At 67.5% G+C, this 226,685-nt stretch carries 210 protein-coding genes, 3 tRNA genes, 3 rRNA genes, 4 pseudogenes and 1 riboswitch (2 of these 221 running past the window's edge); of the genes and pseudogenes, 50 read left to right on the top strand and 170 right to left on the bottom strand.

Translation table 11 applies throughout. From position 1 onward, the window contains the following. The 4 genes from proB to rplU all read right to left on the bottom strand — a co-directional run. A protein-coding gene (gene proB, locus ACZZZQ_RS15150) for a glutamate 5-kinase (RefSeq protein ID WP_053096581.1) crosses the window boundary here: on the bottom strand, positions 1-694 show its 5' portion. The gene continues 92 nt to the left of window position 1, outside the view; only the first 694 of its 786 coding nucleotides appear in the window; the start codon lies at positions 692-694; its stop codon lies off the left edge, out of view. Beyond that, complete coding sequence (gene obgE / locus ACZZZQ_RS15145; protein ID WP_053096582.1) at positions 691-2,193, bottom strand: GTPase ObgE; 1,503 nt, start codon at positions 2,191-2,193, stop codon at positions 691-693. The genes proB and obgE overlap by 4 nt, the downstream gene beginning before the upstream one ends. Before the next feature lie 107 nt (positions 2,194-2,300). Next, the gene (gene rpmA, locus ACZZZQ_RS15140; protein ID WP_028501603.1) at positions 2,301-2,558 is read right to left on the bottom strand and encodes a 50S ribosomal protein L27; all 258 of its coding nucleotides are present in this window, start codon (positions 2,556-2,558) and stop codon (positions 2,301-2,303) included. A 19-nt stretch (positions 2,559-2,577) separates the two neighbouring features. Continuing rightward, complete coding sequence (rplU, locus tag ACZZZQ_RS15135) at positions 2,578-2,886, bottom strand: 50S ribosomal protein L21 (protein WP_072591411.1); 309 nt, start codon at positions 2,884-2,886, stop codon at positions 2,578-2,580. A 211-nt stretch (positions 2,887-3,097) separates the two neighbouring features. Between rplU and ACZZZQ_RS15130 the strand changes: the two genes are divergently transcribed. After that, a complete protein-coding gene (locus ACZZZQ_RS15130) occupies positions 3,098-3,364 on the top strand; it encodes a DUF4031 domain-containing protein (protein ID WP_295104386.1) in 267 nt (88 codons plus the stop codon). Here the strand turns inward: ACZZZQ_RS15130 and ACZZZQ_RS15125 are convergent. Beyond that, positions 3,329-5,914, bottom strand: a complete 2,586-nt coding sequence (locus ACZZZQ_RS15125) for an Rne/Rng family ribonuclease (RefSeq protein ID WP_463507862.1) — start codon at positions 5,912-5,914, stop codon at positions 3,329-3,331. The genes ACZZZQ_RS15130 and ACZZZQ_RS15125 overlap by 36 nt on opposite strands. 281 nt (positions 5,915-6,195) lie before the next feature. Between ACZZZQ_RS15125 and ACZZZQ_RS15120 the strand changes: the two genes are divergently transcribed. Next, positions 6,196-6,813 carry a vitamin K epoxide reductase family protein gene (locus ACZZZQ_RS15120; protein WP_053096588.1) on the top strand — a complete coding sequence of 206 codons (618 nt, stop codon included), beginning with the start codon at positions 6,196-6,198 and terminating at the stop codon, positions 6,811-6,813. Positions 6,814-6,880: 67 nt separating this feature from the next. On the opposite strand, the gene ndk is transcribed toward ACZZZQ_RS15120, so the two are convergent. The 5 genes and pseudogenes from ndk to ACZZZQ_RS15095 form a co-directional block, all read right to left on the bottom strand. After that, positions 6,881-7,297 (bottom strand): nucleoside-diphosphate kinase, encoded by a 417-nt coding sequence (gene ndk, locus ACZZZQ_RS15115; RefSeq protein WP_029261664.1) that lies wholly within the window; start codon positions 7,295-7,297, stop codon positions 6,881-6,883. 1 nt (position 7,298) lies between these two features. Beyond that, positions 7,299-7,721 (bottom strand): DUF4233 domain-containing protein, encoded by a 423-nt coding sequence (locus ACZZZQ_RS15110; RefSeq protein ID WP_053096593.1) that lies wholly within the window; start codon positions 7,719-7,721, stop codon positions 7,299-7,301. After that, on the bottom strand, positions 7,709-9,061 hold the full coding sequence (locus tag ACZZZQ_RS15105) for a bifunctional folylpolyglutamate synthase/dihydrofolate synthase (protein WP_463507861.1): 1,353 nt from the start codon (positions 9,059-9,061) through the stop codon (positions 7,709-7,711). The genes ACZZZQ_RS15110 and ACZZZQ_RS15105 overlap by 13 nt, the downstream gene beginning before the upstream one ends. Next, positions 9,058-12,422: pseudogene (ileS, locus tag ACZZZQ_RS15100) on the bottom strand (isoleucine--tRNA ligase). The gene ACZZZQ_RS15105 and the pseudogene ileS overlap by 4 nt, the downstream one beginning before the upstream one ends. Positions 12,423-12,842: 420 nt before the next feature. After that, positions 12,843-13,652, bottom strand: coding sequence for an endonuclease domain-containing protein (locus tag ACZZZQ_RS15095; protein WP_463507860.1), 810 nt, complete (start codon positions 13,650-13,652; stop codon positions 12,843-12,845). Between the two features lie 314 nt (positions 13,653-13,966). On the opposite strand from ACZZZQ_RS15095, the gene ACZZZQ_RS15090 reads away from it, so the two are divergent. Continuing rightward, positions 13,967-14,617: a pentapeptide repeat-containing protein gene (locus tag ACZZZQ_RS15090; protein WP_463507859.1), complete on the top strand. Its 651-nt coding sequence runs from the start codon at positions 13,967-13,969 to the stop codon at positions 14,615-14,617. On the opposite strand, the gene ACZZZQ_RS15085 is transcribed toward ACZZZQ_RS15090, so the two are convergent. The 4 genes from ACZZZQ_RS15085 to ACZZZQ_RS15070 form a co-directional block, all read right to left on the bottom strand. Continuing rightward, the gene (locus ACZZZQ_RS15085) at positions 14,607-16,115 is read right to left on the bottom strand and encodes an ATP-binding cassette domain-containing protein (RefSeq protein WP_295104330.1); all 1,509 of its coding nucleotides are present in this window, start codon (positions 16,113-16,115) and stop codon (positions 14,607-14,609) included. The two genes, ACZZZQ_RS15090 and ACZZZQ_RS15085, sit on opposite strands and share 11 nt — an antisense overlap. Further along, positions 16,112-16,924, bottom strand: coding sequence for an ABC transporter permease (locus ACZZZQ_RS15080; RefSeq protein ID WP_463507858.1), 813 nt, complete (start codon positions 16,922-16,924; stop codon positions 16,112-16,114). The genes ACZZZQ_RS15085 and ACZZZQ_RS15080 overlap by 4 nt, the downstream gene beginning before the upstream one ends. Then, a complete protein-coding gene (locus tag ACZZZQ_RS15075; protein WP_056278920.1) occupies positions 16,921-17,862 on the bottom strand; it encodes an ABC transporter permease in 942 nt (313 codons plus the stop codon). Before ACZZZQ_RS15075 ends, ACZZZQ_RS15080 begins: the two co-directional genes overlap by 4 nt. A gap of 103 nt (positions 17,863-17,965) precedes the next feature. Then, positions 17,966-19,576 carry an ABC transporter substrate-binding protein gene (locus ACZZZQ_RS15070; RefSeq protein WP_463507857.1) on the bottom strand — a complete coding sequence of 537 codons (1,611 nt, stop codon included), beginning with the start codon at positions 19,574-19,576 and terminating at the stop codon, positions 17,966-17,968. Between the two features lie 201 nt (positions 19,577-19,777). Between ACZZZQ_RS15070 and valS the strand changes: the two genes are divergently transcribed. Together valS and ACZZZQ_RS15060 are read left to right on the top strand one after the other, a co-directional pair. After that, complete coding sequence (gene valS / locus ACZZZQ_RS15065) at positions 19,778-22,372, top strand: valine--tRNA ligase (protein WP_463507856.1); 2,595 nt, start codon at positions 19,778-19,780, stop codon at positions 22,370-22,372. Further along, positions 22,369-22,587 carry a hypothetical protein gene (locus ACZZZQ_RS15060; protein ID WP_394194020.1) on the top strand — a complete coding sequence of 73 codons (219 nt, stop codon included), beginning with the start codon at positions 22,369-22,371 and terminating at the stop codon, positions 22,585-22,587. Before valS ends, ACZZZQ_RS15060 begins: the two co-directional genes overlap by 4 nt. Before the next feature lie 66 nt (positions 22,588-22,653). Here ACZZZQ_RS15060 and ACZZZQ_RS15055 read toward each other — a convergent pair whose 3' ends face one another. Together ACZZZQ_RS15055 and ACZZZQ_RS15050 are read right to left on the bottom strand one after the other, a co-directional pair. Then, positions 22,654-22,872 (bottom strand): hypothetical protein, encoded by a 219-nt coding sequence (locus ACZZZQ_RS15055; RefSeq protein WP_187249790.1) that lies wholly within the window; start codon positions 22,870-22,872, stop codon positions 22,654-22,656. Then, complete coding sequence (locus ACZZZQ_RS15050) at positions 22,869-23,492, bottom strand: ArsR/SmtB family transcription factor (RefSeq protein WP_053096611.1); 624 nt, start codon at positions 23,490-23,492, stop codon at positions 22,869-22,871. Before ACZZZQ_RS15050 ends, ACZZZQ_RS15055 begins: the two co-directional genes overlap by 4 nt. 155 nt (positions 23,493-23,647) lie before the next feature. Between ACZZZQ_RS15050 and ACZZZQ_RS15045 the strand changes: the two genes are divergently transcribed. Continuing rightward, positions 23,648-25,699, top strand: coding sequence for a M3 family metallopeptidase (locus tag ACZZZQ_RS15045; protein WP_463507855.1), 2,052 nt, complete (start codon positions 23,648-23,650; stop codon positions 25,697-25,699). Positions 25,700-25,721: 22 nt separating this feature from the next. On the opposite strand, the gene ACZZZQ_RS15040 is transcribed toward ACZZZQ_RS15045, so the two are convergent. From ACZZZQ_RS15040 to ACZZZQ_RS14990, 11 genes are all read right to left on the bottom strand, one after another. Further along, positions 25,722-26,258 (bottom strand): NUDIX hydrolase, encoded by a 537-nt coding sequence (locus tag ACZZZQ_RS15040; protein ID WP_056278925.1) that lies wholly within the window; start codon positions 26,256-26,258, stop codon positions 25,722-25,724. Beyond that, positions 26,255-27,523 carry an ATP-dependent Clp protease ATP-binding subunit ClpX gene (clpX, locus tag ACZZZQ_RS15035; protein WP_463507854.1) on the bottom strand — a complete coding sequence of 423 codons (1,269 nt, stop codon included), beginning with the start codon at positions 27,521-27,523 and terminating at the stop codon, positions 26,255-26,257. The genes ACZZZQ_RS15040 and clpX overlap by 4 nt, the downstream gene beginning before the upstream one ends. Before the next feature lie 173 nt (positions 27,524-27,696). Next, on the bottom strand, positions 27,697-28,548 hold the full coding sequence (locus tag ACZZZQ_RS15030; protein WP_053096636.1) for an aldehyde dehydrogenase family protein: 852 nt from the start codon (positions 28,546-28,548) through the stop codon (positions 27,697-27,699). Next, a complete protein-coding gene (locus ACZZZQ_RS15025) occupies positions 28,545-29,987 on the bottom strand; it encodes an aldehyde dehydrogenase family protein (protein ID WP_053096638.1) in 1,443 nt (480 codons plus the stop codon). Before ACZZZQ_RS15025 ends, ACZZZQ_RS15030 begins: the two co-directional genes overlap by 4 nt. A gap of 10 nt (positions 29,988-29,997) precedes the next feature. Further along, positions 29,998-30,999: a deoxyribose-phosphate aldolase gene (gene deoC / locus ACZZZQ_RS15020; RefSeq protein WP_072591429.1), complete on the bottom strand. Its 1,002-nt coding sequence runs from the start codon at positions 30,997-30,999 to the stop codon at positions 29,998-30,000. Further along, the gene (locus ACZZZQ_RS15015; RefSeq protein ID WP_056278928.1) at positions 30,996-31,931 is read right to left on the bottom strand and encodes a sugar-binding transcriptional regulator; all 936 of its coding nucleotides are present in this window, start codon (positions 31,929-31,931) and stop codon (positions 30,996-30,998) included. Before ACZZZQ_RS15015 ends, deoC begins: the two co-directional genes overlap by 4 nt. Positions 31,932-32,088: 157 nt before the next feature. Beyond that, a complete protein-coding gene (locus tag ACZZZQ_RS15010; RefSeq protein WP_042540774.1) occupies positions 32,089-32,730 on the bottom strand; it encodes an ATP-dependent Clp protease proteolytic subunit in 642 nt (213 codons plus the stop codon). A 20-nt stretch (positions 32,731-32,750) separates the two neighbouring features. Continuing rightward, on the bottom strand, positions 32,751-33,347 hold the full coding sequence (locus ACZZZQ_RS15005) for an ATP-dependent Clp protease proteolytic subunit (RefSeq protein WP_053096644.1): 597 nt from the start codon (positions 33,345-33,347) through the stop codon (positions 32,751-32,753). 81 nt (positions 33,348-33,428) lie between these two features. After that, the gene (locus ACZZZQ_RS15000) at positions 33,429-33,938 is read right to left on the bottom strand and encodes a tetratricopeptide repeat protein (protein WP_463507853.1); all 510 of its coding nucleotides are present in this window, start codon (positions 33,936-33,938) and stop codon (positions 33,429-33,431) included. A 67-nt stretch (positions 33,939-34,005) separates the two neighbouring features. Next, a complete protein-coding gene (gene tig, locus ACZZZQ_RS14995; protein WP_463507852.1) occupies positions 34,006-35,526 on the bottom strand; it encodes a trigger factor in 1,521 nt (506 codons plus the stop codon). A gap of 62 nt (positions 35,527-35,588) precedes the next feature. Then, positions 35,589-35,662, bottom strand: a tRNA-Pro gene (locus tag ACZZZQ_RS14990). Between the two features lie 109 nt (positions 35,663-35,771). Here ACZZZQ_RS14990 and ACZZZQ_RS14985 point away from each other — a divergent pair. Together ACZZZQ_RS14985 and ACZZZQ_RS14980 are read left to right on the top strand one after the other, a co-directional pair. Then, positions 35,772-35,845, top strand: a tRNA-Gly gene (locus tag ACZZZQ_RS14985). An 82-nt stretch (positions 35,846-35,927) separates the two neighbouring features. Then, entirely contained in the window at positions 35,928-37,160 is a 1,233-nt protein-coding gene (locus ACZZZQ_RS14980; protein ID WP_463507851.1) for a hypothetical protein, read from the top strand. Positions 37,161-37,233: 73 nt separating this feature from the next. Here the strand turns inward: ACZZZQ_RS14980 and ACZZZQ_RS14975 are convergent, their stop codons facing one another. From ACZZZQ_RS14975 to ACZZZQ_RS14900, 16 genes are all read right to left on the bottom strand, one after another. Further along, positions 37,234-37,587: an RNA polymerase-binding protein RbpA gene (locus tag ACZZZQ_RS14975; protein WP_042540778.1), complete on the bottom strand. Its 354-nt coding sequence runs from the start codon at positions 37,585-37,587 to the stop codon at positions 37,234-37,236. Next, positions 37,587-37,835, bottom strand: coding sequence for a preprotein translocase subunit SecG (secG, locus tag ACZZZQ_RS14970; RefSeq protein ID WP_053096652.1), 249 nt, complete (start codon positions 37,833-37,835; stop codon positions 37,587-37,589). Before secG ends, ACZZZQ_RS14975 begins: the two co-directional genes overlap by 1 nt. Before the next feature lie 81 nt (positions 37,836-37,916). Further along, complete coding sequence (tpiA, locus tag ACZZZQ_RS14965) at positions 37,917-38,708, bottom strand: triose-phosphate isomerase (RefSeq protein WP_053096653.1); 792 nt, start codon at positions 38,706-38,708, stop codon at positions 37,917-37,919. After that, on the bottom strand, positions 38,699-39,913 hold the full coding sequence (locus ACZZZQ_RS14960; protein ID WP_463507850.1) for a phosphoglycerate kinase: 1,215 nt from the start codon (positions 39,911-39,913) through the stop codon (positions 38,699-38,701). The genes tpiA and ACZZZQ_RS14960 overlap by 10 nt, the downstream gene beginning before the upstream one ends. Positions 39,914-39,923: 10 nt before the next feature. Beyond that, the gene (gene gap / locus ACZZZQ_RS14955) at positions 39,924-40,934 is read right to left on the bottom strand and encodes a type I glyceraldehyde-3-phosphate dehydrogenase (RefSeq protein ID WP_053096657.1); all 1,011 of its coding nucleotides are present in this window, start codon (positions 40,932-40,934) and stop codon (positions 39,924-39,926) included. Positions 40,935-41,049: 115 nt separating this feature from the next. After that, positions 41,050-41,676 (bottom strand): superoxide dismutase, encoded by a 627-nt coding sequence (locus tag ACZZZQ_RS14950; protein ID WP_042540783.1) that lies wholly within the window; start codon positions 41,674-41,676, stop codon positions 41,050-41,052. 187 nt (positions 41,677-41,863) lie between these two features. Next, the gene (gene whiA / locus ACZZZQ_RS14945) at positions 41,864-42,841 is read right to left on the bottom strand and encodes a DNA-binding protein WhiA (RefSeq protein ID WP_042540784.1); all 978 of its coding nucleotides are present in this window, start codon (positions 42,839-42,841) and stop codon (positions 41,864-41,866) included. A 68-nt stretch (positions 42,842-42,909) separates the two neighbouring features. After that, positions 42,910-43,782: an RNase adapter RapZ gene (gene rapZ / locus ACZZZQ_RS14940; protein ID WP_053096659.1), complete on the bottom strand. Its 873-nt coding sequence runs from the start codon at positions 43,780-43,782 to the stop codon at positions 42,910-42,912. Between the two features lie 30 nt (positions 43,783-43,812). Further along, positions 43,813-45,726 carry an excinuclease ABC subunit UvrC gene (uvrC, locus tag ACZZZQ_RS14935; protein ID WP_053096661.1) on the bottom strand — a complete coding sequence of 638 codons (1,914 nt, stop codon included), beginning with the start codon at positions 45,724-45,726 and terminating at the stop codon, positions 43,813-43,815. Continuing rightward, positions 45,726-48,614, bottom strand: coding sequence for an excinuclease ABC subunit UvrA (gene uvrA / locus ACZZZQ_RS14930; RefSeq protein ID WP_463507849.1), 2,889 nt, complete (start codon positions 48,612-48,614; stop codon positions 45,726-45,728). The genes uvrC and uvrA overlap by 1 nt, the downstream gene beginning before the upstream one ends. A 58-nt stretch (positions 48,615-48,672) precedes the next feature. Then, positions 48,673-49,203 (bottom strand): hypothetical protein, encoded by a 531-nt coding sequence (locus tag ACZZZQ_RS14925; protein WP_187249803.1) that lies wholly within the window; start codon positions 49,201-49,203, stop codon positions 48,673-48,675. Further along, positions 49,200-50,459 carry a DUF58 domain-containing protein gene (locus ACZZZQ_RS14920; RefSeq protein WP_463507848.1) on the bottom strand — a complete coding sequence of 420 codons (1,260 nt, stop codon included), beginning with the start codon at positions 50,457-50,459 and terminating at the stop codon, positions 49,200-49,202. The genes ACZZZQ_RS14925 and ACZZZQ_RS14920 overlap by 4 nt, the downstream gene beginning before the upstream one ends. Next, on the bottom strand, positions 50,456-51,421 hold the full coding sequence (locus ACZZZQ_RS14915; protein WP_056278936.1) for an AAA family ATPase: 966 nt from the start codon (positions 51,419-51,421) through the stop codon (positions 50,456-50,458). Before ACZZZQ_RS14915 ends, ACZZZQ_RS14920 begins: the two co-directional genes overlap by 4 nt. Positions 51,422-51,431: 10 nt before the next feature. Next, positions 51,432-51,959 (bottom strand): hypothetical protein, encoded by a 528-nt coding sequence (locus tag ACZZZQ_RS14910; RefSeq protein WP_463507847.1) that lies wholly within the window; start codon positions 51,957-51,959, stop codon positions 51,432-51,434. After that, positions 51,956-52,687: a DUF4129 domain-containing protein gene (locus ACZZZQ_RS14905; RefSeq protein ID WP_463507846.1), complete on the bottom strand. Its 732-nt coding sequence runs from the start codon at positions 52,685-52,687 to the stop codon at positions 51,956-51,958. The genes ACZZZQ_RS14910 and ACZZZQ_RS14905 overlap by 4 nt, the downstream gene beginning before the upstream one ends. A 20-nt stretch (positions 52,688-52,707) precedes the next feature. Next, positions 52,708-53,151: a MarR family winged helix-turn-helix transcriptional regulator gene (locus tag ACZZZQ_RS14900; protein WP_053096674.1), complete on the bottom strand. Its 444-nt coding sequence runs from the start codon at positions 53,149-53,151 to the stop codon at positions 52,708-52,710. Between the two features lie 45 nt (positions 53,152-53,196). Between ACZZZQ_RS14900 and ACZZZQ_RS14895 the strand changes: the two genes are divergently transcribed. Further along, a complete protein-coding gene (locus ACZZZQ_RS14895) occupies positions 53,197-53,439 on the top strand; it encodes a hypothetical protein (protein ID WP_053096676.1) in 243 nt (80 codons plus the stop codon). 59 nt (positions 53,440-53,498) lie between these two features. Here the strand turns inward: ACZZZQ_RS14895 and ACZZZQ_RS14890 are convergent, their stop codons facing one another. From ACZZZQ_RS14890 to rpsA, 12 genes are all read right to left on the bottom strand, one after another. Beyond that, positions 53,499-53,831: a TfoX/Sxy family protein gene (locus tag ACZZZQ_RS14890; protein ID WP_230100727.1), complete on the bottom strand. Its 333-nt coding sequence runs from the start codon at positions 53,829-53,831 to the stop codon at positions 53,499-53,501. A gap of 19 nt (positions 53,832-53,850) precedes the next feature. Next, positions 53,851-55,923: an excinuclease ABC subunit UvrB gene (gene uvrB, locus ACZZZQ_RS14885; protein ID WP_053096678.1), complete on the bottom strand. Its 2,073-nt coding sequence runs from the start codon at positions 55,921-55,923 to the stop codon at positions 53,851-53,853. Between the two features lie 65 nt (positions 55,924-55,988). Further along, complete coding sequence (locus ACZZZQ_RS14880) at positions 55,989-56,774, bottom strand: GNAT family N-acetyltransferase (protein WP_053099158.1); 786 nt, start codon at positions 56,772-56,774, stop codon at positions 55,989-55,991. A 67-nt stretch (positions 56,775-56,841) separates the two neighbouring features. Then, a complete protein-coding gene (locus ACZZZQ_RS14875; RefSeq protein ID WP_463507845.1) occupies positions 56,842-58,053 on the bottom strand; it encodes an MFS transporter in 1,212 nt (403 codons plus the stop codon). Further along, positions 58,050-58,649: a dephospho-CoA kinase gene (gene coaE, locus ACZZZQ_RS14870; protein ID WP_285363340.1), complete on the bottom strand. Its 600-nt coding sequence runs from the start codon at positions 58,647-58,649 to the stop codon at positions 58,050-58,052. The genes ACZZZQ_RS14875 and coaE overlap by 4 nt, the downstream gene beginning before the upstream one ends. A 32-nt stretch (positions 58,650-58,681) precedes the next feature. Further along, positions 58,682-59,125, bottom strand: a complete 444-nt coding sequence (locus ACZZZQ_RS14865; protein ID WP_463508101.1) for a CoA-binding protein — start codon at positions 59,123-59,125, stop codon at positions 58,682-58,684. A 137-nt stretch (positions 59,126-59,262) separates the two neighbouring features. Continuing rightward, entirely contained in the window at positions 59,263-60,567 is a 1,305-nt protein-coding gene (locus ACZZZQ_RS14860; protein ID WP_463507844.1) for an O-acetylhomoserine aminocarboxypropyltransferase/cysteine synthase family protein, read from the bottom strand. Continuing rightward, the gene (gene acs, locus ACZZZQ_RS14855; RefSeq protein ID WP_463507843.1) at positions 60,564-62,564 is read right to left on the bottom strand and encodes an acetate--CoA ligase; all 2,001 of its coding nucleotides are present in this window, start codon (positions 62,562-62,564) and stop codon (positions 60,564-60,566) included. The genes ACZZZQ_RS14860 and acs overlap by 4 nt, the downstream gene beginning before the upstream one ends. 2 nt (positions 62,565-62,566) lie before the next feature. Then, the gene (locus tag ACZZZQ_RS14850) at positions 62,567-63,427 is read right to left on the bottom strand and encodes an ABC transporter permease (RefSeq protein ID WP_150115086.1); all 861 of its coding nucleotides are present in this window, start codon (positions 63,425-63,427) and stop codon (positions 62,567-62,569) included. After that, positions 63,424-64,470 (bottom strand): aliphatic sulfonate ABC transporter substrate-binding protein, encoded by a 1,047-nt coding sequence (locus tag ACZZZQ_RS14845; protein WP_056278943.1) that lies wholly within the window; start codon positions 64,468-64,470, stop codon positions 63,424-63,426. Before ACZZZQ_RS14845 ends, ACZZZQ_RS14850 begins: the two co-directional genes overlap by 4 nt. Then, complete coding sequence (locus tag ACZZZQ_RS14840) at positions 64,467-65,318, bottom strand: ABC transporter ATP-binding protein (RefSeq protein WP_463507842.1); 852 nt, start codon at positions 65,316-65,318, stop codon at positions 64,467-64,469. The genes ACZZZQ_RS14845 and ACZZZQ_RS14840 overlap by 4 nt, the downstream gene beginning before the upstream one ends. A gap of 133 nt (positions 65,319-65,451) precedes the next feature. Beyond that, positions 65,452-66,906, bottom strand: a complete 1,455-nt coding sequence (rpsA, locus tag ACZZZQ_RS14835; RefSeq protein ID WP_053096692.1) for a 30S ribosomal protein S1 — start codon at positions 66,904-66,906, stop codon at positions 65,452-65,454. A gap of 203 nt (positions 66,907-67,109) precedes the next feature. On the opposite strand from rpsA, the gene ACZZZQ_RS14830 reads away from it, so the two are divergent. Then, the gene (locus ACZZZQ_RS14830; RefSeq protein ID WP_463507841.1) at positions 67,110-68,045 is read left to right on the top strand and encodes a 5'-3' exonuclease; all 936 of its coding nucleotides are present in this window, start codon (positions 67,110-67,112) and stop codon (positions 68,043-68,045) included. A gap of 1 nt (position 68,046) precedes the next feature. On the opposite strand, the gene ACZZZQ_RS14825 is transcribed toward ACZZZQ_RS14830, so the two are convergent. Both ACZZZQ_RS14825 and trpD read right to left on the bottom strand, forming a co-directional pair. Continuing rightward, complete coding sequence (locus ACZZZQ_RS14825) at positions 68,047-69,033, bottom strand: PHP domain-containing protein (RefSeq protein WP_463507840.1); 987 nt, start codon at positions 69,031-69,033, stop codon at positions 68,047-68,049. Between the two features lie 8 nt (positions 69,034-69,041). Next, entirely contained in the window at positions 69,042-70,106 is a 1,065-nt protein-coding gene (gene trpD, locus ACZZZQ_RS14820; protein ID WP_053096699.1) for an anthranilate phosphoribosyltransferase, read from the bottom strand. A 189-nt stretch (positions 70,107-70,295) separates the two neighbouring features. Between trpD and ctaE the strand changes: the two genes are divergently transcribed. The 7 genes from ctaE (at position 70,296) to ACZZZQ_RS14785 (ending at position 76,213) form a co-directional block, all read left to right on the top strand. After that, complete coding sequence (gene ctaE / locus ACZZZQ_RS14815; RefSeq protein WP_053096700.1) at positions 70,296-70,952, top strand: aa3-type cytochrome oxidase subunit III; 657 nt, start codon at positions 70,296-70,298, stop codon at positions 70,950-70,952. 20 nt (positions 70,953-70,972) lie between these two features. Next, entirely contained in the window at positions 70,973-71,776 is an 804-nt protein-coding gene (qcrC, locus tag ACZZZQ_RS14810; protein ID WP_053096702.1) for a cytochrome bc1 complex diheme cytochrome c subunit, read from the top strand. A gap of 36 nt (positions 71,777-71,812) precedes the next feature. After that, positions 71,813-72,889, top strand: coding sequence for a cytochrome bc1 complex Rieske iron-sulfur subunit (gene qcrA / locus ACZZZQ_RS14805; protein WP_042538395.1), 1,077 nt, complete (start codon positions 71,813-71,815; stop codon positions 72,887-72,889). Beyond that, positions 72,886-74,700, top strand: coding sequence for a cytochrome bc1 complex cytochrome b subunit (gene qcrB / locus ACZZZQ_RS14800; protein ID WP_463507839.1), 1,815 nt, complete (start codon positions 72,886-72,888; stop codon positions 74,698-74,700). The genes qcrA and qcrB overlap by 4 nt, the downstream gene beginning before the upstream one ends. A 94-nt stretch (positions 74,701-74,794) precedes the next feature. Next, the gene (locus ACZZZQ_RS14795) at positions 74,795-75,208 is read left to right on the top strand and encodes a RidA family protein (RefSeq protein ID WP_187249815.1); all 414 of its coding nucleotides are present in this window, start codon (positions 74,795-74,797) and stop codon (positions 75,206-75,208) included. Further along, on the top strand, positions 75,205-75,708 hold the full coding sequence (locus ACZZZQ_RS14790; RefSeq protein ID WP_463507838.1) for a GNAT family N-acetyltransferase: 504 nt from the start codon (positions 75,205-75,207) through the stop codon (positions 75,706-75,708). The genes ACZZZQ_RS14795 and ACZZZQ_RS14790 overlap by 4 nt, the downstream gene beginning before the upstream one ends. 85 nt (positions 75,709-75,793) lie before the next feature. Further along, complete coding sequence (locus tag ACZZZQ_RS14785; RefSeq protein ID WP_463507837.1) at positions 75,794-76,213, top strand: rhodanese-like domain-containing protein; 420 nt, start codon at positions 75,794-75,796, stop codon at positions 76,211-76,213. Positions 76,214-76,273: 60 nt separating this feature from the next. Here ACZZZQ_RS14785 and ACZZZQ_RS14780 read toward each other — a convergent pair whose 3' ends face one another. The 5 genes from ACZZZQ_RS14780 to ACZZZQ_RS14760 form a co-directional block, all read right to left on the bottom strand. Then, entirely contained in the window at positions 76,274-76,708 is a 435-nt protein-coding gene (locus ACZZZQ_RS14780) for a cytochrome c oxidase subunit 4 (protein ID WP_053096714.1), read from the bottom strand. Between the two features lie 3 nt (positions 76,709-76,711). Further along, a complete protein-coding gene (ctaD, locus tag ACZZZQ_RS14775; protein ID WP_053096716.1) occupies positions 76,712-78,445 on the bottom strand; it encodes an aa3-type cytochrome oxidase subunit I in 1,734 nt (577 codons plus the stop codon). Between the two features lie 3 nt (positions 78,446-78,448). After that, positions 78,449-79,348, bottom strand: a complete 900-nt coding sequence (gene ctaC, locus ACZZZQ_RS14770; protein WP_053096718.1) for an aa3-type cytochrome oxidase subunit II — start codon at positions 79,346-79,348, stop codon at positions 78,449-78,451. A gap of 96 nt (positions 79,349-79,444) precedes the next feature. Further along, positions 79,445-79,810, bottom strand: coding sequence for an iron-sulfur cluster insertion protein ErpA (gene erpA, locus ACZZZQ_RS14765; RefSeq protein ID WP_053096720.1), 366 nt, complete (start codon positions 79,808-79,810; stop codon positions 79,445-79,447). A 71-nt stretch (positions 79,811-79,881) separates the two neighbouring features. Beyond that, positions 79,882-81,303 (bottom strand): dipeptidase, encoded by a 1,422-nt coding sequence (locus ACZZZQ_RS14760; protein WP_072591447.1) that lies wholly within the window; start codon positions 81,301-81,303, stop codon positions 79,882-79,884. Positions 81,304-81,349: 46 nt separating this feature from the next. On the opposite strand from ACZZZQ_RS14760, the gene ACZZZQ_RS14755 reads away from it, so the two are divergent. Then, positions 81,350-81,937, top strand: coding sequence for a DUF3043 domain-containing protein (locus ACZZZQ_RS14755; RefSeq protein WP_372983383.1), 588 nt, complete (start codon positions 81,350-81,352; stop codon positions 81,935-81,937). Between the two features lie 75 nt (positions 81,938-82,012). Here ACZZZQ_RS14755 and ACZZZQ_RS14750 read toward each other — a convergent pair whose 3' ends face one another. The 27 genes and pseudogenes from ACZZZQ_RS14750 to ACZZZQ_RS14620 all read right to left on the bottom strand — a co-directional run bounded on the left by ACZZZQ_RS14750 (position 82,013) and on the right by ACZZZQ_RS14620 (position 110,800). Continuing rightward, positions 82,013-83,035, bottom strand: a complete 1,023-nt coding sequence (locus ACZZZQ_RS14750) for a quinone-dependent dihydroorotate dehydrogenase (protein ID WP_463507836.1) — start codon at positions 83,033-83,035, stop codon at positions 82,013-82,015. 10 nt (positions 83,036-83,045) lie between these two features. Next, a complete protein-coding gene (gene nrdR, locus ACZZZQ_RS14745) occupies positions 83,046-83,516 on the bottom strand; it encodes a transcriptional regulator NrdR (RefSeq protein ID WP_053096729.1) in 471 nt (156 codons plus the stop codon). A gap of 10 nt (positions 83,517-83,526) precedes the next feature. Next, on the bottom strand, positions 83,527-84,834 hold the full coding sequence (gene hisD, locus ACZZZQ_RS14740; protein WP_463508100.1) for a histidinol dehydrogenase: 1,308 nt from the start codon (positions 84,832-84,834) through the stop codon (positions 83,527-83,529). After that, positions 84,834-86,264, bottom strand: coding sequence for a hypothetical protein (locus ACZZZQ_RS14735; protein WP_230100720.1), 1,431 nt, complete (start codon positions 86,262-86,264; stop codon positions 84,834-84,836). Before ACZZZQ_RS14735 ends, hisD begins: the two co-directional genes overlap by 1 nt. A 113-nt stretch (positions 86,265-86,377) precedes the next feature. Beyond that, positions 86,378-89,896 carry a DNA polymerase III subunit alpha gene (dnaE, locus tag ACZZZQ_RS14730; RefSeq protein ID WP_053096735.1) on the bottom strand — a complete coding sequence of 1,173 codons (3,519 nt, stop codon included), beginning with the start codon at positions 89,894-89,896 and terminating at the stop codon, positions 86,378-86,380. A gap of 71 nt (positions 89,897-89,967) precedes the next feature. Further along, positions 89,968-91,089, bottom strand: coding sequence for a hypothetical protein (locus tag ACZZZQ_RS14725; protein WP_463507835.1), 1,122 nt, complete (start codon positions 91,087-91,089; stop codon positions 89,968-89,970). Continuing rightward, positions 91,076-91,660, bottom strand: coding sequence for an RNA polymerase sigma factor (locus ACZZZQ_RS14720; RefSeq protein ID WP_463507834.1), 585 nt, complete (start codon positions 91,658-91,660; stop codon positions 91,076-91,078). Before ACZZZQ_RS14720 ends, ACZZZQ_RS14725 begins: the two co-directional genes overlap by 14 nt. Positions 91,661-91,691: 31 nt before the next feature. Beyond that, entirely contained in the window at positions 91,692-92,291 is a 600-nt protein-coding gene (locus ACZZZQ_RS14715; RefSeq protein ID WP_463507833.1) for a GNAT family N-acetyltransferase, read from the bottom strand. A 42-nt stretch (positions 92,292-92,333) separates the two neighbouring features. Further along, complete coding sequence (locus ACZZZQ_RS14710; RefSeq protein WP_053096743.1) at positions 92,334-93,254, bottom strand: RluA family pseudouridine synthase; 921 nt, start codon at positions 93,252-93,254, stop codon at positions 92,334-92,336. Between the two features lie 2 nt (positions 93,255-93,256). After that, complete coding sequence (lspA, locus tag ACZZZQ_RS14705; RefSeq protein ID WP_072592313.1) at positions 93,257-93,847, bottom strand: signal peptidase II; 591 nt, start codon at positions 93,845-93,847, stop codon at positions 93,257-93,259. Between the two features lie 51 nt (positions 93,848-93,898). Next, positions 93,899-94,507, bottom strand: coding sequence for a DivIVA domain-containing protein (locus ACZZZQ_RS14700; protein WP_053096747.1), 609 nt, complete (start codon positions 94,505-94,507; stop codon positions 93,899-93,901). Between the two features lie 152 nt (positions 94,508-94,659). Beyond that, the gene (locus ACZZZQ_RS14695) at positions 94,660-94,959 is read right to left on the bottom strand and encodes a YggT family protein (RefSeq protein WP_053096749.1); all 300 of its coding nucleotides are present in this window, start codon (positions 94,957-94,959) and stop codon (positions 94,660-94,662) included. A 3-nt stretch (positions 94,960-94,962) separates the two neighbouring features. Further along, entirely contained in the window at positions 94,963-95,427 is a 465-nt protein-coding gene (locus ACZZZQ_RS14690) for a cell division protein SepF (protein WP_053096751.1), read from the bottom strand. A gap of 43 nt (positions 95,428-95,470) precedes the next feature. Beyond that, positions 95,471-96,175, bottom strand: a complete 705-nt coding sequence (locus tag ACZZZQ_RS14685; protein WP_295104714.1) for a YggS family pyridoxal phosphate-dependent enzyme — start codon at positions 96,173-96,175, stop codon at positions 95,471-95,473. Further along, positions 96,172-97,323, bottom strand: coding sequence for a cell division protein FtsZ (ftsZ, locus tag ACZZZQ_RS14680; protein WP_463507832.1), 1,152 nt, complete (start codon positions 97,321-97,323; stop codon positions 96,172-96,174). The genes ACZZZQ_RS14685 and ftsZ overlap by 4 nt, the downstream gene beginning before the upstream one ends. 175 nt (positions 97,324-97,498) lie before the next feature. After that, positions 97,499-98,446 (bottom strand): cell division protein FtsQ/DivIB, encoded by a 948-nt coding sequence (locus ACZZZQ_RS14675; RefSeq protein WP_463507831.1) that lies wholly within the window; start codon positions 98,444-98,446, stop codon positions 97,499-97,501. Between the two features lie 3 nt (positions 98,447-98,449). Further along, positions 98,450-99,847, bottom strand: coding sequence for a UDP-N-acetylmuramate--L-alanine ligase (gene murC, locus ACZZZQ_RS14670; protein WP_463507830.1), 1,398 nt, complete (start codon positions 99,845-99,847; stop codon positions 98,450-98,452). Positions 99,848-99,911: 64 nt separating this feature from the next. Further along, positions 99,912-100,987, bottom strand: a pseudogene (locus tag ACZZZQ_RS14665) (UDP-N-acetylglucosamine--N-acetylmuramyl-(pentapeptide) pyrophosphoryl-undecaprenol N-acetylglucosamine transferase). Beyond that, a complete protein-coding gene (gene ftsW, locus ACZZZQ_RS14660) occupies positions 100,984-102,222 on the bottom strand; it encodes a putative lipid II flippase FtsW (RefSeq protein ID WP_053096763.1) in 1,239 nt (412 codons plus the stop codon). Before ftsW ends, ACZZZQ_RS14665 begins: the two are co-directional and overlap by 4 nt. Next, complete coding sequence (gene murD, locus ACZZZQ_RS14655; protein ID WP_372983375.1) at positions 102,191-103,729, bottom strand: UDP-N-acetylmuramoyl-L-alanine--D-glutamate ligase; 1,539 nt, start codon at positions 103,727-103,729, stop codon at positions 102,191-102,193. Before murD ends, ftsW begins: the two co-directional genes overlap by 32 nt. Continuing rightward, positions 103,719-104,831: a phospho-N-acetylmuramoyl-pentapeptide-transferase gene (gene mraY / locus ACZZZQ_RS14650; protein WP_053096767.1), complete on the bottom strand. Its 1,113-nt coding sequence runs from the start codon at positions 104,829-104,831 to the stop codon at positions 103,719-103,721. Before mraY ends, murD begins: the two co-directional genes overlap by 11 nt. Beyond that, entirely contained in the window at positions 104,828-106,240 is a 1,413-nt protein-coding gene (locus ACZZZQ_RS14645) for a UDP-N-acetylmuramoyl-tripeptide--D-alanyl-D-alanine ligase (RefSeq protein WP_463507829.1), read from the bottom strand. Before ACZZZQ_RS14645 ends, mraY begins: the two co-directional genes overlap by 4 nt. 28 nt (positions 106,241-106,268) lie before the next feature. Further along, the gene (locus ACZZZQ_RS14640) at positions 106,269-108,050 is read right to left on the bottom strand and encodes a peptidoglycan D,D-transpeptidase FtsI family protein (RefSeq protein WP_230100714.1); all 1,782 of its coding nucleotides are present in this window, start codon (positions 108,048-108,050) and stop codon (positions 106,269-106,271) included. A gap of 39 nt (positions 108,051-108,089) precedes the next feature. Then, positions 108,090-108,665: a cell division protein FtsL gene (ftsL, locus tag ACZZZQ_RS14635; protein WP_053096773.1), complete on the bottom strand. Its 576-nt coding sequence runs from the start codon at positions 108,663-108,665 to the stop codon at positions 108,090-108,092. Beyond that, entirely contained in the window at positions 108,662-109,600 is a 939-nt protein-coding gene (gene rsmH / locus ACZZZQ_RS14630) for a 16S rRNA (cytosine(1402)-N(4))-methyltransferase RsmH (protein ID WP_053096775.1), read from the bottom strand. The genes ftsL and rsmH overlap by 4 nt, the downstream gene beginning before the upstream one ends. 117 nt (positions 109,601-109,717) lie before the next feature. Further along, positions 109,718-110,149 (bottom strand): division/cell wall cluster transcriptional repressor MraZ, encoded by a 432-nt coding sequence (gene mraZ, locus ACZZZQ_RS14625; protein ID WP_053096776.1) that lies wholly within the window; start codon positions 110,147-110,149, stop codon positions 109,718-109,720. 279 nt (positions 110,150-110,428) lie between these two features. Then, entirely contained in the window at positions 110,429-110,800 is a 372-nt protein-coding gene (locus ACZZZQ_RS14620) for a DUF3040 domain-containing protein (protein ID WP_053096778.1), read from the bottom strand. Positions 110,801-110,886: 86 nt separating this feature from the next. Here ACZZZQ_RS14620 and ACZZZQ_RS14615 point away from each other — a divergent pair, with 86 nt between their 5' ends. Beyond that, the gene (locus ACZZZQ_RS14615; protein WP_463507828.1) at positions 110,887-111,987 is read left to right on the top strand and encodes a polyprenyl synthetase family protein; all 1,101 of its coding nucleotides are present in this window, start codon (positions 110,887-110,889) and stop codon (positions 111,985-111,987) included. 26 nt (positions 111,988-112,013) lie between these two features. Here the strand turns inward: ACZZZQ_RS14615 and ACZZZQ_RS14610 are convergent, their stop codons facing one another. Next, entirely contained in the window at positions 112,014-112,358 is a 345-nt protein-coding gene (locus ACZZZQ_RS14610; RefSeq protein WP_332257703.1) for an Rv2175c family DNA-binding protein, read from the bottom strand. Positions 112,359-112,573: 215 nt separating this feature from the next. Here ACZZZQ_RS14610 and ACZZZQ_RS14605 point away from each other — a divergent pair. Together ACZZZQ_RS14605 and pknB are read left to right on the top strand one after the other, a co-directional pair. Next, positions 112,574-113,769 (top strand): annotated as a pseudogene (locus ACZZZQ_RS14605) (LysM peptidoglycan-binding domain-containing protein). Between the two features lie 79 nt (positions 113,770-113,848). Next, positions 113,849-115,795: a Stk1 family PASTA domain-containing Ser/Thr kinase gene (gene pknB, locus ACZZZQ_RS14600; protein ID WP_463496663.1), complete on the top strand. Its 1,947-nt coding sequence runs from the start codon at positions 113,849-113,851 to the stop codon at positions 115,793-115,795. 122 nt (positions 115,796-115,917) lie between these two features. Here the strand turns inward: pknB and ACZZZQ_RS14595 are convergent, their stop codons facing one another. Together ACZZZQ_RS14595 and ACZZZQ_RS14590 are read right to left on the bottom strand one after the other, a co-directional pair. After that, positions 115,918-117,258: a class II 3-deoxy-7-phosphoheptulonate synthase gene (locus ACZZZQ_RS14595; RefSeq protein ID WP_053096786.1), complete on the bottom strand. Its 1,341-nt coding sequence runs from the start codon at positions 117,256-117,258 to the stop codon at positions 115,918-115,920. Positions 117,259-117,295: 37 nt separating this feature from the next. Further along, the gene (locus tag ACZZZQ_RS14590) at positions 117,296-117,994 is read right to left on the bottom strand and encodes a lysophospholipid acyltransferase family protein (protein ID WP_053099163.1); all 699 of its coding nucleotides are present in this window, start codon (positions 117,992-117,994) and stop codon (positions 117,296-117,298) included. Between the two features lie 151 nt (positions 117,995-118,145). Between ACZZZQ_RS14590 and ACZZZQ_RS14585 the strand changes: the two genes are divergently transcribed. Beyond that, positions 118,146-119,978 carry an AMP-dependent synthetase/ligase gene (locus ACZZZQ_RS14585; protein WP_056278967.1) on the top strand — a complete coding sequence of 611 codons (1,833 nt, stop codon included), beginning with the start codon at positions 118,146-118,148 and terminating at the stop codon, positions 119,976-119,978. A 58-nt stretch (positions 119,979-120,036) separates the two neighbouring features. Here ACZZZQ_RS14585 and ACZZZQ_RS14580 read toward each other — a convergent pair whose 3' ends face one another. The 3 genes from ACZZZQ_RS14580 to ACZZZQ_RS14570 all read right to left on the bottom strand — a co-directional run bounded on the left by ACZZZQ_RS14580 (position 120,037) and on the right by ACZZZQ_RS14570 (position 125,933). Continuing rightward, complete coding sequence (locus ACZZZQ_RS14580; RefSeq protein WP_463507827.1) at positions 120,037-120,528, bottom strand: peptide deformylase; 492 nt, start codon at positions 120,526-120,528, stop codon at positions 120,037-120,039. Further along, the gene (locus ACZZZQ_RS14575) at positions 120,528-122,459 is read right to left on the bottom strand and encodes a MinD/ParA family ATP-binding protein (RefSeq protein WP_463507826.1); all 1,932 of its coding nucleotides are present in this window, start codon (positions 122,457-122,459) and stop codon (positions 120,528-120,530) included. Before ACZZZQ_RS14575 ends, ACZZZQ_RS14580 begins: the two co-directional genes overlap by 1 nt. 66 nt (positions 122,460-122,525) lie before the next feature. Next, on the bottom strand, positions 122,526-125,933 hold the full coding sequence (locus ACZZZQ_RS14570) for a pyruvate carboxylase (RefSeq protein ID WP_463507825.1): 3,408 nt from the start codon (positions 125,931-125,933) through the stop codon (positions 122,526-122,528). 94 nt (positions 125,934-126,027) lie between these two features. Here ACZZZQ_RS14570 and ACZZZQ_RS14565 point away from each other — a divergent pair. Continuing rightward, positions 126,028-126,839: pseudogene (locus tag ACZZZQ_RS14565) on the top strand (ParA family protein). A 93-nt stretch (positions 126,840-126,932) separates the two neighbouring features. Here the strand turns inward: ACZZZQ_RS14565 and ACZZZQ_RS14560 are convergent. From ACZZZQ_RS14560 to ACZZZQ_RS14550, 3 genes are all read right to left on the bottom strand, one after another. Then, the gene (locus ACZZZQ_RS14560) at positions 126,933-127,478 is read right to left on the bottom strand and encodes a MerR family transcriptional regulator (RefSeq protein WP_053096796.1); all 546 of its coding nucleotides are present in this window, start codon (positions 127,476-127,478) and stop codon (positions 126,933-126,935) included. Between the two features lie 99 nt (positions 127,479-127,577). Continuing rightward, positions 127,578-128,264: a transcriptional regulator FtsR gene (gene ftsR / locus ACZZZQ_RS14555; protein ID WP_056278971.1), complete on the bottom strand. Its 687-nt coding sequence runs from the start codon at positions 128,262-128,264 to the stop codon at positions 127,578-127,580. Further along, complete coding sequence (locus ACZZZQ_RS14550; RefSeq protein WP_150115087.1) at positions 128,264-128,749, bottom strand: FHA domain-containing protein; 486 nt, start codon at positions 128,747-128,749, stop codon at positions 128,264-128,266. The genes ftsR and ACZZZQ_RS14550 overlap by 1 nt, the downstream gene beginning before the upstream one ends. A gap of 99 nt (positions 128,750-128,848) precedes the next feature. Here ACZZZQ_RS14550 and ACZZZQ_RS14545 point away from each other — a divergent pair, with 99 nt between their 5' ends. Both ACZZZQ_RS14545 and lpdA read left to right on the top strand, forming a co-directional pair. Continuing rightward, positions 128,849-129,508 carry a copper resistance CopC family protein gene (locus ACZZZQ_RS14545; protein WP_463507824.1) on the top strand — a complete coding sequence of 220 codons (660 nt, stop codon included), beginning with the start codon at positions 128,849-128,851 and terminating at the stop codon, positions 129,506-129,508. 9 nt (positions 129,509-129,517) lie between these two features. After that, a complete protein-coding gene (lpdA, locus tag ACZZZQ_RS14540; protein WP_053096802.1) occupies positions 129,518-130,915 on the top strand; it encodes a dihydrolipoyl dehydrogenase in 1,398 nt (465 codons plus the stop codon). Positions 130,916-130,971: 56 nt separating this feature from the next. Here lpdA and ACZZZQ_RS14535 read toward each other — a convergent pair whose 3' ends face one another. Genes ACZZZQ_RS14535 through ACZZZQ_RS14515 form a run of 5 tightly spaced genes read right to left on the bottom strand, consistent with a single transcriptional unit; the run spans position 130,972 to position 134,255 of the window. After that, the gene (locus tag ACZZZQ_RS14535; protein ID WP_463507823.1) at positions 130,972-131,691 is read right to left on the bottom strand and encodes a methyltransferase domain-containing protein; all 720 of its coding nucleotides are present in this window, start codon (positions 131,689-131,691) and stop codon (positions 130,972-130,974) included. Continuing rightward, positions 131,688-132,842, bottom strand: coding sequence for a type III polyketide synthase (locus tag ACZZZQ_RS14530; RefSeq protein WP_222839260.1), 1,155 nt, complete (start codon positions 132,840-132,842; stop codon positions 131,688-131,690). The genes ACZZZQ_RS14535 and ACZZZQ_RS14530 overlap by 4 nt, the downstream gene beginning before the upstream one ends. A gap of 54 nt (positions 132,843-132,896) precedes the next feature. Then, entirely contained in the window at positions 132,897-133,541 is a 645-nt protein-coding gene (locus ACZZZQ_RS14525) for a CYTH domain-containing protein (RefSeq protein ID WP_463507822.1), read from the bottom strand. Continuing rightward, complete coding sequence (locus ACZZZQ_RS14520) at positions 133,534-133,746, bottom strand: hypothetical protein (protein WP_042538484.1); 213 nt, start codon at positions 133,744-133,746, stop codon at positions 133,534-133,536. Before ACZZZQ_RS14520 ends, ACZZZQ_RS14525 begins: the two co-directional genes overlap by 8 nt. Before the next feature lie 38 nt (positions 133,747-133,784). After that, entirely contained in the window at positions 133,785-134,255 is a 471-nt protein-coding gene (locus ACZZZQ_RS14515) for a prepilin peptidase (RefSeq protein ID WP_187249834.1), read from the bottom strand. Between the two features lie 132 nt (positions 134,256-134,387). Here ACZZZQ_RS14515 and ACZZZQ_RS14510 point away from each other — a divergent pair, with 132 nt between their 5' ends. The 3 genes from ACZZZQ_RS14510 to ACZZZQ_RS14500 are packed head-to-tail and all read left to right on the top strand — an operon-like array spanning position 134,388 to position 140,184. Then, a complete protein-coding gene (locus ACZZZQ_RS14510; RefSeq protein WP_056278977.1) occupies positions 134,388-135,185 on the top strand; it encodes a hypothetical protein in 798 nt (265 codons plus the stop codon). Continuing rightward, positions 135,182-136,723, top strand: coding sequence for a DNA polymerase Y family protein (locus tag ACZZZQ_RS14505; protein WP_187249835.1), 1,542 nt, complete (start codon positions 135,182-135,184; stop codon positions 136,721-136,723). The genes ACZZZQ_RS14510 and ACZZZQ_RS14505 overlap by 4 nt, the downstream gene beginning before the upstream one ends. After that, on the top strand, positions 136,723-140,184 hold the full coding sequence (locus ACZZZQ_RS14500) for an error-prone DNA polymerase (RefSeq protein ID WP_053096815.1): 3,462 nt from the start codon (positions 136,723-136,725) through the stop codon (positions 140,182-140,184). The genes ACZZZQ_RS14505 and ACZZZQ_RS14500 overlap by 1 nt, the downstream gene beginning before the upstream one ends. Before the next feature lie 5 nt (positions 140,185-140,189). On the opposite strand, the gene ACZZZQ_RS14495 is transcribed toward ACZZZQ_RS14500, so the two are convergent. After that, positions 140,190-140,579, bottom strand: coding sequence for a hypothetical protein (locus ACZZZQ_RS14495; protein WP_053096818.1), 390 nt, complete (start codon positions 140,577-140,579; stop codon positions 140,190-140,192). Positions 140,580-141,002: 423 nt separating this feature from the next. Here ACZZZQ_RS14495 and ACZZZQ_RS14490 point away from each other — a divergent pair, with 423 nt between their 5' ends. Continuing rightward, positions 141,003-141,866, top strand: a complete 864-nt coding sequence (locus ACZZZQ_RS14490) for a DUF72 domain-containing protein (protein ID WP_053096820.1) — start codon at positions 141,003-141,005, stop codon at positions 141,864-141,866. A gap of 30 nt (positions 141,867-141,896) precedes the next feature. Here the strand turns inward: ACZZZQ_RS14490 and ACZZZQ_RS14485 are convergent, their stop codons facing one another. Next, entirely contained in the window at positions 141,897-142,499 is a 603-nt protein-coding gene (locus ACZZZQ_RS14485) for a TetR/AcrR family transcriptional regulator (RefSeq protein WP_463507821.1), read from the bottom strand. 178 nt (positions 142,500-142,677) lie between these two features. On the opposite strand from ACZZZQ_RS14485, the gene ACZZZQ_RS14480 reads away from it, so the two are divergent. The 4 genes from ACZZZQ_RS14480 (at position 142,678) to ACZZZQ_RS14465 (ending at position 146,309) form a co-directional block, all read left to right on the top strand. Further along, positions 142,678-143,916: an MFS transporter gene (locus tag ACZZZQ_RS14480; protein WP_187249836.1), complete on the top strand. Its 1,239-nt coding sequence runs from the start codon at positions 142,678-142,680 to the stop codon at positions 143,914-143,916. Next, a complete protein-coding gene (locus ACZZZQ_RS14475; protein WP_463507820.1) occupies positions 143,913-145,502 on the top strand; it encodes an amidohydrolase in 1,590 nt (529 codons plus the stop codon). Before ACZZZQ_RS14480 ends, ACZZZQ_RS14475 begins: the two co-directional genes overlap by 4 nt. 191 nt (positions 145,503-145,693) lie before the next feature. Next, on the top strand, positions 145,694-145,978 hold the full coding sequence (locus ACZZZQ_RS14470; RefSeq protein ID WP_232224452.1) for a hypothetical protein: 285 nt from the start codon (positions 145,694-145,696) through the stop codon (positions 145,976-145,978). Between the two features lie 55 nt (positions 145,979-146,033). Continuing rightward, positions 146,034-146,309: a hypothetical protein gene (locus ACZZZQ_RS14465; RefSeq protein WP_053096828.1), complete on the top strand. Its 276-nt coding sequence runs from the start codon at positions 146,034-146,036 to the stop codon at positions 146,307-146,309. An 81-nt stretch (positions 146,310-146,390) separates the two neighbouring features. On the opposite strand, the gene ACZZZQ_RS14460 is transcribed toward ACZZZQ_RS14465, so the two are convergent. The 3 genes from ACZZZQ_RS14460 to ACZZZQ_RS14450 form a co-directional block, all read right to left on the bottom strand. After that, positions 146,391-146,558, bottom strand: coding sequence for a hypothetical protein (locus tag ACZZZQ_RS14460; RefSeq protein ID WP_171821924.1), 168 nt, complete (start codon positions 146,556-146,558; stop codon positions 146,391-146,393). 800 nt (positions 146,559-147,358) lie between these two features. Beyond that, entirely contained in the window at positions 147,359-147,844 is a 486-nt protein-coding gene (locus ACZZZQ_RS14455; protein WP_463507819.1) for a hypothetical protein, read from the bottom strand. A 278-nt stretch (positions 147,845-148,122) separates the two neighbouring features. Beyond that, positions 148,123-148,196 (bottom strand) — tRNA-Pro (locus ACZZZQ_RS14450). Between the two features lie 118 nt (positions 148,197-148,314). On the opposite strand from ACZZZQ_RS14450, the gene ACZZZQ_RS14445 reads away from it, so the two are divergent. Genes ACZZZQ_RS14445 through ACZZZQ_RS14420 form a run of 6 tightly spaced genes read left to right on the top strand, consistent with a single transcriptional unit; the run spans position 148,315 to position 152,157 of the window. Then, on the top strand, positions 148,315-148,899 hold the full coding sequence (locus ACZZZQ_RS14445; RefSeq protein WP_463507818.1) for a GNAT family N-acetyltransferase: 585 nt from the start codon (positions 148,315-148,317) through the stop codon (positions 148,897-148,899). Beyond that, a complete protein-coding gene (locus tag ACZZZQ_RS14440; protein ID WP_372984965.1) occupies positions 148,896-149,093 on the top strand; it encodes a helix-hairpin-helix domain-containing protein in 198 nt (65 codons plus the stop codon). The genes ACZZZQ_RS14445 and ACZZZQ_RS14440 overlap by 4 nt, the downstream gene beginning before the upstream one ends. 20 nt (positions 149,094-149,113) lie before the next feature. Further along, positions 149,114-149,569 carry a hypothetical protein gene (locus tag ACZZZQ_RS14435; protein WP_053096834.1) on the top strand — a complete coding sequence of 152 codons (456 nt, stop codon included), beginning with the start codon at positions 149,114-149,116 and terminating at the stop codon, positions 149,567-149,569. A gap of 40 nt (positions 149,570-149,609) precedes the next feature. Next, on the top strand, positions 149,610-150,278 hold the full coding sequence (locus ACZZZQ_RS14430; protein WP_463507817.1) for a lysoplasmalogenase family protein: 669 nt from the start codon (positions 149,610-149,612) through the stop codon (positions 150,276-150,278). After that, a complete protein-coding gene (locus ACZZZQ_RS14425) occupies positions 150,278-150,664 on the top strand; it encodes an RNA-binding S4 domain-containing protein (protein WP_463507816.1) in 387 nt (128 codons plus the stop codon). The genes ACZZZQ_RS14430 and ACZZZQ_RS14425 overlap by 1 nt, the downstream gene beginning before the upstream one ends. 38 nt (positions 150,665-150,702) lie before the next feature. Continuing rightward, the gene (locus ACZZZQ_RS14420) at positions 150,703-152,157 is read left to right on the top strand and encodes an HNH endonuclease signature motif containing protein (RefSeq protein ID WP_463507815.1); all 1,455 of its coding nucleotides are present in this window, start codon (positions 150,703-150,705) and stop codon (positions 152,155-152,157) included. A gap of 199 nt (positions 152,158-152,356) precedes the next feature. On the opposite strand, the gene ACZZZQ_RS14415 is transcribed toward ACZZZQ_RS14420, so the two are convergent. The 17 genes from ACZZZQ_RS14415 to ACZZZQ_RS14335 form a co-directional block, all read right to left on the bottom strand. Next, complete coding sequence (locus tag ACZZZQ_RS14415) at positions 152,357-153,295, bottom strand: NUDIX hydrolase (protein WP_285363371.1); 939 nt, start codon at positions 153,293-153,295, stop codon at positions 152,357-152,359. Positions 153,296-153,403: 108 nt separating this feature from the next. Further along, positions 153,404-154,924, bottom strand: a complete 1,521-nt coding sequence (gene der, locus ACZZZQ_RS14410; RefSeq protein ID WP_053096842.1) for a ribosome biogenesis GTPase Der — start codon at positions 154,922-154,924, stop codon at positions 153,404-153,406. Continuing rightward, complete coding sequence (gene cmk / locus ACZZZQ_RS14405) at positions 154,917-155,591, bottom strand: (d)CMP kinase (protein ID WP_400341217.1); 675 nt, start codon at positions 155,589-155,591, stop codon at positions 154,917-154,919. The genes der and cmk overlap by 8 nt, the downstream gene beginning before the upstream one ends. Then, a complete protein-coding gene (locus tag ACZZZQ_RS14400; RefSeq protein ID WP_083569352.1) occupies positions 155,584-156,729 on the bottom strand; it encodes a prephenate dehydrogenase in 1,146 nt (381 codons plus the stop codon). Before ACZZZQ_RS14400 ends, cmk begins: the two co-directional genes overlap by 8 nt. Then, positions 156,726-157,514: a pseudouridine synthase gene (locus ACZZZQ_RS14395; protein ID WP_056278993.1), complete on the bottom strand. Its 789-nt coding sequence runs from the start codon at positions 157,512-157,514 to the stop codon at positions 156,726-156,728. Before ACZZZQ_RS14395 ends, ACZZZQ_RS14400 begins: the two co-directional genes overlap by 4 nt. 76 nt (positions 157,515-157,590) lie before the next feature. Next, entirely contained in the window at positions 157,591-158,193 is a 603-nt protein-coding gene (gene scpB, locus ACZZZQ_RS14390) for an SMC-Scp complex subunit ScpB (RefSeq protein WP_463507814.1), read from the bottom strand. Next, entirely contained in the window at positions 158,183-159,001 is an 819-nt protein-coding gene (locus tag ACZZZQ_RS14385; RefSeq protein WP_295105834.1) for a segregation and condensation protein A, read from the bottom strand. Before ACZZZQ_RS14385 ends, scpB begins: the two co-directional genes overlap by 11 nt. A 91-nt stretch (positions 159,002-159,092) precedes the next feature. After that, the gene (locus tag ACZZZQ_RS14380) at positions 159,093-159,926 is read right to left on the bottom strand and encodes a ParA family protein (protein WP_053099169.1); all 834 of its coding nucleotides are present in this window, start codon (positions 159,924-159,926) and stop codon (positions 159,093-159,095) included. A gap of 156 nt (positions 159,927-160,082) precedes the next feature. Next, positions 160,083-160,985, bottom strand: a complete 903-nt coding sequence (xerD, locus tag ACZZZQ_RS14375; RefSeq protein ID WP_463507813.1) for a site-specific tyrosine recombinase XerD — start codon at positions 160,983-160,985, stop codon at positions 160,083-160,085. 2 nt (positions 160,986-160,987) lie between these two features. Then, positions 160,988-161,566, bottom strand: a complete 579-nt coding sequence (locus tag ACZZZQ_RS14370; RefSeq protein ID WP_463507812.1) for an NUDIX domain-containing protein — start codon at positions 161,564-161,566, stop codon at positions 160,988-160,990. A gap of 14 nt (positions 161,567-161,580) precedes the next feature. Continuing rightward, positions 161,581-163,299 carry a CTP synthase gene (locus tag ACZZZQ_RS14365; RefSeq protein ID WP_053096852.1) on the bottom strand — a complete coding sequence of 573 codons (1,719 nt, stop codon included), beginning with the start codon at positions 163,297-163,299 and terminating at the stop codon, positions 161,581-161,583. Between the two features lie 17 nt (positions 163,300-163,316). Beyond that, the gene (gene recN, locus ACZZZQ_RS14360) at positions 163,317-165,008 is read right to left on the bottom strand and encodes a DNA repair protein RecN (RefSeq protein ID WP_463507811.1); all 1,692 of its coding nucleotides are present in this window, start codon (positions 165,006-165,008) and stop codon (positions 163,317-163,319) included. Beyond that, positions 165,005-165,919, bottom strand: coding sequence for an NAD kinase (locus ACZZZQ_RS14355; protein ID WP_053096854.1), 915 nt, complete (start codon positions 165,917-165,919; stop codon positions 165,005-165,007). Before ACZZZQ_RS14355 ends, recN begins: the two co-directional genes overlap by 4 nt. Continuing rightward, a complete protein-coding gene (locus ACZZZQ_RS14350) occupies positions 165,916-166,713 on the bottom strand; it encodes a TlyA family RNA methyltransferase (RefSeq protein ID WP_463507810.1) in 798 nt (265 codons plus the stop codon). The genes ACZZZQ_RS14355 and ACZZZQ_RS14350 overlap by 4 nt, the downstream gene beginning before the upstream one ends. Then, on the bottom strand, positions 166,710-166,886 hold the full coding sequence (locus ACZZZQ_RS14345) for a hypothetical protein (protein WP_320488823.1): 177 nt from the start codon (positions 166,884-166,886) through the stop codon (positions 166,710-166,712). Before ACZZZQ_RS14345 ends, ACZZZQ_RS14350 begins: the two co-directional genes overlap by 4 nt. Before the next feature lie 63 nt (positions 166,887-166,949). Beyond that, complete coding sequence (locus tag ACZZZQ_RS14340) at positions 166,950-167,987, bottom strand: HAD-IIA family hydrolase (protein ID WP_187249865.1); 1,038 nt, start codon at positions 167,985-167,987, stop codon at positions 166,950-166,952. Then, positions 167,987-169,033 carry a hypothetical protein gene (locus tag ACZZZQ_RS14335; protein WP_463507809.1) on the bottom strand — a complete coding sequence of 349 codons (1,047 nt, stop codon included), beginning with the start codon at positions 169,031-169,033 and terminating at the stop codon, positions 167,987-167,989. Before ACZZZQ_RS14335 ends, ACZZZQ_RS14340 begins: the two co-directional genes overlap by 1 nt. Between ACZZZQ_RS14335 and ACZZZQ_RS14330 the strand changes: the two genes are divergently transcribed. Then, positions 168,974-170,275 (top strand): hypothetical protein, encoded by a 1,302-nt coding sequence (locus ACZZZQ_RS14330; protein WP_463507808.1) that lies wholly within the window; start codon positions 168,974-168,976, stop codon positions 170,273-170,275. The two genes, ACZZZQ_RS14335 and ACZZZQ_RS14330, sit on opposite strands and share 60 nt — an antisense overlap. A gap of 45 nt (positions 170,276-170,320) precedes the next feature. On the opposite strand, the gene rrf is transcribed toward ACZZZQ_RS14330, so the two are convergent. The 3 genes from rrf to ACZZZQ_RS14315 form a co-directional block, all read right to left on the bottom strand. Further along, positions 170,321-170,438: ribosomal RNA gene (gene rrf, locus ACZZZQ_RS14325) — 5S ribosomal RNA — on the bottom strand. A 109-nt stretch (positions 170,439-170,547) separates the two neighbouring features. Further along, positions 170,548-173,652: ribosomal RNA gene (locus tag ACZZZQ_RS14320) — 23S ribosomal RNA — on the bottom strand. A gap of 406 nt (positions 173,653-174,058) precedes the next feature. Then, positions 174,059-175,583: ribosomal RNA gene (locus tag ACZZZQ_RS14315) — 16S ribosomal RNA — on the bottom strand. Together the 16S, 23S and 5S rRNA genes form the textbook arrangement of a ribosomal RNA operon. A gap of 591 nt (positions 175,584-176,174) precedes the next feature. On the opposite strand from ACZZZQ_RS14315, the gene ACZZZQ_RS14310 reads away from it, so the two are divergent. Next, positions 176,175-177,521, top strand: coding sequence for a CoA transferase (locus ACZZZQ_RS14310; RefSeq protein ID WP_463507807.1), 1,347 nt, complete (start codon positions 176,175-176,177; stop codon positions 177,519-177,521). Here the strand turns inward: ACZZZQ_RS14310 and ACZZZQ_RS14305 are convergent. The 4 genes from ACZZZQ_RS14305 to ACZZZQ_RS14290 form a co-directional block, all read right to left on the bottom strand. Beyond that, positions 177,506-178,303 carry a DUF4184 family protein gene (locus ACZZZQ_RS14305; protein WP_400342143.1) on the bottom strand — a complete coding sequence of 266 codons (798 nt, stop codon included), beginning with the start codon at positions 178,301-178,303 and terminating at the stop codon, positions 177,506-177,508. The genes ACZZZQ_RS14310 and ACZZZQ_RS14305 overlap by 16 nt on opposite strands. Positions 178,304-178,397: 94 nt before the next feature. Next, positions 178,398-179,699 carry a tyrosine--tRNA ligase gene (gene tyrS / locus ACZZZQ_RS14300; protein WP_082586687.1) on the bottom strand — a complete coding sequence of 434 codons (1,302 nt, stop codon included), beginning with the start codon at positions 179,697-179,699 and terminating at the stop codon, positions 178,398-178,400. A gap of 52 nt (positions 179,700-179,751) precedes the next feature. Then, positions 179,752-180,600 (bottom strand): hypothetical protein, encoded by an 849-nt coding sequence (locus ACZZZQ_RS14295; protein ID WP_463507806.1) that lies wholly within the window; start codon positions 180,598-180,600, stop codon positions 179,752-179,754. Then, a complete protein-coding gene (locus ACZZZQ_RS14290) occupies positions 180,597-181,241 on the bottom strand; it encodes a SatD family protein (RefSeq protein ID WP_463507805.1) in 645 nt (214 codons plus the stop codon). Before ACZZZQ_RS14290 ends, ACZZZQ_RS14295 begins: the two co-directional genes overlap by 4 nt. Before the next feature lie 59 nt (positions 181,242-181,300). Here ACZZZQ_RS14290 and ACZZZQ_RS14285 point away from each other — a divergent pair, with 59 nt between their 5' ends. Beyond that, positions 181,301-181,900 carry a DUF1349 domain-containing protein gene (locus tag ACZZZQ_RS14285; RefSeq protein WP_463507804.1) on the top strand — a complete coding sequence of 200 codons (600 nt, stop codon included), beginning with the start codon at positions 181,301-181,303 and terminating at the stop codon, positions 181,898-181,900. Positions 181,901-181,950: 50 nt separating this feature from the next. Here ACZZZQ_RS14285 and argH read toward each other — a convergent pair whose 3' ends face one another. The 23 genes from argH to infC all read right to left on the bottom strand — a co-directional run bounded on the left by argH (position 181,951) and on the right by infC (position 206,514). Further along, a complete protein-coding gene (argH, locus tag ACZZZQ_RS14280; protein ID WP_463507803.1) occupies positions 181,951-183,381 on the bottom strand; it encodes an argininosuccinate lyase in 1,431 nt (476 codons plus the stop codon). Next, positions 183,381-184,310 carry an ornithine carbamoyltransferase gene (argF, locus tag ACZZZQ_RS14275; protein ID WP_463507802.1) on the bottom strand — a complete coding sequence of 310 codons (930 nt, stop codon included), beginning with the start codon at positions 184,308-184,310 and terminating at the stop codon, positions 183,381-183,383. Before argF ends, argH begins: the two co-directional genes overlap by 1 nt. Then, complete coding sequence (locus tag ACZZZQ_RS14270) at positions 184,307-185,518, bottom strand: acetylornithine transaminase (protein WP_431738877.1); 1,212 nt, start codon at positions 185,516-185,518, stop codon at positions 184,307-184,309. Before ACZZZQ_RS14270 ends, argF begins: the two co-directional genes overlap by 4 nt. Next, positions 185,515-186,432: an acetylglutamate kinase gene (gene argB / locus ACZZZQ_RS14265; RefSeq protein WP_053096875.1), complete on the bottom strand. Its 918-nt coding sequence runs from the start codon at positions 186,430-186,432 to the stop codon at positions 185,515-185,517. The genes ACZZZQ_RS14270 and argB overlap by 4 nt, the downstream gene beginning before the upstream one ends. Next, positions 186,429-187,586 carry a bifunctional glutamate N-acetyltransferase/amino-acid acetyltransferase ArgJ gene (argJ, locus tag ACZZZQ_RS14260; protein ID WP_463499882.1) on the bottom strand — a complete coding sequence of 386 codons (1,158 nt, stop codon included), beginning with the start codon at positions 187,584-187,586 and terminating at the stop codon, positions 186,429-186,431. Before argJ ends, argB begins: the two co-directional genes overlap by 4 nt. Continuing rightward, the gene (argC, locus tag ACZZZQ_RS14255) at positions 187,583-188,635 is read right to left on the bottom strand and encodes an N-acetyl-gamma-glutamyl-phosphate reductase (protein ID WP_320489834.1); all 1,053 of its coding nucleotides are present in this window, start codon (positions 188,633-188,635) and stop codon (positions 187,583-187,585) included. The genes argJ and argC overlap by 4 nt, the downstream gene beginning before the upstream one ends. 244 nt (positions 188,636-188,879) lie before the next feature. Beyond that, positions 188,880-191,030, bottom strand: a complete 2,151-nt coding sequence (locus tag ACZZZQ_RS14250; RefSeq protein WP_463507801.1) for a bifunctional hydroxymethylpyrimidine kinase/phosphomethylpyrimidine kinase — start codon at positions 191,028-191,030, stop codon at positions 188,880-188,882. Then, positions 191,027-191,875, bottom strand: coding sequence for a hydroxyethylthiazole kinase (gene thiM / locus ACZZZQ_RS14245; protein WP_463499878.1), 849 nt, complete (start codon positions 191,873-191,875; stop codon positions 191,027-191,029). Before thiM ends, ACZZZQ_RS14250 begins: the two co-directional genes overlap by 4 nt. Then, positions 191,866-191,959, bottom strand: a riboswitch (TPP riboswitch). (Overlaps the previous gene by 10 nt.) 21 nt (positions 191,960-191,980) lie before the next feature. Then, positions 191,981-192,943, bottom strand: coding sequence for an NAD-dependent epimerase/dehydratase family protein (locus ACZZZQ_RS14240; RefSeq protein WP_463499876.1), 963 nt, complete (start codon positions 192,941-192,943; stop codon positions 191,981-191,983). 62 nt (positions 192,944-193,005) lie between these two features. After that, on the bottom strand, positions 193,006-193,722 hold the full coding sequence (locus ACZZZQ_RS14235; protein WP_463507800.1) for a DUF402 domain-containing protein: 717 nt from the start codon (positions 193,720-193,722) through the stop codon (positions 193,006-193,008). Positions 193,723-193,854: 132 nt separating this feature from the next. Further along, entirely contained in the window at positions 193,855-196,359 is a 2,505-nt protein-coding gene (pheT, locus tag ACZZZQ_RS14230) for a phenylalanine--tRNA ligase subunit beta (protein ID WP_463507799.1), read from the bottom strand. Beyond that, positions 196,359-197,399 carry a phenylalanine--tRNA ligase subunit alpha gene (gene pheS / locus ACZZZQ_RS14225; protein ID WP_053096893.1) on the bottom strand — a complete coding sequence of 347 codons (1,041 nt, stop codon included), beginning with the start codon at positions 197,397-197,399 and terminating at the stop codon, positions 196,359-196,361. The genes pheT and pheS overlap by 1 nt, the downstream gene beginning before the upstream one ends. 48 nt (positions 197,400-197,447) lie before the next feature. Next, complete coding sequence (locus ACZZZQ_RS14220; RefSeq protein WP_053096895.1) at positions 197,448-198,389, bottom strand: amino acid ABC transporter permease; 942 nt, start codon at positions 198,387-198,389, stop codon at positions 197,448-197,450. After that, positions 198,386-199,042, bottom strand: coding sequence for an amino acid ABC transporter permease (locus tag ACZZZQ_RS14215; RefSeq protein WP_053096897.1), 657 nt, complete (start codon positions 199,040-199,042; stop codon positions 198,386-198,388). The genes ACZZZQ_RS14220 and ACZZZQ_RS14215 overlap by 4 nt, the downstream gene beginning before the upstream one ends. 58 nt (positions 199,043-199,100) lie before the next feature. Then, positions 199,101-200,009 (bottom strand): glutamate ABC transporter substrate-binding protein, encoded by a 909-nt coding sequence (locus ACZZZQ_RS14210; RefSeq protein WP_053096898.1) that lies wholly within the window; start codon positions 200,007-200,009, stop codon positions 199,101-199,103. Positions 200,010-200,055: 46 nt separating this feature from the next. Then, positions 200,056-200,805 (bottom strand): amino acid ABC transporter ATP-binding protein, encoded by a 750-nt coding sequence (locus ACZZZQ_RS14205; RefSeq protein ID WP_372984152.1) that lies wholly within the window; start codon positions 200,803-200,805, stop codon positions 200,056-200,058. Between the two features lie 352 nt (positions 200,806-201,157). Then, positions 201,158-202,138, bottom strand: coding sequence for a TAXI family TRAP transporter solute-binding subunit (locus ACZZZQ_RS14200; RefSeq protein WP_463507798.1), 981 nt, complete (start codon positions 202,136-202,138; stop codon positions 201,158-201,160). After that, positions 202,135-203,511, bottom strand: coding sequence for a sensor histidine kinase (locus tag ACZZZQ_RS14195; RefSeq protein WP_056280153.1), 1,377 nt, complete (start codon positions 203,509-203,511; stop codon positions 202,135-202,137). Before ACZZZQ_RS14195 ends, ACZZZQ_RS14200 begins: the two co-directional genes overlap by 4 nt. Positions 203,512-203,517: 6 nt before the next feature. Beyond that, positions 203,518-204,186, bottom strand: a complete 669-nt coding sequence (locus tag ACZZZQ_RS14190; RefSeq protein ID WP_053096904.1) for a response regulator transcription factor — start codon at positions 204,184-204,186, stop codon at positions 203,518-203,520. 76 nt (positions 204,187-204,262) lie between these two features. After that, positions 204,263-205,075, bottom strand: coding sequence for a TrmH family RNA methyltransferase (locus ACZZZQ_RS14185; protein WP_056280340.1), 813 nt, complete (start codon positions 205,073-205,075; stop codon positions 204,263-204,265). Between the two features lie 102 nt (positions 205,076-205,177). After that, the gene (rplT, locus tag ACZZZQ_RS14180; RefSeq protein ID WP_045252681.1) at positions 205,178-205,564 is read right to left on the bottom strand and encodes a 50S ribosomal protein L20; all 387 of its coding nucleotides are present in this window, start codon (positions 205,562-205,564) and stop codon (positions 205,178-205,180) included. A gap of 32 nt (positions 205,565-205,596) precedes the next feature. Beyond that, the gene (gene rpmI, locus ACZZZQ_RS14175; protein ID WP_017828564.1) at positions 205,597-205,791 is read right to left on the bottom strand and encodes a 50S ribosomal protein L35; all 195 of its coding nucleotides are present in this window, start codon (positions 205,789-205,791) and stop codon (positions 205,597-205,599) included. Positions 205,792-205,863: 72 nt separating this feature from the next. Next, positions 205,864-206,514: a translation initiation factor IF-3 gene (gene infC, locus ACZZZQ_RS14170; protein WP_072591506.1), complete on the bottom strand. Its 651-nt coding sequence runs from the start codon at positions 206,512-206,514 to the stop codon at positions 205,864-205,866. Between the two features lie 231 nt (positions 206,515-206,745). Here infC and ACZZZQ_RS14165 point away from each other — a divergent pair, with 231 nt between their 5' ends. Continuing rightward, the gene (locus tag ACZZZQ_RS14165) at positions 206,746-207,144 is read left to right on the top strand and encodes a DUF1844 domain-containing protein (protein ID WP_053096908.1); all 399 of its coding nucleotides are present in this window, start codon (positions 206,746-206,748) and stop codon (positions 207,142-207,144) included. A 48-nt stretch (positions 207,145-207,192) separates the two neighbouring features. Here the strand turns inward: ACZZZQ_RS14165 and ACZZZQ_RS14160 are convergent, their stop codons facing one another. Both ACZZZQ_RS14160 and priA read right to left on the bottom strand, forming a co-directional pair. Next, positions 207,193-208,020, bottom strand: a complete 828-nt coding sequence (locus ACZZZQ_RS14160; protein WP_053096910.1) for an SseB family protein — start codon at positions 208,018-208,020, stop codon at positions 207,193-207,195. After that, entirely contained in the window at positions 208,004-208,750 is a 747-nt protein-coding gene (priA, locus tag ACZZZQ_RS14155) for a bifunctional 1-(5-phosphoribosyl)-5-((5-phosphoribosylamino)methylideneamino)imidazole-4-carboxamide isomerase/phosphoribosylanthranilate isomerase PriA (protein WP_053096912.1), read from the bottom strand. Before priA ends, ACZZZQ_RS14160 begins: the two co-directional genes overlap by 17 nt. 666 nt (positions 208,751-209,416) lie before the next feature. Here priA and ACZZZQ_RS14150 point away from each other — a divergent pair. Continuing rightward, positions 209,417-210,424 (top strand): MinD/ParA family ATP-binding protein, encoded by a 1,008-nt coding sequence (locus tag ACZZZQ_RS14150; protein WP_053096914.1) that lies wholly within the window; start codon positions 209,417-209,419, stop codon positions 210,422-210,424. Positions 210,425-210,499: 75 nt separating this feature from the next. Here ACZZZQ_RS14150 and hisH read toward each other — a convergent pair whose 3' ends face one another. The 4 genes from hisH to ACZZZQ_RS14130 all read right to left on the bottom strand — a co-directional run bounded on the left by hisH (position 210,500) and on the right by ACZZZQ_RS14130 (position 213,300). Beyond that, positions 210,500-211,141: an imidazole glycerol phosphate synthase subunit HisH gene (hisH, locus tag ACZZZQ_RS14145; protein ID WP_056280145.1), complete on the bottom strand. Its 642-nt coding sequence runs from the start codon at positions 211,139-211,141 to the stop codon at positions 210,500-210,502. Then, positions 211,138-211,755 (bottom strand): imidazoleglycerol-phosphate dehydratase HisB, encoded by a 618-nt coding sequence (gene hisB / locus ACZZZQ_RS14140; RefSeq protein WP_320489871.1) that lies wholly within the window; start codon positions 211,753-211,755, stop codon positions 211,138-211,140. The genes hisH and hisB overlap by 4 nt, the downstream gene beginning before the upstream one ends. Further along, the gene (locus ACZZZQ_RS14135; RefSeq protein ID WP_171821927.1) at positions 211,752-212,846 is read right to left on the bottom strand and encodes a histidinol-phosphate transaminase; all 1,095 of its coding nucleotides are present in this window, start codon (positions 212,844-212,846) and stop codon (positions 211,752-211,754) included. The genes hisB and ACZZZQ_RS14135 overlap by 4 nt, the downstream gene beginning before the upstream one ends. A 91-nt stretch (positions 212,847-212,937) precedes the next feature. After that, positions 212,938-213,300, bottom strand: coding sequence for a LysM peptidoglycan-binding domain-containing protein (locus ACZZZQ_RS14130; RefSeq protein WP_053096921.1), 363 nt, complete (start codon positions 213,298-213,300; stop codon positions 212,938-212,940). Between the two features lie 282 nt (positions 213,301-213,582). Between ACZZZQ_RS14130 and lexA the strand changes: the two genes are divergently transcribed. Beyond that, positions 213,583-214,269, top strand: coding sequence for a transcriptional repressor LexA (gene lexA, locus ACZZZQ_RS14125; RefSeq protein WP_056280140.1), 687 nt, complete (start codon positions 213,583-213,585; stop codon positions 214,267-214,269). 55 nt (positions 214,270-214,324) lie between these two features. Beyond that, positions 214,325-216,190: a dipeptidyl-peptidase 5 gene (locus ACZZZQ_RS14120; protein WP_463507797.1), complete on the top strand. Its 1,866-nt coding sequence runs from the start codon at positions 214,325-214,327 to the stop codon at positions 216,188-216,190. Here ACZZZQ_RS14120 and smpB read toward each other — a convergent pair whose 3' ends face one another. From smpB to ftsE, 3 genes are all read right to left on the bottom strand, one after another. Then, positions 216,191-216,667 (bottom strand): SsrA-binding protein SmpB, encoded by a 477-nt coding sequence (smpB, locus tag ACZZZQ_RS14115; protein ID WP_053096927.1) that lies wholly within the window; start codon positions 216,665-216,667, stop codon positions 216,191-216,193. It abuts the gene before it with no gap. An 85-nt stretch (positions 216,668-216,752) separates the two neighbouring features. Then, the gene (gene ftsX, locus ACZZZQ_RS14110; RefSeq protein ID WP_463507796.1) at positions 216,753-217,667 is read right to left on the bottom strand and encodes a permease-like cell division protein FtsX; all 915 of its coding nucleotides are present in this window, start codon (positions 217,665-217,667) and stop codon (positions 216,753-216,755) included. Further along, positions 217,664-218,716, bottom strand: a complete 1,053-nt coding sequence (gene ftsE / locus ACZZZQ_RS14105; protein ID WP_053096931.1) for a cell division ATP-binding protein FtsE — start codon at positions 218,714-218,716, stop codon at positions 217,664-217,666. Before ftsE ends, ftsX begins: the two co-directional genes overlap by 4 nt. Positions 218,717-218,854: 138 nt before the next feature. Here ftsE and ACZZZQ_RS14100 point away from each other — a divergent pair, with 138 nt between their 5' ends. Beyond that, positions 218,855-220,282, top strand: a complete 1,428-nt coding sequence (locus ACZZZQ_RS14100; RefSeq protein ID WP_463507795.1) for a DUF2510 domain-containing protein — start codon at positions 218,855-218,857, stop codon at positions 220,280-220,282. A 21-nt stretch (positions 220,283-220,303) separates the two neighbouring features. Next, on the top strand, positions 220,304-221,350 hold the full coding sequence (locus tag ACZZZQ_RS14095) for a DUF2510 domain-containing protein (RefSeq protein ID WP_463507794.1): 1,047 nt from the start codon (positions 220,304-220,306) through the stop codon (positions 221,348-221,350). 12 nt (positions 221,351-221,362) lie between these two features. Here ACZZZQ_RS14095 and prfB read toward each other — a convergent pair whose 3' ends face one another. After that, positions 221,363-222,472 (bottom strand): peptide chain release factor 2, encoded by a 1,110-nt coding sequence (gene prfB, locus ACZZZQ_RS14090; RefSeq protein ID WP_053096937.1) that lies wholly within the window; start codon positions 222,470-222,472, stop codon positions 221,363-221,365. A 108-nt stretch (positions 222,473-222,580) separates the two neighbouring features. Between prfB and ACZZZQ_RS14085 the strand changes: the two genes are divergently transcribed. Both ACZZZQ_RS14085 and ACZZZQ_RS14080 read left to right on the top strand, forming a co-directional pair. Beyond that, the gene (locus tag ACZZZQ_RS14085; protein WP_056280127.1) at positions 222,581-223,813 is read left to right on the top strand and encodes an MFS transporter; all 1,233 of its coding nucleotides are present in this window, start codon (positions 222,581-222,583) and stop codon (positions 223,811-223,813) included. Beyond that, positions 223,810-224,364 carry an NUDIX hydrolase gene (locus tag ACZZZQ_RS14080; protein ID WP_463507793.1) on the top strand — a complete coding sequence of 185 codons (555 nt, stop codon included), beginning with the start codon at positions 223,810-223,812 and terminating at the stop codon, positions 224,362-224,364. The genes ACZZZQ_RS14085 and ACZZZQ_RS14080 overlap by 4 nt, the downstream gene beginning before the upstream one ends. Before the next feature lie 50 nt (positions 224,365-224,414). On the opposite strand, the gene ACZZZQ_RS14075 is transcribed toward ACZZZQ_RS14080, so the two are convergent. The 5 genes in view from ACZZZQ_RS14075 to ACZZZQ_RS14055 are tightly spaced (at most 19 nt apart) and all read right to left on the bottom strand, a layout consistent with a single transcriptional unit that may run on beyond the window. Next, on the bottom strand, positions 224,415-224,825 hold the full coding sequence (locus tag ACZZZQ_RS14075) for a hypothetical protein (RefSeq protein ID WP_285364268.1): 411 nt from the start codon (positions 224,823-224,825) through the stop codon (positions 224,415-224,417). After that, positions 224,822-225,256, bottom strand: coding sequence for a TadE family protein (locus ACZZZQ_RS14070; protein ID WP_233277342.1), 435 nt, complete (start codon positions 225,254-225,256; stop codon positions 224,822-224,824). The genes ACZZZQ_RS14075 and ACZZZQ_RS14070 overlap by 4 nt, the downstream gene beginning before the upstream one ends. Continuing rightward, complete coding sequence (locus ACZZZQ_RS14065) at positions 225,246-225,656, bottom strand: TadE/TadG family type IV pilus assembly protein (RefSeq protein WP_463507792.1); 411 nt, start codon at positions 225,654-225,656, stop codon at positions 225,246-225,248. The genes ACZZZQ_RS14070 and ACZZZQ_RS14065 overlap by 11 nt, the downstream gene beginning before the upstream one ends. 12 nt (positions 225,657-225,668) lie before the next feature. Then, positions 225,669-225,881: a hypothetical protein gene (locus tag ACZZZQ_RS14060; RefSeq protein ID WP_463508116.1), complete on the bottom strand. Its 213-nt coding sequence runs from the start codon at positions 225,879-225,881 to the stop codon at positions 225,669-225,671. A gap of 19 nt (positions 225,882-225,900) precedes the next feature. Continuing rightward, a protein-coding gene (locus ACZZZQ_RS14055) for a type II secretion system F family protein (protein WP_463507791.1) crosses the window boundary here: on the bottom strand, positions 225,901-226,685 show its 3' portion. 145 nt of this gene lie beyond the right edge of the window; 785 of the gene's 930 nt are visible here — the last part of the coding sequence; the start codon falls outside the window, past its right edge; its stop codon occupies positions 225,901-225,903.

Here is a 226,685-nt window from a genome sequence, read left to right as displayed (position 1 = left end):
CGGACGCGGCCGCCAGTCGGGCGGCGGACACCTTCGTCGCCGCTCCCCCGGTGCCGACACTGTTGACGACCGTCGAGCCGAACTCGAGGCCTGAGAGATCGGCGTCCGGAGCGACGACGTCGATGGGCTCAGCGGTCGGGTCGGACGGCGGCTTGGTGTACAGCGACTCGATGTCGCTGAGAAGCACGAGCGCATCCGCCTCGATCAGCTGGGCCACGAGCGCGCCGAGGCGGTCGTTGTCGCCGAATCGGATCTCCTGCGTCGCGACCGTGTCGTTCTCGTTCACGATCGGCAGGATGCGAAGACCGAGAAGTCGCTCCATCGCCCGTCGCGCGTTGCTGCGCGAGGTCGGATTCTCGAGATCACCGGTCGTGAGCAGCACCTGTCCCGCGACGATGTCGAAAGGACGCAGCGACTCCTGGTAGCGGTACACGAGGATGTTCTGTCCGACGGCGGCTGCGGCCTGCTGAGTGGCCAGGTCCGTGGGGCGAGCATCGAGACGCAGGAACGGGATGCCCGTGGCGATCGCTCCGGAGGAGACGAGGATCACCTCGGCCCCGCGCGCGTGCGCTGCCGCCAGTGCCTCCACCAGAACGGGGATGCGCCAGGAGGACTCCCCGCTGATCGAGGAAGACCCGACCTTGACGACGATCCGTGAGGCTGTGGCGAGATCCGCCCTCGTGCGGGCAGTCACTCCCCGTCCTCGCGGTAGGCCGCGAGCCGCTGAGCCTCGACCTCGGCGCGAGCCTCGGCCTTGGCATCCATGCGCTCGTAGTAGTTCTCACGACGCTCGGAGGTGGTGCGACGCCCGTTGGGGGCGAGACGCGGGTCGGTGCCACGGGGTGCGGTCATCAGCTCGGCCGCAGACGTCATGGTGGGCTCCCAGTCGAAGACGATGCTGTCGCCCTCGCCGATGACGACCGTCGACCCCTGCACGGCACCGAGGCGGAAGAGCTCGTCCTCGACGCCCAGCTTCTCGAGACGGTCGGCGAGGTAGCCCACCGCCTCTTCGTTCTGGAAATCGGTCTGCTGGACCCAGCGCACCGGCTTCTCGCCGAGGATGCGGTAGACGTTGCCGTAGCTGCCGCCCTCGACGCGGATCTCGAAGCCCTTCTTCGGGCCACGCGGGCGAAGGATGACGCGCTCACGCGGGACCTCGGTCGCGGCGAGCTCGGCACGGTGCTGGTCGACGATCTCGCCGAGCGCGTAGGTCAGCGGGCGCAGACCCTCGTGCGAGATCGTGGAGATGTCGAAGACACGGAATCCGCGAGCCTCGAGGTCGGGGCGCACGAGGTCTGCGAGGTCGCGGGCCTCCGGCACGTCGATCTTGTTCAGGGCGATGAGCTGCGGGCGCTCGAGCAGAGGGGTCTGCCCCTCGGGAACCTCGTATGCGGCGAGCTCTCCCAGGATGACATCGAGGTCGGAGATCGGGTCACGACCGGGCTCGAGCGTTGCGCAGTCGAGCACGTGCAGCAGTGCGGTGCAGCGCTCGACGTGACGGAGGAACTCCAGTCCGAGACCGCGTCCCTCGCTCGCTCCTTCGATGAGTCCGGGGACGTCAGCGACCGTGTACCGCGAGTCCCCTGCCTGCACGACACCGAGATTGGGGTGCAGCGTGGTGAAGGGGTAGTCGGCGATCTTGGGGCGTGCGGCCGAGATCGCGCCGATCAGGCTGGACTTGCCCGCCGAGGGGTAGCCGACCAGAGCGACGTCTGCCACGGTCTTGAGCTCGAGGATGACATCGCCCTCGTACCCGGGGGTCCCGAGCAGCGCGAACCCGGGAGCCTTGCGCTTCGGGGTGGCGAGTGCGGCGTTGCCGAGTCCGCCATGCCCGCCCTTGGCGACGACGTAGCGCTCACCGGGCTCGATCATGTCGATGAGCACCTCGCCGGCCGGGTTCTTCACCACGGTGCCGACGGGAACGGGAAGCTCGAGATCCTCGCCCATGAACCCCGCACGGTGGTCGCCCATTCCGGGGCCGCCGTTTCCGGAGCTGCGATGCGGAGAGTGGTGGTACGAGAGGAGCGTTCCCGTCTGGGTGTCGGCGACGAGCACGACGTCGCCGCCGTCACCGCCGTTGCCGCCGTCGGGGCCGCCGAGCGGCTTGAACTTCTCGCGGTGCACCGAGACACAGCCGTTGCCGCCCTTGCCCGCGCGCAGATGCAGCGTCACGGTGTCGACGAAGCTGACCATGTCTCTCTCCTCAATTGATGCGGCCTGAGATGTGGACTCGGCCGGAAACGCAGATTCGGGACGGGCCGAAGCCCGCCCCGAATCGGATGACTAGTGTCGTGCTGTGATCACTCAGCAGCGGCGACGATGTTGACGACCTTGCGGCCGCCCTTCGCGCCGAACTGGACCGCACCGGCGGCCAGAGCGAACAGAGTGTCGTCGCCACCACGGCCGACGTTCACGCCGGGGTGGAAGTGCGTGCCGCGCTGGCGGACGATGATCTCGCCGGCGAGAACCTGCTGTCCACCGAAGCGCTTGACGCCAAGTCGCTGAGCGTTGGAGTCACGACCGTTACGGGTGGAGCTTGCGCCCTTTTTATGTGCCATGTCCTGGTCTCCTCGGTCTTTACTTGATGCCGGTGATCTTGACGCGCGTGAGCTCCTGGCGGTGGCCCTGACGCTTCTTGTAGCCGGTCTTGTTCTTGTACTTCTGGATGATGATCTTCGGGCCGCGGAGGTTGCCGATGACCTCTGCCGTGACCTTGACCTTCGCCAGCGAATCAGCGTCGGTGGTCACCGAGGCGCCGTCGACGAGCAGCACTGCGGCCAGCTCGATCTTCTCGCCCTGTGCAGCCTTGACACGGTCGAGCTGAACGATCGTGCCGACCTCGACCTTCTCCTGCCGCCCACCGGCGCGCACTACTGCGTAAACCACTTCATACCTGTTTCGTTGGGGAGCTCGCGGCTCCGAGATCTCACGGGAAGACTGTTGCTTGCATGCATCGCGGGGCGACGGGCACGAACGCAAGACTCTCCGCTCCGACCGTCCAGGACGACGCGGCATACGCACCAAGGGACTACTTTACCGGATGCGGGACACTGTGGCAAAACGTGCCGCCCGGTGTGTCCGGTCATAGGCTGAAGGGATGACCGTTCTCGTCGATGACCCCCTGTGGCCTGCGCACGGGCGCCTGTGGGCTCATCTCGTCAGCGATGACACCCTGCAGGAGCTGCACGACTTCGCGAGGGCGCATGACGTGCCCGCGCGCGCGTTCGATCTCGACCACTACGACGTTCCGGAAGAGATCATCCCCCGGCTCCTCACCGCCGGCGCACAGCATGTCGGCGGCAAGGAGCTGGTCAGGCGGCTGATCGCCTCAGGACTCCGAATCCCCGCTCGCGACCGGCGCTGACGGCTCGGAGTTCACCGAGACGGGCGTGCCTGTGAGGGCAGCCGTCGAGACGCGGCGACGACCGCGACCCTGACCGGGCGCCTTCGGCTCGGGAAGAGCATCGAGCACCGAATCGAGCAGCGCCTCCGCCGGGGACTTCGGCGACGACTTGCGGTCGGATCCACGCTTCTTGCGAGGCTTCTTGGCGCGCTCCTGCGGTGCGGTCGCTTCCGTCGGCTCAGCCACGGGAGCGACGGCCTCTGCCGGCTCGTCGGCATTCGGAGTGCGCGTCGAGGCTGCGATCTGCGCGAGTGCCGACTTCGCTCCCTCGGGGATGCTGTGCGTCGTCACCGCGGCCGGAGCAGCGCTCTGCGACTGACCGTTGCCGCCGCGCTGGCGACGGTTGGACTGAGAGCTGCCGTTCCCGTTGCCGTTGCCGTTCCCGTTGCTGCTGGAGCGGTGCTTGACGACGGGGTCGTGGTGGACGATGACGCCGCGGCCGGCGCATACGTCGCACGCCTCGCTGAACGTCTCGAGCAGGCCGAGGCCCAGCTTCTTGCGGGTCATCTGCACGAGGCCGAGCGAGGTGACCTCGGCGACCTGGTGCTTCGTCCGGTCCCGGCTGAGGCACTCGATCAGGCGACGCAGAACCAGGTCGCGATTGGACTCGAGCACCATGTCGATGAAGTCGACGACGATGATACCGCCGATGTCACGCAGCCTCAGCTGGCGGACGATCTCCTCGGCCGCCTCGAGGTTGTTCTTGGTGACGGTCTCCTCGAGGTTTCCGCCCGAGCCGACGAACTTGCCGGTGTTCACGTCGACGACGGTCATCGCCTCGGTGCGGTCGATGACCAGCGAACCACCCGAGGGCAGCCACACCTTGCGGTCGAGAGCCTTCTCGATCTGCTCCGTGATCCGGAAAGCGTCGAACGGGTCGGTCTCGTCCTCATACGACTCGACGCGCTCGAGGAGGTCGGGTGCGACGCTCTCGAGGTAGGCGCGGATCGTGCGCTGCGCGTCCTCGCCCTGGATGAGCATCTTCGTGAAGTCCTCGTTGAAGACGTCGCGGACGATCTTGACGAGGAGGTCGGGCTCGGCGTGCAGCAGTGCGGGTGCCTGCTGGTTCTCGACCTGCTTGCGGATGTGCTCCCACTGACTGGTGAGCCGCTGGACGTCACGCGTGAGCTGGTCCTCGGTGGCGCCTTCGGCCGCCGTGCGGACGATCACGCCGGAGGATTCGGGCAGGACCTCCTTGAGGATGCGCTTCAGGCGCGTGCGCTCGTTGTCGGGAAGCTTGCGGCTGATGCCGTTCATCGATCCGCCCGGCACGTACACGAGGTAGCGGCCCGGGAGCGAGATCTGGCTGGTCAGACGCGCGCCCTTGTGGCCCACCGGATCCTTGGTGACCTGCACGAGGACGCGGTCGCCCGCCTTCAGCGCGAGCTCGATGCGACGCGGCTGGTTGCCGGTCTCGACGCCGTCCCAGTCGACCTCACCGGAGTACAGCACGGCGTTGCGGCCGCGGCCGATGTCGACGAACGCCGCCTCCATGCTCGGCAGCACGTTCTGCACGCGACCGAGGTAGACGTTGCCGATCAGCGATGCGTCCTGGTTGCGAGCGACGTAGTGCTCGACGAGCACGCCGTCTTCGAGGACGCCGATCTGCGTGCGGCCGTTCTTGGAGCGGACGACCATCTTGCGGTCGACCGACTCGCGACGCGCGAGGAACTCCGCCTCGGTCACGACCGGGCGACGACGACCTGCGTCACGTCCGTCGCGGCGGCGCTGCTTCTTCGCCTCCAGGCGCGTGGAGCCCTTGATGGCCTTCGGCTCGGTGATGTACTCCACGACGCGCTGACGGGGCTGGCGCGGTTCATCGCGCTGCTCCCGCGGCTCACGCTGATCGCGAGTGTCGAGGTCGTCCGAACCGCCGCGACGACGGCGGCCGCGACGACCGGCCGGCTCGTCCTGCTCGCGGTCGGCGATGCGGTCGAACACACGCTCGCGACCCGTGCGCGCAGGAAGCGGCAGGACCTCGGGTGCGTAGAAGTGCAGCTGGGTCGAGACCTGCGAGACGAAGACCTCGGGGAGCAGCCCCAGCGAGACGGCGGTGAGGGGCTTGGGCTCCTCCGGCTTCTCGGGTGCGGTCTCGGCAGCGGGCTTCTCGGCAGCGGGCTGCTCGGGTGCGGCTTCGACAGCGGGCTGCTCTGCAGCGGCGTCGGGCTGCTCTGCAGCGGCGTCGGGCTGCTCTGCAGCGGCGTCGGGCTGCGCTGCAGCGGCGTCGGGCGCGTCCTGCGACGGAGCCTCCGCAGCCGGGGCATCCTCAGCCGGGGCATCCTCGACGGGAGCCTCCTCAGCAGGAGCCTCCTCAGCAGGAGCGTCCTCCGCAGGGGCCTCCTCCGCAGGAGTCTCCTCGGCCGAGGCGGTCTCGCTCGTCGAACCCTCGCCGTCGGCCGGAGCGTCGGATGCTTCAGCCTCCGGAGCGTCGGCGACTACCTCTGCGGGCGCGTCAGCATCCGCAGTGAAGTCGAGGGTAGGGGCGTCGTAGTCATTGTTCTCATCGGCCATCTCTGGCTTGCTCCTCGCGCGGACACTTCGTGTTCCGCTAACTCTCATGCGACACCCGCAGGTGTCGCGAACTCATTCGGTGTGCGACCGGCCCATGGCTCTGATCACGAGGGGCATACGGCCCCGAAGTCTGCGTCGATGCGCGCCACGACGGGGTCGAGCGATGCATCACAGGCCATTATCGCACCAAGTGCGCCGGTTCGCGGCATCCTCGCGACTCCGGGTCGTTTTCTCCGGCGCGCTCACGCCCGATACATAGCGATCGCTGAGAGAATCCACACATGAGCGAGCAGCGCACCCGCCCCGTCGTCTATGCCGTGTGGTTGATCATCGCGAGCGTCATCGGCTGGTTCGCCGCCTTCCAGCTGACGGTCGAGAAGTTCGTGCTTCTGGAGAACCCCACCGACGCGCTCGCCTGCGATGTGAGCCCCTTCATCCAGTGCAGCAAGAACCTCGGGTCCTGGCAGGGTGAGATCTTCGGCTTCCCCAACCCGCTGCTCGGACTGACCGGGTGGATGGCCCCGTTGGTGATCGGCGTCGCGATCCTCGCCGGGGCGAGGTTCCCGCGGTGGTTCTGGGCGGCCTTCGGCGCGGGGATCACCTTCGCCTTCGGACTCGTCTGCTGGCTCATCGGCCAGAGCCTCTACGCCGCGAACCTCGGGGTTCTGTGCCCGTGGTGCATGGTGACGTGGGCAGTGACCATCCCGACCTTCTTCGCGACGATGCTGCATCTGACCCGCAACGGCACCTTCACACGCAACGAGAAGACCCGGGAACGCGCCGACAAGCTGATGGTCTGGGTTCCGCTGGCCACCATCCTGGCCTACGCGGTCATCATCATGATGGCGCAGCTGCAGGGCCTGGACTTCCTCGGCGAGATGGCGCGCATCATCTTCTGACCCCGCCCCGACATGACGAAGCCCGCCGCACGATCTCGTGCGGCGGGCTTCGTCGTGTGCGGATCGGTCAGTCGAACCAGATCCCGAGCTCGCGTGCGGCCGACTCGGGGCTGTCCGAGCCGTGCACGAGGTTCTGCTGCACTTTGAGACCCCAGTCGCGGCCGAAGTCGCCACGGATCGTGCCGGGCGCGGCGGTGGTGGGGTCGGTCGTGCCGGCGAGCGAGCGGAAGCCCTCGATCACACGGTTGCCGGCGAGGCGGATGGCGACCGACGGGCCCGAGAGCATGAACTCCAGGAGCGGCTCGTAGAAGGGCTTGCCCTCATGCTCCGCGTAGTGCTCGGCGAGCAGGTCGCGGTCGGGCTCGACCAGGCGGATGTCGACGAGGGCGTAGCCCTTCGCTTCGATGCGCGCCAGGATCGTGCCGGTGAGGCCGCGGGCGACACCATCGGGCTTGACGAGGACGAGGGTTTCTTCGGTGGCCATGTCATTCACTCTCTGTCTGAGTCTCAGTCGTGGGCCCGTCGGGACGTCGTGCGTCCAATCGGGCCCCCATGATCGTCGCATACCCCCACATGCCGCCGAAAACCACGACGACGAGCAGGATCGCGGGGACCAGAATAGCCGCCAGAGCGATGACGACCTGCAGGACCCAGCCCGCCGTGATCGCCCACGGCTTCGTGATCATGCCGGCGAGGGCGAGGCAGGCGAGCCCGACGACGGCACCGCCGACGATCCCCCACCATTGCGGGATGCCCGCGGGCAGCGTCTTCAGACCGAAGACCGTGAGCCCCGCGAGGAAGACGACGATGGACTCGAAACCGAGCACGATCGGCGCCAGCTTCTGCACCAGAGTGCGTGGGGGACGCGGCGGACGGGCCGGGCGGGATGCAGCGGTCACGCGCGCCATCCCGACTTCCAGTCCTCTTCCTCGGCGAGAGCGATCGCCTCGCCGGCGAGCACGACCGAGCCGGCGATCACGACGGCCCGGCGATCCGATGACGCCGCCCACTCGCGCGCGGCGTCCGCTGCCTCGGCGAGCGTCGGGTGCACCGTCGCACGCTGTCCCGTCGACTCGACGAGATCGGCGATGAGATCCGCGTCGCTCGCACGGTCGGACTCGGGCGCCGTGGCGAACACATGGGCCGCCGCGGGCGCGAGCTTCGAGACGATACCGGCGGCATCCTTGTCAGCGAGCACGCCGAGCACCACACCCCACTCGTCGAAGTCGAAGCTGTCATCCATCGCCTGCACGAGCGCGGCTGCGCCGTGCGGGTTGTGCGCAGCATCCACGATCACCGTGGGAGCGACGCCCAACAGCTGAAGTCGCCCCGGCGAGGTCGAGCCCTGCAGGCCCTCCGAGATGATGTCGGCGGCGATCGGCTGCTGCGCCCCGCCGATGAGCGACTCCACGGCTGCGACCGCGAGGGCCGCGTTGTGTCCCTGGTGCGCTCCGTACTGGGGCAGGTACTCCTCGACATACGCTCCGGCGAGACCGCGGATGGTCAGCAGCTGTCCGCCGACGGCGAGCTTCTGCTCGGCGAGTCCGAACTCCTCCCCTTCGAAGGCGATCGTGGCGTTCCTCTCGGCAGCGACACGGCGCAGCACCTCGGCGGCCTCCGCGGGCTGCTGGGCCGACACGACGGCAGCGCCCTCCTTGATGATTCCCGCCTTCACGGTCGCGATCTCGGCAATCGTGCCGCCGAGACGATCGGCATGGTCGATGTCGATGGGCGCGAACACCGCCACATCACCGTCGGCCGTGTTGGTCGAGTCCCACTCGCCGCCCATTCCCACTTCGAGGACGAGCACGTCGACCGGGGCATCCGCCACCGCCACGAAGGCGAGCACGGTGAGCAGCTCGAAGAACGTGAGCGGCTCCTCACCCGCTGCCTCGAGCTCGGCGTCGACGATCTCGGCGAACGGTTCGATCTCGTTCCAGGCGTCGACGACGGCGGCATCCTCGATCGGCTCTCCATCGATCACGATGCGCTCGGTGAAGCGCTCGAGGTGCGGACTGGTGAAGAGGCCCGTGCGCAGCCCGTGCGCGCGCAGCAGGGTCTCGATCATGCGAGCGGTCGAGGTCTTGCCGTTCGTACCCGTGATGTGGACGACGCGATACGTGCGCTGCGGATCGTCGAGATACGCGAGGATGCGCGCTGTGCGCTCCTTGCGCGGCTGCACCCAGCGCTCCCCCGCACGGCTCAGCAGCTTGTCGTAGACGGCATCGGCCTTGTCGCGTGCGCTCATGCGGCGGGCTCCTTCGTCGTGACGTCGATCGTGACGATGATCGGACGCTTGTCGGCGCCCAGGGCGGTCGCACCACTGCGGAAGACGCCGTCACCGGGGCTGGTGACCTCCTGCACGAGGGCGTCCATGTCGTCGGTCGCCTGCACCGCGAACGCGACGGCCAGGGTCTCCCCCGCGATCAGGTCCGCATGCGCCTGCAGCGCCTCGGCATCAGCCGGGCCCACGTTCAGTGCCAGAACGATGCGGTCGCTCACATCGAGGTCCGCATTCTTGCGGGCCTCCTGCACGACGCGGATGGCATCTCTCGCCAGTCCCTCGGCTTCGAGCTCAGGAGTCGTCGTCGTGTCGAGCAAGACGAATCCGCCGCTCGGCACGATCGCGAGCGCCTCCCCCTCGGGCCGGCCGGTGGTCTCGAGCACGAGGTCGTACTCGCTCGGCTCGAGCACGATGCCGCCCGCGGTCACGACGCCGTCGACCTCCGACCAGTCGCCGGACTTCGCGGCCTTGATCACCGTCTGCACGTTCTTGCCCAGGCGCGGACCCGCCGCACGGGCGTTCACGCTCAGCCGGTGGCTGATCCCGTATCCGCCGGCGGTCGTGTCCGACTGCTGGACGAGCTCGACCGACTTGACGTTGAGTTCCTCGCGCAGGATGTCCTCGAACTGGCCGAGCGTGGCCGCCAGAGGTGACACCACCGTGAGGCGTGCGAGTGGCAGCCGCACACGGAGCTTCTCCTTCTTGCGCAGGGCGTTGCCGACGCTCGACAGCTCGCGGACGGCATCCATCGCGTCGCGGATCTCGTCCGCCGCGGGGAACGCTGTGTCATCCGGCCAGTCCTGCAGGTGCACGCTGCGTCCGCCCGTGAGCCCCTGCCACACGCGCTCGCTGATGAGCGGCACGAGAGGCGCGGCGACCCGGGTCAGCGTCTCGAGCACCGTGTAGAGCGTGTCGAAGGCGTCTGTGCTCGACCCCTCCCAGAACCGGTCGCGCGAACGACGGATGTACCAGTTGGTGAGCACCTCGGCGAAGTCGCGCAGACGCGCGGACGCGGTCGTGGAGTCGAGACCCTCGAGGTCCGCACGCACCTCGCGCACCAGGTCGCCGAGACGAGCGAGGATGTAGCGGTCGAGGACGTCGGTCGAATCAGTGCGCCAGGTCGCGTCGTATCCGCCGGGCTTCGCCGCGTTGGCATATGTCGCGAAGAAGTACCACGAGTTCCACAGCGGGAGCAGGAACTCGCGCACGCCCGAGCGGATGCCCTCTTCGGTCACTGCGAGGTTGCCGCCGCGCAGCACCGAGCTCGACATGAGGAACCAGCGCATCGCGTCGGAGCCGTCGCGGTCGAGCACCTCGGAGACGTCCGGATAGTTGCGCAGCGACTTCGACATCTTGTAGCCGTCGTTGCCCAGGACGATGCCGTGGCAGCTGACGCCCGTGAACGCCGGTCGATCGAACAGCGCCGTCGAGAGCACGTGCATGACGTAGAACCAGCCACGCGTCTGCCCGATGTACTCGACGATGAAGTCGGCGGGCGCATGCGTGTCGAACCACTCCTGGTTCTCGAACGGATAGTGCACCTGCGCGTACGGCATCGAGCCGGAGTCGAACCACACGTCGAAGACGTCCTCGATGCGGCGCATCGTGCTCCGGCCGGTCGGGTCATCGGGGTTCGGACGGGTGAGGTCGTCGATGTACGGACGGTGCAGGTCGATCTCGCCCTCGGGGTTGCGCGGGAGCGTGCCGAAGTCGCGCTCCATCTCCTCGAGCGAGCCGTAGGCGTCGACGCGCGGGTACTCGGGGTCGTCGCTCTTCCAGATCGGGATCGGCGAGCCCCAGTAGCGGTTGCGGCTGATCGACCAGTCGCGCGCGCCTTCGAGCCACTTGCCGAACTGGCCGTGCTTCACGTTCTCGGGCACCCAGGTGATCTGCTCGTTGTTCGCGAGCAGGTCGTCTTTGATGTCGGTGACGCGGATGAACCAGCTGGACACGGCCTTGTAGATCAGGGATTCCGGCACCGCCAGCAGTGCGGGTACGAGTGCACGTAGCTCTGCTCGCGCAGGAGGCGCCCCTCGCTGCGCAGCAGGCGGATGAGCGGCGTGTTCGCGTCCATCCACAGCTGCCCGGCGACGTCGGTGACGTTCGGCAGGAATCGTCCGCCATCGTCGAGCGACAGGATCGTCGGGATGCCGGCAGCACCGGCCACCCGCTGGTCGTCCTCACCGTAGGCAGGAGCCTGGTGGACGATGCCGGTGCCGTCGCTGACCGTGACGTAGTCGTCGACGAGGATGCGCCAGGCGTTCTCCGTGCCGTAGGTCTCGGCGTCGGCGTAGTAGTCGAAGAGCCGGTCGTAGGTGACGCCCTCGAGCTCGGCTCCGCGCACCGTCGCGTCGACCGCGGCGAGCGCCTCGTCGAGGCTCTCGTATCCGAGCTCCTTGACGTAGCCGCCGAGCAACTCCCGCGCCAGAAGGTAGCGGTGGGCCGAGGCCTCGACGGCGGCATCCGTCGTTCCCGCGACCTGGTGCACGTCGGCAGCTCCTCCGGGACCGGCGGGCAGCACGACGTACTCGATGTCGGGGCCGACGGCGAGCGCGAGGTTGGTGGGGAGGGTCCAGGGGGTGGTCGTCCAGGCGAGTGCCCGCACGGCGGTGAGACCGAGGGCCTCAGCCTTCGCACCGGTCAGCGGGAACGTGACGGTGACCGACGGGTCCTGACGGTTCTGGTACACGTCGTCGTCCATGCGCAGCTCGTGCGCCGACAGCGGGGTCTCGTCGCGCCAGCAGTACGGCAGCACGCGGTATCCCTCGTAGGCGAGTCCCTTGTCGAACAGGGTCTTGAACGCCCAGAGCACGCTCTCCATGTAACCGAGGTCGAGCGTCTTGTATCCGCGCTCGAAGTCGACCCAGCGAGCCTGACGAGTGACGTAGTCCTGCCACTCATGCGTGTACTTGAGCACCGAGTCCTTCGCCTTCGCGTTGAAGACGTCGATGCCCATCTCCTCGATCTGGCTCTTCTCGGTGATGCCGAGCTGCTTCATGGCCTCGAGCTCGGCGGGCAGACCGTGGGTGTCCCAGCCGAAGACACGATCGACCTTCTTGCCGATCATGGTCTGGAATCGCGGGAAGACGTCCTTGGCGTAGCCCGTGAGCAGGTGCCCGTAGTGCGGCAGGCCGTTGGCGAACGGCGGGCCGTCGTAGAAGACCCACTCGTCTTCGCCCTCGCGCTGCTCGATCGAGGCGCGGAAGGTCTGATCGGTCTCCCAGAAGTCGAGCACCTCGCGCTCGATCTGAGGGAACCGAGGGCTCGGGGCGACGGAGGCAGCCTGGTCGGCGGCCGGGCCGAAGGAGGAACGCGGGTAGGTCATGTCGTCTCGCAGGAGTCGTGGCGGATGCTGCTGCGAGGACGATCCGTCCGGCTTGTCGTTCCGGGGACCGCGGTACCACCTCGCGTGCCGCGCCTCACGGCGGAGCCACTCTCACTGCGGCTGTGACGGGCCTGCCCCGCTCGGTTCTACTGAGTCCGCCCTCGCGAGCCGACCGTTCTTCCGAGAGCTCCCCGGTGATGTCCGGATCACAGCTCTTGTCTCCCATTGTACGCGCGGTGCGGCGCGTGCGCCTCCTGCCTCCTGAGCGCGGCCGAAGTCCTTGCGCGCTTCCGAGGTCGGTTCTGTCTTCGGAGCCCGCGCCCCCGTCGGCCGAATGCACCTCCGTCGGCCAGTCTCCGGAAATTCGGCCGAGGTACGACCATCTGACCGACGGTGCGAAGCGTCTGAACGGCGGGTCACTCACCCCGCGCGGTGCAATCCCTGCGCGACCGCGCGCATGATCAGGTCCTGCACGATGTGCCAGTCGAACATGACGTGCGTGTACGACACGCGCATCACGTGATACCCCATCAGCCGCAGTTCGGCATCGTGCCGGATGTCTTCGGATCGCTGCGCACCGACGTGGTGGGCCCCGTTGATCTGTACGACGAATCGGTCGCCGATCAGAGCGTCGACGCGGTGGCCCGCGATCCAGATCTGCACGCGGATCGGCTCTCTCAACCACCGCAGTCGCGCACGAAGGTAGGTCTCCAGCCCCGCATCGGCGAAAGGAGTGGCCCGTTCGAGAATCAGCCGCGCCGCCGGCTTCCACGAGTATCCGCGCAGAGCTTCCATCGTGACGAGCGACTTGTTGAGCGCTGACTCCCAGGTCGCGAGCGCCCGCTCGAAAGGCTCGCACTCAGCGATGTACGCCAGCACATTCTCGATCGGATCGACGAGCACATCCGGATGACGCGGCACGATCGGACTGCCCCAGTGCACCTGCGCGTCGACACGTCGCCTCCCCGCGGCGTTCGGCCCGACGGCGACGTGTGGCTTGCCCGAATCGTCGTGCAGCCAGAGACCGAGCCGAGCGGCTTGAGTACGGCAGGTCAGCACGACGCCTCGGCGCGCCGCGCTGATCAGCATCCCGTCGGCGGAAGGCACCGCGAGCCATCCTCGTCGCGGCCGGATCAGCACACCGCCTTCGACCGCCGACGCGACCAGGCTCCGAGCGAATCCGCGCTCTTGGATGACGGTGACACGCACGACGCCGCCGAACTCCGTCATCGTCGCAAGCAAGTCCTCTGACGTTCTCCGCACCCAGCCAGTGTGGGACGTATCGCGTGCGCGTCGCCCCCCGTTCCAGGCTTGTGCGCACAACGGCGTCTCGTGGCGTTCTGTGCAGGAGCGGTCGAGGCGTCCGCAGACGTCCCTCGCTCGCCACTCTCGTGCTCCCGCTCTCGCTCGGCCGAATCCACCTCCCTCGGTCCGATTCCGCGCAATAGGCCGAGTGAAGCGCATCCGGCCGAGGAAGGAGCAGCCGAACCGAGGAAGGCGCGGCCGAACCGAGGAGTGTCTCACCCACCCCCTACCCTCGAAGCATGGCCCGCTCCCCCGAATCCCCTGTGGCTCCCCGCGTATCGCCTCCCGACCTTCCCCTCGAGTTCGAGTCGGCGACGGCTCGGCGGAGCGCCGATCTGCTCGCGGCACAGCTCGATCTCGAGGTCGCAGCCGATCTCGCCCACGCCTCACTCGAGCAGTGCACGATCACGGCCGACGCCGACAGTGTCGATCTGACCGGAGCCACCCTCATCGACGTCGACATGACGGGTGTCCGCATCGCCTCGCTCAAGATGCGGGATGCCGGCATCCGTCGCGTGCGCATCAGCGGCGGACGCATCGGCACGCTCGATCTGAGCAGCGCCCGAATCGACGAGCTGGAGCTCCGCGACGTGCGGATCGACTATCTGAACCTGGGGGCGTCGAAGGCCACGGACGTCGAGATCACCGCGTGCAGCATCCGGACGATCGACATGCCCCAGGCCGAGCTCACCCGCGTGCGCTTCACCGACACGCGCTGCGACGAGGTGGACTCCCGCGGCATGCGCGCCACGCACGTCGACCTGCGCGGGCTCGACGCCTCGGCGTTCCTCGACGCGAACAGCCTCCGCGGCACGACCCTGAGCAGCTTCCAGGTGCAGCAGCTCGCACCGGTACTCGCGGCGGGGATCGGCATCCAGGTCAGGGACTGACGGGCCGGTTCGCGTCGAGCAGCTCCTGAGTGAACGGATGCTGCGGCGATTCGAACACGTCTGTGACTGCACCCTGTTCGACGATGACGCCGTCCTGCATCACCAGCACGTCGTCGGCGACCGCGCCGACGACATCGAGATCGTGCGACACGAAGATCATGGTCAGCCGACGCTCGCGCTGCAGCCTCAGCAGCAGCTGGATCACGCGCTCACGCACCGACGGATCCAGAGCCGACACCGGCTCGTCCAGCACGAGCACCTCGGGCTCGGCAGCCAGTGCCCGAGCGATGGCGGCACGCTGTCGCTGCCCACCCGACAGCGCGGACGGCCGCCGGGTCGCCAAAACGGGGTCGAGGTCGACCTCGGCGAGAAGCTCGGACACCCGCGCGGCCCGCAGCGCCCGAGGCACGCCGCCCGCGGCGAGCGCCTCCCTCAGCGACCGCCCGATGCTCCATCGAGGATCGAATGCGCCGAGCGGATTCTGGTGCACGAGCTGCACGCGGTGCTCGCCGATCCAGCGCAGGCCGCCGTCGTCCGGCTGCTCGACACCGACGATCATCCGGGCGAGCGTCGTCTTGCCCGACCCCGATTCCCCGACGATGCCGAGTGTGCGTCCCTGATGCACGGCGAACGACGCGTCGTTCACGGCGGCGATCTCCTCGTATGTCCTTGTGACGCCTGTGGCGACGAGCACGGGTGTCACGTCGTCGGTAGAGGTCACACGCGGCTCGTGCATCGTCGCGGCGATCAGCTGTCGGGTGTACGCGTGCTGCGGCTTCTCGAGAACCTCGCCGACGGGCCCGGACTCGACGACCACGCCGTTGCGCATGACCAGCACGCGATCGGCGATGCGACGGACGGCCGCGAAGTCGTGGCTGATGAACACGATCGCGGTGCCGGCGTCGGCGATGTCGCGGAGGAGTCCGAGGATCCTCGCCTGCACCGTCGCATCGAGAGCCGTGGTCGGCTCGTCCGCGACGAGGATCGCGGGTTCGGCCGCGATGGCCGAGGCGATCAGTGCCCGCTGCCTGAGTCCGCCGGAGAGCTCGTGCGGGTACTGCCGCGCTCGGCGGGCGGCGTCCGGCATCCAGACGCGGTGCAGCAGCTCCTGCACTCTTTCGCGCAGCGCCGCTCGTCCGGACCTGAGGCCGTGGAGACGCAGGGGTTCGGCGATCTCCGATCCCACCCGTTGCAGCGGATCGAGCGAGACGAGGGCATCCTGCGAGACGAGCGCGATGCCCGCGCCGCGCAGAGACCGCCAACGCCGCTCGCCGAACCGTGCGACATCCGTCCCGTCGATGATGAACCGTTCGAACCGCACCCGTGCGTCTGCGGGCGTCAGTCCGAGAAGTGCCCGCGCGGTGAGCGACTTGCCCGCGCCCGACTCACCGACGATGGCGACGCACTCCCCTCGCGCCACCGACAGCGACACCCCGTCGACGACGGGCGTCTCACCGAAGTCGATGCGCAACCCCTGCAGCTCGAGCGCTTCCGTCACGACGTCGGCCCCTCTGCTCTGGCACGCAGCACGCGGCCGACGATCGTCGCCGCGATCACGGTGACGGTGATCGCGATGCCGGGGAACACGGCGATCCACCAGGCCTGTCCGAGCACGTTGCGTCCTCCGGCGAGCATGAGGCCCCACTCGGGAGTCGGCTCCGATGGGCCGAGACCGAGGAAGCTGAGTCCGGCGGCCGCGAGGATGCTCGAGCCGATGCCGATCGTCGCGAGCACGCTCAGCGACCCGAGCACACCCGGCACGACATGCCGGACGAACGCGGGCACCGGGGGGACGCCGAGGATCCGGGCGGCCTCGACGTGCTCGGCGCTGCGGAGGGTGCGGGTCTGCACCCTCGCCAGCCGGATGTAGACGGGGACGGCGGCGAGCGTCACGGCGATCGCGATGTTGACCGGTCCGGGCCCGAGCACCGCCACGACCACGAGCGCGACCAGGAACTCGGGGAAGGCCATGAGCACATCGTTCACCCGCATGAGTGCCGCGTCGACTCCCCGCGGGGCGAGGCCGGCGAGAGCGCCGATGAGCAGCCCCACGGCGAGCGCGATGCCCGTGGCGAGCAGGCCGATGCCGATCGAGCGCCCGGCCCCGTAGAGCACGCGCGAGTAGACGTCACGGCCGCTCTGATCGGTGCCGAACAGATGCTCGGCGCTGGGCGGCAGAAGCGATGCGCGCACGTCGGTCTGAAGAGGGTCGTGCGTGGCGAGGACAGCGGGGAAGGCCGCAGCGAATGCGAGCACCAGCAGCACGGCCACGGCGCACCAGAGCAGCACGGTCTGCGCGCGCTTCATCGCCTTCCTCCCCGCCCGGTGCGCAGCCGAGGATCGATGAGCGGATGCAGCAGCTCGATCACGAGGTTCACGATCACGAAGACGATGGCACTGAGCAGGATGATCCCGGTGATCACCGGCAGATCGCGGTTCGTGATGGCCGCGAGGGTGACCCGGCCGAGGCCCGCCCTGGCGAACACGGTCTCTACGAGCACCGCTCCTCCGAGCACCGATCCGGTCAGGTAGGCCGCCAGGGTCACGGCATTCGCGGCACCGTGTCTCAGCCCGTGACGCAGCGTGAACCAGGACGGGCTCGCACCCCGCGCCCGCACGGTCTCGGCGAACGGCATCCGCTCGGCCTGCACGAGTCCATCCCGCAGCACCTGGCTGAGCAGCGCCGCCACGGGAAGCGCGAGCGTGATGGCCGGCAGCACGATCGTCGCCGGATTGCGGGCACCCGAGACAGGGAACCACCCCAGTCCGAATGCGAAGACGCTGAGCAGGATCAGTCCGATCCAGAACACGGGCGACGACAGGATGACGAGCTCGATGCCCGCGGCGACGGCTCGTCCTGCCTGGCCTCGCACCAGCAGGGCGACGGCGAGCGCGAGCAGCACGGCGATCACGAGAGCCAGCGCCGAGAGCTGCAGCGTCGATCCGAGCTGACGGCCGATGACCTCGGTCACCGGCATCCGCAGCTGATACGACTCGCCCAGGTCTCCCCGGGCGAGCTGACCGATGAAGGTCAGATACTGCTCGAGCGGGGGTCGATCGAGGCCGAGCTCCGCACGGATGCCGTCCTTGACCGCCTCGCTCACCTGAGCCTGCGGCCCGAGCATCACCGAGACCGGATCGCCCGGGATGACGCGGAACGCCAGGAAGACGAGTGTCGCCGCACCCCAGAGCACGATCACGACGGATGCCGCGAGACCGGCGATCCGGATGAGCGCTGCCTTCACCGTTGGCGCCCTCTCGACGATCTCTGAGCACCCTTCGGCACGCGGCGCTCGCTCACGAACGATACCGCAGCGATATGCCCAAGGGTGCTCGACGACTCAGCGGTCAGCCGACGCTCACGTCGTAGAACAGCGGACGTCCGTACAGGTCGTAGTCGAGACCGCTGACCCGCTCGCCGACGGCGGTGATCGCCGAGGGGCTGTAGAGCGGGACGATGGCCGTGTACTCCGCATTCCACTCCTGCAGCTGCGTGTAGATGCTGTTGCGCTCGTCCTGGTCGCTGGAGGCGACGGCCTGGTCGAGCAGAGCGTCGATCTCCGGATCGGTGACCTGGGAGGCGTTCTGGAACCCCTCTGTGTGCAGGTGCGCACGGAGGAAGTCGGGGTCGACGCCGGAGAATCCCCAGTCCGTCAGGTCGAAGGTCTTCGGACCGTACTGCTCGTTGTAGGCGCCGGGCTCCAGCACCTCGCGCACGACCTCGAACCCGATCGCCTTGAGATCCGACTGGATGGCGTTCGCCAGGGCGGCCCGGTCGTCCGGCACAGGGGTCCATGCGATCCACCGCGCCGACAGACGCTTGCCGTCCTTCATGCGGATGCCGTCGCTGTCGCGCTCCGTCCAGCCGGCCTCGTCGAGGAGAGCGTTCGCCGCTGCTGCATCGAAAGGCCAGCTGTCCTCGAGGGAGGCGTCGTACCCGGGAGTCGTCGAGCCGAGCACGCTCCATGCTCGTGGGAACTGCCCGAAGAAGATCTCCTCGACGGCGGCGTCGACGTCGATGCCCCGAGCGAATGCCTGGCGCACCTTCTCGTCGGCGAAGACACCGTACTTCTCGTTGAGGTACAGCGAGTACGGCAGGCCGGGGTACTCGACCGAGTCCACGGTGATGCCGTCGCCGAGATCTCCCGCGAGGTTCGGGGGGATGTTGCTCGCGAGGTCCGCCTCGCCGCTCTGCACGACGCCGGTGCGCACGGAGGCCTCCGGCTGGATCTCGACGCGCAGCGTCTCGACCTCCGCCGCATCCTCGCCGTGCGGTCCCCAGGCGTAGTCATCGTTTCGGGTGTACACCAGCTCCTGATCGGGCGTGTACTCGGTGAGCACGAACGGACCGGTGCCGACCGTGACATCGGGCCCTCCGGCCTTCAGCTGGTCGGCGGACTCCGCCAGCACGGCCGGTGAGTAGAACCCGAGCTGCGGCGTGCTGGCCGCCTGCAGGAACGGCGCGTACGGCTGGGTGAAGCTGACCGTGACGGTGTGCTCGTCGACGACCTCCGTACCCGCGTAGAAGTCTGCTCCGAGCATCGACGCCGCCTGCGCCGACTCCGTCTCGGGGTCGACGATGCGGTCGAAGTTCGCCTTGACCGCCTCGGCGTCGAAGACCTCGCCGTCGGTGAACGTCACGTCGTCACGGAGGACGAAGGTGTACTCCGTGCTGTCGTCCGAGACGGTCCACTCCTTCGCCAGCCAGGGGCTGAACGAGCCGTCGTCCTCCTGGAAGACCAGCGAGTCGAGCACTGCCCGCTGCACCATGCCGGAGACGTCGAGCTGGCTCACCTGCGGATCCATGTGCCCGGCAGAGAGGTTCCCGCCCTCGATCGACCAGACGAGCTCTCCGCCGTCGGACTCGGAGGACGGCGCGGCGCAGGAGCTGAGCAGGAGGGCGCTCACGGCGACGGTGGCACCGAGCGGGATCGCGCGGCGCAGGAAGGTGATGGGCATGCTGTTCCTCGGGAGGGAAGGCGAAGGGACGCGGACGCGTCGTTTGTTGGACTGGATCCAATTCTAGAGCGTCCTCTTCACCCCCGGCGCTGCGCGGCAGGACCGGAACTCTGCACTGCCGCGGGCGATTAGACTGTGGGACACAATCCACACTCAGGCACGCTCACACAGTGCCGCATACATCGCTCGAGGAGAACCTTCATGTCCGCTATTCCCGACAAGCCCGCACTCGAAGGTCTCGAAGCGAAGTGGGGTGAGACCTGGTCCGAGCGGGGCACGTACCTGTTCGACCGCATCCGCGCCGCGGAGTCCGGCCGCGAGGGCGTCTACTCGATCGACACTCCCCCGCCGACCGCATCCGGAAGCCTGCACATCGGGCACGTCTTCTCGTACACGCACACCGATGTCAAGGCGCGCTTCGAGCGCATGCGCGGCAAGAACGTGTTCTACCCGATGGGGTGGGACGACAATGGACTGCCCACCGAGCGCCGCGTGCAGAACTACTACGGCGTGCGGTGCGACCCGACGCTCCCCTACCAGAGCGACTTCACCCCGCCGTTCGAAGGCGGCGACAACAGGTCCAGCCGCGCTGCCGACCAGGTGCCCATCAGCCGCCGCAACTTCATCGAGCTCTGCGAACGTCTGACGATCGAGGACGAGAAGCAGTTCGAGGCGCTGTTCCGCCAGCTCGGCCTCTCGGTCGACTGGACGCAGACCTACCGCACCATCTCCGACGACACGATCCGTCAGAGCCAGCTCGCATTCCTGCGCAACCTCGAGCGCGGCGAGGCCTATCAGTCGCTCGCTCCGACGCTGTGGGACATCGACTTCCGCTCGGCGATCGCCCAGGCCGAACTCGAGGATCGCGACCAGCAGGCCGCGTACCACACCATCGACTTCCCGTTCGCCGACGGATCCGGCTCGATCACGATCGAGACCACCCGCCCCGAGCTGCTTCCCGCGTGCATCGCGATCGTGACCCACCCCGAGGGCCCGCACAAGCACCTGATCGGCACGAAGGTGCGCACGCCCTTCTTCGGCGCCGAGATCGAGATCCACGGCCACCACCTCGCACAGCCCGACAAGGGCACCGGCGCCGCGATGGTCTGCACCTTCGGCGATGTGACCGACATCATCTGGTGGCGCGAGCTGCGCACGGCGGCGGGCGACCACCTCCCGAACATGACCACGATCGGCCTCGACGGACGTTTCCTCCCGACGGCGCCGTCGATCGTCGCCGACGCCGACGCGATCGACTGGTACACCGCCGAGCTCGCGGGCAAGACGGTGTTCTCCGCGCGCAAGGCCATCGTCGAGAAGCTGCAGGAGACCGGAGACATGACGGCCGTCGGCAAGCCGTTCAACCACGCCGTGAAGTTCTTCGAGAAGGGTGACCGCCCTCTCGAGATCGTCTCGACCCGCCAGTGGTACATCCGCAACGGCGCACGCGACGCGAACCTGCGCGACGAGCTGCTCGAGCGCGGAACGCAGCTGGCGTGGCACCCGGACTTCATGCGGGTTCGCTACGAGAACTGGGTCGGAGGTCTGACCGGAGACTGGCTCGTGTCGCGTCAGCGCTTCTTCGGCGTGCCGATCCCGCTCTGGTACGGCCTCGACGAGAACGGCGAGCGCGACTACGACCGCGTGATCGCTCCCGATCACGCCAGTCTCCCCATCGACCCGACGACCGACGTACCGGAGGGATACACCGAGGATCAGCGCGGCGTGGCCGGTGGTTTCGAGGCCGAGGCCGACATCCTCGACACCTGGGCCACCTCGTCGCTCACTCCGCAGCTCGCCGGTGGATGGCAGCGCGACGAGGAGCTGTGGCAGCTCACGGCACCGTTCGACCTGCGCCCGCAGGGACAGGACATCATCCGCACCTGGCTCTTCTCGACCATGTTGCGCTCGACCCTCGAAGACGGGCGCTCGCCGTGGCGCAACGCCGCGATCTCGGGCTTCATCGTCGACCCCGACCGCAAGAAGATGTCGAAGTCGAAGGGCAACGTCGTCACGCCGGCGGACATCCTCGAGACCCACGGATCGGATGCCGTGCGCTACTGGGCCGCCTCCAGCCGCCTGGGAATGGATGCCGCCTTCGACCCGCAGAACCCGACGCAGGTCAAGATCGGCCGCCGACTGTCGATCAAGGTGCTCAACGCGGCGAAGTTCGTGCTGTCGTTCCCGGTGCCCGAAGGCGCCCAGGTGACGCACGCCCTCGACGCCTCGATGCTGACAGGCCTCGACGCCGTGATCGCCGAGGCGACCAAGGCGTTCGAGAACTACGACCAGGCCAAGGCGCTGGAGGTCACCGAGGCGTTCTTCTGGACGTTCTGCGACGACTACCTCGAGCTCGTCAAGGAGCGCGCCTACAACCAGAACGACGTGGGCCAGGCCTCCGCGGCACTCGCACTGCGCCTGGCGCTGTCCACGCTGCTGCGCCTTCTCGCACCGATCCTCTCGTTCGCGACCGAAGAGGTGTGGTCGTGGTTCGAAGAAGGCTCGGTCCACACCGCCGCGTGGCCGGAACCTCTCGGCATCGCCGGTGACACGGCGGTGCTGTCGGCCGCGAGTGAGGCACTGATCGGCATCCGCCGCGCCAAGACCGAGGCGAAGGCATCGCAGAAGACTCCGGTATCTCGTGCCGCGATCGCGGCGCCCGCCGCCAAGCTCGACGCACTCCGCGCCGCAGCCGAAGATCTCAAAGCCGTCGGCCGCATCGCCGACCTCGAGTTCACCGAGGCCGACGAGTTCGCGGTCACCGCGATCGAGCTCGCTCCGGTCGAGGGGGCATGATGCAGCTGGGTACGCGGTGGGCCACCGGCTCGGAGCCGCCGGCATCCGTTCCCGCCGCGCTCCGGCCGGCGATCGCCGAGGTCGAATCCCGCGGCCTCACCGGACACTGGACGCTCACATGGCTCGAGGGCCGTGCGATCGCCGAGCTCGATGCGGGCTGGGAGGTCGTGCAGACCGGGGCCGGCGACGTGATCGCCCGCCCCTTCGAGGACTGACGAACTCTGATCAGAAAGCCCCCTGTCCGGAACTCCAGACAGGGGGCTTCGCTGCGTGTGGCGATGTCATCGACGAGGCAGGCCGAGCTGCGCGAGCATGTGGTCGACGGCGTGGGGATCCTGGCGTCTGGTCTGCTGCTCGCGCAGGAGATCCAGCGCGAGCGTCCGCTTCTCGGCCCGACGTTCGATGCGATGTTCCACGAAGGCCGTGAGCAGACCGGCGAGGCCGAGCAGCCTGCGCTCAGTGCGCGTCGGGGCGACGAGTCGGATGGTCGCGCTGGTCATGATTCCTCCGTCTTCGAGTCGGCGGCATCCGCGAGCACAGCACCGGAGGCCGGCAGGTCGAAGAGCTCGGTGCGCAGCGACACCCGGCGCACATCCGGCCCGGTCTGGCCGCGGAATCGCTCGACCGCGCTGTCGACCACCGCCATGAGCTCATCCTTGAGACCCGCCATCTGCGAGGGGGTCATCTCGAGCAGAGTCGTGGCGATCAACCCGGTGTCCTTCCAGCCCTCGGGCACGTCCGTGTCCGGCCGATTCACGTAGGACATCAGGGTCTCGTGGCGAAGTCGGAAGAACTCGGACGAGACGATCTGCGCCGCGGCTCGATTCGCCGGTGACATGCTCTGACTGGGACCGGGGATGTCGATGCGTCCTTCGGGAAGCTCCCACCAGCGCTCTCGGGCCGTGCCGCGGCCCTCGACCTCGTGGATGAGGTCGTGCGCCGAGAGCGTTCGCAGGTGATAGCTGGTCGACCCGGACGTCTCGCCCAGCATCGAGGCGAGCGAACTCGCCGTCTGCGGCCCGTGAGTGCTGAGCAGGTCGAAGATCCTCACACGCAGCGGGTGAGCGAGGGCTTTGAGCGCCCCCGCGTCGAGGCGTCGCAACTGCAGTTCGTCTTCCATACCGTCGACGGTACTCTTGCAAAGACTTCTTTGCAAGCTAATCTTTGCAAATTAATCTTTGCACGCGTCTGCGTCATACGGCCAGAGCCCGTGCCGTCACGGACGCCGCCGCCGGGAAGCGAGTCCCTGTAGCGGGTGATGGCTAGGCTCAGAGGATGACCGACGTCGCGAATCCCCTGCTTCAGCCGTCCACGCTCCCCTACGGTCTTCCCGACTTCGCTGCCATCAGGCCCGAGCACTACCTGCCGGCATTCCAGGCCGCGTTCGACGAGCACCTCCGAGAGATCGCCCGGATCACGATGGTGCGCTCGATGCCCACCTTCGAGAACACGATCGAGGCGCTGGAGCGCTCAGGAGAGCTGCTCGACCGCGTCGCGCACGCGTTCTACACCGTGACCTCGGCCGATGCGACGCCGGAGATCCAGGAGATCGACGAACAGCTCGCTCCTCTCATGGCGGCCCATCAGGATGCCATCACTCTCGACGCTGCGCTGTACTGGCGCGTCCAGCAGGTGCACTCGCACCTCGACGATCTCGAGCTCGATGATGAGCAGCGGTACCTCGTCGAACGGCACCACCGCGAGATGACCCACGCGGGCGCGGCCCTCGGCGACGAGGCGAAGAGCAGACTCACCGCCCTGAACCAGCAGCTGTCGACGCTGAACAACACCTTCGAGCGCAACCTCCTCAACGACACGAACGACCTCGCGGTGGTGTTCGACTCGCCCGAGGAGCTCGCGGGCCTCAGCAGCGGTGAGCTCTCCGCAGCGGCTCGCTCGGCGGCGGATCGCGGCCTCGACGGACGCTTCGTCATCTCCCTCCCGCTGTTCACCGGGCATCCGTACCTGGCGCAGCTCCGCGATCGCGAGTCGCGTCGCCGCATCCTGGCGGCCTCGCAGTCGCGCGCGTCGCGTAACAACGGGAACGACAATCGTCCCGTGCTCGCCGAGATCGTGCGCCTCCGCGCCGAGCGCGCGGCACTGCTCGGCTATGCCTCGCACGCCGCGTACGTGACGGCAGATGAGACGGCCGGCACGCCGGACGCGGTCGAGCGGATGCTGCGCGATCTCGCGGCGCCATCTGCGCGCAACGCGCGAGCCGAGAAGGAAGCCCTGCAGGCGATCGTCGACGAGACCGAGGCGACGCCCTTCGCGGTCGAGGCGCACGACTGGGCTTTCTACACGGAGAAGGTGCGGACCGCCCGATACGCGATCGACACGAGCGCGCTCCGTCCGTGGTTCGAGGCCGAGCGGGTCCTGAAGGACGGCGTGTTCTTCGCTGCGACGAAGCTCTACGGGGTGACGTTCGCAGAGCGCCGGGACCTCCGGGCCTACCACCCGGGTGCGCGTGTGTTCGAGGTGAGGGACGCGGACGGGAGCGCGGTCGGACTGTACGTGCTCGATCTCTATACCCGCGACTCGAAGCGCGGTGGCGCCTGGATGAATCCGATCGTGAGCCAGTCGCGCCTGCGCGGGACGCTGCCCGTGGTGGTCAACAACCTCAACGTGGCGCTCCCCGGAGAGGGAGAGCCCACGCTGCTCACCCTCGACGAGGTCACGACGCTCTTCCACGAGTTCGGCCACGCTCTGCATGGCCTTTTCGCCGTCGTCACCTACCCGCACTTCTCCGGAACGAACGTCTTCCGCGACTTCGTGGAGTTCCCGAGTCAGGTGAACGAGATGTGGATCCTATGGCCCGAGGTCCTCGACAACTATGCCCGGCATCATGAGACGGGAGAGCCGCTCGACCCCGCGATCGTCGAACGACTGCGCGCGACGGAGACGTTCAACCAGGGCCACGACACGAGCGAATACCTCGCAGCCGCCTGGCTTGACCAGGCATGGCATCGCGTGAGCACGCAGACGGAGATCCTCGACGTGGCCGACTTCGAGGCCGCCGCCCTCGCCGACATCGGACTCGACGATCCTGCCGTGCCGACCCGCTACTCGTCGACCTATTTCGCACACGTCTTCTCGGGCGGATACAGCGCCGGCTACTACTCCTACATCTGGAGTGAGGTTCTCGACGCGGACACCGTCGAGTGGTTCCGCGAGAAGGGCGGACTCACCCGCGAGAACGGCGACCGGTTCCGCTTCCGTCTCCTCGGCGTCGGAGGGTCCAAGGATCCGCTCGACGCCTACCGCGATTTCCGCGGGCGCGATGCAGAGATCGCACCGCTCCTGAAGCGGCGCGGACTCGAGGCGTGATCAGGTCGCACGCCGCGTGACCTCAGCGGTCGAGCAGCTCCATCGCCTTGTACCAGGTGAGCTGGTGGTAGCTCTGCGCGAGGTGATCGCCGAGGCCGTCGAGAGACACGACGTGCACGGCGATCGCCTCGCTCTCATCGAGCGACTGCTCGGTGACTCGCACGCAGCCCCGCGCGAGGAAGTGATGCACCCGGTTGGTGTGGCTGCCGAAGTTGGCCCAGGTGGGACCGAGGTCGATCATCTCGTCGGGCTCGTACCCGGTCTCCTCGCGCAGCTCGCGGATGGCGGCCGCTTCCGGTGACTCGCCGGCCTCCAGACCGCCACCGATCGTCCCGACCGCGACGATTCCTGCACCATGGCGATACTCGTCGACGACGATCGCGTGGCCATCCCGATCGACGGCGAGCACCGAGATCCAGTCGCCGTATTCGAGCACGTAGTACGGAGCGATCGAGTGTCCTCGCTCGTCGACGCAGTCATCCGCGCGCACGCGGATCCAGCGGTCTGCATGCACCAGCTTGCTGTCGACCACCCGCCAGGGCGAGGGAGCGGAACTCACGCGCTCTTGCGCTTGCGCTCCATCACGATCGTCGGCGGAGCGCCCTCGTCGACGGCCGCCTGGGTGACGATGACCTTGGCGACGTCTTCGGCCGAGGGGATCTCGAACATGATCGGACCGAGCACGTCTTCGAGGATGGCCCGCAGTCCGCGAGCGCCGGTCTTGCGCTCGACGGCGAGGTCGGCGATCGAACGGAGCGCGCCCTCTTCGAATTCGAGCTGAACGCCGTCGAGTTCGAACATGCGCTGGTACTGCTTGACGAGTGCGTTGCGCGGACCCGTGAGGATGTCGATGAGCGCATCCTGGTCGAGCGGAGACACCGATGTCACGACCGGAAGACGACCGATGAACTCGGGGATCAGACCGAACTTGTGCAGGTCCTCCGGAAGCACCTCGCTGAACAGGTCGAGGTCCTTGCCCTTGTCGTGCAGCGGAGCACCGAAGCCGATTCCGTACTTGCCGACGCGTGCCGACACGATGTCCTCGAGGCCCGCGAACGCGCCAGCGACGATGAACAGCACGTTGGATGTGTCGATCTGGAGGAACTCCTGGTGCGGGTGCTTGCGCCCACCCTGCGGGGGCACCGATGCGACCGTTCCCTCGATGATCTTCAGCAGGGCCTGCTGGACGCCCTCACCTGAGACATCGCGGGTGATCGAGGGGTTCTCCGCCTTGCGGGCGATCTTGTCGACCTCGTCGATGTAGATGATGCCCTGCTCTGCGCGCTTGACGTCGTAGTCCGCCGCCTGGATGAGCTTGAGCAGGATGTTCTCGACATCCTCGCCGACGTAGCCGGCCTCGGTGAGCGCCGTGGCGTCCGCGACAGCGAACGGCACGTTGAGCTTCTTCGCGAGGGTCTGGGCGAGGTAGGTCTTGCCGCATCCGGTCGGCCCGATGAGCAGGATGTTGCTCTTCGCGATCTCGACGCTCTCGGCCTTCTGCTCGGCCGTCTGGAGGGTGCCGTGCGCGCGGATCCGCTTGTAGTGGTTGTACACCGCGACGGCCAGTGCCTTCTTGGCTGGCTCCTGTCCGACGACGTACTCCTCGAGGAAAGAGAAGATCTCGCGCGGCTTGGGGAGTTCGAAGTCCGCCGTGCCGTCGGCGGAGGACTCGGCCATCCGCTCCTCGATGATCTCGTTGCACAGCTCGACGCACTCGTCGCAGATGTACACACCGGGTCCTGCGATGAGCTGCTGCACCTGCTTCTGGCTCTTTCCGCAGAATGAGCACTTGAACAGGTCAGCGCTTTCGCCGATACGGGCCATGCGCGTCCTCCTAGGGGGGATCCTGAGATCGTCTACTGAGCCTAACCGCTGCATCCGACACCGGGACGCATTGGCGCGGCGTCGTACATCTCGAGTCCGTATCGCCCGTCCGCGTCTGCACGACGAAGCCCGCCTCCTCGGTGCGGGGAGACGGGCTTCGTGATGCTCGAACGTCAGACGAGGCTCTTGGTGTGCCAGACGGTCTTGACCTCGGTGAAGGCGCCGATGCGCTCCGGAGACGCGGTGACCGCGCCGGGAGTCAGCACGCGCTTGAGCGTCTCGGCGGCGGCGATCTGCATGTCGATCCACTCGAGATCGCCGGCACCGGCCAGATCGAGCGCATTGACGTCCTGGTGCGAGGCGAGCCAGGGCGCCATCTCGGCGGGAGACCCGGTGAGCACGTTGACGACGCCCCCGGGCACATCGCTCGTGGCGAGCACCTCAGCGAGGCTGATGGCCGACAGCGGGAACCGCTCGCTCGCGATCACGACGACCGTGTTGCCTGCGACGAGCGCAGGAGCCACGACCGAGACAAGACCGAGCAGCGCGGAGTCCTGCGGTGCGACGATCGCGACCACGCCGGTCGGCTCCGGCACCGAGATGTTGAAGTACGGACCCGAGACCGGGTTCGCGTTGCCCGCGACCTGCGCGTACTTGTCGCACCAGCCGGCGTACCAGACCCAGAGGTCGATCGCCTCGTCGACCTGCGCGGCGGCGGCGGACGTGGAGACGCCCTCCTGCGCGGCGATCTCGTCGATGAACTGCGCGCGGCGACCCTCGAGGACCTCGGCGACCCGGTACAGCACCTGCCCGCGGTTGTATGCGGTGGCGCCGGACCACCCCTTCACGGCGGCACGTGCGGCCACGACGGCGTCCCGTGCGTCCTTGCGCGAGCCCTGGGCGGCGTTCGCGAGGAATGCCCCCTTCGCCGACAGCACCTCGTAGGTGCGGCCGGACTCGCTGCGCGGGAAGGCGCCGCCGATCGCCAGCTTGTAAGTCTTCGGAACGGTCAATCGCTTGCTCATGCGGAGGCCCCCTTCAGGTATGCGGTGAGACCCTGACGTCCGCCTTCACGGCCGTATCCGGACTCCTTGTAGCCGCCGAACGGACTCGACGGGTCGAATCGGTTGAACGTGTTCGCCCAGATGACACCGGCACGCAGACGGTCGGCGACCGCGAGGATGCGCGAGCCCTTGTCCGACCAGATGCCGGCGGAGAGGCCGTACGGCGTGTTGTTCGCCTTGGCGATCGCCTCGGCCGGCGTACGGAACGTCAGCACCGACAGGACGGGCCCGAAGACCTCGTCGCGGGCGATGCGATGTGACGCCTCGACACCGGTGAAGATCGTCGGAGCGAACCAGAACCCCTTGTCGGGGATCGCGCAGTCCGCGGTCCAGCGCTCTGCGCCCTCGGCCTCGCCGATGTCGCTCAGCTCACGGATGCGGGCGAGCTGTGCCGCCGAGTTGATCGCGCCGATGTCGGTGTTCTTGTCGAGCGGGTCGCCGAGGCGCAGCGTCGACAGGCGGCTCTTCAGGCGATCGATGACCTCGTCATGGATCGACTCCTGCACGAGCAGTCGGCTTCCGGCGCAGCACACATGCCCCTGATTGAAGAAGATGCCGTTCACGATGCCCTCGACGGCCTGGTCGATCGGCGCGTCATCGAACACGATGTTGGCGGCCTTGCCGCCGAGCTCGAGCGTGACCTTCTTGTCGGTCCCCGCGACGGCCCGTGCGATGTCGCGGCCGACACCGGTCGAACCCGTGAAGGCGACCTTGTCGACGTCGGGGTGACGCACGAGCGTGGCCCCCGTGGAACCGGCACCCGTGATGATGTTGACGACACCGGCCGGCAGATCCGCCTGCTGCAGGATCTCTGCGAAGATCAGCGCCGTCAGCGGCGTGGTCTCCGCAGGCTTGAGCACCACGGTGTTGCCTGCCGCCAGAGCAGGAGCGAGCTTCCACGCGAGCATCAGCAGCGGGAAGTTCCAGGGGATGATCTGCCCGGCCACGCCGAGCGCACGCGGGTTGGCGCCGAGTCCGGCGTAGTCGAGCTTGTCAGCCCACCCCGCGTAGTAGAAGAACCAGGAGGCGACGAGAGGCACGTCGACATCGCGGCTCTCCTTGATCGGCTTCCCGTTGTCGAGGCTCTCGGCGACCGCGAGCTCGCGAGCCCGCTCCTGCACGAGACGTGCGATGCGGAAGAGGTACTTGCCGCGATCGCGGCCGCTCATCTTCGACCAGGTCTTCTCGTAGGCGCGACGCGCGGCGGCGACCGCCCGGTCGACGTCCGCGTCGCTCGCCGAGGCGATCTCGGCGATGTGGCTCTCGTCAGCCGGCGAGATCGTCGCGAAGCTCGAGCCCGATCCGTCGACGAACTCGCCGTCGATGAACAGTCCGTAGCTGTCCTTGAGGTTGAGTACTGCTTTCGACTCCGGTGCCGGAGCGTATTCCAGGAATGACATATGCGGGCTCCTAGTCGATCGTGACGTAGTCGGGGCCGGAGTAGTGGCCGGTGGTGAGCTTCTGGCGCTGCAGCAGCACGTCGTTCAGCAGGCTCGAGGCGCCGAAGCGGAACAGGTGCGGCTGGAGCCATTCCTCCCCCACGGTCTCGGCGACCGTCACGAGGTACTTCACCGCATCCTTCGACGCGCGGATCCCGCCGGCGGGCTTGACGCCGATGCGCTCTCCCGTACCCCGGTGCCAGTCGCGCACTGTCTCGAGCATGAGCAGCGTCGTCGGCAGCGTCGCCGCCGGCTGCACCTTCCCGGTGGAGGTCTTGATGAAGTCGCCCCCGGCGAGGATGCCGAGCCACGATGCGCGCTTGATGTTGTCGTAGGTGTTGAGCTCGCCGGTCTCGAGGATCACCTTGAGCGAGGCGTATGAACCGTCGGCACGACGACATGCCTCTTTCACCTGGGCGATCTGGTCGTACACGAGTCCGTATCGGCCCGAGAGGAACGCTCCTCGGTCGATGACCATGTCGATCTCGTCGGCGCCGGCCGCGACCGCTTCGGCGGTGTCGGCCAGCTTGATGGCCAGCGAAGAACGTCCGCTGGGGAACGCGGTGGCGACCGCGGCGACCGAGATGAGTCCGTCGTCCGGATCGCCGTGCAGAGCTCCGAGCGCCTCGACCGCGTCGCCGACCATGTCGCCGTACACGCAGACGGCGGCGACCCGGGGGGTCGTCGGGTCGGCGGCATCCGGATTCTTCGCCTTGGCGACCAACGAGCGCACCTTGCCCGGCGTGTCGGAGCCTTCGAGGGTGGTGAGGTCGATCAGCTTGATGATCGTGTCGAGTGCCCAGGCCTTCGACGTGGTCTTGATCGAACGCGTGCCGAGTGCGGCCGCGCGCTGCTCCAGGCCGACGGCGTCGACCCCCGGGAGTCCGTGCAGGAACCGGCGGAGCGTGGCGTCATCCGGCTCACCGCCGAGAACGTCCACCGCCGATCTGCGGCTGAGTTCTTGGGTCGTCATCGTTCCTCCAACAATGCTCGTGCTGTGGTCTCATCTGTCACCAGAACGCTGCACAGGCCGCTGGTCACGACTGTGCGCGCGATGTCATGCTTGGCGTCACCGGCGGTGACGAAGATCGAGCGCTTCGCGGCGCGCAGGCGCCCGAGGTCGACTCCGACCGTCCGGGCGTCGAGCTGCGGGTCGACGATGTTGCCGTCGGCGTCGATGTACCGCCCGAGGACGTCGCCCACGGCACCACGGCGCGCGAGCTCTTCGACATCGGATGCCGAGAGGTAGCCGTTCTCGACATGCGCGGAGGTCGCATCGCAGGGCCCCGCGGTGAACAGGAACGCCTGCGCTTCGGCCGCTTCGACGAGGACGGCCGCGACGGTGCGGTCGGCTTCGATCGCCTGCTTGGTCTCGACGCGTTCGAGGATCGCCGGGCTCGGCAGGAGGGACACGTGTCCGGATGCACGCTGGGCGATGGTGACGGCGAGGCCCGCGGCTCCGCCGGAACGGCGGTTGAGGCTCACTCCCCCGTTGAGCTGCACGACGGTGACGCCGGTCGCCCATCCTTCGGGCAGCGACTCTGCGACGGCGCGCAACGTACGCCCCCAGCTGACGCCGAGCGTGCGGGGCACCGGCCGCATCGCGGTGAGGTAGTCGGCCGCGGCCTGGGCGACCCGCTCGAGGGTCCCGTCATCGCCGTCCGGGGAGGGAACGACGACGGCAGCCGTGAGGCCGTGCCGTTCGACGAGCTGGCGCTCGAGTCCGAGTCGGCGCGCACGCGGGTGCACGATCTCGATGCGGACGATGCCACGCTCTCTGGCCTGTGTGAGAAGGCGCCCCACCTTCCAGCGGGACAGCTTGAGGAGGGCGCCGATCTCGTCCTGCGTCTTGTCCTCGTCGTAGTACAGCTCGGCGACGCGGACCATGATCAGTTCTTCTTCCATGGCATCCTCCTTCCGTCTCCAGCATACGTCCGCGGCACCGTTCGCGCACCCTGATGCTCGTATGAGCAATCACGCTTCCAGTGGTCGCACATTCGCCGGAGACGACGAAAGGACGCCGACCCTGAAGGGCCGACGTCCTCTCACCATGGAGATGCGATCACATGCGCTTGCGCGAGGTGAGCACCTGGTCGACGATGCCGTAGTCCAGCGCCTCAGCGGCGGACAGGATCTTGTCACGGTCGATGTCGCGGTTGACCTGCTCGACGGACTTGCCCGTGTGACGAGCCATGGTCTCCTCGAGCCAGGTGCGCATGCGCAGGATCTCTGCCGCCTGGATCTCGATGTCGGATGCCTGGCCGTGCCCCGCCTCGCCCATCGCCGGCTGGTGCATGAGCACACGGGCGTTGGGCAGAGCCAGGCGCTTGCCGGGGTGACCGCCTGCGAGCAGCACCGATGCGGCCGAAGCCGCCTGGCCGAGCACCACGGTCTGGATCTGCGGCGCGACGTACTGCATCGTGTCGTAGATCGCCGTCATCGCGGTGAACGAACCACCGGGCGAGTTGATGTACATGGTGATGTCACGCTCGGAGTCCTGGCTCTCGAGAACGAGCAGCTGCGCCATCACGTCGTCGGCCGACGCATCGTCGACCTGGACGCCGAGGAAGATCACTCGATCTTCGAACAGCTTGTTGTAGGGGTCCTGGCGCTTGAAGCCGTATGCCGTGCGCTCCTCGAACTGAGGAAGCACGTAGCGGCTGGAGGGCAGATCGCCGGCAGAGCGGAAGGTGGGTGCGTACATGAGAGTCCTTTCGCTTTCCGTTACTTGATGTCCTGGTCGGTTCCGCCGCCACCGATGACGTCGGTGGCCGAGTCGCGGATGTGATCGACGAAGCCGTACTCGAGCGCCTCGTCGGCGGTGAACCAGCGGTCGCGGTCACCGTCTTCGTTGATCTGCTCGACCGACTTGCCGGTCTGCGCCGCGGTGATCTCGGCGAGGCGGTTCTTCATCGAGGTGATCAGCTGCGCCTGCGTCTGGATGTCGCTCGACGTTCCGCCGAAGCCACCGTGCGGCTGGTGCAGCAGCACGCGGGCGTTGGGCGTGATGTAGCGCTTGCCCTTCGTGCCCGCGGTCAGCAGCAGCTGACCCATCGATGCGGCCATGCCGATGCCCACGGTGACGATGTCGTTCGGGACGAACTGCATCGTGTCGTAGATCGCCATGCCCGCGGTGATCGATCCACCGGGCGAGTTGATGTAGAGGTAGATGTCCTTCTCGGAGTCCTCTGCGGCGAGAAGGAGGATCTTCGCGCAGATCTCGTTCGCATTGTCGTCGCGCACCTCCGATCCCAGCCAGATGATGCGGTCTTTCAACAGTCGGTCGAAGACGCTCGTAGCGAGGAGGGGTTCTGCAGCCATGTCAGCTCCTGATTCCGTGTTTCAGTGATTCGAATCTACCGGCGACAACGCAGCGCTCAGGCCGTGTTCGCCGTCGGCATATCAGGCGTCGAGTTCCGCGATCTCGTGTGCGTACGCGGTCATCGAGCGGTGGTACCGCGGCAGGTGCGGCACGAGTGCGAGGAGAGCGACCGACAGGCCCCGCGCCGGGCGTCCGGAACTCGCCAGGATCAGCGAGTGGACCGTCGCCACGGCATCCCGGTAGGGGCCGTCCGCCGAGAGCTCCTCCTCCGCACGGATGACGGCGAGGGCATCGTCGTACTCGCCCAGATTGCGCAGTGAACTCGCCAGCTGGATCACGCACTGCGGGCGGTGCTCGTCGTCGAGACCCAGTGCGAGCGCACGCCGGTAGAGTTCGACTGCCTCGGCGGGGCGGCCGGCCGAATCACGTGCCCCGGCGCGCTCGAACTCCGCGCGGGCGTCATCGACGCCGCGCTCGGCGGCCAGCGCGTCGATCCGGGCGATCGTCTGGTCTCCGACCTCTTCGCCGGACGCGTCGTCCCACACCTCGTCGATGCGTTCGTCCCAGGTCTTCATGGTCTCCTCGTTCATCTGCTCTCCCCGCTGACGCGAAAGGGGCGGATGCCGCAGCATCCGCCCCTCATGAGATCGTGTCCGATCACTCCGCCTTGTCGGCAGCCTTCTTGGCCGGAGCCTTCTTGGCTGCGGGCTTCTTCGCGGCCGGCTTCTCAGCGGCCTCCGCGTCGTCGGCCTTCTTCGCGGGCGCCTTCTTCGCAGCGGGCTTCTTCGCGGCCGGCTTCTCAGCGGCGTCAGCGTCGTCGGCCTTCTTCGCGGCAGCCTTCTTCGCGGGAGCCTTCTTGGCCGGCTTCTCGTCGGCAGTCGTCTCGGACTCGGCCTCGTCGTCGGTCACGACGAAGTCGGACAGATCGACGGGCTTGCCGTTCGTGTCGACGACCTTGACCTTGCCCAGGGCGATCGCGAGGGCCTTGTTGCGGGCAACCTCTCCGACGAGCGCCGGAAGCTGGTTCGACGACTGCAGAGCCTCGACGAACTCCTGGGGAGCCATGCCGTACTGCGAGGCGGACTGGATGAGGTACTGCGAGAGCTCCTCCTGCGAGACCTGCACGTCAGCCTGCTCGGCGATCGTGTCGAGCAGAACCTGCGTGCGGAACTGCTTCTCACTGGCCTCGGTGACCTCGGCGCGGTGCACGTCGTCCTCGAGGCGGTTCTCACCCTCGAGGTGGTTGTGCACCTCGTCCTCGATGAGCTTCGGCGGCACGGGGATGTCGATCTGCTCGAGCAGCGTCTCGACGAGCTTGTCGCGAGCCGCGGACCCCTGCGTGAAGACGCCCTGCTGCGAGACGCGCTCGGCGAGGCTCGCGCGGAGCTCGGCGATCGTGTCGAACTCGCTGGCGATCTGCGCGAAGTCGTCGTCGGCCTCGGGGAGCTCGCGCTCCTTGACCGCCTTGACGGTGACGGAGACCTCAGCCTCGGAGCCGGCGTGGTCGCCGCCCACGAGCGCAGAGCGGAACGTGGTGTCCTCACCTGCGGTGAGGGATTCGATCGCGTCGTCGATGCCCTCGAGCAGCTCGCCCGAGCCGACCTCGTAGGAGACGCCCTCGGCGCGGTCGATCTCCGCACCGTCGATCGTGGCGACCAGGTCGAGCTCGACGAAGTCGCCCTTCGCGGCGGGACGGTCGACGGGAACGAGCGTTCCGAAGCGCGCGCGCAGGTTCTCGAGCTCTGCGTCGAGCGCGGCGTCGTCGGCCTCGACGGCGTCGACCGTCAGGGTGATGCCGTCGAATGCCGGGACCTCGATCTCGGGACGCACGTCCACCTCGATGTCGACCAGGAGGTCGCCCGAGAAGTCCTTCTCGTTCGGCCACTGGGTGATGTCGGCGGCCGGACGTCCGACGACGCGGAGCTTGTGCTCGACGGTCGCGTCGCGGAAGAACTTGTCGAGGCCCTCGTTGACCGCGTGCTCGATGACCGCGCCACGACCGATGCGCTGGTCGATGATCGGAGCGGGGACCTTGCCCTTGCGGAAGCCGGGGATCTGGACGTCCTGAGCGATGTGCTCGTAGGCGTGCGCGATGCTGGGCTTGAGGTCGTCAGGGGTGACCGTGATGCTGAGCTTGACCCGGGTCGGGGTCAGCTTCTCGACGGTGCTGTTCGCCATTCTGGTGTGCTCTCCTTGTGATTTCCGCGCTGAATCGCGGCTGTCAGGCCGTTGAAGCCATGTCGGGGCGACAGGAGTTGAACCTGCGACCTCCCGCTCCCAAAGCGGGCGCTCTACCAAACTGAGCTACGCCCCGGGGAATCCGCATGCAGATTCAGCCCCACCGAGTCTAACGGACACGAGCACCTCCGTCAGTCCGCTATGATCGATGAGTCGGCACAGTCCTCCCGGAGGCAGCTGGCAACGGGGCTGTAGCTTAGTGGTAAAGCCTCTGTCTTCCAAACAGATGATGCGAGTTCGATTCTCGTCAGCCCCTCCACTCGAGAAAGGCCCCCGCGATGCGGGGGCCTTTCTCGTCCCCGGGGGTTCTCGCACCGGACGGCTCACTGATTAGAGTCATCATGAGCCGGTTCCCCACGGAGGTCCCCCCGCATGACTGCATCCGTCGACGTGGCCACCTCCCCCGCCGGAGGCCACGCACTCCCCCGCACTTCGCCAGCACCGACGACGCAGCGCCGAAGCGCCGAGGACGGCGCATCGGGTTCATGCTGGGCGCTGCGGGAGTCCTGGTCGCGGCGGCCGTCGGCGTGCTCCAGGTCACCGCAAGCCTCGGATACGACGGGGCACGCGCCGAGTTCGACGCAGCAGCGGCCTCGGCTCGCGACAGCGCGACGACGGTCCAGCAGGAGCTCGACACGCTCACATCCGTCACCGATGTCGCTGATCTGCTGAAGACGGCCGATACCGGCGTGCTCACCGTGCCCTCCGCGAGGGACGCGCTCACGACGGCGTCGACGGATGCCGATGAAGCAGCCGGCCCGGCGAAGGAACTGCTCACCGAACCGCTGCCTTCGGCGGATTCCAAGCCGTCGGCGTTCTGGGAGCTCTTCGCAGCATCCGATCAGCTCGCCGTCGACGCCGGCGACCTGGACGACCTGGCTGCCGACCTCGACGCGGCGACACCTGCGATGACCGCCGCCAGTGCCGAAGTGACCGAGGCCGGCGTGGCCCTCCTGCGCTCGGCGGCCGACGCAGCCCCGGCTTTCGAGTCGGCACACCTCTCGGCCAAGAACGACGCCGTCATCGCCCTGCGCGATGCGGCGTCGCGAGTACCCGACACCATGCTCCTCGATGTGACGGCGGTCGAATCACTGGTGTCCATGCAGGACGCCGCAGGACAGGTCGTGGCGACCGAACAGGCCGAACTCGCCGAGAAGGCGGGACCGCTGCAGGGCGATCGCCTCGAGATCGAGGCGTTCGCCCGGTCGCTCGCACCCGGGGTGCTGCTCGAGTTCGACTGGAACCAGATCGTCAACAACGCCGGTTCCAACGGCAGCATGGGAGGCCTCACGACCTGGTGGTGGGACGATCCCGACCGCGCCGCCATCGAGCTGTCGAACTCGGTCGCCGAGCAGTGGCCGGCGGACCGGAGCAAGGCTCTCATCGCCCACGAGGTCGGCCACGCGATCAGCGTGAAGTGCGAGGACATGTACGACTCGTCGACGCAGGACAGCATCGAGAAGTGGGCCACGGCGTGGGCGATCAGCATGGGCTTCACCGACGATGCCAACGGCGTCTGGGCGTACGGCTACCCACCTCAGTCCTACATCGACGCCGCGTACGGGTGCCGGTGAGCACGTCCGCCTGGTACGAGAGAAGCCGCCGCGATCGGATCGCGGCGGCTTCTGTCAGGAGATCAGATCGAGGTCACTGACCCCGACGCTCACGCAGCTGGGTGAGCGCATCTTCGAGAAGCTGGACGGCTTCTGCGTCGGTGCGACGCTCCTTCACATACGCGAGATGCGTCTTGTAGGGCTCCGGCTTCGCGAGGGCAGGCGGGTTGGCCTTGTCGCGACCCGCCGGAAGACCGGACTGCGGGTGGTCGATCGTCTCGGGGATCTCCTCTTCAGGGAGCCCCGCGGCGAAGTAGCGGACCGTCTCGTTGCCGAGACCGTCCCAGTACGAGACCGCGATGCGGTCGGCGTGGTAGCCGTGGTCCTGCTCGCCCATGGGGCCGGAACCCACTCGGGTCCCTCGGATCGCGTTGCCGCCGGTAGCCATCAGATCACCTCGAACTTCGTGATGAGACCGAGCGCCACGATCGACACGAACCACGCCAGAGCGAGGATGACCGTGAAGCGATTGAGATTGCGCTCAGCGAGACCCGACGAGCCGACAGCTGACGTCATGCCTCCACCGAACATGTCGGAGAGGCCGCCACCGCGACCCTTGTGGAGGAGGATGAGGAGAGTCAGCAGGACGCTGGTTATGCCCAGCACCACCTGCAGGACGAACTCGAGAATTTCCACGAGGAAGAGCCTTTCGCTGGGGCAGGATTGCCCCGGTAACGGTCAAGTATACGGTGCGGCGGGGCCGGAGCCCCGCCACACTCACACGCCGACGTGCTTCTCGAAGCGGATGATCGCGGCGAACTCGTCGACCACGAGGCTCGCGCCTCCGACGAGTGCGCCATCGACATCAGGCTCGCGCATGAAGCTGGCGATGTTGGCCGCCTTGACCGATCCGCCGTACAGGATCCGGGTGCGCGCCGCAGCGTCGTCGCCGAGAACCTTGGCGATCACCGTGCGCAGCGCAGCGCAGACATCCTGCGCCTGCTGCGGCGTCGCCGCCTGTCCGGAGCCGATGGCCCAGACCGGCTCGTACGCCACGACGATGTCCGCATCCTTCGACAGACCCTGCAGAGCGGCCTCCAGCTGCCCCGCGGGCACCGCGCTGGCCCCGAACTTCTCGAGATCCTCAGCCGTCTCCCCGACGCAGATGACGGGCGACAGACCGTGCTTCAGCGCGGCCTTCGTCTTGGCCGCGACGACGTCATCGGACTCCGCGTGGTATTCACGGCGCTCCGAGTGACCGATGATCACGTACTTCGCATCCAGCTTCGCCAGGAAGGCTCCCGAGATCTCGCCGGTGTAGGCGCCGGAGTCGTGAGCCGAGAGGTCCTGCGCGCCGAGGGCGAACGGGATCTTGTCGGCGTCGATGAGCGTCTGCACGCTGCGGATGTCGGTGAAGGGCGGGAAGACCGCAACCTCGACCGAGCCGTCCTCGTGCTTGGCATCCTTGAGCGTCCAGTGCAGCTTCTGCACGAAGGCGACCGCCTGCAGGTGGTCGAGATTCATCTTCCAGTTTCCCGCGATCAGCGGGGTACGGGTGTTCACACCCATCCGAGCACCTCCAGGCCGGGTAGTTTCTTGCCCTCGAGGAACTCGAGGCTTGCGCCGCCGCCGGTCGAGATGTGACCGAACTGGTCGTCGGTGAAACCGAGCTGACGCACGGCCGCGGCCGAGTCCCCGCCGCCGACGACGCTGAGGCCGTCGACCTCGGTGAGCGCCTGCGCAACGGCCTTGGTGCCGCCGGCGAAGGCTGGGAACTCGAACACGCCCATCGGGCCGTTCCAGAACACCGTCTTCGACCCACGGATGACCTCCGCGAACCGCGCTGCCGTCTCCGGGCCGACGTCCAGGCCGATGCCCGAGGAGCCGAACGCGGTGCTCTCGATGGCGTCGGCAGCGGTGACCTCGTGCTCCGCATCAGCGGAGAACGAGGATGCGACGACGACATCGGTCGGGAGCACCAGCTCCACACCGCGCTTCTCGGCCTCGGCGATGTAGCCGCGGACCGTCTCGAGCTGGTCCTCTTCGAGGAGGCTGGACGCCACCGCGTGACCCTGCGCCTTCAGGAAGGTGAACAGCATACCGCCGCCCACGAGGATGCGATCCACGCGCGGCAGCAGGTGCGAGATGACTCCGAGCTTGTCGCTGACCTTCGACCCGCCGAGGACGACCGCGTACGGGCGCTCGGGGTTCTCGGTGAGACGGTCGAGCACGTCCAGCTCGGCTGCGATGAGTAGACCGGCGGCCGACGGCAGCAGCTCGGCGAGGTCGTAGACGCTCGCCTGCTTGCGGTGCACGACACCGAAGCCGTCGGAGACGAGGACGTCTCCGAGCTCTGCCAGCTGAGCCGCGAAGGCGCCGCGCTCGGCGTCGTCCTTCGAGGTCTCCCCCGGGTTGAACCGCAGGTTCTCGATGACGACGATGCCGCCGTCCTCGAGCGAGGCCACGGCCTCCTGCGCCGACTCGCCGACGGTGTCGCGAGCGAACGCCACCGGCTTGCCGAGCAGCTCGGACAGCCGCTGGGCGACCGGCGCGAGACTGTACTGCGGGTCGGGCGCACCGTCGGGGCGGCCGAGGTGCGAGCACACGATGACGCGGGCGCCCGCGTTGATCAGTGCGTTGAGGGTAGGCAACGAGGCGCGGACACGGCCATCGTCCGTGATGATCCCATCCCGCAGGGGGACGTTGAGATCACAACGGACGATGACGCGCTTGCCCTCGAGCGAACCCAGTGAATCCAGGGTGCGCAGAGTCATGGGAGGTGTCTCAGAGACGCTCTGCCACGTACTCGGTCAGGTCGACGAGACGGTTGGAGTAGCCCCACTCGTTGTCGTACCAGCTGGAGACCTTGACCAGGTTGCCGCTGACGTTGGTCAGCGTGGCGTCGAAGATCGACGAGTGCGGGTTGTGCACGATGTCGCTCGAGACGATCTGGTCTTCGTTGTACTGCAGGAAACCGGCGAGGCGTCCGTCGGCAGCAGCCTTCTTGTACGCCTCGTTGACCTCTTCGACCGTGAGGTTCTCGCGGTCGGTGATCAGCGTGAGGTCGACGATCGAGCCGGTGGGAACCGGAACGCGGTACGACGAGCCGCTCAGCTTGCCCTGGAGCTCGGGCAGAACCTCGCCGATCGCCTTCGCGGCACCGGTCGACGCCGGGGTGATGTTGATCGCTGCGGCGCGTGCACGACGCAGGTCGCTGTGCGGACCGTCCTGCAGGTTCTGGTCTGCCGTGTAGGCGTGAGCCGTCATCATGAAGCCACGGTCGATGCCGAAGGCGTCGTTGAAGACCTGGGCCAGCGGGGCGAGGCAGTTGGTCGTGCAGGAGGCGTTGGAGATGATGTGATCCGTCTCCGGGTTGTACGTGTCCTCGTTCACGCCCATGACGAACGTGCCGTCGACGCCGGTGCCGGGAGCCGAGATGAGGACCTTCTTGGCCCCTGCCTCGATGTGCTTCTTGGCCAGCTCGGCCTTGGTGAAGAAGCCGGTCGACTCGATGACGATGTCGACGCCCAGCTCGCCCCACGGGAGGCCGGCGGGGTCGCGCTCGGCGAACGCCTTGATGGCCTTGCCGTTGACCGTGATGCTCTCGTCGTCGTAGCTGATGTCAGCATCGAGGACGCCGCCCACGGAGTCGTACTTCAGAAGGTGGGCAAGGGTCTTGTTGTCGGTGAGGTCGTTGACAGCGACGATCTCGATGTCCGCTCCCTGCGCGAGAGCCGCGCGGAAGTAGTTGCGTCCGATACGGCCGAAGCCGTTGATACCGATCTTGACAGACACTCAGGTCTCCCTGTTTCTCGTGCGCTGTGCGCAGCAATCGTGCGTGCGCGGTGCGCGGGGGTTTTTGGCTGAGATGGCGTCCCGACGAGACTTGGCCCGTCGGGACGCGACCCGATTACGACAGTACCAGCAGGCCGTTCGTCTTCTCGCGGGCGACCTCGAAGCGCTGGGCGACGTTCTCCCAGTTGGCGATGTTCCACGCGGCCTTCACGTAGTCGGCCTTGACGTTGAGGTAGTCGAGGTAGAAGGCGTGCTCCCACATGTCGAGCTGGAACAGCGGCACGGTGCCCTGTGCCGTGTTCGACTGCTGGTCGAACAGCTGCTGGATGATCAGGCGCTGGCCGATCGAGTCCCAGCTGAGGACGGACCATCCGGAGCCCTGGATTCCGAGGGCGTTCGCGGTGAAGTGCGCCTGGAACTTCTCGAAGGAACCGAAGAACTCGTCGATGGCTGCCTTGAGCTCGCCCTCGGGCTGTCCGCCGCCGGTCGGCGAGAGGTTGGTCCAGAAGATGGAGTGGTTGACGTGACCGCCGAGGTTGAACGCGAGGTCCTTCTCGAGCTTGTTGACGTTCGCCAGGTTGCCGCTGTCGCGCGCCTCGGCGAGCTGCTCGAGGGCGGTGTTGGCGCCGGCGACGTAGGTCGCGTGGTGCTTGTCATGGTGCAGCTCCATGATCTTGCCGCTGATGTGCGGCTCGAGGGCTGCGAAGTCGTAGGGAAGGTCGGGGAGCGTGTAGGTCGCCATGTCGCTTTCATCCAATCCGCGCCGCGCCGCGGCGCTTGCCGATCCTCTGCGCCGCCGATGTGCGACGTAGAGCGGACGTAACTCATCCTAGTGACGACAACGCGTCGCCGACCCTGATCCTTCCCCCATATGACGAAGCGAGGCGACCCCTTGACAGGGATCGCCTCGCTGATGTCGTTCGCTGTGGTCAGACGTCGAGACCCGCGGGCACGGCTGCTTCCGTTCCCGGGATGCCCTCCTGCTGGGCACGCTTGTCCGCCATCGCCAGAAGACGGCGGATGCGGCCGGCGACGGCGTCCTTGGTCATGGGCGGATCAGCGTGGTGACCCAGCTCGTCGAGGCTCGCGTCGCGGTGCGCGAGACGCAGCTCGCCCGCGACCTTGAGGTGGTCGGGCACCTCGTCGGCGAGGATCTCCAGGGCCCGCTCGACGCGCGCGCAGGCGGCGACGGCGGCCTGCGCGGAGCGACGGAGGTTGGCATCGTCGAAGTTGACGAGACGGTTGACGCCCGCACGCACCTCGCGACGCTGGCGCATCTCCTCCCAGGCGACCGCGGTCTTCTGAGCACCCATCTCGCTGAGGATGGTGCGGATCGCCTCGCCCTCACGCACGACGACGCGCGGCATGCCTCTCACCTCGCGCGCCTTGGCGGCGACACCCAGGCGATGCGCCGCGCCCACGAGTGCCATGGCGGCCTCGGATGACGGGCAGGCGACCTCGAGCATGGCCGATCGGCCGGGTTCGCTCAGCGTTCCCGCGGCGAGGAACGCACCCCGCCAGAGACCGGCCACTTCAGCGCGAGAGCCAGTGGTGAGACGGTTGGGGAGTCCGCGGACCGGACGCCGACGCTGGTCGAGCAGACCGGTCTGGCGTGCGAGGGTCTCCCCCGAGGCGATGACCCGGACAGCCCATCGCGCGCCGTCATTCGCCGTGCTCGACTGCACCTGTGCGATCTCCGGTCGGACTCCGTAGATCTCGGCGAGGTCGCGCGCGACACGCTGCGCGAGGATCTCGGCATCCACCTCCGCCTCGACGGCGACCCGCCCGGCGATGGAGTGCAGTCCGCCGGCGAACCGGAGGATCGAGGTGACCTCCGCGACACGCACCGTCGGGGGTGCATTACGGATGCTGACCAGCTCAGCCTTGACGTCGGTCGTTAGTGCCACGACACTCCTCTACGCTCACGCGCCGGATCGCGGCGCAAACCTCCAGCCTACTCTGACGGAGGCTCTTGCTATTCCCTGCCGAGGTCCCGGTGACGCACGTTGACGGCCACTCCCGGCACGGAGGCGAGCCGACGGGCCAGCTCCTCCGCCATGGCCACGGAGCGGTGCTTTCCGCCGGTGCAGCCGATCGCGACGGTCGAATGGCTCTTGTTCTCGCGCTGATACCCCTCGAGCACCGGAGTGAGTGCCGCCGAATACGAATCGAGGAACTCGGCGGCGCCCTCGCGTGACAGCACGTAGTCCCTGACGGACTCGTCCTGACCGGTCAGGCCCCGCAGCTCTTCGTTCCAGAACGGGTTCGGGAGGAAGCGCATATCCGCGACCAGGTCGACGTCGGTCGGGAGACCGTACTTGAAACCGAAGCTCATGAGCGTCACACGATGCCTCGCTGCGCCCGCTTCCGAGAAGAGGTCGGAGACCTGGGTGGCGAGCTGATGGATGTTGAGTGCGGAGGTGTCGACCACGAGATCGGCCGATTCGCGGATCGGCGCCAGTCGCTGGCGCTCGACGCGGATGCCGTCGAGCAGAGTGCCGTCCCCCTGCAGCGGGTGGGGTCGGCGAACCGCCTCGAACCGACGCACGAGCACATCGTCCGACGCGTCCAGGAACAGCACGCGGACGGAACCACGCGATCTCAGCGCCCTCGCGACGCCCGGGAAGTCGTCGAAGAGGTTGCGCCCGCGAACGTCGACCACCGCTGCGACCTTCGGCAGAGCGTCACCGCCCATGTCCGTGAGGTCGAGCAGCGGTCGGAGGATCTGCGGCGGCAGGTTGTCGACCACGTACCAGCCGAGGTCCTCGAGTGCGTTGGCTACCGTCGTGCGCCCTGCGCCCGACATGCCCGTGACGATGAGGAACTCGCCTTTGTCCCCGTCAGTCATGGTTACTCCTTCTCCCCCGCTGGCTCCAGCCTAGCGAGTGGAGAGATGCGTATGGATGTTCTGTGCGAGGACAGGACCGATCCCCTGCACCTCCTGGATCGCCTCCAGAGGCGCGGAGCGCAGCGCGGTGACGGAGCCGAAGTGCTTCAGGAGGACCTTGATCCTCGAGGAGCCGAGGCCTGGCACCTCGGCCAGGATCGACGTGATGTCGTTCTTGCGTCGTTTGCGCTGGTGCGTGATCGCGAACCGGTGGGCCTCGTCTCTCAGCCGCTGCAGCAGGTAGAGCGACTCGCTGGTGCGCGGCAGGATCACCGGGAAGTCCTCCCCCGGGAGCCAGATCTCCTCGAGCCGTTTGGCGATGCCGCACACGGCGATCTCGGTGTGCCCGGCGTCTCGCAGTGCACGTGCCGCCGCTTCGACCTGGGGCTGTCCACCGTCGACCAGCAGCAGCTGAGGCGGATAGGCGAAGCGCGGTTTGCGCTTGACCTCCACGACGACGTCCTCGGACTCGTCTCCCGCCTCCACGGGGACCGCTGCGGATGCGGGCTCATCGATCTCTTCCGGACGATCGAGGTAGGCGAGTCGACGACGCAGCACCTGGTACATCGAGTCCGTATCGTCGGTGGTCTCGGCGATGTTGAACGACCGGTACTGGTCTTTGCGGGGAAGTCCGTCTTCGAAGACCACCATCGAGGCGACGACGTTCGTGCCACCGAGGTGCGAGATGTCGAAGCACTCGATGCGAAGCGGCGCCTCCGACATCCCCAACGCCTCCTGCAGATCGGTCAGAGCCTGGGTTCGTGCGACGTAGTCGCTCGTACGACGGGTCTTGTACCTGATCAGGGCCTGCTGCGCGTTGAGGGTCGCCGTGCGCATGAGATCAGCGCGTTGCCCCCGTTGGGCGATGGCGATCTCGACCTTCTTGCCTCGCCGCTCGCGCAGCCAGACCTCGAGCTCGGCCGCGTCGTCGGGAAGGGTCGGCACGATGATCCGCCGGGGCACATCCTGCGCATCGCCGTACGCGCGCTGCAGCACCTGGTCGACGAGATCGGCTGTCGAGATGTCGATCTCCTTCTCGATCGTCATCGCGCGAACACCGCGGACGCGCCCGCCGCGGATCACGAAGTGCTGCACGGCGGCAGCCAGCTCGTCCTCCGCGATGCCGAAGAGGTCGGCATCCTCGTCGGTCGCGAGCACGAGCGCGCTCTTGCCGAGCACGGCCTCGATCGCGGTGAGCTTGTCACGGTATCTGGCGGCGGCCTCGTAATCCATCGCGGCCGACGCCGCCAGCATCCGCTTGGTCAGCTCTCGGGTGAAGCGCTCATCGCCGCCCGCCATGAAGGCGACGAAGTCGTCGACCATGGCACGGTGCTCCTCGATCGTCACCGTCATCGAGCACGGCCCGCCGCACTTGCCGATCTGCCCGGGAAAGCACGGCCGGCCGGTCTGCATCGCGCGTTTGTAGCTGGAGTCGCTGCAGGTGCGGATCGGGAATGCCTTGACCATCAGGTCGATCGTCTCGTGCACCGCCCAGACCTTGGGATAAGGACCGAAATAGCGGGCACCGGGAATCTTGCGGTTCCTGGTCACGATCACGCGCGGCGCCTCATCACCCAGGGTCACGGCCATGAACGGGTAGGACTTGTCGTCCTTGTAGCGGACGTTGAAGGGCGGATCGAACTCCTTGATCCACATGTACTCCAGCTGCAGCGAGTCCACGTCCGTCGAGACGACGGTCCACTCGACGGACGACGCCGTGGTGACCATGCGCCGCGTGCGTTCGTGGAGCGTGCGCAGCGGAGCGAAGTAGTTCGACAGTCGCTGGCGCAGGTTCTTGGCCTTGCCGACGTACAGCACGCGTCCATCAGCATCGCGGAAGCGGTACACGCCGGGGTTGGTGGGGATCTCACCAGCCCGCGGCTTGTACGGCAGGACGTCGGCCATCAGCTGGCCTTCCGCGCAGAGCGCCCCTCACCCAGGATCTCGGCGAGGAACTGACCCGTGTGGCTGTCCTCGACTCGCGCGATCTGCTCGGGAGTGCCGGTCGCCAGGATCTCGCCGCCGCCCGAGCCGCCCTCGGGCCCGAGGTCGATCACCCAGTCCGCGGACTTGATCACATCGAGGTTGTGCTCGATGACGATCACCGTGTTGCCCTTGTCGACGAGTCCGTTCAGTACCTCGAGGAGCTTGCGCACGTCTTCGAAGTGCAGACCGGTGGTCGGCTCGTCGAGGACGTAGATGCTGCGACCGTTGCTGCGCCGCTGGAGCTCGGTGGCCAACTTGACGCGCTGAGCCTCGCCGCCGGAGAGAGTCGTCGCCGACTGACCGAGGCGCACATACCCGAGCCCGACGTCGACGAGGGTCTTCATGTAGCGGTGGATCGCCTGAATGGGCTCGAAGAACTCGGCCGCTTCCGCGATCGGCATCTCGAGGACCTCGGCGATGTTCTTGCCCTTGTAGTGCACCGACAGCGTGTCGCGGTTGTAGCGCTTGCCGTGGCAGACCTCGCAGTCGACGTACACGTCGGGCAGGAAGTTCATCTCGATCTTGATCGTGCCGTCGCCCGAGCACGCCTCGCAGCGGCCGCCCTTGACGTTGAAGCTGAATCGCCCTGGCTGATAGCCACGGACCTTCGCCTCGGGGGTCTCGCTGAACAGCGAGCGGATGCGGTCGAACACGCCGGTGTAGGTGGCCGGGTTGGACCGCGGCGTGCGGCCGATCGGTGCCTGATCGACGTGCACGACCTTGTCGAGGTTGTCGAGCCCTGACACACGCGTGTGCTTTCCGGGAACCGTGCGGGCGCCGTTGAGCCGCGAAGCCAGCACCTGGTACAGGATGTCGTTGACGAGCGACGACTTGCCCGAACCCGACACGCCGGTCACCGCCGTGAGAACGCCCAGCGGGAAGTTCACGCTGACGTTCTTGAGGTTGTTCTCGCGGGCGCCGACCACGCTCAGCATGCGCTTCTTGTCGAGCTTGCGACGCTTCGCCGGAGTGGGGATCTCGCGCGCACCCGAGAGGTATTCGCCCGTCATCGAGTTCGGCTCGTTCAACAGAGCCGAATACGGACCGGAATGCACGACCTCTCCGCCGTTCACGCCGGCACCCGGTCCGATGTCGACGACCCAGTCAGCGGCTTCGATCGTCTCTTCGTCGTGCTCGACGACGATGAGCGTGTTCCCGAGGTCGCGAAGTTTCAGAAGGGTGTCGATCAGACGACGGTTGTCACGCTGGTGCAGACCGATCGACGGCTCGTCGAGGACGTAGAGGACGCCGGTGAGCCCGGAGCCGATCTGCGTCGCCAGTCGGATGCGCTGCGCTTCTCCACCGGAGAGCGACCCGGCGGACCGGCTGAGGTTGAGGTAGGAGAGCCCGACCTGCAGGAGGAAGTCGAGTCGCAGGCGGATCTCACGCAGCACCTGAGCCGCGATCTTCGCCTCACGATCGCTGAGGGTGAGGGTCTCCATGAACGACCGCGCGTCGGCAAGGCTCAGGTGCGACACCTCGGCGATCGAATGCCCGTGCACCTGCACCGCGAGCACCTCGGGCTTGAGTCGGTTGCCGTCGCACACCGGGCAGGGGACCTCGCGGAGGTACTCGCCCCAGCGCGAGCGCTGCGTGTCGGACTCGGCCTGGGCGTACTGCCGCTCGATGTACGGCACGACGCCTTCGAACCCCGATGCATAGCGCATCTCGCGCCCATAGCGGTTCTTGAACTTGACGGTGACCTTGTAGTTGTCGCCGCGCAGGATCGCGTCCTGAACGTCGACGCGCAGATCCTGCCACGGGGTGTCGAGAGAGAAGTTGAGGTCGTCGGCCAATCCCTCGAGCAGCCGCTCGTAGTACTGGAAGAGCCCCTTGCCCTGGGTGGTCCACGGGATGATCGCGCCCTCGCGGATGGAGAGCTCCTCGTCGCCGAGCATCAGGTCGATGTCGACGGACATGCGGGTGCCGAGACCCGAGCAGGCCGGACAGGCACCGAAGGGCGCGTTGAACGAGAACGTGCGCGGTTCGATCTCGGTGAGGGTGAGCGCGTGGCCGTTCGGGCAGGCGAGCTTCTCGGAGAAGGACTGCCACGCGTCGTCGCCCTCTGCGTCGACGTAGTTGATCTGCACCACGCCGCCGGCGAGCCCGAGCGCGGTCTCGACCGAGTCCGTGACTCGACCGAGGATGTCGTCTGTCGCGACGAGGCGGTCGACGACGACGGCGATGTCATGCTTGTAGCTCTTCTTGAGCGTGGGCGGCTCGGCGAGCTGGATGAGGTCGCCGTCGACGATCGCGCGCGAATAGCCCTTGGCTCCCAGCTCGCGGAACAGGTCGACGAACTCGCCCTTCTTCTGCGAGACGATGGGCGCGACGATCTGGTAGCGGGTGCGCTCGGGCAGCTCCATGAGCTGGTCGGCGATCTGCTGGACGGTCTGACGTTGGATGCGCGCACCGCACTCGGGGCAGTGCGGAATCCCGATCCGCGCCCACAGCAGACGCATGTAGTCGTAGATCTCGGTGATGGTTCCGACCGTGGACCGCGGGTTGCGGTTGGTCGACTTCTGGTCGATCGACACCGCAGGGCTGAGGCCCTCGATGAAGTCGACGTCCGGTCGGTCGACCTGACCGAGGAACTGACGCGCGTAGGCGCTCAGCGACTCGACGTAGCGACGCTGTCCTTCAGCGAAGATCGTGTCGAAGGCCAGACTGGACTTTCCCGATCCGGACAGGCCGGTGAACACGACGAGGGAGTCGCGTGGGATGTCGATGTCGACGTTCTTGAGATTGTGTACGCGGGCACCGCGGACACTGAGTTTTCCTGGGGTTGCAACCGGGACGATAGGCACTGATCAAGTCTACGAGTGGCCACCGACATTGGCTCCGTGAGGGCTCACAGGGAAGCGATCAGTGCTCTCGAGTACCGCGGTTCGCCCGCGTGAGCAGGGTCGCGACGAGTGCGACCACGGCTCCGGCCCCGGCGACAGCGGCCCAGGGCACTGTCGGCAGCGACGCGGGGGTGTCGATGCGCATGACCACCATGACGGCCACGGTGATCGGCTGGGCGATCGCCTGCACGACGATCAGCCTCACCAGGCTCGGACGGAGGGCGGTCACGATCACGCGGGAGCCGGCCGGGATCACGAGGGAGAGCGACATGAGGACATGGATCACCTGCACCGCGAGCACAGCGATCATCGCGCGCCCGACGTCGGGCTCCGAGATCAGCATCCCGATCACGAGGCATCCGATCGACCCCCAGGCCGCGAAGGTCTGCGGAAGAGCGGCGGCGATGATCGCCAGGACGACTGCCGCCACCTGCCATCCGAGCAACGGGCACAGCATGGCAGCACCCGCGGCGACGGCGACGACGAGCGCGCCCCTCACGACGAGTCCCGGGACGGAAGGACCCGTCCGTAGCGTGTCGTTCGCTCTCATCGCCTGGCCCTCGCGATCGCACGCATCGCCGAGGACGGGTCCGAGGCCCACGAGAGCACGTCGACTCCGGCGCCGTGGAGATCCGCGAACACGTTCCCCCTCTCTGCGAGCACGGTGCGCAAGCCGATCAGCTGCGCACGGGTGAGCCGAGCACGGTCGAGCGGAGGGAGGACATCGACGGCGACGACTCTGTGGCCGCTGGCCCTCCACATCAGCGCGGTCCGAGCGGCGGCGCCCTCGAAGAAGGTCGACAGCACGAAGACCACCGAGCCGTGCGGCACGGGAGGAGTGCGACGGAAAGTCGCGTCGTCTCTCGCCTGACCGGTCGCGGCGATGGCCGCCACGACCCGTGCCAGGTGCCTCGAGCCGCCGCCGCTCCTCAACGACCGGCCGCCGTGCACGAGCACGTGAAGTGCGACGCGGTCGCCCTCGCCTATGGCCGAGTCGGCGATGGCTCGCGCAGCCTCCCTCGCGAGGTCGAGGGAGGTCACGCCGCTGCGTTCGCGGTCGCCGCTCCCCCACGAGGCGACGACCTCACCCAGATCCTCAGACGTGTCCATGGCGACCACGACCGACGAGTCGCTGAGCGTATTGGTCCGACGGACCATCAGATCGCCTGGCCGACGGGACATCCGCGCCGTCGCCCGCCAGTCCACGCGGCGGAGTTCGTCGCCGGGCGCGAAGGGGTGGATGTCCCGGAAGTCACCGCCCTGACCCGCCCGACGCCCCTCGTGCGCGCCATGCGACCCCGTCAGTCGTCGCGGCAGCGGGAGCGCGTCGAGTGATCGGCGGGGCGGGGCCACCTGACGCCTGATGGCGGCGAGGTCCGACGTCGACGAGAGCGCCGCTCCCTCGAAGGAGAACCCCCTCGCTGCCGCCTGGACCGGGATCGTCGGACCGGAGTGCAGGACCTTGCTCCGCGCAGTGAATGTGAAGCCACCGCCGGGCACGATCACGCGTCTGCTGCGACGCTCCGACTGCACCACCACCACCTCGACGGCATCCGCATCGCTGTCCACCGCGATCGACGTGAGCAGCTCGCCATCGCGCCCGGGCACCGCGTCGATCGCGATCTTCGTCACCGCGCCGGATGTGCCCCGCGCGATCGCGAAACCGCTCCAGATGGCCAGAGGAAGCCCCATTGCCACCACGTCGGGTCTTCCTGCGAGAAGGCCGACCGCGGCGAGCAGGACAGCGCCTCCGATCGCCACGGACAACACAGGACCGCGACGCCCCGCGTCGGGTCCGTCCGTCATCCGAGCACTCCGACGGTCGGCGGAACAGCCACCTGTCCGACGACCGAGCGCACCACATCGGATGCCGACGCGCCCTGGGCCCACGCCTGAGGTGTGAGCGTGAGACGATGCGCCAGCACGGGCACGGCGATCCGCTTGATGTCGTCCGGACGGACGAAGTCGCGGCCATCCAGAGCCGCGAGCGCTCGTCCCAGCAGCAGCAGACCCAGAGAACCCCGCGGCGACGCACCGACCTCGACGTTCGCCGCGGTCCGGGTGGCGCGTGCGATCTCGACGCAGTAGCGCGAGATGTCCGGGTCGACGTGGATGGCCTCGACGGCCTCCTGCAGGGAGATGAGCTGAGCGGCGTCGATGACCGGAGCGATGTGAGCAGCCTCCTGGCGCCTGCTCACGCGGTTCTCCAGGATGCGGGCCTCGCTCTCCGCCGCCGGATAGCCGACGGACAGCCGCACCATGAACCTGTCGAGCTGTGCCTCGGGCAGCGCGTACGTGCCCTCGTACTCGATCGGATTCGACGTCGCGATCACATGGAACGGCGCGGGCAGGGCGAAGCTGTTGCCCTCGACGGTCACCTGACGCTCCGCCATCGCCTCGAGCATCGCCGACTGCGTCTTCGGCGTGGTCCTGTTGATCTCGTCGGCGAGCAGCAGTCCGGTGAAGATCGGCCCCGGCCGGAAGACGAAGTCCCCCGAGTCCGGAGCGTAGACGTACGACCCCGTGACATCGCCGGGGAGCATGTCCGGAGTGCACTGCAAGCGCCGGAACGACAGCCCCAGCGCCGAGGCGAGGCTGCGCGCGGCGAGCGTCTTCCCCAGGCCCGGCACATCCTCGAACAGCACGTGACCGCCGGCGAGGATCGAGGCCAGAGCGATCTCGACCGGGTCGTCCATGCCCACGACGACTGTTCGCACGGCGGCCAGGATCCGGGCTCCGGTGGCGGCGATCTCTGCGGGGCTCGTCATGGCATCTCCTTCATCGACGCGGCGGCGAGGGCCGCCCGTGGTCGGGGGTCGGTACGTGCAACCGGGGTGACGGTTCGTCCGGCGAGGTGGGATCCAGTCGATCGATCGCGTCCAGCGCCCTCTCGACGTCGACGATCGTCGTCTCCGGTGCCGTCAGGCGCTCCCAGACTCCCGGGTCGATCAGCCGCGGGAGTCGGTCGCGGTGGGCAGGGTCATCCGGATCCACTCCGTGGCGCATCAGCCGCTGACGCAGGATCACCCCGACACGGCGCGTGATCTGCGCTCCCGCGATGCCGGTGTGTGTGTTCAGTGCCCACGCCATGCGAGAGATCTCGGTAGGTCGTCGATCCGGCTCCACGTCTATGCGCGGCGCGTCGAACCCCGGCTCGAGCGGCATCGCGAGCTGCGCGAGCAGACCGACCGCACCGATCAGGAGACCCCATGCGATCACGAACGGCCAGGTGAAGCCGAAGCCGAGGAGCGCCAGAGCGACGAGGACCGCCGCCCCCGCTGCGACCAGCGTTCTGCGGACAGTCACCGCCACACCTCCTCGATGCGTCGCAGGGCCTCTCTCGCCGAGGCCCGGTCGCCCTCGTCGGCCGACCCGACTCCGAATCGGACGCTCTCGTAGAGACGCAGCAGCGACGCGGCGTCCCCGGCCACCCCGGGCCGCAGAGTGATGATCCGCACCACGAACTCGCCGGGAGTCTCGGTCGCCGCTCGCTTCACCCCTGCGTCTGCGGCACTCTCTTCGAGGCCGATCCACGCGGCGACGATGGCATCAGACGCTCGGGCGCGCTCGTCTATCTGCATGAGCGCCCCGGCGATCCCGCGCTGCATCACAGCGACGGCGATCTCGGGTTCCGGCGCCGAGGTGAGGTGATCGACCTCGGATGCGACCGCCGCCGCGTCACGACGGCCCAGCGGGCGATCCCGCCACGCTCGCAGCAGGGCTCTCGCGGCGATCACGAGGAGCGCGATGAGCCCCGCAGCGACCAGCGCCATGAGGATCACGGCGAGCGTCTGAACGACCGCGGCGGCGGTGGAGTCGATCTCCATCGGCTCGGGAACCCCGGTGGCACCCGGATCACTGGACGGCAGCGACTCCGCTGTCCCCCGAGGAATCGGCGCGGCGGGGCGGAACGTCGGCGCGCCCTGGATCGCCGCAGCGATCATGGCCACGACGAAGAGTCCCACGACGAGAGTCGAGAGGACCATGCGATCGACGCTCCGGCGCGCAAGACGCGTCTGGGGTTCGCTCGGCATGCCCACACCCTACGGTGCGGTCACTCCATGGCGGGGCGGCGACCCGCGAATGCCGACAACCCGTCGCGCAGTGTGGCTACCTGCTCGAGATCCATCCCCACGGCGGCCATCACCTGTCGAGGAACGTCGAGAGCGCGATCTCGCAGAGCTCGACCCGTGTCCGTGAGGGTGATGTCGAGACGGCGCTCGTCCTCGACGCTGCGTTGTCTGGCGACCAGCCCGTCGGCTTCCAGACGCTTCACCAGGGGAGACGCCGTCGCCGGCTCGAGAGCGAGGTCAGCCGCAAGATCGTTCAAGGGACGCGGAGCACGCTCCCAGAGCGCCAGCATCACGAGATACTGCGGATGCGTGAGCCCGAGCGGCTCGAGGATCGGCCGGTAGATCGCCACGACGTTGCGCGCTGCGGTCACCAGGGCGAAGCAGAGCTGATTGTCGAGTTTGAGCAGGTCGTCCGATGCGGTCACGGCTTCGAATATACATTGACCCTAATAGTTAGTACACTAAGCAACATGGCCAGTTCTGACGATCGACCTCCGCTCCGCACTCGGATTCGCGAGGCCGGAGGACTGTACGCGTGGATCAACTCGAATCTGATCCGCTTCGCGGGCCCCGCCTCCGTCGGCCCCTACGAGAAGACTCCCCCGCCGAGCCCGTCCGAGCGGGCAGAGCGCGCCTGCCCGTTGTGCGGTGCGCCGATGAGCGAGCACGAGATCGACCGTTCAGGTCCGAAGACCCTCGTTCACTGCCCCTGACAGGGGATCTCACCCGTCGGCTGAGACTCGTTCTCGCGCGTCAGCTGAGACTCTCGCTCTCAGTCGTCGCGCTGCGCGTCTTGGCGTGCGACGTCGAGCCACGAGGCGAGATCATCGTCGTCGACGAGCACGCTCGGCGACACATCGAGCCAGCTGGTGCCCATCGTCCGCGCGCCCATGACCGCGACCGCCACCCCGGGGCGGGTGATCAGCGAGTCACCGTGCTCGCCATCGACCCGGACGAGCAGAACCCCGCCCGCGCGCGCTCCGACGAGGATGTGCCCATCGAGGAGGAAGGCGCGCGTGCCGAACATGCGCTTCTCCTCGACGTTCTCGTCGAGTGTGAGGAGCGCTCGCACTCGATCGGCGAGCTCCTCGCCCGCTGCATCCATCCTGGTGCCTCCGAGCTTCTCAGGCGTGGCCGGCCTTCTCCATCGCGCGCAGTTCCTTCTTCATGTCCTGCACCTCGTCGCGCAACCGCCCGGCGAGCTCGAACTTGAGCTCGGCGGCAGCCGCGAGCATCTGATCCGAGAGGTCCTGGATCACCGCTTCGAGCTGCTGAGCTCCTTCTGCGGCGATGCCGGTGCGCCGCAGGTTCGGCGTCGGCGACTTGCCCTTGCCGGTCGCTCTCCCGCGCCCGGACATCATCTCAGCGGTGTCGGCGCCCTCACGCGCGAGCACCTCGGTGATGTCGGCGATCCGTTTGCGCAGCGGCTGAGGGTCGATACCGTTCTCGAGGTTGTACGCGACCTGCTTCTCGCGGCGGCGATCGGTCTCTTCGATCGCCTTCGCCATCGAGTCGGTGATCTTGTCGGCGTACATGTGCACTTCGCCGGAGACGTTTCGCGCCGCGCGACCGATCGTCTGGATGAGCGAGGTGCCTGACCGGAGGAAGCCTTCCTTGTCGGCGTCGAGGATCGCGACGAGGGACACCTCAGGCAGGTCGAGCCCCTCTCGGAGCAGGTTGATTCCCACGAGGACGTCGTACACCCCGGCACGCAGTTCGCTGAGCAGCTCGACCCGTCGCAGAGTGTCCACGTCCGAGTGCAGGTATCGCACGCGTACGCCGTGCTCGCCGAGGAAGTCCGTGAGCTCCTCGGACATCTTCTTCGTGAGTGTCGTGACGAGCACACGCTCGTCGCGCTCGACCCGAAGCCGGATCTCCTCGAGGAGGTCGTCGATCTGCCCCTTCGACGGCTTCACGATGATGTGCGGGTCGACGAGTCCGGTCGGGCGGATGATCTGCTCGACCACGCCGTCGGCGATCCCCATCTCGTACTTGCCCGGTGTCGCAGAGAGATAGACGGTCTGTCCGATTCGGTTCTTGAACTCGTCCCAGCGCAGCGGCCGGTTGTCCATCGCGCTCGGAAGCCGGAAGCCGTGCTCGACGAGCGTGCGCTTACGCGAGGCGTCGCCCTCGTACATCGCACCGATCTGCGGCACCGTCACGTGCGACTCGTCGATCACGAGCATGAAGTCGTCAGGGAAGAAGTCGAGCAGCGTGTGCGGCGGCTCGCCGGGCTGGCGTCCGTCCATGTGCCGGGAGTAGTTCTCGATGCCCGAGCAGAACCCGAGCTGCTGCAGCATCTCGAGGTCGAACGTGGTGCGCATCCTCAGGCGCTGGGCCTCGAGGAGCTTTCCCTGACGCTCGAACTCCTTGAGCCGCTCTTCGAGCTCGTGCTCGATCGTGCCGATGGAGCGCTGGATCACGTCGGTGCCGGCGACGTAGTGCGAGGCGGGGAAGATCGGCACGGAGTCGAGCTTCTCGATCACCTCTCCGGTGAGCGGATGCAGCGAATAGAGCGCTTCGATCTCATCGCCGAACAGCTCGATGCGGATCGCGTGCTCCTCGTATACGGGGATGATCTCGATGGTGTCTCCCCGCACGCGGAAGTTGCCTCGGGAGAAGTCGACGTCATTCCGGTTGTACTGCATCGAGATGAACTGTCGGATCAGCGCGTCCCGGTCGTAGCGCTCCCCCACCTGGAGCGCGACCATCGCCCGGAGGTACTCCTCCGGCGCACCGAGACCGTAGATGCAGGAGACCGTCGAGACCACGATCACATCCCGACGGCTCAGCAGCGAGTTGGTCGTCGAGTGGCGGAGACGCTCGACCTCGGAGTTGATCGACGAGTCCTTCTCGATGAAGGTGTCCGTCTGCGGGACGTACGCCTCCGGCTGGTAGTAGTCGTAGTAGGAGACGAAGTACTCGACGGCGTTGTTCGGCATCAGCTCGCGGAACTCGTTGGCGAGCTGCGCGGCGAGAGTCTTGTTGTGCGCGAGGACGAGCGTCGGACGCTGCACCTGCTCGACCAGCCAGGCGGTCGTCGCGGACTTTCCGGTACCCGTGGCACCGAGCAGGACGATGTCTGTCTCGCCGGCATTGATGCGCGACGCGAGCTCGGCGATGGCCTTCGGCTGGTCGCCGGCGGGCGCGTATTCGCTGATGACCTCGAAAGGACGGACGCTGCGCGTGGTTTGCATACCTCCAGCGTATGCCGGGCCACCGACATCGGGGCCACGAGAGCCTCCAGCGGAATCCCTGCCCGTCAGTCAGTCGACCGCGTCCACACGTAGGGAGTGGTGGTCGTGACCGTGACGAGCCCGGCCCGCTCGAGGATCGGCCGCGAGAACTCCGTGGAATCCGAGTGCAGATACACCTTGCCGAGGGCGAGGGCGGATCGCGCCCGCTGGGCCGTCAGAGCCCGATAGACGCCGCGGCCCCGCCACTCGGGCAGCGTCGCACCTCCCCACAGACCGGCGAATCGCGTGCCCGTGACCGGTTCGAGCCGTCCAGCGCTGATCACCTCGTCTCCGGCGACGGCGGTCCACAGCTCCACCGTGTCGTCCTCGCGGATGCGCTGCAGCGTCGTCTCCACCCGCACCCGCCACCGGGGATCGCCGAACACCCTGCCCTGCATCTCCTCCATCGCGAACACCTCGGTCTCCGTTCGCGCGCGCCGAAGCTCGACTCCGGCGGGGAGCGACACCGGCTGGGCGAGCAGCTCCGCCTCGCCGATCATCACCGACTCCGTCTCCTCCGGCACGAAGCCTCGGCTTTCGAGAGTCCCGCCGAGCCCCGGTGCCCGGTCATGCCCGCGCGTCTTCCACTCGATCGAGTCGATCTCGCTCCGCCTCCCGAAGTGCGCGAGCGCGGCATCGACGAGCGCCTCGATGCCGCCCTGATCGACCCCGCCGAGATCGGCGTAGGACACGAACCCGCGCCCGCCCGGAAAGGCGGCGAGACGCAGCGGTCCGTGCGTCGCCACATCGAGGGCATGCACCACTTCCGCATCCGTGCGCAGCTCGTGGTCGTACGCTGCAAGATGCCTCATGCGCATGGTGCTGGTCCTTCGGGTCGGTCGCGCCGGCGAGCGGCTGCGCGGCGGTGCCGCCTCGCGATCATATGCGTCCTGTCGGCGACGACCGGAGCGCGCGCGCCGCGAGTGCCGCCGACACCGCGCACATCGTGATGATCGCGCCCACGAACCACGCCCAGTCCGCCCTGCCGAACACGATGCCCAGCGCCCATCCGAACAGGCTCGAGCCCGCGTAGTAGCCGAAGTAGTAGAGCGACGATGCCTGCGCACGACTGTCCGGCGTGGCAGCGGCCGGAGCCCACCCCGACGCAACCGCATGTGCGCCGAAGAAGCCGCCCGTGAAGAGCAGCAGCCCGAGGACCACCGGCAGCGCGGCCTGGCTGAGCATGGCGAGCGCTCCGATCCCCATCACCGCGATCGAGCACAGCAGCACCGGGTACCGACCGAAGCGAGATGCGAGAGCACCGGCGGTCGGTGACGAGACGGTGCCCGCGAGGTAGGCGAGGAAGAGCAGGGTCACCAGCCAGCTCGGAAGAGAGAACGGCGCGTCGATGACGTGGAATCCGAGGTAGTTGTACACCGCGACGAACGCCCCCATGAGAAGGAAGCCCTGCGCGTAGAGGGCGAGTTGCGGTGCGGAGCGCATCGGCGACACGAGACGCGCGAGCATCCCGCTTGTCGCACCCTGGCGAAGCCGACCGGGCACGAACCCCCGGGCCGTCGGCGTCAGCCAGAGGAAGAGAGCGGCCGCCATCGCGCAGACACCGGCCACGACCCAGATTCCCGCACGCCACCCCCACTGCTCGCCCGCCAATCCGGACACGACGCGACCGAGCAGACCACCCACGGTCGTCCCGGCGATGTAGCTCCCCGCGGCCGCCGCGGCATGCCGCGCACTCACCTCCTCGCTGAGGTACGCGAGCGCTACGGCCGGCACGGCGCCCAGTGCGATGCCCTCGAGCAGGCGCAGCGCCAGCAGCATCTCCATGCCGGTGCTGAGCGGAGCGACCAGACCCAGAACGGTAGCGGCGAGAATGCCGGTCCCCATCGCCGGCACTCGGCCGATGCGATCCGCGACCATCGACCACGGGATCACCGCCGCCGCGAGACCGAGCGTCGCGGCCGATACAGCGAGTGCCGCGGTGGCAGGCGTGATCCCGAGATCGGACGAGAGCTGCGGCAGAACGGCCTGCGGCGAATAGAGCTGGGCGAATGTCGCGATGCCGGCGAAGAAGAGCCCGACGATGAGACGCCGATAGGCAGGGGATCCGGGTGCGTGACCGGTGAAGGTCACGACGAGCGGATCCGCTCCCACAGGGCATCGGTCTGCAGCATCGTCTGCTCCAGGGATCCGGATGTGTCGACGACCTCGTCGGCGATCGCCAGCCGACGCTCGTCCGAGACCTGCGCATCGATCCGCTCCTGCGCAGCCTGTTCCGCCATGCCGCGCAACTCCACGAGCCTCCGTCTGCGCTCCTGGGCAGGCGCATGGGCGACGACGATCAGGTCCCAGGGGTCATCGACGCGCGCCTCGACCAGAAGGGGCACGTCGTACACGACCACACCGTCCGGATCGGCGGCCGCTGCCGCCTCGAATCGTCGCTGCGACTCGGCACGGACGGCCGGATGCACGATCGCGTTCAGCCGCGCCAGCCGCTCCGGATCGCCGAAGACCTTGGCCCCCAGGGCGGCGCGGTCGAGTGCGCCGTCCGCCGAGATGACGTCCGCGCCGAAGGCATCCTCGATCCGAGCCAGAACCTCGGAGCCGGGCGACTGCACGTCGCGGACGATCTGATCGGCGTCGACGACCACCGCGCCGAGCTCTGCGAGTCGTCGTGCGATGGTCGACTTGCCCGAGGCGATGCCGCCGGTGAGCGCGATGAGAGGCATCTCGCCAGTCTAAACGGGGCTGAGATCGTGGATCAGCGGGCCAGCAGCTGCCGTCGCGAGCTGATGACGCCGGTGTCGAAACCGGCCAGGTGGAGGCCTCCGTGGAACCGGGCGTGCTCGATCTTGATGCAGCGATCCATCACCACGGAGAGCCCTGAGCCTTCGGCGATCGCCGCGGCATCCTCGTTCCACGATCCCAGCTGCAGCCACAGGGTCTGCGCCCCGGCTTCGATCGCCTCCTGGGCGACGCCGGGCAGGTCGTCATGGCGGCGGAAGACGTCGACGATGTCCGGAACCACGGGCAGGTCGGACAGTGAGGAGTAGACCGGCTGACCGAGGATCTCCGATTCCCGCGGGTTGACGAGATAGACGTCGTATGCGGTGCTGGAGAGCAGGTACGTCGCGACGAAGTACGAGGCGCGCGCGGGATTGTTCGACGCGCCGACGATGGCGACCGACTTCGCGCGTCGCAACATGCCGAAGCGCTGCTGCTGGCTGGGGCCCTCCCAGGTCCGATCCGGGTGCGCCGGCGCGGATGCGGGCAGGGCGCAGGCCGCAGAATCCTGGGCGGTCGGCAGCGCGCAGGCGTCGGCGCCGGTGGTCTCGATTCCGCTCATCGAGTGGCTCCTGTCGCTGTCGTGAGGGCCTGGTCAAGATCCCAGATGATGTCTTCTGCGTCCTCGAGGCCCACCGAGATGCGGATGAGGTCAGGTCGCACGCCCGCCGCGACGACCTGCGATTCCGTGAGCTGACGGTGGGTCGTCGATGCCGGGTGGATGACGAGCGTGCGCGCGTCCCCGATGTTCGCGAGGTGCGATGCCAGCTGAAGATTCTCGATGAGCGTCTCGCCCGCCGAGCGACCGTCGTCGGCCTTGACCCCGAACGCGAACACCGAACCAGGACCGAGCGGCAGATACTTCGCTGCGCGCTCGTGGTGCGGGTGATGCTCGAGACCCGCCCACGTCACATACTCCACCCGGGGGTCGGAGTCGAGCCATTCGGCCACGATCCGCGCGTTCGCAAGGTGCGCATCGATCCGCTGCGGCAGCGTCTCGACTCCCTGGAGGAGGTTGAACGCCGACTGCGCGCTCAGCGCCGGGCCGATGTCACGCAGCTGCTCGGTGCGGAGCTTGGTGAGGAAGCCGTATTCGCCGAAGTTGTCCCACCACTTGATGCCGCCGTACGACTCGACCGGCTCTGTCATCTGCGGGAACCGGCCGTTGCCCCAGTCGAAGGTGCCCTTCTCGATGACGACGCCGCCGAGCGTCGTCCCGTGTCCGCCCAGGAACTTGGTGACCGAATGGATGACGATGTCCGCGCCGTGCTCCAGAGGGCGCGCGAGGTACGGGGTGGCGAGCGTGGCGTCCACGACCAGCGGCACACCTGCGGCGTGAGCGACCTCGGCCAGCCCCTCGATGTCGGCGATCTCACCCGAGGGATTGCCGATCATCTCCACGTAGACGACCTTGGTCTCCGGACGGATGGCGGCGGCGTAGTCGGCGGGATCGGTCGACGCGACGAACGTCGTCTCCACGCCGAAACGACGCAGGGTCACGTCGAGCTGGGTCACCGTGCCCCCGTACAGCTGCGCCGCGGCGACCACATGGTCGCCCGCTCCGACGAGCGCCGCGAACGTGATGAACTCCGCGCTCATCCCCGAGGCGGTCGCGACCGCGCCGATGCCGCCCTCGAGCGAGGCCAGACGTTCCTCGAGCGCGGCGACGGTGGGGTTGCCGATGCGCGAGTAGATGTTCCCGTACTTCTGGAGGGCGAAGAGGTTGCCGGCGTCCGCCGCGTCGTCGAACACGAACGACGTCGTCTGGTAGATCGGCACGGCCCTGGCGCCGGTCGCTGCGTCGGGAGTCCCGCCGGCATGCAGCGCCCTCGTGCGAAACCCGAAGCGATGTTCTTCCGTCATGATGTCCTCAGTTCAGCGTTCTCGAGCACGGCGGCGATCTCGCCGACGGCCCACGGATTCTGCAGCGATGTCGTGTCTCCCAGCGGAGCTGGGGCTCGTCCCGAGCGACGATCCTGCTCGGCCTCCCACAGCTGGGCGAGAAGTCGGCGCATGATCTTTCCCGAGCGGGTCTTCGGCAGGTCGGCGACCACGACGATGTGCTTCGGCTTGGCGACAGGACCGATGGCAGCCGCCACCTGCGACCGCAGCGCGGCGACCGACACCTCGGATCGTCCGGAGGGAGTCACGAAGGCGACCACCGCCTGGCCTGTGATGGGGTCTGCGACGCCGGCCGTTCCCGCTTCGCCGACCGTCTCGTGCGCCACCAGCGCCGACTCGATCTCGATCGTGGACAGCCGGTGGCCCGACACGTTCACCACGTCATCGAGCCGCCCCAGGATCCAGATGTAGCCGTCGGCGTCTCTCGTCGCACCGTCGCCCGCCACGTAGTAGCCGCCGTGTTCGCCGTGCCCGGCGTAGGCGGACCAATACGCATCGCGGTAGCGCTGAGGGTCGCCCCACACCGTCCTCGCCATACCCGGCCACGGGCGGCGCACCACGAGCGTGCCCGACCGACCGGGAGCGACCTCGTGGCCGTCCGCGTCGACGACCGTCGCATCGATGCCGGGCAGCGGCACGGACGCGGACCCCGGCTTGAGGGTCGTGACTCCGGGCAGCGGCGCGATCATCGCCGCCCCGGTCTCGGATTGCCACCAGGTGTCGATGACCGGCAGCTCATCGCGCCCGAAGTTCCGGCGGAACCAGATCCAGGCCTCCGGATTGATCGCCTCGCCGACGGTCCCGAGCAGACGGAGGGTCGAGAGATCGTGACCCGACGGGAGTTCGGGCCCGAACCAGGTCATGAAGGTGCGGATCAGCGTCGGCGCCGTGTAGTACACCGTCACGCCGTGCCGCTCGATGATCTCGAGATGACGTTCGCGATCGGGGGTGTCCGGCGTTCCCTCGTAGATCACCTGGGTCAGCCCGTTGGAGAGAGGCCCGTAGATCTCGTAGGTGTGAGCGGTCACCCACGCGAGATCCGCCGTGCACCAGTGCACGTCGTCGGGCTTCGCGTCGAAGTGCGCCCAGTGTGCCCAGCTCGCATGCGTCAGGTAGCCACCGGAGGTGTGCACGAGGCCCTTGGGCTTTCCGGTGGTCCCCGATGTGTAGATGATGAACAGCGGATGCTCGGAGTCGAACGCCTGCGCGATGTGGTCGGACGAGGCTGTGCCGACCGTGTCGTGCCACCAGACGTCTCTGCCGTCTGTCCACGGCACGTCCTGGCCGGTGCGCCGCAGGACCAGCACATGCTCGAGGTCCGGCAGATCCGCTGCGGCGATGTCGGCCGTCGACTTCACCTCGGTCGCGGTGCCGCGGCGGAACTGCCCGTCGCTCGTGACGAGCAGCTTGGCGCCGGTGTCGATCAGACGGAAGCGCACCGCTTCGGCCGAGAAGCCGCCGAACACCAGTGAGTGCACGGCGCCGATCCGTGCGCATGCGAGCGTGATCACGACCGTCTCGATCAGCACGGGCAGGTAGACGACCACCCGGTCGCCCGGTTCGATGCCGAGCGCGGTCAGCGCGTTCGCCGCCTGTGAGACGCGACGCTGGAGGTCCGCGTACGTGACCGAGGCCCTGTCCCCCGGCTCTCCTTCGAAGTGGAGGGCGATCTTGTCCCCGCGCCCGGCGTCGACATGACGGTCGACGCAGTTGTACGCCACGTTGAGGCGCCCGCCCACGAACCAGCGCGCCGCCGGGACGGCATCGCCCGCAGGCGGATCCCACTCGTGGGCCGTGTGCCAGTGCTCTGCCCAGTCGAGTCGGGACGCGGCCTGCTCCCAGAAGGCCGTGGGATCCGCGGCGGCCCTCGCATACGCCTCATCGGCGACGTTCGCCTGAGCGGCGAACGCAGCAGGGGCCGGGTACGCACGGGTCTCGTGCAGGCGCGCCTCGGTCATCGTCACATCCACCGACGGAGCAGGTACTTCTCGACCACCACGAGGATCGCGTTGGTGATCGTGCCGAGCAGCGCCAGCAGGACGATCGAGAGGATGATCCGATCGACGCGGCCGCTGTTCTGCGAGTCGGTCAGCAGGAAGCCGAGTCCCATCGACGACGCGATCAGCTCGGCGGCGACGAGGAACAGCCACGCCTGCGCGAGCGCCAGCCGGAGCCCCGCGGCGACCGACGGCACGACGGCCGGCAGCTGCACCGTGCGGAAGAGAGACCATCCGCGAAGACTGAACGAGCGTCCCGCCTCTACCAGCTGCGGGTCGACGTGGCGGAGTGCGGACGCGACAGTCGTGTAGACCGGGAAGAAGGCGCCGATGGCGATCAGCGTCACCTTGGACTCCTCGCCGATCTGCATCCACAGGATCAGCAGCGGCACCCAGGCGAGCGACGGCACCGCTCGGATCGCGGAGAGCGTCGGACTGAGCAGCACGTCGCCGACCCGTGACAGACCGACGATGCCGGCCACCGCGAGTCCGATGACAGAACCGACCGCGAACCCGAGCAGGACCCGTTGCACCGAGATGGCGACGTGCGTCCACAGCGTGCCGCGCTCGGCCAGCTCGACCCCCGCGGTGAAGACGGATGCCGGCGAAGGGAGCAGGTAGGGCGCGACGAGCCCGGTGGTCGTGACCAGCTGCCAGGCACCGACGATGATGAGCGGAAGCAGCAGTCCGCCGACGAGACGCACCGCGGGTCGATCCCAGGCATGACGGGCACCGGCCTCGTCACGACGCCGGACTCCGCGCGCCGCGTCGATCGCGTCCTGCGCATCCGCGGGCACCACCACGCGCTGGTCGGGAGTGATCACTCGCCGCCGACCGCCTTCTCGGCGAAGGTGGCGTTGATGAGGGAGTCGAGAGCCTTCTCGACCGAAGCCTCGCCACCCTGGACATCTCCGGATTCGACCAGCACCGGCGCGATCTTCTCGAGCACGGCGATCTGCGCCTCACCGGGGATGCCGCTGACGTCGAGGTTCGACCGCTCCTCGATGACGGTCGTCGCGACCGCGGGGTCGATCCCTGCGACCTCGGCGAGCAGCGCCGCGGTCTCGTCGGGGTTCTCGAGGGCCCACTCGCGCGCCTGCTCGTATGCGTCGACGACCGCCTGCGCGAGGTCCGCGTGGTTCTCGATGAAGTCCTCGGTGGCGTTGAGGAAGCCGTAGGTGTTGAAGTCCACGTTGCGGTAGATGAGCTCATCGCCCGATTCCACCTCGGCCGCGGCCATGATGGGATCGAGCCCCGCCCAGGCGTCTACCGAGCCGCTGTCGAGAGCGGCACGGCCGTCGGCGTGCTGGAGGTTCTGGACCTCGACGTCGTCGACCGAGAGGCCTGCTTCCTCAAGAGACTGGAGCAGGAAGAAATAGGGGTCCGTTCCCTTCGTCGCCGCGACCGACTTGCCCGCGAGGTCCTCGACCGAGGTGATGTCGCTGTCGGGGCCGACGACGATCGCCGACCATTCGGGCTGCGAGAAGATGTCGATGACCTGGATCGGTGAGCCGTTCGATCGGGCGAACAGTGCCGCCGAGCCGGCCGTGGAGCCGACGTCGATCGAGCCGGAGCGCAGCAGCTCGTTCGCCTTGTTGGATCCCGCGGACTGCACCCACTCGACCTCGACGTCGTCACCGAGGATCTCCTCGAGGATCCCCTGGTCGCGGATTACGAGGCTGAGCGGGTTGTAGGTCGCGAAGTCGATGGACAGAGTGTCCGCCGACCACTCCCCCGAGGCTGCCGCGTCGTCGGACGACGAGTCCGAGGCGGTGGCGTTCTCACCGGCGACGCAGCCGGTGGCGACGAGCATCATCGTCCCTGCGATCGTGATCGCGGGGATGATTCGTCGGGTGATGGTGCTCATCGGGTCTCCTCGGTGGCGGTGCGGTGGTGGGTGTCCACGCCGAGTCCTTCGAGGAGCTCTGCGCGGAGGTCGGCGAGACCGCGATCGGCGCGGTCCCGGGGTCGGATGCCGGGGACGGTGATCGCGCGCACGATGGACGGCGCTTCCGTGTCGGCGTCGCCGAGCGTGCGCAACAGCAGCACACGATCGGCGAGATAGAGGGCTTCTTCGACATCGTGCGTGACGAGGAGGACGGTGGTCGGCTCAGCCGCATGGATCTTGAGGAGCAGATCGTGCATCCGCAGGCGGGTGAGCGCATCGAGCGCACCGAACGGCTCGTCGAGCAGCAGCACGCCGGGATTGCGAGCGAGGGCGCGTGCGAGCGAGGCGCGCTGCGCCATGCCACCCGACACTTCGCGTGGCCGCTGATCAGCGGCCTTCTCGAGGCCGACGAGCTCGATGAGCTCCCGAACACGTTCCCGGCCTTCGCGGCGCGCGGTGCCACGGGGCAGACCGAGTTCGATGTTCTGGGCGATGGTCCGCCATGGCAGCAGGCGGGGCTCCTGGAACGCGACGGCGGTGCGCTCGTCGACGTCGGCCACGCGCGTGTCCTCGATGCGGATGCTGCCGCCGGTCGGCGCATCCAGTCCCCCGACGAGCCGCAGCAACGTCGACTTGCCGCACCCGGAGGGACCGACGATGGCGACGATCTCACCGGCGGCGACGTCGACGTCGACCGCGCGGAGGACGTCGCGCCGGCCGAGGGAGAGCGTGAAGCTGCGCTCCACCCCCTGCAGGCGCACCGGCTGTGCGGTGCCGGCGATCGCCGACGCGCCGGCCGTCGAGGGCGCCGAGAGCAGAGAGGTCATGTCCCCATGCTGTCCAACCCGCCGGAATGTGACGAATGCGAGCGTAATGATCGGTCATGGAGATCCGAGGACGCGTCGAGACGCAGAACGGGCCGCCATCCCGAAGGATGACGGCCCGTTCAGAGCGTGATGCTTAAGCGTTGCCGCCCGAGAGCTTCTCGCGGAGAGCCGCGAGAGCCTCGTCATCCGCGAGCGTGCCCGCGCCTGCGGCCTCGCTCGAGAAGACCTGACCGCCGAAGTCGTCGCCAGCGGCCGCCTCGGCCTCGGCTGCCTTGGCAACCTGAGCCTTGTGCGCCTCCCAGCGAGCCTGGGCTGCAGCGTACTCCTGCTCCCATGCCTCGCGCTGGGTGTCGAAGCCTTCCTTCCACGCACCGGTCTCGGGGTCGAAGCCCTCCGGGTACTTGTACTCGCCGGCCTCGTCGTACTCGGCGAGCATTCCGTAGAGCGCCGGGTCGAACTCGGTGCCGTTGACGTCGACTGCCTCGTTCGCCTGCTTCAGCGAGAGCGAGATGCGACGACGCTCGAGGTCGATGTCGATGACCTTGACGAAGACCTCTTCGCCGACCGACACGACCTGCTCGGCCAGCTCGACGTGCTTGCTGGAGAGCTCGGAGATGTGGACGAGGCCCTCGATGCCGTCTGCGACGCGAACGAACGCACCGAACGGAACGAGCTTGGTGACCTTACCCGGCGTGACCTGTCCGATCGCGTGGGTACGGGCGAAGACCTGCCACGGGTCCTCCTGCGTAGCCTTCAGCGACAGGGAGACGCGCTCGCGGTCGAGGTCGACCTCGAGGATCTCGACGGTGACCTCCTGGCCGACCTCGACGACCTCGGAGGCGTGCTCGATGTGCTTCCAGGACAGCTCGGAGACGTGCACGAGGCCGTCCACGCCGCCCAGGTCGACGAATGCACCGAAGTTGACGATCGACGACACGACACCCTTGCGGACCTGACCCTTGTGCAGGTTGTTCAGGAACGTGGTGCGCGACTCCGACTGCGTCTGCTCGAGCAGCGCACGGCGGCTGAGCACGACGTTGTTGCGGTTCTTGTCGAGCTCGAGGATCTTGGCCTCGATCTCCTGGCCGAGGTACGGCGTGAGGTCGCGGACGCGGCGCAGCTCGATGAGCGAGGCCGGCAGGAAGCCGCGGAGGCCGATGTCGACGATGAGTCCACCCTTGACGACCTCGATGACCGTACCGGTGACGACGCCGTCGTTCTCCTTGATCTTCTCGACGTCTCCCCAGGCACGCTCGTACTGAGCACGCTTCTTGGAGAGGATCAGACGGCCTTCCTTGTCCTCCTTCTGGAGAACCAGGGCCTCGACCTCGTCGCCGACCTTGACGACCTCGTTCGGGTCGACGTCGTGCTTGATCGAGAGCTCGCGCGAGGGGATGACGCCCTCGGTCTTGTATCCGACATCGAGGAGGACCTCATCGCGGTCGATCTTGACGATCGTGCCTTCGATGATGTCGCCGTCGTTGAAGAACTTCAGGGTCTTCTCGACCGCGGCCAGGAAGTCCTCAGCAGATCCGATGTCGTTGATGGCGACCTGCTTGGTGGCCGGGGCGGTCGTTGCGGTAGTCATGTAGTGGGTTGTCCTTGTGAATGGAGACTCGGGCTGAGGGCTCCGGCCGCGCACGGCCGATCATGAGCTCTGCAGCGATTGATTGGGTTCTGCCTCCCGGGCATGCATAGGCACGCCACGAGTGACAGTCAAGGTTATCAGATCCCGAGACGATATGACGGACTCGATACCATCCGCGTTCGGCGCGCTGACAGACTGTCTGCATGCCCCGCCCCGACAAGCTCCTCCTGCTCGACACCGCAAGCCTCTACTTCCGTGCGTTCTACGGGGTGCCCGACAAGGTCACGGCGCCGGACGGCTCCCCGATCAACGCCGCACGAGGACTCCTCGACATCATCGCGAAGCTGGTGACGCTGTACGAGCCGACCCATGTGGTCGCGTGCTGGGACGACGACTGGCGACCCCAGTGGCGAGTCGACCTGATCCCCAGCTACAAGGCGCACCGTGTCGTCGAGGTCGTGCCCGCGGGGCCCGACGTCGAGGAGGTCCCCGACCCCCTCGAGGCGCAGATCCCCCTCATCCGCGAGACTCTCGCCCTGCTCGGCATCCCGATCATCGGCGTCGCGGAGCACGAAGCGGACGACGTGATCGGCACGCTGGCGACGCACGCCACCATGCCGGTCGACATCGTCACGGGCGATCGAGACCTGTTCCAGCTCGTCGACGACGCGAGGAACGTGCGCGTCATCTATACCGCACGAGGCATGAGCAATCTCGAGATCGTCACGGATGCCGTGGTCGTCGCGAAGTACGGCGTGCTGCCGAGCCAGTACGCCGACTTCGCGACGATGCGCGGCGACGCGTCGGACGGACTTCCCGGCGTGGCCGGCGTCGGCGAGAAGACCGCGGCCACGCTCCTGCAGGCCCATGGCGATCTCGCCGGCATCCGCGCGGCTGCCGAGGCGGGTGAGGGGATGAGCGCCGGGGTCCGGGCGAAGGTGCTCGCCGCCGCGACGTACCTCGAGGTCGCCCCCACCGTCGTCGCCGTCGCGACCGACCTCCCGATCACCTCGCCGAGCGACCCGCTGCGTCCGCTCGACCCGTCCGAGGCTGATGCTGCGACCGCACTGGCTGAGCGGTGGAACCTGGGCGGCTCGATGACCAGGGCCGTCGCCGCGATCGCGACGATCGACGCCTGACTCAGCTCGCCCAGGCCAGCAGTCGGTCGAGACCCCAGGTCGTGATGATGCGGGAGGCAGGCACCCCCGCCTTCTCGGCACGCTCGGCACCGTGATCGAGGAGCGAGAGCTGACCCGGTGCGTGCGCATCCGAGTCGATCGAGAAGAGGCAGCCGGCCTCGAGGGCGATCGCGATCAGATCGTCGGGCGGGTCCTGACGCTCCGGCCGGGAGTTGATCTCGACCGCGACGCCGTTCTCGGCGCATGCGGAGAAGACGGCACGGGCATCGAACTGCGATTCCGGACGAGTGCCTCGGTCCCCCTGCACCAGCCGTCCGGTGCAATGCCCGAGCACGTTCACGCGCGGGTGGCTCACGGCGGCGATCATCCGTGCGGTCATGGGCCGGGCGTCCATCCGCAGCTTCGAATGGACGGATGCGACCACGATGTCGAGCTCCCCGAGGAGGGCGTCCTCCTGATCCAGCGCGCCGTCTTCGAGGATGTCGACCTCGATCCCCGCCAGCAGCGTGAACCCGTCACGCGATTCCGCCCTCACGAGCGGCATCTGCTCGCGCAGCCGCTCCGCGGATAGTCCGCGGGCGACCCGCAGACGCGGGGAATGATCTGTGATCGCCTGATACTCGTGACCGAGAGCCCGCGCCGCTGACGCCATCACGCCGATAGGCGTGGTTCCGTCCGACCAGTCGGTGTGCGCGTGCAGGTCCCCTCGGAGCTTCGCTCTCAGGGCCGACACGCGCTCGGGCTCCACGTCGCCTCGGAGCTCCACGAGGTAGTCGGGAACCTCTCCGCTCTGCGCCTGTCGGATGACTCCGAAGGTCGATTCGCCGATCCCTTTCGCCGCGCGCAGCCTCGTCGGATCCGAGCGCACGTCCGCCGGCAGCTGCTGCAGGGTCGCAGCTGCCTGACGGAAGGCCTTCGCCCGGTACCGCGACGCGCGTTCCCGCTCCAGCAGCGAGGCGATCTCGAGCAGGGCGGCGATCGGGTCCATCACATCTCCTATGCGGATGCCAGCTCGCGGCTGACGCCGATCCATTCGTCGAGCTTCGCTATGGCGCGACCGTCGTCGACCGCCGCGGCTGCCCGCTCGTAGCCCTCGCGGAGACGCTCGAGGATCGGTCGCTGTACCTGAGTCGCGTCCTGGGACAGCTCGAACGCGACGATCCCGGCCGCCGCGTTGAGGAGCACGATGTCTCGCACCGCGCCCGTCTCCCCCTCGAGCGTCCGGCGCAGCACCGCCGCGTTGTGGTCGGGCGTTCCGCCGATCAGATCCGCGAGGTCCGCGATCGGGATCCCGAGATCTCGAGGATCGAGATCGTGCTCGTGGATGTCACCGCGCGTGACCTCCCAGATGCGGCTGTGCCCCGTGGTCGTCAGCTCGTCGAGGCCGTCGTCTCCGCGGAACACCAGGGCCGTGGCGCCCCGAGTCCGGAACACTCCCGTGATGAGGGGGACGCGCTCGAGCTGCGCCACCCCGACGGCGTTCGCCTCGGCCCGAGCCGGGTTGCAGAGGGGGCCGAGCATGTTGAAGACGGTGGGGACGCCGAGTTCGGCACGGACGGCGCCCGCGTGCTTGAACCCGGGGTGGAAGGCGCCCGCCCAGGCGAACGTGATGCCCGTGCGGTCGAGGATCGACGACACCGCCGCGGGATCGAGGGTGAGCTCCAGCCCGAGCGCGCTCAGCACGTCGGATGAGCCGGAGGCGGAGCTGGCTGCGCGGTTGCCGTGCTTGACCACCGGGATGCCGGTCGCCCCGATGATGACCGCCGCGGTGGTCGACACGTTGACCGTGCCGACACGATCACCGCCGGTGCCGACGATGTCGAGGACGTCGGGCGACACGGGCAGCGGCACCGCCGCCTCGAGGATCGCATCACGGAATCCGACGATCTCATCGATCGTCTCTCCCTTGGCGCGGAGGGCGACGAGGAAACCGGCGAGCTGCGCCTGCGTGACGTCGCCCCGCATGATCTGACGCATCGCCCACGTCGATTCCCAGACGCTGAGGTCGCGACGCTCCAGAAGAGTGGTGAGCACGTCGGACCAGGTCAGGGAATCAGCCATGTGTGCGATCCTATCGGCGCAGGGAAAACGTGCAGACTCTTGCAGAACGGGCGCCGGGCGTCGATCATCCCTCGTTTCCCGCGTATTCACCGAGGATTCGCAGCGTTTTCTTAGGGTCCCCTAAGTCGTTCGCGGGCGAAACGAGGGCCTCCGGTGCGAGAATCACGCCCGGAGATCGGCCATAATGGAATGGTGACGACCTCAGCGACGTATGCCCCGGCGGCAAGAACGATCAAGCGCCCCAACCCGGTAGCTGTCGGCACCATTGTGTGGCTCGGCAGCGAGGTGATGTTCTTCGCGGGACTCTTCGCGATCTACTTCACGCTCCGCAGCACCTCCCCCGAGCTCTGGGCCGACCGCACCGAACTGCTGAACGTCCCGTTCGCGTTCGTGAACACGGCGATCCTCGTGCTCTCCTCGTTCACGTGCCAGATGGGCGTGTTCGCGGCCGAGGACCTGCAGCCGTACCGCATCGCCAAGGGACAGAAGAACGGCGCCGGCCGCCGTCGCCTGTTCGGCTGGGGAATGGTCGAGTGGTTCTTCCTCACCTTCGCGCTCGGCGCGATCTTCGTCTCCGGGCAGGTCTGGGAGTACGCGCAGCTCGTCGCAGAAGGCATGCCGATCAGCGCTGACTCGTACGCATCCGCGTTCTACCTGACGACCGGCTTCCACGCCCTGCACGTCACCGGCGGTCTGATCGCCTTCCTCCTCGTCATCGGCCGTGCGTACGCCGTCAAGAATTTCCGGCACAAGGAGGCGACCTCCTCGATCGTGGTGTCCTACTACTGGCACTTCGTCGACGTCGTCTGGATCGTGCTGTTCGTCGTCATTTACTTCCTGAAATAAGAGCGGAGCTGATCCCCGAGATGGCACGAGAGAAGAAGCGCCGTTCGAATGGCCGTCGCAGTCCCCTGGCTGCGGCAGCCCTCATCGGAGCAGGCCTCATGATCACCGGCGCCGTGTACGCCGGAACGTCCGCAGCCTTCGCTGCGACCGACACCCAGACCACCGCGGCGAGCACGCTCACCGTCGAGGACGGCGAGAAGCTGTTCACGGCCAACTGCGCCACCTGCCACGGTCTCGATCTGCAGGGCACGGCGAACGGACCGAGCCTCTACGGCGTCGGCGAGCTCGCGGTCGAGTTCCAGATGTCGACCGGCCGCATGCCGCTGCAGATGCAGGGGCCCCAGGCGCCGCAGAAGGAGCCGCAGTTCACCGAGGAGCAGATCCTCGCGATCTCCTCCTTCGTGCAGGAGTCGGCTCCCGGCCCCACCTTCCCCGAGGACCACATCCTCGACGGTGAAGGCGACGTCGCCAACGGCGCGGAGCTTTTCCGCGTCAACTGCGCGATGTGCCACAACGTGGCGGCAGCCGGAGGAGCACTCACCGAGGGCAAGTACGCCCCCGCACTGACCGAGACCAGCGCGCTGCACATGTACGCGGCCATGGTCACCGGTCCCCAGAACATGCCCGTCTTCGGCGACATGAACCTGTCGGACGAAGACAAGCGCGACATCATCTCGGCTCTGCTCTACCAGCAGCAGTCCGTGCAGATCGGCGGTTTCTCGCTCGGTTCGCTCGGTCCCGTCTCCGAGGGCCTGTTCGTCTGGATCTTCGGCATCGGCGCGCTCGTCGCCATCACCGTGTGGATCACGGCGAAGTCCAACTGACGCTTATTCATCGAAGAGGAACGTACGAGGAGCACCATGGCACACGACGACGACTCGCAGGCTCTTGACAGGGCCTACCAGCCCTCTCCGGGGCTGGGTGTCGCAGTCAGCGATCCCGTGCAGAACCCGGGGCTGCCGCCGCACCGCGCGCGGATGACCGACAAGGACCCGCGCGCTGAGAAGGCTGCAGAGCGCACGGTCTACACGCTGTTCTATCTCTCGCTGGCAGGAAGCATCTGGGCGGTCGCCGCCTACATGCTCTTCCCCATCGAGAGCGGCGCGCTCATCGACATCCGTCAGAACAACCTCTTCATCGGTCTGGGCATCGCACTCGCGCTGCTCTCGATCGGCATCGGCGCGATCCACTGGTCCAAGGCGCTGATGAGCGACAAGGAGCACATCGAGCACCGTCACCCCACTCGGGGCAAGGACTCGACACGAGAGGCGGTCGTCGAGGCGTTCGCCACCGCCAACGAGGAGTCCGGTTTCGGACGACGCACGATGATCCGCAACTCGCTGTTCGCGGCGATCGTGGCCTCGATCATCCCCGGTGTCACGCTCTTCCGCGGTCTCGCTCCGCACAGCACACCCGACGACCCCACCGCGGGCGATCCGGTCACGCTGCTGAAGCACACCATGTGGGAGAAGGGCCAGCGTCTCGTGCGCGACCCCGACGGCACCCCGATCCGTGCAGCGGATGTGACCCTCGGATCCGCATTCCACGTGATCCCCGAGGATCTCGCAGAGCTCAGCCACCACGACGGCTACCTCGAGGAGAAGGCCAAGGCCATCGTGCTGATGATGCGCCTGCGCCCCGAGCAGCTCATCGAGGCCGAAGACCGCAAGGACTGGTCGTACGACGGCATCGTCGCGTACTCGAAGGTCTGCACGCACGTCGGATGCCCGGTCGCACTCTACGAGCAGCAGACGCACCACCTCCTCTGCCCCTGCCACCAGTCGCAGTTCGACGTCACGGATCACGCCAAGGTCATCTTCGGACCTGCCGCGCGTCCGCTGCCGCAGCTGCCCATCACCGTCGACGACGAGGGCTACCTCGTCGCACGCAGTGACTTCACCGAGCCCGTCGGCCCGAGCTTCTGGGAGCGCCATTGAGCACCGCAACGCTGTCCAAAGAGGACAAGGACAACAAGGCGCCTCTCGGCGGCCGATTCGTCGGCGCCGCGTCGAACTACATCGATGAGCGCACCAGCATCTCCGGCTTCGTCAAGGAGCTGGGACGCAAGATCTTCCCCGACCACTGGTCGTTCATGCTCGGTGAGATCGCGCTGTGGAGCTTCGTGGTCGTGTTCCTGTCCGGAACCTTCCTGACGTTCTTCTTCCAGGCCTCCATGGTCGAGACGCACTACACGGGCGCCTATGCTCCGATGCGCGGCATCGAGATGTCGGCGGCACTCGAGTCGTCGCTGCACATCTCGTTCGACCTCCGCGGTGGTCTCCTGGTTCGCCAGATCCACCACTGGGCCGCACTCGTCTTCGTCGCGGGAATCGGCGTGCACATGCTGCGCGTGTTCTTCACCGGCGCGTTCCGCAAGCCCCGCGAGCTCAACTGGGTGATCGGCTTCGTGCTGTTCGTCCTGGCGATGGCCGAGGGCTTCACCGGATACTCGCTTCCCGACGACCTGCTCTCGGGCAACGGCCTCCGCATCATCGACGGCATGATCAAGGGCATCCCGCTGATCGGAACCTGGACCTCGTTCCTCCTCTTCGGCGGCGAGTTCCCGGGTACGGACATCGTCGGTCGCCTGTACACGCTGCACATCCTGCTTCTGCCGTTGCTGGTGATCGGCCTCATCGCCGTGCACCTCATGCTGATGATCGTCAACAAGCACACGCAGTTCGCCGGCCCCGGCCGCACGAACGACAACGTCGTGGGCTACCCGATGATGCCGGTGTACATGTCGAAGATGGGCGGCTACCTGTTCATCGTCTTCGGCACGATCGTGCTGATCGCGACGTTCTTCCAGATCAACCCGATCTGGAACTACGGCCCGTACGACCCCTCCCCCGTCTCCGCCGGTACTCAGCCTGACTGGTACATCGGATTCGCGGACGGCGCCCTGCGCCTCGCTCCGTCCAACCTCGACGTGGTCTTCCTCGATCGCACCTGGTCGTTCGGGATCCTGCTGCCGCTGGTCGTCCTCGGGCTCTTCATCGTGCTCGTCGCGATCTACCCCTTCATCGAGGCGTGGATCACGGGAGACAAGCGCGAGCACCACATCGCTCAGCGTCCGCGCAACGCGGCGACCCGCACCGCGATCGGCGTCGCCGGCGTGATCTTCTACGCCGTCCTGTGGGCTGCAGCATCCTCCGACCTCATCGCGACGCACTTCATGCTGACCATGGAGGGCGTGATCCACGCGCTCCAGGCGCTGCTGTTCGTCGGACCGGTCCTCGGCTACTTCATCGCCAAGCGGATCGCCCTCGCGCTGCAGAAGAAGGACCGCGAGATCGTGCTGCACGGTTTCGAGTCCGGACGCATCGTCCGCCTTCCCGGCGGCGAGTTCATCGAGGTGCACCAGCCGGTCGATACGTACGACCGCTGGAAGCTCATCGATGTGGACAACTACGAGCCTCTGGTCGTGCGTCCGAACGCGAAGGGACTAATCTCGTGGACGGAGAACCTCCGTTCTTCCATCTCACGGTGGTTCTTCGAGGACCGGCTCGCGCCGCTCACGCAGGCGGAGATCGAAGCTGCGGACGCTCACCAGCACCACGTCACGGCTCAGAACGATGAGACCGAGGCGGCGGAGATCCAGGGCGCCCATGAGCGCGCCGGCGTCCCCGACGCTCCGATCACCGTCAGCGAGACGCACGTCGACGAGACGGCGAACACTCCCAGCACGGTCATCGCGACCGAGCCGGTGAAGAAGCCTCGCAAGAAGAAGTCGGAGGACGACGAGTAACATCGCCGCTCCCCCGCAAGAAGGCCCTGTCCGTTTCGGACAGGGCCTTCTTCATGTCCGGGAGGCTCTCAAGTGAACGTGGAAGGATCGTGCCATGAGCTCCGCAGTCCAACTCATCCGATCCGCCGATCTCGCTGCCGCGCCCTATGCCTACGCCGCCACTGCTCCGGCGGGCTCCCGACTCATCTTCCTCGCGGGCGCCTGCCCGCTCGAGGACGACGGATCCACCACGGCCCCCGGCGACTACGCCGCGCAAGCGTCACGTTGCCTGGAGACCCTCGATCTCGCGCTGCGCGCCAGCGGCGCCACGATCGCCGACGTCATCAGCACGCGGGTCCTCGTGGCGTCGTCGTCTCAGGCTGATCTGGTCACGGCATGGAACGTCGTTCACGAGGCTTTCGCGGAGCACGACGTACCGAGCACCCTCATGGGCGTCACCGTGCTGGGGTACGACGACCAGCTGGTGGAGATCGAAGCGGTCGCTGCGATCGCGGAGACGAACCGATGAGCGCTGCGATCAGGCCCGCCACGTCCGAGGATGCGGAGCTCCTGACCGCCATCGAGGCCCAGGCTGACGCTCTCCTGATCGACAGTCTGGGGGCGCCAGAATGGCCTCCCGCTGCGAACGGTGCCGATCGCCTCGCCGAGCCGGGATTCGTTCTCGTTCTGGAAGAGTCAGAGGGCTCCTCCCCTGTGGGTTTCGTCCATGTCCTGGACTCCGACGGTCATGCGCACCTCGAACAGCTGTCTGTCCTCCCCACCGTGGGACGACAGGGATTCGGACGCCGCCTTGTGAGCGCTGCACTCGATGAGGCGCGGGATCGCGGCTACACGCGCATGACCTTGCGGACCTATGCCGAGATCCCGTGGAACGCGCCCTTCTACTCGTCGTGCGGGTTCCTCGAGAGCATCCCCGAGACGCCGTTCCAGCGCGGCCTGGTGGAGACCGAGGCCTCCCTCGGCCTCGACCGATACGGACGCCGCGTCCAGATGACAGTGGAGCTCTGAGCCTGCAGTCCACATTGGCGGATTCCAGTGCGCCGCCGTCCGGATGATGACGGCGGGACCTCGCGCCGTTGCCTAGGCTGAGCGCATGATCGATCGCGCTGACTACTACGCCGCCAAGCTCGCCTACGAGACCGATGCGAGCGATGTGTATGCCGCTCTTCGCTCCGAAGACGACATCGTCATCATCGATGTCCGCTCAGAGGAAGCGTGGGCGCAGGGACGCGTCGCTGGAGCGACACAGATGCACTACAGCGAGATCGCGAGCCGCGCTCCTGCCGAGATCCCCCTCGACGCCGCCGTCGTCGTCTACTGCTGGAGCCCGGGGTGCAACGCCGGCGCGAAAGGCGCTCTGGAGTTCGCGGAGCTCGGCTACGCCGTGCGCGAGATGATCGGCGGGTTCGAGTATTGGGTCAGGGAGGGCTATCCCGTGGAGGACGCCGACGGCGTCCACCGTCGGCCTGTCGACCCGCTGACGGGCATCGCCCGGGTCCGCAGCCGCGCGTAGCGACAGGACATGCAGAAGAAGCCCCTGGGATGGAGATCCCAGGGGCTTTCTGCATGCAGATCAGCGGGCGAAGTTCCCGCGGTAGTACTCGTAGACCCAGCCGACGATCGCGACGACGAAGATCGCCAGGCCGATCGGAAGCAGGAAGTGTCCGACGGCCAGTCCCACGACGAAGACGGCAGCGGAACCTGCGAGGACGATCGGCCACCAGGACCAGGGGCTGAACTCGCCGAGCTCGGGGTCTCCGTCGTCGATGTCGCTCGTGAGGATGTCCTCAGGCAATTCGCCGTTCTGAGCCTTGTGCGTGCGGTCGAGGTAGAACGCGATCATCGCGCCCATGAACGCGGCGAAGAACAGCGCCACGGTGCCGACCCATTCGATCCGCGCGGCGAAGTTGTCCGACGGCGTGGCGAGGATGTGCCAGCCGGTGTAGACGACGCCGACCAGGGCGAAGAAGGCGGTCAGGACCCACCAGAGGATGACATTGTCGCGCATGGCTCAGTGGCCCTCTCGCTCGCCGGGCGCAGCGGGCGTGAACTCCGCAGCCTCGGGGTGGTTCAGGTCGAACGCGGGACGCTCGCTGCGGATACGCGGGATCGACGTGAAGTTGTGACGCGGCGGCGGGCAGGACGTCGCCCACTCGAGCGAAGCGCCGTAGCCCCACGGGTCGTTGACCGTGACCTTCGGAGCCTTGCGAGCCGTGATCCACACGTTCAGGAAGAAGGGCAGCATCGAGGCGCCGAGGATGATCGCGCCGATGGTCGAGACCTGGTTGCCCCACGTCCATCCGTCTTCCGGCGAGTAGTCGGCGTAGCGACGCACCATGCCGTCGACGCCCAGCCAGTGCTGGATGAGGAACGTCATGTGGAAGCCGATGAACAGCATCCAGAAGTGCACGTAGCCCAGGCGTTCGTTGAGCATGCGTCCGGTCCACTTCGGCCACCAGAAGTAGAACCCGGCGAACATGGCGAACACGACGGTGCCGAAGACGACGTAGTGGAAGTGCGCGACCACGAAGTACGAGTCGGACAGGTGGAAGTCCAGCGGCGGAGCCGCGAGGATGACACCGGTCAGGCCACCGAAGACGAACGACACCAGGAAGCCGAGTGCGAACACCATCGGGGTCTCGAAGGTCACCGATCCACGCCACAGCGTGCCGATCCAGTTGAAGATCTTCACTCCCGTCGGCACTGCGATGAGCATCGTCATGAGGGCGAAGAACGGCAGCAGCACAGAGCCGGTCACGTACATGTGGTGAGCCCACACGGCGACGGACAGTGCGGCGATCGCGATCGTCGCGTACACGAGCGTCTTGTATCCGAAGATCGGCTTGCGGCTGAAGACCGGGAAGATCTCGGAGACGATGCCGAAGAACGGCAGAGCGATGATGTAGACCTCAGGGTGACCGAAGAACCAGAACAGGTGCTGCCAGAGCAGGACACCGCCGTTGGCCGGGTCGTAGATGTGAGCGCCGAGCACGCGGTCCGCACCTGCGGCGAAGATCGCGGCGGCGAGCACCGGGAAGGCCATCAGGATGAGGAGGCTCGTGATGAGCGTGTTCCACGAGAAGATCGGCATGCGCCACATCGTCATACCCGGTGCGCGCATCGTGATCACCGTGGTGATGAAGTTCACGGCGCCGAGGATGGTTCCGAAGCCCGAGATGCCGAGACCCAGCATCCAGAGGTTTCCACCGGCACCCGGAGAGAAGGACGCACTGGCGAGCGGCTGATAGGCGAACCATCCGAACGAGGCCGCACCCTGCGGGGTGAGGAAGCCGGCGACGGCGATCGTCGAGCCGAAGAGGAACAGCCAGAACGCGAACGCGTTCAGACGCGGGAAGGCGACGTCCGGGGCGCCGAGCTGCAGCGGCAGGATCGCGTTGGCGAAGCCGGCGAACAGCGGTGTCGCGAACATCAGCAGCATGATCGTGCCGTGCATCGTGAAGAGCTGGTTGTACTGCTCCTTGGTCGGGATGATCTGCATTCCCGGAGCGAAGAGCTCAGCACGGATGACGAGTGCCATCACGCCGCCGAGGAGGAAGAACAGCACCGAGGCGATGAGGTACATGTACCCGATCGTCTTGTGGTCGGTGGAGGTGATCCACTTGACGACGATGTTGCCCTTCTGCTCGACACGCGACGAGCTCATGAGAGCAGCCTGACGTGCGGGCAGGGTGGTGGGTCGAGAGCGAGGGGCCTCGTCGGTGCGGGGGGCTTCAGTGGTCGACATGGCTTACTCCTCTCCTTCCTCGGAGGTCGGGGCGGTGGTCCCCGGGTAGTTCGACAGACGGTCGTACGCGTCCGTGATGTCTCCCGTGTTGCCTTCCTCCTCGAGAGTCTGGAGGTAGGCGTCGTACTCGTCCTGCTCGACGACCTTGACGTTGAAGAGCATCATCGAGTGGTACTCGCCGCAGAGCTCGGCGCACTTGCCGGCGTACTCGCCGACTCGGGTCGGGATGAAGGACCAGGAGTTGTCCTTCCCGATGTACATGTCCTTCTTGTACAGGAAGTCGATGATCCAGAACGAGTGGATGACATCGCGGGACTGCAGGTTGATCGTGACCTTCTGGTCTACCGGCAGCACCAGCGTCGGGAGCTGCGCCTGATCGATGGTGCCGTCCGCGTCCGGCTGGGCCTGGATTCCCATCGTCCAGACGGCGTCGGAGTTGTCCTCTTCTTCACCGTCGTACTGGAAGTCCCACGCCCACTGCTTGGCGATGGCCGTGATCTCGACGTCGGGTTCGTCCCACTTCGTCTCGATCGCCGACTGGTCACGCGCGGTGAAGAAGAACATGCCCAGCACGAGGATCAGCGGCACGACCGTGTAGAAGATCTCGATCGGCATGTTGTACCGCATCTGCACGGGCAGTCCGGTCTGACCCTTCCGGCGACGGTAGGCGATCGCGGCCCAGGCCATCAGGCCCCAGGTGATCACGCCGACGGCGAGGAGGACGATCCAGGAGTTGACCCAGAGCGACGAGACGCGCTCGGTCTGGTTGGTGGCCGCAGGCTCACCCTCCACGAAGCCCGGGAGGTAACCGTTCAGCTCAGTGGCAGTACATCCCGCCAGGGCCACGGCTGCCGCTACTCCCAGGGGGAGAGCGGCCCAACGAAGGCGGCGTTTCGAGGGCACGATGCACCTTTCAGATTGCGGACAGGGCACACCCAAGTCTAGGGCAACCTCACACCTGATTCATGCCAACCACGCAGGTTGGCGGAGGGGTTCGGATCAGTGGAAGCTGTCTCCGCAGGCGCAGCTGCCTGCGGCGTTGGGGTTGTCGATCGTGAAGCCCTGCTCCGAGATCGTGTCCTTGAAGTCGATGGAGGCGCCGTCGAGGTACGGGACGCTCATGTTGTCGATGATGACCTCGACGCCGTCGAAGTCGACGGTCTCGTCGCCCTCGAGGAATCGCTCGTCGAAGTACAGCTGGTAGATCAGGCCGGAGCATCCGCCGGGCTGAACGGCTACGCGCAGACGCAAGTCATCGCGGCCCTCCTGCTCGAGAAGGTTCTTGACCTTCGTGGCCGCGGCATCGGTCAGCTTCACGCCGTGCGCCTGGGTGGTCTCTGCCGAAGTCAGTGTGGTGTCGCTCATGTCGCTCCTTGTGACGGGCCGTGCTCGCACGGCTGGTATCTCGATTTTACCCTCAGGCTCGCGGATACGGCTCAGATGATGATGTCGTTCATGCGCGAGAGCAGCAGAGCCTCGGTCGCGACCGCATGGCGGAACGTGTCGAGGTGCAGCGATTCATTCGGGCTGTGGGCACGCGAGTGCGGGTCCTCGACGCCGGTCACGAGAATCTGCGCATCGGGGAACTCCCGCACCAGATCTGCGATGAACGGGATCGAACCGCCGACGCCGAGGTCGACCGGCGGCACACCGTACCCGTCGCGCATCGCATCGCGGGTGAGGGCGACCGCCCAGCCGCTGGTGTCGACGAGGAAGCCGTTTCCCAGGTCGACGTCGGTGAAGGTCAGCTCCGCACCGAACGGCGCGTTCGCGCGCAGATGCGCCTCGAGGGCGGCATACGCCTCCTCCCCCGTCTGACCTGGCGCGACGCGCGCACTCACGACCACCGTCACCTCGGGAAGGAGGGTGTTCGACGCCGCGGCGACGCTCGTCGCATCGATCCCGATGACCGTGACCGCCGGCTTGTTCCAGATCCGGCTGAGAATGCTGCCGCCGCCGACCGGAGACGTGCCAGGAAGAAGACCCGCTTCATCGCGGAGCGTGTCCTCGGTGTACTCCGGCGTCGGCGCGTCGCGCTCGGTCATCCCCTCGACGGCGACGGAGCCGTCCTCGTTCCAGAGCGTGGCGAGCATCCTCACCGTGGCCATCATGGCGTCCGGAACCGCTCCGCCGAACATGCCCGAGTGGGACGCGTGGTCGAGGGTGCGCACGCGCACGGTGAAGCGCGCATTGCCACGGAGCGAGACGGTGAGGCCGGGGGTGACCGAATCCCAGTTGCCCGAGTCGGCGACCACGATCGCATCCGCCCGGAGCGCTTCCTTGTTGTCCGCGAGGAATTGAGCGAAGGAGCGCGATCCGTACTCCTCCTCCCCCTCGATGAACATCGCGATCCCGAGCTCGAGATCGTCGCCCACGACCTCGGCGACAGCGCGGATCGCGGCGATGTGCGCCATGATGCCCGCTTTGTCATCGGCGGCTCCGCGCCCGTACAGGCGTCCGTCGCGCACCGTTGGTTCGAACGGCGGCGTCTCCCACAGCGCGTCGTCTCCCGGAGGCTGCACGTCGTGGTGCGCGTAGAGCAGGATCGTCGGCTTGCCGTTGCGCGCAGCACGCGTCGCGAGCACGGCAGGCTGCCCGTGCTCGTCGGTGCCCGGGATCGCGGCGCGCAGCACCCGCACGTCGTCGAAGACCCCCGTCGCCGTCGCGAGCGCGGCGACCGCCTCCGAGCTGCGTTCGAGTTGCGTCTGGTCGAACGCGGGCCAGGCCATGCCGGGGATGCGGACGAGTGCGCCCAGGTCGCTCAGCGCGGCCGGGAACCCTGTGGCTGCGGCCTCGAGGACGGCCGGCTCGCGTTCGCTGGACAGATTCTGGTCACCGGGCTGGGCAGGAGATGTCATGCGAGTAATCTTAAGGTGATCCGCCTTCACTGAACCGAGGAACCTCGTGGCCACTACCCCTGTCCCCCCTTCGACGAACGACGACGCCGCCGAGACGACCGCGTCGGGCAAGGGACGCGCGACGCCGACCCGGGCCGAGCAGGAAGCGGCCCGCCGCCGTCCTCTGGTCGCGAACACCAAGGAGGCCAAGGCCGCAGCGCGCGCCGAGCTCAGCGAGCGACGCAACCGCGCGCAGGCCGGTCTGGCGGCCGGCGAGGAGAAGTACCTCCCGGCTCGCGACAAGGGCCCGCAGCGCCGCTGGGTCCGCGACTACGTGGACGCCGGATGGCACCCCGCCGAGTTCGTGATGGGCGTCATGGTGCTCGTCATCCTCATCTCGCTCCTTCCGGCCAACCTCGCCATCGGCGGTTTCGCGATCGCCGGCTGGGCGTACCTGGTCATGATGGCGTACCTGATCCTCGCGATCGGCGGCATGATCCTGCTGGGGATGCGCGTCAAGCGCAAGGTCGCCGCGAAGTTCGGCAAGGACCGCATGGAGCGCGGTCTCGGCTGGTACGCCGCGATGCGGTCGCTGCAGATGCGGTTCATGCGTCTGCCGAAGCCGCAGGTCAAGCGCGGCGACCACCCCGCCTGATCCCCTGAATCATCGAGAGAGGCGCCTCGTGCTCTATGAGCACGAGGCGCCTCTCTCGTTCGTACGCGCAGCTTCTCAGCGTGCGGCCAGGCCTCGGTTGATCTCGCGTCCCCAGAACGGACCGCGGTACAGGAACGCCGTGTAGCCCTGCACGAGCGTCGCACCCGCTTCGAGTCGCTCCTGCACGTCCGCGGGCGTCTCCACTCCCCCGACGGCGATGACGCAGAACTCTGCCGGAACGGTCGAGCGAACCAGACGCAGCACCTGAAGCGAGCGCTCCTTGAGGGGCGCGCCGGAGAGGCCGCCCGCTCCGATGCCCGCGACCGTCGCCGCGTCCGTCGTGAGTCCATCCCTGCTGATCGTGGTGTTGTGCGCGATGATGCCGGCGAGGCCCTCGTCGACGGCGAGCTTCGCGATCGCGGCGATCTCGTCGTCAGCCAGATCGGGGGCGATCTTGACGAGCAGCGGAGTCTTTCCGGATGCCGCGCGCACCGCCCGGAGCAGCGGAGCCAGCGTCTCCACCGCCTGCAGTCCCCGAAGACCCGGGGTGTTCGGGGACGAGACGTTGACGGCCAGGTAGTCGGCCAGCGGGGCCAGCCGCGTCGCCGAAGCGACGTAGTCGGCAGTGGCGTCCTCGACGTCGACGACCCGGCTCTTGCCGATGTTGACTCCGATAACCGTGTCAGGGGCGCCGCGACGCAACCGCGCGAGGCGCCGGGCCGCGGCATCCGCGCCCTCGTTGTTGAATCCCATGCGGTTGATGACCGCACGATCGGCGATCAGCCGGAACAGTCGGGGCTTCGGGTTGCCCTCCTGCGGGATCGCGGTGACGGTGCCGACCTCGACGTGCCCGAAGCCGAGCGCTGCAAGACCGCGGACACCGATCGCGTTCTTGTCGAACCCGGCGGCGATGCCGAAGGGCGAGGAGAAGCTCAGTCCGAGTGCGTCCACACGCAGCGACGGATCCGGCTTCGTCAGTGCCCGCGTCGCCCAGGAGAGCGGCGGCACTCCGAGCACGCGGATCACCGCCATACCGGCGTGATGGGCGAACTCGGGGTCGAAGCGCGACAGGACAGCGCGAAAGAGCAGCGGATACATCCCTGCCAGATTACCGGTCGGCAGGCTCCGGCTTGACGTGGTCGGCACGCAGATCCGTGATGGCGCTCTCGAAATCCTCGAGCGAGTCGAAAGCCTGATACACGCTCGCGAACCGCAGGTATGCGACCTCATCGAGGTCGCGGAGGGGTCCGAGGATGGCCAAGCCGATCTCGTTCGTATCGAGCTGCGAGACACCTGTCTGCCGCACGGCTTCCTCGACACGCTGAGCGAGGACCGCCAGATCGGCCTCGGTCACGGGGCGCCCCTGACACGCCTTGCGCACGCCGGAGATCACCTTCTCGCGACTGAACGGCTCCATGACGCCCGAACGCTTGATGACGTTGAGGCTGGCCGTCTCGGTGGTCGTGAAACGCCCGCCGCACTCAGGGCACTGACGACGGCGCCTGATCGAGAGACCGTCGTCGCTGGTGCGGGAATCGATGACGCGAGAGTCCGAGTGACGGCAGAAGGGGCAGTGCATCTGACCGATCCTACGCGGTGAAACGCGCCTCGATCGCCTCGCCGTGCGCGGGGAGCACTTCGGTCTCGGCGAGGGCGACGACCCCCTCACGGACCTCGGCCAGGGCGGCCCGATCGTAGGAGATCACCTGCTGCGGACGAAGGAACGTGTAGGCGCCGAGTCCCGGCGCATAGCGCGCCTGTCCCCCGGTCGGCAGAACGTGGTTGCTGCCCGCCATGTAGTCGCCCAGACTCACCGGCGTGTGGTCGCCGACGAACACCGCACCTGCGCTCGTGAAGCTGTCGGCGGAGTCCTCGGCATCCTCGAGGTGAAGTTCGAGGTGCTCGGGAGCGTACGCATTGCTGAACGCCGTGGCCATGGCACGGTCGTCGACGAGCACGATCGCGGACTGCGGTCCGTCGAGAGCTGCGGCCACCCGGGTCGCGTGACGGGTCGCGCCGGCCTGCCGCGCCACCTCTTCGGCGACACGATCGGCGAGCTGAGGCGAGTCGGTGACGAGGACGGCCGAAGCCTGCTCGTCGTGCTCGGCCTGACTGACGAGGTCGGCGGCGATGAGACGCGGGTCGGCGGCGGCATCTGCGACGACGAGGATCTCGGTGGCCCCCGCCTCGGAGTCCGTGCCGACGACCCCGGCCACTGCCCGCTTGGCGGAGGCGACGTAGTTGTTGCCGGGCCCTGACAGCACGTCGACCGGGTCGAGTCCGATGCCGGCGACGCCGTGCGCGAAGGAACCGATGGCGCCGGCGCCGCCGATGGCGTACACCTCCGTGATGCCGAGGAGGCCTGCCGCGGCGAGGATCGTGGGGTGGACGCGACCGCCCTGATCCGCCTGGGGCGGTGAAGCGAGCGCGATCTGCTCGACGCCCGCGACCTGGGCGGGGACGACGTTCATGATGACGCTGGAGGGATACACCGCCTTGCCGCCGGGGATGTACACGCCCGCGCGGTGCACAGGCTGCCAGCGTTGGGTGATCGTCGCGCCGGCGCCGATCCGGGTGATCCGACGTTCGGGAACCTGGGCTTCGGAGGCGATGCGCACCCGGCGGATCGCCTCGTCGAGGGCATCGCGGACAGCAGGCGCGAGGGTCTCGAGAGCATCGGCGATGTGCTGCGCGGGCACGCGGATCTCATGACCCGTGACACGATCGAAGCGTTCAGCCTGCTCGCGCAGCGCCTCTTCGCCGCGCTCGCGCACGTCGTCGACGATGCGCGTGGCGGTGTCGAGAGCCTCGGCCCGTGCCTGGGTGGCTCGCGGCACGGCCGCGAGCATGTCAGCCGGCGAGAGCGTGCGCCCTCGCAGATCGATCGTGCGCAAGATCAGCCCTTCGTGATGTCTGAGATGTCGTGCAGGTAGCCGATGCGACCGTCGTCGTGTCGGATGACATAGGCGCCACCGCGGTCCTCGATGACGAGCGCCCACGCATTCGGTCCGATTCGGAAGATGACCTCGCCGCGTTCGTCATGCACGTCCCGCTCGGTCGGCGCGAGGATCCAGAAGGGCTGCGGGGTCGAGTAGGCGTCCTGAGGGCTCGTCGCGGCGAAGTCCGAGTCGTGTTCGACGGCGGGGAACGCGGTCGTCTCGGGCGACGAGACATCGCGCGCGGTCGCACCGAGAAGCGACTCGATGCTTCCGGTGTCGGACACGATCTCGGGTTCCTGGCCGCGCGACCGGCGCGAGTACGCCGGGGTGTACTCCTCATCGGAGGTCGTCTCCTCCGTCCCGGTCCCCCCGCCCGACGCGTGGGAGGACAGTGGCACCTGCTCGGCGACATCGAGACGGGCGACCTCATCGGTCGCCTGCTCACGGGACAGTTCGACGTCGATCCCCTCCGCCGAGGGTGTCGTGTAGGCGGTCGGGGCAGCGTCCGTCGCGTAGGCCGTCGGCGCGGCGTCCGTCCCGTAGGCCGTCGGCGCGGCGTCCGTCCCGTAGGCGTCCGTCACGTAGGCCGTCGGTGCAGCGTCCGTCGCGTAGGCCGTCGGCGCGGCATCCGTCGCGGCGGTGTGGGCCTCAGGAGCGACATCGCTCGACGAGGCGGGCGATGCGTACGACGCAGGTCGCAGGTCCGTGTCGGCCGAAGTATCGGCCTCGACGGCGACGGGAGCGTCGGCGCCCGGGGCGGCAGGCTCGGGGCGGGGACGCGCGATGACCGGTCGGACCGGATTGGCGTTGCGGTGCGCGAGCGTGACGAGTCGGCCCTGGAAGTCCTCCTTGAGGCCGGGCACCAGCGGAGCGAAGACCGTGAGGACGACGAGCGCGAGCGCTGCGAGCAGCTGAACGACGCCGTTCCAGGGCAGCCCGAAGACACCGAACTCGATCGCGAACGCGACGGCGTTCCAGAGTGCGCCGAGCCAGAAGACCGCTGAGACGGAGAACGCCACGGAAGCGAACTGGTCGATCCCCAGCGAGCCGACCCGGCGGATGCCGTCGGGTGAGAAACGGCGGAGGACCAGCAGGAACACGGCGACCGTCGGCACGCCGATCGGGAGGACCCACTGGATTCCGGCACCCCAGATGGACGAGTCTCCGACGTACGGGAAGAACGACGCGATGAAGGCGATCAGCCACACGCCGACGATGAGCAGCTCCCGCAGGGTGAATCCGAGGATGCCGTACTCCGGCGTCACCTCATCGTCATAGAGCACGCCGTCGTCATCGGAGAAATCCTCGTCGAGAGGTGACTCGTCTGACGCCGACGACCGGTCTGCAGCTGAGTCGTCACTGTTCAGGAAGGGTGATTCCGTGCTCATGGGGAGGGTCCTTTCGCCACGGTGCAGAGCCTTAGTCGTCGTGCACCCGAACGCGTCCCGATACTACCCGGTGCGTCCGTGAGGACCCATCGAGCGGCAGCGTCCGCTGGTGCTCAGCCCAGGCAGGTCGGCCCGAGCAGCGATTTGAGATCTCCGAACAGATCGGCCGAGACCTTGACCGGCATCGGCACGTCGAAGACCTTCGCCGTGCCGCCGCGGTGCACCCGCAGCACGACCTCGGTGTCCCCGTTGTGACGGCGCAGCACGTCGGCGAGCTCGTGCATCACCCGCTCCGTCGCCCTCTGCTCGGCGAGCACGAGCGAGAGCGGACCCGCGGCGTCGAAGGAACCGACATCCGGCGCGAACGCGGACTGCGCATGCAGGTTGAGTCCGTCATCGCGCTTCGACACCCGGCCGCGCACGGCGAGGATCGAGTCCTGCTGCAGGATGTGCTGGAACTCGGTGTACGTCTTGCCCATGAACATGACCGTCACCTCGCCGTTGAAGTCCTCGACGGTGATCATTCCGTACGGATTGCCACTGGCCTTCGCGACGCGATGCTGCACGCTCGTGACGAGACCGGCGACGGTGACCTGCTCACCGTCCTGCATGTCCTCCGAGTTGATGAGGTTGTGGATCGAGATCGACGCGTGCTTCGCCAGAGGCACCTCGAGCCCGGCCAGGGGGTGGTCCGACACGTAGAGCCCGAGCATCTCGCGCTCGAAAGCGAGCTTGTCCTTCTTGATCCATTCGGGGCGGGCGGGCACCTTGGCAGGCGGCGCCTCTTCCATTCCGTCGTACAGACTGTCGAAGTCGAAGCCGATCGCACCCTGTGCTTCGTTCCGCTTGCGATCCACAGCCGCCTCGACGGCATCCTCGTGGACTTCGAGCAGCGCACGGCGCGAGTCGCCCATCGAGTCGAACGCGCCGGCCTTGATCAGAGACTCGACCGTGCGCTTGTTCGAGACGTGCAGCGGGACCTTCTCGAGGAAGTGATGGAACGAGGAGAATCGCTCATCCTTGCGGGCCGCGATGATGCCCTCGACCACGTTGCTGCCGACGTTGCGGACGGCACCGAGCCCGAATCGGATGTCGTCGCCGACAGCGGCGAAGTACTTGATCGACTCTGAGACATCGGGCGGCAGCACCTTGATGCCCATTCGACGGCACTCGTTGAGATAGAGCGCCATCTTGTCTTTCGAGTCGCCGACGCTGGTGAGCAGCGCGGCCATGTACTCGGCGGGATAGTGCGCCTTGAGGTAGGCGGTCCAGTACGAGACGACCCCGTATGCCGCCGAGTGCGCTTTGTTGAAGGCGTAGTCCGAGAACGGGAGGAGGATCTCCCAGATCGCGTTGACGGCACCATCGGAGTACCCGTTCGCGTGCATGCCGGCTTGGAAGCCCTCGAACTGCTTGTCGAGCTCGGACTTCTTCTTCTTGCCCATCGCTCGGCGCAGGATGTCGGCCTGGCCGAGCGAGAACCCGGCCACGCGCTGGGCGATGGCCATCACCTGCTCCTGGTAGATGATCAGGCCGTAGGACTCGTCGAGGATGTCGGCGAGCGATTCGGTGAACTCCGGGTGGATCGGTGTGATCGGCTGCTGGCCGTTCTTGCGCAGCGCATAGTTCGTGTGCGAGTTCGCACCCATCGGACCCGGGCGGTACAGCGCGATGAGCGCGGAGATGTCGCCGAAGTTGTCCGGACGCATCAGGCGCATCAGCGATCGCATCGGCCCGCCGTCGAGCTGGAAGACGCCGAGCGATTCGCCGCGACCGAGCAGCTCGTAGGCGCCGCGGTCATCCAGGGCGAGGTGTTCGAGGTCGAGCTCCTCCCCGCGGTTGGTGCGGATGTTGTCGAGAGCGTCCGAGATGATCGTGAGGTTGCGGAGCCCCAGGAAGTCCATCTTGATCAGCCCGAGCGACTCGCAGGACGGGTAGTCGAACTGGGTGACGATCTGGCCGTCCTGCTCGCGGCGCATGATCGGGATGATGTCGAGCAGGGGCTCGGACGACATGATCACACCGGCGGCGTGCACGCCCCACTGGCGCTTCAGACCTTCGAGACCGAGGGCGCGGTCGAAGACCGTCTTCGCCTCGGGATCGGTCTCGATGAGCGCACGGAACTCGCTCGCCTCCTTGTAGCGGGGGTGCGCCGAGTCGAACATGCCGTCGAGAGGCATGTCCTTGCCCATGACGGGCGGCGGCATCGCCTTCGTCAGCCGCTCGCCCATGCTGAACGGGAATCCCAGCACACGCCCCGCATCCTTCAGAGCCTGCTTCGACTTGATCGTGCCGTAGGTGACGATCTGAGCGACGCGCTCGGAGCCGTACTTCCTCGTCACGTAGTCGATGACCTCGCCGCGGCGACGGTCATCGAAGTCGACGTCGAAGTCGGGCATCGAGACGCGGTCGGGGTTGAGGAAGCGCTCGAAGATGAGACCGTGCTCGAGCGGGTCGAGGTCGGTGATCTTCATGGCGTAGGCGACCATCGACCCGGCGCCCGAGCCACGGCCCGGACCGACGCGGATTCCGTTGTCCTTCGCCCAGTTGATGAAGTCGGCGACGACGAGGAAGTAGCCGGGGAACCCCATCTGCAGGATGATTCCGGTCTCGTACTCGGCCTGCTTGCGCACCTTGTCGGGGATGCCGCTCGGGTATCGGTAGTGGAGGCCCGCTTCGACCTCCTTGATGAGCCAGCTGTCCTCCGTCTCGCCGTCCGGCACGGGGAAGCGCGGCATGTAGTTGGCCGCGGTGTTGAATTCGACTTCGCACCGCTCGGCGATGAGCAGCGTGTTGTCGCAGGCCTCGGGGTGGTCGCGGAACAGCTGACGCATCTCTGCGGCGGTCTTGATGTAGTACCCGTCGCCGTCGAACTTGAACCGGTTGGGATCGTCGAGCGTCGAACCGGACTGCACGCACAGCAGCGCCTCATGGGCATCGGCCTCATGCTGGTGCGTGTAGTGCGAGTCGTTGGTGCCGACGAGCGGGATGTTCAGATCCTTGGCGAGCCGGATCAGATCGGTCATCACCCTGCGCTCGATGGAGAGACCGTGATCCATGATCTCGGCGAAGTAGTTCTCCTTGCCGAACAGGTCCTGGAACTCGGCGGCCGCCGCACGTGCGGCGTCGTACTGGCCGAGGCGCAGTCGCGTCTGGATCTCACCCGAGGGGCATCCTGTGGTGGCGATCAGGCCCTTGCCGTATGTCTGCAGGAGCTCCCGGTCCATGCGGGGCTTGAAGTAGTAGCCCTCCATGCTCGACAGCGAGCTGAGACGGAAGAGGTTGTGCATCCCCTGCGTGCTCTCGCTCCACATCGTCATGTGGGTGTAGGCACCGGAGCCGGAGACATCGTCGCTCTTCTGATCCGGAGAGCCCCATTGCACACGCGTCTTGTCGCTGCGATGCGTGCCGGGAGTCACATAGGCCTCGAGACCGATGATCGGCTTGACGCCCGCGGCGTTCGCCGCCTTGTAGAACTCGAACGCCGCGAAGGTGTTGCCGTGATCGGTCACGGCGATGGCCGGCATGTCGTAATCTGCCGCCGCCTGCGTCATCGCCGCGATCTTCGCCGCCCCGTCGAGCATCGAGTACTCGCTGTGCACGTGCAGGTGGACGAAGGAGTCGGATGCCATGCCTTCGAGTCTACTTTCGGCATCCGACATCGAGCGTCGCCGCACCTGCCGCTCCGGGGTCCTGCGTCGCTTCAGGGGAGCGAGTCCACGACGCTCACGGTGAAGACGTGCCTCTCGTCTGCCAGGGAGGCGGGGATCAGCGAAGAGGCGACGTCGAGCACCGCGGTCGTCTCCGTGACGAGCCCCGTGGTCGTGTCGATCGTGATCGAGCGCCGCTGAACCGCTGGCTGACCCGACAGAGCCTCTGTCGACGCCGAGAACCGCAGCGTCGCCGAGGTCGCATCGGCGGACACGATCTCAGACCCGGGAAGCATGCTGAGGGCGTCGTACATCGTCGCCCGCTCAGCCCCCGACCCCATGTTGTACGACAGAAGCTCGATGAGGACCCACCCGACCTTGTAGTCCTGATCGCCCGCGACGATCCCCTGATTCTCTCGGATCCACGCGATGAGCACCGCCGGGTCCGTGGGCATCGCCGAGAAGAACGCCACGAGCCCGTACCCGTCCGGGGTGGCCCAGGGTGCTGACGGCCCGTTCGAGAAGTACGGATCGCCGCCCGAGGCCATCGCCTCCTTGTGCGCCTGGGCGAGCGCCGCGGCGTCCGGCCCGAAGGTGTCGCTCACCGTCCAGGGCTGATCGGTGGCGAAGAACCACTGCTGCGTCGGGTCGGCCGGCGCATAGGAGTTCCAGGAGGAGCTTCCGCGCCAGGCGTTCTGAGCGTTCGACCGATCAGCCTGATACTGCCCGCCGTTCGGATCGGGCTGGTGATAGACGATCTGCTCCGACTGCGTGTGCACGCGCAGGTACTGTCCCGGTGCCACCGTCAGGCCGGTGAACGACCGAGCCGCAGTCGCGGCGGCGCCGAAGGCCCCCGCAGCCGTCATCGGCTCCTGTGTCGGCGCGGGCGTCGGCGACGGCTTCAGCGTCTGTCCTGGCTCCCGCGTCGGAACGGCCTCGATCACGGGCTGCGGCTGTTCGGTGAGTCCCGTGATCACCAGCACGCCCGCCGTGGCCGCCAGTGCGGCGCCCACGAGCACGCCGGCCACGAGCCGCTTCGGTGCGGCAGGGCGAGCGGACACCGAGGTCTTCCCCGCGGCGATCTCGCTCATCAGTCGAGCGCGGGCCGAGTCGAGATGCGAGTCCACACCATCGACATCCGGCTTGGTCTTCTGAACCTTCTCAAACACGTCCACGGACTTCTCCTTCCTGCTGCATCTCGAACGAACGGGCCTTTCGCGCCGGATCGAGTCGCGTGCGAACGCGATTCAACCGGGAGCGCACGGTGCCCACAGGCACACCGAGAGTCTCCGCGATGTCTTCGTAGCTCAGCCCCTGCCAGGCGTAGAGCAGAAGCGTCTCCCGATCCTTCGGGGACAACGCCGCGATCTTCTGCCGCAGGGCACGCACTTCGCGCTCGGCGTCCACGCGCCGCATCGCGTCATCGAGTCCACCGAGCGACGTATGGTCCTCCCCGTCGACCGCGGCGAACGAGCGCCAATGCCGTGCCTCGACGGCTCTGTGCCGATGGATGAGCCGCGAGGCGATTCCGAGCAGCCAGGGAGAGGCTGAGTGCTTGCTCAGGTCGAAGTCCCCTCGACGGCGGAAGGCGACGAGAAAGGTCTCGCTGAGCACGTCCTCGGCGGCATGGGCACCCACCCGATATGTCGCGAACGCGTTCACCGCACGTGCATGTCGGTCGAACAGCTCGGCGAACGCCTCAGGCCGACTCAGCGACCGCCGGATGATCTCACTGTCTGTGCTCACACTATGTATTGCCTCTGACGTGCAGTCGGGTTCACGCTTTCTTCGCTCTCTTCCGCGGATCTCGCAGATCGAGTCGCATGAGCACCCGCGGGAAGCCGTCGAGCGTCGAGCCGGTATCGGCCGCCTTCGCGAATCCGGCACTCTCGAAGAGCCCCATCGTGCCGACGTAGGCCATCGTGAGATTCACCGTCTCGCCACGGTTGTCGACCGGATACCCCTCGATCGCGGGCGCGCCGCTCTTCTTCGCATGAGCCACCGCTCCGTCGATCAGAGCGTGCGAGATGCCCTGTTTCCGATGGCCTGGACGGACGCGGATGCACCAGAGCGACCACACATCGAGATCGTCGACATGCGGGATCAGTCTGTTGCGCGCGAAGCTCGTCTCCCTGCGCGGATGCACCGCCGCCCAGCCCACGGGTTCCTCGTCGAGGTACGCGATCACGCCTGGAGGCGGATCCTGGTGGCAGAGCTCACGCACGCGCTCCGCTCGCTTATCGCCTCGCAGCGCCCTGTTCTCGGCGCTGCCGATGCGGTAGCTCAGGCAGAAGCACACGTTCGACGTCGGCTTCTTGGGGCCGACGAGAGCGGCCACGTCGTCGAAGTCGGTAGCGGGTCGCACCTCGATGCTCATGGGCTCAGTCTGACCCACACCGCCGACATCGACGGCGTCGATTCACTCGCCGCGCAGGATCTCCAGGGCACGTTCGAAATCCGCGGGGTACCCCGACTCGAACTGCACCCACTCCCCCGTCGCCGGGTGGGTGAAGGCGAGCTTGTGCGCGTGCAGCCACTGTCGGGTGAGTCCGAGCCGTGCCGACAGCGTCGGATCTGCTCCGTAGAGCGGGTCGCCCGCGCACGGGTGCCGTAGGGCCGCCATGTGCACGCGGATCTGGTGCGTGCGTCCGGTCTCGAGATGGATCTCGAGCAGCGAGGCTCCCGGGAAGGCCTCGAGGGTCTCATAGTGGGTCACCGACGGTTTGCCGTCGGGAACGACGGCGAACTTCCAGGAGTGATTCGGATGCCGGCCGATCGGAGCATCGATCGTCCCCGTCAGCGGGTCGGGGTGCCCCTGGACGACGGCGTGATAGATCTTCTCCACCGTGCGCTCCTTGAACGCGTGCTTCAGCGACGAGTACGCCGTCTCGCTCTTGGCGACGACCATGAGCCCGCTGGTGCCGACATCCAGACGATGCACGATCCCCTGCCGCTCCGGAGCGCCACTCGTGGCGACCCGGAACCCCGCCGCTGCGAGAGCGCCGACGACGGTCGGCCCCTCCCATCCGAGCGAGGGATGAGCGGCGACGCCCGTGGGCTTGTCGACCACGACGATGTCGTCATCGTCGTAGACGATTCCGAGTTCCGGAACCGCGATCGGGATGATCCGCGGCTCCTCCTTCGGCTGCCACTCCACCTCGAGCCACCCTCCGCCGCGCAGGCGATCGGACTTGTCGAGCGTCACCCCGTCGACGCGCACGCCGCCCGCCGAGGCGACCTCGGCGGCGAAGGTGCGCGAGAAGCCCAGCATCTTCGCGAGTGCCGCGTCGACGCGCGTCCCGTCCAGCCCGTCAGGAACGGGGAGGGTGCGGAATTCCATGCTCAGCGTCCGTCCGCGGCGGCGGCATCCGGAGAGGCGGTACCCGGGCGAGAGGTCTCGCCTCCGGTCTCCTCGGCCAACGCGGCAGCCTCGGCTTCGTCATCGGTCTCCACAGGAGCGTGGTCACGCTCCCGGGTGCCGTCGAAGCGGAGTCCCAGCACGACGAGCAACGCGACCGAGATCATCCCGGTGACGATGAAGATGTCGGCGACGTTGAAGATCGCCGGCATCATCCACGGCATCGAGATCATGTCGACCACGTGCCCCATGGGGAAACCAGGATCGCGGAAGAGACGATCGGTGAGGTTTCCCAGCACTCCACCGAGCAGGCAGCCCAGGACGACGGCCCAGAGGCGTGACTGAAGACCCAGGGCCTTCCACACGATCACACCGGCCACCACCGCCAGAGCGATGGTGAAGATCCATGTGACATCGGATCCGAGCGAGAACGCTGCGCCGGGGTTGCGCACGTAGTACAGCTGAAGGAACTCACCTAGCACCGGCACCGGCTGCTGGAGCGGCAGGTTCTCGGTCGTGAGGTACTTCACAAACTGATCGGCGGCCAGCACGATCGCTGCGAGAACCGCAACTATCGCGCCGGCCGCCGACCGACGAAGGGGACGGCGTCCTGGCAAAAGGACGACCTACAGTCCGATCGCGGAAACCGGAGTCGAGTCCGTCGACGCCGACTTCTCGTCGAGATCGCGGAGCTGACCCTCGATGTAGCCGCGCAGCTGCGAGCGGTAATCGCGCTCGAAGTTGCGGAGCTCGGTGATCCGGGCCTCGAGGGCGTTGCGCTCGCGCTCGAGACGAGCCGACTCTTCGCGCTGCTTGGCCTCGGCCTCCGTGCGGATGCGGTTGACCTCGCCTTCGGCCTCGGCGATGAGCTGGGCGCGCTTGGCCTCACCCTCGGCGACGTGCTCGTCGTGAAGGCGCTGAGCGAGCTCGATGATGCCGGCGGTCGCAGTCGCCGAACCCGACGGAGCGGGCTCCGCGGGAGCGGCAGCAGCAGGCGCAGGAGCCTCTTCGACCACGGCGGCGGGTGCCTCTGCAGCGGCTGCGGGAGCGGCCGGTGCATCGCCGGACTCGTACGCGGCCAGCTTGGCCTTGAGTTCGACGTTCTCTTCGAGGGCCTTGCGCCACTCGATGACGATCTCGTCGAGGAAGTCGTCGACCTCGTCCGGGTCGAAGCCGTCCTTGAAGCGGACGTGCTGGAACTGCTTGGTGACGACGTCATCCGGGGTAAGTGCCATGGTGGCTCCTTCGATGAGTTCGGTTGCCAGTTTGGAATGGCGTGGTCGAGATTCGGCGCGAACCCGGGGCGCGCACCTGGGAGCCAAGCATAGTCCCCGAGCCTGTCAGTCGCGATCCCGCGACACTCCAGAGCGCCGAAGTCCCAGGGGTCTCAGATGAAGCTTCGGACGACACTCATCAGGATCAGCACGATCAGGATGGTGATCGAGAAGCCGAAATCCAGGGAGAGCGAGCCGATTCGCAGAGGAGGGATGATCCGCCGGAAGAACCGGACGGGCGGATCGGTCACCGTGTAGACGAGCTCAGCCGCGACGAGTCCGGCGCCCTTCGGTCGCCACTCCCGATTGAACATCGGGATGTAGCTGAGAATGAGTCGGGCGAAGAGCACCAGCAGGTACAGCAGCAGAGCCAGATGTACGATGCTGGCGACGATGGAGACGACGAACCCCACGGTCTACGACTGGTCGAAGCCCGCGGACTCGGCGTCCGCGTGCGCGATTCCCCCGTGACCCGAGACCGCGATGTTCTCCGGCGACAGGAGGAAGACCTTGGACGTGACCCGCTCGATGCGGCCGTACAGGCCGAGCGAGAGTCCGGAGGCGAAATCGATCAGACGGCGGGCGTCTGCGTCGCTCATCTGCGAGAGATTGATGATGACCGGCACACCCTCGCGGAAGCTCTCCGCGATGAGCTGAGCATCGCGATACTGCTTCGGGTGCACGGTGAGGATCTCGTTCACTGCCCCTCCTGCGGGCTGGCGCACGGCGACGGGGCGCCGTAGCGGGGTCACGGGCGCGGGAGCGGGCTCCTCGCGTTCGCGCTCGCGGTGCGAGCGGGCCGGGGTCGGCTCCTCCTCGTAGACCTCTTCCTCGTCAGCGAGGCCGAGATACACCATGGTCTTCTTCAGCGGGTTACCCATCGTGTCCTCCGGTTCGAACGTGTCGGGTTGGTCTGTTCACAGGTTAACCCCGGTCGGGGCGGGGTCCCGTGATTGCGGAGCCGATCCGCAGGTGTGTCGCGCCGGCCTCGATGGCCTCGACGAAATCGCCCGTCATCCCTGCGGACATCCAGGTCGCCGACGGCTCGACGGCGCGCACGCTCTCTGCGATCGAGTGCAGGCGCGCGAACGCGGAAGCGGGTTCCTCATCGAGCGGCGCGACCGCCATCACACCGCGAAGCCGCAGCGAGGGCAGCGTCATGATGTGCTCGGCGAGAGAGGCCGCCTCGGCGGGCGCGACGCCGCCGCGTCCGTGATCATCGGTGAGATTGACCTGCACGAGCACGTCGAGAAGGTCATCCCCGTCAGCCGCCCGATGCAGTGCGTCGGCCAGCCGGTCGCGGTCTACCGAGTGCACGGCATCCGCGCTGCGGCGGATCGCACCGGCCTTTTTGGTCTGAGCCTGCCCGATGAAGTGCCACCGGAGGTCGAGGTCCGTCAGCTCGGCGATCTTCGACGAGAGCTCCTGCTGGCGGTTCTCCCCCACCTCGCGCACACCCAGCGCGTGCAGCTCGCGAACGAGCGACGACGGGTGGAACTTGGTCACGACGATGCGGGAGATCTCCGCCGGGTCCCTGCCGGCCAGGCGCGCGGCGTCGGCGATCCGATGATCGATCGCCGACAGCCGCGCTGCCAGACCGGACCCGGCCTGGCCCTGCGCCTGCGTCACTTCAGGAATTCGGGGATGTCGATGTCGTCGTCCGCGAAAGCAGGCTCGATGCTCGTCGCCGGGACGCGCTGCTGCGGCTTCTCGGGCGCGGGCGCCTCGGCAGCGGGCTTGCTCTCCTCGTCGTTCGAGAGCGCCACCTCGGGCAGCGTGCTGGTCGCGGCGGGCCGCGAGACGACCATGGGGTCGAGGCGCAGCGAAGGCTCACCACTGTCGAAGCCGGCCGCGATCACGGTGACACGCACCTCGTCGCCGAGCGTGTCGTCGATGACCGTACCGAAGATGATGTTGGCCTCGGGGTGCGCGGCTTCCTTCACGAGATCCGCAGCGTCGTGGATCTCGAAGATGCCGAGGTTCGAACCACCCTGGATCGAGAGCAGGACTCCGTGAGCACCCTCGATGCTGGCCTCGAGGAGCGGCGACTCGACCGCGAGTTCGGCGGCCTTGATGGCACGGTCGGCACCGCGTGCCGATCCGATTCCCATCAGTGCCGAACCGGCGCCCTGCATGACCGACTTGACGTCCGCGAAGTCCAGGTTGATGAGACCGGGAGTCGTGATGAGGTCGGTGATGCCCTGGACACCGGCGAGGAGCACCTGGTCCGCGGTCGCGAAGGCCTCGATCATCGAGATGCCGCGATCGCTGATCTCGAGCAGACGGTCGTTCGGCACCACGATGAGGGTGTCGACTTCTTCCTTCAGCTTCACCACACCGGCTTCAGCTTGGCTCTGACGACGACGGCCTTCGAACGAGAAGGGCTTCGTCACGACGCCGATGGTCAGTGCACCGATCGACTTCGCGATGCGCGCGACGACGGGGGCTCCACCCGTTCCCGTTCCACCGCCCTCGCCTGCGGTCACGAAGACCATGTCGGCACCGGTGAGCGCCTGCTCGATCTCCTCGGCGTGATCCTCGGCGGCGCGACGGCCGACCTCGGGGTCAGCGCCGGCGCCGAGTCCGCGAGTGAGCTCGCGACCGACATCGAGCTTGACGTCGGCATCGCTCATGAGCAGCGCCTGCGCGTCGGTGTTCACTGCGATGAACTCGACTCCGCGGAGCCCGAGATCGATCATGCGGTTGACGGCGTTGACGCCGCCACCGCCGACGCCGACGACCTTGATCACGGCGAGGTAGTTCTGGTTCTGGCTCATGGCCGGCCTCCGAATAGTCGAGCCTGTCTGGGGTGAGATTCCGCGGGCCGAACCTTAAACCTCAACTAGAGGTGTAAAGTATTTCCCGGTATTGGTTTCTCTTGTTCGAAGGTAAGCGTCACGTCTCCGCGCACACGCAGCGACACGGGCGTGTCGCCCGTTTGCCGTCGAAACCTCAGCCCACGACCACCGCATGCGGCGATGTGACATCGATCGTCGACGCCTCAGGATTGCTGAGCAGCGTCTTCGTGAGCACTTCGCTCTTCATCGGGGAGTCATCCGAGCTGCCCCAGACGACCGTCAGCCCGCTGCTGAGCGTCAACGTCACGTCATCAGCTGTCGTGGCCCGCACTCCGGTCAGCAGCGCGCGCAGATCAGCGGGCACCGAGCGCACCACGAGACCCGCACTCTCGAAGGCGACCGAGTCGGTGCCTCCGTCGATGTCGAGCACCGGCTGTCCCGCCGGCTGATCGGAGGTCGTCGCCAGCGCGACGCCCGCGGCGTCGACGAGCGTATAGCCCGCATCCGAGCGGATCACGCCGACCGGCGTGCGCTCGACGATCCGCACCGTGAGATCGTGCGGCGGCTTCGCCTCGAGCGCATAGGTCTCGATCAGCGGGAATCCCAGCAGCGCGGCCTTGACCTCACTCGAGTCGACCAGCGCCAAGGGGGTGCCCACCTGCTCGCCGAGGGCGGCCTCCACCGCCGCGGCATCCAGCGTCGTCGCGCCCACGACCGTGATCTTCTCCACGGCGAACAGCGGGCTGTACGCCGCGGCGGTGGTGCCACCGATCAGCAGGACGACAGCACCGACCGCGCTCAGCCAGACGATGCGACGCCGTCGGGAGCGCTGCGTGAACCGTCGGATCTCGGCCCGCAGCGCCTTGCGTCTCGCTCGCGCCGCCCGCCAGACGTCCCGCGTCGATGTCGGCCGCACCCCGGCATCCCCGTCGATGTCCGCACGGACGTCGGAGTCGAGGCCGACCGCCGCGGCCTGCGGACCTGTGCGTTCGTCCTGCTCGACGTCCCGCGCGCGCCCTCGCGTCGCCGGACCCTCCCGTCGCCTGGGCGTGTCCTCCGCGGTGCCCGCGGGAGGCGTGGGAAGCGGAGGCGGACGACGCATGCGTCAGACCTCGGTGGTCCGCAGAGACTCGAGCACCTGCGGGATGATCTGGTAGACGTTGCCGCAGCCGAGCGTGACGACGAAATCGCCGTCGCGAGCGACGGACGCCGTGTAATCGGCTGCCTGCTGCCAGTCGGCGACGAAGTGGACGTGCGACGGGTCGTGGAACGCCCCGCTCACGAGCTCTCCCGTGACGCCCGGGACCGGATCCTCGCGAGCACCGTAGACGTCGAGCACGACCGTGTGGTCTGCATACGTCTCCAGCACGTCCGCGAACTCGCGGAACATGTGCTGCGTTCGCGAGTAGGTGTGGGGCTGCTGGATCGCGATGATCCTGCCCGTGCCGGCGATCGATCGCATCGCCTCGAGAGCCGCCCGCACCTCGGTCGGGTGGTGGGAGTAGTCGTCGTAGACGGTGACGCCGCGCTCGACGCCGTGCTGCTCGAGGCGGCGGACCGTGCCGGCGAAGCCCTCGACGGCCTTGGCGGACTCGGTCAGGCCGAAGCCCACCGAGAGGAGGACCGCGATGGCGCCTGCCGCGTTGATGGCGTTGTGCACGCCGGGCACGGCGAGCTGGAGGCGCACGCTCTCGGCTCCGGAGCTGACGGTGGCCGAGACGGGCCCGGCCGCCACGATGTCGGTCACCCTGACATCGGCGTCCTCCGCCTGCCCGAACGTCACGACGTTCGGGTGCGAGAGCCCCGCTCGCACTCGCAGGGCGCCGGCGTCGTCGCTGGAGATCACGACCGCCTCCGTGGCCGCGTCGGCGAACCGCACGAACGCGTCGTGGAACGCGTCGTCGGACCCGTAGTGGTCGAGGTGATCGGGGTCGACATTGGTGATCAGCGCGACAGCCGTGTCGTAGAGCAGGAACGTGCCGTCGGACTCATCCGCCTCGATCACGAAGAGCTCACCCGATCCGGTGGCGCTCGAGACGCCGAGCTGCTCGATCACGCCGCCGTTGACGAAGTTCGGGTCGGCTCCGAGCTGCTGCAGCGCGGTCACGATCATGCCCGTCGACGTCGTCTTGCCGTGCGCGCCGGCCACGGAGACCAGTCGACGCGATCCGATCAGCCAGTGCAGGGCCTGCGAGCGGTGGATCACGTGCAGCCCGCGCTGCTTCGCCGTGACGAACTCGGGGTTCTCCGGCCAGATCGCTCCGGTGTGGACGACCGTGTCGGCATCGCCGAGATGCGCCGCGTCGTGCCCGACGTGCACATCCGCTCCGGCGGCCGCGAGTGCGCGCAGGTTGTCGCTGTCGGCTCGATCGCTTCCCGAGACGCGGATCCCCGCGTCGAGGAACATCTTGGCGAGGCCGCTCATGCCGGATCCGCCGATGCCGATGAAGTGCGCGGAGGAGATCGACTCGGGGATCGGGAGGGAGAGGTCAGGTCTGATCATGTCGGTTTCAGTCTACTTTTCGGTGAGGACGATTCGGCGTCGAGGAGCCGTGTCGACGGTGAGATCAGGAGGACCGGAGGGCGCGATCCACGAGTGCGACGACGTTCTCCGTGCCGGTGCGGGTGCCCACCTGCTCGGCGGCGGATTGCATGGCCGTGAGCTGCTGCGGATCGTTCATGACGGGGATCACGAGGCGGCGCACCGCGTCGCCGTCGAAGGTGGCGTCGTCGAGAAGACGAGCGGCCCCGGCTGCCACGGCGGACGCCGCGTTCAGTCGCTGCTCCCCGTTGCCGACGGAGTACGGCACGTACAGCGCGGGGATCCCCAGGGCGCTGATCTCGCTCACGGTGGCTGCGCCGGAACGGGACACGATGAGGTCGGCGAGCGCGAAGGCGAGGTCCATCCGGTCGACGTATCGGCGCATGGTGTATCCCGGCACCTCGGGGTCGGCCAGATCACTGCGTTCGCCCGTGACGTGCAGCAGCTGCCAGTCGGCGGCCAGGATGTCGCCCCAGGAGTCTGCGATGGCCTCGTTCAGCCTCTGGGCCCCCAGCGACCCGCCGAAGACGAGAAGGACCGGGCGCGCCGGGTCGAGCCCGAAGTGCGCGGCGGCCTCATCGCGAGAGGCCGCACGGTCGAGCTCGATGACCTCTCGACGCAGCGGCATGCCGACCACCTCGCCGCCGCGCAGGGGGTTCCGGCGAATGCGACTCCCGTGGCCGCGGCGCGTCGAGCACCCAGCACGTTCGCGAGGCCCGGCTTCGCGTTGGCCTCGTGCACGACGAACGGCACGCGCTCACGGCCTGCTGCCACGTAGGCCGGGGCGGAGGCATAGCCGCCGAAGCCCACGACGACGTCGACGCGGTGAGCGCGGATGTGATCGCGCACCTGGGCGACGGCGCGGCGGAACCTGGCGGGGAACAACGCGGCCTGCTTGTCGGGCCGACGCGGGAACGGCACCTTGTCGACGATGAGGAGCTCATACCCTCGAGCCGGCACGAGTCGGGACTCGAGCCCCTCGGCCGTTCCGAGCACCAGGATCGAGGCATCGGCGTCCCGGGCGCGCAGCGCATCGGCGACGGCGAGCAGAGGGTTGACGTGACCGGCGGTTCCACCGCCGGCGAGAAGGTACGTGGTCACCGTGTGACCTTACCCCGCCCTGCTGAAGGGGTCCGTGCCGCCGAACGACCCTCGGCGACGGGGATCGTGCGCGCGAACGACAGCAGCACTCCGCACGCGATGAGGACGGCGAGGAGAGCCGTGCCTCCCTGCGACATGAACGGCAGCGGCACTCCCATGACGGGGAACAGTCCGATCACGACGCCGATGTTGAACACGGCCTGACCGGTGATCCAGACGGTGATCCCGCCGGCTGCGACCCGGATGAACGGATCGGCGGTCTTGCGGATGATGTGGAAGGCACCGATGGTGAACAGCGTGAAGAGGGCCAGCACGACGATGCAGCCGATCAGGCCGAGCTCTTCGCCGACGATGGCGAAGATGAAGTCGTTGCCGGCGGCGGGCAGCCAGCCGTACTTCTCCTGCGAGTTGCCCAGCCCCACGCCGAAGATTCCTCCCGACGCCATTCCCCAGATCCCGTGGATCGACTGGTAGCAGTCGCCGGTGTACGCCGACATGTCGGAGCACGTCGCCGTGATGCGACGCATGCGGTCAGGGCTCGTGACGGCCAGCGCGATGACGGCGACGACGCCGAGCAGCACCGGCAGGATGAACAGCCGGAGCTTCACCCCCGAGAAGAAGAGGCAGCCGAGCAGGATGATGACCAGCACCATCGCGGTGCCGAGGTCCTTGCCGGCGATCACCGTCCCGATCGCCAGGGCTCCCACGGGCACCACGGGGATGAAGACCTGATGCCAGGTGCCGAGCATGGTCTGCTTGCGCATCAGGACGTAGCCGATCCACAGCGCGAGGGCGAGCTTGAGGAACTCCGACGGCTGCAGGGTGAACCCGGCGATCATGATCCAGTTGCGGTTTCCGCCGTCCTCGATGCCGAGCGGGGTGAAGACCAGCAGCTGGAGCGCGATGGATCCGAACAGTGCCGGCCACGCCATGCGCTTGAGGAACGTGATCGGGAGTCGGGAGATCAGGAACATCAGCGGCACGCCGAGCACGGCGAAGATGCCCTGCCGAAGCGCGCCGTCCATCGGATTCTCGCCCTTCGAGACCGCGGTCGCGCTCGTCGCCGAGAGCACCATCACGAGGCCGAAGATCGTCAGCATCAGCGCAGCCGATGCGATCATCAGGAACTCGGTCGACACGGGGGTGAAACGACGCCCGAGCGACACTCTCGCCGCGAGACCGCGGGAGCCGGTGCTGCCGGGATCAGAGCGCGGGGGGCGTTCGACCTGCGTCATCGGTGCTCCCCCGGTCTATCCAGTCCCGCACCGCTTCGGCGAAGCGGTGTCCTCGATCCGCGTAACTGGAGAACTGATCGAAGGACGCGGCGGCGGGGGCCAGCAGGACTGTTCCCTCGCCATCGACGATTCCCGCGGCGATCTCCACGACGCGATTCATGACCTGACCAGTCTCGCCAGCATCCACCTCGAACACCGGAACCCCCGGCGCGTGTCGCTCGAATGCGGCGACGACGGCTGAGCGCTGGACTCCGATGACGACCGCCGCCCGGGCGGTGGTCCCGGCCGTGGCGACCAGCTCGCCGATGTCGACGCCCTTCAGGTCGCCGCCGACCACCCAGACCGCACCGGGGTATGCGCGGAGCGATGACGCGGCAGCGTGCGGGTTGGTGGCCTTGGAGTCGTCGACCCAGGTGATGCCGCGATGGCGGGCGATGACCTGGATCCGATGCTCGTCGAGACGGAACGACTGCAGAGCCGAGTGGATGGCGCGCGGCTCGACGCCCAGAGAGCGAGCGAGCGCACTCGCCGCCAGGATGTTCTGCACGATGTGCGGGGCGGCCAGGCCGGCTTCTCTGAGGTCGGCGACGGTCGTGAGCTCGAGTGCGCTGCTGGCCCGGTCGTCCAAGAACGCACGATCGACGAGCAGCCCCTCCACCACGCCGACATCGCTGGGGCCGGGGATGCCGAGATCGAATCCGATCGCGCGGGCACCCTCGACCACCTCGGCGTCCTCGACCATGAGCCTGGTCGCCTCGTCGGCCTTGTTGTAGACGCAGGCGACTCTCGTGTTGCGGTACACCAGGGCCTTCGCATCGCGGTACGCCTGCGCACTGCCGTGCCACACCAGGTGGTCGTCCGCGAGGTTCAGGCACACCGAGGCGTGCGGATACAGCTCGCCTTCGGTCTCGGAGAGTCCGAGGTACCAGAGCTGATGGCTGGAGAGCTCGACGACGAGCACGTCGAAACCGGCGGGGTCGCGGACCGCGTCGAGAACGGGCACGCCGATGTTGCCGCACGGCGCCGCACGCAGACCTCCCTCGACGAGGAGCGACGCGGTCAGCTGCGTCGTCGTCGTCTTGCCGTTGGTGCCCGTGATGAGCACCCAGTCAGCCGGGGAGCCGTCGGCGCGGGTCACCTTGTCGCGCAGACGCCAGGCGAGTTCGACATCGCCCCAGAGCGCGATGCCGGCATCTTGCGCCCAGCGGATCACGGTGTGCGAGGGAGGGAATCCCGGCGAGGCGATGATGACCTCCGGCGCGAACTCGGTCAGAGCTTCAGGGACCCGGTCCAGCGTTCCCAGCTCCAGACGAGCACCGATCACGGGCAGGAGCTTGGCATACTCCTCCTCCGCCGACTCGGTCAACACCAGGACGTCCGCACCGAGTTCGGTGAGCGTGTCCGCCACCGAGAAGCCGGTCATGGACAGCCCGAGAACGGCGACGCGCAGGCCCGACCAGTCGGCGTTCCAGCTCGTCAGCGTCGCGAGCCTCTCGTCAGTCGACACGAGTCAGCCACTCCACGTAGAAGAGTCCGACTGCCGAGATCGCGAGCAGGCCCGCGATGATCCACATGCGGACCACGATCGTGACCTCGGACCATCCGCGCATCTCGAGATGATGGTGGAACGGACTCATCAGGAAGAGTCGCTTTCCGCGCGTGATCTTGAAGTAGGCGCGCTGCAGGATCACCGATCCGGAGGCGAGGACGAAGACGCCGGCGATCACGAACAGCAGCAGCTCGGTGCGGGTGAGGATCGCCATCGCGGTGATGACGCCTCCGATCGCCATCGAGCCGACATCGCCCATGAAGACCTTCGCCTTGGGAGCGTTCCACCACAGGAAGCCGATCAGGCTCGAGGCGAAGGAGGCCGCGATGATCGCCAGGCTGAACGGGTCGCGGACCTCGTAGCATCCGCCGAGCGCGGCGGTCTCGACCCCCTCGCCCACGCACGACTGCTTGAACTGCCAGAACGCGATCAGGCTGTAAGCCCCCACGACGATGACCCCGGCGCCGGCTGCGAGACCGTCGAGCCCGTCGGTGAGGTTGACGCTGTTCGAGGTCGCGACGCCGATGATCGAGATCCACAGCAGATAGAGCGCCCAGCCGAGGATCGCGGTGAACGCGAACAGGTTCAACCACGGGATGTCGCGGAAGAGCGAGATCGAGCCGGATGCCGGAGTCTGATCGAAGGCGTTCGGGAAGTTCAGCGCGACGATGCCGAACGGGATCATCACGACGAGCTGCCCGATGATCTTGCGCCACCCCGAGAGCCCGAGGCTGCGCTGACTGCGCACCTTCATGTAGTCGTCGATGAAGCCCACTGCGCCGAAACCGACCATGAGCCAGATCACGAGAAGCGCGGACAGCGCGGGAGTTCCGCCTCCGACGTACGTGGCCGTGAAGTAGCCGACCATCGTGCCGACGATGAAGATGACGCCGCCCATGGTCGGCGTGCCGCGTTTGGCTTCGTGGTTCGGGTTCTCGATGGCCTCCGGGGTGCGGATGACCTGGCCCCAGCCCCACTTCCGGAAGAGCCGGAGGAAGACGGGAGTAAGAAAAAGAGTGAAGGCGAGCGATATGGCCGCCGCCATGATGAGAGATCTCACGAGAACAATTCTCCCAGACGATCGCCGAGGTGCCGGAGCCCTACGGAATTGGAGGACTTCACGAGCACCCGGTCGCCGTCGCGGAGTTCGGAGCGCAGGTACTCGAACGCGGCATCCTGGTCAGCGAAGAACACGGCCTCGCTGTCCCAGGACCCTTCGCCGATCGCGGAGATGAAGAGGCGGCGGGCCTCGGGGCCGACCACGACGATGCGCTGGATGTTCAGACGCACGGCGAGCAGACCGATCCGGTCGTGCTCCTCGCCCGCGGTCTCGCCGAGCTCGCTCATAGCGCCGAGCACGGCGACCGTCCGCTCGCCGGGACCGGTGATCTGCGCGAGAGTCCGCAGGGCTGCGGCCATCGAGTCCGGGCTGGCGTTGTAGGCGTCGTTGATGATGCGCACGCGGTCGCTGCCCATGGGCTGCATACGCCAGCGCTCCGCGATCTCGACCGTCTCGAGACGGTCGATCGCGTCGGCCGTCGACACCCCGAGAACGCCCGCGGCGGCGATGGCCGCCAGGGCGTTGCCGACGTGGTGGGCGCCGAGCACCTGCAGGCGGAGCGGAAGACGCTCCCCCGCCGCTTCGATGACACACGAGGTGCCGGATGCCGTGACCTCGAGGTCGTGCGCCTGGACATCGGCCGCGTCGCTCTGACCGAAGCCGACGACCCGCATCCCGCGGGACGTCGCGAGCGCGCCCATCGCCGCGACGCGTGAGTCGTCGACGTTGAGCACCGCCGTACCCGTGGGCCTCGCGGCGGCGACGAGCTCGGACTTGGCCTTGGCTGTCGCCTCGATGCCGCCGAAGCCGCCCGCGTGCGCCATGCCGACCATCAGCACCACAGCGACGTCCGGCTCGACGAGTCCGGCGAGGCGGGCGATGCTGCCGGGCCCGTCGGCTCCGAACTCGCTGACGAGGAACCGCGTGCCGTACGTGATGCGCAGCATGGTGACGGGCGCGCCCACCTCGTTGTTGTACGAGTTGATGGGGGCGATCGTCTCGCCTTCGTCGGAGAGGATGCGGGCGAGGAAGTTCTTCGTCGTCGTCTTGCCGTTCGACCCCGTGATCCCGACGATCTTGAGGTCTCCGGCTGCGCGAACGCGGGCGACGACCTCGCGGGCGAGATCGGCGAGGGCGACGATGACGTCAGGGACGACGATCTGGGTGATCTCCTCGTCGACCGGGTGCTCGACGATCGCGAGCGCTGCCCCCGCAGCCAGCGCAGCGCCGACGAACCGGTGTCCGTCCGTCTCCGCGCCCGGCTTCGCGACGAACACGGAGCCGGGGGCCATGGTGCGCGAGTCCGTGTCCACGACACCGTCGATGACGGTGTCGGCGGTGGCAGAACCGGCGAGGCGGAGATCACCCCCGAGGACGGCGGCGATCTCAGCAAGCGACAGGGCGATCATGACGTCTCCAGGCGCGGCGGGGCGCCGTCTATTCGAACTTCGGAAGCAGTGCGTCCATCGGGCTGGAGGACGGCATCACGCGGTAGGTCTTCATGGTCTGGGTCATCGCCTTCTGGAAGGCAGAAGCGGTAGCAGCAGACGATGTAACTCTAGTCGGCTCGTCGAGAGTCACCACCACGACGTACTGCGGATCGTCGACCGGCGCGAAGCCCACCATGCTCGTGTAGTACACGCCCGACTTGTAGCCGCCCTTGCCGTCCGGGATCTGCGCGGTACCCGTCTTGCTGGTCACCCGGTAGCCGGGAACCTGGATGCGGTCGGCATTGCCGCCCTGGACGGCCACGTTCTCGAGCATCCGCGTGAGGTCGGCCGCGGTCTGGGGCTTGATGATCTGCTCGGGCTCGGGAGCACCCGGCGTGACCACCGTGCCGTCAGCGGCCGTGCAGGACTCGATCAGCGAGAGACCGATCTTCTCGCCGCCGTTGGCGATCGCCTGGTAGGCACCGGCGAGCTGCGGCGCCGTGACCGTGAAGTATTGACCGAACGTGGTGGTGTAGAGCGACTGGTTGTCCCACTCGCTCGTGGGGTGGATCTCCCCCGAGGTCTCACTGGGGAAGCCGATCGTCGTCTCGCCGACGCCGAAGCGCTCGAGGTAGTCGTGACGGACGTCCGGGCTCACCATCGTGCCGAACTTCGACAGCGCGACGTTCGATGAATCGATGAGCGCGCCGGCGAGGGTGTACTGGAAGGTCGGGTGCACGAACGCGTCGTTGATCACGGCGCCGTTGTCGAACTTCTCGTGCGAGGAGGCCGACACCGTGGGACTCGTCATCGTCACGCCGCCGTTCTCCATCACCGCAGCGGCCGTCACGGCCTTGAACGTCGATCCCGGCTCGAACGGGTAGGTGAAGAGCTTGCTCACCCACGTCTCGGGCGCTGAGGCGTCGAGATCGTTCGGGTCCATGGTCGGCCATTCGGCCGCGGCGCGGATCTTTCCGGTGCCCACCTCGACCACGGTGACGGTGCCGCCCTTGGCGCCCTGGGCCTGCGCCTCTTCCGCGATCATCTGCTGCATGTACCACTGCAGGTCGCTGTTGATCGTGAGCTGCACGGTGCCGCCGTCGACCGCGTCCACCCTGCTCTCACTGCCGGGGATGACGACGGAGTTCTTGCCGGTGCGGTACGACTCCTCGCCGTCCGTGGGGGCGAGGCACTTCTCGTCCATCTTCTCGATGCCGGCCTGCGCAGTGCCGGTCCCGTCGAGGTATCCGAGCAGGTTTCCCGCCACGGCGCCGTTCGGGTAGACCCTGACCTCGCGCGGCTTCATCACGAGATACGAGCCGACCTTGAGGTCGCGCAGCTCGATGTACTTCTCGGTGCTGAGGCCCTTGACCAGCGGCAGGTACTGCGAATCGGGGTTCTCGGCGAGGGCAGCGGCGACATCGGCACGCAGCTCGTCCGCATCCAGCCCCATGATCTCGGCGATGCGCGTCGACGCCTCAGCCCAGGGCAGTGGCGGCGGGTTCTTCTCGTCCTCCTCCAGAAGGCGGATGACCTGGGGGCTGAGCTGCGCGTCGTAGACCATGACGCTCTCGGCCAGCACGGATCCGTCGCTGTCGACCACCGAGCCGCGTTCACCGGGAATCGCGGTGCGGTGCGCGATGAACTCGAGCGACTGTGCGACATGCTCGTCGGCCTTCACCACCTGGATGTCGACGAGCCGCACGACGAAGGCGGCCAGGATCGCCAGGATCACCGCGAGAGCGACGACCGTGCGTCGCCGGGGTGTCCGGGTGGCTCGTGTCGTCATGGACTCTCTCCGTCAGGTCTCGATGGTGGGTGTGGTCGTCTAGCGAGTGCTGGGGCTCGGGAGTCCGTCGGTGATCGCCGGCGGAAGCTCCTGCGCAGAGTGCCCGGCCGCTCCGTCGGGCGCGGGGTCGTCTGCCGTGGAGGCGTTCACCGGCACGTCGTTCAGCAGGGAGTTGCTCACCGCGCCGGCGCCGTTCGGATCGATGGTCGACGAGCCGGTCGCGCCGGTTCCCTGGCCGAAGACGGCTCCATCGCTCAGGCGGAGGTAGGACGGGGCCCCTGCCACGACCATGCCCAGGGATGCGGCACTGGCGGCGAGCGACTGGGGAGAGCTCATCCCGGTGAGATCCTCCTGCAGCGCGTTCGTCCGCAGATCCAGTTCGTGCTGCTGCGACGTGAGGCCTGCCAGCACGAAGGAGTCCTGGGTGATCGCCAGCGAGAGGCCGATCTGCACGCCTCCGATGGCCATGGCTCCTGCGAGCGCCACCAGCGCGTAGGCGAGCTTCGGCTTGCGGCGGACGGGGGTTCCCGTCACCGGCTCGAGACGCCGACGCGGTGCGCGTTCGGGTGCCTCGGGGAGCGCCCTCGGCCTCGGCGCTGCGACGTTCAGACTCATGAGCTCTCACGCACTTTCTCTGCGGCACGCAGTCGGACGGGGATGGCGCGGGGGTTGCGAGCCCGTTCGGCGTCGTCGGCGAGCTCCGCACCCTTGGTGATGATGCGGAACCGCGGCGCGTGCTCCGGCAGCTCGACGGGGAGTCCCCGCGGTGCGGTGGAGGCTGCACCGGCGGCGAAGGCCTGCTTCACGAGTCGGTCCTCGAGAGACTGGTACGACATCACCACGATGCGTCCGCCGACCGCGAGCGCATCCATGGCTGCGGGAATCGCATCCGCGAGTACGTTGAGCTCGGTGTTCACTTCGATCCGCAGCGCCTGGAAGACGCGCTTGGCCGGGTGCCCGGCCCGCTGAGCAGCTGCGGGCGTCGCCGCCTGGAGGATCTCGACGAGTTCGCCGGAGCGCGTGATCGGCTTCTTCTCGCGTGCGGCGATGATGAAGCGCGCATAGCGTCCCGCGAGCTTCTCTTCGCCATAGCGCTCGAAGATGCGACGCAGGTTGCCTTCGGTGTAGGTCGCGATCACCTCGGCGGCCGTCACGCCCTTCGTCTGATCCATCCGCATGTCCAGCGGCGCATCTTTCGAGTAGGCGAAGCCGCGTTCGGCTTCATCGAGCTGCAGCGACGAGACGCCCAGGTCGAAGAGGATGCCCGAGGCGCCCTGAGCGTGCAGTCCGATCTCGTCATAGACCGTGTGCACCAGCGTCACCCGGTCACGGAAACGAGCGAGACGCTCCCCCGCGATGCGTAGAGCGTCGGTGTCGCGATCGAGGCCGACGAGGCGGATGTTCGGGAACCGCTCGAGCAGCGCTTCGGAGTGACCGCCCATGCCGAGGGTGGCATCGACGAGCACCGCTCCGTCCGCCTGCAGCGCAGGGGCGAGAAGCTCGACGCAGCGTTCGAGGAGTACGGGGGTGTGGATGTCGCGGAGGTTCATGATCTTTCTCGGGTGATCTCTGTATCTCGGTGACCAGGGCCCTGATCCCCCTCCGCTTCACGACCCGGCACCGGGGAAGTGTGTCGGGGCAGGAGCGGCGGGGCATCACAGCCGTGGTCAGAAGAGGCCCGGAATCACCTCCTGCTCGAGATCTGCGTAGGTCTCCTCGCCTGCTGCGAGGTAGGTGTTCCAGCTCTCCGCATCCCAGATCTCGGCGTGGGCGCCGACTCCGGTGACGATGAGCTCCTTCTGCAGCCCCGCGTATTGACGGAGGTGCACGGGGATGGTGATGCGGTTCTGACTGTCGGGCATCTCCGCACTCGCACCGGAGAGGAACAGGCGCATGAAGTCACGCGCCTGCTTGTTCGCGAGCGGCGCCTGGCGGATCCGCTCGTGCATCGTCTCGAACTCGGCCGTGCTGAAGACGTAGAGGCAGCGTTCCTGCCCTCGGGTGACGACGATGCCGCCACCGAGGTCTTCGCGGAACTTCGCAGGAAGGATGACCCGTCCTTTGTCGTCCAACTTCGGAGAATGCGTTCCCAGCAACATCAGCCATCACCCCCTCTCCGTCCGGCCAACTCGAGGTGCGCCCCACTTTACTCCACTTTCCTCCACAAACCTACGATCAATCCCTGTCCAGACCGCTCCTGTGAGTGCGCGTACGACAAAGAGCCGCGGATTTCCGCGGCTCAAGGGCGGTGGAGGATGGTGGAGCGCGAGTGGAGGACGGAGCCCGGCATCACGACGCAGCCCCGGGCCGGCATACGGGTCCGAACGCACGAAGGCCCGGATGCTCAGAGCATCCGGGCCTTCGTGAAGGTGTGTGGGTCAGTTGCCGTCTTGGCGGCGGTCCCATCGATCGTTCATGCGATCCATGAAGGACGCTGAGCTCTGCTGCTTCGCCGCGCGTTCGCGGGGTGCAGCGGAGAGGGGCTTGCGGACGGGGGTCACAGCGATCATGACGCCGCCGAGCATGGCGGCGAATCCGATCACTCCGACCACGACTCCCCAGACATCCCCGAGGACGACTCCGACGATCAGCCCACCCACACCGGCGAGGAGCAGAAGGGCTCCGTACACGAGGTTGCGGTAGCTGAGAGCGCGGTCACCAGACGGCGCAGTGACGACATCGGCGTCGTTGTGGAGGAGATGGCGTTCCATCTCGTCGAGCAGACGCTGCTCCTGTTCGGAGAGTGGCATTTCGTCCCCCTCGGGTATTCGTCCGTCCATTCTACGCGCGGTATGCCGCTGCGGGCTAGCTTCAAGGGCCTCCGTTGGCTTTACGTATGCTGGGAGTCGTGCCGTCCCCCTCATTTGTCTCCGACGCCGTCGCCGCACGCCTGCGCCTCTTCCTCGACCGGATGCGAGGCGAGTCGGCAGAATACGGCCCGGATGCCGAAGGCCTGATCGACTCGGCAGCCGACACCCTGGTGGGTGGCAAGCGCCTGCGGGCCCGTTTCTGCCACGCGGGATGGCAGTCGGTCGCACGTTTCCGCGACCGCGACGCCGAGGAATCGACGGGCCTCTGGGATGTCTGTGCGGCTCTGGAGATCTTCCAGTCGGCCGCACTGGTGCACGACGACCTGATCGACAACTCCGACACGAGGCGGGGACGTCCGGCGGCCCACCGCGCACTCGAAGGCGCGCACGTCGCAGCCGGATGGCGAGGCGACCCCGCCGCCTTCGGCCGCTCGTCGGCGATCCTGCTCGGTGACCTGCTGGTGGCCTGGAGCGACGACCTCCTCGAGGAGGCGATCGAGCCGCTCCCCCACGCCTCGGCGGTCCGCCGCGAATACGGACGGATGCGACGGGACGTCACCGTGGGCCAATTCCTCGACATCGCGGAGGAGTCCGCCTGGAGCGTCCACGCCACGGACTCGCACGTCGAGCGTGCGCTTCGCGTCGTCTCCCTCAAATCCGCGAGGTACAGCATCGAGCAGCCCCTCGTGCTCGGTGCAGCGATCGCGGATGCCGACGCGGACCAGCGTCTGGCGCTTCGCGAGTTCGGCCATCCGGTCGGGATGGCCTTCCAGCTGCGCGACGACCTGCTCGGCGTCTACGGCGACGCCGCCGTGACCGGCAAACCTGCCGGTGACGACCTGCGCGAGGGCAAGCGCACCGTGCTGGTCGCTCTGACGAGGCAGACTCTCGACGCGTCCGCTCGCACCCTGTTCGATGAGATGCTCGGCGATCCCGACCTCACCAGCGAGCAGGTCGCATTCCTCCAGGCGACGATCACGGCCTCCGGCGCCCTGGAGCGCGTGGAGCGGATGATCGACGACTATGCGCGGGAAGCAGATCGCGCTCTCTCCGGAGCGCGGCTCGACAACACCGCTGTCGGAGACCTGCGCGATCTCGCACGCGCTGCGACGGTGCGCTCGGCCTGAGCGCGAACCGCTTCAGAGAGCTCGGTTCAGGCGAGGGTGCGGGCGACCCTGCGGACAGCACTCTTGTGTCCGGCCAGGAGCGCATCGATCGGCGAGCGACCCAGTTCCTCCTCGGGAGCGAGGAGCCAGTCGATGACCTCGTCGTCGGAGAAGCCCGCATCCTGCAGCACGATGATCGTGCCGCGCAGCGAGGGCAGCGGGTGGTTGTCGACGATGAACACCGACGGAACCGCGAACACGCCCGAGCGGCGCGAGCCGACGAGGTAGTGCTCGTCGATGAGCCTGCGCACACGACCGAGGGCCTCGTCGAGGACTTCCACGAGGTCGGGCATCGTGAGCCACTCGGTGGCGGTGACGCCGGCGGCGCTCACGGCGTTCGCGGACGCAGCCTCGGGCTGCGAGGTTTCAGACGGGTTGCTTTCAGACGGCACAGACACGTTGCAACTATCTCACCTCTGAGCGCTGATCGCACTTTCCGCATCGGGGCTTCGGTTCACATCGGCACCATCCGCACCATCCGTCACTCCTGTTGACATCCGTTTACATCCGTGTCAGCGTGGGCGGACGCCGAACAAGGGGGATCCCCGTGAGAACGCCTGCCGTCGCGCGACGAACGCGCACTCTTCAGCTCGGGGTGCCCGCCGCCCTCTTGGGCACGCTGTCTGCGGGGATCGCTGCCACCCCCGCATCCGCCGACGCGGTCTCGTCTCCGATCGAACGACTGCAGGCGACGCCGACGCGGATCGCGCCGACCGAGGCGCCTCCTGCCGTGTACACGGTGCGGCCGGGCGACACGATCTCGTCGATCGCGAACCGGTTCGGTCTGCGCACCGTCGAGGTCCTGGCTTGGAACGGACTCAGTTGGCGTTCGGTGATCTACCCGGGGCAGACGCTGTCGTTGGCAGGAGCGAGTGCCCCCTCGCCGGCCCCGGCCCCGGTTCAGGCGGCACCGACGGCGACGCACACCGTCGTCGCCGGCGAGACCGTGTTCGGCATCGCGCAGAAGCACGGGACGAGCGTCGACGCTGTTCTCGCCGCGAACGGCCTCGACCGGTCGTCCGTGATCTACCCCGGCCAGCAGCTCGCGCTCAGCGGCGCGTCAGCTCCGTCGGCCGCACCACCGGCAACCCCCGCGCAGACAGCCGCCCCCGTTCCGACCGCGACCGGTGGCCAGGCGCACGCTGTCGCCGCAGGAGACACCCTGTTCGCCATCGCGAAGAAGTACGGCACGACCGTCGCGCAGCTCCTCGCGCTGAACGGCCTGGGTTCCGGAGCCATCATCTACCCCGGCCAGTCGCTGACCGTCGCGCCGGCGCCGGCTCCGGCTCCGACGCCCGCCCCGGCGGCGGCCACGCCCCTCCCCAGCTGTTCGCGAACCTCGACGCCGAACAGGCCGCGAACGCCTCGCTCATCATCCGCGTCGGACGCGAGCTCGGCGCGCCCGACCGCGCCATCGCGATCGCTCTCGCCACCGCCATGGTCGAATCCAGCATGCGCAATCTGTCGTGGGGTGACCGCGACTCCCTCGGCCTCTTCCAGCAGCGCCCCAGCATGGGCTGGGGTTCGCCCGAGCAGGCGGTCGACGCCGACCGGAGCACCCGCGTCTTCTTCGGCGGCTCGTCGGATCCGAACGGGCAGGCCTCGCGGGGGCTCTTCGACATCTCAGGCTGGGAGAGCATGTCGTTCACGGATGCCGCGCAGGCCGTCCAGATCTCGGCGTACCCCGATCGTTACGGCCAGTGGGAGACGCAGGCCCACCAGTGGCTCGGTGTCCACGGGTGACGCGCTTCCGGGCAAACCCGCAGGTGCAAGGGGCGAGCCGCTCCCGGGGCTTTCAGGCAGTTCTCCATAGAATCTTGACGTGACGACCAATCAGCAGGCCGACCCCCTCATCGGGCGGCTTGTCGACGGTCGGTACCGCGTGCGCGCCCGAATCGCCCGTGGAGGCATGGCGACCGTCTATGTCGCCACCGATCTCCGCCTCGAGCGGCGCATCGCTCTGAAGGTCATGCACGCGCACCTGAGCGACGACTCCGCCTTCCAGAGCCGGTTCATCCAAGAGGCACGTGCTGCCGCGCGGCTGGCCGATCCCCACGTCGTCAACGTGTTCGACCAGGGCCAGGACGGCGAACTCGCATACCTGGTGATGGAGTACCTTCCCGGCATCACGCTGCGCGAACTGCTGCGCGAGCAGAAGCGGCTCACGATCCCGCAGACGATCACCATCATGGATGCCGTCCTCGCCGGCCTCTCCGCAGCGCACCGCGCCGGGATCGTGCACCGTGACGTGAAGCCCGAGAACGTGCTGCTGGCCGAAGACGGACGCATCAAGATCGGCGACTTCGGTCTCGCCCGTGCGACCACCGCGAACACGGCCACCGGACAGCAGCTGCTCGGAACCATCGCCTATCTCGCACCCGAGCTCGTCACTCGCGGCACTGCCGACGCCAGGAGCGACATCTACGCGCTGGGCATCATGCTGTACGAGATGCTCGTCGGCGAACAGCCGTACAAGGGCGAGCAGCCCATGCAGATCGCCTTCCAGCACGCCACCGAGTCCGTGCCGCGCCCGAGCGTGCGCAATCCCGGCGTGCCGGAGGAGCTCGACGAACTTGTGCTCTGGGCCACGGAGAAATCGCCGGATGAGCGTCCCGACGATGCGCAGCAGATGCTGGAGCGACTGCGCGAGATCGAGCGCGGGCTCGGGATCGCACCCGCCGTCGCCGCTGCGACGACGTCGCAGCGCTCGCAGGCCGACTCCGCGGACCTCACCAAGGTCATGCCGAGCACGATGGTCATCGCCGACCCGACCGCCCCGGTCACGGCTGCCGTCGACAACGCGACGCTCCTGCGTCGCCGCTCATCACGACGTCGCGCGCGCGGAGCGTTCCTTCTGACGCTGGTGCTGCTTCTCGCGACCGTCGCCGGTGGTGTCGGCTGGTGGTTCGGGTCCGGTCCTGGTTCACTCGTCGCCGTCCCCGGGGTGGCCGGTCTGTCGTACGACGACGCCGCATCGGCGTTGACTGCAGAGGGCTTCGTGCCGGTGCGCGGCGAGGAGAGCTCCATCGACATCGCCGCCGGTGAGACGATCCGTACGGACCCCGGCGAGGGCGAACGCCTCGACAAGGGCACCGAGATCACCGTCTTCGTGTCCTCGGGTCCGGCGTCGCACACAGTAGAGACCCTCAACGGCAAGACCGAGCAGGAAGCTCGCGACTACCTCGCGGACATCAGGATCAACGTCACAGAGACCTCCCTGCAGCTCTTCTCCGACGCCGAGGCCGGGCGCGTGATCAACGCCTTCGTGACGCCTCGCGACGGCGGCGAGGTCTATGCGTGCGCCGAGGGCTGCGAGCTGCGCGAGGACGACACGGTCGAGCTGTACGTCTCCGCCGGCGCGTTCCCCGATGTCGCAGGAATGAGCGTCGATCAGGCGACGAACACGCTGCGCGACAAGGGCGTCGAGGTCAACCCGGAGTCGCAGTTCGTCTTCAGCGACTCGGTCGCGAAGGATGTCGTCATCGGCGTCACCGACCGCACCGAAGAGGGCAATCGGCGCCCCGGCGATACCGTTCAGCTGATCGTCTCGAAGGGACCCGAACTGTTCCCCGTGCCCGAGGTCGAGGGGATGAGCCGCGACGAGGCCGCCCAGGTGATCCGGAATGCCGGTTTCGAACCGACCTGGAACGGCATCTGGAACGCGTTCCCCAACGACTTCACCGAGGTCAGCGGGTCCGATCCGGGTGCCGGCGCGCAGCGCCCGAAGGGCACCGAGATCACCCTCCAGATCCGCAGCAGCGCGTTCTAGGAGGCGGGCGGTTCCCGCCCCTATCGTCCGCGGCCGCACGCCGTCGGCCGCCTGTCGCAGCCGCCACACAGAAAGGGTCCTCTCCGACTACGGAGAGGACCCTTCTGTCTGATGGATCGTGGTCAGCGCTTCTCGAGCTCTTCGGCCACGAGGAAGGCGAGCTCGAGCGACTGCATGTGGTTGAGACGCGGGTCGCACAGGCTCTCGTAGCGGGTCGCGAGGGCGGCCTCGTCGATGTGCTCGGATCCGCCCAGGCACTCGGTGACGTCGTCACCGGTGAGCTCGACGTGGATGCCGCCGGGGAACGTGCCCACGGCCCGGTGTGCCTCGAAGAAGCCGCGGACCTCGTCGACGACGTCATCGAAGCGACGCGTCTTGTACCCCGTGGGCGTCGTGATGCCGTTGCCGTGCATGGGGTCGGTGACCCACAGCGGCTGCGCGCCCGAGTCGCGGACGGCCTCGAGCAGCGGCGGCAGCGCGTCGCGGATCTTGCCCGCGCCCATGCGCGTGATGAACGTCAGACGGCCCGGCTCGCGGTCGGGGTCGAGCTTGTCGATCAGCGCGAGCGCCGTATCGGGCGACGTGGTCGGACCGAGCTTCACGCCGATGGGGTTGCGGATCTTCGAGAAGTAGTCGACGTGCGCACCGTCGAGCTCGCGCGTGCGCTCCCCGATCCACAGGAAGTGCGCCGAGGTGTTGAACGGCGTGTCCGTACGGGAGTCGATGCGGGTCATCGGGCGCTCGTAGTCCATCAGCAGGCCCTCGTGCCCGGTGAAGAACTCGACGCGGGTGAGCTCGTCGAAGTCGGCGCCGGCCGCCTCCATGAACTTGATGGCCCGGTCGATCTCGGCCGCCATGCGCTCGTAGCGCTGGTTCGCCGGGTTCTGCGCGAAGCCCTTGTTCCACGAGTGCACCTCGCGCAGATCGGCGAAGCCACCCTGCGTGAACGCGCGGATGAGGTTCAGCGTCGACGCGGCCGTGTGGTATCCCTGCAGCAGGCGGCCGGGATCGGCGCGGCGGGACGCCTCGGTGAAGTCGTAGCCGTTCACGATGTCGCCGCGGTAGGCGGGAAGCGTGACATCGCCACGGGTCTCGGTGTCGCTCGACCGCGGCTTCGCGAACTGGCCGGCCATGCGACCCATCTTCACCACGGGCATCGATGCGCCGTACGTCAGCACCACGGCCATCTGCAGGACCGTCTTGATCCTGTTGCGGATCTGGTCGGCGGTGGCACCCGCGAAGGTCTCTGCGCAGTCGCCGCCCTGCAGCAGGAACGCCTTGCCGGACGCTGCTCGCGCAAGACGATCGCGGAGGTTGTCGACCTCGCCGGCGAACACCAGGGGCGGGAGCGTCGAGATCTGCGTGGAGACCTCGGAGACACGCTCTGCGTCGAGCCACTGAGGCTGCTGTTTGATCGGGAGCGAGCGCCACGCATCAAGCGCGTCGATGTGGTGCTGGAGCATGTGTCCAGCCTAGTGCTCGCGACGAAGCCGGGATGCCTCAGGAGCGCTGTGTGACGCGGGCCGGGAGCCGGTCCTTCACGGTCGATGCGTACACGTCGTCGTACTGCTGTTCACCCAGTCGCTGGAGGGCGACCATGATCTCGTCCGTGACCGAGCGGAGGATGTAGCGATCGTTCTCCATGCCCGCGTAGCGGGAGAAGTCCAGGGGCTCTCCGATGACGATCCCGACCCGCACCACGCGCGGCAGGCGCTGCCCGATGGGCATCGCGGTGTCGGTGTCGACCATGATCACCGGGATCACCGGGACCTTCGCCTCCATCGCCATCCGGGCGATGCCCGTGCGGCCACGGTAGAGCCGGCCGTCGGGGCTCCGCGTGCCCTCCGGATAGATGCCGAGCAGGTCGCCGCGTCCGAGGACCTGCAGGCCGGTGTTGAGAGAGGCTTCGGACGCCTTGCCGCCGGAGCGGTCGATCGGGATCTGCCCCGTCGCCTTCATGAAGAACTTGGTGGCCCAGCCCTTGATCCCGCGTCCGGTGAAGTAATCGCTCTTGGCGAGGAACGACATCGGTCGGTCGATCATCAGCGGCAGGAAGATGGAATCGGCGAAGGAGAGGTGGTTGCTGGCGAGGATCGCCGCGCCGTTCGCCGGGATGTTCGCGCGCCCGACCACCCATGGTCGGAATATCGCTTTGACCACGGGACCGATCGCCACGTACTTCATCAGCCAGTAGAACATCGAGGTGAAGTCTAGCGTCGTGCTCGGCATCCGCCACAGCCGCGGTCTCGCGAGACCCGATCGGCGACTGAGTGTCACCTAATATGCGACCGAGTGTCATGCTCTAGACTCGTGTGCAACCCAGTGCCCGACCGGTACCGAAGGAGCTGCCGTGGTCCAGTTTGAAGTCCCCGCCGTCGTCCCCGCCGACCCAGACGCGAACATCGCCGACCTGCTGGCGAAGCGCGTCCAGGCGACTCCCGATCGCCCCCTCTTCGCAGTGCCCGATGGCGACGGATGGCGCGACATCACCGCAGCCGACTTCGAGACCGCGGTCATCGCGCTGGCCAAGGGCTTCGTCGCCGCGGGCATCCAGCCGGGTGAGAAGGTGGGCTTCCTCGCACGCACGACCTACGAGTGGACTCTCGTCGACTTCGCGCTGTTCTACGCCGGCGCCGTGATGGTCCCGATCTACGAGACCAGCTCTCCTTCGCAGATCCAGTGGATCCTCGAGGATTCCGGTGCCATCGCCCTCGTGGTCGAGTCGCCGGAGCACTTCGCTCGGCTCGACGAGGTGCGCGGCGACCTCCCGCTGCTCCGCGAGGTATGGCAGCTGCACCTCGGAGCGATCGATTCGCTGACCGCCCAGGGGGCATCCGTCACCGATGCCGAGATCGAGCGTCTCCGCAACATCGCCGTCGGTTCTGACATCGCCACCCTCATCTACACCTCGGGGTCGACCGGCCGCCCCAAGGGCTGCGTCCTCACACACAGCAACTTCGTCGAGCTGTGCCGCAATTCCGCGACGGCACTCGACGCAGTGGTTCAGACACCGGGTTCCTCCACGCTGCTCTTCATCACGACAGCGCACGTGTTCGCGCGCTTCATCTCGATCCTCAACATCCACGCCGGCGTGCGCACCGGACACCAGCCCGACACTCGACAGCTGCTGCCGGCGCTCGGGTCGTTCAAGCCGACCTACCTCCTCGCCGTGCCGCGCGTCTTCGAGAAGGTCTACAACTCTGCTGAGCAGAAGGCCGAGGCCGGTGGGAAGGGGAAGATCTTCCGCGCCGCCGCCGACGTCGCCATCCAGCACTCGAAGCTCGTCGAGGAGGGCAAGAGCATCCCGATCGGGACGAAGCTCAAGTTCGCGCTCTTCAACAAGCTCGTCTACAGCAAGCTGCGTGAAGCCATGGGCGGCAGAGTCGTCTACGCGGTGTCGGGCTCCGCTCCCCTCGGTTCGCGTCTGGGCCACTTCTTCCACAGCCTCGGCGTCGTGATCCTCGAGGGATACGGTCTCACCGAGACGACTGCTCCGGCGACCGTGAACCTGGCCGACAAGTCGAAGATCGGCACCGTCGGCCCCGCGCTCCCCGGTGTGGGTGTGCGACTCGCGGACGACGGTGAGATCCAGGTCCGCGGCATCAACGTCTTCAAGGAGTACTGGAACAACCCCGAGGCGACCGCAGAGGCGTTCAGCGACGGCGGCTGGTTCCACACGGGCGACATCGGCAGCTTCGACTCCGAGGGCTTCCTGACCATCACCGGTCGCAAGAAGGAGATCATCGTCACGGCCGGCGGAAAGAACGTCGCGCCGGCCGCGCTGGAAGACCCGATCCGCGCGAATCCGATCATCGGACAGGTCGTCGTCGTCGGCGACCAGCGTCCGTTCATCTCCGCGCTCATCACGCTGGATCCCGAGATGCTTCCGACCTGGCTCGGCAACGCAGGCCTCCCGAAGGAGATGTCGCTCGCCGAGGCCGCCACGAACGATGCCGTCCGTGCCGAGATCCAGAAGGCGGTCGATGCCGCCAACGCCCGCGTGTCGCGCGCGGAGTCCATCCGCAAGTTCACCGTTCTCGACAGCGAGTGGACCGAGGCCTCCGGTCACCTCACTCCGAAGCTGTCGATCAAGCGCAACGTGATCATGAGCGACTTCGCCGACGAGATCGCTGCCATCTACGACGAACCCGTCTCGACGACCAACGTCGCGATCGGCGGCTGAGGCTCGCGAGACAGCAGAAAGGCCCCGCTCCGGCGGGGCCTTTCTCAGTGTCCGGGGATCAGAACCAGGCGCTCTCTCTGACCTCGCGCATCGCACGCTTGCGGGTCTCGGCATCCAGCCTCGTGAGATATAGCTTCCCATCGAGGTGATCGGTCTCGTGCTGAAGCGCCTGCGCCAGCAGACCGCTTCCTTCAAGCACCACCGGCTCACCGTCGAGGTCGATGCCCTCGACGCGGGCCCACGGGTGTCGCAGGGCGTCGTGCCACAGGCCGGGAACCGACAGGCAGCCCTCCCCCGTGGGCACCGGCTCACCCCGGACCGCGGTCAGGACGGGATTGAGCACGTAACCGATGTCACCGTCGATGTTGTAGCTGAAGGCGCGGAGCGCGACGCCGATCTGCGGAGCCGCGACACCGGCACGGCCAGGCAGCTCGACGGTGTCGATCAGATCGGCGACGAGCGCGCGCACCCCCTCGTCGATACGGTCGATCGGTGCGCAGACGGTGCGAAGCACGGGGTCACCGAAGACCCGGATCTCACGGACCGCCATCAGGCGCCCTTCGCCCGCAGACCTTCGACGAGCAGCGCAGCCAGCTCCCGTGCCGCCACCCGTGTCTCAGGCTGGAGATTGGCGAAGACGATGGTCCCGCCCCCGGCGATCTGCGAGTCGTACGGCATCCGCACCACATGCTTCGCCCTCGTGCCGAAATGCGCTTCGAGCTCGTTGAGGCGCACCAGCGGGGCGCCGGGCGTCGACTGGTTCAGCACCACGACCGCCTCGCGGGCCTGCTCGGCGTACCCGTTGCTCTCGAGCCAGGTCAGCGTCTCCGACGCCAGCCGCGCCTCGTCGACGCTCAGCCCCGACACGATCACGATCTGATCGGCCAGATCGAGCGTGGCCGACATGACCGAGTGCACGATGCCTGTTCCGGTGTCCGTGAGCACGAGCGAGTAGTAGTGCGCGGCGACGCCTGCCACGTCGCGATAGTCGCTGTCGCTGAACGCCTCGGCGATCCGAGGATCCGAGTCGGACGCGAGCACGTCGAGGCGGGTGGCATCTCGCGCGACGATCGCAGAGATGTCGTGATACCCCCTGACCTCGTCATGGATGCGGACGAGGTCGCGCACCGACTTGTTGTGGTGCGGCCGCACCACGCGCTCGGCGAGGGTGCCGCGGTCGGGGTTGGCGTCGACCGCGATCACGCGATCGTCCCTGGCGTCGGCGAGGGCCATGCCCAGCAGAGCGGTGATCGTCGTCTTGCCGACTCCGCCCTTCCGCGACAGCACGGGGACGAACCGGGCTCCCCCGACGATCGGAGCGGCGATCCGCGCGCTCAGAGCCTTCCGCTCGCGGGCGCGGCGTCCGTCACCGATGTTGATCCGGCGCCCCGAGATGGCGTAGAGGAAGTGGCTCCACGCCCCTTCGGGTTCGGGCTTGGTGAGACGGTGCGGATCGAGCAGTCGGTCGGCGGTGAGGAGGTCGGCGCTCTCGCGAGAGGAGTCGCCGAGGTCGTCCAGACGCTTCGACGAGAGCTGCACGTCGGCCCGGGTCGATCGAGTCGCGGGTGCTACGGCGGTCCTGGGCTTCTGTGCGTCCATTGCCGAAGTCTCCTTCTTGGCGAGAGATGATGCCGCCGACGCTCTCCTCGAGGTCGGCGCGGCGTCGAAGTCCGCCTTCGCCTTGGCGATGAACGCCGTGGCGGCAGCGGCCTCCGCGGCGACGGCGTCAGCGGGCGCTGCATCCGGCTTCGCGGACGGAACGGCGCCGGCATCCGTGGCTGTTGCGGTCACCGGAGTGCGCTCACGTGTGCGCGGGGGCTCGGGCTGAGCGTCCTGTTCGGTCTCCGACTGCGATTCTGGCTCGGGCTCGGGCTCGGGCTCGGGCTCGGGCTCGATTTCAAGCTCGGGCTCGATTTCACGCTCGACCTCAGACTCAGACTCGACCTCAGACTCAGACTCGACCTCAGATTCAGGCTCGACCTCAGACTCGACCTCAGACTCAGACTCGACCTCAGGCTCAGACTCGACCTCAGGCTCGGGCTCGACCTCAGGCTCAACTTCGAGCTCAGGCTCAGGCTCAAGCTCGACTGCGGACTCAGGCTCGACCTCAGACTCAGGCTCTACCGCAGGCTCAGGCTCCGCCTGGGGCTCTCCTTCCGCCTCGACTTCGGGTCGCTGGATCTCTTTCTTCGCGGGCTCCGGCGGCAGCTCGATGATCATCGGCGCCGCGCCGAGCGGTGCCGGTGCGATCTCCGCCGCAGCCTTCGCCGCGGCGACGGGCTCGTCGACGATCAGATCCGCGACGACCTCGCCCTCGATGACGCCGTCGTCTTCCAGGTCGTCGTCATCGTCCGTCGGCAACACCACGCTCACCTGCGCGGTGCCGAGGATCCCGATCGCCGAGGTGTCCAACGACGTCGCGTCGTCGAGGACCCCTCTGGACTCATCGTCCGGGTTGTCTGCCACGTTCTTCGGGGTCACTGTGTCACTCCAAGCTTGTGCGGGCCTCGGGTGCGTTGCGTCGAACGCGGCCTCGCCCGCACAAGATTAGTGCGCCGGGCGGATCACGACCAAAAGATCGCCGGCCTCGACCTGTTGCGTCGCACCGATCGCGAGGCGCTCGACCACACCGTCGACGGGGGCCGTGATGGCGGCCTCCATCTTCATCGCCTCGATGGATGCGACCGGTTCACCGGCGCGCACCGAGTCACCGACTTCCGATTTGAGCGTCACGACGCCCGAGAACGGTGCGGCCACCTGACCGGGCACCGAGGTGTCGGCCTTCTCGATCTCGTGCACGTCCACTGCCACCGATCTGTCGCGCACGAACACCGGTCGCAGCTGACCGTTGAGCGTCGTCATGACGGTGCGCATGCCCTTGTCGTCCGCATCTCCGATGGCTTCGAGCCCCACGTACAGCTGGACGCCGCGATCGATCTCGACGACGTGCTCCTGCCCCTGGACGAGACCGTAGAGGTAGTCGGCCGTGTCGAGCACCGAGAGATCGCCGAACACGTCGCGTCGCTCGGTGAACTCGCGCATCGGCGCGGGGAACAGCAGCGTGTTCAGTCTCGCCCGACGGGTCGCACCGTCACCTGCGAGGGCCGCCTCATCGTCGGCCGAGATCTCCGTCATGCCTGTGCGCACGGAGCGTCCCGCCAGAACCTTCGTGCGGAAGGGCTCGGGCCATCCGCCCGGGAGGTCGCCGAGTTCACCCGCCATGAACCCGACGACGGAGTCGGGCACGTCGTACTTCTCGGGGTTCGCCTCGAAATCGGCGGGATCCGCCTTCACCGCTGCCAGGTGCAGCGCGAGATCGCCGACCACCTTCGACGAGGGGGTCACCTTGGGAACCCGGCCGAGGATCCGATCGGCGGCGGCGTACATGTCCTCGATCAGCTCGAAGTCCTCTGCGAGGCCGAGCGCCTTCGCCTGCTGACGCAGGTTCGACAGCTGACCGCCCGGGATCTCGTGGTGGTAGACCCGGCCTGTGGGGCCCGGAAGTCCGGATTCGAACGGCGCGTACATCCGACGGACCGCCTCCCAGTACGGCTCGAGGTTCGAGACGCTGTCGAGCGAGATGCCGCTGTCCCGATCCGTGTGCGCGAGCGCGGCGACGAGAGAAGAGAGCGAGGGCTGGCTGGTCGTGCCGGAAAGCGGAGCGGATGCCGCGTCGACCGCATCCACACCCGCCGCGCTGGCGGCGAGCAGGGTGGCGAGCTGTCCGCCGGGGGTGTCGTGCGTGTGCAGATGCACGGGCAGATCGAAGCGCTCGCGCAGCGCGGTGACGAGTTTCGCCGCCGCCGCAGGACGCAGGAGGCCCGCCATGTCCTTGATCGCCAGGATGTGCGCGCCGGCCCCGACGATCTGCTCGGCGAGATTCAGGTAGTAGTCGAGGGTGTACAGGTCCTCGGCCGGGTTCAGCAGGTCGCCGGTGTAGCAGAGCGCCACCTCGGCTATGGCCGTACCCGTGTTCCGCACCGCGTCGATCGCTGGGCGCATCTGCTCGATGTCGTTGAGGGCATCGAAGATCCGGAAGATGTCGACCCCGCTCGCCGCCGCCTCCTTCACGAACGCTTCGGTGACCGCCGTCGGGTAGGGCGTGTAGCCCACGGTGTTGCGTCCCCGGAGAAGCATCTGGATCGCGACGTTCGGAAGGGCGGCCCGCAGCTTGTCGAGACGCTCCCAGGGGTCTTCGCCCAGGAAGCGCAGAGCGACGTCGTAGGTGGCACCTCCCCAGGCCTCGACCGAGAACAGCTCCGGCGTCAGCCTGGCGATGTGCGGTGCGACCGCGACGAGATCCCTCGTGCGCACCCGGGTGGCCAGGAGCGACTGGTGCGCATCACGGAAGGTCGTGTCCGTGATGGCGAGGGCACTCTGCGCGCGGAGGCTCTTCGCGAAGCCCTCCGGTCCCAACTCGAGCAGGCGCTGCCGTGAACCGGATGCCGGGGTGGCGGACAGGTCCACGGCCGGAAGCTTGGCCCGCGGATCCAACGAGCCGGGGTGGATGCCGTGGGGCTTGTTGACCGTCACGTCCACCAGCCAGTTCAGGATCCGGGTACCGCGATCCTTCGACTCGCGTCCGCGCAGCAGGTCGGGACGCTCGTCGATGAAAGACGTGCTCACGTCGCCGGCGATGAACGCGTCATCCTCGAGCAGCGCCTGCAGGAACGGGATGTTCGTCGAGACGCCGCGGATGCGGAACTCCGCCAGCGCGCGCCGCGCGCGCGCCACCGCAGCAGGGTAGTCGCGACCACGGCAGGTCAGCTTCGCGAGCATCGAGTCGAAGTGCGGGCTGATCTGGGCGCCCTGATGGACGGTGCCGCCGTCGAGCCGGATCCCTGCGCCACCCGGTGAGCGGTATGTGGTGATCTTGCCGGTGTCCGGACGGAACCCCTGAGTGGGATCCTCCGTCGTGATGCGGCACTGCAGCGCAGCTCCCCGCACATGGAGATCCTTCTGCTCGAGACCGAGCTCCACGAGCGTCTGTCCCGCCGCGATGCGCATCTGACTCTGCACGAGATCGACGTCGGTCACCTCCTCGGTGACCGTGTGCTCGACCTGGATGCGCGGATTCATCTCGATGAAGACGACCTCGCCGGTGCGCTCCCCCGCGGTCTCGAGCAGGAACTCGACCGTTCCCGCGTTCTCGTATCCGATGGAACGGGCGAACGCGACGGCGTAGCCGTGCAGTGCGGTGCGGATGCCGTCGTCGAGGTTCGGTGCCGGGGCGATCTCCACCACCTTCTGGTGACGGCGCTGCACGGAGCAGTCCCGCTCGAAGAGGTGCACGGTCTCGCCCGTCTTGTCGGCGAGGATCTGCACTTCGATGTGCCGGGGACGAAGGACAGCCTGCTCGAGGAACATCCTCGGATCGCCGAACGCGCTGGCGGCCTCGCGCATGGCCTCTGCGAGTGCCGGAGCGAGCTCACCTGCGGACTCGACGCGTCGCATGCCGCGTCCGCCACCGCCGGCGACGGCCTTCGCGAACAGCGGGAAGCCGATCTCAGCGGCCTGGGCGACGAGTGCATCGATGTCATCGGACGCCTCCGTCGAACGGAGCACCGGAACGCCGGCCTCGATGGCATGGCGCTTGGCCTCCACCTTGTTGCCCGCCATCTCGAGGACCTTCGCAGGAGGCCCGATGAAGACGATGCCGTTGGCGGCGGCCTTCTCGGCCAGCTCCGGGTTCTCCGAGAGGAAGCCGTATCCGGGGTAGATCGCATCTGCTCCGGCATCCTTCGCGACGCGGATGATCTCATCGACGTCGAGATAGGCGCGCACCGGATGACCGCGTTCGCCGATCTCGTAGGCCTCGTCGGCCTTGAGCCGATGGACCGAACCACGGTCCTCGTGCGGGAACACCGCCACAGTCCTGGCCCCGACTTCGAAAGCCGCACGGAAGGCACGGATCGCGATCTCGCCGCGGTTCGCCACAAGGATCTTCTGGAACATGCACACCTCTGGGAGCTCAATACGCATCGGGATACGGCGCGCATGGGGCGGGGCTGAGTGTGCACCCAGCCTAGGGGAAGGTAACGTGGTGTTCGTGCACGTACTCAGCGTCAGCTCTCTCAAGGGAGGCGTCGGCAAGACGACCGTGACACTCGGCCTGGCCTCAGCAGCCTTCGCCCGTGGTGTCCGAACGCTCGTCGTCGACCTCGACCCACAGTCCGATGTGTCCACCGGGATGGACATCCAGGTGGCAGGTCGGCTCAACATCGCCGATGTCCTGGCGAACCCGAAGGAGAAGGTCGTCCGTCAGGCGATCACCTCGAGCGGCTGGGCGAAGGTGCACCCCGGGACCATCGACGTGCTGATCGGCAGTCCGTCCGCGATCAACTTCGACGGCCCGCACCCGAGCGTGCGCGACGTCTGGAAGCTCGAAGAGGCGCTCGCTGCCGTCGAGGCCGATTACGACCTCGTCCTCATCGACTGCGCCCCGTCGCTGAACGCCCTCACCCGCACCGCGTGGGCAGCAAGCGATCGGGTGATGGTCGTCACAGAGCCCGGGCTCTTCTCCGTGGCTGCGGCCGACCGCGCGCTGCGCGCGATCGAAGAGATCCGTCGCGGCCTCTCCCCCGACTGCAGCCTCTCGGCATCGTCGTGAACCGGGTGCGCCCCCAGTCGATCGAGCACCAGTTCCGCATCAAGGAGCTGCGCGACATGTTCGGTCCGCTCGTGCTCTCCCCCCAGCTTCCCGAGCGCACCTCGCTGCAGCAGGCTCAGGGAGCAGCCAAGCCGCTCCACATCTGGCCGGGCGACTCGGCCCAGGAGCTCGCTTCCGACTTCGATCAGCTGCTCGACCGGATCATCCGCACCGGCCGGATCCAGGTCGCCGACTCGGGCGTGCAGGCCTGACTCACCCCGGACAGCAGAACGGCCATCCTCTCGCGAGGGTGGCCGTTTCTTCGTGTCGCGCGACTCTGCTCGCGGGACTTCGGTGGCGAGTGCTCAGGCGGAACGCTTCGAGCGCCGTGCCGACAGCTCGTCGACCGGGTCGGGCACTGTCGCATCGAACTCGACGAGCGTCGACTCGACCTCGCGCAGGACCTTGCCCACAGCGATGCCGAACACTCCCTGACCGCGACTGACCAGGTCGATGACCTCGTCGTTCGAGGTGCACAGGTAGACGGAGGCTCCGTCGCTCATCAGCGTCGTTCCTGCGAGATCGCGGATGCCGGCGCGGCGGAGTTCATCGACCGCCGTGCGGATCTGCTGCAGCGAGATGCCGGTGTCGAGAAGGCTCTTCACGAGCTTGAGCACGAGGATGTCGCGGAAGCCGTAGAGACGCTGCGACCCGGAACCGCTGGCGCCGCGCACCGTGGGCTCCACCAGCTCGGTGCGAGCCCAGTAGTCCAGCTGGCGGTAGGTGATGCCGGCCGCCCGCGCCGCCACCGCACCGCGGTAGCCGACCTCGTCGTCCATCGCCGGCAGACCGTCGGTGAAGAGGAGTTCCGGCACGAACCGCGGGTCGCCTGCACGCTCATCCGCATTCATTTGAAATCCTCCCTGGAGCTGTTACCTCCACGCTAGAGCAGGCCTCCGGCACCGGCAATGACATCCGTGGGACACCGAAGGTGTGTCGCAATCAGTTCGTTACGAAAGCAACCTGGTGAGCGCGTCCTTGACGAAGAGCGAGCGCACCTCGTCGATCTTCGAGGCGAGGCTCGGCGCCATCTCACTCGCCTTCGCCCTCGACGCGGCGTCCGTACGACGCAGCAGAGAGGACATCGCAGACTCGATCAGCGCGACCTCTCGCTCGGCACCCTGCCTCAGCGAGCGCAGGTGGCGGGGCTCGATGCCGTGGCGATCGAGGGCGACCAGGCCGCGAAGCAGCGTGACGGTCGACTCGGGGTAGCTCTCCTGCGCGACGATCACGCCGGTGCTGATCGCGTCGTTGAGAAGCTGGGGACCCGCGCCTGCTGCCGACAGCAGCTCTCCTCGGCGGTAGCGCCGGGGAGTGGGCGCGATCGAGGGCGGCGGAGCCAGGGTCGCGGATTCACCGTTCGCCTCTGCCTCGTCGAGCTGCTCGCGGATGATGCTGAGCGGCAGGTAGTGGTCGCGCTGCAGCGTGAGACCGAGACGCAGTCGCTCGATGTCGGCCTGCGAGAACTTGCGGTAGCCGGACTCCGTGCGCGACGGGCTGACGATCCCCTGCACCTCGAGGAAACGGAGCTTGCTGGAGGTGAGCTCGGGAAACTCGGGCGTGAGCCGGGCCAGCACCTGCCCGATGCTCAGAAGGCCCGCGGACGCTGAGCGTTCGCGGGCGGGGGAAGCCGCCATCAGTCGATCGCCGCGACGCGATCGACGGGAGAGGCGAAGAAGTTCAACCGGAACTTGCCGACGCGAAGCTCGGTGCCGTCGACCAGCGGACTGCGGTCGACGCGCTCACCGTTCACATACGTGCCGTTGAGCGAACGCTGGTCGATGATCTCGAACGTCGATCCGTTGCGAGTCACTTCCGCATGGCGGCGCGAGACGGTCACGTCGTCGAAGAAGATGTCGGCTTCGGGGTGGCGGCCCACGGTCGTCACATCGGTGTCGAGAAGGTAGCGGGCCCCCGCAAGAGCTCCGGAGCGCACGAGAAGCAGTGCGGAACCGGAGGGAAGGGCCGCGATGGCGCCCTGCTCCACGTCGGTGAGCTCCACGCCGAAAGGCACGAAGGAGAGGTCCGAGTCATGCCCGAACGTCTGCGTCACGTCGTGCCTCTGCTCGCCGGGACGGTGGATCGCGGCGTCTCCGCCCGATCGATTCTGGCTGTCTGTCACTATGCCCTCCTAGTCCTCCAGACTAACTGATCGGACGGCGCTCGCGGGAGCTCGCGTCACTATCAGGCACCGCATACCGACACTTCATAGGCTGAGCACGTGAAAACCACAGCCCGTCGCCTCCCCGCAGCTCCGATCGCCCTTGCGGCCGCCCTCCTGACGGCATTCCTCGTGCTGTTCGCACCTCTCTCCGCCTCGGCCCACGACAGCCTGCTCGCCTCCTCCCCCGAGGCCGACAGCACGGTCGACACGCTTCCCACCGCATTGACGCTCACCTTCAGCGCGAAGCTCATCGATGAGACCGGCGCGACCGAGGTCGTCGTGACGGATCCGTCCGGCAACTCGGTCACCGACGGAACCGCCACGGTCGAGGGGGCGATCGTCACTCAGCCGCTCGCCGCCGAGGCCCCAGCCGGCGGCTATCACGTGATCTGGAAGGTCGTGTCGAGCGACGGCCATCCGACCTCGGGAGAGTTCGACTTCACGGTCACGAACAGCACGGAGGCCGCGCCCACCTCGGAGCCCAGCTCCGAGCCCACTGCCAGTGCCACCGCAGCACCCGAGCCGGCCGCGACCGCGGGCCCCGGGACGGACGCCACCCCGGCCCCCGAGAGCGACGACTCAGCGGCGCCGATGACGATGATCTGGGTGCTCTCGATCGTCGGCGTCCTCGTGATCGTCGGCATCGTCGTCTGGCTCGTCGTCCGCGGTCGCCGCGACCCGGCATCCGCCGATTCCGACCTCTCCTCGGAGCGATAGGCTTAAGGCATGCCACATTACGATGTCGTCATCCTCGGTGCAGGTCCTGGCGGATACGTCGCTGCGGTTCGCAGCGCGCAGCTCGGTCTGTCCACCGCCATCATCGAAGAGAAGTACTGGGGCGGTGTGTGCCTCAACGTGGGCTGCATCCCCTCCAAGGCTCTTCTGAAGAACGCGGAGCTCGCGCACACGCTCAACCACAAGGCCGACTTCTTCGGCATCTCGGGTGAGTTCACGATCGACTACGGCAAGGCGTTCGACCGCAGCCGGGTCGTCGCCGACGGTCGCGTCAAGGGCATCCACTTCCTGATGAAGAAGAACAAGGTGACCGAGTACGACGGTCGCGGCACCTTCACGGGCCCGAAGGCGATCTCGGTCGCGAAGTCCGACGGCTCGACCGAAGAGGTCACCTTCGACAACGCGATCATCGCGACGGGCTCGAAGGTCCGACTTCTTCCGGGCGTCCAGCTCAGCGACAACGTCGTGACGTACGAAGAGCAGATCCTCTCGCGCGAGCTGCCGAAGTCCATCGTCATCGTGGGCGCCGGCGCCATCGGCATGGAGTTCGCCTACGTGATGACGAACTACGGCGTCAAGGTCACCATCATCGAGTTCCTCGACCGTGCCCTCCCCAACGAGGATGCCGACGTGTCGAAGGAGATCGCCAAGCAGTACAAGAACTACGGCGTCGACATCCTGACCTCCACCAAGGTCGAGTCCGTCGTGGACAACGGCTCGTCCGTCACCGTCTCCTACACCGGCAAGGACGGTCAGCAGAGTTCGATCGAGGCCGACAAGGTGCTCATGTCGGTCGGCTTCGCCCCCAACATCGAGGGCTTCGGTCTCGAGGCCACCGGCGTGAAGCTCACCGAGCGCGGCGCGATCGACATCGACGACCACATGCGCACGAACGTCGAGGGCATCTACGCGATCGGCGATGTCACCGCCAAGCTGCAGCTCGCCCATGTGGCCGAGGCGCAGGGCGTCGTGGCCGCAGAGACTATCGGCGGCGCGGAGACCCAGACGCTGGGCGACTACCGCATGATGCCGCGCGCGACGTTCTGCTCGCCGCAGGTCGCCTCGTTCGGTCTCACCGAGCAGCAGGCGAAGGACGAGGGACGCGAGATCAAGGTCGCGACGTTCCCGTTCATGGCCAACGGCAAGGCGCACGGACTCGGCGAGCCCGTCGGGTTCGTCAAGCTGATCGCCGACGCCGAGCACCTCGAGCTCATCGGAGCCCACATGATCGGCCCCGACGTGTCGGAACTCCTGCCCGAGCTGACGCTGGCCCAGAAGTGGGACCTCACGGCCCTCGAGCTGGCTCGCAACGTTCACACGCACCCGACGCTCTCGGAGGCGCTGCAGGAGGGCTTCCACGGCCTCGCAGGTCACATGATCAACTTCTGATCACCGCGATCGACTCGAAGGCCCGGCACGCTCACACGTGGCCGGGCCTTCGTGCGTCATGAGACCGCGTCGGTGCGCCTGCGCAGCTCCAGCCGCGAGGGGAGTCCGAAGTGCACGGTCCATCCGGACGGCACGAGCGCGGCGAGTTCTCCCCTCGTGTACGAGCGACGGATGCTGATGAGGCCGTCCTCTCGGATGAACGAGCCCCGGAACAGCGCGCCCGCGAGGATCCACGTCGCGACGTCGTACAGCACGTAGGCGAGTCGAGTGCGGGCGATGTCGCGGTGCACCACGACACCGCCGCTGCCGACGAGCGCCTCGGAGTCCCGCAGCAGGCCGTCGAGCTCCGCCCCGGTGAGGTGGTGCAGCACGTGATTCGAGAAGACCACGTCGAACTGCTCGCCCTCCGCCACGAGGTCTGACGAGAAGGCGCAGCGATATGCGATGCCGGCTCCTCCATCGTGCTCCGCCGCCCAGCGGATCGCCCGCTCGTCGGCGTCCAGCGCCGTGATCTCCACCTCGAGACCCGCTCGCCGCGCTCGCGCCGCGATCATCCGGCATACGTCTCCGCCACCCGCGCCGATGTCGAGGATGCGGATCGGGCCGCGGCGGGCGCGCGGCAGGATGTCCTGGCGATAGAGCAGTCGGGGTCGGGAGACGAGCGCGTTCACGAGACGAAAGCGCCGGTAGGTGCGCTCCAGCATCCCGATGTCCGCATGCGGGTCGTCCATGAGCTCGCGCGCCTCGGTGGCGCGTGTCGAGAGGTCGTGTCTCACGAGATGCCGGTGGTGACCGTCATCAGTGCGCTCTCGGCGGTCAGCCCAGGGCCGAAGGCCATCGCGGCGACGCGCGACCCGTCCCTCGCGCCGTCGTCGAGGATCCGCTTGATGACGAAGAGCACAGTGGCGCTCGACATGTTGCCGTTCTCGCGCAGCGTCTCCCGGGCCGGGAAGAGCTGATCGTCGCTGAGATTCAGTCGCTCCTGCACGCGGTCGAGGATGCTGCGTCCACCGGGGTGGATGGCCCAGTGCTCCACCCGCTCCCCCACGCGCCCCTCGTCGAACGCGGCTGCGAGCTCGCCCTCACGCGCGTACAGCGGACGGATCGCGCCGATGATGGTCTCCCCGATGATCTGCGGCACCTTCGTCGACAGGATCATCTCGAAGCCGTGGTCGCCGATGGTCCAGGCCATGTCCTTCTCGCCCTCCGCGGCTATCGCCGTGTGGAAGCCGTCGAGACGCACCGCAGGAACAGGAGTGGCGAGGTCGCGTGCGGTGACGATGCCGGCAGCCGCCCCGTCGGCGAAGAGCGAGTTGGCGACGATGAGATCCGGGTCCTCCGACGAGCGAAGGTGCACGGTGCACAGCTCGACGCTGACCACGAGCACCACGGCCGTGGGGTCGGCTGCGCAGAACTGGCTCGCCGCACGGAGCGCCGGCAGCGAGGCGTAGCAGCCCATGAATCCGAGGTGATAGCGCTGCACGCTGTCGGACAGCCCCAGCCCGCGCACGATCTCGTACTCGGGGCCCGGCGCGTGGAAGCCCGTGCAGGATGCGGTGATGACGTGCGTGACGTCTGCGGCGACGATGTCGGGGTCTGCATCCAAGGCGCTGCGCGCCACCTCCACGAAGAGACGCGACGCCTCGCGCGTATAGAGGTCGTTGCGGGCTGCGGTGCCCGGCGACTGCAGGCGGCCCGTCTCACGGTCGAAGAACATCTTGTCGTCCGTGCCGGCCGCGGGCGAGAGCTCTCGGATGACGGTGTGGCGGGTGTCGATGCCCGAGCCGTTGAACGACGCCCCGATGATCCGCTGGGCGAGGCGTCCGACATCGGGCTGCGAGGCGAAGATGTCGCGTACCTCGTGCTGCTCGATGACGGTGTCGGGAACGATCGTCCGCAATGAGCGGAGCACGGCAGCGCGGGTCATGTCTGTCACTCAAGCATGATCGCGCGCCAGCACGGAAGGGGCTTGCATCGGGCGTCAGAAACCCAGAGCACGCGCGAGCTTCGAGCCGGATGACGCGTCGCGACCCCCGGCATCGGAGATGACCCGCTCCACGGCATCGAAGAGGGCTGCTCGCCCCGCCGCATCGGCAGGCGCGGCGGGGCCGAGCTCGAACTCCCACTCCCGCCATTCCCGCTGCACGTGGTGTCGGAGATCGGTCGCGCGAACGCGGTCATCGACGAACTCGGCGACGACTCCGGCCGTCCCGGTGAGCAGGTACGCCGTGCGGGTGTTCTCGATCCGCGCGAGGGGTGTGAGCGGCGCCGTCGCCCATCGCGAGATGGTCTCGGTCACGGCATCCGGGATGCTGTCGTCTTCGCCCAGGGGCCAGCCGATCTCGAGGCGACCGTCACCTTCTCGCGGTCCCTTGATGTGCCATCCGGCATCGGGGCCGCCGGTGCGGCGACGAAGGGCTACCCCTGCACGGGAGAGCCGAGCATCGACGGTGTCGAAGTAGCGAGCGTCGAGCTCGCGCACCTCTCCGGACGACACGGCATCCACTCCGGGGATCCCCACCCACACCGGAAGGGGCGTGGAGTCATCGACGTCGTACTTGCGCTCGACCTCGACGACCCTGGAGGGCTCGGAGCCAGACGGCGACTCGCTGGGGTGCTCAGTCATCCGACGGGCTGATGTCCTCGAGGGATTCGTCGTACCAGTAGTCGATCTCGGTGGGACCGTCGGTGTCGCCGGTGTTCTGCGCGTCACCGCGCCGGTTGTACACCACCTGGGTCTCGCTGTAGGGGACGATCAGCTTGTCGTCCGCGTCGCCGAGAGGAATGATCTGCCCGTCGAGCGGGCCGCCGTGAAGTCGTGCGAGTGCCATGTCCTCACCCTATCGCCGACGGCACCCTGCACGGCGCCTCACTCCATCAGGATGCCGAGGAGCGCGCCGATGATCATCCACGGTCCGAAGGCGATCCGCGTGGAGCCGTCCGCCCTGCGGAGCATCATCAGCGAGAGGGAGAACACGGCGCCGAGCACGAAGGCGGATGCTGCTCCCACGGCGAGCGCCTGCCAGCTGTGCCATCCGAGGACCAGACCGATGACGGCGGCGAGCTTGACATCGCCTCCGCCCATGCCGTCCCGGCTGAGCAGACGGAGCGTCGCGTAGAAGCCGCCGAGGATCAGCAACCCGGATACGGCCCTGATCAACGGGGCGCTCTGGCCGACCGTGATGGCGTCGACGACTCCGAGGACGATGAGCGCCGCGAGGGTGGGGAGCACGATCCGGTTCGGCAGCCGATGCGTGCGGATGTCGACGGCGACGAGTCGGCAGGCGATCGCGAACAGGGCCAGATGAACGGTCACGACGGCCACAGTACGGAGATCCATGCCCGCAGGTTAGGAGAACTCGGACGGCGGCGATGACCGCGTGTGGATAACGTCACGCCGCGATGTCGGAGGTTCGAACTATCGTCATCTACTCCAGTTGCTTTATTAGTACATATCTTCGAGGATGGATTCATGGGGATCGGGCTCGATGCGGTGACCGCGCTCTCTCCGGCTGGCGACTCCCGCGCCGGAGAGGTTCTTCGGCTGCGCCGGGAGATCAGCCGCATGCAGCGCAGACGCAGCGAGCACCCGCTCCTCCCTCTCGATCCGGCCTTCTCCTCGCTGCTCCCCGAAGAGGGGCTGCAGACGGGGGCGACGTACACCGTCTCTCCCTCCCCCAGTCTCGTCCTCGCACTGCTCGCCGCGGCCTCGGGCAAGGGCCACTGGTGCGCGGTCGTGGGCATGCCCACACTGGGTGTCGAAGCCGCAGCGGCGTTCGGAATCGCGCTTCCTCGCCTGATCCTCGTCCCCGAACCAGGAGACCGCTGGCTCGCCGTGGCCTCTGCGCTCGCCGAGGTGGTTCCGCTGATCGCCGTGCAGCCCGGAGGGAGGGCCCGCGATGCGGATGTGTCCCGACTGAGCGCACGGCTGCGAGACCGCGGGAGCACCCTGCTCGTCACCGAGTCCGCGGAGTCCGGCGCCTGGCCGCAGAGCGAGGGGTCCATCCGGCTGCACGACCAGCACTGGCTCGGCATCGGCGAGGGGTGGGGGCTCATCGAAGGCTCCACGGCGACGGTGTCGGCGCGGACGAGGCACAGTCCGCTGACGTCGAGCGTACGCGTGCGTCTTCCCGGCTCCCACGGCGCAGTGGAAGAGCTGCCGGCGGAGCACGTCGCCACCGAGACCATGGCCGAGATCACAGGGCTGACCGGCCTGCGCGGCGGCGAGGCCGCTCCGCTCGAGTACCCGCGTCTGGCGGTGGCCGGATGACCGCCGCTCCACTTCGCGTCCTCGTCCTGTGGCTTCCCGATTGGCCGCTGAGAGCAGCTCTCGGCGGCCCACCGCCTCATCCGCCGACCGCTCTGGTGCATGCGAACACCGTCGTGGCGTGCACCGCATCGGCGAGGGAGCACGGCGTGCGCGCCGGCCAACGTCGCCGCGTCGCTCAGGGCCATATCTCGTCACTGCGCGTGATGCCCCACGACCCCGCCCGCGACGAGAGAGCGTTCCTCCCCGTGCTGCAGCTCATCGAGAAGCACGCGCCCGGTGCGGCACTGCTGCGTCCAGGGCTGGCGGCGGTGCGGGCACGGGGCATCGCGCGCTATCACGACGGCGAGGCCGAGGCGGGGCGTGCCCTGATCGACATCCTCACCGACGCCGGGTTCCCCGAGGTGCGCGTGGGCATCGCCGACGGCCCCTTCACCGCCGAGCTCGCCGCGCGAGGGAGCGCACCGTGCACCGTCGTACCTGCAGGCCTCGCGAAGGACTTCCTCGCCCCACTCCCGGTGAACGTTCTGAGAGACGAGCAGCTCACCGGTCTGCTCGTCCGGCTCGGTGTGCGCACGCTCGGCGACTTCGCGGCCCTCGACGAGATAGAGGTGCGCGATCGCTTCGGCGAGCGCGGCGCGCGTCTGCACGCCCTCGCCGCCGGCGCCGATTCCCGCGCGGTGGTGGCACGACCTCCTGACCCCGAGCTCGTTCGCTCCATCGAGTTCGACTCGCCACTCGCCGGAGCCGATCAGGTGGCCTTCGCCGTGCGGCAGACGGCCGATGCGGTCATGCTCGCCCTCGGTGAGGCCTCGGTGGTGTGCACCGAGGTCCGCATCGACCTCACCGACGACGACGGCAAGGTGTTCTCGCGCCCCTGGCTGCATCCCACCTGCTTCGATGCCGCTGATCTCGTCGACCGGGTGCGCTGGCAGCTCGAAGCACTGGGAGCCGAATCCGCGAAGGAGCCGGTCGATGAGGCTCGTGCCTTCGGCGGAATCTCTCTGGTGCGGATCGTCCCCGTGGCGGTCGACGATGCCGCCCATCACCAGCCCGGCCTCTTCGGGTCCGGCACTGATGAACGCCTGCATCACGCCATCTCGCGCGTGCAGACGATGCTCGGCCACGAGGGCGTCGTCACCGCTGCCCTCTCCGGCGGGCGCTGGCTCGCCGATCGTCAGGTGCTCACTCCGTGGGGCGAACGCGCCGTCGCCCCCAGAGACCCAGCGCAGCCCTGGCCGGGGAGCCTTCCCGACCCTCTCCCCGCCGAGGTGTTCCGCCCTCCTCGCCCCATCGGAGTGCTCTCCCCTGACGGCGAGACAGTCCTCGTCGACGAACGGGGTGCGCTCTCGGCGGCGCCCGCTCGCATCGACGGCGACGACGTTCAGGCGTGGGCCGGTCCGTGGCCGATCCATGAACGCCGATGGGAGGACTCCGGCGGCAAGAGAGGGCACCGCCTGCAGATCGTCGACGATCATGATCGGGCCTGGCTCGTCTTCTGCACCGGAGGCCGGTGGTGGGCTGAGGGGAGGTACCGCTGATGGGCTGGCACAACCCTCCCCTGTCCTGGAACGAGCTGGAGCGCACTCTCAGCGGCGAGGAATCGCCCTACCCGACGGGAGGCATCCCGCCCGGCAGCCGACCCGACCCCGGCCCCGTCAGCACCAAGCGCACACGGAACCCACCGACGTCCGTCAGCAGGCCAGAGGACGCCGTCCCGTACGCCGAGCTGCATGCGCATTCGTCCTATTCCTTCCTCGACGGCGCCTCCTCACCGGAGGACCTGCTCGCCGAGGCCGAGCGTCTCGGACTCACTGCACTGGCGCTCACCGACCACGACGGCTTCTACGGTGCTGCCCGCTTCGCCGAGGTCGCAGAGCTGATGGATGTGAGCGTCCAGACCGTGTTCGGCGCAGAGCTCTCGCTCGGCCTCGACGCACCGCAGCGGGGCGCCCCCGATCCCGTCGGCGACCATCTGCTGGTGCTCGCCGACGGGCTGGAGGGCTACCACCGTCTCTCCGGCGCGATGACGGCCGCCCACCTGCGCGGTGGCGAGAAGGGGCGCCCCGTCTACGACCTCGAGGAGCTGGCAGCCGCCTCAGACGGGCACTGGACGATCCTCACCGGATGCCGGAAGGGCGGGGTCCGCCGTGGCCTAGAGGCGGGAGATGCTCAGACGCCGCTGCGCCGACTGGTGGATCTGTTCGGCCAGGATCACGTCGCCGTCGAGCTCTTTGACCACGGCGACCCGCTGGACACACGACGCAACGACGCTCTCGCCGATCTCGCCAGACGGATGCGACTGCCGGTGGTGGCGACGAACAACGTGCACTATGCAGCGCCCGAGCGTGCATCACTGGCCGAAGCGGTCGCCGCCGTGCGCGCCGTGCGCAGCATGGACGAGCTCGACGGGTGGCTTCCGACTCACGGAGGAGCGCATCTGCGCAGCGGCGCGGAGATGGCAGCGCGCTTCCGGCGCCACCCCGGTGCGATCTCCTACGGCCTCGAACTCGCCGCAGCGTCGGCCTTCTCCCTCCGCCGTGCACGACCTGCCCTCCCGAAGCAGGAGGTCCCTGACGGACACACGCCGATGAGCTGGCTGCGCCACCTGGTGTGGGAGGCCGTGCCGACGAAGTATCCGCGCCTGGATGCCGACGGCCGTCGCAGGATCGGACGCGAGCTCGATGTGATCGAGGAGAAGGACTTCCCCGGCTACTTCCTCATCGTGCACGGCATCGTCGCCGAGGCGCGCCGTCGCGGCATCCTGTGCCAGGGGCGCGGCTCGGCCGCGGCGAGCGCCGTCTGCTATCTGCTCGGCATCACCGCCGTCGACCCGATCCTCTACCGTCTGCCCTTCGAGCGCTTCCTCGCGACGACCCGACAGGAAGAACCGGACATCGATGTCGATTTCGACTCGGATCGCCGCGAGGAGATCATCCAGTGGGTGTACCGCGAGTACGGACGCGAACGTGCGGCACAGGTGGCGAACGTCATCCAGTACCGCCCGAAGAACGCGGTGCGCGACATGGCGAGAGCTCTCGGCTACTCCCCGGGACAGCAGGATGCCTGGTCCCGGCAGGTCGATGGGTGGAGCGCCGGGCTCGAGGTGGCCGACGAGCACGACATCCCGGCGAACGTGCTCGACTACGCGGGCGAACTGCTGAAGGCTCCCCGGCATCTCGGCATCCACTCCGGCGGCATGGTGCTCACCGCGCGCCCTGTCGGCGAGGTCGTTCCCGTCGAGCATGCACGCATGGAGAACCGCACGGTGATCCAGTGGGACAAAGACGACGCGGCCTGGATGGGGCTGGTGAAGTTCGATCTCCTCGGGCTCGGGATGCTGGCTGCGCTCCAGCACTGCTTCGACCTGATCCACGACGCCACGGGTGAGCGGTGGACGCTCGAGACCCTTCCGAAAGAAGAGCCGGCCGTCTACGACATGCTCTGCCGCGCCGACTCGATCGGGGTGTTCCAGGTCGAATCCCGTGCGCAGATCGGCCTTCTCCCCCGCCTGCAGCCTCGGGCCTTCTACGACCTCGCCATCCAGATCGCGCTGATCCGCCCCGGGCCCATCCAGGGCGGGGCCGTGCATCCCTTCGTCCGCCGCAAGATGGCGAAGGATGCGCTCGACGAGGAGAATCTCGCCAGAGCCGCCCGTGGCGAAGAGCCCGTGGTGCTCGAGATCCCGTATCCGCACGATGACCTCAAGCCGATCCTCGAGCGGACACTGGGCATCCCGATCTTCCAGGAGCAGCTGATCCAGATGGCGACGGCCATCGGCGACTGCACCGCCGACGAGGCCGATCTGCTCAGACGCGCGATGGGGTCCAAGCGCGGGCTCGAGAAGATCGACAAGGTGCGAGACAAGCTCTACGCGGGGATGACCAGACGCGGACTCTCCGCCGAGCAGTCGGATCGCATCTACGCGCAGATCCAGGCCTTCGCGAACTTCGGATTCGCAGAGTCCCACTCGTTGTCCTTCGCGCTCCTGGTCTATGCGAGCTCCTGGCTCAAGCTGCACTATCCCGCGGCGTTCCTCGCGGGACTCCTCCGGTCGCAGCCGATGGGCTTCTACTCCGCGTCGACACTCACCGCGGATGCACGACGACACGGGGTCGAGGTGCGTCGACCCGATCTGCACGCCTCGGGGGCCACCGAGACTCTCGAACCCCTCGAGGGCTCACCGCTGCGGATGCCGACGGGGCGGGACACCTGCAGCGACCCTCTGCAGCCCCGGGTGCCGCGCTTCGATCGCTCCTCACCGGACGAGTCGGCGGCACACCGTCGAGATGGCGCCTATGCGGTGCGCATGGGTCTCAGCGGTGTGCGCGGCATCGGCACTCAACTGGCGGAGAAGATCGTCGCCGAGCGCGAGGCAGCCGGACCTTTCCGCGATCTGAACGATCTGGTGAGGCGCACGGATGCCACCGCTGCGCAGCTGGAGTCCCTGGCGACCGCCGGCGCGTTCGAGTGCCTCGGCCTCCAGCGCAGAGAGGCGATCTGGCTGTCCGGGGCAGCCGCTGAAGACCGATCCCGGTTCCTTCCCGGCACGACGATCGCCGTGCAACCGCCGCTGTTCAGCGATCAGTCCAGCTATGAGCGGCTCTCCGCAGATCTCTGGGCGACCGGCGTCTCGACCGACGACCATCCGATGGCGCATTTCCGCGGGCTCCTGCGCGAACGGGGCGTGCTCACCTCAGCAGATCTGCAGAGCCACGAGACGGGGCGACGCATCGAGGTCGCCGGTCTTGTGACCCACCGTCAACGTCCGGCGACCGCAGCCGGTGTCACCTTCCTCAACCTCGAGGATGAGACCGGTCTCGTCAACGTCATCTGCTCGACTGGGGTGTGGGGTCGTTACCACCGGGTGGCGCGCGATTCTCCTGCGCTGATCATCCGCGGCATCCTCGAGCGTTCAGCGGAGGGCGTCGTGAACGTCCTCGCCGACGCGTTCGAAGATCTCCGAACGGGGGTGACGCATCGTTCGAGGGACTTCCGGTGAGCGGCTCACCAGAAGCGTTCGGGCTCGGGCTCGGGGACGCGGTCTCCGCCGCCCCAGCGATCGGCTTCAGCCTTCGCGGCGTCGACCGCCGCATCCGCCCCGTTCAGAGCAGCCCTGGCGCTCGTCGCCCCTGATCCGTCTCTGTCGGCGTCGACGGTGAGAGTCGTCTGCGAGGAGTGGCCGCCGATGGTCACGGTGCAGTCGACGACACGGCCGAGCCACCGGAGGAACTCACCCCGCGGCTCTTCGACACGGCGATACCGGATGCCCGTGTCGAGGTCTCTGACCGACAGGATCAGCGACTCTCCGGTCAGCTCGTCGATGCGCTCCGTCACCTCGACGCGGTGCCCGTGGGCGATGGCGAGGTGCGCGTTCAGCACGAGCTTTCTGTCCATGAACCCACTCTATGAGTGCACGTTCTCGCGGCAAGCCCCAGTCTTGGAAGAAACATTCGTAGATTTCTTTGTCCCCCAAATGGCGGACAGAGCTATTAAGCGATATTCTGCAAGGAGTAGCGGGGGCTACCGGCTGAACATCTGGGGATATCAGTCGAGAGAGCAGCGAAAATCTTCGCCGCCTCCCCTACCGTCCGGGAAGGACGGTGAGCCCTCTCGAGTGATCCAAATGGGGTTGGACGACTCGAGAGGGCAACCAGTCCTCGCACCACGCGCGATCCTCGTCTTCTCGCACAGCCGAGCGAGAGAGCACGCCGCTACCACGTGGCCCCCGGGCGTCAACCCCGCTCCCCATCTGCGGCATCGCACCTATCGTCGCCTCACGCCGCCCGAATCACGGCGGCAGCGGAGGAGGATCAGTCGATGACCGCCGCACGCGCTGCGCAGGTGAGGATAGGCGTGTCGGGCTGGCGGTACGCCAGCTGGCGCGGTGACTTCTATCCCCGGGGTCTGCCTCAACGCCGGGAGCTCGAGCACATCGGACAGCACTTCCCCACCGTCGAGCTCAACGGATCGTTCTACTCGCTGCAACGCCCGGATAGCTACCGTCGCTGGCGCAGCGAGGTGCCTGACGACTTCAGCTTCGCCATAAAGGGATCCCGCTATGTGACGCACATGCTGCGGCTCCGCGACACGGAACAGGCACTCGCCAACTTCTTCGCCTCCGGCATCCTCGCCCTCGGAACCCAACTCGGACCGATCCTCTGGCAGCTGCCGGAGCGTGAGAAGTTCGACGCCGAAGTCCTGGAACGATTCCTCGATTCACTCCCCCGCACGACGGGCGATGCTCAGAAGCTGGCGATGACGCACGACTCGCGTCTCGACGGACGAGCCTGGACGGAGCTGGAGAGCGACCAGCCGATCCGTTACGCGATCGAGCCGAGGTCGCAGACATTCGACGATCCTGAGGCACTGCGCATCCTCAGTCACCACGGCGCTTCGCTCGTCATCGCCGACACCGCCGGCAGATGGCCGCGTTTCGACGCCCTGACGAGCGAGGTCGTATATGTCCGGCTTCATGGCGCACAGATGCTCTATCACAGCGCCTACACCGCCGCCGAGCTCGACGAATGGGCCGACCTGCTCTGCGCCTGGTCGGACGGCACGGGCGCCGGCGACGGCCGACCGCGCGACGTGTACGTCTACTTCGACAACGACGCGCGCGGGCACGCACCGCACGATGCGGCAGCGCTCCAGGCGCTCGTCACCGCACGCACCGGATCCTGACCAGTCACCGCCGCTCCACCGGTTCCCGGGTCATCGGCTGAGCCGAGCACGGAGCGAATCGACCAGCAACCCGACGCCGAGTTCGAAGGTCCGATCCGCGCGGGCTGTCCCGCGCTCCGCGCCCTCCATCACGCGCCCGAGCGTCCGCGTCCCCTCCCCGGGCTCCCAGACCTCGTCCGGCGATGCCAGATCGAGGCCGAAGCCGATCGCGAATGCATCGATGATCGCGATCACCGTGAGCACCTCGTCCTCGGGGAAACCGCCGTCGACGAGAGCGGTCGCCAGGTCGTCGTAGGCGGCGATGACCGCCGGATGGGTGATCGTCTTGCCGATCAGCAGCGGTACGAGCTGCGGGTGATCGGCATACATCTGGCGCTGCTGTCTGAGCAGATCGACCAGGAAGTCGTCCCACTGCTTCTCCTCGGGCCTCACCCGGTAGTCCTCGACCAGACGGCCGCGCATCAGCTCGATGATGCCGTCCATGCCGTCGACATGGTTGTACAGCGAAGAGGGCCGGACACCGAGCCTGCGCGCGATCGCGTTCACCCCGAACGGCTCTCCGGCCCTCGACAGCGCGAGGCCTGCCGCGCCGATGATGTCGGGGGACAGCAGGGGGCTCGACGGCCTGGGCATCGCATCCTCGCTCTCTGTGACGGGCGACGAAGAAATCTCTTCCCTCCGGCATCCCTCCTGTGCATAATAGTGAACACCATTCGTTGACGAACACCATTCGTTTATGAGATCCGCGCCCCACCCGATGCGCGTCGTCATCACCTCGCGCACACCGCCGTGCCCTCTCAGTGGGAGAACCATGACCGCCATCGACCTCAGCACCCGGGTTCCGCTCCGGTTGCCCACCGCCACCGCCACGTTCGCGATCGGAATCGCCGGCTACCTGGGCGTGAACCTGTCGCCCTACATGATCACCGCCGCTCAGACGGGTCTCGGCATGGACGTGCTCGCGGCCAGCTGGCTCGTCACCGCGACTCTTCTGCTCACAGCTGTCACCGGGCTGGCCATCGCCCCGCTCTGCGCCGGGAGTCACCGGCGGGTCGTAGCCAGAACCGGACTCGCCATCGCCGCGGTCGGCTTCGCCACCGCCGCTGCGGTCCCCGCTCTCATCCTTCCGGGGCTGCTCGTCGGCGGTGCGGGAGCCGGTGGGGCCGTCGCCGCCTCGGGCGCCGCTCTCGCCGCGTTCCGCAACCCCGATAGGGTCGCCGGATTCAACGGTCTCGCGAATCGCGGTGTGATCACGATCGTGCTGGCCGTGATCCCCCTCATCGGGCTCGCCCCGATCGATGTCTTCGGGGCGCTGGCACTCTTCAGCATCGTGGGCCTGCTCGTCTCGGCCTGGTTGCCCGCGGCGCCCGTGCTCGACCCGCAGGCCGGCGCCGCGGTCGCCGAGGCGATGCCGATCGACGTGCCGCCGACCGGCACGGTGCGGCTGTCCCCCGCGCGCTCGCGCACCGTCACAATCGCCGGATTCGGCCTTCTCGTCGTGTTCGCGCTGTGGGCGGCGAGTGAGGACTCGCTCTGGGCCATGGCAGGCATCATGGGTGCCGAGCAGACCGGGCTGACCCCCGAAGGCCTGGGCCTCGCGCTCAGCGGCGCGACGGCGGGCGGCTTGATCGGATCTGTGCTGCTCATGGTCGTCGGATCTCGGCTCGGACGAGCACTGCCGCTCGCGGTGCTGCTGGTGGCCGGAGGCGTCCTGAAGATCGTCGAGGGGTTCACCTCAGATCCGACCGCGTTCATCATCGTGTTCATCGCGTGGAACACCGTCTACGCGATCGCCTTCATGTACTTCGTCTCGACCTCGGCCGCCCTCGATGCCGACGGCCGCTGGTCGGGCCCCCTCCTGGCCGTCTACCTCGTCGGCTCGGCACTCACACCGGTGATCGGTGCGGCATTGGTCGGCGTGCTCGGCTTCGAGGGATTCGCCGTCGCACTGGGTATCGCCAGCTTCGTTCTCGCCGTGCCCGCAAGCGCGATCGCCCTGCTCTCGACACGCCTCGAGCGTGCCGCCGCCCACGAGGAGACGCTCCGATGACCCGCACCCTGTATCGCAACGCCCGGTTCTTCACGGCCGACGACACCGCCTGGGCCGACGCGGTCGTCGTCGACGGCGCGGAGTTCGTCTTCGTGGGGACCGAATCCGACGCCCCGCCCTCGGACTCGGTGGTCGATCTCGAGGGACGAGTCGTCCTTCCCGGCTTCATCGACGCTCACACGCACCTGCTCATGATGGGCGAGGCGCTCGGTCAGATCGGTCTCACCGATGCCGGGTCGCTCGACGAGATCCAGCGCAGAGTGACAGCGGCACGCGAGACCTCTCCCGGCGTCGTCCGAGGACGCGGATGGCTCTTCGATGCGATCCCCGGCGGCGCGCCGACGGCGGCGATGATCGACGCCGTCGTCGCTGACGTCCCCGTCTACCTCGATGCGAACGACTACCACTCGTGCTGGGTGAACTCCGCGGCGCTCGGCGAGCTCGGCATCACCCGCGACACCCCTGACCCGATCGGCGGTCGGATCGAGAGGGATGCCGACGGCGAGCCGACCGGGATGCTCTACGAGACGGCCGCGCAGCAGTTCGCGTGGGCGCACCGCGATGCCACCACCACCGACGAGCAGCGGGATGCCGCGGTGCAGCGCGTCGTCGAGGCGTACCTCGCGGCCGGTGTGACCGGCGCCGTCGACATGGCGTTCGACGCGCTCGCGCTCGAAGCGCTCGAGCGCGCGGAACGACGTGGCGCGCTGCCGGTGCGGATCGCCGCCCACTGGTTCGTCGCCAACACGGGTGACGATGCCCAGAACCTGGCTCAGGTCGCCGAGGCGGCCGAGCGTGCCGTCGCCGACTCCGGCACCGTTCGCGTGATCGGGATCAAGCTCGTGCTCGACGGCACGATCGACGCGTGCACGGCGGCGATGCGCGCACCATATGCGGATGGCTCCCACGCCGCGCCGATCTGGCCCGCTGATCGGCTGCTCCCCGTGGTGGCGGCCGCGGATGCCGCCGGACTGCAGGTCGCGCTGCATGCCATCGGCGACGAGGCGAGCACTCTCGCGCTGGATGCCATCGAGCACGCCATCACCGTCAATGGCGATCGCCCCCGTCGCCACCGGATCGAGCATCTCGAGTACGCGGCACCCGGCACGGCCGAGCGCATGGCACGGCTCGGCGTGACGGCCTCCATGCAGCCGGTTCACGCCGACCCCGCCATCTTCGCCAATTGGTCAGCACAGCTGGGCGACGATCGTGCGGATCGGGCCTTCGCGTGGCCCGAGTATGAGGATGCCGGTGCGCTGCTCGCCTTCTCGACCGACGCCCCCACCGCACCGCACGCGGCGCTCGCGAACATGTACGTAGCCACAACGCGGGCGTCAGCTCTCGACCCGGATGTGCCGGCGGTGCATCCGCAGTTCGCTCTTCCCCTCGAACGCGCGGTCGTGCATGCGACTCGTGACGCTGCGGTCTCGATCGGCGATGGCGACTGGCGGGGCCGGATCGCGGTGGGCCAGGTCGCAGACTTCGCCGTGCTCGACGTCGATCCGTTCTCGGAGGGCAGCGCGTCGCTGCTCACAGCGCGAGTCCTGCGCACCGTGATCGCCGGGCAGACCGCGTACGAAGGCTGAGGGGCGCTGTCCGCCGCCTCCCCTCGCGGCTCACTTGAGCGATATACCGGTTAGTTCTTATAATTCTGGTGAACTCTGGCGGGCAGAGGGCGCCCGTCGACCAGGCGGTGGTGTCTTCCCGCCCGGGCGCGGAGCGCTCCCTCTGTCAGCCGATGGTGACAACGACTGATTGGAGTGTTGAGATGTCCGCGATGCCCGATCCGAGGTTCGAGCTCCGAAGGGTCACGGAGACCGAGTGGCTGATCGTCGACCACAGGTACGAGCCGCACGATGCGCGCCAGACTGTCGCCTGCATCTATCAGGTCGACGCCGTCGAGGTCGATGTGCTCTGGCTGCGCAACCTTCCCCTGGCGAGCTCGTACATGTCGGCGGAAGAGGTGCTCAGCGACCTGCAGCGGTTCCACAACCCGCCGAGCCGATCGACGTCGCCGGTCACGATCCCGCACCTTCCTCCGCTCGCGACGACGGTCAGTTGATGCGCTGCGCGGAGCGGTACGTCGAATCCCAAGGGCCGCGCCATAGGCTGGCCTGATGCTCATCGCTCTGATTCGTCCCATCGAGACCAGCACTGCAGACGTCATCGGCACGACGCTGGCCGAGGTGCTCGTCGAGCTCGAACAGCACCGCAAGCCGGGCTTCTATCTGACGTCGGCGCCCGTGCGGATGCTGAAGGGCGAAGCGAAGATGGAGGCGACGGGCACGTTCACCCGCGTCGACGGCGTGCGCGAGATCGAGGCCGACGACATGGCGTCGCTCGAGGCGAAGGTGCCCGAGGGGTGGCGCATGCTGACGGTGCGCACGGCCTAGGTTCGGCACCCCGGCCGACGACGAAGACCCCCACAGGACTCAGTGCCGGTGGGGGTCTCCTCTGTGTGGACGTCGTCGGGGTCAGCCGCCGGACGGGTTCTCGAGGGGCGCACCGTCTTCGTCGGTGGTCTCGTCCTCGATGATCTCGTCGGTGCTCTTCGACGACGACTCGTCGGGCGCACCGCCCGAGGCGGTGTCCGCCTCTTCGTCGCCACCGGGAGTTCCGTGCGTGTTCTGCAGATCGCTCATTGCATCTCCTCTGTCGGTTGAGGCGACGGTATGCGGTCGACCGCGCACACGAGGAGGGGGTTGACGCGAGGAGGAATCGGACGGAAGGACGACGGATCGCACAGCGGAGGGACTCTCTCTCCGGATCACGAGTGATCATGTGAAGGAAGAGTCCCTCGACCGGAGCGGCCCCGCCGGGGTCCCCAGACCGTGGTCGGGGCAGGCTCTCGAGCGAAGGATACGCCTGATAGGAGCCACGTCACATGGCGTGGTGGACGACGGCGTGCGGGCGTACGCTCTTCTGCACGAAACGCGACTGGGCCTCGGCATCTCGATGCCGCCGCACATGAACGGAGATCCGCCGACCGCCGTTCACAGGATCGGACTGAGGCGCATCCGCAACCACTAGATACAGCGCTGCATTGGGGTTACGTTGGCCGTGGCCACACAGACGCGGCCCCGAGCCGGTGGAGTTCCCCAGCGAAGCCGGCTAGGTGTCCCGATAGGTACCCCAGAACCGGTCGGGGCACCGTACTGCCCGCCCCGATGCCTGTGGCCGCCTCCTCGTGCGTGGAGTCTTGACGCCGCCGGATTCCGGTCCACGACGAGCGAGCCCCACAATCGGCAGCGCGAATGAGTGCAGACAAATCGACCGGGTCCGCCGTCGCCGGGAACTCGGCATCAGCATCGAGCGTCTCCTGTTCATGGCGGACGACGCCGATTCTTCCGGTCACCGCCAGTTCTACGGAATTGGCGGCAGGCTCGGAATCATCGGTTGACGGAGAGACCGCCTCCCCCGCATCGACATTCGTCACTTCTGGTCACCTGCCCATGCCCCGACTGACAGCCTCTTGCGCAGTCGCGACTCGTTCGGGCGTCATGGGCAACTCATACGGGACAACTTCCTCCAGCCGCGACGCGAGGTCCGTCAGCGCCTGCTTGACTGCCTTGTGCTCTGACGGAACTTCGTCGAAGTCGACAGTCTCCAGCCAGTCCATCAGCACGATCGCGTCCTCAGTCCAGAGTGCGATCTCCACGGTTGGGTATGTCCTCATGCGGGAGGCTATCGCGCCAGCGCGGCGCGCGTTCTTCTCGCGCTCGTACTTGATCGCGCGACGCATGATCGGCACGAAGGCGAAGGCACACATCGCCCAGAAGCCGAGCCCCCCGACGAACGGCATTGGCTCACCGATAACGATGCCCACCACGACGGCGATCCCGCCGAATACTGCGGACATGACGACATTCACGATCGAGCCGACCTTGCCGGACGGACTCATGGGCCCGTGAGGGTCAGCGATGTTCATTTGCTCAGTATGCAGGAATCGCGATGAACGCCGTGCTGTACCTCCGTGTCAGCACCGCCGCTCACTCCATGGGCGGCTTCGGTCTCGATGTTCAACCGAGGGCCCGCCGGGCCTAAGCCAAGGCGCAGACCCGGCAGGCCGTCGCCACCCTCCGTGATGAGGGCGTGTCTGGCACACTCGACGCCGCCCAGCGTGACGGCCTTATGCCTGCTGCCCTCGGACTGTCCCGGACATGCAGAAGGCCCGGAGACTCTTGCGAGTTTCCGGGCCTTTCTCGGTCGGGCTGACAGGATTTGAACCTGCGACCCCTTGACCCCCAGTCAAGTGCGCTACCAAGCTGCGCCACAGCCCGTTGTTCTGCACTCTCGCGCAGGCAACTCCCCTATCTTAGCCCCACTCGATGGATCTCCGCGAACCGGGTGAGCGCCGGGCGTTGCGGGGTGTCGGAGGCCCGGCGTACGGTCGCATCCATGGTGACGATCACGACCGAGGTGGCGACCAGCGCCCGATGGGATGACGTTCAGCATGCGCTGACGGGCTGCGGCGACGGTGCCAGCTGCCAGTGCATCTGGCCGATGCTGAGCAACAAGGAGTGGAATGAGACCACCACGCCGCAACGCACAGAGATGTTGCACGATGAGATCCAGGCGGGCCCTCCACCTGGTCTGATCGCATACATCGACGGCGAGGCCGCGGGGTGGATCAGGATCGGTCCGCGAACCCTGCAGCAGCGGGTGCCGCGCACGCGCATGATCGCGGCGGCATCAACCGAACCCTTCGATGACGAGTCCGTATGGGCCGTGACATGTTTCGTGGTCCGTCGCGAACACCGCGGCTCGGGCATCACCCTCGAGCTGCTGCGCGCCGCCGTCGATCTCGCTCGAGGCTCCGGCGCCAGACTGGTCGAGGGGTACCCCGTCGACACCCGTGGCGAGAAGAAGCGCACCAACGATCTGTTCCACGGCACGCTCGCCACGTTCCTGGCGGCGGGATTCGAAGAACGCGCGGAGATGAAGCCGGGCCGAACCCTGGTCGCACTGGATCTGTCGTCATGAACGAAGAGACGGACCTACCGGCGTCCATGGGCAAGGTCGCACGACGAGGGCTCGCGCTCCACGGGTTCACGCGTCTCGACCGATTCGACGGCGCGTCCGAGGCGGCGCTGCTCGCCATCCACGGAGTCGGGCCGAAGGCCATTCGCATCCTGCGCGAGCAGCTCGAGTCCCGCGGCTCGACTCTCGGGCCGTGAGCGAGCGCTAGCGTGGTGACATGAGCGACGAGAACCCGACCATCGAAGATCCCGAACTGGGCACCCTCACGCGCGCCACGACCGAGCTGTCCGACGGAACGGTACTGACCCATGACTGGTATGCAGGCGGCACGGTCGTCGCCGGCGCCCCTCTCGATCTCATGATCGAAGGCACCGATGCCGATGAGGCTGCCGCACTGCTCCCCCATGTGCATCAGACCATAGCCGCCCTCGGCGTGCTGCGACGACTGGCGACGGATGCGGTCGTCGCCGCCTTCAGCAATGCGGCCCCGGAGCAGCACGAGCTCGACGACGCGGCGACCGACCTCACCCTCGAGACGCTCGAAGCCTCGTCCGATGGCACGGTCGTGCTCCATTTCATCGACACCTGCGGCCAGCACTTCCCTGAGGGCTACTGGCCCGCCGTGCACCTCGGTGCCGACGGTCAGATCACCCAGGTCACGGTCGAATCCTGAGCGAGGCTGACCGCGTTCGATCCCGCCCTACGATGGTGAGATGCAGCGACGCCGTCCATCCGACCCGCTTCTCTGGGCCTTTCTGCCCTATGCGGCGGCATCGGCGACGCACGTGGCGCTGCTGAGCGTCGGCAGCCCCGCAGCCGGCCCGACGAAGCTCCTGCTCATGCCTTTGCTCGCCGTGCCCGTGTTCGTGTCGGTGGGTCGCGCCGCGGAGCGCTCCGCGCTGGCGTTGACCATCGCGGCGCTCCTGTTCTCGTGGCTCGGCGACAGCGCAGGGGTATTCTTCCCCGCGGCGCCAGAAGTGCCTCTGATGCTCCTGTTCTTCGGCATCGCGCATCTGGCATACATCGCGCTCTTCATCCGCCATCTCGCCGCGCGGCGGATGCCGTGGTGGGCGCTCGTCTACGCCGCGTGGTGGGTGGCGATGCTGGTGTTCATCGGTCCGCACGCCGGTGGGCTGCTGATCGCGGTGGCTGTCTACGGTCTCGTCCTCGCGAGCACAGCGGCCACCGCCACTCGATGCTCTGGGCTCGTGTCGATCGGCGGCGCCTTCTTCCTCGCCAGCGACACTCTCTTGGCTCTTCGGCTCTTCCTGCCCGGTTCCCTGCCGGACTGGAGCAGCCCCGCCATCATGGCCACCTACACGCTCGGGCAGGGTCTGATCATCGCCGGCACCCTGATCGCACTGAGAAAGCGAGACATCTGATGGCGGATGCAGCACGGGTCGACAGCTGGCTCTGGGCGATCCGCGTCTACAAGACGCGCTCGGCCGCGACCACTGCATGCCGTGCGGGGCATGTGCGCGTGAACGGCGACAAAGTGAAGGCTGCTCAGCACATCCGCGTCGGCGACGAACTGCGCATCCGGATCGCCGGATTCGATCGGGTTCTCATCGTGCGTCAGCTGCTCGTCAAGCGCGTCGGTGCCCCTCTCGCTGCGCTGGCATATGAGGACCGCACACCGGAGCGCGAACCGCAGGCGGCTCTCGGACTGCGTGATCGGGGGGCGGGGCGACCGACGAAGCGTGAGCGTCGCGACATCGACAAGCTGCGCGGGCGAGGATACGAGGATGACGGCATATTCCGGGGTTAAGCCTGGATGCTGTCGAACATAGGTTCTAATGTGGACCTATGACCCGGCGTACCGACTTCGACCTCGATCTCGAGGAGCGCTGCCGCCTGCTCGACGAATGGGTCGCCACGCGCCGCCAGATCGCTGCGCTCGAGGCCGAGTCCTACGCGCTGCTGGTCGAGCGGATCGGCATGCACGACAGCGACGTCTCGGAGAGCCCGCACCATCGCGAGGCGATCTACCGCTCGATGGTCGCAGAGTACTCCGCGGCCGGTCACATCCCGAAAGGTTCGGTCGAGTACGCCTTCACCGATGCACGCACATTGACGCGCACGCTCCCGGCCGTGCAGGCCGCCTTCTCTGTCGGGTCGATCAGCGTGCGTCATGTCCGTGAGATCGTGCGTGCGAGCGAGATCGTCGACGACGCCATCCGCGATGGGCGGGTGGACGCCGAGACGATGAGCCTCTACGAGGCTGCTGTTCTGGTGGTCGCTGAGAACGACACGGCACCGAGAACGAAGACCCATGCACGTCAGGTGGCGGCAGCTCTCGTCGGCGAGACCGTCGTCGAGCAGCATCGCCGAGCGGCCGCGGAACGGTGTGTCACCGTAAATTCCGTCGGCGACGGGCTTGCGGCCCTCACGGCGATCCTGCCGGAGTGGGTCGCAGTGGCGATCTCCGATCGGCTCACGCAGATGGCCCGGCACATCACTCGCACCCGCAACGAGCGGGAGCCTATCCTGGAGCCGCTGGACAAACCGGAGGGGTCGCTCTACCTCGACGACCTCTCGCCCGACGATCCCCGATGCGAGTCCTACTTCGACACAGGGGTGATCACCGCCGACGGCACGTTCGTCACCGACCCGCTTGCCGGACTGATCGACCCGATGGTTGACCCCTCCAGCCCTGACATCGAGCACCTCTCCGGCGACACTCGCACATTCGACCAGATGCGCGCCGATGTGCTGGCTGACCTGCTCCTCACTGCCGATCCGAGCGAAGCGACAGTCACAGGGCTGGAGAACATCTCCGCCCGCATCCAGGTCACCGTCGCTGCAAGCACTCTCGCCGGGGAGGACGATCGTCCCGCTGAACTCGACGGACACGGGCCGCTCGATCCCGACGTCGCGCGGGGACTCGCAGGACATCGCACCGGGTGGGCACGTCTGTTCCTCGACGCGCAGGGACTGGTCACGGAGACCGACTCCTACTCCCCGACAGAGCAGATGCGGCGGTTCCTCAGAGCACGCGATCAGCACTGCAGATTTCCCGGATGCAGGATGCCGGTGCATCGTTGCGAGATCGACCACAACCACGACCACGCCCGTGGTGGACGCACGCGCGTCGACAATCTCAGCCACTTCTGCACGACGCACCACTCGCTCAAGCATCCGGACATCGACGAGCGGCATCGGTGGACGGCGCGCCAGACTTCTGACGGGTCGCTCACGTGGACGAGTCCGCTCGGCCGCGAGTATGTCGACCCACCGCGACGAAGAGTGATGTTCGTCTGAGCGCATCACACGTCACGCTGAGCGCAGCATCCTCACGCTGAGCGCAGCATTCACGCTGAGCGCAACACGCGTCACGCTGAGCGCAACACCCCTCAGGCTGAGCGCAGCCACGGTCGGACGAGGGGGCGCACAGCCAAGACGAAGCGGAGCGCGCGCTGAGACGAAAGCGGAGCACGCACTGAGACGAAAGCGGCCCCGACTATTGCGGGAGCACGCTCAACAGCCAGCCCGCCGAGCGCACTTGCGCCGCGCCCGCTGCGTCGACGCGGTTCTGCAGCTCGCGGTCGCTCGAGATGACCACGACATGCTGCCCGGCACGCGTTCGACGTTCCACCTCGGCCACAATCGCGTCGTCTCCGGCCCCCTCGGCGCGGACGATCGAGACGCCACCTGCGGGAAGCAGCTCGGGCACCTCCGCATCGGCGTCCGACGACGGAGTCACAATCCCGCGCGCCTGCCCTTCGACGACGAGAGCGATCTCCGGGAACCAGGTCGCTCCCCCGACCCCGAGGTCGGCCGCGGGCGCAGCGAGTCCGTCGAGGCGCGAGGCAAGACGAGCCGTCGCACCGGCACGATCTCTCCACCATCCGTTCGGCACAGAGCCGACCACGTTGGCGGCGTCGACGACGAGCGACAGGCGCACATCGAGCAGGGTGCGCAGAGCGGGCCAGGCGCTACCGAAACCGGGGTGCAACGGCCGTGCGTCCACCTCATCGACGGGCACCCACTCGAGAGCCACGCTCTCGGGGTCACTGATCACGGGGTCGAACGGACGCACCACATCGGCGATGACGGTCGTGTACGACCACACGTCCAGATCGAGCACGCTGGTGAACCGGGGTCGCACGGCCGCATCCGGAACCCCGGCCTCTTCCTGCGCCTCGCGCACTGCGCCCACGATCGCGCTCTCGCCCTCGTGCATGGCGCCGCCAGGCAACCCCCATGTCCCACCGAAGTGCGACCAGGACACCCGGTGCTGAAGAAGGATCCCGCGTTCCGGATCGACGGCGAGCAGTCCAGCCGCGCCGAAGCGCCCCCAGTACTTCTCCCCCGAGGGGGCGATCACCCAGGCGTCGCCCGGGTTTCGCGGCCCATCTGGGCGGCGGGGTTCACCTGCGGCGGGAGGTACGACAGTCACCCCTTCAGCCTGTCACAGCATCCGGCTGTCGGCATCCGCCCGGGTCATACGCGGGAACAGCTGTGCCCGCGCGGAATCGCGCGGGCACAGCTGTCGAATCGGGTGCGATCAGCGCTGGCGCTTCTCGCGGACCCTCATGTTGATGACGATCGGAGTTCCGTCGAATTCGTAGAGCTCGCGCAGACGACGCTGAATGAAGCGGCGGTAGCCCGGGTCGAGGAATCCCGTCGTGAACAGCACGAACGTCGGCGGACGCGTCGATGCCTGCGTGCCGAACAGGATGCGCGGCTGCTTTCCGCCACGCAGCGGGTGCGGGTGCTCGGCGACGAGCTCTGCGAGGAAGGCGTTGAACTTGCCCGTCGGGATGCGACGGTCCCAGTTCTCCAACGCCGTCTCGAGCGCCGGCACGAGCTTGTCGAGGTGACGACCGGTCTTGGCCGAGATGTTCACTCGGGGCGCCCAGGCGACGTGCGCCAGGTCCTGCTCGATCTCACGCTCGAGGTACCGACGTCGATCGGCGTTCTCGAGGTCGTCATCGTTCAGACGATCCCACTTGTTGAATGCCAGCACGAGAGAGCGGCCCGACTCGAGCACGAGATCGATGATGCGGACGTCCTGCTCGCTGATCGTCTCGGACACATCGAGGACGACGACCGCGACCTCCGCCTTCTCGAGAGCAGCGGACGTGCGCAGCGACGCGTAGAAGTCAGCACCCTGCGCCATGTGCACCCGGCGGCGGATGCCGGCGGTGTCGACGAGGCGCCAGAGCTTGCCACCGAGCTCGACGATCTCATCGACCGGGTCACGGGTGGTTCCCGCGAGGTCGTTCACGACCACGCGCTCTTCGCCGGCCGCCTTGTTGAGCAGCGAGGACTTGCCGACGTTCGGGCGACCGAGGATCGCGACGCGCCGCGGCCCGCCGATCTCGGCCTTCGCGACCGCGGAGACATCCGGCAGCTTCTTCAGCAGCTGGTCGAGCAGATCGGCGACGCCACGACCGTGGATCGCCGACACCGGGTAGGGCTCGCCGAGGCCGAGGTTCCAGAGAGCCGCAGCCTCAGGCTCCTGACGAGCGTCGTCGATCTTGTTGGCGACGAGGAAGACCGGCTTGCCGCTCTTGCGCAGCAGCTTCACGACGTGCTCATCGGTCGACGTGGCGCCGACCATGGCGTCGACGACGAACAGCACGATGTCGGCGAGGTCGATCGCGACCTCCGCCTGCGCGGCGACCGAGCGGTCGATGCCGCGGGCGTCGGGCTCCCAGCCGCCCGTGTCGACGAGCGAGAAGCGACGGTCGGCCCACTCGGCCTTGTACGTCACGCGGTCGCGGGTCACGCCGGGGGTGTCCTCGACGACTGCCTCACGACGGCCGAGGATGCGGTTAACGAGAGCCGACTTGCCGACGTTCGGTCGACCGACGATCGCGACGACCGGCAGGGCCGGGAAGAACTGGATCCCGTCCTCGCCCATCGTGATGCCGGCGAGAAGGGCGGCATCTTCATCGTCCAGGTCGTAGTCGGCGAGGCCTGCGCGCAGGGTCTCGGCGCGCGCCTCGGCGAGCTGCTCGTCGAGCGACTCCATCTTCTCGGCGAGCTGGTCGGGGCCGCCTTCGTATTCGTCGTCAGCCATGGTGTACTCCTCGGATTCGTTCGATCACCGCGAGGACGGCGTCGATGGTCTGTGTGAAATCGAGCTCCGTCGAATCGACGACCTCGACGCCGTCTGCGGCGTTCAGGAAGTCGACGACGGCGCTGTCTGATGCGTCGCGCTTGTGCAGTGCGGCCGCGACGGCCTCGGCGTTCTCGCCGGCGAGCTCGCCGGCACGTCGTGCGGCGCGCACCTCGGGCGCAGCCGTGAGGAGGATGCGCACCGGGGCGTCGGGAGCCACCACGGTGGTGATGTCCCGCCCTTCGACGACGACCGCCGGGTACGGCGCCTCGGCGACGAGGGTGCGGAAGAGACGATTGACCTGGTTCCGCACCTCGGGCACACGGGCGACGCCGCTCACCGCGCTCGAGACCGATGGTTCGCGGATCGCGTCCGTGACGTCGACCTCTCCGACGAGCACGGTGCGATCGTCGGGGTCGAGGCCGAGGCGCACGGGGAAGTCGGAGACGGCGTCGAGCACCGCCGCGGCATCCGCCGTGTCGGCGCCTCGATCCAGCACATGCCAGGCGAGAGCGCGGTACGCGGAGCCGGTGTCGAGGTAGCCGAAGCCCAGAGCCCGAGCGACCGCCTTGGACACGCTGGACTTGCCGGAGCCGGCGGGCCCGTCGATCGCGATGAAATCAGTCATTGGTGGTACCTGCAATCCGCCAGCCGCGTTCCTGAAGTCCGGTGATCGCCCCGTGCAGCGCAGCAGGGTCGACGCTGATCTCGGCCAGGCCGAACTGCGCGCCCGGCGAGTGCTCGAGACGGAGGTCCTCGACGTTGACGCCGAGCTCTCCGAGTTCGCCGAACAGTCGACCGAGCTGGCCGGCGGTGTCGTCGACCATCACGACCAGGGACTCGAATCGCTGGTTCTGCCCGTGCTTTCCGGGAAGACGTTCGACGCCGTCGTTGCCCTGCCGGATCGTCTCGGCGACCACACGCCGAGCCCCGGGGGCCTCGGGCGCGCGCAGAGCGTCCGACACCTCGCGGAGATCGGATGCCAGAGCGTCGAGGATCTCGACCACGGGCCCGGCGTTCGCTCCGAGGATCTGCACCCAGAGTTCGGGTGCAGATGCCGCGATACGCGTCGTGTCGCGGACGCCCTGGCCGGAGAGGCGCAGCGCACCCTCGTCGGCGGTGGCGAGACGGCCGGCGAGCAGGCTCGCGACGACCTGAGGAACGTGGGAGGTGAGAGCGACCGAGCGGTCGTGCTCCTCGGGAGTCATCTCGAGCGGCATCGCTCCGACATCGAGGGCGAGCGCTTCGACGAGCGCGAGATCGGTGGCGGTCGTGTCGGCATCCCGGCACACCACCCAGGGGCGGCCCACGAAGAGGTCGGCGCGCGCAGAGATCGCTCCGCCGCGCTCGCGTCCGGCGAGGGGGTGCGAGCCGATGTAGCGGGTGAGGTCGACGCCACGGTGCTGCAGACTGTGCAGGGGCTCGAGCTTGACGCTCGCCACATCGGTGACGACAGCGTGAGGGAAACGACTCAGCTCCGACTCGATGACATCCGCGGTGACGTCAGGCGGCACTGCGACCACGACCAGCACCGGCGAATCGTCCTCGGCGGCCGAGCGGCCCGCCCCGTAGTCGATCGCGAGACGCAGCTGGGCGGGCGAGGTGTCGGCGAGCACCACGTCGACACCCTTCGCACGAAGGGCATGTCCGATGCTCGCGCCGAGCAGCCCGGCGCCGACGACGCGAACGGTTCCCGAGAGTCTCGCCGCGATTCGTGGCGCGACAGAACTCCGAGCCCCCGTGGGCGCACTCGTCGTATCGGTCACTCGTTCTCCTGTTGCTCGCCTGGCGCCTCGGCGACACCGGAATCACGGCGCGACAGAGTCAAGAGTGCGCCGAGTTCGATTTTAGTCAGTTCGCGCGTCTTCCCAACCGGGAGGGTTCCCAGGTGCAGCGGGCCGAACTGGCGGCGCACGAGTTCGGTCACCGGGTGGCCGACCGCTGCCAGCATCCGTCGGACGATGCGATTGCGCCCGGAGTGCAGTGTCAGCTCGACGAGACTCGACCCGCGAGAGGTGTCGAGCAGCCTCGCCTTGTCTGCCGCGATCGGACCGTCGTCGAGCTCGATGCCCCGGGTGAGCTTCGAGATCGTCTGCGCGGTCACTTCGCCTTCGACCTTGGCGATGTAGACCTTGGTCACCCCGAACGACGGGTGAGCGAGCACGTGAGCGAGGTCTCCGTCGTTGGTCAGCACGAGCAGCCCGCTGGTCTCCGCGTCGAGCCGCCCGACGTTGTACAGCCGCTCCTCGTAGTCCTCGGTGAACCGGCGCAGATCGGGGCGATCGTTCTCGTCTCGCATGCTGCTGACGACCCCGGTGGGCTTGTTCAGCATCACATAGCGCTTCGACACGTCGAGCTGAACAGCGGTGCCGTCCACATCGATGAGATCGGTCTCCGGGTCGACGCGACGGCCGAGCTCGGTGACGGTCACGCCGTTGACACGGATGCGCCCTTCGACGATGTACTGCTCGATCACGCGTCGCGAGGCCACGCCCGCCGCCGACAGCACCTTCTGCAGGCGGATGCCCTCTGGTGTCTCGAAGCCGCTCATCGGATGGTCCCTTCGTTGAAACTGATTCTGCGCGTCGCGCCGTTGCGGCCGGTCGCCGCCGTCAGGACGACCGAGATCATCGGATGGTCCCTTCGTCGAAGCCGTCCGCGCCGTCGTCGAGCAGAGGAGAGATGGGGGGCAGCTCGTCGAGCGAGTTGATGCCCAGGTGCTGCAGCAGCGCGTCGGTCGTGCCGTAGTTGATGGCGCCGGTCTCGGAGTCCGCGAACAGCTCGGTGATGAGACCTCGTGCGAGGAGCGTCCGTACGACGGAGTCGACGTTCACCGCGCGGATCGACGCCACCTGGCTGCGCGTGACGGGCTGCTTGTAGGCGATCACCGCGAGCGTCTCGAGCGCCGCCTGCGAGAGTCGTGCCGGCGCTTGTCCCCCGACGAACTCCGCGACGACGTCGTCGTGATCCTCGCGGACGTACAGGCGCCAGCCCCCGCCGACCTCACGCAGCTCGAAACCCCGTCGCGGTCCGTGACCCTTGCCGTCGTAATCCTCGACCAGGGTCTCGATCGTCTGTCGGACGGCCGCGACCGGTGATCCGACGGCAGCGGCGAGAGCGACGAGTCCGATCGGCTCGTCGATGATCAGCAGGATCGCCTCGATGCGCTCGGAGAGGGGCGTGTCACGCACGGCCGGCTCGGTCACTGCGTCAACGGTGTCATCGGTCATAGTCGGCTCCCAGGGATGCCAGTGTCTCGTCCGACCAGGAGTCGGCTGCCCAGCGCAGCGTGAGCTCGCCGAGCGGTTCCAGTTGCTCGAAGGAGAGTGCGGCGTGCCGGTAGAGCTCCAGCACAGAGATGAACCGCGCGACCACGATCCCGGGCTCGCTCACACCCGCGACCAGCTCGCGGAAGCTCACGGACTCCGCCGCGCGCAGCAGAGTGACCACGATCGCGGCCTGTTCGCGGATGCTGACGAGCGGAGCGTGCAGGTGATCGAGGCCGACATGCGGGATCTCCTTCGGCGCGAACGCGAGAAGCGCGAGCGCGGCGAAGTCATCCGCGCTGAGCGACCACACGAGCTCGGGGGTCTTTCGCCTGTGCTTCTCATCCAGCCGGACAGCACGCACGTGCCGACGGTCCTCGCGCTGCAGGCATCGGGCGAACCACGCCGAGACCTCTTTGAAGGCGCGGTACTGCAGGAGTCGCGCGAAGAGGAGGTCACGTGCTTCGAGGAGAGCGACGGCTTCGGCATCCACCAGCTCGCCCTGAGGCAGCAGTCCCGCCACCTTCATGTCGAGCAGCGTCGCTGCGACCACCAGGAACTCGGACGCCTGATCGAGCTCCTCGTCGTCGTCGAGCTCCTTGAGGTAAGCGATGAACTCGTTGGTGACGGCGCTCAGCGACACCTCGGTGATGTCCATCTCGTGCTTCGAGATGAGGTTCAGCAGAAGGTCGAACGGGCCGTCGAAGTTCGACAGGGAGACGCGGAACCCGGGATCCGCCGGCAGTGCGGTGTCAGCGATGTCTGAGCCGATGTCCGCGACGGACTGAACGGGCGAGACGGACTGAACGGGCGAGACGGACTGAGGCGAGACGGACTGAGCCGGGGTGTCTGGCGGCTCGAGCTCAGGCGACAGCGCCACGGGCGACCAGCTCCCGCGCCAGTCGCAGGTACGCCTGCGCGGCAGCGTGCTCCGGAGCGAACTCGGTGATCGGCACACCGGACACCGATGCATCGGGGAACTTGACGGTTCGACCGATCACGGTCTCCAGGACGTCGTCCCCGAACGCCTCGACCACACGCTCGAGAACCTCACGCGAGTGCAGGGTGCGCGGGTCGTACATGGTGGCGAGGAGGCCGTCCATGGTGATCGACGGGTTCAGCCGGTCGCGCACCTTGTCGATCGTCTCGATCAGCAGCGCCACACCGCGAAGCGCGAAGAACTCGCACTCGAGCGGGATGATGACGCCGTGAGCGGCGGTCAGCGCGTTGACCGTCAGCAGACCGAGCGAGGGCTGGCAGTCGATGAGGATGACGTCGTACTCCCCCGCGACCTGGCGGAGGACACGGGCGAGGATCGTCTCGCGGGCGACCTCGTTCACGAGGTGCACCTCAGCGGCCGACAGGTCGATGTTCGCCGGCATGACGTCGAGGCCTTCGACACCCGAGTGCACGATCGCATCATGTGCGTCGCGCTTGGTGTCGAGCAGCAGATCGTAGATCGTCGGCACATCGTGCGTCTGAATGCCGAGACCTGCCGACAGTGCGCCCTGCGGGTCGAAGTCGACCGCGAGGACCTTCCGGCCATATTCGGCGAGGGCCGCGGCGAGGTTGATCGAGGTCGTGGTCTTGCCGACGCCGCCCTTCTGATTGCAGAGGGCGATGATGCGGGCCGGACCATGCGAGGCGAGAGGAGCAGGGGTCGCGAAGCCGTGATAGGGACGCCCGGTGGGTCCCATGGGGGTGTCGTCGGTCTTCGACGTCTTCGCCCTGGACTTCGCCGCGTTCTCAGCCACCGATTCTCCTGCTCGTTTCGTGCTTGATCGAGTCTACCGATCGCCCGGAGGGTTCCACGCCTCGGCCGCGGCGATCCCGCGTTTTGGCCGCAGCTCGGGTCACCGGGCGCGAGGGTGCGACGTCGCGTAGATGTCGCGCAGCGTGTCGACAGACACGTGCGTGTAGATCTGGGTCGTGGCGACCGAGGCGTGTCCGAGCAGCTCCTGCACGACGCGCACGTCTGCGCCGCCCTGCAGCAGGTGCGTGGCGAACGAGTGCCGCAGCGTGTGCGGTGAGACCTCGGCGGTGATGTGCGCGTTCTCCGCGGCCGCGCGGATGACCAGCCAGGCGCTCTGGCGTGACAGGGGCGCACCGCGCGCGCCGAGGAACAGCCGCGCCGACGCCCGACCCTTCACTGCGAGCCCGGGACGGACCCGGGTGAGGTACGCGTCCACCGCTGCGCGGGCGAACGAGCCGATCGGCACGATACGTTCCTTCGACCCCTTGCCGCGGAGGCGCAGGACATCGCCATGAGCGAGGTCGTCGACGTCGAGCCCGACGGCCTCCGACACACGAGCGCCGGTCGCGTAGAGCAGCTCGAGCAGGGCCCGGTCACGGATGCCCAGAGGGTCCTCCGCGCTGGGGGCGCCGAGGAGGCTCTCGACCTGGTCGATCGTCAGGGCCTTCGGCAGACGCCGCGGGGCCTTGGGCGGACGGAGACGGCCGCTCGGGTCATCCGGTTCGATCCCTTCACGCGCCAGGAACCGGTGCCATCCGCGCACCGACGACTGCAGACGGGCGAGGCTCGTCGCCGCAGGAGCCGGATCGGCCCCGGAGCGATCGGCGATGAAGCGTCCGACGACCGTAGCGCTGATCTCAGCGGTGTCCGTCACCCCCTCGGACACGAGCCACTCCAGATACGTGTCGAGGTCGCGTCGATACGCCGAGATGGTGTGCTCGCTGAGGCCGCGCTCGATCGTGACGTGGCGCAGATACGTGTCCAACGCTCGGTCGAGCTGCATGCTCAGCTCCGGTCGCGCAGCCTCTGCGCGGCCGCGAGGACGCCGATGCTGAGGATGCCGTTGCGCATCCGCCCATCGAGCACCGCGTCGACCGCGGCATCGAGCGGCACCCACTCCACGCGGATGTCAGCCTCTTCGTCCACGCGCGCGTGCGCTTCGTTCGCCGTCGACACACCACTCGCGAGGAAGACGTGGATGACCTCGTCGTTGCCACCCGGGGTCGTCCACGACGATACGAGCGGCTCCCAGTGCGCGGCGACGAGATCGGCCTCCTCCGCCAGCTCGCGCTGAGCTGCCGCGAGGGGCTCCTCCCCCGGCATGTCGAGCAGACCTGCCGGCAGCTCCCAGTCGCGGTGACGGATCGGGTGCCGGTACTGCTGGATCAGCAGTACGCGACCCTGGTCATCGAGCGCGAGGATCGCTACGGCGCCGGTGTGCGCGACATACTGACGGCGGATCTCCCCGTCGCCGTAACGCACACGGTCGTCGCGCACATTCCAGACGGCACCCTCGTAGACGAGGTCACTCTGCAGAACCTCCGGCTGGAAGGGCTCGTCTCTCAGCTCATCGAACTCAGACATGGGCTTCGCCACGCTCAGGCGACTGCTTCGCCGAACTCGGCATCGGCCTCGACGTCGAAGAGCTCGCTCGAGCGGTGACGCTCGATCGCAGCCCCGACCAGGCCACGGAACAGCGGGTGGGGGTCGGTCGGGCGCGAGCGGAGCTCCGGGTGCGCCTGGGTGGCGATGTAGTACGGGTGGACGTCCCGCGGGAGCTCGACGTACTCGACCAGGTCGAGCTCGGGGTTGAGACCCGAGAAGACCAGACCGGCCTCGGAGAGACGCGCACGGTAGGCGTTGTTGACCTCGTAGCGGTGGCGGTGACGCTCCGACGCCTCGGGGCCGCCGTACAGCTCGCTCGCCAGGGAGCCCTCCGCCAGCGCCGCCTTGTAGAGGCCGAGCCGCATCGTGCCACCCAGGTCTCCACCGTCGAGGATCTCGATCTGCTCCGCCATCGTGGCGATGACCGGCTCGGTCGTCTCGGGGTCGAACTCGCTCGACGACGCGCCCTCGATGCCGGCGACATCACGGGCGTATTCGATGACCATGCACTGGAGGCCGAGGCACAGGCCGAGGGTCGGAATACCCTGCTCGCGCGCGAACTTCAGCGCACCGAGCTTGCCCTCGATCCCACGGATGCCGAAGCCACCGGGAACGCAGATGCCGTCGAGTGCGGCGAGCTGCTCGCGCGCGCCCTCGGGGGTCTCGCAGCGGTCCGACGGGATCCAGCGGATGTTGACCTTGGTCTCCTGTGCGAAACCGCCGGCCTTCAGCGCTTCGGTCACCGAGAGGTAGGCGTCCGGCAGGTCGATGTACTTGCCGACCAGGCCGATGGTGACCTCGTGCTTCGGGTTGTGCACGGCGTGGAGGACCTTGCTCCAGCGCGACCAGTCCACCTCGTCGGCAGCCTTCTGGTCGAGTCCGAGGCGGCGCACGATGTACGAGTCGAGCCCCTGGTCGTTGAGCGTCGAAGGGATGTCGTAGATGCTCGGCAGATCGACCGTGTTGATGACGCCCTCGGCGTCGACGTCGCACATGAGTGCGATCTTGTTGCGGTTGCTCTCGCTCACAGGCCGGTCGCTGCGGAGCACGAGGGCATCGGGCTGGATGCCGACCTGACGGAGGGCCGCCACCGAGTGCTGGGTCGGCTTCGTCTTCTGCTCACCGGATGCGCCCATGAACGGAACCAGCGAGACGTGCACGAAGAACACGCTGTCGCGTCCGAGCTCGTGACGCAGCTGACGAGCGGCCTCGAGGAACGGCTGCGACTCGATGTCGCCGACCGTTCCGCCGACCTCGGTGATGATCACGTCGGGGCGAGGATCCTCGGTCGCCTGCAGACGCATGCGGCGCTTGATCTCATCGGTGATGTGCGGGATGACCTGCACGGTGTCGCCGAGGTACTCGCCGCGACGCTCGCGGGCGATGACCTGTGAGTAGATCTGACCGGTCGTGACGTTCGCCGCCTGCGACAGGTTGATGTCGAGGAAGCGCTCGTAGTGGCCGATGTCGAGGTCGGTCTCGGCACCGTCATCCGTGACGAACACCTCACCGTGCTGGAACGGGTTCATCGTGCCCGGATCGACGTTGAGATACGGGTCGAGCTTCTGCATCACGACGCGGAGTCCGCGTGCGGTGAGGAGGTTGCCGAGGCTTGCGGCAGTGAGCCCCTTACCCAAAGACGAAACGACACCACCCGTCACAAAGATGTGCTTGGTCGTGTCGTTCTTGGGCCCCGCAGAAGAAGAGTTCATCACGGGCTTCGATCCTATCAGGAGGTGAGGGCGCCGAGGCTGAGAAGTTCTCGGGCGTGGGTGATCGCGGCATCCGAATCGGTCAATCCGGACAGCAGTCGGGCCATCTCGGCCTCGCGCTCCTGGCCTTCGAGACGGCGGACACTCGATGCGGTGACTGCTCCGTCGTGGGATTTCACGACGGAGAGGTGGTTGTTGGCGAACGCGGCGACCTGAGCCAGATGGGTCACGGCGATCACCTGCGACTTCTCTGCGAGTCGGGCGAGTCGTCGGCCGACCTCGATCGCCGCCGCACCGCCGATGCCGGCATCGACCTCGTCGAAGACGAAGGTCGGCACGGGGTCGGTGCCGGCGATCACGACCTCGATGGCGAGCATCACGCGCGACAGCTCACCGCCGGATGCCCCCTTCGAGACGGAGCGGGGTTCGGCACCGGGGTGGGGCGCGAGCAGGATGGCGACGTCGTCGCGGCCGTGAGCGCTCTCCGCCCCGGGCGTGACCGCGACCTCGAGAGTCGCGTCCGGCATGGCGAGCTCGTGCAGCTCATCGCTCACGGCGACGCCCAGTCGTGCTGCGGCTGCGGTGCGCTTCGCGGTCAGTGTCTCGGCCCGGGAATCCAGCTCAGCGCGAGCGGCGTCCCGTTCGGCCTCGAGGCGTGCGAGCCGCTCGCCGTCGTCTTCGAGTTCGGCGAGCCGGGTCGATCCGGTCTGCCACAGCTCGAGCGCCTCGTCCAGCGAACCGTGCGCACGGATGAGCGTGCTCAGTGCCGCGCGCCGTTCTTCGACAGCCGCGAGCTCGTGCGGTCCCGATTCGTCGAGATCGGCGAGGTAGGCGGAGAGCTGTCCGGCGATGTCGGCGATCCGGTAGCCGATGTCGGCGAGGCCTGCGGATATCTCGGTGAGCGCGGCGTCGGAGACCCGTTCGAGCGCGCGACGCGCCTCGGCGATCAATGCGGATGCGTCGGGCTCGCCCTCTTCGTTCGAGAGCGCGCCGTGGGCGAGCGAGGCCGCGAGGCGCAGCTCCTCGGCGTTCGCCAGGCGCTCGGCCCGTGCCGACAGCTCGACGTCCTCGCCCGGTTCCGGGGCGGCAGCCTCGATGAGAGCAAGTGCCTCCCGAAGCCGGGAGGCCTCGTCGGCTCGGCGATCACGGTTCTCGGTGATGTCCGCGATCTCGGAATCCAGCTCGCGCCACCGGGTGAACGACGATGCGTAGGCGTCGAGCGCCCGGGCGATCGGCGCTCCTCCGAAGCGATCGAGCGCATCGCGCTGCGCAGCGGCAGAGCGCAGCCTGAGCTGCTCGGACTGACCGTGCACGACGACCAGCTCCTCGGCCAGGGCCGACAGCACACCCGCCGGCGCCGCGCGTCCTCCGACGCTCGCACGGCTGCGTCCCTCGGCGCTCAGCGTGCGTGAGACGTACAGCTCTGCGGCACCGGAACCGGCGGGTTCCAGCTCGCCCCCGGCGTCTGCCACGATGTCCGCGACGTCGCCGGTCTCGGGGACGATCCACACGCCCGCGACCGAGGCCTGGGTGGCACCGGCACGCACCGCTCCGGAATCGGCGCGCTGACCGAGCAGCAGGCCGAGGCCGGTCACGACCATCGTCTTGCCGGCACCGGTCTCACCTGTGATCGCGGTGAATCCGGGCCCGAGAGGCAGCACGGCGTCGGCGATCACGCCGAGTCCCTGCATCCGCATCTCCTCGATCATGAGGCTGCCCCCTGCCCGCGCCATCCCGCGACCGGCAACTGGAACTTGCGCACCAGACGATCGGTGAACGCGGTCGGGTGCAGACGCGCGAGGCGCACGGGGCGCGATGATCGCCGCACGACGACTCGGGCCCCCGGCGGCAGGTCGTGAGACCGTCGCCCGTCGCACCAGAGGATGCCAGCGCCGGACGTGCCTTCGAGCATCTCGATGGCCACGGCGGCATCGGGGCTGACCACCAGCGGCTTGGCGAAGAGGGCGTGCGCCGAGAGCGGCACCACCGCGATGGCTTCGACGCTCGGCCAGATGACCGGACCGCCCGCGGAGAAGTTGTAGGCCGTGGACCCGGTCGGAGTGGACACGACCATTCCGTCGCATCCGAAGCTCGAGAGGGGGCGTCCGTCGATCTCGAGCACGACCTCGATCATGCGCTCCCGACTCGCCTTCTCGACCGTCGCCTCGTTGAGGGCGAACGTCTCGTAGACCACCTCGCCGTCGACGTCCTTGACCCGGACCGACAGCGCGAGACGCTCTTCGACCTCGTAGTCGCGGTCGATGACGCGGCGCATGGCGGCATCCATGTCGTCACGATCGATCTCCGCGAGGAATCCGACGTGGCCCATGTTGATCCCGAGCACGGGAGCCGCGCAGCCGCGCACCAGCTCGGCGGCTCGCAGGATCGTGCCGTCGCCGCCCAGGACGATCGCGAGCTCGAGCTGCTCCTGCTGCACCGTCTCGCCGAGCACGTCGACATCCGCGAAGCGGGCATCGACGGCACGCAGGTCGAGGCTGTCGTCGGCGGCGAGCACGGGGCGCGCCCCCGCGCCACGCAGCGCATCGACCACGCGGAGGGCCGCTTCGACCGTGTCTTCCCTGCCGGCATGGGCGACGACCAGGATGTTGCGCTCGTTCATCGTCTCCCTGTCAGTTCGTTGATGCGGTCCGACCATTCTGACGGATCACTGCCGCGGCCCGGTGCGAGGTGCAGAAGGTATTCCGTGTTCCCGCGGGTCCCGAGAATCGGGGAGGACAGGATGCCGAGCATGCCGAGCCCCGCGTCCCAAGCGCTCCACGCCGTCCGCGCGACGGCGTCGGCGCGCGTGGCGGGATCTGTCACCAGTCCCCCGCGCACGGCCGTTCGACCGACCTCGAACTGGGGTTTGACCAGCAGCACGATGTCGGATCCCGCCGCTGCCACGCTCGCGACGGCCGGCAGGACATGCTCGAGCGAGATGAACGAGAGGTCGCCCACGATGAGGTCGGGGGCTGCGTCCTCCCCGGTCACGTCCCTCAGGTTCTCTGGGGTCATGTATCGGACGTTGTACCCCTCGACGCGCACCACACCGGGATCGGATGCCACGGCAGCGGCCATCTGATCGTGTCCGACGTCGACGGCCAGCACACGGCGCGCTCCGCGCTCACGCAGCACCTGGGTGAAGCCACCGGTGGAGGCGCCCATGTCGAGCGCCAGGCGCCCTTCGGCAGAGATGCCGAAGCCGTCGAGCGCGGCGACCAGCTTGTGCGCGCCGCGACCGACATAGTGGTCGGCACCCGCGACGGAGATCTCGGCCTCATCGCTGACAGGCGTCGACGCCTTCACGACCGGTCGGCCGTCGATGCTCACCAGACCGTCAGCGATCAGGGTTGCGGCGTGGGTGCGTGAGCGGGCGAGTCCTCGCGCGGCGAGGGCAGCGTCAAGTCGCGTCATCGGGCGCCCGGCGCATCGCGCTGATCGAGTCTCGCGCCGCTGTCGAGGCGGCGGGACAGCTCGTCATGCAGCCCGGAGTACGCGTCTGCTCTGGCAGCGAGAGGCTGCCCCTCGATCAGGCGCAGGCGACTCCACAGACCATCGGTCGGTGCGTCCGTCGTCTCTTCGCTCACGCTTCTACTGTACGCGGCAGGGCCGACACGTCGGCGGAGCCACGGCGAGGGCCCGACTGCCCGTCAGGGCCGGTGGAAGGGGTCGTCGTAGAGGCGCTCAGGGACGCGAAGCACGAACACCGGTGTCCCGGAAGCCCAGATCGCGGCTGCCCCGGCGCGCAGCAGATCGATCTGCGCCTCGCCCTCGGCGATGATCTCGACATCCGCACCGCTGACGCGCACAGACGCGCCGTTGACCGAATAGACGCCGTCCTTGGACGTGACCTCCGGGTACGGCTGGTGCAGTTCCCGCAGATCGCTCAGGATGTACGTCGGACGGGATCCTTCCGGTGCCGCGAGCACGTGCTTCGGCCGGTCGATGCCCGTGAGCACCAGCGCGGAGTCGATACCCGCCCTGACCGCCCCGAGAATGTCGGTGTCGAGACGGTCGCCGATGAACAGCGGCTTCGTCGCGCCGAAGCGCGACGTGGCCTCCTCGAAGATCGGAGTCTCCGGTTTGCCTGCGACTGTCGCGAGCCGGCCGATCGCCGTGTGCACGGCGGACACGAGCGTCCCGTTGCCCGGGGCGACGCCGCGTTCGCGCGGGATCGTCCAATCGGTGTTGGTGGCGATCCACGGGATGCCGCCCTCATCTTCGGGGAGCTTCAGGGCGAATGCCGCTTCTGCCAGGTCCGTCCAGGCGACCTCAGGGGCGAAGCCCTGCACGACCGCATCCGGAGCATCCTCAGCACTGCGAGTCACCGTGTAACCGGCCTTCTCGGCCTCGTCCACGAGCCCGGCTCCCCCGACGATCAGCAACGTCGCCGGAGGGGGCACGATCCCGGCGAGCAGCCGCATGGCGGCCTGCGGGCTGGTGATGACATCAGCCGGGGCGACGTCGAGACCCAGGCTGCTGAGGTGCTCGGCGACCGACGCGTCGGTGCGCGACGCGTTGTTCGTGATGTAACCGAGTCTCGCGGTCTCACCGGCCGCGTTGAGGCTCTCCACCGCGTAGGGCAGCGCGCCAGGGCCCGCATAGACGACGCCATCCAGGTCAGCGAGCACGGCGTCGACACCGTCGAGCGGCGTGCGCAGCGCGGGCTTCTTGGAGAACAGCCCCACTACGCCTCCTCAGAGGGCTCGGATGCTGTGCGCTTCGCGTCGGTGTCGGCGAGGTCGCCGTCCTCGTCCTCGTCCTCGCCGAGAAGCTCACGCACCTCGTCGTCGATCGACGGTTCCGACTCGATATCGGACTCGGTGTCCGCCTCTTCAGCACCTGCAGCCGCGATGGTCTCGTCGGACTCGGCGGGCTCCAGGTCGGACTCAGAATCGTCAGAGCCAGAATCGTCGGATTCCGAGTCGTCGGACTCAGAATCGTCGGACTCAGAGTCGTCAGACCCAGAGTCGGACCGGCCGTCTTCAGCATGGTCGTCATCGAAGTCACCTTCGATGAGACCGTCTTCGATGATGATCTCCTCATCACCGGCTTCGTCGACGCCCAGCGCTTCCGCAGCGACCTCGGCGCGATGCGCCCAGAACTCTGCCTCGTCGGTGCGCCCCAGGTCCTCGAGCACGGCGGCGCGCGCAGCGAAGAGCGCGGGGCTCCACTCGAATGCGCGGTCGGGGTCGAGCTCAGGGATCTCGAGTTCGCCGAGCGCGAGATCGAGGTCGCCCTGATCCAGACGTGCACCCGACATGGCGATCGCCAGCGAGACACGGACGGGCGTGGTCAGAGCGGTCCGGTCGACAGCGCGACCGGTCTCGAGCGCACGGTCGGGGCGGCCGATGCCCCGCTCGCTGTCGACCATCAGGGCGATCTGATCGTCCTTGCCGGAGATGCGGCGGTACGTGCGCAGCTCACGCAGCGCAAGAGCGAAGTCCTCGGTCGCATAGGCGGTGATCCCGAGGGTCTCGCGGACGATCGCGATGCGGCCGGCACGGCGGGATGCTGCGAGAGCGTGCTCATGTGCGAGAGCGGGATCCTCGTCGATGAGACGCGACGCCATCGCGAGGTGACGAGCGACGAGGTCGGCGTTCTCCTTGCTCAGGGTCTTCAGCTCATTGCGCGCCGACGTGTGCAGGTCGCGGGCCGTGACGTCATCGGGGATGTGCGGGTCGTTGAAGCGAGGACGATCGCCCGCTGCCTGCACCGGACGCTCACGGTCCACTCCCCCACGCTGCGGGTACGAGCGCGACGAGTCGCGGTCCTGCCGCGGCGCGCGGTCATCGCGGTTGTAGCCACCCGTGCGGGGAGCACCACCGTCACGGCTGTCACGGTTGTAGCCGCCGGTACGGGGGGCGCCACCATCACGGTTGTCGCGGTTGTAGCCACCCGAACGCGGAGAACCACCATCACGGTTGTCGCGGTTGTAGCCACCCGAACGCGGAGAACCACCGTCGCGACTGTCGCGGTTGTACCCACCGGTACGGGGAGCGCCACCGTCACGGTTGTACCCACCGGTACGAGGTGCGCCACCGTCACGGTTGTAGCCACCGGTACGGGGAGCGCCACCATCACGATTGTCGCGGTTGTACCCACCGGTACGGGGAGCGCCACCATCACGATTGTCGCGGTTGTACCCACCGGTACGAGGTGCGCCACCATCACGATTGTCGCGGTTGTACCCACCGGTACGAGGTGCGCCACCATCACGATTGTCGCGGTTGTACCCACCAGTGCGGGGAGCGCCACCATCACGGCTGTCGCGGTTGTACCCACCAGTGCGAGGAGCGCCACCATCACGGCTGTCACGGTTGTACCCACCAGTGCGAGGAGCACCACCGTCACGGCTGTCACGGTTGTACCCACCAGTGCGAGGAGCACCACCATCGCGATTGTCGCGGTTGTACCCACCAGAACGCGGAGCGCCACCATCACGGCTGTCACGGTTGTACCCACCCGAACGGGGAGCCCCACCGTCGCGGTTGTAACCGCCAGTGCGCGGGGCACCACCATCGCGGTTATAACCGCCAGTGCGCGGGGCACCACCATCGCGGTTATAACCGCCAGTGCGCGGGGCACCACCATCGCGGTTATAGCCGCCCGAACGGGGAGCGCCACCATCACGGTTGTCGCGGTTGTAGCCGCCCGAACGAGAAGCGCCACCATCACGGTTATCGCGGTTGTACCCACCAGAACGGGGGGCACCACCATCGCGGCTGTAGCCGCCGGAACGGGGAGCGCCACCATCGCGGTTGTCGCGGTTGTACCCACCAGAACGGGGGGCTCCTCCGTCACGACTGTAACCGCCCTCGCGGCGGGGTGCGTCGTCGTGACGCGGACCGCTGCTGCGATTCTGTTCCGAGCGTCCTCCGGAAGGTCGGTTACTGCGCGATCCCTGGTCGTCGTTGCGACGCGGACGGCGCTCTTCCTCTTCCGGCATGATGCTCCCTGTTCTAGATGTTGTTAACGCAAAATGGCCACCCAACGATGGGTGGCCATTTGCTTAAAAGAAGTCCGGCGGTGTCCTACTCTCCCACAGGGTCCCCCCTGCAGTACCATCGGCGCTGTGAGGCTTAGCTTCCGGGTTCGGAATGTAAACCGGGCGTTTCCCTCACGCTATGGCCGCCGAAACACTATTGATGTTTCAATCAAACCTATAGACAAATCATTGTTGTCTCTAGGGTTCTCGACCGTACATCGAGAACCACTCAGTGGACGCGTAGCACCAACAAACGGTGTGTTATCAAGTCATCGGCTTATTAGTACCAGTCAGCTGCATGCATTACTGCACTTCCACATCTGGCCTATCAACCCAGTAGTCTGGCTGGGAGCCTCTCACCCGAAGGTATGGAAATCTCATCTTGAGGCCGGCTTCCCGCTTAGATGCTTTCAGCGGTTATCCATCCCGAACGTAGCTAATCAGCGGTGCTCCTGGCGGAACAACTGACACACCAGAGGTTCGTCCAACCCGGTCCTCTCGTACTAGGGTCAGATCCTCTCAAATTTCCTACGCGCGCAGCGGATAGGGACCGAACTGTCTCACGACGTTCTAAACCCAGCTCGCGTACCGCTTTAATGGGCGAACAGCCCAACCCTTGGGACCTACTCCAGCCCCAGGATGCGACGAGCCGACATCGAGGTGCCAAACCATGCCGTCGATATGGACTCTTGGGCAAGATCAGCCTGTTATCCCCGAGGTACCTTTTATCCGTTGAGCGACAGCGCTTCCACAAGCCACTGCCGGATCACTAGTCCCGACTTTCGTCCCTGCTCGACCTGTCAGTCTCACAGTCAAGCTCCCTTGTGCACTTACACTCGACACCTGATTGCCAACCAGGTTGAGGGAACCTTTGGGCGCCTCCGTTACTTTTTGGGAGGCAACCGCCCCAGTTAAACTACCCACCAGGCACTGTCCCTGAACCGGATTACGGTTCGAAGTTAGATATCCAGAGTGACCAGAGTGGTATTTCAACAATGACTCCACATGAACTGGCGTCCATGCTTCACAGTCTCCCACCTATCCTACACAAGCCACACCGAACACCAATACCAAGCTGTAGTAAAGGTCACGGGGTCTTTCCGTCCTGCTGCGCGTAACGAGCATCTTTACTCGTAATGCAATTTCGCCGAGTTCGCGGTTGAGACAGTTGGGAAGTCGTTACGCCATTCGTGCAGGTCGGAACTTACCCGACAAGGAATTTCGCTACCTTAGGATGGTTATAGTTACCACCGCCGTTTACTGGGGCTTAAATTCTCAGCTTCGCCTTGCGGCTAACCGGTCCTCTTAACCTTCCAGCACCGGGCAGGCGTCAGTCCGTATACATCGTCTTGCGACTTGGCACGGACCTGTGTTTTTAGTAAACAGTCGCTACCCACTAGTCTCTGCGGCCTCCAAACGCTTTCGGAGCAAGTCCTAATACGTCGAAGGCCCCCCTTCTCCCGAAGTTACGGGGGCATTTTGCCGAGTTCCTTAACCACGATTCTCTCGATCTCCTTGGTATTCTCTACCTGACCACCTGAGTCGGTTTGGGGTACGGGCGGCTAGAACCTCGCGTCGATGCTTTTCTTGGCAGCATAGGATCATCCACTTTTTATCCGCATCGTGTCTCAGCCTATATGAGAGACGGATTTGCCTATCTCTCGGCCTACGCACTTGCACCAGGACAACCATCGCCTGGCTTGGACTACCTTCCTGCGTCACACCTGTTAATACGCTAACCGCACCAGAATGGGGTCGTGCGCTAGGCCCAACGCGTCACCCCGAAGGGATCAGTCATTGGGATTCAGACACTTAGCACTACTGGATTAGCTTGGGCGGTTCTTCGCCGGTACGGGAATATCAACCCGTTGTCCATCGACTACGCCTGTCGGCCTCGCCTTAGGTCCCGACTTACCCAGGGAAGATTAGCTTGACCCTGGAACCCTTGGTCTTTCGGAGGACGTGTTTCTCACACGTCTTTCGCTACTCATGCCTGCATTCTCACTCGTGTAGCCTCCACGGCTGGTTTACACCGCCGCTTCGCTGGCCACACGACGCTCTCCTACCCATCAACACGGCTGGACCACGAAGGCCTACCAATAATGTCAATGCCACAACTTCGGTGGCGTGCTTGAGCCCCGTTACATTGTCGGCGCGGAATCACTTGACCAGTGAGCTATTACGCACTCTTTCAAGGGTGGCTGCTTCTAAGCCAACCTCCTGGTTGTCAAGGCAACTCCACATCCTTTCCCACTTAGCACGCGCTTTGGGACCTTAGTTGGTGGTCTGGGTTGTTTCCCTCTCGACTATGAAGCTTATCCCCCACAGTCTCACTGCTGCGCTCTCACTTACCGGCATTCGGAGTTTGGCTGACGTCAGTAACCTTGTAGGGCCCATCGGCCATCCAGTAGCTCTACCTCCGGCAAGAAACACGCAACGCTGCACCTAAATGCATTTCGGAGAGAACCAGCTATCACGAAGTTTGATTGGCCTTTCACCCCTATCCACAGCTCATCCCCTCAGTTTTCAACCTAAGTGGGTTCGGTCCTCCACGACGTCTTACCGTCGCTTCAACCTGGCCATGGATAGATCACTTCGCTTCGGGTCTAGGACATGCGACTGAATCGCCCTATTCAGACTCGCTTTCGCTACGGCTACCCCTCAACGGGTTAACCTCGCCACATATCGCTAACTCGCAGGCTCATTCTTCAAAAGGCACGCTGTCACAGCTACTAAGGCTGCTCCAACGGTTTGTAAGCAAACGGTTTCAGGTACTATTTCACTCCCCTCCCGGGGTACTTTTCACCTTTCCCTCACGGTACTTGTCCGCTATCGGTCATCTGGGAGTATTTAGGCTTATCAGGTGGTCCTGACAGATTCACACGGGATTTCACGGGCCCCGTGCTACTTGGGATACTCTTCGCGCCACGGTTGGCATTTCGACTACGGGGTTGGCACCCTCTATGACCGGCCTTTCAAGACCGTTCGTCTATACCATCGTGTAACGCCGCCATCTCGGCAGAGATGACTGAAAAGTCCCACAACCCCCAACGTGCAACGCCTGCCGGCTATCACACACGCTAGGTTTAGCCTGTTCCGGTTTCGCTCGCCACTACTAACGGAATCGCGGTTGCTTTCTCTTCCTGTGGGTACTGAGATGTTTCACTTCCCCACGTTCCCTCTACCCGCCCTATATATTCAGGCGGGAGTCACTAGGTCGGCACGCCGCCCAGCGGGGTTTCCCCATTCGGACACCCTCGGATCAAAACTTGCTTATCAGTTCCCCGAGGCTTATCGCAGATTGCTACGTCCTTCTTCGGCTCCAGATGCCAAGGCATCCACCGTTTGCTCTTAAAGACTTGAAATCACATGAGTTTGAATCAGAATCGACACCAGACCCAAAGGCCTGGCATGAAATTGACTAATGATCTTTAAGATCATCTTGTGCAACCGACCGAAGCCGGCTGCAAGATGCTCGCGTCCACTGTGTAGTTCTCAAAGTACGGGCGGTACCCCTTCTCGCCACCCCCACAGGGGAAACAACAAGAGGCCCAGAGGTACAGAAACGATCCGAAGATCGCATCCGGTCCCTCAGGACCCAACAGCGTGCAAGTGCGACATCCGAAACCCTCCCCGTTCCCACCGCAAGCGGTGTACTAAGCGAGAGCTTCTTCCTTCGCACCATGTCAAATGTTCCACCCATGAGCTCCCAGCGAAGAACGAACGTCTTCGATCTGGGTTCTGGACTCCGAAGAGTCAGATGCTCCTTAGAAAGGAGGTGATCCAGCCGCACCTTCCGGTACGGCTACCTTGTTACGACTTAGTCCTAATTACCGATCCCACCTTCGACGGCTCCCTCCACAAGGGTTAGGCCACCGGCTTCAGGTGTTACCGACTTTCATGACTTGACGGGCGGTGTGTACAAGACCCGGGAACGTATTCACCGCAGCGTTGCTGATCTGCGATTACTAGCGACTCCGACTTCATGAGGTCGAGTTGCAGACCTCAATCCGAACTGGGACCGGCTTTTTGGGATTCGCTCCACCTCGCGGTATTGCAGCCCTTTGTACCGGCCATTGTAGCATGCGTGAAGCCCAAGACATAAGGGGCATGATGATTTGACGTCATCCCCACCTTCCTCCGAGTTGACCCCGGCAGTATCCCATGAGTTCCCACCATTACGTGCTGGCAACATAGAACGAGGGTTGCGCTCGTTGCGGGACTTAACCCAACATCTCACGACACGAGCTGACGACAACCATGCACCACCTGTTTACGAGTGTCCAAAGAGTTGACCATTTCTGGCCCGTTCTCGTATATGTCAAGCCTTGGTAAGGTTCTTCGCGTTGCATCGAATTAATCCGCATGCTCCGCCGCTTGTGCGGGTCCCCGTCAATTCCTTTGAGTTTTAGCCTTGCGGCCGTACTCCCCAGGCGGGGAACTTAATGCGTTAGCTGCGTCACGGAATCCGTGGAATGGACCCCACAACTAGTTCCCAACGTTTACGGGGTGGACTACCAGGGTATCTAAGCCTGTTTGCTCCCCACCCTTTCGCTCCTCAGCGTCAGTTACGGCCCAGAGATCTGCCTTCGCCATCGGTGTTCCTCCTGATATCTGCGCATTCCACCGCTACACCAGGAATTCCAATCTCCCCTACCGCACTCTAGTCTGCCCGTACCCACTGCAGGCCGGAGGTTGAGCCTCCGGATTTCACAGCAGACGCGACAAACCGCCTACGAGCTCTTTACGCCCAATAATTCCGGATAACGCTTGCGCCCTACGTATTACCGCGGCTGCTGGCACGTAGTTAGCCGGCGCTTTTTCTGCAGGTACCGTCACTTTCGCTTCTTCCCTGCTAAAAGAGGTTTACAACCCGAAGGCCGTCATCCCTCACGCGGCGTTGCTGCATCAGGCTTGCGCCCATTGTGCAATATTCCCCACTGCTGCCTCCCGTAGGAGTCTGGGCCGTGTCTCAGTCCCAGTGTGGCCGGTCACCCTCTCAGGCCGGCTACCCGTCGACGCCTTGGTGAGCCATTACCTCACCAACAAGCTGATAGGCCGCGAGCCCATCCCCAACCAATAAATCTTTCCAGTAACTGACCATGCGGTCGCTACTCGTATCCAGTATTAGACGCCGTTTCCAGCGCTTATCCCAGAGTCAGGGGCAGGTTGCTCACGTGTTACTCACCCGTTCGCCACTGATCCCACAGAGCAAGCTCCGTGTTCACCGTTCGACTTGCATGTGTTAAGCACGCCGCCAGCGTTCATCCTGAGCCAGGATCAAACTCTCCGTAAAAAAGAAATGCATACGACACCGGGAAAACGGTGACGCAGCGAGTTTGATGCTGACCAAAGAGACAAATCATTGCTGACTTTATCCGTTGCCAACCCCACAAGGAGGTTGGTCTTTGATCCAAAGGAATCTCATCCAGCCGAAGCTGAATCGAGGTTATTTGGCATTTGACAAGTGCACGCTGTTGAGTTCTCAAGGATCGGATGCTCCCACGACCCAGTCATCACAACCAGGCCCGAAGGGCAACTTCTCTATCTTAGCCATCCCGTCCCGCTTGTCAAATCAGCGCGCCGCGCGGATCTTAGATCCGCTGCGCAGCTCTTGACAGCCGCAGATGGGGTGGATCTCCCATCCTAGACGCAGGCGTCTGTTCTCACAAGTGAGTGGATCGGGAGGTGGTTCTCCGCTTGAGGGGGTGAAGCTCTCGGCTCCTCCGCTTCCCTGTGGGGCGAACAAGTAATAAGTTACGTGGGTTCTGGGGTTCTGGCAAATCGGGCCACCACCCCCGGGCGTGTCGCCGCACCAGGTGGCAACACTTTTCCCAGTCCAGCGCTGGTATTCCGCCGAGATCGCCGCCACGAGTACGATCGCAGCGTGACCCAGCTGCCGAATCGCGCCCCCTCCGCTGCTCTGTTGGACCGCGTGTGGTCCGCCCTCGGGCTCGCGCCGGTGGAGGTCGATTCCGGCGCCCCCTTCGTTCACGCCGTGCCTCTCGAGTCGCGCCTCGCGACGGCGGATCTGGCCTGGGCGAGCGTTCGGGCCGTGTGTCTGGCGGCCGGCGTCGACTCCCTCCCCGACCCCGATCGCATCGCCGTCACGTACCGGAGCGATCGGGTGCTCACCGTCGACGGACGCGCCCCCGATGTCTGGTCCCCGTACTCGGGATTCTTCCGGGCGTCCGACGGGTGGATCCGCACCCATGGCAACTACCCCCACCACGCGATGCGCCTTCTGACCGGTCTCGGGCTCGGAATCGACGCAGCGGGCGAAGACGTCCGAGCGGCCATCCTGACTCAGTCGGCCGCCGACGCTGTCGATCGGATCGTCGATGCGGGCGGACTCGCCGTGCCCGTGCTGCCGGAGAACCCCATCCACGACGCTCAGCTGCGGTCCGCTCCCCTGCTCCAGGTCGATCGGATGCCCTCCCCGAGCGGCGAGGAGCCGCGCCGGCGAGACGGCGACGATCGTCGTGCACCACTCACCGGCACCCGCGTGCTCGATCTCACCCGGGTGATCGCCGGTCCCGTCTGCACCCGCACGCTCGCACTGCTGGGAGCAGACGTGCTGCGCGTCGATCCCCCGCAGCTGCCCGAGCCCGAGTGGCAGCACTTCGACACCGGTCACGGGAAGCGATCGACGCTGCTCGACGCCGGAACCGAGCGTTTCGACCAGCTGCTCGCCGAGGCTGACGTCGTCGTCCTCGGGTACCGACCGGCAGCCCTCGCGCGACTCGGCCTCTCCGCATCCGCCCTGATCGAGCGGCACCCGAGTCTGGTGATCGCGGAGCTCAGTGCGTGGGGCGACGACCACCCCTCTCGCGCAGGGTTCGACAGTCTGGTGCAAGCGGAGTCCGGGATCGCCATGATCGAGACGCCGGACGGCGACCGCCCGGGGGTCCTCCCCGCGCAGGCCCTCGATCACAGTGCCGGGTACCTGCTCGCAGCCTCGATCATCTCGCTGCTCGAGCGGCGCCGTCGAGAAGGTGGTGGCTGGGTGGTGCGCACGTCGCTGCGTCGAGTGGCCGCCGAGCTTCTCGGAATGCCACGGTCCTCGGGATCGCGATCGGTATCGGGGTCGGAGCGGGAACGGGTACTGGACCTCGCCGCCCACACCGCGACGTTCGACGTCGCAGGGCAGACGATCACCACGGCGCGATCGGCGCTTCCCGGCCTCGAGCTCGCCGCCCCCCATCGCTGGGGATCCGATCAGCCGCGCTGGTGAATGCGTCGGAACACCGGCAGCGACAGACAGAGCACGAGAGTGAGCACACCCCACAGGGCGCACGCCGGCGGCAGCATCCGGTAGGCCAGATGCTGGTAGGTGAACTCCTCGGTGAACGGCCCGTAGCCGGCGTAGCCGAGGGCCCACGCCGTGATCAGCACCACGGGAAGTGACAGCCACCAGGCGATTCGGACGCCCGACGGCAGCACGCGATCCACTCGTTCGCGGGGAACAGCGCGGTTCACCCGGAGAATCCCCCAGATACCGATCACGAGCAGGCCGATCACGCTCGAGCCGTACTGCAGCCACTTGTATCCGATGAACGGCCCCCACACATCGTCGAGCGCGGGAAGCACATCGACGCCCCAACGCCCCTCGTGCGTGAAGAGATCCCAGACGATGTGCGACAGCACTCCCAGCACCAGCGATGCCGCGAGCATCGCCGGGTACAGCCGATCTCGAGCACCGACGCCGACGGCGGCTCGGGCCGCGTCGACGCCGGACTGCGACCAGTCGACAGGAACCCGGCGAGCCAGCCAGAGCGGAGAGAGCTCACCGACGGCCGGGCGCAGCACGACGCGCCACAGCAGGAACAGCACGAAAGCGACCAGCGCGGTCCACACGACGTTGCCGAATGAGTGGGTGAACGAGTACGGCAGGCCGACCCCGCGGATGAACAGCGGAAGGTCGGGCGTCATGGCGCCGATCGCGATCGCAGCGGGCACGAGCGGCGTGCGAATGAACGGGAGGGCGACCACTGCATGACTCGGCGTGAACGGCATCGGCAGGCTCCTGTCGAGTGTGAACGGTGGAAGCGTGACGGCGGCCGTCCGAGGACTCTCAGACGACCGCCGTCAGGCGATCAGGGTCGGATGTTCACGCGAGGAAGACACCTGCGAGGGTCTTCTTGCCGCGGCGGAGCACAGAAACCCCACCGGGCAGAGATCCCTTGACGGTGGCTGCATCGTCTTCGACACGCGATCCGTCGAGCGACACTCCGCCCTGGCTGATCGCGCGTCGCGCTTCGGACGAGCTGGAGACCAATCCCGTGGCGACGAGCGCATCGACCACCGATGACCCGGAATCGACCGTCGCGTTCGGCAGCTCTTCGAGCGCCGTGCGCAAGGTCGACGCGTCGAGGGCAGTCAGGTCGCCCTGTCCGAACAGGGCCTCGGATGCCGCGATCACCGCAGCGGCCGCATCGATGCCGTGCACGGTGGCGACGACCTCGAGCGCGAGACGCTTCTGTGCGGCGCGACGGAAGGGCTCGGACTCGACCAGCGCCTCGTACTCCTCGATCTCGGCGCGGGTGAGGAAGGTGAAGACCTTCAGCCTGCCGATCACGTCGGCATCCGCGGTGCTCAGCCAGAACTGGTACATCCGGTACGGACTGCACATCTCGGGGTCGAGCCAGATGGCGTTCCCCTCGCTCTTGCCGAACTTGGTCCCGTCGCTGTTCGTGATCAGCGGTGTGCCGATCGCGTGCGCCGACGCACCCTCGGCACGACGGATGAGGTCGGTGCCGCTGGTCAGGTTCCCCCATTGGTCGGAGCCGCCGGTCTGCAGGACGCAGTCGTACTGACGGTAGAGCTCGAGGAAGTCCATCCCCTGCAGGATCTGGTAGCTGAACTCCGTGTAGCTGATGCCCTCGTCGGAGTTCAGTCGCGCGGCGACCGCATCCTTCTTGAGCATGGTCCCGACGCGGTAGTGCTTGCCGATCTCCCGCAGGAAGTCGATCGCCGACAGCGGCGCCGTCCAATCGAGATTGTTGACGATGCGGGCGGCGTTCTCGCCCTCGAAGCTCAGGTAGCGCTCGACCTGCGTCCGCAGGCGTCCCACCCACTCCTCGACGGTCTCGCGAGTGTTGAGCGTGCGCTCGGCCGTGGGGCGCGGGTCGCCGATCAGACCGGTGGAGCCGCCGACGAGACCGAGCGGCTTGTGGCCGGCGAGCTGGATGCGACGCAACGTCAGCAGCTGCACCAGGTTGCCCAGATGCAGGCTGGGAGCAGTCGGATCGAAGCCGCAGTAATACGTGATCGGGTCCCCGGCGAGAAGGGCGCGCAGCGCCTCCTGGTCAGTGGACACGTGGACGAGGCCGCGCCACAGCAGTTCGTCCCACACGTTCTCGAACGTGGGGTCGATCGCCGGCGGGGCGGTCGTCAGAGCGGAATTCGACACGCGCCCCAGGCTATCAGCGGTGAGGGTCGGTGAATCGCCGGGCCGCCGTGGATCAGGTGTGCGCCGCCCACCACACGAGGAACGCCGCGCCCAACCCGATGACCCAGCTGACGAGACTGCCGACGAGGAAGTACTCGGCCCTGGCACCTGTCTCACCGTCGCGGGAGATCTCAGGGAAGCGCACGATCCCCTTCGCCGCCAGCATCGCGGCGAGGATCGGATACGCCGCAGCCAGGGTGAGCAGCATCACCAGGATGCGCTCGAGCGGGCCGATCAGTCGACCGCCCTTGAATCCCGCGCGCGGGTCGCGCAGAGCCGTGGCTTCATCCGGTCGGCCCGGCTTGTCCGCCATCGTGGCGTCGGTCGACTCCCTGCCGCCGATCGCGTCGCCGGGCGTGGTGGCCTCGGGCGCCGCAGGTTCCGCGTCGACCTCGTCGCGCATCGCCGATCGACGCAGTTCAGCCGGTCGCCAGGTGTGCTCACCGTCGAGCGCTGCGCGCACCACGAGGTTCGCCGACTCCAGGAGGAAGACCCCGGTGCCGAGCGTCAGGATCGCAAGATCGAACGGGACGTCGCCGAACGGTGAACGGAGGTTCCACACGGTGCCGATCAGGCCGGCATCAGTGCGCGCCCTCAGCCATACGACCGATCCGATGCTCACGAGACCGAGCAGCACCGCGGGCCAGAACCCGAGCGGTGCGCGGCGCTCCGACGGCATGCACCAGACCCAGAGCGCTCCGACCACGAGCCCTGCGAGCATGGGCAGCAGCGCGTCGCTCACGCTGCCGAGCAGCAGGAACATCACGGCCACCGTCAGGTACCCGGCCCATCGATGCGGAGCGAACTGGCGGACGAGATCGGCGGATCCGACCGCGAGCAGGATGAATCCGGCGACGATCATGCGCTCGCTCCCCTCAGCGCGACCGCACCTTCGATGAGTGCGGCGCTGCCGGCGTTGCGCAACGACTTCGAGACGCTGGGCTGCGAGATGCCCTCTTCGGCGGCGAGGTCGTGCTGCGATCTGCCGACCACCCGTCCGTAGGTGAGGCGGCGCTCGCGCTCGTTCATGGCGCCGACCAGCTCGTCGCGGACGAGGAGGTAGGCGTTCGATGCTGCGATCACGCTCTCCATGACCTCATCCTGCCCCGGGGCTCCGACAATCCAGATCCGGGTGCGCGGCACGGTGCGTGCCTCTCTCGCGTGGACGGTCTCGATCGCCGCGCGCGCCGCATACCACCCCGGCCCGTCGGCGAGCTCGCCGTGGACGGAGTCGACGGTGCGCACCTCGCCGATCCCGATACCGAAACGGAAGGCGATGCCGTCGGGAAGAGCGAGCTGGATCATGAGAAGCGACACCAGAGCGTCTTCGAGCCGAAGATAGACACCCTGCTGCTCATCCCCCACCGTGGGGGTGAGCGGGTGATGTGCCAGAGGCAGGTCGGCCTCCACCCGAGCGATCGTGTCATCGAGCACGCGCTGCGCCGCCGTGCGATCGTCGAGCTTGCGCGATCCCACGATGTCGGCGAGTACGGCGATGACCATGTGATAACCGTATCACGAATAACTGTTGTTTATGCCCTATTAGGTTATATGCTCGGAACATGCCTGAATCAGACATCATCCGGTGGGACGAAGGTTCCTGGACCCACCCGCCCGCCGCACTCACCACGATCTCCGCCGACGGGGTCGAGCACCTGGACGTGACCGCCGCGGAAGGCAGCGACGCCTGGCGACACACGGCGTACGGATTCGTCCACGACACCGAGCACGCGCTGCTGGCTCCCCTGGCCGTGGGCGAGGCGATGGACGTCTCATTCCGCGCGCCATGGGACGGCCAGTTCGACCAGGCAGGAGTCTTCGTGCGCATCGACGACGAGCACTGGATCAAAGCGGGCATCGAGTACGCCGACGAGCACCTCGGACTCGGCGCCGTCGTCACCGACATCCGCTCCGACTGGTCCGTCGGATACGTCGACGACTGGCACGGCCGAGAGATCACCGTCCGCGTGAGCCGGTGGCCGGACGCGGTGATCGTGCGCGCACGCGCGGACGACGAGGACTGGCGACTGGTTCGCGTCGCTCCGTTCACCGGCGACGCCGCTGCATCCGCCGGCCCGTTCCTCGCCGGTCCGACGCGCGCGGGACTCGTCGTGCGCTTCACCCGGTGGACGAGGTCGACCGCCGACGTCGCGCTGCACTGAGGAGCCCCGCCGGTCGCCGCACATCGCGTCGACCGGCGGTGCACAACCGACTACAGGCCCAGGGCGTGCGCCGCAGCCTGGGCTCTGGCGACGAGCTCGGCACGCTGCTCGGCGACTCGGACGGGAGCCGTTCCCCCTGCTCCGGTGCGCGATGCCACGGAACCCTCGATCGTGAGAACCTCACGCACCTCGGGGACCAGATGCGGAGAGACCGAGAGCAGCAGCTCGTCGGAAGCGTCCTCGAGACCGATCCCCTGTTCTTCGCAGGCCCGCACGAGCGCGCCGGAGATCTCGTGCGCGTCGCGGAACGGCACCCGGCGCTTCACGAGCCACTCGGCGACATCGGTCGCGAGCGAGAATCCCTGGGGGGCGAGGGCCGCCATCCGCTCGGTGTCGAAGCGCAGCGTCGCGATCATGCCGGCGAACGCGGGAAGCACGACCTCGAGGGTCTGGACCGAATCGAAGACCGGCTCCTTGTCCTCCTGCAGGTCGCGGTTATAGGCCAACGGGAGGCCCTTGAGCGTCGCCATGAGCCCCGACAGATTGCCGATCAGGCGCCCCGACTTTCCGCGAGCGAGCTCCGCGATGTCGGGGTTCTTCTTCTGCGGCATGATGCTCGACCCCGTCGAGTACCCGTCGTGCAGCGTGACGAAGCCGAACTCACGTGTGTTCCAGAGGATGATCTCCTCGCTCAGACGCGAGATGTCGACACCCGTCATCGCCGCGATGAAGGCGAACTCGGCGACGACGTCGCGTGCCGCGGTGCCGTCGAGCGAGTTCTCCGCCGGTCGATCGAGTCCGAGTTCCGATGCGACCAGCGCAGGATCGAGTCCGAGGGTCGAGCCCGCGAGCGCTCCCCCGCCATACGGCGAGACGCCTGCGCGACGACGCCAGTCGACGAGACGCTCGAGCTCGCGCACGAGCGGCCAGCCATGGGCCTGGAGGTGGTGCGCGAGGAGCACCGGCTGCGCGTGCTGCAGATGCGTGCGGCCGGGGAGGATCGCGTCGGGGTGGGCCTCGGCCTGCGCGACGAGCGCGTCGATGACACGGAGGATGTCGCGCGCGATCACTCGAGCGTGATCGATCAGGTACATGCGCACGAGAGTGGCGATCTGATCGTTGCGGCTGCGTCCGGCGCGCAGGCGTCCGCCCAGTTCGGGACCGAGCTCGGCGATCAGCGCCTGCTCGAGCGCACCGTGCACGTCCTCATCGGAGGGGACGGGCTGCAGCGTGCCGTCGGCTACCTTGCGCGCCACGGCATCGAGCCCCGCATGCATCCTGGCCGCCTCAGCAGGTTCGAGGTAGCCGGCAGCCGCGAGCGCCGTCGCGTGCGCATGCGAGCCCGCGATGTCGTACGGGGCGAGGATCCAGTCGAAATGCGTCGATCTGCTGAGCTCGACGAGCTCGGGCGACGGCCCGCTCGCGAAGCGGGCGCCCCACAGTGCGCCTTCGTTCGTGCCTTCGTTCTTCGAGTCGACCATCACGCGTCCTTCTTGCCGAGCAGCCAGACGAGCAGGGCCTTCTGCGCGTGGAGACGGTTCTCGGCCTCATCCCAGACGACGCTCTGCGGTCCGTCGATGACCGCGGAGTCCACCTCGTAGCCGCGGTCGGCGGGAAGGCAGTGGATGAAGATGGCCTCGGAATCGGCGATCTCCATCGTCTCGGGGGTCACCTTGTAGCCGCCGAGATCGCGGATGCGCGCGAGCTTCTCCTCCTCCTTGCCCATCGACACCCAGGTGTCGGTGACCACGACGTCGGCGCCGGCCGCAGCCTCGATCGCATCCGTGAACAGCGTGATCGAGCCGCCGGTCTCCGCAGCCCGGCGGTCCGCAGCCTCGACGACGTCGGCGCGCGGGGCGTACTCCGCAGGTGACGCGATGCGCACATGCATGCCGGCAGTGACACCGGCCAGTGCGTAGGAGTGCGCCATGTTGCTCTGCCCGTCGCCGAAGAACGTCAGGGTCAGCCCCTTCAGCTCGCCCTTGTGCTCTCGGATCGTGAGCAGGTCGGCGAGGAGCTGGCACGGGTGGAAGTCGTCGGAGAGGGCGTTGACGACTGGCACCGTGGTGCCGGCGGCCATCTCCTCGAGCCCCGCCTGCGCATAGGTGCGCCAGACGATCGCCGCGACCTGGCGCTCGAGAACCCGCGCGGTGTCGGACGGCGTCTCCTTGCCGCCGAGCTGGCTGCTCGCGGTCGAGATGATCAGCGGCGTGCCGCCGAGGTCGGCGATGCCCACCGCGAAGGAGACGCGGGTGCGGGTGGACGACTTGTCGAAGATCACCGCGACCGTCTGGGGACCGGCGAGAGCCTTGTTCGCCCAGCGGTCCTTCTTCAGCTCGATGGCGAGATCGAGGATCTCCGCCTGCTCGGCGGGGGTCAGATCGTCGTCACGCAGCAGGTGGCGGGTCATGCGAGGGCCTTTCCGGATTCGGCGAGGGATGTCTGTACGTCAGCGAGCGAATCGGCGAAGAGCTTGCGGAACTCGGCGAGTTCAGCGTCTCCGATCGTGAGAGCCGGGGCGATGCGCACCGTCTCGGGGTTGGCGGCGTTCACGATGAGGCCGCGCTCCTGAGCAGCGGCGACCACGTCGTTCGCGACGGGGGCGCCGAGTGCCACTCCGATGAGGAGCCCGCGGCCACGCACTCCCGTGACGAGGGGCGAGTCGATGTCCGCGATGATCTGTCGGATCTCCTCGCCGCGACGCGCAGCGTTCTCGACGAGTCCGGCGTTCTCGATCTCGGTGAGCACGGCGTCGGCGACGGCGGTGGCCAGCGGGTTGCCGCCGAACGTCGATCCGTGCGAACCCGGCGTGAAGAGCGAGCTCGCCGCACCGTAGGTGACGAGAGCGCCGATCGGGAAGCCTCCGCCGATGCCCTTCGCGAGCGTGATCGCGTCGGGAGTGATGCCCTCGTGGCTGAAGCCGAACCAGGCCCCCGTGCGTCCGGCACCCGTCTGGATCTCGTCGACGATCAGCAGCGCCCCGTGCTTCAGCGTGAGCGAACGGGCGGCCTGCAGATAGCCGTCCGGAAGCTCGACCACGCCGGCCTCGCCCTGGATCGGCTCCACGATGACGGCGGCGACCCGGTCGTCCATCGCGGCTTCCAGAGCCTCGACGGTCGCCGGGATGTGCTCCACTCCCCCGGGCATCGGCTCGAACGGCGCGCGCATCGCGGCCTTGGCCGTCAGCGCGAGTGACCCCATGGTGCGCCCGTGGAATCCGTTCTCGAGTGCGAGGATGCGCGGCTTGTCCGTTCCCCCGTGGAGTCGGGCGAGCTTGAATGCCGCTTCGTTCGCCTCGGCGCCGGAGTTCGAGAAGAACACGCGGCCGTCGATCCCGGCGCCCGCAAGGCGCTTCAGCCGTGCGGCGAGCGCGAGCTGCCAGGGCGTCGCGAAGTAGTTCGACACGTGCGCGAGAGTCGCGGCCTGTCTCGAGACGGCCTCGACGAACACCGGGTGCGCGTGACCGAGCGAGGTCACCGCGATGCCGGCGAGGAAGTCGAGGTGGCGCTTGCCCTCGGAGTCCCAGAGGTAGGACCCCTCTCCTCGTGTCAGCATCGCCAGGCGCGGGCCCGCGTTGAGGACCAGATCGCTCGCGGCGTCATCCTGCCAGTTGCTCATGCGTTCATCCCTGCGCTTCCCAAGACCACTTCAGTTCCGATTCCCTTGCTGGTGAAGAGTTCGACGAGCACCGAGTGCGGCACGCGTCCGTCGATGATCGCGGCGGCATCAACGCCGCCTTCGATCGCATCCAGGCAGGCCTTCATCTTCGGGATCATGCCGGATTCGAGTGTCGGCAGCATCTCGATGAGAGCCTCCGAGGTGAGGTGCGACACGAGCGAGTCGCGGTTGGGCCAGTCGGCATAGAGCCCCGGCACGTCGGTGAGGATGACGAGCTTGCGAGCGTTGAGCGCCACGGCGAGGGCGGCCGCCGCGGCATCCGCGTTCACGTTGAGCGACTGGCCGGGGTGATCGAGGTCGGGCGCGATGCTCGAGACGACGGGCACGCGTCCCGCCGCGAGGTGATCGAGCACGGGCGTCGGGTCGACCTCCACGACGTCGCCGACGCGTCCGAGGTCGATCTCCTCGCCGTCGATCACGACACCGCGACGACGACCGCCGAACAGGCCGGCGTCCTCCCCGCTCAGCCCGGTGGCGATCGGACCGTGCGAGTTGATCTTCGAGACGAGCTGCGGGTTCACCTGGCCGGTGAGGACCATGCGCACGACGCTGATCGCCTCGGTGTTGGTGACCCGGTAGCCGCCCTTGAACTCGCTCGGGATCTCGAGTCGCTGGAGCATGTCGGAGATCTGCGGTCCGCCGCCGTGCACGACGACCGGCAGCACGCCGACGTAGCGCAGGTACGCGATGTCCTGTGCGAACGCCTCCTGCAGCTCGTCGGAGACCATCGCATTGCCGCCGTACTTGACGACGACGATCTGGTCGCGGAACTTCTTCAGCCACGGGAGCGACTCGATGAGCGTCGCGGCCTTCACGGCGGCGACGTCCGGGGTGGTGTCCTGAATGTCGGTCATGAGGCGTAGGCGCTGTTCTCGTGCACGTAATCGTGGGTGAGGTCGTTCGTGAGGATCGTCGCGGTGGCATCGCCGACCTTGAGATCGATCACGAGATGCGTGGCACGCGGAGTGAGGTCGACCTCCTCGCGCGGACGGTCGGGGCCGCCCTCGCTGCACACCCGGACGCCGTTCATCCAGACGTCGACGTCGTACGGGTCGAACTGGGCGTTCGTGGTGCCGATCGCTGCGAGCACCCGCCCCCAGTTGGGGTCGTTGCCGAAGATGGCGGCCTTGAAGAGATTGTTGCGCGCGACGGAGCGGCCGACCTCGACCGCCTCCGCCTCGGTCGCGGCGTGCTGCACCTCGATGGTGATGTCGTGGCTGGCCCCCTCGGCGTCGCCCTGCAGCTTGACCGCGAGCTCCTGGCACAGCTCTGCCAGCGCGGCGGAGAAGTCCTTGAGGTCGGGCACCACCTCGGAAGCGCCGTTCGCGAGCAGTGTGACCTGATCGTTGGTCGACATGCATCCGTCCGAATCGAGGCGGTCGAACGTCGTGCCGGTGGCGAATCGCAGCGCGGCATCCGCCTCGAGAGGCTCGAGCACGGCATCCGTCGTGATGACGACGAGCATGGTGGCGAGCCCGGGAGCGAGCATGCCCGCTCCCTTGGCCATGCCGCCGATGGTCCAGCCGTCTCGGCTGACCACGGCGGTCTTCGACACGCTGTCGGTGGTCATGATGGCCTCGGCCGCGACCTCGCCGCCGTCTGTCGACAGCTCGGCGATCGCCTGTTCGGTGCCCGAGAGGACCTTGCCCCGGAACACCTCGTCACCGACTCCGATGAGGCCGGTCGAGCACACGAGCACGTCGCCGGCGCCGACGCCGAGCAGCTCGGCCGCCTTCTCTGCGGTCTGGTGCGTCGTCTGGAAGCCGAAGCTGCCGGTGAAGCAGTTCGCGCCTCCGGAGTTCAGCACGACGGCCTCGACCACGCGATCGGCGACGGCCTGCTGCGACCAGATGATGGGGTTCGCCTTGGCGCGGTTGCTGGTGAACACAGCCGCACCGACCTTGCGCGGGCCGCGATTGACCACGACGGCGACATCGGGCTTTCCGGTCGATTTGAGACCTGCGGCGACTCCGGCCGCTTCGAATCCTGCGGGGGCGGTGACGCTCACGGCGCGACTCCGTTCACTGAGAGGGCGCGGGACTCGGGCAGCCCCAGCGCGAGGTTCATGGATTGGACGGCAGCGCCGGCGGTGCCCTTGACGAGGTTGTCGACCGCGGTGACCACCGTCACGCGGTTGGCCGCGCGATCGATCGCGAGACCGATCAGGGCGGTGTTCGCACCGAGGACATCGGCCGTGCGCGGGAACTGACCGGCGGGTAGCAGCTGCACGAAGGTCTCGTCGCCGTAGGCGTCCTCCCAGGCGGCGCGGATCTCCGCATCGCTGACATCGCCGACGATCGGCGCGGTCGAGGTGGCGAGGATGCCCCGCGACATCGGAACCAGCACAGGCGTGAACGAGATGCGGATGCCGTCGGCTGGGGAACCGGATGCCGCGGCGAGCGCCTGGCGTATCTCCGGGATGTGCCGGTGCGTGCCCCCGACCGCGTAGGGATTGGCGGTGCCGAGGATCTCGCCGGCGAGCAGGTTGGTCTTGAGGCTCTTCCCCGCTCCGGACGGGCCGACGGCGAGAACCGAGACGATGTCCCCCGCGTCGATCACCCCTGCGGCGACCCCGGGGGCCAGGCTCAGGCTCACGGTCGAGGCGTTGCAGCCGGGAGCGGCGATGCGCGTCGCCTCGCGCAGCGTCTCGCGCTGCTTGACACCGCCGACGAGCAGCTCGGGAACGCCGTAGGCCCACGGTTCGTGGAAGTCGCCGCCGTAGAACGCGTCCCAGGAATCCTGCGACGTCAGTCGGTGGTCCGCTCCCGCGTCGATCACGAGCGGGGTGTCGCCGAGCGCGTCGGTGTACTGCCCGGACTGCCCGTGCGGCAGAGCGAGGAACACGATGTCGTGCCCGGCGAGCGTCTCGGGCGTGGTGTCCTGCAGGGTGAGGTGTGCGAGCGACCGCAGGTGCGGCTGATGCTGCACGAGCGGCTGACCGGCGTTCGAGTGCGCCGTCACCGTGCGGATCTCGATGTCGGGATGAGACGCGAGGAGGCGCAGGATCTCGCCGCCCGCGTAGCCGGATGCGCCGGAGACGGCGACGGAGTACGTCATTCTTCTACCTTAACGGTCGGACCCCTCGGCGAACGCGGGGTGCAGTGTCGGGAACCGGGGCGGCGACACCGGCACTCGACCGCCGTGTGTACGCAGGCAGAAGCGCAGGGTCGCCTAGAGTCGGCGGCCGCTGCGGCGTCGGCGCACGGCGATGACGCTCGGAACGAGCGTCAGAGGAGCGGTGGCGGCCGAAGGCATGCCGCGACGATAGCGCGCTCGTCGCGGCATGCGCAAATCGGGTCCGTCATCCGCCGGACGCGTGGAGTGCCGGCGCCGCGAAGAAGGCGAGTTCGTGCGCGCTGGAGACCTCGAAGGCGCGGAGCATCCGTCGCCGCCCCGCGGCATCCGACTCCGTCGCCGCATGCATCACATGGTCGATCGCCTGCTCCGTCGCCTTCTCGAACGCGGGATCGGCATACGTCGCGAGCCACGATGCATAGGGATGCTGCGGGTCTCGGGCGTACGCGTCGAACTCCCCCGCGTGCAGGCGGGTTCCGAGATCGGTGTACAGCCAGAAGCACGGCAGCACGGCCGCGATGAGCTCGGCGTAGTCCCCGCCGAAGGCCACCGAGCGCAGGTGGTCGAGGTACGCGACGGTCGCAGGCGCCGGATCGACGGCGAAGGTCGCCGCTTCCACCCCCGCGCCCGGCGCCAGCCACGATGCATGGAGCTCGAGCTCTCCGGTGATCGCCCCCTGCGCCGACTGAGCCCAGAACGCCTGCTCGTGCGGTGTGGGCGCGATCCGCGCGGCCGCTGCGAGCACTCGGGCGTACTCCCGGAGATACAGCGCATCCTGTCGGAGGTAGAAGAGGAACCGCTCGCGGTCGAGAGTCCCGTCGGCCAGAGCGCGGATGAAGGACAGCTCGTCGATGTCGGCCCGCACGTGCGCGATCCGGTCCCACCACCGATCGCGGAGGTCGGCACGCTCGGGTGCGGCCTCGAGTCCCCCTCGTCGCCAGAGGCCGCCGAAGTGGTTCACCGGTCCGTGACCGCTCCCGATGTCGAGCGCATCGCTCTGCCTCAGGGATTCCCGCAGCCAGGTCCTCGCCGATTTCACCGCGTCGACAGGGGACTCCCCTCCGGCGAGGCGGGTGGCGAGGGCCGACGACAGGGAGCATCCGGTGCCGTGCGTGTTGTGTGTGATGATGCGCGACCCGGGATAGCCGTGTCTGACGCCTCCGGCGACATCGATCAACGCGTCCGGAACGTCGTCGCCGTCGAGGTGCCCTCCCTTGACGAGCACCGCCCCGCCGATGCGGGCGGAGAGCTCGGCCCCGGCCTCGAGCGCGTCGTCCCACCCCGTGATCGGACGATCGGAGAGCGCGGCGAGCTCGGCGAGGTTGGGCGTCACGACATGAGCGCGCTCGAGGAGCCCGCGGAGTGCGCGCTCGGCATCCTCATCGAGCAGGCGATCACCGCTGGTCGCGACCATGACCGGGTCGAGCACGACGATCGGCGGACGGACGGCGTCGAGCCAGGCGGCGACGGTGGCGATCACCTCCGCGTTCGCCAGCATCCCGATCTTCACCGCGTCGATGACGATGTCGTCCGAGATGGCATCGAGCTGCTGCCGGAGGAACTCGGCAGGAGGCACGTGCACCGCTCGGACTCCCCTGGTGTTCTGCGCCGTGAGCGCCGTGACAGCCGCCATGCCATAGCCCCCGTTCGCGGCGATCGACTTGAGATCGGCCTGGATCCCCGCCCCGCCCGACGGGTCGCTCCCCGCGATGCTGAGCACGCGAGGTGTGCCCGAAGCCCTCCATCGGCTGAGGAATGCCCGGGCAGTCCTCGTCGGATCGACGGCGGCCCAGATGGCGGAGACGACGGCGAGCCCCGCCGCACCCGCATCCCGAAGGCGCTCGATGTCGTCGATTCCCACGCCGCCGATGGCGACGCATGGCAGTGCGGTCCTCGCGGCGAGCGCACCGAAGCCGTCGATTCCCAGGGCCGGCGGGTGATCCGGCTTGGTGGCGGTGGGACGGATCACGCCGACGCCGAGATAGTCGACCGTTCCCGCCGGCAGCGCGGCCACGGCGTCGAGATGCTCCGACGTGTTCGCCGTCAACCCGATGATCGCCTCGGGTCCCAGCCGCTCGCGTGCCCGCAGCACCGACACGTCGCCCTGGCCGAGGTGCACGCCGTCGACCCGCGCTCCCCTGGCGCGAGCGATCAGCGCCGCCTCGACGCGGTCGTTCACCACGAGCAGTGCACGGCCGTCGATCACCCGAGAGAGCTCGATCAACTGATCGGCGGTCTCGGCATCCGTCGCCTCCTTGTCGCGCAGCTGGACGATGCGCACGCCCCCGTCGACGGCGAGTCGCACCGTCTCCGCGACGCCCCGCGCGCCGCAGAGGGTGGGATCCGTGACGAGGTAGAGGGAGAGGTCCGCGATCACAGCGCGTGCTCCTGCACACGCGCGGCGACGGCGAGGTCCTCCGGCTGCACGGCGGCGAGCGCGTCGAGCAGTGCGACGGCGAAGCTGCCGGGGCCCGGGGCCCGCGCCGCGGCGCGCTCGGCGGCGATCGTGTACACGAGGCTCGCCGCCGAGACGGCGGTGAGCGGATCCGCAGCGGTCGAGCGCGCCGCACCGAGGAACGCCGCCATGACGGCGCCCAGCGCGCATCCGCCGCCGGTGATACGGGTGAGCAGTTCATGACCGTTCGCGATGCGGAGCAATCGTGCTCCGTCCGTCACCAGGTCGACCGGTCCCGACACCGCGACCACCGCGCCGTGCCGCGAAGCGAGTGCGAGTGCCGCTTCGGCCGCGGCATCGGTCGTGTCCGTCGCATCGACGCCGCGCCCTCCAGCGCTGAGCCCCGCGAGGGCGAGGATCTCCGAGGCGTTCCCCCTGATCGCCGTGGGGCGTGCGTCGGCCAGCTCGTGCGCGAGTGCCGTGCGCACCGGCAGCGCGCCGATCGCGACGGGATCCAGCACCCACGGAGTACCTGCGGCGAGGGCTCCTGCGGCGGCTTCACGGCTCGCCGCACGCTGCTCCGGAGTCGGCGTACCGAGGTTGATCAGCACCCCGGAGGCCACCCCGGCGAACATCCCCGCCTCACCGACGATGTCGACCATCGCCGGCGCCGCGCCGAGGGCGAGCAGCACGTTCGCGGTGAAGCCCGTGACGACGCTGTTGGTGATGCAATGGGTCAAGGGTGGGCTGTCGCGCAGCCCTGTCAGGAGCTCAGCCGCCGAGGTGGCCAAGGTCGATTCGGAATCAGGACGCAGACGATCGCTCAACGCGACATCCCTTCGCTAGTACGAACTAGATCAGGTTCGACGGGTCTGTTCTCAGCCGCGGATGCGGCACCCCGTGTCACTGATCGCAGTCTAGCGAGGCCCCGATCAGTCGATCAGCTGCAACAGCGCGAGTTCGTCGGCGCGAGTGAGCCCTGCCCGCCGGTCCCGATCGACGCCGCGCGCCTGCTCGCCATCGACCACGGCGGCGATCGTCTCGTCGAGCGGACGAAGCCGACCTCCTGCCGCGCGGTAGCGGGCGTTCGACCTGGTCATGAATCCGGTCATCTCGCTCGGCAGCCACAGCGGCAGCGACCGCTCCCCCGCCCAATACGCCACACCGTGCTCGACGAGCCAGGCGTCAGATGCCGCGACCGTGTCTCCCCGGTGCCCCGCACGTCTGCGCACGGCGTCGAGGACCTCGACCAGCCGATGCCGATCGCCGATCGTGTTGATCACGCCGGTGGCCCTCGTGATGGCGACGAACTCGGACAGGTCGTCGACGTCGATCACCTGCACGTCGCGCTCCTCGACAGGCGGAAGCAGAACCGGGCCGTCCTCGGCACGCAGAAAAGCGGCAGCCCAATACCCGAAACGATCGCTCGGGTCGTCCGCCCCGACGATCAATCCCGGGCGCACGATCAGGGTGCGGTCGCCGAGTGCACGCACGGCGTCCTCGGCGGCCACCTTCTGCCGGCCGTACTCGTCGTCTCCCCTCTCAGCCGGCGGATGCAGCGTCGCCGACTCGTCTGCACCGACCGTCTCCTCGTCGGAGTATGCCGACATCGACGAGACATACGTCCAGCGGCCCGCTCGCTCACCGAGTGCCGCGACCGCAGCGGAGACGTGGGCCGCGTTCGACGAGACGTCGATCACGTGATCCCACTCCCGACCGGACACCGCATCATAGGCGTCCCTGGTGTCACGATCGGCCAGCACCAGGCTCGCGCCCTCCGGAGACGGTCGTCCTCCGCGCGCCAGGCACATCACCGTCGCCCCGCTCAGGAGCAGCCGTCTGGCGATGAGGCCGGACAGCCAGCCGGTGCCGCCGAGGATCAGAACATCCGTCATGACCCCATGCCACCATCTTCGCCGCGCGAGGGGAAGGGTCTTCCGCTCAGGGCGGATGCCGGTCAGCTCGTGCGAAGATCCGACAGGCCGGACAGTTCCGGGACCGTCCACGAGGGATCCGGGCGCCAGTCGCGCCATTCGGCGTCGAACGGCCAGTCACCGTGATGGAAGGACTCGATCGCCGCGTCCGCGTGTCGTTCGATCTGCGCGGCCTGCTCAGAGGTGAGACGTCCCTGCTCGACGGCCGCGATCACCTCGTCCTCGTCCTTGAGGTGCACCTGACCGTCCGCCTGGATCTCCACGTCGAGGATGTGATCCGATGAATGCGTGTCGCGGTCGGTGCGCAGATGCGCGTTCTCGAGATTCACGTACCACCCGGCGAACTCCCACTCGGGACCGCTCACATCGCTCCAGAACAGCCACACCGACCACGCCGCACCGGCCGGAGCGATGCGGAGGATGCCGTTGCCCCACCACTCCTCCACGATCCGGGTACGCGGATCGAGCCACCGACGCTCGAGCGGAACGGTCCGGATGCGCTCGCCCGCCAGAGTGCCCTGCCCCTCCTGGAGCGTGCCCGGAGCGAGCCATGCCACCAGACCGCGTTCATCGTCGCGGACCACCCGCATGGGCGTGATGGTCGACGCATCGCCGGGCTGCCAGCCGGGCTTGCGGTAGTGCCAGGAGATCTGGTCGCCGGGTTCGAGGAACGGCGCTTCACCCATCGGTCGGACACCATCGGGAACCGCCGCGGGAGTGCTGTGGGGCAGGATGCTCATCCCGACACGGTACCTCGCAGGTCCACCGCGCTCAGGTCGGCTCGGCGGCGTCGGCAGCATCCCGAGAGCACACGCGCACGCGGACCGCACCGTTCGAGTGCGGTCCACGTGCGGGTCGGTTCAGGCGGAGCTTCAGTCGCGCAGGGTCGCGTCGAAGCGCTCAGCTGCGACAGCGACACCCGCGAGCTTCGCCTCTGTCGCCTCGGCTGCGGTGAGCGTGCGGTCGTCCGCGCGGAAGCGCAGCGCGAAGGTGAGACTCTTCTGACCATCCGCGACGCCGTCCCCCCGGTAGTCGTCGACGAGGCGGATCGACTCGAGAAGCGCACCGGCGCCCTCGGTGAGCGCAGCGCGCACGTCGCCCGCCGGCACATCAGCGCCGACCACCAGCGACACGTCCTGTGTCGCAGCGGGGAACGTCGACAGCGAGGCGGCGACCGCACGGTTCCCGCCGAGCGCGATGACCTCGTCGAGGTCGAGCTCGAGCACGGTGGCACGACCGGGAAGGTCTGCTCCGGCGGCGACCTGGGGGTGGAGTTCGCCGACGTAGCCGATCTCGACGTCGCCGACGGAGAGCACGCCGGCGCGTCCGGGGTGCAGCGCCGCGCGCTGCCCCTGCTCGACATCGAGGTCGACTCCGGCTGCAGCCGCGATGACTCTGGCGGCGTCGAGCGCCTCGGAGAGCCCGTAGGGCTCCGCGGCGCGTCCCGGCTGCTTGGTCACGACGTTGCCCGTGAACAGCGCCGCGACATGACGGTGCTGCGGTGGGATCGACGCGTTCAGTTCGGCGAGCGTGTCGTCCGACGGACGCTCGCCGAGCGGCGGCACCTCGTCCGTGCCGTACTCGACACCCGGCTCGGGCAGGAACACGACTCCGGTCTCGAACAGCGCGAGGTCCGTGAGGCCGCGCGAGATGTTGCGGTGCGCGGTCTGCAGAAGCCCGGGGATCAGCGATCGACGCAGGAACGGAGCGGAGCCGTCGAGCGGGTTCGCGAGCCGGATGCTGGGCAGATGCTCTCCCGACGCCGAGCCGTGCAGGTCGTTCTCCGCCTCCGTCGTGAAGGGGAACGAGGGCGTCTCGACGAGACCGGCAGCCGCCAGCGCGTCGGCGACGCGGCGACGACCCTGCTGGTGTGCGGTGAGCCCGCGTCCGGACGGCGGCGTCGGCAGCACGGACGGGATGCGGTCGAGACCGTGGATGCGAGCGACCTCTTCGGCGAGAGACCACTTGTCGGTGAGGTCGGGACGCCAGGTCGGCGGGATCACGGTCCACCCGGCATCCGACCCGGAGACCTCTGCGCCGATGGTGGTGAGCGCGCCGACGATCTCGTCGTCGGAGTAGTCGACGCCGATGAGCCCCTGCACGAATCCGCGCGGGAGGTCGATGTCCGCGACGAAGACCTCGGCGAACAGAGCGCCGCCCTCGTCGGTGAGCGTGCCACCGGCGAACTCGACCATCAGGTCGGCTGCACGGCGGGCTGCCACGAACGGCACGAGCGGGTCGACACCGCGCTCGAACCGCTTGGATGCCTCGCTGGGCAGCTTGTGACGGCGTGCGGTGCGGGCGATCGTCACAGGGTCGAAGGTCGCGGCCTCGATCAGCACGTTGTGCGTCGTGTCGCTCATCTCGGTCGTGCCGCCGCCCATGACGCCGGCGAGACCGATGGGACCCGACTCGTCGGTGATCAGGAGGTCCTCGACGTGGAGCTTCCGCTCCTGGCCGTCGAGGGTCGTCATCGTCTCACCGGCCGTCGCACGACGCACGGTGATGCCGCCGGAGAGCCTGTCGAGGTCGTATCCGTGCAGCGGCTGCCCCAATTCGAGCATCACGTAGTTGGTGATGTCGATCAGGATGCCGAGCGAGCGCATGCCGGCGAGCGACAGCCGCGCGATCATCCACGGCGGAGTGGGGCGCGACGGGTCGACGTCGCGGACGACGCGGGTGACGAACTCGCTCGCGCCGACGCGGCCGCGTACGGGGGCTGCATCGTCGACGATCGCCGTGTGACCGGCGCCCGGCTGGAGCTCGGTGAAGTCGCGCTCGGCCGGGTCGCGGAACGGTGCTCCGGTCGCGTGGGAGTACTCGCGGGCGACACCGCGCAGCGAGAACGCGTACCCGCGGTCGGGCGTGACGTTGATCTCGACCGCGACATCGTCGAGTCCGAGCAGGCTGATGGCGTCTGTGCCGACGGGTGCATCGATACCGAGGTCCGCGAGGACGAGGATGCCGTTGTGCTCGTCGCCGAGCCCCAGCTCACGCGCAGAGGCGATCATGCCGTCGGACACGTGCCCGTAGGTCTTGCGGGCGGCGATCGGAAACGGCCCCGGCAGCACTGCACCGGGAAGCGTCACGACGACCTTGTCACCCGCGACGAAGTTGTGCGCGCCACAGACGATTCCGCGGATTCCGCCGTTCGCCTCACCGACATCGACCTGGCACCAGTTGATCGTCTTGCCGTTGGACTGCGGCTCGGCCTCGAGCGAGACGACCTGTCCGACGACGACGGGACCCGAGATCTCGAAGCGGTGGACGTCCTCCTCCTCGAATCCGACGGTCACGAGCGCTGCGAGGACATCCTCCGGTGTCGTATCCGCTGCCAGATCGACGTACTCACGCAGCCACGAAAGCGGGACGCGCATCACACCACCATCCCGTACTGCTCGCTGAAACGGACATCGCCCTCTGCCATGTCCCGCATGTCCTGCACATCGCTGCGGAACATGAGTCCCCGCTCGACGCCCATTCCGAACGCGAAGCCGCTGTAGACGTCGGGATCGATCCCCGCCGCACGGAGCACGTTCGGGTTGATCATGCCGCAGCCGCCCCACTCGATCCAACGGGCGCCGCCCTTGAAGGTGGGGTGCCAGAGGTCGAGCTCGGCCGACGGCTCGGTGAAGGGGAAGAAGTTCGTGCGGAAGCGCGTCTTGGCCTCGGGGCCGAAGAGCTGACGCGCGACATGGTCGAGCGTTCCCTTGAGATGCGCCATCGAGATCCCCTTGTCGACGACGAGTCCTTCGAACTGGGTGAAGACGGGGAGGTGCGTCGCGTCGAACTCGTCGGTGCGGTACACGCGGCCGGGGCAGAGCACGTAGATCGGCACCTCGCGGTCGAGCATCGAGCGCACCTGCACGGGGCTCGTGTGCGTGCGCATGACGAGATGGCGCGATGGCGGGTCGACGTAGAAGGTGTCCTGTTCCTGACGGGCGGGGTGGTCGACGTCGAAGTTCAGAGCGTCGAAGTTGAACCACTCGTGCTCGAGCTCGGGTCCTTCCGCGATCTCCCAGCCCATGCCCACGAAGATGTCGGAGATCTGCTCGCTCAGCAGGGTCAGCGGATGCCGGGCGCCGACGCGTGTGCGCGAGGGGATCGCCGTGATGTCCAGCCGCTCGGCCTCGAGGCGCTCAGCGACCTCCGCGGCGGCGAGCTCCTCCTCCTTGGCGGCGAGGGCCTTGGTGACCTGACCGCGGCCCTGGCCGACGAGCTTGCCGAAGGCGGCCTTGTTCTCGGGGGCGACCTGACGCATCGAGGCGTTCAGGACGGCGAGCGGTGATCCGTCGGCGACGTGCGCGGCGCGAGCGGCTTTCAGTTCGGTCGTATCGGCGGCTGCGGCGATCGCTTCGAGCGCGGCCGCCACGGCGGCTTCGACCGCTTCCGGGGTGATTTCGGGAGACTCAGACACGAGACAGGAGTCTACCGGCGCGAGGCGGTCGCCCCGCGCCGGTGGACATCACTTCGGATCGGAGCTGTCCAGCCCGCCTACACCACCGGTGCCGCCGAAGCCGCTGCCCCCGCGCTGCAGGGTGATGAGCTCGGTGTCGGTGCCGTCGCCGTGCTGGCGGGGATCCTCTGCCGCGTGGATCGCCTTCACCTTCGGCGAGCGACGGGTCTGGATCTCGACCCACTTCGCGATGCCCGACAGGATGAGGCACATGACGATGTAGATGCCGCCGATGACGAAGGCCGACTGCAGGATCGGGCGACCCTGCTGCGACGTCAGCTGCTTCGCGTAGTACAGCAGCTCGGGGTACGTGATGATGAAGCCCAGAGCGGTGTCCTTCATCGTGACGACCAGCTGCGCGACGATCACCGGGAGCATCGCCCGGATCGCCTGCGGCAGGAGGATGAGACGCATCACGCCGCTCTTGCGGAGTCCGATCGCGTAGCCCGCTTCTTTCTGCCCCCGAGGCAGGGACTCGATGCCGGCCCTCAGCACCTCGGCGAGCACGGAGCCGTTGTAGGCCATCAGTGCGATCACGACGGCCCAGTAGGGATCCATCTTGATTCCGACCACGGGGAGCCCGTAGTAGAGCAGCATCATGAACACCAGCACCGGAACGGCACGGAAGAGCTCGGTGACGGCTGTCACGGGGATCCGCACCCACGCGTGCTCGGAGAGCCGCCCGATGGCCAGCACGAAGCCGAGGACGACGCTGAGGACGGCGGCGAGCGCGAAGGCGGCGAGCGTGTTGCCCAGGGCCTTGAAGATACCCATCCACACGTTGGAGAACGTGAACACGTACCACTTCTCCGCCGAGAACTGGCCCGTCTCCACCATGCGGAGCACGATGAAGCCGATGGCGGCCAGGACGAGGACGACGGTGGCGACCGCGATGATCCGGTTGCGGGCGATCGCCCGGGGTCCGGGGACGTCGTACAGTACAGAGCTCATCGCGCGATCCTCCAACGGTTCTCGAGATATCGCTGCAGCCAGCTCAACAGCAGCACCAGGGCGACGAACACGACGGCGACCCAGAGGAGGACCTCCATCGGGTTGCCCGGACGGTCGGCCGAATCGTTGATGGTCGACCGGAGAGCCGCGAGCTCGGCGACCGAGAACCCGGCTGCGACGGTCGTGTTCTTCAGGAGCGCGATGAAGACGCTCATCATCGGCGGGACGACCGAGCGGAACGCCTGTGGCAGGATCACGAGACCCATCACCTGTCCGAAGGGAAGTCCGATGGCCCGCGCGGCCTCGGCCTGACCGACGGGCACCGTGTTGATACCCGCCCTCAGGACCTCGGCCACATAGGTCGCCGTGTAGATGCCGATGGCGAGGATGCCGAGCACGAGGTTCGACAGTTCGGGCAACCCGAGTTGCGGGTACCCGAAGATGAAGAAGAAGAACACGAGGGTGAGCGGGGTGTTGCGCACAGTGTTCACGTACACCGTGCCGACGCCGCGGGCGATGGGCACCGGGGAGACACGCATCGCCCCGACGATCAGACCCAGGATCAGTGCGATGATCCCGCCCGCGAAGAACACGATCAGCGTGTTGCTGATCGCCTGTCCCCACAGGTCGAGGTTGCCGAAGATGACGTCCACGCCACCCTCCCTTCTTCAGAGTGAATGGGCGGCCCCCTGAGGGGGCCGCCCATGTCGATCAGTACGCGTCGACCTCGGGCTGTTCGACCTCGATGCCGCTGGAACCGAGGTTCGCGTCGAAGATCGCCTGCCAGATGTCGCCACCGTCGGTGAAGAGCTCGTTGATGTGCGTGCGCAGCGCGTCGTCGCCCTTCGTGAGGCCGACACCGTAGCGCTCCTCGGTGAAGAGGCCGCCGGTCACCTTGACGTCATCCGGGTACTGGGCCGCGTAGCCGATCAGGATCGCCTGGTCGGTGGTCACGGCGTCGACCTTGCCGTCGATGAGGTCCTGGACGCAGGCGGAGTACAGGTCGTACTCCTGCGTCTTGATCTCGGGGAAGTTCGCCTTGATGTTCTGGATCGGCGTCGAGCCGGTCGCGGAGCAGACGGTCTTGCCGTTGAAGTCCTCGAGAGCCTCGGCGTCGTCCGCGTCGGCGGCGACCAGGAGTCCCTGACCGGTGATGAAGTAGGGACCCGCGAAGTCGATGAGCTCCTTGCGCTTGTCGTTGATCGAGTAGGTGCCGACGTAGTAGTCGATGTCACCGTTGGTGATCGCCTGCTCGCGGTTCGCCGAAGCGATCGGCTTGAACTCGATCTTGTCCTCGTCGTAGCCCAGGGATGCGGCGATCCACCGTGCGATGTCGACGTCGAAGCCGGTGCGCTCTCCGGTCGTGACGTCGAGGTAGCCGAGCCCGGGCTGGTCCTCCTTGACGCCGACGATCACCTTGTCGCGCTCCTGGATGGCGTCGAACGTCGGGCTGCCCTCGAGCTGGACGTCGTCAGCGACCTCGAACCAGGTGGAGTCCTCGCTCTCTTCGCCGCCGGTTCCGGCGCCGGGGCTGGACGGGCTGCCGCTGTTGCAGGCCGTCAGCGCGAACAGTGCAACCGTCGCGATCCCGATTCCTGCCAGTGTCCGTGTGCGTCGCATGTGCGTCTCCTTCGTGTGCTGTGTGTGCAAAGGTCTGTGAGGCTCGTCAGTGCGTGAGGAGCTTGGAGAGGAAGTCCTTGGCGCGGTCGCTCTTCGGGTTCGTGAAGAACTCCTCAGGCGTCGCCTCCTCGACGATCTTGCCGTCGGCCATGAACACGACCCGGTTGGCGGCCTTGCGAGCGAAGCCCATCTCGTGGGTCACGACGATCATCGTCATGCCGTCACGGGCGAGCTCCACCATGACGTCGAGGACCTCGTTGATCATCTCGGGGTCGAGCGCGCTGGTCGGCTCGTCGAAGAGCATGACCTTGGGCTGCATGGCGAGAGCGCGGGCGATCGCGACGCGCTGCTGCTGTCCGCCGGAGAGCTGTGCGGGAAGCTTCGAGGCCTGCTGGGCGACGCCGACGCGCTCGAGAAGCATCATCGCCTCCTTGTCGGCATCGGCCTTCTTCATGCCGCGGACCTTGATCGGGCCGAGCGTCACGTTCTCGAGGATCGTGAGGTGCGCGAAGAGGTTGAACGACTGGAACACCATGCCGACGTCTGCGCGCAGATGCGCGAGGCCCTTTCCCTCAGCGGGGAGCGCCTTGCCGTCGATGCTGATCGTGCCGCTCGTGATCGTCTCGAGGCGGTTGATCGTGCGACACAGTGTCGACTTGCCCGAGCCTGAGGGACCGATCACCACGACGACCTCGCCGGCGTTCACCGTGAGGTCGATATCCGTGAGCGCCTGGAAGTCGCCGTAGTGCTTCTGGACATTGTCGACAACGACGAGGGGCTTACCGGTGGTCATCATTTCTCCAAACTAGCCAGGTCGCTCACGTGGCTCCACAGTGATGCGTCGACATTTACACGTTCGTAACCACGCGATGGGGCCGATCCCGCCCGAGAACCGGAGTGCCCCACGGTCCGCCCCCGCGGACCGTGGGGGCGTCCCTGCTGCTCCGTTCCTCCCCCGAGTAGAACGTGGCAGCAAGCCTCCGACCGGATCCGATCGCAGGACGACTCCGGAGAATGGCCGAGTCCGCGCCTCAATGAGGGGCGTGGGCTCTGTGGCATCTGAATTCTCCGTTGAATCGAGCGCGATCGACCCCCACATTGGCAGAGTGACATGCCGGTATGAGACTTCTTGAGGATTTCTTGAGGCCTCAGTCCCGCTGGTCCCGGTAGTACTCGACGGCCCCCGGATGCAGGTCGACCGGCCCCGTGAAGATCGCCTGCCTGCGGTCGAGCAGGGACGCGACCGGAACCCGCTGCGCGATATCGGTGCGGACCGTGAAGAGGCTCGTGAGGACGTCCCGTACGACGCCGTCCGGAGTGTCGGACGAGGTGACCAGATAGTTCGGCACCGCCATCGTGGGCGCGGACTCGTCGAGTCCATAGAGCCCGACGGGGAAGTCGGACGGCCGATACGCATCGGAGTATCGAGCGTTGATCGTCGTGACCCATGTCTGCTCGATCGGCACCAGCCGCACGGGCGTCGTCGTCGCGAGCTCCGCGATGCCCGGTGTCGGGATGCCGCCGACCCAGAAGAATCCGTCGATCTCGGATCTCTCGAGCGCGCTGATCGACTCACCGAGATCGAGCCGGGGATCCGTGATCGTCGCGACGTCGACGTCGGCGGCGTCGAGTGCTCGCGCCGCGATCACATTGACGCCGGAATTCTCGGCCCCGAGCGACACCGTCCTGCCCGCAAGGTCGCCGAGGGCGGCGATGTCCGAATCCGCGCGTACGACCACGTGGAGGTACTCGTCGTACAGGCGAGCGACAGCCTGCACCGGCATGGGCTCGTCGAACGCTCCCACTCCGGCGACGGCGTCGGCCGCGGCATCCCCTTGCGCGAAGCCGAGGAGGGCCTCCCCCGAGCTCACCCGCAGGAGGTTGTCGACGGACCCGGCGGTCTCGGCTGCCGACACGCGGATGCCCAAGGACTCCGACAGCTCCCGAGCGAGTTCGTCGCCGTAGGCGTAATAGACCCCGTTGGATCCCCCGCCGGCGATCTCGTAGGCAGAGTCGTTCCACTCCGTCGATCGAGCGCTGCACGCGCTGCTCGTGGCGGCGAGCAGCAGCACGAGTGCCGTCGCCACCCCTCTGCGCCACCATGCGCGGCGGCTAGCCCGCCCGCTCATCCCTCAGCTCCGTCCGGCAGCATCAGCGACACCAGCAGCCCGCCGTCGTCCGGCGTATCGACCCGCAGCTCGCCGCCGATCGATTCCAAGAGGTCGGTCGCTATCGCGAGGCCGAGCCCTGACCCCGGAACCCCGCCGCTGTCGTCGCTGCGCCAGAACCGGTCGGCGGCGTTCGCGGCCTGCTCCCGCGTCAGCCCGGGGCCGTGGTCGCGGACTGTCAGCACGCAGAGTCCACCGCTGCGGTGCGCGTCGACCTCGACGGCCGACTCGGCGGGCGAGAACTTCACCGCATTGTCGATGACGGCGTCGAGCGCGCTCTCGACGATCGTGCGGTCGGTGATGCTCATCACCGGGCCCACTCCTGTCGAGAGCATCCGGACGCGTCGCTGTGACGCGACCTCGCTCCAGGCGTCTGCGCGGCGGGTGGCGAGCGTCGTCAGATCGACGGCTGAGATCGTCGTGTCGGCGCGTCCGCCGCGCGCGAGTCCGAGGAGCGTCTCGAGGATGCGAGCCATCCGGCGCCCTTCCTCCCGCGTCTCCTCGACGTCGTCCTTCCAGTCAGCTCCGAGACCGGTCGAGAGGTGCTCGACACGCAGCAGCAGCGCGTTGAGGGGATTGCGGAGCTCGTGCGAGGCGTTCAGGGCGAACTCCTGCTGACGCGTCATGACGCGCTCGATCTCATCCGCCATGCCGTTGAACACGCGCGTCATCCGGCGTAGCTCAGGAGGCCCCGTGTCCTCCGCGACTCTCGCATCCATCTCGCCGCGTTCGATCGCGATCATCGCCTCATCGAGACGTCGGACCGGAGAGAGCACCCACCGCGCGAGTTGGAAGACGAGGAGCACGCCGAGTCCGATCGAGACGATCGACACGACCGTCAGCACGAGAATCTGCTGCAGGATCTGGGTCCGTGGCGCCTCGACGTCCGCGGAGAGCATCACGGCGCCGATCACGTCGCCGTCGTCGAAGACCGGCTCGACGAGCGAGGACTCGGCCGCGATCCAGGGGAACACCGGCTCGGGCGCCTCGGCGCGGCGCCCCGAGAGCGCGAGGCCGACCCGTGCGGCATCGTCCTCTGACAGGACTTCGCCGCCGCCGTCGCGCGCTGACCACACCCCACCGGACAGATCGAAGACGATCACATCGATCCCGTACACCTCGTGGAAGCGGGCGACCTCCGCATCGATCACCGTCGCGCTGCCCGACCGCAGCGCCTGCCGCGCGCTGGTCACGAAATACCCGAGGTCACCGAGCTGCTCGGTGTAGAAGGCCTGCTGGATGCTGCGGGTCGCGCTCCACGCCGTGGCGCCGCCCAACGACAGCAGGATCGCGACGAGCGGCACCAGGAAGACGACGACGAGACGTCTGCGCATCGAACGCTACCCGGCCAACCGATAGCCGACACCGCGCACGGTCTCGATCAGATGCCGCTGACCCGCCTTCTTGCGGATCGCGCCGACGTGCACCTCGAGCGAGTGCCCGAAGCCGCGCCAGTCGGTGTTCCAGACCTCGCGGATGAGTCTCTCCTTCGGCACGGCGACGCCGGGGTACCGGGCGAGCACCGCCACGATGTCGAATTCCTTGCGAGTGAGTTCGATGGGAGCGCGTCCGATGATCACCTGCCTGGCGACGAGGTCGATCTCGATCTCGCCATCCTGCAGCCGTACGCGCGCCTCGGATTCCGGCCGCACGGGTCGAGAGCGTCGTGTGACCGCCTCGATCCGGGCGAGGAGCTCGTGGACGTCGTAGGGCTTGACGACGAAATCGTCAGCGCCGGCACGCAACCCTCTGATGCGCTCCGTGACCTGGTTGCGTGCGGTGACGATCACGATCGGCACCTCGGAGCGTGCGCGGATCCGACGGCAGAGATCGATGCCGTCGACATCGGGCAGACCGAGGTCGAGGAGCACCACCTCGGTGTCCGCACCCAGTTCCTGCAGCGCGGAGGCTCCGTCCGCGGCTCGCACGGTGGCGTACCCGGATCGCGCGAGGAAGGCCTCGAGTGCAGCGGCGACACGCTCGTCGTCCTCCACGATCAGAATCTGCATCGACCCTGGGTCCCCTTCTCCGCTCGAGCAGGGACAAACCTACCAGCAGGACGGGCGGCCGCTCGTCCGCCGGAGATCAGGCCGAGGATGCCGCCCGCTGCGCGAACGCGCTCTCGTACAGGCAGACGCTCGCTGCCGTGGCGAGGTTCAAGGATTCGGCGCGGCCGAAGATCGGCAGCTTCAGCACCTGGTCGGCCTGCGCGAGCGCCTCGTCCTCGAGACCGCGCGCCTCATTGCCGAACAGCCACGCCGTAGGCTCGGCGAGCACTCCGTCCGCCCGCGCATGAAGAAGATCCTCGCCCTTGACGTCCGCGGCCAGAATCCGGAGTCCCGCGGCGTGAGCCTTCTCGACCACATCCGAGAGCTCTGCGCCCACGGACACGGGCAGATGGAACAGCGAACCTGTCGTGGCGCGCACGACCTTCGGGTTGTAGGGGTCGACCGTGCGGCCCGTCAGCACGACGGCGTCGGCTCCCGCCGCATCGGCGGCCCTGATGATCGTGCCGAGGTTTCCCGGGTCCCTGATCTCCTCGCAGATCGCCACCAGACGGGGGGATGCCGCGAAGATGTCCCGCACCGACGTGGGCGCCTGCCGGACGACGGCCACCAGCCCCTGCGGAGTGACCGTGTCGGCCATCGCGTTCAGCACGTACTCCGTGACGTACTCCACGTCGATGCCGGCATCCGATGCCTTCGCGCGGATGTCCGGATGCTTCTCCCAGCCGGTCGGGGTCGCGAACAGCTCCACGATCGCCTGAGGACTGTAGGTCAGCGCCTCGCGAACCGCCTGGGGACCTTCGAGGAGGTAGAGCCCTGTCTCGGCGCGCGCGCTGCGCTTGGTCAGCTTGGCGACGGCACGGACTCGGGGCGAACGGGGGTTCTCCAGCACGTTCACAGTCTAGAGAACGGCAGGACCGTTCCTGCGCAAACGCCGGACGAACGACAGAGGACGCCCTCCCGAAGGAGAGCGTCCTCTGTGGTGAAGAGCTGCTTACGCAGCCGACTTCGGAGCGTTGACGTCGGAAGGCAGAGCCTTCTTCGCCGTCTCGACCAGCGTCGTGAAGGTCGCTGCGTCGTTGACCGCGAGGTCGGCGAGCATGCGACGGTCGACGGTGACACCCGCGAGACCGAGGCCCTGGATGAAGCGGTTGTACGTGATGCCGTTCTGGCGTGCAGCGGCGTTGATGCGCTGGATCCAGAGACGACGGAAGTCGCCCTTGCGCTTGCGACGGTCACGGTACGAGTAGACCAGCGAGTGGATGACCTGCTCTTTGGCCTTGCGGTAGAGGCGCGAACGCTGACCGCGGTAGCCGGAGGCGCGCTCGAGGATGACCCGACGCTTCTTGTGGGCGTTTACCGCCCGCTTGACTCTTGCCATTTTCCTGTGTTCCTATCGTGCGTTCGGGCGCGTCAGCGACCGAGAAGCTTCTTCGCGACCTTGGTGTCAGCCTTCGACAGCACCTGGTCCTGGTTGAGGCGGCGGGTGCGACGGCTCGACTTGTGCTCGAGGTTGTGGCGCATTCCGGCCTGCTGCTTCTTCAGCTTGCCGCTGCCGGTGATCTTGAAGCGCTTCTTAGCACCCGAGTGGGTCTTCTGCTTCGGCATCTTCTCTTCCTTCGTATGGCGCCTTCTCAGGCGACGGTGTCAACCCGCGGTGCGGGAGTCTGGGGGCGGGAGTTACTCCGCTGCGGCCTCGGCCGGCTCGTCGGCGTCGGTCTTGGCTTCGCGGGCGGCCTGCTTGTTCGCTGCGCGCTGGGCGTCGCGAACCGCATTCTGCTCCTGCTTCGCCTCGGACTTGCTCTTGAGCGGAGCCACGATCATGACCATGTTGCGGCCGTCGATGGTCGGGTTCGACTCGACGGTTCCGAGTTCGGCGACATCCTCGGCGAACTTGCGGAGGAGACGGACGCCCTGCTCGGGACGCGACTGCTCGCGACCACGGAACAGGATCATGGCCTTCACCTTGTCGCCGGCCTTGAGGAAGCCCTCGGCGCGCTTGAGCTTCGTCGTGTAGTCGTGCGCCTCGATCTTCAGTCGGAAGCGGACCTCTTTGAGGATGGTGTTCGCCTGGTTGCGGCGAGCTTCCTTCTCCTTCTGGGCGGCTTCGTACTTGAACTTGCCGTAGTCCATGATCTTGACCACGGGCGGCTTCGAGTTGGGCGCGACCTCGACGAGGTCGAGATCTGCTTCCTGCGCAAGGCGCAGCGCCGCCTCGATGCGGACGACGCCGATCTGCTCACCCGCGGGACCGACGAGGCGGACCTCGGGGACGCGGATGCGCTCATTGGTGCGGGGATCGCTGATGCGTAGCTCCTTAGACGATGGGATTCGGCCACCAGGATGCTGTCAGCACCCCGGGCGAAATCAGAATCGTCCCACCCACCGGCATTCAGACGCCGGCTCCGCACCCTGCCTGCCGGACCCCGTCTGACGACGCGATCCGGTGGAGTGCAAGACCCGGTAGCCTGGAACGGCAAGCGCGGGTGGGAAGTGAATCCTCTTTCGTACCGGAGCATGACGCTCCGGAGCCCGACAAAGTCTAACAGAAGGCAAGGCGAAGTGACGAACCAGGCATCGGATGAGGCTGCACGCGAGCGCGAAGAGCGCTGGGCACGGCAGGAGGAGGCGGCGTCCTCCGCCACGCGGGACATCGCCGATGTGCCGGCGGTCGAGGTCATCACGACCGCAGCCGTCCACCTCATGAGTGCCGCGGCGGTCAAGCTCGGCCTCGCCGACGACCCGCACGCCGCGGAGCAGCTCGACCTCGATGAGGCGCGCAAGCTCATCAACGCCCTCGCCGGGCTGATCACAGCCGGCGCACCGGAGATCAGCGACATGCACGCGCGGTCCCTCCGAGACGGGCTGCGCTCGCTGCAGCTCGCGTTCCGCGAGGCGTCGACCATTCCCGACCCGATCGGCAAGGGTCCGGGCGAGAAGTGGACAGGCCCGGTCAACTAGGGACTGCCGGCCGCTGCGGCTGACCGGTCGGTGGCAGCACCGAGCCGGTCAGGCCGAGCGACGCAGCTTCACGGTGAGAGAGTCGGCGAGCACCGCGATGCGATCATCCGCCGCCCACCGCTGCGCCAGGCGCGCGAGCACGGCATCGAGCACCTCGCGCTCGAGCCCGTCGACCAGCTCGAGGATGACGATCAGTTCCGGTCCGCGTAGACGGGCGTCCGGGTCTCCGGCCGCGACGGCGACGTCGATCACTGCGAGTTCATGCGCGACACTCTCCTGCAGAGCAGTGAAGACCTCGGGCGAGAGGAAACTCGGCTCCCACCGATGACCCTGCGCGACTGCCCACACCGCGGGACGACGGAGGACGAACTCGGTGTCGGACGTCGGGTCGAGAACGATCAGATCCGTCTCCTCCGCCGACGCTGCGAGAGCGGCGCGCACGGCTTCCACCGGGATCGGACGGGCCGTCGCGTCCCAGCGCTGCATCGCCTCGACCGACGAGAACACCGGCTGCACGCGACGGCCGTCGGGAGCCGCGACCGTCACGATCGAGAGCTCCTGAGTCTTGTCGACAGCGAGACCGCTCGGCGCCACGCCCTCCTCGCCCTTCTCGGCGATGAGCGGGATCAGGACCCGCGCCGAACGGAACGCGTCGACGACCTCGGTCTGAGCACCGTCGCCCGCCCGAAAACGCAGCAGCGCGTCGAGCAGAACCGGGTCGGCCGATCCGTCGTCGGCGGCATGAGGGTTCGACTGGAAGCTGCGGCCTTCCCAGGGCACACCGGCCGAGTCGCCCCGATCGCTGGACGGGTGCTCGTGCGACCCATGACGGTCGTGGGGACCGTGGTCCCCGGCGTCGTCAGTCCCCTGCGACATCCAGCGCCTCAGCCAGCGTGAACGCGCCGGCGTAGAGTGCCTTGCCGACGATGGCGCCTTCGACGCCCAGCGGCACCAGTTCGCGGAGCGCCACGATGTCATCGAGGTTCGAGATGCCTCCGGATGCCACGACGGGCTTCGGGGTGCGGGCTGTGACCTCGCGCAGCAGCTCGAGGTTCGGTCCCTTGAGGGTCCCGTCCTTGGTGACGTCGGTCACGACGTAACGGCTGCAGCCGGCATCCTCGAGGCGCTCGAGCACCTCCCAGAGGTCGCCGCCCTCCTTCGTCCACCCGCGAGCGGCCAGCGTCGTGCCCCGGACGTCGAGCCCGACAGCGATCGCTTCGCCGTAACGGCTGATCACGTCGGCGGCCCACTCGGGGTTCTCCAGCGCGGCCGTGCCGAGGTTGATGCGGGTCGCACCGCTCTCGAGAGCCGCCTCGAGCGTCGCGTCGTCACGGATGCCGCCGGACAGCTCGACGTTGACGTTCTTGAACTGCTTGATGACCTTGCGGAGGATCGGTGCGTTGCTGCCGCGTCCGAAAGCGGCATCGAGGTCGACGAGATGGATCCACTTCGCCCCCTGTGCGACCCACTCCCCCGCGGCGTCGAGCGGGTCGCCGTAGCTGGTCTCGGTGCCGGCCTCACCCTGAGTGAGGCGGACGGCCTTGCCCCCGGCGACATCGACGGCGGGAAGCAGGGTGAGAGCGGGAGACTGCGCGAAGTCGTTCATGACGTCCTCAGGTGAGATGGAGAGACCGATTCGTCGGCACGAGAATCGACACTAGCCCGCGTATCGGCCCGCTCCAAAACGATGACAGCAGAGAACCTCCCGTGCCACGCGGTAGCCTCGATGACGCCCCTGTTTCGGTGTGTGAGGAGATGTTCCATGGTGCGCGATGCGGAAGCGCGAGGAGGCGGACCCCTGCGACGCGGGAATGCGCTGCCTCCCGAGACTCCGGATGAGCGCGCTCAGATGCCGGCTGGACCCGACGCGGAGCCCACAGCCCCGCACCCCCGACCGGCACCCCAGCCCGCCCCCGCGCCGGGAACACGAGCCGCAGCGGCATGGGCAGCAGCCTCCGCCGCAGCTCCTCCTTCCGATGATGCGCGGCCGGCCACCCCCGCTGTGCCGATCTCCGCACCGCCTTCGGTCCCCGCTGCGCCACCCGCCGCCCCTGCAGTACCGCCCGCGCCCTCAGCCGCATCGCCCGCAGCCCCTGCGGTACCGACGACGCCGGCACCTTCCGGAGCGCCCGCTGCGACCGGATCGCTTTCGACCGCGTGGTCGGAACAGCAGAGCTCTTCGACTCAGGACAGCACCGTGCGGCCCGCCGTTCCGGCGGCCACGGCGCCGCGCCCCCAGTCTTCCGACGTACCGCCCGCTCCGCCGCTGCCCGTGCCCGCCTCGGCCCCGTCCGCGCCCAACGCCGCCGCTGCAGAGTCGGCGTCCTCGGCATCCTCGCGTCGTCAGCAGCGCGAGCAGGGCGTGGGGCGTCGCTCGTTCCTTCAGGAGGAGCGCCGTGAGGAGCCAGCGCGTCAGGGCGGACGCGGGCTGCTCAACCGCGTCGGGTTCACCCTCGGCCCGAGCGCTCGCGAACGCGCCGTCCGCGACGACGAGCACGCGGTGAGCCGCCATTGGCCGGGCCCCCGCACCGTCGCTGTCGTCAACGGGAAGGGCGGGGCGGGAAAGACACCGGCCACCGTGCTGCTGTCGGCGGTCTTCGCGCAGTACGGCGGCGCCGGGGTTCTCGCGTGGGACAACAACCAGACCCGCGGCACCCTCGGCTGGCGCACCGAGACGGGGGCGCACGATCGCACACTGCTCGAACTGCTTCCGCAGACCCAGCGCCTGCTGGGAGCCCAGGGACAGTCAGCCGACCTCGCGCACTTCGTGCATCACCAGCCGCAGGAGAAGTACGACGTCCTGCGGTCGAAGCCCGTCCGACTGGCCCACGAGAATCGGCTCCGGCCCAGTGACGTCGACTCCATCCACGCGATCGCGGCCAAGTTCTACCGTCTGATCATCATCGACTCCGGCAACGACGAGTCCGATCCGATGTGGCTGCGGATGATCGACCTCGCCGACCAGATCGTCGTGGCGACGACGACACGTGATGACCATGCCGAGGCCGGGGCGCTGCTGCTCGAGGCACTCGAAGACCGCGACGAGCGATCCGCACGGTTGGCTCGCGAGTCAGTGGTCGTCGTCAGCCAGGCGGACCCGAAGGCATCCCCCGCCGAAGTCGCAGACGTCATCGCCGGATATCAGCCGCTCGCGCGCGAAGTCGTCGGCATCCCCTTCGATCGGGAGATGGTCGACGGTCACCTCCGTCTTCGTGCACTTGCGGCGCCGACGCAGCGGTCGTGGCTCTCTGCCGCGGCCGCCGTCGCCCGAGGCTTCTGAGCCGTTCGGCAGAGGACCCGACGGACCGGTCGTCCGCGGTTCGGATCGACGGCGGCTCAGCGGGCTGCCGGCGCGTCAGGACCGAAGGCTGTCGACCCAGTTGCGGAGCAGCTGGATTCCGGCCTCTCCGGACTTCTCGGGATGGAACTGCGTCGCGGAGAGCGGCCCGTTCTCGACCGCAGCGAGGAACGGATCGCCGTACGTCGACCACGTGAGCACCGGCTGAGGGAACGGCGGGATGACATCGAGCTCCCACGACTGCGCGGCATAGGAGTGCACGAAGTAGAAGCGTTCGTTCTCGATGCCCTTGAACAGCACCGATTCGGCGCCCGGCTCGACCGTGTTCCACCCCATGTGCGGCAGCACCGGCGCGTTGAGCTCCGTGACCGCTCCCGGCCATTCGCCGAGACCCTCGGAATCGTGCCCGCGCTCGACACCGTGCGCGAACAGAACCTGCATGCCGACGCAGATGCCGAGCACCGGGCGCCCGCCTGCGAGCCGACGATCGATGATCTCGTCGCCGCCGTGCGCGTAGAGCGCATCGCGCACGGCCTGGAACGCGCCGACCCCCGGCACCACGAGACCGTCGGCCTCGAGCGCCTCCGTGCGGTCGCGCGTCAGCACCGCATCAGCACCGGCGGCGATGAGCGCCTTGACAGCCGAGTGGACGTTGCCGGATTCGTAATCGAAGACGGCGACCCGGGGAGCCCTGCTCACAGTGCGCCCTTCGTCGACGGGATGCCGTCGACCAGGGGGTCGAGGGCCTTGGCCTGGCGGAACGCCCGAGCGAATGCCTTGTACTCGGCTTCGGCGATGTGGTGGGGGTCGCGGCCACCGAGAACGCGTACGTGCACCGTGAGTCCCGCGTTGAAGGTGATGGCCTCGAACGTGTGGCGCACGAGCGAACCGGTGAAGTGGCCGCCGATGAGGTGGTGCTCGAAACCGACAGGCTCCCCCGTGTGAACGAGATAGGGACGCCCCGAGATGTCCACGACAGCCTGAGCGAGCGCCTCGTCGAGCGGCACGAGAGCGTCGCCGTATCGCGAGATGCCGGACTTGTCGCCCAGCGCCTCACGGATGGCCTGACCGAGAACGATCGAGATGTCCTCCACGGTGTGGTGTGCGTCGATCTGCGTGTCCCCCGAGGCGCGCACCGTGAGGTCCGTGAGCGAGTGCTTCGCGAAAGCCGTCAGCATGTGATCGAAGAACGGCACCGACGTGTCGATACGGCTCGCACCGGTGCCGTCGAGGTTCAGCTCGAGCTCGACGGTGGACTCCGACGTGCTGCGCACACGCGTGGCGGTGCGCGGGGTCTGGGCGGGGCTGCTCATGAAGCCGATCCTATCGAGGCGAGGGCATCGAGGAATGCCGTGGTCTCCGCCTCGGTGCCCGCGGTGACGCGGAGGTGCCCGGGTATCCCGACGTCGCGGATGAGAACACCCTGCTCATAGAGCTGCTGCCAGACCTTCTGGGGCTCTGCGACACCCCCGAACAGGACGAAGTTCGACCAGGACTCATGCGGGGTGTACCCCAGCGCCTCGAGTGTCGCGGAGATGCGATCCCGCTGCTCGACGATCTCCTCGACCATGCCGAGCATCACGTCGGAGTTGCGCAGAGCGGCGACGGCTGCGGCCTGCGTGAGAGCGCTGAGGTGGTACGGCAGGCGCACGAGCCGCAGAGCGTCGATGAAGGCAGGATCCGCGGCGAGGTACCCCACGCGGGCACCCGCGAAGGCGAAGGCCTTGCTCATCGTGCGGGAGACGGCGAGCCGCGGTCGTCCCTCGAGAAGGGTCAGAGCCGATGCCGCGTCGTGCGGCGCGAACTCCTGGTACGCCTCGTCGACGACGACGATTCCGTTCGACGCCTCGTACACGGCTTCGACGACGTCGAGGCCCAGCGGCGTGCCTGTCGGATTGTTCGGCGAGCACAGCAGGATGACGTCAGGATCGACATCTCGCACCTGCGCTGCCGCCTCTTCGGGGGTGATCGTGTAATCGGGCTGCCTGGTGCCGGCGACCCAACGCGCTCCGGTGCCCTTCGAGATCAGCGGATACATCGAGTAGGTCGGGGCGAAGCTGAACGCCGTGCGGCCCGGCCCTCCGAACGCCTGCAGAATGTGCTGAAGGACCTCGTTCGACCCGTTGCCCGCCCAGATCTGAGCCGGTTCGAGACCATGACCGAGGTACTCCGCGAACCCTTCCCGGAGCGTGGTGAACTCGCGATCCGGGTAGCGGTTGACATCGCGGAGCGCGACCGCGATGTCGTCCAGGATGTCACTGGCGACCGCGTCGGGAACCGGATGCGTGTTCTCGTTGACGTTGAGTGCGATCGGAAGAGGCGCTTGCGGCGCTCCATAGGGCGTGAGCCCTCGGAGGTCGTCGCGAAGAGGGAGGTCGGCGAGTGATGCAGTCACCCTTCCCATGGTAGGCCGCCTTCGCTACACAGACGCTCGTGGTGACGGAGTGTGAACGCGCTTCCGCGCCGCACCGCTCGATCGAACGGCCCTCACGGGTTCATTCCGAATACTGCGCCGGAATCGCCAGCTCCTGGCCGATCTGCAGCTCGCCGCCGCGCAGCAGGTTCAGACGCGTGATGTCGCCGATCACGTCGCGCGGATCCGCGCCGGGGGCCACGCTCTCAGCGATCGACCACAGCGTGTCGCCGGGCATCACCGTCACCGTCGCGAACGATGCCGTGGCGGTCTGTTCGCCTGAGGCCATCGCACTGCCGCCGCTGAGTGCGGCGAATGCGATCCCGGCTGCGAGCGGCACGGCCGCGACAGCGAGAACGACACGTCGACCGCGCGCCGTCAGCTTGAGCCGCGTCGCCGGACGAGCCGGAAGGACTGCTGCACTGCTGAAGGTGATGGTGCTCATGTCGTGCTCCTCTGCATCTACCGCGTGGGCGGTGAAGTTGGCGTAGCGTTCGCATTCGCGCCTCGGCCGGGAGCCGTGAATGCGAAGCTACGTTCCGAAGTTATCTTCGAATTCGAACATCTGTCAAGCGTTCTTCGAAACAGAAGTCCGGGAATCGGCCGACACGCTCGAACAGATCTTCCACTTCGGCGCGATTCTCGGATACGGTTTCGATGTCAACACCCCACCACGGGCCTCCGACATTCGAACTGAGACGCCGGAATCGCACACCTGAGGAGCACCATGAGCGACATCTCCGCCCCCGACGCCGACGTCCCGCGCACCCGTCGCCGCAAGAGCCTGAGTCCCAAGCAGATGGCGATCCTCGAGGTCATCCAGACGTCGATCAGCCGTCACGGGTACCCGCCGAGCATGAGAGAGATCGGCGACGCCGTGGGCCTCAAGTCGCTGTCCAGCGTGACCCACCAGCTCGGCCAGCTCGAGCTGAGCGGATATCTGCGACGCGACCCCGGCAAGACCCGTGCCATGGAAGTGCTCATCGACCTCCCCGGCACCAGCGGAGAGAATCCCGCCGATGTGGCGACCCCCGTGGGAGACGCGGCGCTCGTGCCGCTCGTCGGCCGCATCGCCGCAGGTGTCCCGATCACCGCCGACCAGCAGGTCGAGGAGATCTTCCCGCTCCCCCGGCAGCTCGTCGGCAAGGGCGACCTGTTCATGCTCAAGGTGTCCGGCGAATCGATGATCGATGCGGCGATCTGCGACGGCGACTGGGTCGTGGTGCGGTCGCAGAGCAGCGCCGAGAACGGTGAGATCGTCGCCGCCATGCTCGACGGCGAGGCGACGGTGAAGGTTCTCCGTCGACGCGACGGCCACACCTGGCTGCTGCCTCGCAACTCCGCATTCGAGCCGATCCTCGGCGACGAGTCCGTCATCCTCGGCAAGATCGTCGCCGTGCTGCGCGCGGTCTGACTCCCCTCCCGCCCTGCCGGTGACGGCGGGCGTCGACGCACCATAGGCTCGAACCATGTCGTCGCCGTTCGGTACCTGGACCTCTCCGTTCACCCCCGACCGGATCGCCGCGTCGTCTCCGCGGATCGATGGCAGCGCCTTCGTGGCTGACGAGATCTGGTGGGGTGAGTCGATCCCTGCCGAGTGCGGTCGCCTGACCGTGCGAAGTTCGACGGGTGCCGAGATCCTTCCCGCGCCATGGAGCGCTCGGTCTCGCGTCCACGAGTACGGCGGCGGGGCGTGGACCGCGGATGCCGACGGCACGCTGTACTTCGTCGATGCCAAGGATCAGCGCGTGCACCGCATGCCCCGCGGCGGTGTCCCCGTTCCTCTGACACCCCCGGGCCCGGCGCACGGCGGTCTGCGTCTGCAGAGCGGCCGCCTGTTCGCCGTGCGGGAGGACCTGTCCGCCTCCCCTCACCGACGCGCCATCGTCGAGATCCCGACCGACGGGTCGGCATCCGACCGGCCTGCGCTGTTGAAGACCCTCGTCGAAGGCGAGTCGTTCTACGCTCATCCGGCACTGTCTCCCGACGGTTCTCGTGCCGCCTGGGTCGAGTGGTCCGGCGATCGGATGCCGTGGCAGCGAGCGTCGTTGGTGATCTCGGACGGCACCGCGCGCACAGAGCTGTCCACTCGCGCCGCGCTGCAGCCCGAGTGGACGGCTGACGACGAGATCGTGTACTCCGACGATCCCTCGGGCCGCTGGGCTCTGCACCGACAGCGTGTCAGCGGAGCCCAGGCGGTCGGCACGGCGGAGCAGATCATCGACGACGACGCCGACACGGGATACGGCCTCTGGGTGCTCGGCAATCGCTGGTACCGCCCGCTCGCCGACGGTCGCGTCGTGGCTGTGCGCACGAACGGTCGCGACCGGGTCGTCGTCATCGACCCCGACGGCAGCGCCCACCGCATTCCCCTCCCCGCAGACGGCCACGTGAGTGTCGACGATGTCGCGGGCTCCCGCGTGCTGCTCTCCGGAAACAGCTCGACGACAGAACCCGGGGTCTGGTGCGTCGACGTCGACACGGGTCGCGTCGAGGCCGTCGCGGGAGCTGCGCCGACCGATCCTGCGTGGATGCCGCCCGCATCCGAGGTCCTGGTCGACGGCTCGCACGGGCCCGTCCATGCCTTCGCGTACCCGCCGACGAATCCCTCGGCCCACGCTCCGGCCGCGGATGACGAGCTCCCGCCCTACATCGTGCTCGTCCACGGCGGCCCGACCGCGCATGTGACCGGCGCGGCGTCCGCCGCCGTCGCGTTCTGGACGAGCCGCGGCATCGGCGTGCTCGACGTCAATTACGGCGGATCGACGGGCTACGGCCGTGCGTACCGCGAACGGCTGGACGGCGGATGGGGCGTGGTCGACGTCGACGACGTGATCGCAGCGGCCCGCGGCCTCGCCGATGCCGGGCTCGCGGATCCCGCCCGCATCGCGATCAGAGGCGGGTCGGCGGGCGGTTGGACGGTGCTCTCGTCGCTGGTGCGGGGAGGGACGTTCGCCGCGGGGATCAGCCGATACGGAGTGGTCGACCTGCGGATGCTGAGCGCGCACTCCCACGATTTCGAGGCGCACTACGTCGAGGGGCTGGTGGGTCCGCTGCCCGAGGCGGAGGCACTCTACGTCGCGCGTTCGCCCCTGACACACGCCGACCGGATCGACGTGCCGGTGCTGCTGATGCAGGGTGCGGACGACCGTGTCGTGCCACCGGCACAGTCCGAGGCGATCCGCGATGCGCTGGCGACGAGTGGTGTGGAGCACGAGTACGTGCTGTACCCGGGCGAGGGCCATGGCTTCCGGTCGAGCGAGACGATCATCGACGCCCTCGAGAGGGAGCTCGCTTTCCTCGGACGCGTGTTCGGATTCACGCCCGCGCGCTGATCACTCCCCCACGCGGTTGCGCAGACGCATCGCGCGCTCGGCTTCGCGGGTGTCCTGACGCTCGCGGAGGGTCTGGCGCTTGTCGAACTCGCGCTTTCCCTTGGCGAGAGCGATCTCGACCTTGGCGCGACCGTCGGAGAAGTACAGCTTCAGCGGGATCAGCGTGTAGCCGCCGGCGGAGACCGCGTGCTGCAGCTTCGCGATCTCCTCACGGTGCAGCAGCAGCTTGCGGACGCGCTTCGCCGAATGGTTGGTCCAGTGGCCCTGCGAGTACTCCGGGATGTGCACCGAGTCGAGAAAGACCTCGTTCCCCTTGACGAACGCATATCCGTCGCTCAGGTTCGCGCGCCCCTGGCGCAGTGACTTCACCTCGGTGCCGGTGAGCACCATCCCCGCCTCGTACGACTTCTCGATGTTGTAGTCGTGACGTGCGCGACGATTGGTCGCGACGACCTTCTCCCCGCGTTCCCTGGGCATGATTCTCTCCTGATCCGCGTCGCGCAATGGTTCCGGTGCCCGTCACGGGCGCACGACAGCCTGTCAGTCTATACCGGCGCGCGGGTCAGGTGCGAAGCCAGCGACGGATCGCGAAACCCGCCGACAGCGCGGCGAGCACGACGCCGATGCCGATCAGCACCGGGACGACGACGGCAGCGTCCCGCATCGACACCCAGGTCGTGATGAACGGCACGCGTCCTCGGAGGTAGCCGTCGACGCCGAAGTGGACGCCGGCGACGACGGCCGCGCTTGCGAGGGCCGAGCCGAGGAAGGCAGCGAAGACGCCCTCCAGGACGAACGGCGTCTGGATGAAGCGGTTGGACGCCCCCACCAGGCGCATGATCCCGATCTCCTTGCGTCTGGCGTACGCGGAGAGCCTGATGGTCGTGCCGATCAAGAGGATGGCGGCGATCAGCATGAGCGCTGCGATACCGACCGCGATGTAGGTCGCGACCGTCAAGGCGGAGAACAGGGGTTCGAGGTACTGGAGCTGATCCTGGACCTGCTCCACCCCCGCGACACCGTTGAACGCCTCGGAGATGACCTGCGACTGGCCGGGATCCTTCATGGTGACGAAGAAGACCTCGAACGCCTGCTCGGGCGAGATCACGCTCGCCTGGTCCTCGCCGAGCTGATCGACGAGCTTGGCGTACGTGTCTTCCTTGGAATCGAAGCTGACCTCGCTGATGAGAGGAGCGAGCGCCTCGCCGTCGAGCTGTGCTCGCACGGCGTCGACCTGCTCCTCCGAGGCGCCGCCGTCGACGCAGGTGTCCTGCTCCGAGATGTCGGAGCACATGTAGACGGCGACCTGCGCCCGCTCGGTCCAATAGCCGCGCATCGTGCCGATCTGCGCCTGCATCAGGATCGCGGCGCCGACGAAGGTCAGCGAGACGAATGTCACGAGCACGACGGAGATGACCATCGAGATGTTGCGACGAAGCCCTCCGAGGGCCTCCGCGAGGATGAGTCCGATTCTCACGACGTCGGCCCCACTTCTTCCGTGCCGTCGTCGGACAGACCGAGTCGATCGGCCACGCCGAGCTCGGCGACGTCGACCTGCGGCAGCACGATGGGATGCGTCCGCGCCGCGAGGGCGACCGCCGGCTGCTCGTCTATCACCGGCGGCTCGATCGGCGCCGCCTGAGCCTCGGGAGTCTCGGATGCGGTCGGGACGGCGTCTGCGGACGCCGATTCCGCCTTGCGCTGCGCGCTGAGCTCCTCAGCGAGCGCGGCGCGGACCAGCGAGAGGTCGGCGGTCTGGCGCTGCACCTCCTGCACAGCAGTGAGTGCAGCGGCCGCGGCGGCACCGCGCACCTCCTCGGGAACCAGACGCGGGATGTTCGACGTGTCTCCGTAGCCGCCGTGCACCTCGTCTCGCACCATCTCGCCATCGCGAAGTTCGATGACCCGACGCTGCATCTGGTCGACGAAGCCCGCCTCGTGCGTGGCCATCAGCACGGTGGTGCCTCCGGCATTGATCCTGGCGAGGAGCTGCATGATGTCGACCGACGTCGCCGGGTCGAGGTTTCCGGTCGGCTCGTCCGCGAGCAGGACCTGGGGGCGATTCACGAGCGCCCGTGCGATCGCGACGCGCTGCTGCTCGCCGCCGGAGAGCTCGTGCGGCATCCGCTTCTGCTTCCCGTCGAGTCCGACCAGCGCGAGCGCCTCGGGCACCGCCTGCTGGATGAAGCCGCGCGACGAGCCGGTCACCTGCAGCGTGAAGGCGACGTTCTGATAGACGGTCTTCGACGGCAGCAGTCGGAAGTCCTGGAACACGGATCCGATGTGGCGGCGGAAGTACGGCACCTTCCGGTTCGCAAGCGAACGCAGATCGCGGCCGAGCACGGCGACTCGACCCGTCGTCGGCACGTCCTCGCGGAGGATGAGTCGCAGACAGGACGACTTGCCCGACCCCGACGCGCCGACGAGGAAGACGAACTCCCCGCGCTGCACTTCGAAGTCGACATCGGACAGAGCGGGCCGCGAGGTCCCGCGATAGCGTTTCGTGACGTTCTCGAACCGAATCATGGCGGTTCGAGCCTAAGCGCGCACCCTCGTCTGCCTGCGAGCGACACCCCGCTCGACCCCCTGCGTGTCGCACTCCACTGCTATACATGGAGGTGCCGATCCGTGCCGTCAGCATGGACGATACTCCGAGGGGGAACCATGACGACGCCTGCAGGCTGGTATGACGACGGATCCGGGCGTCAGCGGTGGTGGGACGGCACCCAGTGGACCGAGCACTTCGCCCCCATCGTGGAATCCGCCCCGTCTGCAGCAGGCGAGTCGGCCGGCGGTCTGACCGGCGAAGCGACCACGGACCGGGGTTCCGAGTCGGCTGACGTATCGGGCCACTCCTCGTCCGACGCGATTCCCGATTCGGCAGCAGCCGCGGAGACGGCCGCTGCGATCGAGTCGGTCGCCGCGGTCGAGAGCCAGTCGTGGAACACGCCCGCACCCTCCGACTCCCGCGCCGACGCGGAGACTCCGGCCGAGCCGTCCGCCCACCAGGACGCGGGCGCCGCGCCCTCATACGGCGCGACCGTGACCGATGCCCCTGTCGACGAGGCCGGCACCACGCATGAGCAGGGTTCCACCTCTCCGGAGTCCCCGACGCCGACCGACGACATTGTGCCCCCGTATGCGAACACCGCGGGTCCCTCCGAAGGTGGTGCACCCTCCTACCCGGGCACCGCAGCCCCCTCGTATCCCCAGGAGTACCCCGCCGCGCCCGCATACCCGGGTTCGGCGGCACCCTCACCCTCGTACCCCGGCGCCGCCGCGTACGCTCCCGCCGGACAGCAGTACGGTGCGCCCGCCGGATACCCGCCCGCATACGGCGCCACGACCCCGGTGGCTCCGGCCCGCCCGTCGGTCCTCGGGCTCGTCGGGCTCGGACTCGCGGCGCTCGGAACGATCCTGTCGTGCATCCCGGTGATCTTCTGGCTCGGATGGCTCCTGCTCGGCGTGGGCTTCATCGTCTCGCTCATCTCGCTCTTCCTCAAGGGCAGGAAGTGGCCCGGCATCTCCGGACTCATCCTCTCGATCATCGGCGCGATCATCGCGGTCGTCATGTTCTTCGTCATCGTCTTCGCGACGGTGTCCGAGGCCGTGCGCGATCTGCCGTCCGCGCCGCCGTCGAGCGATTCCGACACCGGAATCGACGACGGCACGACCGACGACGGCACGGGGTCCGCGCAGGTCGAAGAGGGCACGATCGGCGACACCGTCGCACTCACCTTCCTGGGCGGGAGCGGCGAGATCACTGTCACCGAGGCGCGCTGGGCGACCAGCGACGGCTCGAGCGTCCCCTCGACCAACGGCGGTTACGTGACCCTCGAGACGACGTGGACCGGTGTCGAGGGCACGACGGCCGCGAACCCGCTGTTCACCTCTCTGGAGACGGCAGAGGGAGTCGAGGGTCAGGTCGACTTCTTCGTGACGGGCGCACCGAACGAGCTCCTCGACCCGGGGCAGACGGTCAGCGGCCCGATCACCTTCGACATCGCCCAGAGCGAGTCCTACGTCTTCGTCGTCACTGACGAGGCCGGACGCGACATCGCGCGCATCGACGTCGCTCCGTCGGCCGGCTGAGACCCGAGCGGAACGGCGATCATGACGGTCCCGGCAGGGTGGTACGACGACGGAGCGGGCCGGCAGCGCTGGTGGGACGGCGCAGTCTGGACTGAGCACACCGTGACCACCGAGACGTCGTCCGTGGCGAACACGCCACAGGAGCACGGCCAGCATGCCACGGAGGAGCCCACGGTCGCCGCATCGGCGGACCCGATCTTCGAACCGCCCTATGCCTGGCAGTCGTCGAATCCCTCCCCCGGGGCCTCCGCAGAGGTGCCGCAGTACGGGCGCGCGTCGATGCCCGCGACCTCGGCAGGCGTCGTCGCCTCCCCCGATGCGACGGCAGGGTTCGGGTCGTACGGCCCTGTGCCTCCGAAGGCGAACACGAAGGTCTCTGTGCTCGGCATCATCGGTCTCGGCATGGCCGCGCTCGGAGTGGTCCTCTCGTGCATCCCGCCGATCTCGATGGCTGGTGGGGTTCTGCTCGGGATCGGATTCGTGCTCTCGCTGATCTCCCTGTTCCTCCGGGGTGCGAAGTGGCCGGGAGCGGTGGGCATCGCGGTGGCCGTGCTGGGTGGTGTCGTCGCGATCGCCATGATGCTGCTGACCCTGGGCGCCTCGGGGCTGTCGTCGATCGTGCCGGCGTCCACCTCGACCCCTCAGGCGACCCAGAGCACAGAACCCGACGACACCGCCGAAGGCTCTCCCGGCAGCGCGGGAACCGAGACCGTGACGGTCAACGAACTCGAGGTCGGTCACTGCATTCCGCTCATCGAATGGGAGGAAGAGGTGTACGAGCTTCCGATCGTTCCGTGTGACGCGCCGCACACCGACGAGGTCTATTTCATCTTCGATGTGCCAGAGGGCGAATTCCCCGGGGACGACGAACTGCAGACCATCGCCGCCGAGAAGTGCGACGTCGCTTTCGAGGAGTTCGTCGGCATCCCCTACGCCGATTCGGAGCTCGACAACTACTGGTTCGTGCCGACTGAGTCGTCATGGAAGCGGATGAACGACCGCGCAGTCCAGTGCATCGTGATCAGCTACGACGAGATCACGGGCACCCTCGAAGGCGCCGACCGCTGAGACGAGCGTCGCTCAGTCCTCGTCTTTGCGCTTGCGCCAGCGGATGCCGGCCGAGATGAACCCGTCGAGATCGCCGTCGAACACGGCAGCCGGGTTGCCCGATTCGTGTCCGGTGCGGAGGTCCTTCACGAGCTGCTGACCGTAGAGGAAGTACGAGCGCATCTGGTCGCCCCAGCTCGCCGTGATGTTTCCGGCGAGCTCCTTCTTCTTCGCGGCTTCCTCCTCCTTCTGCAGCAGCAGGAGTCGGGTCTGAAGCACGCGCATCGCGGCAGCACGGTTCTGGATCTGCGACTTCTCGTTCTGCATCGAGACGACGATGCCGGTCGGAAGGTGAGTCAGGCGCACGGCGGAGTCGGTGGTGTTGACGGACTGCCCGCCGGGACCCGACGAGCGGAAGACGTCGACTCGGATGTCGTTCTCGGGGATGTCGACCTCGGTCGCCTCCTCCATGAGAGGGATGACCTCGACGGCGGCGAAGGACGTCTGCCGCTTGTCCGCCGAGCCGAACGGGCTGATACGGGCGAGGCGGTGCGTCCCTGCCTCGACCGACACCGTTCCGAATGCGTAGGGAGCGTCGATCTCGAACGTCGCCGACTTGATGCCGGCACCCTCGGCGTACGAGGTGTCGAGAACCTTGACGGGATACTTGTGGCGTTCGGCCCACCGCAGGTACATGCGCATGAGCATCTCGGCGAAGTCGGTGGCGTCGTCGCCGCCTGCACCCGAGCGGATCGTGATGATGGCGGAGCGCTCGTCGTACTCGCCGTCCATCAGCGTCTGCACCTCGAGCTGATTGATGATCTCGGTGAGCGCGTTGAGCTCGGCGCGTGCTTCGACCGCGGAGTCCTCGTCGCCCATCTCGTTCGCCAGGTCGACGAGAACCTCGAGATCGTCGAGCCGACGACCGATGCCCTCGACTCTGGCGAGCGCCGACTGGCGGTGGCTCAGAGCACTGGTCACCTTCTGGGCGCGTTCGGGGTCGTCCCAGAGGTCCGGCACGCCGGCTTCCTCGCTGAGGCGCGCGATGTCGGAGCGGAGGGTCTCGACATCGATGACCTCGCGGATGTCACCGTAGGTGAGTCGCAGGGCCTGGATGTCGGCGGAGAGATCGAGTTCGAGCATGTCGCGTCCAGCCTAACGTGCCGCCCCTGCGGGCGGGGACGGCGTTCGAACGGGAGTAGCGTGAAACGGGTGAGCAGCGCATCCACGGTCCTCAGGCGATTCGGACCGATGGTGTACCTCCCGACCGTGCTGTTCTCGCTCGGTGAAGGCGCGGTGATCCCTCTTATCCCGGTGATCGCTGCGCGGATGGGCGCCGACGTCGCCTTCGCCGCCCTGGTGGCATCCGCCCTCGTCGTGGGTCAGCTGTGCGGCAACCTTCCTGCGGGCTGGGCCGTCGCGCGCATCGGCGAGCGCTTCACGATGGTGATCGCGGGTGCGATAGCGATCCTCGCCGGCGTCGGAATGGTGTTCGCCCCCTCGCTGGGCGTGCTGGCCGCCTCCGTGTTCCTCCTGGGGTTCTGCGCGGCCGCCTTCGGCCTGGCGCGTCATGCGTTCATGACGACGAGGGTTCCCCTCGCGTTCCGTGCTCGCGCGCTCTCGCTCCTCGGTGGCAGCTTCCGCCTCGGAATCTTCATCGGGCCGTTCGTCGCCGCTGGGCTCCTGCAGCTGTTCGGTTCGGAATCAGCCGCGATCTGGTTCTTCCTGGGCTGTCTCGTCGTGATGGTGCTGCTCGTGCTGCTGGGCCCCGATCCCGAGAAGACGATCGCCCCGACGACCCCTGTGCGCACCGCCGCACTCGCGGATGATTCCGGCGAACCGGTCACGGGCTCGATTCCGACGACCGCGCGCGCGGGCATCTTCCGCACGATGTGGCAGCAGCGCAGCGTGCTCGGACGACTGGGACTCGCCGCCGCGTCGCTGTCCGCGGTGCGATCGGCACGTCAGGTCGTGCTTCCCCTGTGGGGACTCTCACTCGGACTCGACGCCTCGACCATCGCCCTCGTCGTCGGAATCTCGGGAGCGATCGACTTCGCCCTGTTCTACGCCAGCGGCCAGGTGATGGACAGGTTCGGGCGTCTGTGGGCGGCTATGCCGGCGATGGTGCTGATGGGCGCGGGGTTCCTCGCCCTCTCCTTCACGCACGACCTGGAAGCCGCGGTCCTGTGGTTCGGCATGTTCGCCGCCGTGCTCGGGGTGGGCAACGGGCTCTCGAGCGGCATTCTGCTCACTCTGGGTGCCGACGTCGCCCCGAAGGAGGAGCCCGCCGCGTTCCTCGGCTCGTGGCGCACGCTGACGGATGCCGGCGGAGCGGCCGCTCCGCTGCTGGTGTCGGCGATCGTCGCGATCGCGTCACTGCCGATCGCCGCAGCGGCGATGGGTGCGATCGGCCTGATCGGCGCTGGTGGGTTCATCCGCTGGATCCCGCGTTTCGTTCCGCGCAGCACACAGGAGGAGTCATGACCGCTGCCCTCCGCGCAGACGTGCGCCGCCTGGTCGTCGCGGCTCCGTCGTCGACGGATGACGAGCGCGATGCCGCGGCCGACTTCGCGACGTTCTTCGCCGACGATCATGGGCCGGTCTCCCGCGACGACGGTCCCGATCACGCGACCGCTTCGGCGCTCGTGTTCGACCGCTCACTCACTCGCACGCTGCTCGTCTTCCACGCCAAGGGGCAGTTCTGGGTGCAGCCAGGCGGACATCTCGAACCCGACGACACCTCTGTGGCGGATGCCGCTCTGCGCGAGCTGCGGGAGGAGACCGGTGTGGACGTCTCCGCCAGCGCGGAGCCGCTCGTGTACGACCTCGATCATCACGCGCTGTCCTCGGCGTTCGGTCGGTGCGCATCCCATCTCGACATCGGGATCGGCGTCGTCGTCAGCGACGATGCCGACCTGATCGTGAGCGACGAGTCGGAGGACGTGCGCTGGTGGGCGATCGACGCGCTGCCGTCGCAGGTGCCGCAGGGCTTCGCCGGGCGGGTGCGACGACTGCGCGATCGTCTGGTGAGCTGACGTCGCATCCGGCGGAGGTCGCCCTCGTGCAGGTCGACCCGAGCGAACGATCACCCCAGAGCGGTGCGACTCGTCCCCGTCGCCTCGAGGCGCACCCCGTCCGTCACGAACAGTGACACGAGCGGCGGATGCCACAGGGTCGAGACGGTCACGCGTGCTGAGTGCCCGTCGGGGCTCGACGCTGAATCGAGGTCCACGGGTGACGGCAGCGCGGCGAGCAGTGCGTCGACCTGCTCTCTGACCCCCTGATCGGTGAGGTCCGCCCGTGCCGTCGTTCCGTCCACAGCCAGGGTGAAGCCGTCCGCTCCGGCGAGCGCTGCGGCGTCAGCGATCGCATCCAGCCGCTTCTGCGAGATGTAGAGGTCGGTTGCGCAGACGCTCACGAAGATGAGTGCGAGCGCCAGCAGGGCATAGCCGAGCGTCAGCAGCAGCACGCTTCCGTCGTCACCCGCCCCTCTCATCCCGTGCCCCACAGGCGAGAGACCTTCTGGACCGCCGACCCCTCGACTCGGATCGCGGCCGCCGAGTCCGATCCGAAGACCGCCGGCATCAGTGGCAGGGACACCGACGTCGTGACCGTGACGGTCACGACGGCGCCTGCCGACGGACACTCCGTCCCGACGGGCACGCACGCCACAGACACCTCGGTCGATTCCTCATCGATGCCGTACTGATCGGTGACGTCGGCGAGCACGAGCTCACTCCGCACTGCTGCAGTGGCGGCATCCGGTGCGAGCACGATCGTGCGCGCGACGTGGCGCGCGGCCGCCCCGACTCCCAGTGTCTGCTCCTGAATCGCGCCCAGCGCGATGATCAGGTAGACCAACGGCACAAGCAGGATGACGCCCACCGTGATGAATTCGAGTGCCGCCGAACCCTCGTCATCGATCATCGAAGGACTCTTCCGGCGCATGCGCCTGCACCTCCAACGCGAAGGGCACCCCGAGCAGCCCGATCACGGGGAGCGTCGTTCGGACGCGCACCTCGATCGTCGCGCGATCCAGTGCCGTCGATCGAACGGCCGTCACATCGTGGGCGTACTCGGCCCCGACCGCGAGGGTGATCGCCGCGCGGGCGCGCTCCACGCCCTGTTCCATGGGCGTGTCTGCCAGGGCCGCGTAGTAGGCCCCTTCGACCGCCGCGTCGTGCACGACATTGCGCACGTAGACGCCGAGCGCGAGCTGCATGACAGCGAGAGTGAGAAGGGTGAGGAGCGTGCCCACGAGCACGAACTCCACGGGACTCGATCCGCGTTCATCGCCGAGAAAGCGCCGCGGTGGATCGACGGTCATCAGGGAGCGCTGTCAGAGACCGGAGACGCGTTGGATGGCCTGCTCGAACAGTGCGCTGAGCGCCGGGCCGGCGACCGCCCAGATGAGCACCACCAGACCGGCTGTCATCAGTGTGACCAGCACCCATCCGGGTACGTCCCCCGATTCGTCGCCGACGAGATCGTCCATGAGATCGGGGGTGAGCGAGGCAACCCTGGTGGTGCCCAGTGGTCGAGAGGTGTGCATGTCGTCCTTTCGTGGTCGCTCAGCCGATGCCGAGTCGCAGGATGAAGAGACCGGGGTAGATGGCGAAGAGCACGGACAGCGGGAGGATCAGGAAGACGAGCGGGAGGAGCATCAGGATCTCCTTCCGACCGGCCTGTTCGATGAGGACCCGCTTGGCGTCCTCGCGAGCGTCCCCCGCCTGCGCATGCAGGACGGCCGAGAGCGGCGCGCCATGCTCGAGCGCGGCGGTCACCTGGTCGATCGCACGGGAGAGCCCCGGAAGCTGCAGTCGCGCGGCCATCTCCGTGAGCGCGTCGGCGAGCGGCGACCCCGTGCCGACAGCGAGCACCACGCGGCGGAACTCACCGGTCAGTTCGCCGGAGCCGACCGCGGCCACCCGACGCAGCGAGTCCAGGAAGCCTTCACCCGCCGACAGGCACAGCGCGAGGAACTCGAGAGTGGTCGGCAGCTCGTCGGTCAACCGGGCGCGACGCGAAGCGACGCGAGCCGTGAGCCGCATGTCGTATGCGAACCCCGCTGCGGCTCCGAGGATCCCGGGCAGCAGGGCGATCGGCGGGCTCATCCGGCCCGTGATGGCGAACACGATGACAGCGATCGAGCCGATGACGATGCCGACGAGCACCCAGCCGAGCTGACGCCCGCGGAAGGCCCCCTGCTCCAGAGGAATCCCCGCCTGCTCGATCCTCTGATGTAGAGCGTCGCCGCCGCCCACAAGGCGTTCGAAGAGCACACGTGACCGAAGCCAGAATGCGCGGTCACCCGCGGAGAGCACGCCGACTCGCGGGAGCGCGTTTCCGGGCAGGT

The organism is Microbacterium sp. AC132 (assembly GCF_979258525.1).
The sequence above is the reverse complement of the archived record's forward strand: the minus strand, read 5'-3'. Positions and strand labels throughout refer to the sequence as shown.

Bases quoted from the DNA above. Each gene is read 5' to 3' on its own strand.
- argF (WP_463507802.1), bottom strand. From the start codon at position 184,310: ATGACCCGCCACCTGCTGCGTGACGACGATCTGACCCCCGCCGAGCAG.
- ACZZZQ_RS14435 (WP_053096834.1), top strand. From the start codon at position 149,114: ATGAGCGACGAGAACCCGACCATCGAAGATCCCGAACTGGGCACCCTC.
- ACZZZQ_RS14380 (WP_053099169.1), bottom strand. From the start codon at position 159,926: ATGGGACCCACCGGGCGTCCCTATCACGGCTTCGCGACCCCTGCTCCT.
- ACZZZQ_RS15005 (WP_053096644.1), bottom strand. From the start codon at position 33,347: ATGGCTGCAGAACCCCTCCTCGCTACGAGCGTCTTCGACCGACTGTTG.
- tig (WP_463507852.1), bottom strand. From the start codon at position 35,526: ATGGCGAACAGCACCGTCGAGAAGCTGACCCCGACCCGGGTCAAGCTC.
- ACZZZQ_RS14925 (WP_187249803.1), bottom strand. From the start codon at position 49,203: ATGAGAGCGAACGACACGCTACGGACGGGTCCTTCCGTCCCGGGACTC.
- ACZZZQ_RS15130 (WP_295104386.1), top strand. From the start codon at position 3,098: ATGACCGTTCTCGTCGATGACCCCCTGTGGCCTGCGCACGGGCGCCTG.
- ACZZZQ_RS14715 (WP_463507833.1), bottom strand. From the start codon at position 92,291: ATGAGCATCGAGGTGCGACCCGCTACCGACTTCGACGACGTGGCCGCT.
- ACZZZQ_RS15105 (WP_463507861.1), bottom strand. From the start codon at position 9,061: ATGAGCGCACGCGACAAGGCCGATGCCGTCTACGACAAGCTGCTGAGC.
- ACZZZQ_RS14845 (WP_056278943.1), bottom strand. From the start codon at position 64,470: ATGAGCACCATCACCCGACGAATCATCCCCGCGATCACGATCGCAGGG.
- ACZZZQ_RS15050 (WP_053096611.1), bottom strand. From the start codon at position 23,492: ATGGAAGACGAACTGCAGTTGCGACGCCTCGACGCGGGGGCGCTCAAA.
- ACZZZQ_RS15125 (WP_463507862.1), bottom strand. From the start codon at position 5,914: ATGGCCGATGAGAACAATGACTACGACGCCCCTACCCTCGACTTCACT.
- ACZZZQ_RS14480 (WP_187249836.1), top strand. From the start codon at position 142,678: ATGACCGCCATCGACCTCAGCACCCGGGTTCCGCTCCGGTTGCCCACC.
- lpdA (WP_053096802.1), top strand. From the start codon at position 129,518: ATGCCACATTACGATGTCGTCATCCTCGGTGCAGGTCCTGGCGGATAC.
- obgE (WP_053096582.1), bottom strand. From the start codon at position 2,193: ATGGTCAGCTTCGTCGACACCGTGACGCTGCATCTGCGCGCGGGCAAG.
- ACZZZQ_RS14595 (WP_053096786.1), bottom strand. From the start codon at position 117,258: ATGCTCCAGCACCACATCGACGCGCTTGATGCGTGGCGCTCGCTCCCG.
- ACZZZQ_RS14980 (WP_463507851.1), top strand. From the start codon at position 35,928: ATGAGCCGGTTCCCCACGGAGGTCCCCCCGCATGACTGCATCCGTCGA.
- recN (WP_463507811.1), bottom strand. From the start codon at position 165,008: ATGATCGAGGAGATGCGGATGCAGGGACTCGGCGTGATCGCCGACGCC.
- ACZZZQ_RS15095 (WP_463507860.1), bottom strand. From the start codon at position 13,652: ATGACGGAGTTCGGCGGCGTCGTGCGTGTCACCGTCATCCAAGAGCGC.
- ACZZZQ_RS14210 (WP_053096898.1), bottom strand. From the start codon at position 200,009: ATGCGACGCACACGGACACTGGCAGGAATCGGGATCGCGACGGTTGCA.
- ACZZZQ_RS14490 (WP_053096820.1), top strand. From the start codon at position 141,003: ATGACCGCCGCACGCGCTGCGCAGGTGAGGATAGGCGTGTCGGGCTGG.
- ACZZZQ_RS14060 (WP_463508116.1), bottom strand. From the start codon at position 225,881: ATGCACACCTCTCGACCACTGGGCACCACCAGGGTTGCCTCGCTCACC.
- ftsL (WP_053096773.1), bottom strand. From the start codon at position 108,665: ATGAGTCTGAACGTCGCAGCGCCGAGGCCGAGGGCGCTCCCCGAGGCA.
- rpmA (WP_028501603.1), bottom strand. From the start codon at position 2,558: ATGGCACATAAAAAGGGCGCAAGCTCCACCCGTAACGGTCGTGACTCC.
- ACZZZQ_RS14890 (WP_230100727.1), bottom strand. From the start codon at position 53,831: ATGGATGCAGCGGGCGAGGAGCTCGCCGATCGAGTGCGAGCGCTCCTC.
- murC (WP_463507830.1), bottom strand. From the start codon at position 99,847: ATGATCAGACCTGACCTCTCCCTCCCGATCCCCGAGTCGATCTCCTCC.
- ACZZZQ_RS14095 (WP_463507794.1), top strand. From the start codon at position 220,304: ATGACGGTCCCGGCAGGGTGGTACGACGACGGAGCGGGCCGGCAGCGC.
- ACZZZQ_RS14785 (WP_463507837.1), top strand. From the start codon at position 75,794: ATGATCGATCGCGCTGACTACTACGCCGCCAAGCTCGCCTACGAGACC.
- ACZZZQ_RS14710 (WP_053096743.1), bottom strand. From the start codon at position 93,254: ATGGAATTCCGCACCCTCCCCGTTCCTGACGGGCTGGACGGGACGCGC.
- ACZZZQ_RS15120 (WP_053096588.1), top strand. From the start codon at position 6,196: ATGAGCGAGCAGCGCACCCGCCCCGTCGTCTATGCCGTGTGGTTGATC.
- coaE (WP_285363340.1), bottom strand. From the start codon at position 58,649: ATGCCTCTCATCGCGCTCACCGGCGGCATCGCCTCGGGCAAGTCGACC.
- ACZZZQ_RS14560 (WP_053096796.1), bottom strand. From the start codon at position 127,478: ATGAATGCGGATGAGCGTGCAGGCGACCCGCGGTTCGTGCCGGAACTC.
- ACZZZQ_RS14465 (WP_053096828.1), top strand. From the start codon at position 146,034: ATGCTCATCGCTCTGATTCGTCCCATCGAGACCAGCACTGCAGACGTC.
- ACZZZQ_RS14235 (WP_463507800.1), bottom strand. From the start codon at position 193,722: ATGAGCATCCTGCCCCACAGCACTCCCGCGGCGGTTCCCGATGGTGTC.
- ACZZZQ_RS14700 (WP_053096747.1), bottom strand. From the start codon at position 94,507: ATGGCACTTACCCCGGATGACGTCGTCACCAAGCAGTTCCAGCACGTC.
- ACZZZQ_RS14495 (WP_053096818.1), bottom strand. From the start codon at position 140,579: ATGGACAGAAAGCTCGTGCTGAACGCGCACCTCGCCATCGCCCACGGG.
- ACZZZQ_RS14290 (WP_463507805.1), bottom strand. From the start codon at position 181,241: ATGGTCATCGCCGTACTCGCCGACATCGTGGGATCGCGCAAGCTCGAC.
- prfB (WP_053096937.1), bottom strand. From the start codon at position 222,472: ATGCTCGAACTCGATCTCTCCGCCGACATCCAGGCCCTGCGACTCACC.
- ACZZZQ_RS14920 (WP_463507848.1), bottom strand. From the start codon at position 50,459: ATGACGGACGGACCCGACGCGGGGCGTCGCGGTCCTGTGTTGTCCGTG.
- ACZZZQ_RS15045 (WP_463507855.1), top strand. From the start codon at position 23,648: ATGACCGACGTCGCGAATCCCCTGCTTCAGCCGTCCACGCTCCCCTAC.
- rplT (WP_045252681.1), bottom strand. From the start codon at position 205,564: ATGGCAAGAGTCAAGCGGGCGGTAAACGCCCACAAGAAGCGTCGGGTC.
- ACZZZQ_RS15110 (WP_053096593.1), bottom strand. From the start codon at position 7,721: ATGGCGCGCGTGACCGCTGCATCCCGCCCGGCCCGTCCGCCGCGTCCC.
- ACZZZQ_RS14355 (WP_053096854.1), bottom strand. From the start codon at position 165,919: ATGAACGAGCGCAACATCCTGGTCGTCGCCCATGCCGGCAGGGAAGAC.
- ACZZZQ_RS14425 (WP_463507816.1), top strand. From the start codon at position 150,278: ATGGCGGATGCAGCACGGGTCGACAGCTGGCTCTGGGCGATCCGCGTC.
- ACZZZQ_RS14505 (WP_187249835.1), top strand. From the start codon at position 135,182: ATGACCGCCGCTCCACTTCGCGTCCTCGTCCTGTGGCTTCCCGATTGG.
- ACZZZQ_RS14865 (WP_463508101.1), bottom strand. From the start codon at position 59,125: ATGTTGCGACGCGCGAAGTCGGTCGCCATCGTCGGCGCGTCGAACAAT.
- ACZZZQ_RS14070 (WP_233277342.1), bottom strand. From the start codon at position 225,256: ATGATCGATGACGAGGGTTCGGCGGCACTCGAATTCATCACGGTGGGC.
- ACZZZQ_RS14270 (WP_431738877.1), bottom strand. From the start codon at position 185,518: ATGAGCAACTGGCAGGATGACGCCGCGAGCGATCTGGTCCTCAACGCG.
- xerD (WP_463507813.1), bottom strand. From the start codon at position 160,985: ATGCAGCTCGACCGAGCGTTGGACACGTATCTGCGCCACGTCACGATC.
- uvrC (WP_053096661.1), bottom strand. From the start codon at position 45,726: ATGGCCGACGTCCTGCCGTACAAGCCGCGGGCTGGTGAGATCCCCACC.
- ACZZZQ_RS14615 (WP_463507828.1), top strand. From the start codon at position 110,887: ATGCTGGGAGTCGTGCCGTCCCCCTCATTTGTCTCCGACGCCGTCGCC.
- ACZZZQ_RS14840 (WP_463507842.1), bottom strand. From the start codon at position 65,318: ATGACCTCTCTGCTCTCGGCGCCCTCGACGGCCGGCGCGTCGGCGATC.
- ACZZZQ_RS14525 (WP_463507822.1), bottom strand. From the start codon at position 133,541: ATGACTGAGCACCCCAGCGAGTCGCCGTCTGGCTCCGAGCCCTCCAGG.
- ACZZZQ_RS14645 (WP_463507829.1), bottom strand. From the start codon at position 106,240: ATGATCGCCCTGTCGCTTGCTGAGATCGCCGCCGTCCTCGGGGGTGAT.
- ACZZZQ_RS14160 (WP_053096910.1), bottom strand. From the start codon at position 208,020: ATGTCGCAGGGGACTGACGACGCCGGGGACCACGGTCCCCACGACCGT.
- ACZZZQ_RS15060 (WP_394194020.1), top strand. From the start codon at position 22,369: ATGATGCAGCTGGGTACGCGGTGGGCCACCGGCTCGGAGCCGCCGGCA.
- ACZZZQ_RS15090 (WP_463507859.1), top strand. From the start codon at position 13,967: ATGGCCCGCTCCCCCGAATCCCCTGTGGCTCCCCGCGTATCGCCTCCC.
- nrdR (WP_053096729.1), bottom strand. From the start codon at position 83,516: ATGCACTGCCCCTTCTGCCGTCACTCGGACTCTCGCGTCATCGATTCC.
- scpB (WP_463507814.1), bottom strand. From the start codon at position 158,193: ATGACCGATGACACCGTTGACGCAGTGACCGAGCCGGCCGTGCGTGAC.
- ftsZ (WP_463507832.1), bottom strand. From the start codon at position 97,323: ATGAGCCAGAACCAGAACTACCTCGCCGTGATCAAGGTCGTCGGCGTC.
- ACZZZQ_RS14895 (WP_053096676.1), top strand. From the start codon at position 53,197: ATGGCCAGTTCTGACGATCGACCTCCGCTCCGCACTCGGATTCGCGAG.
- ACZZZQ_RS14370 (WP_463507812.1), bottom strand. From the start codon at position 161,566: ATGTCTGAGTTCGATGAGCTGAGAGACGAGCCCTTCCAGCCGGAGGTT.
- ACZZZQ_RS14220 (WP_053096895.1), bottom strand. From the start codon at position 198,389: ATGAGCTCTGTACTGTACGACGTCCCCGGACCCCGGGCGATCGCCCGC.
- rapZ (WP_053096659.1), bottom strand. From the start codon at position 43,782: ATGACTGACGGGGACAAAGGCGAGTTCCTCATCGTCACGGGCATGTCG.
- deoC (WP_072591429.1), bottom strand. From the start codon at position 30,999: ATGACGACCCAAGAACTCAGCCGCAGATCGGCGGTGGACGTTCTCGGC.
- ACZZZQ_RS14240 (WP_463499876.1), bottom strand. From the start codon at position 192,943: ATGACGGATGTTCTGATCCTCGGCGGCACCGGCTGGCTGTCCGGCCTC.
- ACZZZQ_RS14515 (WP_187249834.1), bottom strand. From the start codon at position 134,255: ATGGATCTCCGTACTGTGGCCGTCGTGACCGTTCATCTGGCCCTGTTC.
- ACZZZQ_RS14830 (WP_463507841.1), top strand. From the start codon at position 67,110: ATGCCCCGCCCCGACAAGCTCCTCCTGCTCGACACCGCAAGCCTCTAC.
- ACZZZQ_RS14460 (WP_171821924.1), bottom strand. From the start codon at position 146,558: ATGAGCGATCTGCAGAACACGCACGGAACTCCCGGTGGCGACGAAGAG.
- ACZZZQ_RS14905 (WP_463507846.1), bottom strand. From the start codon at position 52,687: ATGCCGAGCGAACCCCAGACGCGTCTTGCGCGCCGGAGCGTCGATCGC.
- ACZZZQ_RS14205 (WP_372984152.1), bottom strand. From the start codon at position 200,805: ATGATGACCACCGGTAAGCCCCTCGTCGTTGTCGACAATGTCCAGAAG.
- ACZZZQ_RS14790 (WP_463507838.1), top strand. From the start codon at position 75,205: ATGAGCGCTGCGATCAGGCCCGCCACGTCCGAGGATGCGGAGCTCCTG.
- ftsE (WP_053096931.1), bottom strand. From the start codon at position 218,716: ATGATTCGGTTCGAGAACGTCACGAAACGCTATCGCGGGACCTCGCGG.
- ACZZZQ_RS14470 (WP_232224452.1), top strand. From the start codon at position 145,694: ATGCCCGATCCGAGGTTCGAGCTCCGAAGGGTCACGGAGACCGAGTGG.
- ACZZZQ_RS14760 (WP_072591447.1), bottom strand. From the start codon at position 81,303: ATGACATCTCCTGCCCAGCCCGGTGACCAGAATCTGTCCAGCGAACGC.
- ACZZZQ_RS14880 (WP_053099158.1), bottom strand. From the start codon at position 56,774: ATGAGGCATCTTGCAGCGTACGACCACGAGCTGCGCACGGATGCGGAA.
- ACZZZQ_RS14200 (WP_463507798.1), bottom strand. From the start codon at position 202,138: ATGAGCGGGCGGGCTAGCCGCCGCGCATGGTGGCGCAGAGGGGTGGCG.
- ACZZZQ_RS14795 (WP_187249815.1), top strand. From the start codon at position 74,795: ATGAGCTCCGCAGTCCAACTCATCCGATCCGCCGATCTCGCTGCCGCG.
- ACZZZQ_RS15070 (WP_463507857.1), bottom strand. From the start codon at position 19,576: ATGCCCATCACCTTCCTGCGCCGCGCGATCCCGCTCGGTGCCACCGTC.
- ndk (WP_029261664.1), bottom strand. From the start codon at position 7,297: ATGGCCACCGAAGAAACCCTCGTCCTCGTCAAGCCCGATGGTGTCGCC.
- tpiA (WP_053096653.1), bottom strand. From the start codon at position 38,708: ATGGGTGTGAACACCCGTACCCCGCTGATCGCGGGAAACTGGAAGATG.
- ACZZZQ_RS14640 (WP_230100714.1), bottom strand. From the start codon at position 108,050: ATGACGACACGAGCCACCCGGACACCCCGGCGACGCACGGTCGTCGCT.
- smpB (WP_053096927.1), bottom strand. From the start codon at position 216,667: ATGCCCAGGGAACGCGGGGAGAAGGTCGTCGCGACCAATCGTCGCGCA.
- argC (WP_320489834.1), bottom strand. From the start codon at position 188,635: ATGACGTACTCCGTCGCCGTCTCCGGCGCATCCGGCTACGCGGGCGGC.
- rpmI (WP_017828564.1), bottom strand. From the start codon at position 205,791: ATGCCGAAGCAGAAGACCCACTCGGGTGCTAAGAAGCGCTTCAAGATC.
- ACZZZQ_RS14860 (WP_463507844.1), bottom strand. From the start codon at position 60,567: ATGACGGAAGAACATCGCTTCGGGTTTCGCACGAGGGCGCTGCATGCC.
- ACZZZQ_RS14350 (WP_463507810.1), bottom strand. From the start codon at position 166,713: ATGACGCGACTTGACGCTGCCCTCGCCGCGCGAGGACTCGCCCGCTCA.
- hisB (WP_320489871.1), bottom strand. From the start codon at position 211,755: ATGAGCAGCCCCGCCCAGACCCCGCGCACCGCCACGCGTGTGCGCAGC.
- ACZZZQ_RS14510 (WP_056278977.1), top strand. From the start codon at position 134,388: ATGGGGATCGGGCTCGATGCGGTGACCGCGCTCTCTCCGGCTGGCGAC.
- ACZZZQ_RS14100 (WP_463507795.1), top strand. From the start codon at position 218,855: ATGACGACGCCTGCAGGCTGGTATGACGACGGATCCGGGCGTCAGCGG.
- ACZZZQ_RS14085 (WP_056280127.1), top strand. From the start codon at position 222,581: ATGGTGTACCTCCCGACCGTGCTGTTCTCGCTCGGTGAAGGCGCGGTG.
- trpD (WP_053096699.1), bottom strand. From the start codon at position 70,106: ATGGCTGATTCCCTGACCTGGTCCGACGTGCTCACCACTCTTCTGGAG.
- valS (WP_463507856.1), top strand. From the start codon at position 19,778: ATGTCCGCTATTCCCGACAAGCCCGCACTCGAAGGTCTCGAAGCGAAG.
- ACZZZQ_RS15080 (WP_463507858.1), bottom strand. From the start codon at position 16,924: ATGAAGCGCGCGCAGACCGTGCTGCTCTGGTGCGCCGTGGCCGTGCTG.
- ACZZZQ_RS14590 (WP_053099163.1), bottom strand. From the start codon at position 117,994: ATGTTCTACTGGCTGATGAAGTACGTGGCGATCGGTCCCGTGGTCAAA.
- rsmH (WP_053096775.1), bottom strand. From the start codon at position 109,600: ATGAACCTCCGCGACATCCACACCCCCGTACTCCTCGAACGCTGCGTC.
- clpX (WP_463507854.1), bottom strand. From the start codon at position 27,523: ATGGCCCGTATCGGCGAAAGCGCTGACCTGTTCAAGTGCTCATTCTGC.
- ACZZZQ_RS14825 (WP_463507840.1), bottom strand. From the start codon at position 69,033: ATGGACCCGATCGCCGCCCTGCTCGAGATCGCCTCGCTGCTGGAGCGG.
- ACZZZQ_RS14960 (WP_463507850.1), bottom strand. From the start codon at position 39,913: ATGACTCTGCGCACCCTGGATTCACTGGGTTCGCTCGAGGGCAAGCGC.
- cmk (WP_400341217.1), bottom strand. From the start codon at position 155,591: ATGACTGATTTCATCGCGATCGACGGGCCCGCCGGCTCCGGCAAGTCC.
- ACZZZQ_RS14430 (WP_463507817.1), top strand. From the start codon at position 149,610: ATGCAGCGACGCCGTCCATCCGACCCGCTTCTCTGGGCCTTTCTGCCC.
- ACZZZQ_RS14445 (WP_463507818.1), top strand. From the start codon at position 148,315: ATGGTGACGATCACGACCGAGGTGGCGACCAGCGCCCGATGGGATGAC.
- ACZZZQ_RS15010 (WP_042540774.1), bottom strand. From the start codon at position 32,730: ATGTACGCACCCACCTTCCGCTCTGCCGGCGATCTGCCCTCCAGCCGC.
- erpA (WP_053096720.1), bottom strand. From the start codon at position 79,810: ATGAGCGACACCACACTGACTTCGGCAGAGACCACCCAGGCGCACGGC.
- ACZZZQ_RS14950 (WP_042540783.1), bottom strand. From the start codon at position 41,676: ATGGCGACCTACACGCTCCCCGACCTTCCCTACGACTTCGCAGCCCTC.
- ACZZZQ_RS14620 (WP_053096778.1), bottom strand. From the start codon at position 110,800: ATGCCACTCTCCGAACAGGAGCAGCGTCTGCTCGACGAGATGGAACGC.
- argB (WP_053096875.1), bottom strand. From the start codon at position 186,432: ATGACCGACATTCAGGACACCACCCCGGACGTCGCCGCCGTGAAGGCC.
- pheT (WP_463507799.1), bottom strand. From the start codon at position 196,359: ATGCGCGTCCCGCTTTCGTGGCTGCGTGAGTACGTCGATCTGGCAGCG.
- ACZZZQ_RS14195 (WP_056280153.1), bottom strand. From the start codon at position 203,511: ATGCGCAGACGTCTCGTCGTCGTCTTCCTGGTGCCGCTCGTCGCGATC.
- rpsA (WP_053096692.1), bottom strand. From the start codon at position 66,906: ATGACTACCGCAACGACCGCCCCGGCCACCAAGCAGGTCGCCATCAAC.
- ACZZZQ_RS14305 (WP_400342143.1), bottom strand. From the start codon at position 178,303: ATGCCGTTCACGCCGAGTCATGCAGTGGTCGCCCTCCCGTTCATTCGC.
- ACZZZQ_RS14455 (WP_463507819.1), bottom strand. From the start codon at position 147,844: ATGAACATCGCTGACCCTCACGGGCCCATGAGTCCGTCCGGCAAGGTC.
- ACZZZQ_RS14570 (WP_463507825.1), bottom strand. From the start codon at position 125,933: ATGTTCCAGAAGATCCTTGTGGCGAACCGCGGCGAGATCGCGATCCGT.
- ftsR (WP_056278971.1), bottom strand. From the start codon at position 128,264: ATGGCGGCTTCCCCCGCCCGCGAACGCTCAGCGTCCGCGGGCCTTCTG.
- ACZZZQ_RS14530 (WP_222839260.1), bottom strand. From the start codon at position 132,842: ATGACCCGCGCTGCCGTGCTCCGCTCATTGCGGACGATCGTTCCCGAC.
- ACZZZQ_RS14365 (WP_053096852.1), bottom strand. From the start codon at position 163,299: ATGAACTCTTCTTCTGCGGGGCCCAAGAACGACACGACCAAGCACATC.
- dnaE (WP_053096735.1), bottom strand. From the start codon at position 89,896: ATGGCATCCGACTCCTTCGTCCACCTGCACGTGCACAGCGAGTACTCG.
- argH (WP_463507803.1), bottom strand. From the start codon at position 183,381: ATGGTCGACTCGAAGAACGAAGGCACGAACGAAGGCGCACTGTGGGGC.
- ACZZZQ_RS15030 (WP_053096636.1), bottom strand. From the start codon at position 28,548: ATGAGCAAGCGATTGACCGTTCCGAAGACTTACAAGCTGGCGATCGGC.
- ACZZZQ_RS14975 (WP_042540778.1), bottom strand. From the start codon at position 37,587: ATGGCTACCGGCGGCAACGCGATCCGAGGGACCCGAGTGGGTTCCGGC.
- ACZZZQ_RS14285 (WP_463507804.1), top strand. From the start codon at position 181,301: ATGCCTGAATCAGACATCATCCGGTGGGACGAAGGTTCCTGGACCCAC.
- ACZZZQ_RS14520 (WP_042538484.1), bottom strand. From the start codon at position 133,746: ATGGCACTCGCACGACTTCACGGCGGCCCGCTCGACGGGCAGATCATT.
- ACZZZQ_RS14500 (WP_053096815.1), top strand. From the start codon at position 136,723: ATGGGCTGGCACAACCCTCCCCTGTCCTGGAACGAGCTGGAGCGCACT.
- uvrB (WP_053096678.1), bottom strand. From the start codon at position 55,923: ATGCAAACCACGCGCAGCGTCCGTCCTTTCGAGGTCATCAGCGAATAC.
- ACZZZQ_RS14190 (WP_053096904.1), bottom strand. From the start codon at position 204,186: ATGCAGATTCTGATCGTGGAGGACGACGAGCGTGTCGCCGCTGCACTC.
- ACZZZQ_RS14395 (WP_056278993.1), bottom strand. From the start codon at position 157,514: ATGAGCGGCTTCGAGACACCAGAGGGCATCCGCCTGCAGAAGGTGCTG.
- ACZZZQ_RS14420 (WP_463507815.1), top strand. From the start codon at position 150,703: ATGACCCGGCGTACCGACTTCGACCTCGATCTCGAGGAGCGCTGCCGC.
- ACZZZQ_RS14750 (WP_463507836.1), bottom strand. From the start codon at position 83,035: ATGTATCCGCTGCTCTTTCGCGCTGTCCTGTCGCGCTTCGACCCCGAG.
- ACZZZQ_RS14780 (WP_053096714.1), bottom strand. From the start codon at position 76,708: ATGCGCGACAATGTCATCCTCTGGTGGGTCCTGACCGCCTTCTTCGCC.
- der (WP_053096842.1), bottom strand. From the start codon at position 154,924: ATGGCTGACGACGAATACGAAGGCGGCCCCGACCAGCTCGCCGAGAAG.
- ftsW (WP_053096763.1), bottom strand. From the start codon at position 102,222: ATGACGCAGGTCGAACGCCCCCCGCGCTCTGATCCCGGCAGCACCGGC.
- ACZZZQ_RS14130 (WP_053096921.1), bottom strand. From the start codon at position 213,300: ATGAGCACCATCACCTTCAGCAGTGCAGCAGTCCTTCCGGCTCGTCCG.
- ACZZZQ_RS14580 (WP_463507827.1), bottom strand. From the start codon at position 120,528: ATGGCGGTCCGTGAGATCCGGGTCTTCGGTGACCCCGTGCTTCGCACC.
- mraZ (WP_053096776.1), bottom strand. From the start codon at position 110,149: ATGTTGCTGGGAACGCATTCTCCGAAGTTGGACGACAAAGGACGGGTC.
- lexA (WP_056280140.1), top strand. From the start codon at position 213,583: ATGAGCGACATCTCCGCCCCCGACGCCGACGTCCCGCGCACCCGTCGC.
- ACZZZQ_RS14675 (WP_463507831.1), bottom strand. From the start codon at position 98,446: ATGCGTCGTCCGCCTCCGCTTCCCACGCCTCCCGCGGGCACCGCGGAG.
- ACZZZQ_RS14075 (WP_285364268.1), bottom strand. From the start codon at position 224,825: ATGAGAGGGGCGGGTGACGACGGAAGCGTGCTGCTGCTGACGCTCGGC.
- ACZZZQ_RS14915 (WP_056278936.1), bottom strand. From the start codon at position 51,421: ATGACGAGCCCCGCAGAGATCGCCGCCACCGGAGCCCGGATCCTGGCC.
- ACZZZQ_RS14485 (WP_463507821.1), bottom strand. From the start codon at position 142,499: ATGCCCAGGCCGTCGAGCCCCCTGCTGTCCCCCGACATCATCGGCGCG.
- ACZZZQ_RS14735 (WP_230100720.1), bottom strand. From the start codon at position 86,264: ATGAGCACGGAATCACCCTTCCTGAACAGTGACGACTCAGCTGCAGAC.
- priA (WP_053096912.1), bottom strand. From the start codon at position 208,750: ATGAACGACTTCGCGCAGTCTCCCGCTCTCACCCTGCTTCCCGCCGTC.
- ctaD (WP_053096716.1), bottom strand. From the start codon at position 78,445: ATGTCGACCACTGAAGCCCCCCGCACCGACGAGGCCCCTCGCTCTCGA.
- ACZZZQ_RS14690 (WP_053096751.1), bottom strand. From the start codon at position 95,427: ATGGGTAACCCGCTGAAGAAGACCATGGTGTATCTCGGCCTCGCTGAC.
- ACZZZQ_RS15055 (WP_187249790.1), bottom strand. From the start codon at position 22,872: ATGACCAGCGCGACCATCCGACTCGTCGCCCCGACGCGCACTGAGCGC.
- ACZZZQ_RS14065 (WP_463507792.1), bottom strand. From the start codon at position 225,656: ATGACCGTCGATCCACCGCGGCGCTTTCTCGGCGATGAACGCGGATCG.
- ACZZZQ_RS14080 (WP_463507793.1), top strand. From the start codon at position 223,810: ATGACCGCTGCCCTCCGCGCAGACGTGCGCCGCCTGGTCGTCGCGGCT.
- ACZZZQ_RS14475 (WP_463507820.1), top strand. From the start codon at position 143,913: ATGACCCGCACCCTGTATCGCAACGCCCGGTTCTTCACGGCCGACGAC.
- ACZZZQ_RS15015 (WP_056278928.1), bottom strand. From the start codon at position 31,931: ATGGAAGAAGAACTGATCATGGTCCGCGTCGCCGAGCTGTACTACGAC.
- ACZZZQ_RS14135 (WP_171821927.1), bottom strand. From the start codon at position 212,846: ATGGGAAGGGTGACTGCATCACTCGCCGACCTCCCTCTTCGCGACGAC.
- ACZZZQ_RS14440 (WP_372984965.1), top strand. From the start codon at position 148,896: ATGAACGAAGAGACGGACCTACCGGCGTCCATGGGCAAGGTCGCACGA.
- qcrC (WP_053096702.1), top strand. From the start codon at position 70,973: ATGGCACGAGAGAAGAAGCGCCGTTCGAATGGCCGTCGCAGTCCCCTG.
- ACZZZQ_RS15025 (WP_053096638.1), bottom strand. From the start codon at position 29,987: ATGTCATTCCTGGAATACGCTCCGGCACCGGAGTCGAAAGCAGTACTC.
- ACZZZQ_RS15000 (WP_463507853.1), bottom strand. From the start codon at position 33,938: ATGAACGAGGAGACCATGAAGACCTGGGACGAACGCATCGACGAGGTG.
- ctaE (WP_053096700.1), top strand. From the start codon at position 70,296: ATGGTGACGACCTCAGCGACGTATGCCCCGGCGGCAAGAACGATCAAG.
- ACZZZQ_RS14295 (WP_463507806.1), bottom strand. From the start codon at position 180,600: ATGATCGTCGCCGGATTCATCCTGCTCGCGGTCGGATCCGCCGATCTC.
- ACZZZQ_RS14120 (WP_463507797.1), top strand. From the start codon at position 214,325: ATGTCGTCGCCGTTCGGTACCTGGACCTCTCCGTTCACCCCCGACCGG.
- acs (WP_463507843.1), bottom strand. From the start codon at position 62,564: ATGACCGAGGCGCGCCTGCACGAGACCCGTGCGTACCCGGCCCCTGCT.
- qcrA (WP_042538395.1), top strand. From the start codon at position 71,813: ATGGCACACGACGACGACTCGCAGGCTCTTGACAGGGCCTACCAGCCC.